Raw genomic sequence first — 230,686 nt, 5'->3', positions numbered from 1 at the left:
GGCGCGCGCGAAGGTGGTGCCGCAGCCGCTCGGCGTGGTCGGCATCATCGTGCCGTGGAATTACCCCGTGTTGCTCGCGGTCGGGCCGTTGATCAGCGCGCTGACGGCCGGCAATCGCGCGATCATCAAGATGTCCGAGCTGACGCCGCGCACCTCGGCGCTATTCGAGTTGCTGATCGGCCAGACCTTCGCGCGCAATCACGTCGCGGTCGTCAACGGCGATGCGGCGCTCGCGGCCGCGTTCAGCGCGCAGCCGTTCGATCATCTGCTGTTCACCGGCTCGACGAAGGTCGGCCACGAAGTGATGCGCGCGGCGGCCGAGCATCTGACGCCGGTCACGCTCGAACTCGGCGGCAAGTCGCCGGCGCTGATCGGCGCGCATGCGCGTTTCGACAACGCGGTCGACAACCTGATCGCCGGCAAGACGCTGAACGCCGGGCAGACCTGCGTCGCGCCCGACTACGTGCTGGTGCCGCGCGGCAAGGAGCAGGCGTTCATCGAACGGGCGCGCGTGCGAATGGCGAGGATGTATCCGAATTTCGCGCAGAACCCTGACTACACGTCGATCATTTCGGCGCGGCACTTCGAGCGGCTCGAACGCCTCGCCGACGAAGCGCGGGCTGCGGGTGCGCAGTTGCATGCGCTAACCGACGCGACGCCCGATGCCGCGAGCCGGCGCTTCCCGCTGATCGCCGTGACCGGCGCGCCGAACGAATGCGCGCTGATGCAGGAGGAGATTTTTGGGCCGCTGTTGCCGCTCGTGCCATACGACACCCTCGATGATGCGATCGCATGGATCAATGCGCGGCCGCGGCCGCTGGCGCTTTATCTCTATGCCGACGATGCGCGGACTATTGAGCGTGTCACGCTCGAAACTATTGCCGGTGGCATGGCGGTTAATGAGACGCTGATGCAGCTTGCCTGTGAGAGTTTGCCTTTCGGCGGGGTTGGGGCGAGTGGGATGGGGGCGTACCACGGGTATGAGGGGTTCGTTACGTTTTCGAAGATGAAGCCCGTGCTCATGCAGGCGCGATTGAATGCGCGGGGGTTGATCTCGCCGCCCTACGGTCGGCGTGTGAATGCGTTGTTGAAGTTGATGATGAAGTTTTGATTTGCTTTGGCCGCTTTCCATCATTGCGAACGGCAAGGGCGGCAACTTGAATATCGCGTCATATTTGCGAATCAATAATCAGGAATCTTTCCGTAACCGCATAGGAAAGACACGAACAGCGCCGGCTGCTGGAAGTCCTGGTCCATATCGGGGAAGACTACCGGCGCATCAATGACTGCGATCACGAACTGTTCACCACTCTGGGGCTCGACGCGAAGGACCTTCCGAACCGGCGACTCACGCGTCGTGATGCGGCAGACCTTCTCGACGACGTGGCACAAAGCGCAGGCGACAGTCTGGCGGCTTTGAGCGCTCTCGCGACGAAGCACGAACGCGTTGATCCCTGACGGCAAAGGCGGGCCGATGCCGCCTTTCCGTCTGCGTCGCAGTAAAACCGGTAGTCAGCTGACGGATATTCGAATCCACATATTTCCGAAAAAAAACGTCCATCAGACCGCTCCGATTTTCGAAAATCTGTTGTCATCGCGCATTCATTAACATTGCCTGACAGATCTGAAAAGCATGTTGGCCTATCTTCGGAAGATAGCCAAAAAAGCGTCACGCAAAATGAATAAGAATATCTTCCGGCTGGTATTCAGCCGCTGTCGGGGCATGCTCGTTGCCGTCGCAGAAACAGCCGTCGCCCATGGCCGGACCGGTGACGGCGAACCCCGCGCGCCTTGCACTCCTGTTTTTATCACGCAGTTCGCGATGCGCCACGTGGCCTTTGCCGTGCTGGTATTCGCCGGATTCGCTCCCGCTCTGTCGGACGCACAGATCGTCCCCTCTGGCGCGAACGCGCCGAACGTGATCAGTACCGCGAACGGATTACCACAGGTGAACGTGAACCGGCCCTCTGGGAGTGGTGGCGTATCACTGAATACCTATTCGCAATTTGACATCTCGCGTTCAGGCGCGATTCTGAACAATTCACCCGTGATAACGGGCACGCAGCAGGCCGGGCAGATCAACGGCAACCCGAACTTCGGGACGAACCAGGCTGCGCGCATCATCGTGAACCAGGTCAACAGCAGCGCGGCGAGTCAGATCAACGGCATGCTCGAAGTGGCCGGGCAACGCGCAGAGGTGGTGATAGCTAACGGTTCCGGCATTTCGGTGAACGGCGGCGGCTTTCTGAATACCTCGCGCGCCATTCTGACGACAGGCACGCCGAACTTTGCCCCGGATGGTTCGCTCACGGGTTTTAATGTGACTCGCGGCAACATTACCGTGCAGGGAGCGGGACTCGACGGCTCGACTGTGAATCAGGTTGACCTGCTGGCCCGAGCGGTGCAGGTCAATGCGGAGGTGTACGCCGGGAAAAGCCTGAATGTCATCACCGGCGCAAACCAGATCGGTCACGACTCACTGGCGTTCACGCCGATTGCGGGCGACGGACCCGCACCGGCCGTCTCGATTGACGTGAGCCAGCTGGGCGGCATGTACAGCGGGCGGATTTTTCTGGCGAGCAACGAGTACGGTGTCGGTGTTTCGAACCTGGGCGTAATCGCCGCGCAGGCGGGCGACCTGACGCTGCAATCGAACGGCCTGCTGTCCCTCACCGGCAGGACCAGCGCAAGCGGCAATCTTGCCGCCACCGCTGGCGATATCCAGAACAGCGGCACGACCTACGCGCAGCAAAGCGCGATTCTCTCGGCCAGCGGTACGGTCACGAACAGCGGCATGGTGGCCGCGCAGCAAAATACAACCGTCAACGCCGCCAGCGTGAATTCAACTGGCGCGCTCGCGGCGGGCGTGAACGGCGACGGCTCGCTCGCGCGGACCGGCGACCTGAATGTAAGCGCATCCGGCGCTGTCACCGCAACCGGCCGCAATGTCGCGGGCGGCGATGTGAGCGTGAATGGCGCAGCGATCAATCTTGCGGGCGCGATCAGTTCGGCGAATGGCGCGCTTTCACTCGCTGCGAACAGCGGCGACCTGAACCTGTCGGGCGCGACCACGACGGCGGGCGGCGCGATCGAGGCGCGCGCGGCCGGCACGCTCATGAACGACAACGGTGCAATGTCATCGGGCGGCGCGCAGACCATCACGGCTGGCGCACTCTCGAACCGCAACGGCCAGATCGTTTCGGGTGGTCCGCTGACGGCTAACGTGACAGGTGCTGCGTCGAACGCGGGCGGCACGATGCAGGCGGCGGAGGCGCTAACGGCGAACGCAGGCAGCCTCGACGATACGGCAGGCCACATCGCCTCACTCAATGGCGATGGCCTGAGCGTTGTCACAACCGGCCTGCTGAACAACGGCGCGGGCGGCACCATCGGTGGCAACGGGAGCGTGACCGCGCGGGCCGGGCAGCTTGCCAACGCGGGCTCGATCACGGCAGTGCAGTCGCTGATTGCTGACGCCGTGCAGACGCTATTCAACGGCGGCATCCTGGCCGCCAACGGCAACACGACCGTCTCGGCGGGCACGGTGCTGACCAGTTCCGGCACAATCGCAGCCGGCCAGCTGGCGAGCGCAAGTGCCACGACAATCGACAACAGCTCGGGCGCGATCAGCGCGAATCAGATTGCGCTGCACGGAACGAATCTCGTCAACCACGGCGGCACGATCACGCAGACCGGAACCGGCGCGACGACGCTCGACGTGACCGGTGCGCTCGACAACTCGGCAGGCGGCACACTCCAGACCAACAGCACGGACCTGACGCTTGCACCGGCCGCGCTCGACAACGACGGCGGCACGATTACGCATGCGGGTACCGGCACGCTGACGATTACGCCGGGTAACGGTGCCGGGTCAATCTCGAACGTCGACGGAACGATCATCACCGCCGGTCAGATCGCCGCACAGGCCGGGAGTCTGAACAACGCGACGGGCGTGTTCGCCGCGCAGGGCAATATCGCGGCGAGCATCGCAGGCAATATCAACAATACGCAGGGCGCGATGCGCTCGCTCACGTCCCTCTCGCTCGCCAGTGGCGGCGTGCTGACGAATACGAACGGACAGATCCAGTCGGGCACGGGCGCGGCGGGCGATGCGGGCACGCTCGGCGTTCAGGCTGCGTCGATCGACAATACGAACGGTCTCATCAGCAACCTCGGCACGGGCGATGCGACCTTGCAGGGTGGCAGCCAGATCGTCAACAGCGGCGGTGTCATGACGGGTAACGGTCATGTGGCCGTCGACACGTCATCGCTCTCCAATACGCAGGGCGGTCAACTGAGCGGCGCGAGCCTCGCGGTTCAGGCGGATACCGTCGACAACAGCGGCGGCAGGATCGGCAGTTTTGCGGGCTCGACCGGCGACGTTGCCATCACGACGACCGGCGCGGTGATGAACGCGAACGGCCAGATTGGCGCGACGCATGATCTGTCCGTGAATGCCGCGACGCTGACGGGCGGTGGTACCTACAGCGCGGCTCATGACGTGGCAGTGAGCGTTCAGGGCGATTTCGCGCCCACGCCCGAGGTGCAGTTCAACGCCGGTCATGACCTGTCCTTCACCCTGCCGGGCACGTTCAGCAATGGCGCGCTGGTTGAGGCGGCGAACAACCTGAACGTCCATGCCGCCGATGTCCGGAACAGCGGTGTCATGATGGCGGGCGGCACGCTCGCGACGCACTCGGACACGCTGGAAAATACGGGCGTGATGGTCGGCGGCAGCGTCTCGCTGAACGCCACGCAATCGATCACGAACGTCGGGTCGACCGCGCTGATCGGTGCGACGGACAGTAACGGCACGCTCGACCTGCTCGCGCCCGATATCGAGAACCGCGACGACACCACGACGACCGATACGCAGGCGACCACCGCGATTTACGGTCTCGGCAAGGTCGTGCTGGCGGGTGGAAAAAACGCGGACGGCAGTTATACCAACGCGAACCTGATCAACAACGTCTCGGCGCTGATCCAGTCCTCGGGCGACATGGGGCTGTACGCGACCCAGGTCACGAACACGCGGCGCGTGATGACGACCGACGGGTCCTACGTGGAGCCGCTGGACGCGAGTTCCCCGCTTGTCCAGGCGCTGGGTATCAGCCTGTCCGGCTGCGCGGCCATTGACATGGCGGCATGCGGTCCGGGCAATCCGCAGGTCCAGGGCCTCCAGTTTGATCCGAATGCCTCTAACTACGATCCCGCCGCCATCGCCGCGGCGCAGGCGCAGCCAGGCGGCATGCCGGTCAATCCGCCGCACGGCGGCCAGTGGAACAGCACCTACCAGTACACGACCTATACGGGCGTGGCGCTCGCGAACCTCATCACGGGGATCAGCCCGCAGGCGCAGATCATCGCCGGGGGCAACCTCGATGCGTCGAACGTCGACACCTTCCAGAACTACTGGAGCGCCGTTGCTGCGGCTGGCAGCATCGCCGCGCCCGTGACGCTCGACCAGAATAGCTGGCGCGGGCAACTTGCGCCCGGCCTGCAGGTAACCTATTCAGGCCAGTATCACTACAACAATTACGACAACACCGAATACAACTGGCAGTTGCCGTTCGGCAACGCGACGTTCGTGACCTCCAATCCGGGCGGCTACCAGGTCGCGCCGGCTGACATCCGCACCTACGCGCTGCCGAGCTACGAATCGACGTTTGTCGCAGGCAGCACGCTTTCCGGCACGGGCGTGAACATCGATAACACGGCGGGTAACGCCGGGATGTCTTCGCCCGGTCTTGTGCCCGGCCAGTCGCTGGGCGGCGTGACTGTTGGCGGAATCAGCGGCGGCGGTCTGGTCAATCCGGTCATCGCCAGTGCGACTGCGCAGAACGTGCTGCAAAACCTCTCGATTCCCCAGGGCGGACTGTTCAGCCCTGCGAGCGCACCGGGCGCAACCTACCTGATCGAGACCAACCCGGCGTTCACGAACCAGAAGTCATTCATATCGAGCGACTACTACCTGCAACAGCTTGGCTTGAATCCGCAGACGACGGAAAAGCGCCTGGGCGACGGGTTCTACGAACAGCAACTGGTCCGGAACCAGATTACGTCGCTCACTGGCAAGGCGGTACTCGGTCCGTACACCGACCTTCAGTCGATGTATCAGGCTCTGCTCGACGCGGGCGCGTCGCTGTCGAAGTCGCTCGATCTGCCGCTCGGCATGAGCCTGTCGGCTGAGCAGGTGGCCGCGCTCACGAGTAACGTCATCATCATGCAGACCGAGACCGTCAACGGGCAACAGGTACTCGTACCGGTCGTCTACCTCGCGAAGGCCAGCCAGCAGGACATGAACGGGCCGTTGATTGCGGCGACCGACATCGACCTTCAGAACACGCAGACGTTCACGAATAGCGGCACGGTGCAGGCAGGCAATACGCTGTCGATCCAGGGCCAGCAGATCGGCAACGCGTTCGGCAAGCTGCAAAGCGGCGGGCTGATGTCGCTGGCGACCACTGGCAATGTGGACCTGACCTCGGCCACCGTGAATGCGGGCAGCCTCGCGCTGAACGCGGGCGGCAACCTGATCCTCAATACCGCGGTGAATACCGTCGATCAGGTCAGCGCGACGGGAGCGACGCGTACCACGACCGCGCTCGGCCCCATCGCGAACCTCAACGTCAAGGGCGACGCGGCAATTGTGACGGGTGGCAACCTTGAGCAGAACGGCGGCAACCTGAACGTGGGCGGCAACCTCGGCATGGCCGTTGGCGGCAACTACGAGATCGGCTCGGTGCAGACCGGCGAGCATAAGGTGGTCGCGGGCGCGAACGGCGTATCGGATACCGACTTCAACCAGACGACAGGCAGTTCGATTAACGTAGGCGGCGTCTCACAGATCGGCGTGGGCGGCAACCTGACCGCGACGGGCGCTGATATCAACCTGGGCGGTGGCGGGACGGTTGCGGCGAACGGCGAAGTCACGCTCCAGGCAGCGAAGGCGACCTCGACCGTCGACAGCAGCAGTTCCGGTAGCGATAGCCACGTCAGCTATTCAGCGTCGCAGCATACATCGGCCGATACCCTGACGGGGACGACGCTCCGTGCCGGAGATTCACTGACCGTTGCATCGGGCCACGATCTCAACCTCATCGGCAGCGCGATTAGTCTCGACCAGGGGACGGCGACGCTGGCGGCGGCGAACAACGTCAACATCGGCGCGGCCACCGCGACCTATGTCGACAATTCGCAGGAACAGCACAGCCACAGCAATATCGTGAGCGGCAAGGAAGTCGCGAGTTCGAGCCACACCACCGCCACGCTCTCGCAGGGCAGCCTAGTTTCCGCAGACGCCGTGACTATCGCCAGCGGTAACGACATCAATGTGAAAGGCAGCACGATTGTCGGTACGAACGATGTCGCGCTCAGTGCAGTGCATGACGTGAATATCACGACGTCACAGGACACCATGCAGTCGTCCAGCAGCTATGAGGAGACGCAAACGGGGCTGGGAACGAGCGGCCTGAGCGTGACGGTCGGCACCAACAAGCTCGCGACGATCAGTGAGGCATCGGGTGTCACGAACAACGCGAGCACGGTCGGTTCGCTGAACGGCGACCTGTCGATCCAGGCGGGTAACACCCTGCACGTCACCGGCAGCGATCTTGTCGCGGGCGGGAACCTCGCTGGAACGGCGGCGAACGTCATCATCGATGCGGCCACCGATACCTCGCACCAGGCGCAGACGCAGAAGACGAGCAGCAGCGGCCTCACGATTGGTCTGGCGGGTTCGGTCGGCGATGCGATCAACAACGCGTATTCGGAAAGTCAGGCGGCGAAGAATTCGGCCAGCACGGGCAACGACCGTGCTGCCGCTTTGCACAGCATTGCGGCGGCGGGCGATGCAGCGATAGCGGGGATGGGGGCGAAAACCCTGGCCGATGGTGGCAAGCCCGACATCGGCATCAAGGTCAGTATCGGGTCCAGCAAAAGCGAAAGCCAGTCGTCGGAAGATCAGACGATGCAGCGGGGCTCCAGCGTGCAGGCAGGCGGCACGGCGGGATTCGTGGCAACGAATGGCGACCTGACTGTCGCCGGCTCGAACGTCAGCGCGAACGATGTCATTCTGGCGGCGAAAAACCAGGTGAACGTCATCAACACGACCGACACCGATTCGACGCGTAGCTCGAACAGCTCCAGCAGTGCAAGCGTTGGCGTGCAGTACACGCTCGGCGGCGGCTTCGGCGTCTCCGCAGCGATGGCGAACGCGCATGGCGACGCGAACAGCGACGCGTCGATCCAGAACGCGTCACATGTGAACGGCGCGAACAGCGTCACGGTGATATCGGGCGGCGACACGAACATCATCGGCTCGCAGGTCAACGGCAGGCAGATCGCGGCCGACGTAGGCGGCAACCTGAATATCGTGAGTGTGCAGGACGTGACGAACAGCGCCGCGCACCAGAGCAGCACGGGCGGCGGTTTCACGATCAGCCAGGGTGGCGCCAGCGCCAGCTTCAGCGCGCAGAACGGCCATGCCGATTCAAACTATGCAGGTGTCAACGAACAGGCTGGCATTAGTGCGGGAGATGGCGGGTTCAACATCAACGTCAAGGGCAATACGGACCTGACGGGCGGTGTGATATCGAGCACGGCCGACGCGTCGAACAACAGCCTAACGACCGGCACGCTCACGTTCAGTGATATCCAGAACCAGTCGCACTACAGCGCCAACAGCAACGGTATCAGTGCGGGCGTGGGCTTCGGTGGTAACACCGGCAAGGCGGTTGGCCCAGGTTCGGTGAGCGGCCATCCGGGCGTGTCGCCGATGATTTCACAGAACGAAAGCGGTGACGAGAGCGCGACCACGCGCAGCGCGATTAGCGCGGGCACGATCAACGTGACGAACGGCGCGGGCCAGACGCAGGACGTTGCGAACCTGTCGCGCGACACGACGAACACGAACGGCACGGTTGCGAAAACGCCGGACGTGAACGCGATCCTGAACCAGCAGGCCGACACGATGCAGGCCGCGCAGGCGGCGGGTCAGGCGGTGTCGCAAGGCATCGGCGCGTATGCGGACATGAAGCGTGATGACGCGCTCGACGCAGCAAAAACCGCCTACAAGAACGGCGACCTTGACGGCATGGCGGCGGCGCTGGCCGACTTCGATTCGTGGAGTGAGGGAGGCGATGCCAGAGCGGGCCTCCACTTCGCGGGCGGTGCGCTGATCGGCGGCCTGAGTGGTGGCGCGTTCGGCGCGGTGGGCGGCGCAGCAGGCGCGGCGATTTCTTCGAAGCTGGCTGACCAGATGAAGGGGCTCCGCGATTCGGTATCGGGTGCGACCGGTTCGTCGCTGATCGGCAATCTGGCGGGGAATATTGCGTCGGGTCTTGCGGGCGCAGCGGTTGGTGGCACGGCGGGCGCGGCGATGGCATCGAACGTGAACCTGTACAACGCCGCGAACGACAAGAACGACACCGAGGCGAAGAAGGAGGCGCAGGAACTGAAGCAGGCGCTTGACAAGGAGCGCGCGATGCTTGGGCAACAGGGCGGATATGTATCACCAGGGACGGGAGTCGCTACGGTCCCGTCCACTGCGCTAGCGGCTGGGGCCGCAGCGGCAGGTAAAGCTACTTCGGGGAAGACGTCGATGATCGCTGGTGCTACGGTTACGGACAAATTCACTGGAACGAGTTATCAAGGAATCGTAGATTTGCAGCCTACGCTTGATCGGATCGCGAGCGGCGGCACACCAATTTCTCGCAATGATGGAACCGTCTTCCAAAATAGGCCCGTGAACGGTGTTCAGAGCTTGCCCGCCCAGGCACCTGGCTACTACACCGAGTATGTTGTTACTACGCCCGGAGTTAGCGGCCCAGGTCCGCAGCGCATCGTTACTGGTCAAGGCGGGGAAATCTATTACACCCCCGACCACTATCAAACATTTGTTCCCGTGAAGAAATAAGGCAGATCACTATGAACGTTTTCACTTTCGTCCGAGATACAGGGGAGTTTCGAGCTTCTGATGCCTGTATTGGAAGAATCGCCGGGGATATCCGCACAGCACAGCAACTGTTTGAGCGATATGCTGCGGCCCTCTCGTTTCCCAGCTACTTCGGCTTTAACTGGAACGCACTCTTTGACTGCCTCCGCGATTTTCATTGGATCAATGAAGCTAAAGTTGTCGTGGTCCACGATGATTTGCCCGGACTATTGGCTGAAGAGATGAGAACGTATCTTGAGGTGCTGCGGGATGCAATTTGTGACTGGAGACCCGGCGAGGCGCACTCACTTCAAGCTGTATTCAATGAACGAGATCGCCATGTTATTGACGCGGCATTGTCCACACACTAAGCCCAGAGGCTCTCAGCGCACGCGATACGCGCTGGCCTAAACTCATCTGTACTGTTATGAGAATTCAAAAGAGGCTAGCGGCATTGCCGCTCACAGCCCTGATAACGCTCGCGCACGCGCAGCAGACGCCGACGCCTGCGGATACCGCAGCAGCGGCACGCGCCAACGCCGAGCAGAACCAGCAGGTCGAGCAGCAACGCAATGCACAGGAACGCGACGCTACTGTCAATGCGCCTTCGGTGCGCTCGACCGTTGAGCGCGCCTCTGGCTGGCCGGATCTGCCGGCTGAAACGCCGTGCTTCCGCATTGACTCGTTCGTGCTTGACGTGCCAGCGACGCTACCTGATGCCGTGCGCTCGCAAGGCGCATCCGCGTTGCCGCTCGACCGCTTCGCGTTCGCCCGCGAATGGCTCGACCACTACACGGGACAATGCGTGGGCAAGGCAGGACTCGACACGCTCACGAAGGGACTGCAACAGGTCATCCTGAGCCGGGGCTACATCACCACGCGCGTGCTGCTGCCAGAGCAGGACCTCTCTACCGGCGCGCTGAAGTTCGCGCTGGTGCCGGGTGTTGTGCGTGCGATCCGCTTCGCCGAACCTGCCACGCGCGGCACGTGGAAAACCGCCTTCCCGGCCCGCGAGGGTGACCTGCTGAACCTGCGCGACCTCGAACAGGGACTCGAGCAGATGAAGCGCGTCAGCAGCCAGGACGTGGACATGAAAATCGAGCCAACGGATGTACCTGGCGAAAGCGACATTGTCGTCACGGTAAAGCGCGTGAAGCCGTGGACGGTGGTCGCCTCGGTGGACAACTCGGGCACGCGGGCCACCGGCAAGCTGCAAGGCAACCTGAGCCTGGGCATCGACAATCCGCTCGGGCTGAACGATATTTTCAACGTCGGTGTGAGTCAGGACCTTGAATTCGGCGACAAGGGTCTCGGCTCGCACGGCTGGAACGGTTCCTACTCGATTCCGTGGGGCTACTGGACTGGCACGCTGTCAGCCTATACGAACACGTACTATCAGCAGATCGCGGGCGTCAACACGACTTTCGTGTCCAGCGGCAATTCGCAGACGGTCGATTTGAAACTGGCGCGTGTCCTCATGCGCAGCCAGAACAACGTACTCGGCGCGCAGTTCAGGCTCACGAAGCGCTTCGGTGAAAGCTTTATTGAAGACACCGCTATCCCGCAGCAGCGGCGCAACAACACCTTCATCGAGGCGGCGCTGACCGATCGTCATTACTTCGGCGCGTCGCAGTTCGACGGCAGTCTCGCGTACCGTCAGGGTGTGGACGGACTTGGGGCGACACCAGACTTCTACGAGAATGGCCCGACCTACCGCTTCCGCATGGCCGTCCTCGACGCGAACCTGTCGGTGCCGTTCCAGATCGCGAACCAGCCGCTACGCTGCGTCACAACCGTTCACGGCCAGTTCACCAACAACACGCTCAACTATATCGATGACCTGACCATCGGCAGCCGCTACACGGTGCGCGGCTTCGACGGCGAAACGATGCTCGCGGCCGAACGCGGTTTCTTCTGGCGCAATGAGTTGCGGCTACCGGTTGGATCGACGGGCCAGTCTGTGTATGCCGGTATCGACTACGGCCGCGTGTTCGGGCCGAACACCGCATTTCTCGCCGGTACCCAACTGGCGGGCGCGGTGATCGGTGTGCGCGGCAGCGCATCGGCAAAGACAGGTGCGCTCGCCTATGACCTCTTTGCAGGTACGCCCATCTATAAACCATCCGGCCTTCCAACTGCGCGCGTGACGCTCGGATTCCAGGTGACGGGGCAGTTCTGACAGACCGTCTTCGCCGTTTCCGCGCAGTTGCCGCAACTTCCCCACTGGCTCCCCACGGGACGCGTTTTAACGACCGCTGCAACCGTCTCAATCGCTGGAAGCCTTCTTCCGGCGGCGGTACGCGCGCCGAAACCCCGTTCCAAAACCACTGGTTGTTTCGGCGCTTCGTCCCCTCTACGCCTGGATCTGTTGAATCGGTATTCCGCCGCGAGCTCAATGCGCCGCGATCTTTTTGTTCGCCTCTGCTGCGTCGCTGTCGTTCAATGTCTCCAGAAAGGCGATCACGTCGCGGATATCGCTGTCCGACCAGACCGGCTTGCCGCCTTTGTGATTCGTCATCGGCGCGGTGCGATGGTCGACGTTGCTCTGGTATTGCACCGGCAGGTCGTCGAACTGCTGCTTGCCACCGGCATGCGGATACCACTTGCCCGGGTTCGTGTCGCGTTGCACGTAAAAGCGCAAAGCATCTTCGAGCGTGTGGAAGCGGCCGTTATGGAAAAACACCTGGCGGGTTGCGGTGTTGCGCAGCGTGGGCGTTCTGAACATGCCGCAGTACCACTTGTTGTCGGTCTTGTCGGTCCGCATCGGGCCGCACAAACCCAAGTCGTAGTACTTCGGATCGGCGTTGGCCGGAATCTCCGGGTTGCGTGGCACGCCCAGTGTCTGGAAGTTGTAGTCGGAAAGCGTCGGATGCGCACCGGCCGCGCCCTTGCCGACCAGGTGACACGATGCGCAGTTGCCTCGCTCGGGATCGACGAACAGGCTGAAGCCCCGCGCCTCCTGCGCGGTGAACTGCGCCTTGCCGTCCAGCACGCGATCGAACTTGCTGTCGAACGGCTGGAAGCTCGGATCGTCGAACTGGAAGCGCTCCAGCGACTTGCCGAGCGCCGCGAGCGCGTCGGCCGGACGCGAGAAGATGTCGTCACCGAACACGGCACGAAAACGCGCAGCGTAAGCGCTCCTGCTCAATCTGCTCGCGACCGCGGCAGCGTCCGCGTTGGCCATCTCGTCGGGATTCAAAAGCGGGAACGCGGCCTGGTCTGCCGGGCGGTCGAAGCGCCCATCCCAGGTGTAGCCGCCGGAAGGCATGTTGTCGCCATCCTCCATGCGTTCCTTGGCGCTGCTCGCATACGTGTGCGTCCAGATCGGCACGCGCCGCAGATAGCGCAGCGATGGCACGGCACGCGTGCCGTAGTGCTTCATATCGGCGCCGCCCAGTTGCACGGCGAGGCCATTGGGCGGCCCATAGGCACGATCAGGGCTGTGACAGCTCGCACACGACTGGCGGCCCGATGCCGACAGCGACGGATCGAAAAAGGCCAGCTTGCCGATCTCGGCCATGTCCTTGTTGGAAGGCGCTGCGGAAGTTGCCGCGGGGGGTGTCGCGGCGGCAGCGGCGCTGATCGCCTCTTCCCTGGGGCCGCAGGCCGTGAGGAAGAAACTCGCAACGAGAAAAAGGGCCGCCCCCCGGGCGGTCCCTTTCGTAAAGTGCAAAGCCATCGATCTTTACTGAGTGAAGATGTCGGAGCCGAAGGCCGTCAGATTCACATCGTTTGCATAGCCCAGATACTGCGGAATACCGAATATGTTTTCCAGGCTCTTGAGCAGCGAGTAGTGGTTGTAGCCCGTAGCCGTGGTCGTACCCGCCTTGATGAACGGTGACAACAGCACGGCCCCGGTGCGGTCGCCGCCCACGCCGTTGTAGTGCATGCCGAGGCTGAACGTGGTGGCCGTCGGGAATGCTGCCGTCAGCGCCGAAGCACTTGCCGAACCAAGCAATCCCGCAGCAGCGGAAATCGGATAGTTCGCCATCAGGAACTCGTCCTCGGGACGCGTCACGTTAGGACCGCTCTGCTGGCTGGCGGTCGACGCGCCAGTCAGGTTGATCATCAGTTGCAGCGTCGTGCCGTTGAGGGACGGGCTATAACCGCCGCTGGACGCATTCGACTCATCGAAGTTGATGACGATCAAACCATCGCGCTGGTAAGCCGGCGAAGCCTGGATGATAGGAATCCACTTTTTCAGGAACGCGTCGATCGAAGTCAGACCGCCCGGTGCGCCGCTCTTGCAGCCCTTGCCTGCCGCGCCCGTGCCGTCCCCGTCATGCCCGTCATCGCACAGGTTCGGCGTGATGAACACGAGGTTCGGCGTGGTGTCGATCGACTTCAGATCGTTTTCCAGGTTTGCGTCCAGATTCACGACGTGCTGATCGCAATATTCGATGTCGTCGATGATCGAGTGAAAGTACACGAACGGATTGTGACGCGTTGCGTAGGCGTCCGCGATGACGTCGCCGGACGCGGAACCCGCCGAAGCCGACTGCGTACCGTCGACCGCCTTGGCGGGATCAGTGCCCGCCAGCTTCGCGGTACGGGTCGGGAAGCTGCACGTCTTCGTGCCGTCGCGGTTCAGGTCGTTACCCATGTCGCCCATGTAGCCCTTCCAGGCGAACTTGGCGCTATCGAGCTGGTTGGCAAGTGTCTTGACGCGCGCCGGATACACACAGCCGCCACCGGCGTGACCGTTCGCATCCGTGCCAGCCTTGAGCAGCTTGGCACCGTTGACCGGATCGGTGTAGTCGCCGGCATCGACGATGTCGGACCAGAGCGCGAAGCAGTCGGTCTCGGTATCCACCGTCGAGGGCTGACCGCTCATCATCGAGATGTAGTTATCGAGGCTGACGTGACCCGTACCGTAGTAGTTGGTCAGCATCGCGCCCTGCGTCGCGAGCGACTTCAGGTAAGGGTCCTGGCCACTGGTGGCCGCAGTCGTGCCAAAAGACTCCTCGTAGTCCTTGTTTTCCATCGTGATCACGAAAACGTGGCGCACCGCTTTTGCGCCGACCACCGCTTTGATGTAGTTGTCGCTTGCGGTCTTCAGGCTGGCAAGGCTGCTGTCGCTGTTGAAGTCGCCGAGCAGCTTGTCGGCCGGCACGCTGCCGTACCTGGCTGCGAGCGTGCTCTTTGCGTCGTCGAGCGTGGCGCCGCCCGCCACCAGTTGAGCCAGTTGCGTGGTGATGGCGCTGACGGTGCCCGTCGCGCCCTTGGGCGCGCGGAAGAACGTGCCGGAACCGAACTGGGTGCCCATGTTGTTGCCATTGGCATCGTTTTCCTGCGCGTTGGTCAGATCGGCGACCACATTCTTCCAGCCGCCGTTGCTCGCGTCGCCAATGGAGAATTTGCCCTTGGCATCGGTCACCGCATAGGGCTCGCCGCTATCGCACTTGCCGTTGTCATTGAGGTCGAGACAGACCTTCGCATTCTGGATGTAGCTGCCGAGCACCTGGCCCGACACCTGGGGAACCATGCTGTTGCTGCCGCCGCACGCGCTCAGGCCCGCCGCCACACCGATGCTGGCCAGCAGCGCATAAGCGCTCACCCGCAACATCCGACTCTTGTTCTTTGAAAAATCCATACGATGTCAATCCTCTACGCGCTGGACGGATGTCGTCTTATCGAAACCTCGCCCGATTATTGGAGTTATTGCTCGGCGGCAGTGTAAGAACGTTACGTGACAATTCCATTGCATGTTTGAAAGCAATGCACTTTGACACACCACGGAGTCGACGATTACGCACCCGCTAACCCGAAAGGCCGTTAATGGTCGGCTGCCGCATTTGAGTTGGAGTACTGCCCGGCGTCAGTTCCTTCGATAAGGGCGGGGCCCAATGCCGCCTTTTTTAGTCATCCTGCGTGAGCAGGAATATGCAATAGAAATAGAGATACCCGACACGATAGTAAATAGTTGTCAAAAAGGTTTTATCTCAATTTAAAGCCGTTGACCGTGCTGCGTTTTCGATGGTTAATTCGTCGGGTGTATTCTGGAAAGACAGCAGAGGTCAGATGGAAAAACAGAAGCAGGATGAAACCCGCGGCATGGAAGAGTGCCAACTTTGCCGCATCACCTATTCCATCTACTCAAACTTCCCGCCAATGCCGTCGGCAATGGCGCTGAACGCTGAAACCGGCGAATGGTTTCCGTTCGATAGTTTGAAGTCGTATGCAACCGGCTATGAGATGGCCGAAGCCCTGGGTTACGCATGGGCGTGCAATTGTCGCGGACGCTCCCCGGATACTCCACTGAAAAAAGGTCCGTCATTGGTTTATGGCGCAACGCCCCGGCCGGTGCTTCCGCAGTCGTCTATCTGTCTCGATTACATGATCCGCGCTGCCGGGCAAGGTGCGATGACCCTGGAGCGCTGATGATTCCCGCCTCTGTCAATGAACAGCTTCGCCAGTACGGGCAATGGCGCTACAGCGGCCACGTGCTGGCGCTGGTGGACGGTATCCAGTACCAGCAGCATACCGGCCAGCAACTCACGGCCGAAACCGATCGGGCGGTTTCGCTGTTCGCGGGAACGCACGAGATGGCACTCGCACACGCGGGGCCGTGGCTGCTTGATCCGAAGATGGCGCGCGATTTTATTGCGGATCTGCGCGAACTCGAACAGGCCCGCCCTGGCGTGATCTGGCTGAGTACCTCGGAGAGCCTTGAGCGGCAGGCCGAAAAGCTGCGCCCGCACCTGCATACTCGAATACCAAAAGGAAGGCCGGCCCTGCTGCGCTTCTGGGACCCGAGGGTGCTGCATGCGCTCGATGCGGTATGCCGCGGCAAGAGCGGGCGTGAGCTTTTCAGGGCTGCCGACACGTGGCACTACCTCAACGAAGGACGACGGTTCACCATCGACGACAATGGAATTTACCGAAGGACAATGGCGCTTCTGAAAGTCTATGAAGACCGCAACTACGTGGACTTTATCCGCGGACATATCGTGCTCGATTATCCCGCGCTGGCCAATGATCCGACCTTGCGCGATCGGCTTGATGGGGCCTTTGCGCAGACAAGGATGCTCCGTTTTACACATGACGGGCCGATAGTCGATTTCCTGTATGTGGAAGCAACCACGCCGGGGTTTTACTGGATTCCGGAGGTCATAGCATGGCTGCACAAGCCCGGGGTTGCGGCTGAACAGCGATTCGAAATGCTGATGCAGGCAACGCGAAAAAGACAACAGGAAATGAAGGAGAAACGTTGATGGCTATTCCATTCCCGGCGACGCTCGCAGACGCAGCACACGCAATGGCGCAGGCAACGCCTATGCCTGTTCCGGTCCCTGCTATCGCACCGTCTGCTGGTCCTGCGGGCAGCAGCGGCACGGGTGCGCGTGCAGACGGCGGATGGGGCGAACTAGCGCGTGACCGGTCCCGCGAACGCGAAAGGCCGTGCAAGTGCCCGCCTGAGAAAGGCGGCGAAAAGGTGCAAAGGAATCACAGCATGAATCCTGAACCGCGACGCTACCAAGCCCGTGTTACAGGGTTTGACTATGGAATTGTGACGGACGCGAAGGGCAGGGAAACCAGCCAGGGCTGGAATATGGAGTGGGCGTGGCTTGGCACAGACTTTGATGGATTTCAACCGTCGCAATGTCTCTTGCAGGAAGCAAAGGGGAATTACGACCAATTTATTGGCGCAGACGATAGACCAAAGCCGTTTTTTGTGGGCTTTAAAAGAATGGCGGATCAAATATTTGATCAAGGGACTACAGTGCGCGCAAATCGTCCGGCAAGGCTCACGTGGTATTTTCAGACCCCGAAGACGAGGGAATATATGATTTCCACGCTTCGAGCCGCTGGTGTGCCATCAGTCAATCAACCCTGATCCACTCATGAATCTGTTTGAACAACATCGAGATAGTAGCGTCATCCCCTCTTCAGCGTTTGAGTTTCATATTCGCCGACTGCGTCCGCTTATTGATTTGATGACGCAAAAGGACAGGACTTTGGCCAATTGGTATATGCAAGCCGATACCATCACGGAGGCTTTGCAGTGCAAGGTTTACGAAAATAATGAGCCCTCCGAGGCGGCCGTTCTTTCGCTAGCCGATGAATATAAGGGAAAAGCTTCGAATGTCACGAAATCAATCGGCATCTGGAATGGTGTTGAATCGGGGGGCGAAGGGGCCACCGCTTATGTTTCGTTCGATGGAGGAGGGGTAATTTCTCAAATGCTTGATTTAGAAATTGGCGAGAAGAATCTCAATTCCTCAAGATTGGGTGAATATAAATCCGTTGCCGAGATTGTGGCGAAGACGGTTGAGATTTACGCGTCACTTTACGTGACTTTTGGGCCGCGCAAGTACACGACCGAAGTCGTCTTCGATGATCGTCTTGCCGTAAGCTGGATGCTCTACCTTCCGCACGTTCTCACGCAGGCCCAAGTGCCCGAAGCGCGCGACCTTATCCCTGTCATGCGCGATGGCAAGCAGCAAGGCACGATCGTCGTCAGCGTGACGGATGAAGTCTTCGATGTGCGCAACCGGGAGCACGTCAAGGCGGCTAACGATATCGAAATCCGCCTCGCCGATCAGGACCTGTTGCCACGTTTCGTTGATCTCTGAGTTCGGCTCGCTATTCCCGCTTTTGCGGGGTTTTGCCTGCGAAAAGGCCCGCGCCGCAGCGGGGCCTTTTCTACGTCACGCGAGGATCCACCGATTTCGATGGCGCAGGGTCAACGCCAATAGACCGACAAGCAAGGACAGACCAACACCGCAAGAACAAGGACAAAAAAGAACTCCGCCGCTGCAAAAGGGCAAGCCCGCACCGTCATTGATCCACAGCCCCCGTGCCGCCAGGCACATCAGTAGCAACAACATCCACCACATCCTGCGCGCCAGCACTCTCCCCCTCATGAGCCGGCTCAACATCAGCCCCACTCTCGAGCCGATGCAACCAGGCCAACAACTCGGCAACAGCCTGATATAGCTCCGGAGGAATCCGCGCATCCAGATCGACTTGCATCAACAGCGACACCATCTCGGGCGCCTCGTGCACATACAGCCCTGCTTCCTTCGCGCGCTGCACGATCATGTCGGCAAGCAGCCCATACCCCTTCGCGACCACACGCGGCGCGGGTTCCCCGCCATGAGCGTCATAAACGAGCGCAGCCGCGCTGCGACGATGGGTGCGGCTCATCAGATATCCCAATCGAAGTCGTCGCGCGACGCGGTGCTCGCCGCCGCCGACTCGGTTGCAGCCGCCGACGCCGACCGTGCATACGCGCCCGCCGCCTGCGCCCCCGCCGCCGAGGCGCCAGCCACAGCAGACGCCGGTGCACCGCCGCCAATCTCGCGAATCGTCAAGCCCTGCAGTTCGATCCCCGCCGCCGCGAGTCGCTGACGGAAACCGTCACCCTGATTCGCGAGCCGCGCGGCGCCCCGCGGGCTCGCCTGCACGCGCGCGCTCAGCCGCGTGCCGGTCAGCGTCAGTTCGGCATCGACGGTGCCGAGCGTCGGCAACGACAGCGTCAGGCGCGTGCGCCACGGCTGGTCGTCCTCGCTCGCGAGGCCGCCGCCGCTGCGGTCCCATTCGTCGCCATCCTGCTCGATGGTCCAGTCCAGACGCGCGCCGGGCCACGCCTCGCCGGTCCAGCGAAACTGTCCGGTCGCGAGCAGATCGAGCTGCTGGCGCACGAGCGGCACCGTCGCCGGATGCACCGCCGCCGCCATTGCCTGCGCGCTCTGTGATGGACCCGCATCGGTCGCCTGCGACGCCGCGCCGTGCGGCCCCGCATGTGTGGACTGCCCGTTCAGATCGGACACCGAACTGGCCAGCAGCTCGCCCGCGACGAGGCGCGCGGCCTGCGCGGTCAGGATCGACGGCATCGCGTGCGAGGCAGGGTTGTTGTCGGCGGCGTTCGGCGTGCCAGCCGGCGTGCCATTCGGTGTACCGTTCGGCGCGCCGCGTGGCGTCGCCTCGGCCGCTCCGTTCGCCGAAGCGGACCGCGTGCTCGCGTCGCCTGCGTCGGTGCTCCAGCCGGGGGGCAATTGAGAATCTGCGACGAGCTGGTTCTGTGCCTCGTTCGCCAGTTGAGCCGGCGAACGCTGGCCGACCAGCCACGCCGCGAGATGCGCCTCGTAGAACAGGCCGCTGTCGGCCACTGTCTTTTGCAGCGCAGCCGCGAGCGCCGCGACGGGCACTTCGGTCGCCGCCACGCTCGCGGTGGTAGCCGCGGTAGCGTGGGCAGCAGCGTTGGGATCGGTATTGAGATTCGCAGAAGCGGCGGAATCGCCAGTAGCGGCGCCCGCATTGGTCAGCGGCAAGCTCTCGATGGCGACGTCGAGCGCAGGCGCGGCCGCCCAGATCGGCGCCCGGCCGAGCACCGCCGGTGTCGCCTCGCCGCCCGAGTGCGCGATCGCGTTCAGCGTCAGCGCGACGGCCGACAGCGCGGTTTGCGCGGACGACTGCGGCGCTTGCGTCGCGTTCGCAGGCGCCGCGGGAACCTTGGTATCGACGCCGGCCGCGCCGGTCTGCGAGGTGGTCGCGGTTCCCGGCGCAATGTTGAGCAGGCTGTCGATCCGGCTCGACAGCACCGAAGCGAGGGCCGAATCGATTCCGTTCATGCCGGTTCCTTGGTCGCATCGGCGGCACTGCGCGCGATGCTCTGATTGCTGCGATCCTTCAGACGCGCACGGCGTGACGCCAGCTCACCCGCGTGCCCGCCCGCACTCAGCGCGCCCCGTACAACTCCTTGAGCACACGCGTCGGCCGGCCGGCGAACAGCACCGACAGATGCGCCATGCTCGGATTCGCGAGGTCGCGGATCGCGGCGTCGTCGGCGAGGATCTGGCGGATCAGCGCGTACTTGCGCAGGCGCTCGGCCTCGTCGAGCTTGACGCCCACGTCGGCTTCGCGCAGCGCTTCGACCAGCTGCCGATACTCTTCCTGCAAGTGCACCAGGTCGCTCCACAGTGCACGGCGGGCCGCGATCAGCATGCGGCAGGACAGCGCGGCGACCGCTTCGTAGCGGGCAAAATAGTCTGCGTTCGATGTCATCTCAGGCTTTCCGCGGCTGGCTGTGCCGCCATCCGCGCGATCTCCGGGGCAATCCCGATCCATGCCTCTTCGAGCGTCGCGAGCAGTCGGTCCACTTCCACGAGCATCGCCTCGCTCTGATTGATATTGGCCTGCAACAGCCGACGCGCCATATAGTCGTACAACGCATTGAGCCGTTCGGCGATTTCGCCGCCTACCTCGAGGTTGAGCGACGGCTGCAGCCCGCTTTCGATGATCCGGATCGCCTTGTTGATCGCCATGCCACGCTCGGCCACGTTGCCCTGCTGCAAATGCAGGCGGCTTTGCGCGATCGCCTGGCGTGCGCCCTGGTACAGCAACACGATCAGACGATGCGGACTTGCGCCCATCACGGATGTCTCGATACCGACACGCGCATACGCGTTGGCTCCAGCGTGTCCTTGGGAAAACATCGGCGCTCCTCCTCTGATACTGGCTGCGGTTAAGTCGTGGCGTGGCCGCGCGGCGCGTCGCCGCGCCAATCGCTGACATGTACTTTGGTTATCGGATGCGCGACGACAAAGCTTTAGTCCGGTGTCGGGAGGATCGAAAGCGCCGCTGGGCGGGCACGGAAGACGCGGCGCGAGCCGCCGGCGCAAGCACCGGCAGCGGCTTGCCGGAACGTCGGACGGGATTCCAGCGGACCTTCGGGCAGGTCCTTCAGGCAGTCCCGCGCGATCCCGCTCAGATCGACATCTGCGCGATGTCGTTGTACGCGGCGACCAGCTTGTTGCGCACCTGCAGGCCGAACTGGAAGCCGATGTTGGCCTTCTGCATATCGACCATCACGTCGTTCAGCGACACGTTCGACGCGCCGAGTTCGAACGCCTGCGACTCACCGATCGCCTTCTGCTGGTCGCTGCTGATCTTGTCGAGCGAGGCCTTCAGCGCCGCCGCGAAGTTGGTCGGCGTCGCCGCGCCGGATTGCTCCGCCACTGGGGTCGAGCCGCCGGCCGCCTGCGCCGCCATCGCCTGCATCTGTTGCAGCGCCGACGATAGCGCGTTCACGGGCATGGTCATCTTCTTCTCCGTTGGATAGGCGATCGGAGCACCGGAAGGTGTACCGATCTGGACGAAAGCATAGCAGCGGCCCCACGCGGAAAGTCCCGAAACTAGGGGGGAAACCCGGCTCTATTCAAGCAATCGGGTTGGGCGGCGCTGGGGATAATTTCAAGTGTGAAAGTCTCTGTCCGTCCGCCGAGCCCCGGCGCGGCATCACGGCAGAACGCCAAGGCATCCCCCGGAGAAACCCGACGCATGGATTCGTCAGCCAACTCTTTGATCAACCCCGACGCCCGCATGGGGCTCGCCGGCGCGCAGCCCGCGGCCGCTCAGGCCGCGAGCGGCCAGGCCGGCGGCACGGCCGACCTCGGCGGCCTCGGCGGCCTCGGAGGTCTCGGCGGCAATTTCGGCCAGCGTCTGTCCGGACTCGCGCAGATGCGCGGCAACCCGCGCGCGCCGCTCGTGTTCGCGGTCGCGCTGCTGGTGGCGGTCGTCGTCGGTCTGTTCCTGTGGTCGCGCGCGCCTAGCTACAAGGTGCTCTACAGCAATCTGTCCGACCGCGACGGCGGCTCGATCATCACCGCTCTACAGCAGGCCAATGTTCCGTACAAGCTGTCCGAAAGCGGCACCGCGATTCTCGTGCCCGCCGAGCAGGTCCACGAGACGCGCCTGCGCCTCGCCTCGCAGGGACTGCCGAAGAGCGGCTCGGTCGGCTTCGAGCTGATGGACAACCAGAAATTCGGCATCAGCCAGTTCGACGAACAGGTCAACTATCAGCGCGCGCTCGAAGGCGAACTCGAACGCACGATCGGATCGATCTCGAGCGTCAAATCGGCGCGTGTGCACCTCGCGATTCCGAAGCCGAGCGTATTCGTGCGCGACAAGGAACCGCCGTCGGCGTCGGTGCTCGTGAACCTGTACCCGGGCCGCGTGCTCGAGGAAGGGCAGGTGGTCGCGATCACGCACATGGTGGCGTCGGCGGTGCCGCAAATGCCGGTGCACGGCGTGACGATCCTCGACCAGGACGGCAACCTGCTCACGCAGCCAAGCAACGGTAGCGGCCTCGATGCAACCCAGCTGAAGTTCCGCCAGCAGATCGAACGCAACACGCAGCAGCGCATCGACACGATCCTCGCGCCGCTGTTCGGCGCCGGCAACGCGCGCTCGCAGGTCAGCGCCGACATCGACTTCTCGCACAGCGAGCAGACTTCGGAGAAGTACGGCCCGAACGCCAATCCGCAGGACGCCGCGATCCGCAGCCAGCAGACGAGCAGTGCCACCGAAATGTCGCAGGGGGGCGCCTCGGGGGTGCCGGGCGCGCTGTCGAATCAGCCGCCGCAGCCTGCCTCCGCGCCGATCGTGGCCGGCAACGGCGCGAGCTCGGTGAGCACGACGCCGATCAGCGATCGCAAGGATTCGACCACCAACTACGAGCTCGACAAGACCGTGCGCCACATCGACCAGCCGATGGGCGGCATCCGCAGGCTGACGGTCGCGGTGGTCGTCAACTATCTGCGGGTCGTCGATCCGAAGGGCCATGTGACGATGCAACCGGTCAGCGCCGACAAGCTCGCGCAGATCACGCAGCTCGTGAAGGACGCGATGGGCTACGACGCTTCGCGCGGCGACTCGGTCAACGTGGTCAACAGCGCGTTCACCACCGATCTCGATCCGAACGCCGACCTGCCGTGGTGGCGCACCCCGGACATGCTCGCGCTGTACAAGCAGATCGCGACGTACCTCGGTATCGGCGCAGTGGCCCTGTTCCTCTACTTCGTGATGGTGAAGCCGGCGCTGCGCCGCGCCTTCCCGCCGCCGCCCGAGCCGGTGCCCGCGCTGATGTCGCCCGACGAGCCGGTGCTGCTCGACGGCATCCCGGCCGAGGAACGCGATGGCGCGGTGGTCGAAATCGAAGCGGATAGCGAGAAGCTCGCGCTCGAAAACGCGAAGCACAAGTACGAGCGGAACCTCGAGTTCGCGCGCAACATCGCGCGTCAGGATCCGAAGATCGTAGCAACCGTCGTCAAGAACTGGGTGTCCGATGAGCGCTGAAGGCGTAGTGAAGAGCGCGCTGCTGCTGATGTCGATCGGCGAGGAAGAGGCGGCGCAGGTATTCAAGTTTCTGGGCCCGCGTGAGGTTCAGAAAATCGGCGTCGCGATGGCCGCGCTGAAAAACGTCACCCGCGAGCAGATCGACGAGGTGCTGCAGGAGTTCGTGCGCGAGGCCGAGCAGCACACCGGCATGTCGCTCGATTCGAGCGATTACATCCGCTCGGTGCTGACCAAGGCGCTCGGCGACGACAAGGCCGGCGCGATCATCGACCGGATCCTGCAGGGCAGCGACACGAGCGGCATCGAAGGCCTGAAGTGGATGGACTCGTCGGCGGTCGCGGAACTGATCAAGAACGAGCATCCGCAGATCATCGCGACGATCCTCGTGCATCTGGACCGCGATCAGGCCTCGGAGATCGTGTCGTGCTTCGCGGAGCGCCTGCGCAACGACGTGCTGCTGCGGATCGCGACCCTCGACGGCATCCAGCCGGCCGCGCTGCGCGAGCTCGACGACGTGCTGACCGGCCTGCTGTCGGGCAGCGACAACCTGAAGCGCAGCCCGATGGGCGGCATCCGCACGGCGGCCGAGATTCTGAACTTCATGTCGAGCAACCACGAGGAAGGCGTGATCGAAAACGTGCGCCAGTACGACGCCGAGCTCGCGCAAAAGATCATCGACCAGATGTTCGTGTTCGAGAACCTGCTCGACCTCGAAGACCGCGCGATCCAGCTGCTGCTGAAGGAAGTCGAATCCGAGGCGCTGATCATCTCGCTGAAGGGCGCGCCGCCCGCGCTGCGTCAGAAGTTCCTGTCGAACATGTCGCAGCGCGCGGCCGAGCTGCTCGCCGAAGACCTCGACGCACGCGGCCCGGTGCGCGTGTCCGAAGTCGAGACGCAGCAGCGCCGCATCCTGCAGATCGTGCGCAACCTGGCCGAGAGCGGCCAGATCGTGATCGGCGGCAAGGCGGAAGACGCATATGTCTGATTCGAACGCCCCGGCAAAGGACGGCCTCTCGGCTTACCAGCGCTGGGAGATGGCGTCGTTCGACCCGGCCCCGCCGCCGCCCCCGCCGGCCGAACCCGAGTTCGACGAGCGCGCGTTCGAAGCCGAACTCGAGCGCCGCCGCGAAGCGCCGCGCATGCGCAGGGCGTCGCATCCGGTCATGTGGCCGGCCAGGCGCTCGGCTATCAGGCGGGCTACGACCAGGGGCGCGCGCAGGGTTTCGCGCAGGGCCAGACCGAGGCGCGCGCGGAAGCGATGCGGCTCGCCGCGCTGGCCGAAACCTTCAAGACCGCGCTCGATGGCGCGCAGCACGCGATCTCCGAAACGCTGATCGCACTCGCGCTCGACATCGCGCAACAGGTCGTGCGCCAACACGTGCAGCACGACCCGACCGCGCTGATCGCGGCCGCGCGCGAGGTGCTCGCGGCTGAGCCCGCGCTCTCCGGGGCGCCGGCGCTGATCGTGAGTCCCGCCGATCTGCCGGTCGTCGAGGCGTATCTGCTCGAAGAATTGCAAACGCGCGGCTGGACCGTGCGTACCGATGCATCGGTGGAGCGTGGCGGTTGCCGCGCGCAGGCCGGCACCGGCGAGGTCGACGCGGGCATCGACACGCGCTGGCAGCGCGTCGCCGCCGCGCTCGGCAAGGTGAGCACGTGGTGAAGCCGACCCTCGACGAGATCCGCGCGAGCGATCTGACGCCGCTCGAACGCGAACTCGCGTTGGCGTCGTTCGGCGCCGAGGCGCTGGCCGATGTCGAGTCGTCCGGTTTTCCGGAGCCCCCGGATGCGGGATGGCACGCTCCCGCGAGTGAGCATCCGGCGACAGGCGCGGCGGTGAGCCGCCCGTCCGCCGCGAAGGACCACGCCGCTCATGCGCCGCACGCACCGTCCTACGATCCCGCGCTCGACATCAATCCGCATATGCAGGCATGGCGCGGCCAGCTCGACGCGCTGCGCGCGCGCAACGCGATCGCGAAGCCGCTGCGCGCGTGCGGACGTCTGACGCGCGCGGCCGGTCTGGTGCTCGAAGCGGTCGGGCTGCGCCTGTCGGTCGGTGCCGAAGTGATGATCGAGCTGCCGCCCGGCAGTTCGCTGCCGATGGCCGAAGCCGAAGTGGTCGGTTTCTCCGGCGACAAGCTGTTCCTGATGCCGACGACCGAAGTGATCGGCCTGTTGCCCGGCGCGCGCGTCTTTCCGCTCGAAAGCGCGCCGATCGCCGATCCGCTCGCCGGCGCGAAGCGTCTGCCCGTCGGCTGGGAATTGCTCGGCCGCGTGCTCGACGCATCGGGCCGTCCGCTCGACGGGCTCGGCCCGCTCGGCACGCAAACCGATGCGCCGCTGTCCGCGCCGGTCATTAATCCGCTCAATCGCGAGCCGATTCACAAGGTGCTCGATGTCGGCGTGCGCGCGATCAACTCGCTGCTGACCGTCGGCCGTGGTCAGCGCATGGGGCTGTTCGCGGGTTCGGGCGTCGGTAAATCGGTGCTGCTCGGCACGATGGCGCGCTACACCAGCGCCGAGGTGATCGTGATCGGCCTGATCGGCGAACGCGGCCGCGAAGTGAAAGAGTTCATCGAACAGATTCTCGGCGAGGAAGGCTTGGCGCGCTCGGTCGTGATCGCCGCGCCGGCCGACGTGTCGCCGCTATTGCGGATGCAGGCCGCCGCGTACTCGACCTCGCTCGCCGAATACTTCCGCGACCAGGGCAAGCACGTGCTGCTGCTGATGGATTCGCTGACCCGTTACGCGATGGCGCAGCGCGAGATTGCGCTGGCGATCGGCGAGCCGCCCGCCACCAAGGGCTATCCGCCGTCGGTGTTCGCGAAGCTGCCGGCGCTGGTCGAGCGCACCGGCAACGGACCGGCGGGCGGCGGCTCGATCACCGCGTTCTACACGGTGCTCACCGAAGGCGACGACCAGCAGGACCCGATCGCCGACTCGGCGCGCGCGATTCTCGACGGCCACATCGTGCTGTCGCGCTCGCTCGCCGAAGCCGGCCACTACCCCGCGATCGATATCGAAGCGTCGATTAGCCGGGCAATGACCGCGTTGATCGACGATAACCATCTGAATAAAACGCGTATGTTCAAGCAGATGCTGTCGCGCTACCAGCGCAACCGCGATCTGATCAACGTCGGCGCCTATTCGGCCGGGCGCGACGCGCTGCTCGATCGCGCGATTGCGCTGTACCCGCGGATGGAAGCGTTCCTGCAGCAAGGCTTTCGCGAGTGCGCGAACTTCCAGCCGAGCATCGACATGCTCAACGCGCTGTTTGCTTAGGGCCGAGGAGGCTGACGATGTCGAAACACTTTCCGATCAAGACGCTGATCGGTCTCGCGCAGGACGACGTGGACGCCGCCGCGCAGCGGCTCGGCCGCGCGCAGCGCGAGCGCAACGACGTAGAGGCGCAACTCGATGCACTCGTGCAGTACCGCAACGAATACTACGCACGCTTCACGGAGAGCGCGCAGTCGGGCATGCCCGCCGGCAACATGCGCAATTTCCAGGCGTTCCTCGACACGCTCGACGCGGCGATCGAGCAGCAGCGCAACCTGCTCGCGGCGGCGAGCGCGCGCGTCGAGATGGCAAAGCCCGACTGGCAGCGCCAGAAACAGAAGCTCGGTTCGTACGAAGTGCTGCAGGCACGCGGCGAGGCGGCCGAGGCGAAGGTTGCGGCGCGGCGCGAACAGCGCGACGCCGACGAATTCGCGGCGCGAAGTCTGCGCATGCGAGCCGACGGCGCGTGAGGCCTTGCCTCTCGGTTAATGCCTGACGGCACCCTCGTTTGACCGATTCACAGGATTCTTTATGTCGCTTCTTTCACAGATCGGCTCGCAACTGAGCACGCTGCTCGACACGAGCAGCAATGGCTCGAGCAGCGCGGCCGCGAACGCCGCGAGCCCGACCCCGTTCGCGCAGACCTTGCAGCAGAGCATCGACCAGCAGAACAGCGCGAATCAACAGCAGACCGGTTCAGCGAAGGCGTCGCAAGCCTCGGCACCGAGCGCGCCCAGCGCACCCGCGCCGGCGCCGGCGCTCGCTCCGTCGCGGCAGAACGCGAGCAGCGGCCAGGACGCCAGCGGCACGACGAGCAACGCGGCTAGCAACGCGGCGAGCAGCAGCGCTTCATCGTCGTCCGCGACGCCGGCGACACCCACGCAGCAGGCATCGAACAGCCACTCGACCACGACGCAAACCACGCAGCAAGACACCAAGGCGCAGACCGACGCTGGCGCGCTCGCCGCCGCGGCGGCTGCCGCCCAGGCCCAGGCGCAAGCGCAGGCACACGCCGCCGTCAATAACGCCGCCGATGCGAACGCGACCACCGTGACCGATGCCGCAAGCTCCGCGGCCGACGCGGTGAGCGCGCTGGCCGGCACCGCCACGAGCGCGCTCACGGCCGCCGCGGCGAGCGGGAAAGGCGCGGTCGATCCGAAGTCGCTGCAGGATGCGTTGCAGAGTGCGCTGTCCGCGCTATCGAGCGGCCAGGGCGCGGTGCCTGCGGCCGCGCTCGCCAGCGGCGCGGCTGCGAAAGCCGCGAGCGTATCGAGCGCGGTGCGCGGCCTTAGCAACACGAAAAATGACCTGAACGGCACCTCGGACGACAAGACGGTCGGCAACGGCACCGGCAAGGGCACCTCGACCATCCACACGACGCCGACGACCGCCGCGACCGCCGCGACCGCGCTGGCCGATCCATCGACAGCGAAGTCGGCCGCCGACGCCATGAGCGCCGCGGCCGCGACGAGCGGCCAGGCTGACAACGTCGCATCGGCGCGCAGCGCGTCCGAGGCGGCGAACAGCGCGCTGGCCGCGGCGCAGGCGGCAGCGAACGCTTCTAGCACGACGGCGGCGGTGCAGAGCACCGGCAACGCGAGTGCTGCCGCCGCCGCGAACGCGTTGACGCCGCAGGTCGGCACGAGCGCGTGGGAAGAAGCGTTGAGCCAGAAGGTGGTGTTTTTGTCGAATGCGCATTCGCAGAGTGCTGAGCTGACGCTCAATCCGAAGGATCTGGGGCCGTTGCAGGTCGTGTTGCAGGTGGCGGATAACCATGCGCATGCGCTGTTCGTGTCGCAGCACCAGTCGGTGCGGGAAGCGGTCGAGGCGGCGTTGCCGAAGCTTCGCGAGGCGATGGAGTCCAATGGGATAGGGCTTGGCAGCGCGAGTGTGAGTGATGGGTTTGCCCGGCAGAGCGGGCAACAGCAGCGGAACGCTGGCGCGGGTGGGTCGAATGGGAAGGGCGACGGTAGTGGTAATGGTGGCTCCCTTGCAGGGGACAGTTCGGGGGACTCCAGCGATGCCATCGCTAATGTTGCCGTGCGGCGGCAGGTTGGATTAGTCGATACTTTTGCCTGAAGCGAGGCGGGGCGCTTTTTTGTCGTTGTTCTGGCTTTGTTGGCCTTTCCTTGCTGGCTTGTCGGTCTATTAGCGTTGCCCCTGTGCGGGGCGGCACCTACTTTCTTTGCTGCTGCAAAGAAAGTAGGCAAAGAAGACAGCTAAAACCGCTAACTCTTAAGCGGGTCCCTCGGTCCACACAAGGTAGTGGTGCATCTGGAATCCGTGCTCCCGCACATTCCGCGTCAGTGACAAGGCAGTCATCCTTCCGGCGGCGCTCCGCGCGCCGAAGCACTGTTCTCAAACCATTGGTCATTTCGGCGTGTCGCCGAGGCGCAGCCGAGGGCTCCCGCTGCGCGGGCGAGCCCGCCGGTTTCCCGGGCAGACCCGTCCGCGACGCACGTAGTGCGGAGTGGGAGGGATGATGGCTTTGTCACGAACGGGGAATGTGCGGGGGCACGGATTCCAGATGCACCACTAACCCTGCCAAGCCAGGGGACCCGCTTATGAGCTGGCGGTTTTAGCTGTCTTCTTTGCCTACTTTCTTTGCAGCAGCAAAGAAAGTAGGTGCCGCCCCGCACAGGGGCAACGCTAATAGACCGATAAGAAAGCAAGGAAAGGCCAACACCGCCAAGAATAAAGACAAGAAAAAAACAACCAAAAACTGGAAACACCCAGAAATAGCCAGAAATAGCCCTTCTTTTCGACCCATAGCGCCGCAGGCAAATCAACAACAATCACCCTAACCCTTACTACGCCAGCACCAGGCTGGCAACCCAAATGGCAACTACGACCGCCCCGCAACAAGCCGCGCCCGCCTCGCCGGGCCCCACGAAGCGCATCATCCTGATCGGCCTCATTGCGCTGATCGCCGCGGGCGCTGCCGGTGCCGGCGTGTGGTTCTTTATGTCAAAGCGCGCACCCGTCGCCGTATCGGCCGAAGCCGCGCCGGCGCAGTCCGCCGTGCCGCTGTTCTTCCCGCTCGAATCGATGACCGTCAACCTGCAATCGGACGACGGCCAGCAACACTTCCTGCGCATCGGCCTCACGCTGAAGCTCGGCGACGCCGGCACCCAGCAGGCGCTCACCGATCACATGCCGGAAGTGCGCAGCCGCATCCTGCTCGCGCTGTCGAACAAGCACCCCGAAGAACTCGCGCCGCTCGAAGGCAAGCGCGCGCTCGCCCAAGAGCTAAAGACGCTGATCTCCGAGCCGACCGAGCGGGGCGCCGCACCGATCCGCGTGCAGGACGTGCTGTTCACCGAGTTCGTCGTGCAGTGACGTGACCTTGTCCAGCACTGCCATCATCAATCGCCAAGGGACGCACGAGGAATAAGCAATGAGCCATGAAGAGTTCATGTCCCAGGAGGAGGTCGATGCCCTTCTTAAGGGCGTCACCGGCGAATCCGACGCGGAATCCGAGCAAAACGACCGCACGGGCGTACGCCCGTACAACATCGCGACGCAGGAACGCATCGTCCGTGGCCGGATGCCGGGCCTCGAAATCATCAACGACCGCTTCGCGCGCCTGTTGCGCGTCGGCATCTTCAACTTCATGCGGCGCTCGGCGGAAATCTCCGTCGGCCCGGTGAAGGTGCAGAAGTACAGCGAATTCACGCGCAACCTGCCGATCCCAACCAATCTGAACCTGGTCCACGTGAAGCCGCTACGCGGCACGTCGCTGTTCGTGTTCGATCCGAACCTCGTGTTCTTCGTGGTCGATAACCTGTTCGGCGGCGACGGGCGTTTCCATACGCGCGTCGAAGGACGCGATTTCACGCAGACCGAGCAGCGCATCATCACGAAGCTGCTCAATCTGACATTCGAGCACTACGCCGCGTCGTGGAAGAGCGTGCGCCCGCTGCAGTTCGAATACGTGCGCTCGGAAATGCACACGCAATTCGCCAACGTCGCGACGCCGAACGAAATCGTCATCGTCACCCAGTTTTCGATCGAGTTCGGCTCGACGGGCGGCACGCTGCACATCTGCATGCCGTACTCGATGATCGAGCCGATCCGCGACGTGCTGTCGTCGCCGATCCAGGGCGAAGCGATGGACGTCGATCGGCGCTGGGTGCGCGTGCTGTCGCAGCAGGTGCAGGCTGCCGAAGTGCAGCTGACCGCCGACCTCGCGCAGGTGCCGGTCACGTTCGAACAGATCCTGAACATGCGCAAAGGCGATGTTCTGCCGATCAACATCCCCGAGCACATCACCGCGAAAGTCGACGGCGTGCCGGTGATGGAATGCGGCTACGGAATTTTCAATGGTCAGTACGCGTTGCGGGTCCAGAAGATGATCAGCGCAGCCGACACGATGAAGGAAGGTGGATATGAGTGACCTGAACGCAAAGCCCGAGAGCGATCTCGAGGCAGCCGAGCAACTCGCCGCCGGCGCGCTGTCCGCCGCGGAAGACGACGCGGCGATGGACGACTGGGCGAGCGCGCTCGCCGAGCAGAACGGCAACGCCGAGGTCAACCCGGCCGCGGCCGGTGTGTTCCAGCCGCTGTCGAAGGTCGAGCCGACCGCGACGCACAACGATATCGACATGATCCTGGACATCCCCGTCCAGATGACGGTCGAGCTCGGCCGCACCAAGATCGCGATCCGCAATCTGCTGCAGCTCGCGCAGGGCTCGGTCGTCGAACTCGACGGCATGGCCGGCGAGCCGATGGACGTGCTCGTCAACGGCTGTCTGATCGCGCAGGGCGAAGTGGTGGTCGTCAACGACAAGTTCGGTATCCGGCTGACCGACATCATCACGCCGTCCGAACGCATCCGGAAACTCAATCGATGAAACGTTTGGCAGGTCGCGGCGTGTTGCTCGCGCCGCTCATCGCGTCCAGCGTCGCTCACGCCGCCGACATGAACGCGGTCAACAACGCCGCGAAGATCGCCTCGGGGGTCGGCGCGGGTAGCGCGGTGCCGGCGCTCGGCGTCGGCGCGGTGCTGCAAACCTTCGTCGGGCTCGCGGTCGTGATCGGCCTCGTGTTCGGCTGCGCATGGCTCGCGCGACGCTTCGGCCTGCAACCGAACCAGCGCGGCGGCCTCGTGAAGACCGTGGGCGGCACTTCGCTCGGCGGCAAGGAGCGCGTCGCGGTCGTCGAGATCGGCGATACGTGGCTCGTGCTCGGCGCTGCGCCCGGCAACGTGCGGCTGCTGCATACGATGCCGGCGGGTTCCGTCGCGGCCGATACGGTTGCTGCTTCGCCCGCACCGCTTTCCGGCACCTTTGGTCAACGCTTTCGCGACGCCATGAAGGGCGAAGTGGGCAAACGTTTCAACGCGCACCGCGGCGGGGATCGGTAATGCAGGTCAGTTTCAGGCAGTCAAGTTGGTTCTTCACGCTATCGCGCCGTGCGGCGCGCTCGCTCCCCGCAGTGCTTCGACTCGCGCTGCCGGCACTGCTGGTCGCGCTGCCGACGCTGTCGTTCGCGCAAACCGCTGGCCTGCCGGCCTTCACGACGAGCCCCGGCCCGAACGGCGGCACGACCTACTCGCTGAGCGTGCAGACGATGCTGCTGCTCACGATGCTGTCGTTCCTGCCCGCGATGGTGCTGATGATGACGAGCTTCACGCGCATCGTGATCGTGTTGTCGCTGCTGCGCCAGGCGCTCGGCACGACCACGACGCCGCCGAACCAGGTGCTCGTCGGTCTTGCGCTGTTTCTGACGTTTTTCGTGATGTCGCCGGTGCTCGATAAGGCCTATAACGAAGGCTACAAGCCGTTTTCCGAAGGCACGCTGCCGATGGACCAGGCGGTGTCGCGCGGCGTCGCGCCGTTCAAGACCTTCATGCTGCGCCAGACCCGCGAGAGCGACCTGGCACTGTTCGCGCGCATCTCGCACGCGGCGCCGATGCAGGGGCCTGAAGACGTGCCGCTGTCGCTGCTGGTGCCGTCGTTCGTGACGAGCGAGTTGAAAACCGGCTTCACGATCGGCTTCACGATCTTCATTCCGTTCCTGATCATCGACATGGTGGTCGCGAGCGTGCTGATGTCGATGGGTATGATGATGGTGTCGCCGGCGACGATTTCGCTGCCGTTCAAGCTGATGCTGTTCGTGCTCGTCGACGGCTGGCAGTTGCTGCTCGGCTCGCTCGCGCAGAGCTTCGTCTGATTATTTTCGACTCCTCGTTCTTCAGGTACTCACGATGACACCCGAAGCAGTCATGACGCTGGCCCACCAGGCCATGTATGTCGGCCTCATGATGGCCGCCCCGCTGCTGCTCGTCGCGCTCGTCGTCGGTCTGGTCGTGAGCCTGTTCCAGGCGGCCACGCAGATCAACGAGAGCACCTTGTCGTTCATCCCGAAGCTGCTCGCGATCGCGGCCACGCTGGTGATCGCCGGACCGTGGATGCTGACCACGATGCTCGACTATCTGCGCCACACGCTCACCAGCATTCCGACGCTCGTCAACTGAGCGCTGCTCGCACGTCCGCCCTCCCCGCTCCATGTTCACGGTCACCTACGCGCAACTGAACGTCTGGCTGACCGCGTTCCTGTGGCCGTTCGCGCGCATCGCCGCGCTGATCGCGACCGCGCCGGTGTTCGGCAATTCGTCGCTGCCCTCGCGCGTGAAGATCGGCCTCGCAGCGTTCACGACGATCATCGTCGCGCCGACGATCGGCGCGCTGCCGCAGGTCACCGTGTTTTCGGCTGACGGCGTGTGGATTCTCGCCAACCAGTTCCTGATCGGCATCGCGCTCGGCGTGACGATGCAGATCGTGTTCCAGGCGATCGACGCGACCGGCTATTTCATCGGCCTCGGCATGGGTCTCGGCTTCGCGACCTTCTTCGACCAGCAGGCGACCGGCTCGGGCGTCGTGATCTCGCGCTATATGACGACGATCGCGACGCTGGCATTTCTCGCCGTCGATGGTCATCTGCAGATGATCGCCGCGCTCGTCACGACGTTCCAGTCGGTGCCGGTGTCGGCCAACCTGCTCGCGGCGCACGGCTGGCAAACGCTCGCGAACTGGGGCGGCTCGATCTTTTCGGCGGGGCTGCTGCTGTCGTTGCCGGTCGTCGTCGCGCTGCTGATCGCCAACCTGGCGCTCGGCATTCTCAATCGCGCGGCGCCGCAGATCGGCGTATTCCAGATCGGCTTTCCGCTGACGATGCTGGTCGGCCTGCTGCTCGTGCAGCTGATGCTGCCGAACATGATTCCGTTCTTCGTGCGGCTGTTCGACAGCGGCATCGATGAGATGGGGCGGATCGCAGCGGGGCTGAAGTAGCGCCGCGGCAATCCCGAAAGCGCGGACGGAAAAAAACCGGCTCTCGCCGGTTTTTTCATTGCCGCGCCGAAGCGGCATCAGTTGCCGATGTACTGGAACAGCGACATGCCCTGGATCTTCACGAACGCCTGCTGCGACGCCTGCAATGCCGCCTGCTGCATCGTGTACTGGCTGATCGTCTTGACCAGGTCGGTCGAGGTCAGGTTCGCGAGTTCACTGGACGTTTGCGTGCTGTTGGTCTGAGTGACCGTTTGCAACGCCTGCACTTCCTGCTCGCGCCCGCCCACCGAAGCCTGCACCGCGGTGATGTTGTTCAGCGTGTTGCCGAGCTGCGCCAGGCCCGTGTTCAACGCGTTCTGCAGCGATGCCGCGGCCGTGGGATTGCCGCTGACCGGCTGCTGAAGCGCCGCGATCATTGCATTCAGGTTCGCGAACACGTTGGTGCCCGCCTGGCTGGCCGGCTGCACCGTGAATTTGTCGTTGGCGGCCGGCGTGCCGGTGATTTCGACGCTCTGCCCGGCGATGGTGATGCCCGTGCCCGCCGCGTAGGGCTGTGCCGTACCCGCGATGCCGGTGGTCGTGTCGGTGACCGTGTAGGTCATCGAGCTGCCGCTGCCGCTGAACTGGATCTGGTACGAGTCCGCATTCAGGGCGTTGGTCGGGTCGTTGACCGTCACTGCGCCGATCACGCCGGAGCCGGTATTGCCCGAGACGGCCGAGGCGATCGGCTGCGGGTTGATCGCGCCGACGCTCATGAATACCGACCGCCCGTTGTCGCCGGTCGCGACTGCATTGCTATCGGTGAGCTGCACCGTGCGCGAGCCGGTGTCGCCCGTGTAAGTGACATTGCCGGCCGGGTCGGTCGTGAAGGCATGGGTCGAATTCTGGAAGCCGGCGAACAACGCATTGCCGGCGCCGTCGGTCGCATTCGCGTAGGTGACGAGCTGATCGCGCAAGGTCGTCAGCTGCGCGGCGATCGCGGTGCGGTCGGCATCGTTCAAGCCGCCGTCGCCGGCGCGCAGACCTAGCGTGTTCGCGGTTTGCAGCGTCGTCATGACGGTGGTGAGCGTCGAGTCCTCCGCCTGCAACGACGCGAGCGCCGTGCCCTGGTTCGTCGTGTACTGCGACAGCGCGGCCGCCGTCGAGCTGAGCTGCACGGCCTGCGCGGCGCCGAGCGGATTGTCGGCGGGCGTGGTCAGGCTCTGGCCGCTCGAGATTTCCTCATAGATCTGCGACAACTGAGCCTGCTGATTGCTCATGTTCGCGACGTTCATGCTGAAGTACTGCTGGGAAGAAATTCGCATGGTTCAACGCCTTACGAGAAGATGCCAAGCAAAGTCTGGAACAGCGTCTGCGCCGTCTGGATGACCTTGCTGTTGGCCTGATAGAGCTGCTGGTATTGAAGCAGGTTAGCCGCTTCCTCATTGATATTGACGCCCGACACCGACTGCTGCGCCGACGTGATCTGCGTGACGAGCGAGCTTTGCGTCGTCGCCATCGCCTGGATCTGCGTGGCCTGGTTGCCGATGTTGTTGACGTAGCTCGCGTACGCGCTCGTCAGGGTCGCGGTGCCTCCTGCCAGCACCTTCGCCGAGGTCAGGTTCGACAGCAGCTGTGCGTTGCGGCCGTCGTTGGTCGCGCCGGTGTTCGGTCCGATCGTGAACGAGTCGCCGTTGGCGGGCGTGCCGCTGATCGTGACCGTTACGTTGTTCATCACGCCCGCGTTCGTCGAATTGTTCGGGTTGGTGATGGTCAGCGTCGCGCCCGAATTCGGCGAGTACGGCACTGCGTCCGTCGCCGTGTTGATCGTGTACGACGTGGACGGCGAGCCGGCGACCGTCACCACCGAGCCGATCGGGAAACCAGTGAGGCCGGTGCCCGCGGTGTAGGTGATCTTCGACGCGCTGGTCGGCGCGCTATAGCCGGCCGTTACCGTACCTTGCGTGATCGTCCCGCTGCCGGTGTTCGACGTCGACGCCGACGCGAGCACCGGCGCCGCGGCCGCGATCGCCGAGCCCGCCGTGGTGGTCAGCGCGAAGCCGTTCAGCGCGCCGCGGGTCGGCTCGACAGAGAACGAGTCGCCGGCGTTCATCGTGCCGCTCGCGACCGAGAACTGCAGGCCGCCGATCGGCTTGGTCAGGTCCGCCGCCGAGCCGACGATGCTGCCGGTCTGGTTGTCGGTCAGCGTGTAGGCGCTGCCGTTGTACGACAGCGTGTAGTCGCCCGTGGTCGGCTGGCTCGCGTCGGCGAACGAGACGCCGAGCGTCGCGGTGCCGCTGTTCTGCGAGTTCGCGTACACGGTCGGCGAGCCCACGGTGAACAGCGCGCCGCCCGCGGTGCCGTTCAGCGTCAGGCCGAGTTCGTTCTGCGCATTGACCTGCGCGGCGAAGCTGGTCGCGATCGCACCGAGTTGCGCCTCGGCCGGATCGAGCGTTTGCGAGCGGAATTGCAGCAGGCCGCCCAGCGTGCCGCCGGACACGCTGCTGTCGGACAGCGTCTGCGGAGTGGGGGTCGGCTTCGCGCCAACCTGGCCGAGATACTGGACCGACAGCTCGGTCGGATCGCCCGACGAAGTCGCCGTGCCGAGGTTGAAGCTGTTGCCGGCCAGCACGAGCGGCTGTCCGTTCGACATGAACAGGCTATAGCTGCCGTTGTCCTGCACGACCGACACGCCGATCAGCTGCGACAGGTTCGACACCGCCAGGTCGCGTTGGTCGAGCAGCTGGTTCGGCGGTTGGCCCTGGCTGCTCGCCTGCGTGATCTGCGTATTCAGCGACGCGATCTGCGCCGTGAAGGTGTTGATCTTCGTGACCGCGTCGCTCATCTGCGTGTTGACGCTCGCGCGCAACTGGTCGTATTGCTGGCCAGCCGCATTGATCTGGTTCGCAAGCGTCTGTGCGTCGCTGATCGCGGTTTGTCGCGTCGCCACGCTCGACGCGTCGTTGGCGACGTTCTGCAGCCCCGTGAAGTAACCGCTGATCGCGCTCGCAATCCCCCCAGTCGGACTGCCGACGAGGTTGTTGAGCTGGCTGATCATCGTGTTGTACGTGCTGAGCGAGCTGCTCCACGACTGCGCGTTGTTGAGCTCGGTCGTCAGGTACTGGCTATACGCGCGCGTGATGGTGTCGGTGGACACGCCCATCGGCATGTAGCCGGAGCCCGTATAGTTGCCGCCCACCTCCGAATACACCGGAGTTTCCATCGTATAGCCGGGTGTCGACGCGTTGCTGATGTTCTCACCAGTCGTCGTCAAACCCCATTGGGCCGCGTTGAGTCCGCTAAGGCCGATATTCAACAGATTGCTGGACATGCGTCATCCTGAAGGGCGGCATCGCAGACATGCCACCGTGTTAGTGGAACATCCTCTTTAACGGCCCGTGGTGCGAAAAATTGAGGGCCACTCCACCTCGTTTGCGCTCGCCGCGATGTTGCCGCGCGATTGCTTCCACTGCGTGTGCAACGTTTGCTTCGCCGGCCAAAAACGTTCGCGCGGTGCCGAGCGTCTTGCGCACGGCCGCCGCGCGTTTGGTTCGCGGCTCAGCGCGCGAGCGAGCGGCGCTTCATTTCGAGCTGCGTGATAAGCCGCTGCAGCGTGTTTTCCGCGCTGCCGGGCAGCGACAGGAAACGGAAGCCGAGCTGATAGCGCTGCGTGCCGTTCGGCATCGCGAGCGAGCGATGCGACACGAGCTGCAGATCGAGCGACAGACGGCCGAGCGCGCCGAGCGTGAGCTCGCAGTCCATCAGGCGGGCGCCCATCGGCAGCTCGGCGACACGCAGGTCGGTCGTGCGCATGCCGACGCCGCCGAGCGACAGGTCGTGCACCTCGAAGCGGAACGTGTCGCCGTCGGGCAGCCGGCCCGTACACATGAACGGGTCGAGAATCGGCGCGGCGACGCGGAAGTACTCGCGGCGCTGCACGTAGAACAGCACCTCGGGGAAGTCGGCCTCGAACGCCGGCATTCCCTCGAAGCGCGTCTCGCGCGGCGTCGGCGTCGTGAACTCGACGCGCACACCGTCGGGCGACGCGTGGAACTGGCAACGCGGGGCGCTGAGCAGCCCCTTGTTCTGCTCGGCGAGCGCGCCCCAATCGAAGGTGAAGGTACGCTCGCGCACGTCGACGTCGAGCAGGCGCGTGACGAGCTGCCCGCCCGAATATTCGACCGTGAGGAAATCGCCGCGATTGACGATATTGCGCAGCTGCACGCCGATTTCCAGCGGATTGCGGCGGCCGAAATCGGAAGGGCTCTCGTCTTGCGGGACGTGCGGCTGACCGTTCGTGTCAATCAGGCCGTTCGACTGGTTCATATCCATGGGCTTGCCGGTAAGCATGTTCTTGCGGGCACGTGCCAGGGCCTAGCCATCGACTCTGAGGGTCTTCATGCAAAGCCGCAACACACGCGTTCGACCGGACCTTGCAGCGCTGTTCCGGTATCGGGTCTAACTCGTTAGCGGCAGCATCGAGCCAAAATTTAGGGGCTCAATTTAAATATTCGCCGGAAAACCTCGCGCAAACGTTAAAAGCGTATCCGCCCCATTTCCTGCGTTCGATCAGCCCATTTTCTGCATGATCGACAGCAGCTTTTTCGCGTAATGCGGGTCGGTCGCATAACCGGCGCGCTGCATGCCGTTCGCAAAACCGTTTACGTCGCGCGACGAATTGATCACCTGTGCGTACCGCGGATTGTTCTTCAACAGGCTCGCGTAATCGGTCATCGCTTCGTCGTACGAGTCGTACGCGCGGAATTTCTCGACCGTGCGATGCGGCTTGCCGTTCACGTATTCGGTCGTGACCGTCGACACGGTCTTGCCGGTCCAGTCGTTGCCCGCCTTGATGCCGAACACGTTGTGGCTGGTCGAGCCGTCGGCCTTCTTGATCTCGCTCTTGCCCCAGCCCGATTCGAGCGCGGCCTGACCGATGATGAAGCGCGCCGGAATGCCGGTCGCCGCGCTCGCGGCCTGCGCCGGCGCGGCGAGCTTGTCGACGAACGCATCGACCTTCGGCGAGCTGCCGTCGCCGCGCGTCGGCGGCGTCAGCGCGCTATTGGCCGAGTAGCCGCGGCCCAGCGCGAGCTGGCCGTTGGCCTGGGCGTTGCCGTAGGCGCGCGCGAGCGCGTTGAGCGCGGCGCTCTGGCCTTCGTCGCCGCCGCCGCTGCCGCCGCCGAGCGCGTTGGCCATGCCGGCGAGACCGCCAGCCGCGCCCGCGCCGTCCGCGCCACCCACCTGCATGCCCTGGTTGCGCATCAACTGCTTGAGCATCGCGTCGGCGACGCCGATGCCTCGCTTCGACAGCTGTTGCGCCATCTGCTGGTCCATCATCGACGTGAAGGTCGCCGTGTCGTGGGAATCGAACGGACTGTCCTGCGGCGTCGCATCGCGCATGCTCTTCAACATCATCTGCGTGAACACGGCGTCGAACTGCTGCGCGGCCATCTTCATGCCGGCTTGCGGCGAGGCCTTCGCCTGCGCGCTCAGTGCGCCGAAGCCTTGGACGTCGAGCGCAAACCGGCTGGTCAGGTCGCTGGCGGAGCTGACGCCATTGGTCGGATCGGAATTCATCTCGTGTGCTCCTTAGATGATTTCAAGGTCGGCGCGCAAGGCACCGGCTGCTTTCATGGCTTGCAGGATCGACATCAGATCCGCGGGCGTCGCGCCGAGCGCGTTGAGCGCCTTCACCACTTCGGCGAGGTTCGCTCCGGCATTCACGAGTTTCAGCGCGCCGTTGTCCTGCTTCATCTGGATCTGCGACTGCTGCGCGACCACGGTGCGGCCGTTCGAGAACGCGCCCGGCTGGCTCACCACCGGCTGCGTATTGATCACGACCGACAGATTGCCGTGCGCGACCGCGCAGCTCTGCAGCGTGACCATCTGGTTCATCACGATCGAGCCGGTGCGTGCGTTCAGGATCACCTTCGCGGCCGCTTGCCCGGGGCGCACTTCGAGGTTCTGCAATTGCGCCATGAACGAGACCTGCTGCTGCGGATCGGCCGGCGCGCGCAGCTGGATCGTGCGGCCATCGAGCGCGGTCGCGGTGCCGCTGCCGAACGCGTTGTCGATCGCCGCGACGACGCGCTGTGTGGTGTCGTAGTCCATGTCGTTCAGGTCGAGCTGCATCATGCCCGCCTGCGACACCGCGGTCGGCACCGCGCGCTCGACGATCGCGCCGCCGGTGACGCGCCCCGCGGCCAGCTGGTTGACCTGCACCTTGCTGCCGTTCGCGCTCGCGCCCGCGCCGCCCACGGCGACGTTGCCCTGGCCGAGCGCATACACCTGGCCGTCGGCGCCCTTGAGCGGCGTGAGCAGCAGCGTGCCGCCGCGCAGGCTCTTCGCATTGCCGAGCGACGACACGGTGATGTCGATCGCTTCGCCCGGCCGCGCGAACGGCGGCAGCACCGCGGTCACCATCACGGCGGCGACGTTCTTCAGCTGGATGTTCGACAGCGACGATTGCGAGTTGCTCGAGCCCGCCGCCTGGTTGTTGATCGAGATGCCGAGGTTCGCGAGCATGTTCGCGAGCGTCTGCGTCGTGAACGGCGTCTGCGTGGTCTGGTCGCCGGTGCCGTCGAGGCCGACCACGAGGCCGTAGCCGATCAGCGGGTTGTCGCGCACGCCCTGGATCTGCGCGAGGTCCTTCAGGCGCTCGGCATGCGCGGGCGTCGCGGCCGGCAGCGCCGCGCAGGCGAGCGCGACGAACATCAGTGCGCGCCCCGCGCGCGACAGCGTGTTGAAAACAGTACCCATGGTCACCACGGCGCCACGTTGAGGAAGAACCGCTGCAGCCAGCCCATGGTCTCCGCTTCGTTGATGTAGCCCTTCGCGGAGTATTCGATTTTCGCGTCGGCGACCTGGGTCGAGTACACGGCATTCAGGCTGGAAATCGTGTTGGGATTGACGACACCCGAGAAGCGCACGAACTCGTTGCCCTGATTGATCAGCATCTGCTTCTCACCGCTCACGATCAGGTTGCCGTTTGCCTGCACGCCGGTCACGGTCACGGTGATCGTGCCGTTGAAGGTATTCGACGCATTCGCGCCGCCGGTGCCGGCAAAGCCGTTGGCGCCGGTCGCGCTCAGGTTGGTCTTGGCGAACAGTCCGCCGAGGAAGCCCGCGGTCGGCACGTTGAAGTTCGTGCTGCCATTGCGACTCGCATTCGCGCCCGAGTTCTTGGTCGCGTTGATGTTCTCGGCGATCACGATCGTGATGATGTCGCCCACGTTGCGCGGCCGCTGATCTTCGAAGAGCGGACGGCCCGCGAAGCCCGGGTTGTAGATCGAGCCCGGCGCCTGCGCCTGCGGCGGCACCGGCGGCAGCGCGGTCATCGGCTGCTGGATGATCGGTTGCTTCGGCACGAGCGCGCAGCCGCCGAGCGCGGCGAGCAGCGTGAGCTGCACGAGCGCCACGGCCGTGCGCGAATGAACCGGAGTGCGAGTGGAATGCGACATCATCGTTTACCGCCTTAAATTTCCAGTCCTCAAACCGGCATCTGGCTCAAGGTCTGCAGCATCTGGTCGGAGGTCGTCACGGCCTTGCTGTTGATTTCGTACGCGCGCTGCGTCTGGATCATGTTCACCAGCTCCTGCACGACGTTCACGTTCGACGCTTCCACGTAACCCTGGTTGAGCGTGCCCGCGCCGTTCAGACCCGGTTGCGCCACGTTCGGCGCGCCCGACGAAGCCGTCTCCGCGAACAGGTTCTCGCCCTTCGAGTCGAGGCCGGCCGGGTTGATGAAGGTCGCGAGCTGCATCGTGCCGAGCTGCTGCGTATTGCTCGAGCCGGCCACGGTGATCGACACCGCGCCGTCGCTGCCGATCGTCAGCGAGGTCGCATTGCTCGGGATCGTAATCGCCGGAATTACCTGGTAGCCGCTCGACGTGACGAGCTGACCCTGCGCATTCGTCTGGAACGAACCGTCGCGCGTGTAGGCAGTCTGGCCGTCGGGCATCTGCACCTGGAAAAAGCCCGCGCCGTTGATCGCGACGTCCTTCGAGTTGCCGGTCTGCTGCAGGTTGCCCTGCGTGTACAGACGCTCGGTCGCGACCTGTTGCACGCCGGTGCCGAGCTGGATGCCGGACGGCAGCTCGGTTTGCTGCGTCGAGTTCGCGCCCGGCTGGCGGATGGTCTGGTACAGCAGATCCTCGAACACCGCGCGCGAGCCCTTGAAGCCGTTGGTGCTGACGTTCGCGAGGTTGTTCGAGATCACGTCCATCTGCGCCTGTTGCGCATTCATGCCGGTGGCGGCGATATAGAGTGAGCGGTTCACTTATGGTTCTCCTGGTCTCGGGGCGAGCCTCGTAGGGCGCCCCGTGGCAATCCGTTAACTGAAGCTGAGAATCTGGTTGGCGGACTGATCGTTCTTGTCGGCGTTTTGCAGCAACTGCGTCTGCATCTGGAACTGGCGCGCGTTGGTGATCATCGAGACCATCGCGCTGACCGGATTCACGTTGCTGCCTTCGAGCGACGCCGGCGCGAGCATCACGGTCGGATCGGCGTCGGCGGGGTTGCCGTCGGCGGTGCGAAACAGTCCGTCATCGCCGCGCGTGATCGACTGCGGATCGGGATTGACGAGCTTCAGCTGATCGATGGTGACGACCGCGGTGGGCGGATCGCCGGGCGTCAATGCCGACACCGTGCCATCCTTGCCGATCGTGATCTGCGCGCCCGGCGGCACCGATACCGGCCCGCCATTGCCGAGCACGACCTGATTGGTCGCGTTCACGAGCTGGCCGTTTTCGTCGATGTGCAGATTGCCCGCACGCGTGTAGGCCTCGTTGCCGTCGGCGGTCTGCACCGACAGCCAGCCGGCCCCCTGAATCGCGACGTCGAGCGGATTGCCGGTCTGCTGGATCGGCCCCGGCGTGAAGTCGGCGCCCGGTGTCGACGACAGCACGAAGGTGCGGGTCGTGTTGTCGTCGATCGTGCTGCCGTCGCCGAACGACATCGGCACGGCGCGGTAGGTTTCGAGCTGCGCGCGAAAGCCCGTGGTCGACGCGTTCGCGAGGTTGTTCGCGACGATCGCCTGCTGTTCGAGCGCTTGCGCGCTGCCCGACATCGCGGTGTAGATCAGCCGATCCATGAAGAGGTCCCGTTGGCTTACAGGTTGATCAGGGTCTGGTCGACGGCCTGCTGGGTCTTGATCGTCTGCGCGTTCGCCTGATAGTTGCGCTGCGCGGTGATCAGGTTGACCAGCTCGCTCGTCAGATCGACGTTCGAGTTCTCGACCGCGCCGCCTTGCAGCACGCCGTGATTGGTCGAGCCCGGCGTCGAGATCTGCGCGACGCCGGAGGCCGACGTCTGGCCGTACTCGTTGTTGCCGAGGTTGACGAGACCGTTCTGATTCGCGAAGTTCGCGAGCACGATCTGGCCGAGCGCCGCGGTCTGGCCGTTCGAGTAGTTGCCGGTCAGCGTGCCGTCGGAGCCGACCGTGAAGCTGGTCAGCTGGCCGGCCGCGTAGCCGTCGGTCGCGAGTTTGTTCACGCCGTCCTTGCTGCCGTACTGCGTGGTGGCGCCGAGGTTCAGCGTGATGTTCTGCGGCGTGCCCGAACCGTCGGTGGTCGGGATCGACAAGCTGAACCCGCCGAGCGTCGTGGTCGCGGTGAACGTAGGCGGGTTGGCGATCGGGGTGTTGACCTGACTCGTGCTGACCAGCGTGCCCGACGAGTTGAAGTTCGCCGTGCCGATCAGCGTCGCGGTGCCGGTCGCCGGGCCCGCGTACACGTTCCACGTGCCCGAGCCGGTCTTCGCGAAGTACATGTTGACCGTCTGCGAGCCGCCGAGGGAATCGTAGGCGGTCGTGCTCGTCGAGTAGTTGTAGGTCGTCGAGCTGTTCTGGTTGAACGCGGTCGGATTCGGCGCGACCGTGTAGCTGTCGTTGGTCGCCGGCGTGCCGCTGAAGGTGATGCTCTCGCCGTTGCCGAGCGTGATCGCAGTGCCGGCCGTGTAGGTCTGCGCCGCCGAGGCCGGGCCGCCGTTTACCGAGACCGTGTAGGTGGTCGGGCTCGTGAAGTTGATCGTGTAGTTGTCGGTGTTGCTGCCCGCGGCCGCGTTGGTGATCGTCGCGCCGGTCGTGGTCAGCGTGCCGGTGTTGGCGCCGCCGGCCTTGACGGTCGGCGCGCCGAGCATGATGTCGTCCTGCGCGTTCAGGTTCAGGCCCGCGGTGATCGAGGTGGTCGCCTGCGGCGCGATGTTCGCGGTCGGCACGGTCAGCGGCACGGTCTGCGCGGTGTTGATGATGCCCGAGCTATTGGCCGCGTAGCCCATCAGCTGCAAGCCCTGCGCGTTCGTGATGAAGCCGTTCTTGTCGAGCTGGAACACGCCGTTGCGCGAATACACCAGCGTGCCGTTGTCCGACAGCTGGTAGAAGCCGTTACCGTTGATCGCGACGTTCAGCGCCTGATTCGTTGTCGTGATCGTGCCTTGCGAGAACTGCTGCTGCACTTCGGAGAGTTTCGTACCGATGCCGATCTGCTGGCTCGTCGCGGTCGCGACCGAATTGGCGTACATGTCGGCGAATTCCGCGGTGCCGCTCTTGAAGCCGACGGTGTTGGCGTTGGCGATGTTGTTGCCGATCACGTCGAGATCGCTCGACGACGCCGACAGCCCGCTCAAACCTGTTTGGTAACTCATGACGTACTCCGTATCTGGAAAGTCGTAACTGGATGGATCCGGACTACAGGATCGCGGCGACGCTGGTCAGGCCGACCGTCGTGCCGTTCGACAGCACGAGGCCCGGCGTGCCGCTGCTCTGCTGGACGATGCTTTGGACCGTCGCGCTGGTGAGCGTGGTGGCCGTCGCCTGCTGGCCGTTGATCGTGCCGGTCGCGGTAATCGTGTAGGTGCCGTCGGGCAGCGTGTTGCCTGCCGAGTCGGTCGGCGTCCAGCCAACCGGAATCGTGCCGGCGGACTGCTTGCCGAGATCCAGCGTGTTGACGATCGTGCCGGCCGAGTTCTTCACGACGATCTGCAGGTCGCTGACGGCATTCGCGAGCGTGACGCCGAACTCGTTCGCCTTGCCGCTCGACACCGTGACCGAGTTGCCCGGTGCGAGCACGGTCGAGCCGATCAGCAGCGCGGACTGCGCCTGCTGGCTGGCCGACAGCTGCGTCGACAGCGAGGTCAGCGACGTATTGAGGTTGCTGATGCCCTGCACCGTGCTGATCTGGGCAAGCTGCGAGGTCATCTGCGAGCTGTCCATCGGATTGGTCGGGTCCTGGTTCTTCAGCTGCGCGACGAGCAGTTGCAGGAAGGTGTTCTGCAGGTCCGAGGCCGAAGTGCCCGAGGTGCCGCTCGTCGAGCTCGTGCTGCTCGTGCCGTTCATCGTGTCGAGCAGCGTCTGCGAAACGGTCGTGCCGTTGCTGCCGATCGTGGTGTTGGTGGTCAAGACTCTCTCCTCAGGTTCCGATCGTGAGCGTTTTCAGCATCAGGGTTTTGGCCGTGTTCAGCGTTTCGACGTTGGCCTGGTACGAGCGCGAGGCCGAGATCATGTTGACCATCTCCTGCACCGGGTCGACGTTGGGCAGCGTCACGTAGCCGTTCGCGTCGGCGGCCGGATTGCCGGGGTCGTACGCGGTCTTCATCGGCGAGGGATCGTCGACCACGCCGGTCACCCGCACGCCGCCGACCTGCTGGCCGGAGCGCGTGCGCGCGCCGCCGATCGGGTTCACCGCGAATATGACCTGCTTGGCCTTGTACGGCTGGCCGTCGGGGCCCGTCGTACTGTCCGCGTTGGCGAGGTTCGACGCCGTCACGTTGAGCCGCTCCGACTGCGCCGACATCGCGGAACCCGCGACACCAAAAATATTCATCAGGGATGGCATGTTTCCTGACCTCTCCTGCCGGTTCGCACCGGCTTCACGTTAAGTCCCGTAGCGTTTCTGTTGTGCGTGCATGCTGCCTGTGTTCAGCCGCTATGCGCCCTGCTCGCGCGGCGTACTCGTGCCCGGCTTACGACGAGCCCGACGTGATCGCCGACAGCATCGTCTTGATCTGGCTCGACACGACCGTCATACCCGACTGGAAGTGCACCGTGTTGTCGGCGAACTGCACACGCTCGACGTCTACGTCGACCGTGTTGCCGTCGAGCGCCGGTTGCAGCGGCATGCGGTATTGCAGGTTGCCGTAGTCGTCCGGGCTGCCGCCCGTCGCGCTCAGCCTGGCCTTGCCGCTCATGTGGCCGGCCTCGGTCGTGTTCATCGACATGCCGCTCGTCACGCCGGCGGGCTGCGCCATCGCGAGCGTCGAGTTGTTCGATGCGCCCTGCCCGGCGGTGCTGCCGCCCGTCTTCTTCAGCGCGCCGGCGAGCGACGACGCGAAGTCGATATCGCGCGCCTTATAGCCGGGCGTGTCGGCGTTCGCGATATTCGACGACAACAGTTCCTGCCGGTACGCGCGCACATCCATCGCCTGCCGGCCGAACGCGAATTCGGCATCGAGTTTGTCCAGCATCGGAATCTCCCGAGAACGTTTCCAAGGCCGTTCCGTGTGCGCATCGTGAAAGATACGCGGCGGGGGCGAAGGCCTTTTTGCATGTGATGCATCTTATGGGTCGGGCGCAAGCGGCAATCGGACGAATAACCGGGAAAGGGGGCTTCTATTCAACGTTTGCGCGAAAGGGGTGCTCACTAGAATGCAAGGCGTACCGATGCATTCGATGGAGACCCGCGATGGACCAGCCCACCAACCCCTTGCCGCAGCGTGCGGGCGGCACGACGAGGCGTCTCGTGGGTGGCGGCGGGGCCGATGAACGTGTCGAGGGTTCGGAGGGCGTGCTCGCGCAACCGCTGCCGCGCTCTATCTCGCGGTGCGTGGCGCGTTGCCTGACCCGGGTGGTGATCAACGTCGCCGTATGGGTTGCGGGCGGCATCGTGTTGCTGCCGGCTGCGACCAAGGCGCAGGATGCGAGCGGCCCGATCGTGATTCCAGGGCCCGCCGAGAAAAACCCCGCCGCGCTGAACGATCTTGCCCAGCGGATTCAGACGCCGGCGCAGCGCAGCGCGTCGGCGGCGTCGCTCGCGGCGGCGACCGCGCAGTCGCTCGGCCGCGCATCCGTGTCGCGCGACACCGATACCTTCGGGCGTGCGGCGAGCGCAAGCGGCGCGATCGTCATTCCGGGCGCGGGCGAGCCCGCAGCCGCCGCGCCGGCCATCATTCGCACCAACTTCAAACCGGACGCCAACGGCGTCGTCACGATTCCGCCGGCGGCCAGCACGGGAGCATCGGGGGTCGCGCGCGTCAACGTCGAAGCGGGCCCGGCCGCCGGCGCCGCGAATTCGCCCGCGGTCGCCGCCAATGCATCGCAAAGCGATGGCTTCGACAGTCTCGCGGCTCGTGGCGAGCCGCCCGAGTTCGGCGCGAATGGCAAGCCGCTCGCGGCGGCTGCCGCGCAGCCGCCGCGTCTGCCCAGTGTGAAAGTGCCCGCGACGTCGCCCGGCGCGCGCCAACCAGTTGCCAACACCGCCACCGCCATCGCACAGAGAACGCCGCAGACCGCTGCCGCCGCGACGCCCGCCCAACCCGCGCCGCTGCCAGGCCAGCAGGACCCGGAAGCGATTCACGCAGCCGCGCTCGCGTTCCTGAAACAGCAGGCCGTCGGCCTGCCCGGCAAGGCGGACATCACGGTCGCGTCCGCGTTTCCGCGCGGCCTCGCCGCGTGCACGTCGCTCGAACCGTTCATGCCGAGCGGCGGGCGCTTGTGGGGGCGGCTCACCGTCGGCGTGCGCTGCGCGGGCGAGCGCCCGTGGACCATTTATCTGCAGGCGCGCATCTCGCTGCATGCAACCTACTACCTCGCCGCCCGCGCGATGGCGCCGGGCGAAGTGCTCACGGCCGCCGACCTCGTCGCGCGCGAAGGAGACCTGACCGGCCTGCCGCAGGCGATCGTCACCGACCCGTCGCAGGCGGTCGGTTCGGTCTCGCTGGTGCGGATTTCGGGCGGCATGCCGCTGCGCCGCGACATGCTGAAGAGCGCGTCGTCGGTGGTGTTCGGCCAGACCGTGCGGGTCGTCGCGGCCGGCGACGGGTTCTCGATTTCGTCCGAGGGCAGCGCGATGAACAACGCGTCACCGGGCCAGCAGGTGCGTGTGAAGACCGCAAACGGCCAGATCATCTCCGGCATCGTCAAGGACGGCGGCACGGTCGAGATCCAGATGTGAGCGGAATGACAAACGGATATTGAAAGGGGCAGATGGCCGCCTGCCGGCGGGCCGGCGTCGAACGATTGCGCTAAAGTTTTGATCAGCAGTTGCCGTTATCAGGATCAAATCGTCAGGGAAGCCAATCGTGAAAGTCGATCCCACCACCTCTTCGAATCTGCCGTCGTTGAAAGACGCTTTGTCCCGTTCGCAGCAGAGCGGCGAAGCCACGCCGGCAACCAGCGCCACGCAGGGCGCGACGGGCACGGCCGCGTCGGCCCCGAGCAGCGCGTCGGGCGACACGAGCGTCAGCCTGTCGGGTCTGTCGCAGCATCTGCGCAGCCTCGCGGCCTCCGGCACGGCCGACATCGACATCGCGCACGTCGAGTCGATCAAGCAGGCGATCAAGGACGGCACGCTGCAGATCGACTCCGGCAAGATCGCCGACGGCGTACTGCAGACGGCGCGCGATCTGTTGCGGAACAAAACCTCGTCGACCGGCCACTGATCGGCATTGCGCCGCGCGGTGACCTGCCGGGCGGCGTTCGACCAACGCGGTTCGCGCGTCGTTCGCGAGCCGGTGTGCGTAGCGAGTTGTTGACATGAAAGACGCCCTGGTTGCTACCCTGATCGAAGAATATTCGACCGTCGAGGCATTCGCCTCGATCCTCAGTCTCGAAACCAAAGCACTGACGGCGGTCTCGCCAATGGAGCAGTTGCCAGCGATCGTCGAGAAGAAAACCGAACTCATCGGCGTGCTCGCGAGGCTCGAAGCCGCGCGTGACGCACATCTGACCGAACTCGGCTTTCCGACCGGCTGGTCCGGCATGGAACTCGCGGCGAGCACCGACGCGCGCGTCGCGACGCAATGGAAGCTGCTGCAGAAAGCCGCGGATCGCGCTCGGCGCGTCAACACCAACAACGGCGAGCTGATCCGCGTGCGGATGGACTACAACCAGCGCGCGCTAAAAGCGCTGCAAGTCAACGTGCCGCGCAAGACGAATCTGTATGGGCCCGACGGAAGAATTCCGGCTTATTCGGGACTTTGATCGGCCCGCCTGTCCGGGCCGCAATCGAGCAATATCCGAAATGAATGAAAGGGCCCGTCGACGACGGGCCTTTTCATTTTTCGCCACCGCTTTTTCATCCACCTTCCTCCGCATTCCTGGCCGCGTTAGCCGTTCGGCTAGCTGGTGCTAATCCACCTCATCACGTTGAAATGATGACTTCGTTCAAGGTTTCACCGGCGCCGCGACTTCGACAGGGCCGCGTATCCACAGGCGAAATCTTGTTGCTGCTTTAAGTGTGTATGCGTGTGTATAATGGAGGGTGTGATGTATGAACAGTGCCGAGGTCGTCAAATTGATTCAAGCAAATGGCTGGCAGCTCGTCCGCATAGCGGGCAGTCACCATCATTTCAGGCACGCAGGAAAACGGGGGCTCGTCACCGTCCCCCATCCGAAAAAAGATTTGCCGGCCGGCACCCTGAACAGCATTCTGAAACAGGCGGGGCTCAAATGAAGCATCTGATCTTTCCGATCGCCATCGAACCCGGAGACAACACGCACGCATTCGGCGTCGTGGTACCCGATATCCCGGGCTGCTACTCCGCGGGCGACACGCTCGAAGAAGCGTATGCGAACGCGAAGGAAGCAATCGAATCGCATCTCGAAACCTTGCTCGACGAAGGGTTGCCGCTGCCCGAGCCGCTCACGCTCGGCGAGCATCGGCGCAATCCCGAGTTCGAGGGGTTCACATGGGGTTTCGTGACAACGCGCAATATTCCGGCGTTGAAGAAGGCGGTTCGCATCAATATCTCGCTGCCTGAGGTGCTGGTGCAGGAAATCGACGCGTATGCACAGGCGCGCGGCATGTCGCGCTCGGCGTTTCTCGCGCTCGCCGCCGAGCATGAGATGGCGGACGCTTGAGCAACGGCAGGCGGCACCGGCGTGCATCGGCATCGCCGCACCGCCGCATGTGAACGGCAGCGCCTGAAGATCGGCGGCCTGCCCCGCGCTGGCGTCAGTTCGTTTCGGCGTTCGCCCAGGCCATTTCGCGCAGCCGGGCGCGCAGGCGTGCCACCGCCTGGCTGTGCAACTGGCATACGCGCGATTCGCTGACTTCCATCACCGCGCCGATCTCGCGCAGATTCATGCCGCGCTCGTAGTAGAGCGACATCAGCAGCTTCTCACGCTCCGGCAAGCGGTCGATCGCTTCGATGAGCGCCGAGCGCAAGCTGTCGTCGAGCAGCGCCGACAGCGGATCGGAATGATCGACGCAGTAGCGGTCCAGAAAAGGTTCGTCGTCGGCGGAGCGGTCGAAGTCTTCGTAGTAGATCAGTTGGCTGCCGTGCAGGTCCTGCAGCATCGACTGATATTCGTCGAGCGGCATCTGCAGGTGCTCGGCGACCTCCGCCTCGCTCGCCGAGCGGCCCAGATTCTGCTCCACCTTGTGCACCGCGGTTTCCACTTCGCGGGAGGTGCGGCGCAGGCTGCGCGGCAACCAGTCGTTGCTGCGCAGCTCGTCGAGCATCGCGCCGCGAATCCGCTGGCTGGCATAGGTCTCGAACTGCGCGCCCTGGTCTTCCTTGTAGCGGCCGGCGGCGTCCAGCAAGCCGATCATGCCGGCCTGGATCAGGTCGTCGAGATCGACGCTCGCCGGCATTTTCGCGACGAGCTGCAAACCGAGTCGACGCACGAGCGGTGCGTACTTCGTCAGAACGTCGGCCTGAGAAATCTTTCCCTGAGCGTTGTACATCGTGCTCCCCTTATCCTTCGTGCACGCCTTTTAAGCGTGATGCGCGGACGGTTGGTCGGCGTGGTGCGCCGCTGTAACTGTCGCAGGCGCCCGCCAGGGCGTTTGCGACGACATCGCTGGCCGCATCGGCCAGTACTGCAATTCGGCGGCGAGATGGCGGAAGTCGCGCGCGGCCGGTGTCGACGGAAACGCGTCGACCACACATCGCGACAGCTCCAGCGCCCGTGCCATGCGCACGTCGGCCGCGATGCAGCCGGCGCATTCCAACGCGACGGTCAGGTAACGGCTGGCCACGCTGGCGAGCTTCGCGAACGCGGCTTGCGCGTCGTTGGCGCGTTGCACGTGATTGGCGAGCACGCGCAACTGCGCGATCGCGTGCGCGTAGTGCAACCGCTTGATGCACGCATACGCGTCGGTGATCGCCTCGCCCGACATGCGCGCGACGATCATCACGTCGTGCGCCTGCTTCCCGAGCGGCGACAGATGCCCTTCGACGTCGAGCTGCGCGTCGATCAGCACGATGTCGGCCGAGCCGCCGAGCAGCACGCTGAGCTCGGCCTCCGTGTGCCCCTCGCGGTTGTTGCGCGACGCGGCCAGCACCGAAAAACCGAGCGCGTGACGCGCGGCAGCGAAGTCGACCGGGGTGTCGCCGCGCATCACCGCCGCGAAGTTGCCGGCGCCGCGCAAGCCGCCAAGCATCGCGCTCACCGAGTTCTCACCGACGCATTCGTCGATCACCAGCACGTCCTTGCCCTGCTGCGCGAGCGCCGCGGCGAGGTTGACCGCCGCGGTCGTATTGCCGACGCCCGACGATGCACCCGCCAACGCGATCACGCGCGCACCGCCGCGCGCGAGCAGCCGCCGTAACCCTTCGGCTTGATCTGAACCGAACTTATCCAAAGCGAACCTCGTGCAGCTCGGCCGTCGAACGTGCGGAAAGCGAGGACAGCAAAGCGGGGATGTCGTCGTCGTGCGGCACGAACGGCGAGTTGTCGCGCGGAATGCAGAAGGTGCTCTTGATCAGGAATTTCTTCGTCGCGACGTACAGGTTCTCCGGCACCTTCTGTCCGGTCGATACGTAATGCACCGGCAGCTTGTAGCGGATCACCGTATCCAGCACGCCGCCGAGGTTGGTCGCTTCGTCGAGCTTGGTCAGGATGCAGCCGGCGAGCGGCTGCTGGTCCGGCGCGCGGTGATAGGCCTGCACGACTTCGTTCAACGTGTCGCCGTGGCTCGTCGCGTTGAGCAGCAACAGACGCTGCACCGGCTGGCCGGCGCGGCTCAGCATCGCGATCTGCTCCGACACGAGGCGGTCGCGCTGGCTCATGCCGATCGTGTCGATCAGCACGATGTGCTTGTTGCGCAATTCCGAGAGCGCGAGTTGCAGATCGGCGCTGTCCTTCACCGCGTGCACCGAAACACCGAGAATCTTGCCGAAGATGCGCAGCTGTTCATGACCGCCGATGCGGTAGCTGTCGGTCGTCAGCAGCGCTACCTTGCTCGCGCCGAAGCGCATCACGCAGCGCGCGGCGAGCTTCGCGGTGGTCGTCGTCTTGCCGACGCCGGTCGGCCCCATCAGCGCGAACACGCCGCCGCGCTCCATCAGCGCGTCTTCGTTCTCCATCACCGGGAGGTTCGATTCGAGCACCGAGCGCACCCAGTCCATGCCGCCGTCCATCGTGTCGACGGCTTCGGGCATGTTGTCGACCAGCATCTGCACGAGCTGCGCGGAAAAGCCCGCGGCGAACAGGTGCTTGGTGAGTGCGGCGCGTGCCGGACTGCGGCGCTGTCGATCGCCCCACAGCAGACCCGCGAATTGCTCTTCCATCATGTCGCGGATCGACGACAGCTCGTTCATCACGGTGTCCCTGACGACCTGCTCCATGCGCCCCTTGATCGCTTCGGCGACGGCGGCCGGCGTGCGGCCCTCGTCGCTGGAGGACGCCGGCGCGATCTTCTGCGCGCTGCGGCGCGCGGCGACTTCGGCGGCTTCGCGCGCCCAGTCGGGCGTGTCGATCACCGGCCGCGCGTCGACCGCGTTGCCGAGGCCTTTGGCGGTCGCGACGGCGGGTGTCATGGCGGCGGGACGCGCGCTGTATTGGCCGTCTTGTTGTTGCTGCTGCTCGGCCGCGATGCGGCGCGCGTGATCGATGAGCCACGGATTCGATTCGGCCATCGTGCGCGGCGCGGCGGCCTCGCTCGATGCGACGGCCGGCGGTACCGGCACGCCGGCGGCTTTCAGCAGATCCGCGCGGATGTCTTTCGACAGGCGCGCGGATGCGGCGCGGGCGCTCGCGCCGGAAGGCGCGGCGGAAGCGGGCTGGCTTGCGACGGGCGCGGCGCCTGTCGCGATGGCCGCGGACGCGCCGCTCGCAGCCAGCATCGCCGGACCAACTTGCGAACCGGCCCGCAACGAGGCCGGCGCTGCTTCACTCGCGGACTGCATGTCGACCGCCTGGCCGACCGCAGAATCGAGCGCCGTCTTGTTCGGCGAGCCGGCCACCGAATCCGCGGCCGCATTCGCCGGCACGATCGCCGGCATCGCTTCGGCACCCGCTTCCGGGCTCGCGCCGAACACCGACGAAAACACGTCCGGCATGGCGCTCGCATATGGATTCATCGGCGCTGTGGACAAGCCGCGCGGCCCCGCCGTCGATGCCGCGCCTTCGCGCGCTTTCGGCGTGATGGCGGCGAGATCGCTATCCGCGAGCGCGACGATTTCGACGCTGCCGTCGTCCATCGTGCGATTCGACAGCACGACCGCATCGGGGCCAAGTGCTTCGCGAACGAGACGCAGCGCATCGCGACTGGTAGCACCGACAAATTTACGAATGTTCAAGCTGGACCCCCGATGAGGTATACGGACTGAAGGACCGGCAATACACCGCTTCCCATTGCGATCAATTATTGCGAAACGCGTCGGGCCACGATCGATGGATAAAGACCGTTAAAGGCGGGCAATTCGCGCGATGGACACACGGCGGACGCATCGTTCGACGAGCGCTGAAAGGCGCGTGCAAACGAAAACCGGCGCCCCATTGGAGCGCCGGTTTTCGTCGTATCGACAGTCACGAGCGAGCGGCCTGCGTCAGCCCTGTGCGCCGATCAGGTTCACCACCTTGACGTTGCGGGTATCGGGCACTTCCGCATACGACAGCACCTTCAGCTGCGGCAGGCTGCGGCGCAGGAAGCGCGCGAGCATGGGCCGCAACGCGTGCTGCACGAGCAGCACCGGTGCGAGGCCGAGATTCTGCTGACGCATCATCGCCTTCTGCGTTTCGGTGAGCAGCGTGTTCGCGAGACCCGGTTCGAGACCCGGGTTCGGTCCGGTCGAGAGCGCCTGCGACAGCACCCGTTCGAGGTTCGCGTCGAGGCCCATCACCTGCATGTCGGCGGTGCCGGGGAACCACTGCTGTGTGATCGCGCGACCCAGCGCGAGGCGCACCGCGGCGGTCAGGTCGTGCGGGTCGGTGATCTTGGTCGCGTGCTCGGCGAGCGCTTCGAGGATCGTGCGCATGTCGCGGATCGGCACGCCTTCTTCGAGCAGGTTCTGCAACACCTTTTGCAGCGTGGTGAGCGGCAGCATCTTCGGCACCAGATCGTCGACCAGCGACGCCGTGTCCTTCTGCATCCGCTCGACCAGCGACTGCACCTCGCGGCGGCCGAGCAGCTCCGACGCGTGCGTGACGACGAGGTGATTCAGGTGCGTCGCGACCACCGTGCTCGAATCGACGACCGTGTAGCCGTATACCTGCGCCTGCTCGCGCAGGTTCGTATCGATCCAGATCGCGGGCAGGCCGAACGCCGGGTCCTGGGTCGGCGTGCCCGGCAGCGCGGCCGATACCTGGCCCGGGTTGATCGCGAGCCACTGGCCCGGGTACGCCTCGCCCGAACCGACCTCGACGCCCTTCAACGCGATCCGATAACCGTTTGGCCGCAATTCGAGGTTGTCGCGGATATGAATGACCGGCGGCAAGAAGCCGATTTCCTGCGCGAACTTCTTGCGTATGCTCTTGATGCGCTTGAGCAGCTCGCCGTCCGAGTTCTTGTCGACGAGCGGAATCAGCCGGTAGCCGACTTCGAGGCCGAGCGTGTCGATCATCGTCACGTCGTCCCAGCTCGCCTCGGCGTTTTCGACCGGCGCGAGCGCGGCCGGCGCGACGTCGACGAGCGCCGGCGCGTTCTTGCGCTCCTCGTTGCGCTTCTTCATCGTGCGGCCGAGCTGGATCAGGCCGCCGCCCAGGATCAGGAAAGCGAAGTGCGGCATGCCCGGGATCAGGCCCATCAGCACGAGAATGCAGCCCGTGATCATCAGCACGCGCGGGTTCGTGAAGAGCTGCCCGGTCAGCTGCGTGCCGATGTCCTCGTTGGTCGCGACGCGCGACACGATCACGCCGGCCGCCGTCGAAATCACCAGCGACGGAATCTGCGCGACGAGGCCGTCGCCGATCGTCAGCAGCGTGTAGTTCTTGCCCGCCGCGGCAAAGCTCATGTCGTGCTGGACCATCCCGACGATCAGCCCGCCGATGATGTTGATCACCATGACCAGCAGACCGGCGATCGCATCGCCGCGCACGAACTTGCTCGCACCGTCCATCGAGCCGTAGAACTCGGCTTCCTGCGAGATTTCCGTGCGACGCTTGCGCGCCTGCTCTTCGTTGATGAGGCCGGCGTTCAGATCGGCGTCGATCGCCATCTGCTTGCCGGGCATCGCGTCGAGCGTGAAGCGCGCGGACACTTCGGCGATCCGCCCCGCGCCCTTCGTGATCACCATGAAGTTGATCACCATCAGGATCACGAACACGACGATACCGACCGCGAAGTTGCCGCCCACGAGGAAGTGGCCGAACGACTCGATCACCTGGCCGGCCGCATCGGGACCGGTATGGCCCTCGAGCAGCACGATCCGCGTCGAGGCGACGTTCAGCGACAGCCGCAGCAACGTCGAGAACAGCAGCACGCTCGGGAACGCTGCGAAGTCGAGCGGCTTCATCGTGTACATGCTGACGAGCAGCACCATCACCGACAGCGCGATGTTGAACGTGAACAGCAGATCAAGCAGGAACGGCGGCAACGGCAGAATCATCATGCCGAGGATCATGCAGATCAGCACCGGCCCGGCGAGGGCGCGCAGGTTGGTGCTGCTCAGCGCATCCGGCCGTCGGGCGAGGAAACCAGCGCGAGCGTTCATGCGGAGGCTCCGTTGTTGTCGCCGCTAGTGGCGTCGTTGGCGTTGTCGGCGGTCGGGTTCAGCGTGTCGGCGGCTTCTTCGGCGGCGTCCTGGTCTGACACGGCGCCCTTGTCGAGTTCCGGCGGCACGTCGAGTTCGGTCGGCGCGAGCGGCACGTCGCCGCCCTCGGCCTTGAAGCGGCGCAGCTGATAGACCCACGCGAGCACTTCGGCGACCGCGCCATAGAGCGGCCCCGGAATCTCGCGATTCAGATCGACGTTGTGATACAGCGCCCGTGCGAGCGGCGGCGCTTCGAGCAGCGGCACGTTGTTTTCGGTGGCGATCTCGCGAATCCGCGCGGCCACGAGGTTCACGCCCTTGGCGACCACCTTCGGCGCGCGCATCTCGCCGTCCGTGTATTGCAGCGCGACCGCGAAGTGCGTCGGGTTCGTCACGACCACGTCGGCCTTCGGCACTTGCGCCATCATGCGGCGCCGCGCGATCGCGCGCTGCTGCTGGCGAATCTTGCCCTTGATGTGCGGATCGCCTTCGCTCTCGCGATGCTCGCGCTTCACTTCTTCCTTCGTCATGCGCAGCTTCTTGTGGAACGACCACAGCTGATACGGCACGTCGAGCGCGGCCACCGCGAACATCCCGGCCACCGTCATGCCGCAGCACACCGCGATCAGATGCATGGAGTTGGCGAGCGCGACTTCGAGCGGCTGCGTCGCGAGCGCGAGAAATTCCTCGTGGCGATTCCAGATCGCCGTGCCGCCGATCAGGCCCACGACCAGCGTCTTCGCGAGCGACATGCCGAGCTGGATCGGTCCGTTGATCGAAAACATGCGGCCGAAGCCCTCGATCGGGTTCAGCCGGTTGAACTTGGGCTCGAGCCCCTTCGCCGACAGCTGCCAGCCGCCCAGCGCCATCGGTGCGAGCAGCGCGGCCAGTCCGGTGACGCCGAGGACCGGCACGAGCGCGTACAGCCCTTCGCGACCCGCAGTGCCCGCGCCGATCAGCATGCGGTTGGTGTCGAACACGCTCGCGTGGTTGAACATCAGCGACGTACGCACCATGTTCTGCAGATGGTCGCCGATGTTGCCGGACATGCCCCATACACCGTAGAACCCGGCCGCGAGCAGCGCGAAGGTCGACAGCTCCCGAGAACGCACGATCTGCCCCTCCTCGCGCGCCTTCTGCAGGCGCCGAGGGGTGGCTGATTCGGTTTTTTCGAGGTCGCTGTCCTCTGCCACAAAGCTCTCCAGTCGGCCGAGGCACGGCGCCTCTTTCCAGTGAGAGCGATTATTCCTGCTCGACGCAAGCGCCGATCGGCGGATAAAGAAGGAGAAACCGGGGTATTTCGACAGATGACCGGACGGCTCGCGCGTGTTTCACGCGCGCCGTCCGGCATTGGATAGACGTGCGGCTTCAGTAGCCGACGAACGGGGAGGGACCGCCGCTCGCGGTCTGATCGAGGTGGTAGTAGACGTGGCGGCCGTAGAAGAACGGCAGACCGAGGTCGAAGCTGGCGTTGCCGCTGATCTGACCGGCGAGGTTGTTGAACGCGAAGTTGCTGCCGTTCGCGAACAGCGTCTGCGCACTCAGAATGCCGATGCTCGCGACCGCCGATACCTTGTTCAATCCCACCAGCGTGACCGTGCGGGTTTGCGCCGACGACGGGCAATAGAAGCCCGGGAACTGGCTGCCGCACAGCGTGATCGAGCCATCGGTGAAAAAATAGCCGTTCGAGCCGGAATCGAGGAACGCCTGGACCGTCGTGCCGTTGAAGCTGCTGTTGTCGAGATCGCCGAATGGGCCGGTCGTGAAGACCTGCGCGGCCGCAAGCGGGTTGTTCCCCTGCGTGCCGATGCCGAACACCAGCGTGCCGGTCGCCGACGCCTGCCCGAAGTTAGACACGGGTGCCATCTGTACGATCACGCCGTTGTTGTCGAGCGGGAAGTTCGCGACCGGGTTGGCCACCTGTTGGTTGAGCGGCACCGCGGTGCGCGTGCACGACATGCCGTTCGGGCAGGCGAAGTAGTTGCTGTAGGTCGCCGCGGTCGCCGGGTTCGCACAGGTCGCGCCGCAATCGGTCAGCGCGGTGCCGACGCCGAGAATGCCGTTGGCGCCCAGATCGCTGACCGTGTTTTGGGGCGAACCGCTGCCGCAGCCGCTCGTGGGTACCGTGCTCGTGGGCTTGTCGCCGATGATCTGCAGCGGGATGGCGCCGGTCGTCGTTTCGCCGCCGATCGTCACGAGCGCAGTGCGCACCGAGCCCCACGTGAAGCCGTCCGCGAACGTCGCGCACTCGGCGAGCTGCGGGCCGCCGCTGCCGAGTGTGCTGTTTGGCAGCGCGCCCAGCAGCGTCGAATTGAGCACCGAGCTGACCACGCGCAAGCCGAACGAGCCGGTGTCGAGCTGGATGTTGTTGATGGTCTGGCAGTTGGTGGTCGAGCCCGGCGCGCAGATCGTCACGCTGACGGTCGGAATGTTGATGACGCCGGCCACGCCCCGGCCGACCGTGATCGGCACCGTGTTCGACGCGTTCGCGGCAATCGGCTGCTGGGTCGGGCTGGGCGGCAGCGAACCGCCGTTCAGTCCGTTCGACGTGCCGCCGCCATTGTTGGAGCCGGAGGTGTCATCGCTGCCGCCTCCACCGCAGGCAACGAGCGTCGCCGCCAGCAGCACGGCAAGCATCGCCTGCATCCAGCCTTTCAGATTCGCGGTCGTGAGCATGATTCGCATCGTCGTCCTCGCCGTTACTGGATGTCGGAACCGCTGACGCCGGCCGGCAGCGCTGACGGGAGCCACGCGACGCCGCTGAACGCGCCCATGTGGCCGCCCGAATGCACCACGATGTTGCCGTCGTTCACGGCGACCGGCCCCCGCGCGTTGCCGCGCGCGGCTCGCGCGGCCTTCACGCCGGCCACGTACTGCGGGAAATAACTGCCGAGCAGATCAGTGAGATCGGGCATTTGCGGACCACGCCACGCAATGCCGAATACCGCGCCGCTCGTGCTCAGATATTCGCGCACCACGGTGCCGTTGCCGAACGTGGTCTCGCGTACCGTGTAGGAAGCGGGTGTGGAAGAGGTGGAAGATGCCCCGCTCGCTTGAGAACGCATCACACTTTGCGATGATCCGCTGGCGGGCTGCACCACGCGGGACGACACCGACGCGTCGGACGGGGGGGTAAGCGGCGCGCTGCCCAGCGCCGCATGGGCTGATTGCGCGGCCGTCAGGGCCAGTAACGAACATGGCAACACGAGCGCCGTGACTCCGGCGCGACCAATACGACTCCACATGAGAAGCTCCTTCCGGGCCGCGGCACGCTTCGCCGGTTACACGAAGCGGCCGCTTATAGGCAGATGATACGGCGCCACCGCGGCCGCAATGCCGAGGGATCTCCTCGCCACGCGACTGCCCGGCGTTGCGCGGGCCGGGTGCCGTACCGCTTTGACCTCGTAGTATGCCTGCGGATTCTTACAGCCGGCGCAAGGTGCGCCCGCACGTGCGACTTACCGACTACTACTAGCAGGAAATCGTAAGGAAGATGGGGAGTCGGTGCCGATTGACCGCGTGTTTGGCGTAAATCCCGGAGAAAGCACCAGCCCGGCGCCTGCCGGGCCGAATCGTTTACTCAGAAACCGAGGCTCGCGAGCAGATCGTCGACCTGCGATTGATCCTGGACCACGTCCGTCTTGCCTTCCGGATTGATCTGCGGACCGTTGAGCAGATGCTCGGGGCTGCCCGTCGACGACACCTCGGCCTTCAGAGCCGCCGCGTGCGCCGCGAACTGCTCGCGCCGTTCGAGCGCGATGTTCTCGACCAGCACGCCGAGCAGCTGCTGCTCGATCAGATAGACGACCTCGGTGATCTTCTTGATCACCTGGCCAGTCAGATCCTGGAAGTCCTGCGCGAGCATGATCTCCATCAGCTGCGAGTTGGTCGCGCTGGTCGAGTCGGGCACGCCGCGCAGGAAGGTGCGCGTGTCGTTCATCAGCGCGCGCACTTCCTCGCGTTCGATCGGCGCCGCGTACCACTGCTCCCAGCGCGCGTCGAGCGTGCATGCATCTTTCTGCAACTGCTCCTGGATCGGCTTCGCAATGTCGATCGCCGACAGCACGCGCTCGGCGGCCTGCTCGGTCATGTTGGCGATGTACTTCAGCCGGTCGCGCGCGTCGGGCACGGCTTCGGCCGCGCGCTCGACGTGCTTGTCGAGCCCGAGTTCGCGCATCGAATCGCGCAACGTGCGCGTCAGTTGACCGATGCGAGCAAGGATGCGGTCCGACGCGAAGTCGCCGCTATCGCTGCCCGCTTCGGCGCCAGGCGTTTGGGTCGGCGGCGTCACGTCAGCTCCCGGCTTTCGCCATCTTCTCGAGGATCTTGTTGAGCTTCTCGTCGAGCGTCGCGGCCGTGAACGGCTTGACGACGTAACCGCTCGCGCCGGCCTGCGCCGCCGCGATGATGTTTTCCTTCTTCGACTCGGCCGTCACCATCAGCACCGGGAGATGGGCGAGGCTCGCGTCGGCGCGAATTTCCTTCAGCATCGCGAGGCCGTCGAGGTTCGGCATGTTCCAGTCCGAGATCACGAACTCGTAGCTGCCGCTGCGCAGACGCGCGAGACCGGCCGCGCCGTCTTCCGCCTCGTCGACGTTCGAGTAGCCCAGTTCCTTCAGCAGGTTGCGGACGATCCGGCGCATCGTCGGAAAATCGTCAACCACCAGAATCTTCATTCCCTTGTCCATTTCTTTCCCTTTGCTTGATCCATGTTGCGGCGTTGAACCGCGTCATTCCATCCGGCACGCATCATACCCGCTGAACGCGGTCACCCATCGACGACAAACGCGCCATCACGCGCCGGCTCATGTCCGGCAGCGAGGCGATTTCGTCGGCCGCACCGAGAGCGATCGCCTCGCGCGGCATGCCGAACACGATGCAGCTCGCCTCGTCCTGCGCCAGCGTGTAGGCACCGGCCTTTCTCATCTCCAGCAGACCGGCCGCGCCGTCGCGCCCCATGCCGGTTAGAATCACGCCGACCGCGTTCTTGCCCGCATGCTGCGCGGCCGAGCGGAACAGCACATCGACCGACGGACGATGCCGGTTCACCGGCGGGTCGTCGGACAGATGCGCAATATAGTTCGCACCGCTCCTCGCGAGCAACAGATGCGCGTGGCCCGGCGCGATGTACGCGTGCCCCGGCAGCACCCGCTCGCCGTGCTCTGCTTCTTTAACGGTAATCCGGCACAAACCATTGAGGCGTTGCGCAAAAGATTTCGTAAAGCCCGGCGGCATGTGCTGCGCGATCAGCACCGCGGGCGCATCGGGCGGCAGCGGCACCAGCACTTCGCGAATGGCCTCGGTGCCGCCCGTCGACGCACCGACGATGACCAGCTTCTCGGTACTGAGCAGCGGGTTGTTGAAGAGCGGCGCCGAGCCGACCGGCGCATGCGCCGCCTGGGTGGCCCCATGCTGCGCGGGCGCGGCCTGGCGCACGCGCGCGCGGGCCGCCGCGCGAACCTTGTCGGCGAGCTTTTCCGCATAGTCGAGCATGCCGTCGCGAATACCGACCTTCGGCTTGGTCACGAAATCGACCGCGCCGAGTTCGAGCGCGCGCAGCGTGATTTCGTTGCCGCGCTCGGTCAGCGACGACACCATCACGACCGGCATCGGCCGCAGACGCATCAGCTTCTCGAGAAAATCGAGGCCGTCCATGCGCGGCATTTCGACGTCGAGCGTCAACACGTCCGGGTTGTGCTGCTTGATGAGCTCGCGCGCGACGAGCGGATCGGGCGCCGTCGCCACCACCGTCATGTCCGGCTGGCCATTGATGATCTCGGTCATCAGGCTGCGGATCAGCGCCGAATCGTCGACGCACAATACCTTGATCTTTTGCACAGCGCTCACGCCTCCTCTGTGGTTCTGGCGTTGTTGGAATAAGTCGGGCGCGGGCTCGCGCCGAACAGTTCGATTTTCGGCCGCGCGGCGGCCGGCTTCGCGAACAGCTCGACCCGGCTGCGCGCCGCGGCGAGCCGCTCGGCGCGCGCTTCGGCGCTCTGCCGCACGAGCGCCTGTTCGCGCTCGGCGACGCCCGCTTCCTGTTGCAAGCGCAATTTCTTCACCATCACCTGACCGGTGCGCGGCATGAACGCGACCTTGCGCGGATGCGAGCCCTGCAGGTCCTCGGCGACGATGCGGATCTTTTCGGTGGCCAGATAGCGGCGCACGAACTCCGAGTTGCGATCGCCGATGTTCATCGTCGTCATGCCCGCGAGCACCGCGCCGCCGCCGAACACCTTGGCCTCGAAGCGCTCGCGCCGGCCGCCCGCCTTGATCAGTTCGTTGATCAGCACTTCCATCGCGTACGCGCCGTAGCGCATCGAGTCCGACGCGGCCTGCGCGAGATCGGCGCCGTCGTCGGGCAGCATGAAGTGATTCATGCCGCCGATGCCCGCGGTGCGGTCCTGGATGCAGGCCGCGACGCACGAGCCGAGCACGGTCACGAGCACCATGTCTTCGCTCGTCGTGTAGAACTCGTTGGGCAACAGCTTCACGCCGGGGCGCTGGAAGTGGTTGTCGTAGTACAGGTTGGTAGCGATCGGCAGCGTGCTGCTCATGCGGCCACCCCGCTCGATTGAAGCGCGTCATGCGCGTGGGCGCGCGACGGCGCGCGCGCACCGCTGGCGTCGCGCGTCAGTTCATAGACGGTCTGGCCGCGCAGCCGGAACGCCTGCGTCACGTACGTGAAGTTTTCCGAATGGCCGGCGAACAGCAGGCCGCCCGGCTTCACCAGCGGCTCGAAGCGCGCCAGCACCTGGGCCTGCGTCGGCTTGTCGAAATAGATCATCACGTTGCGGCAGAAGATCGCGTCGAACTGCGTGCGCAACTGGTAGTCGCGATCGGTCAGATTCAGTTGCTCGAAGCGCACGAGCGCGCGCACCTCGGGACGCACCTTGACCATCCCCGCGTGCGCGCCCGTGCCCTTCAGGAAGAAGCGCTTCAGGCGCTCGGGCGACAGGTGCTTGACCTGATCGAACTGGTAGACGCCGGCCTCGGCCTTCGCGAGCACCTGGGTGTCGATGTCCGTCGCGAGCACCGATGCCTGGCGCGCGCCGCTGTCGCCGAGCGCTTCGATCAGCGTCATCGCGATCGAGTACGGCTCCTCGCCGGTCGATGCCGCCGAGCACCACACGGACACCGGTTGTGAACGGCGCGGCACGAACTCGGCGAGGATCGGAAAGTGATGGGCTTCGCGGAAGAACGCGGTCAGGTTGGTGGTCAGCGCATTGGTGAACGCTTCCCACTCGGCCGGATCGTTTTCCGCTTCGAGCAGATCGAGATACTGGCGGAACGTATCGATGCCGCGCGCCCGCAAGCGTCGCGCGAGGCGGCTATACGCCATGTCGCGCTTGTGGTCCGACAGCGAGATGCCCGCCACGCGATGAATCAGATCGCGGATGCGGGCGAAATCCGCCGCCGTGAATTCGAAATCGCGTCCCGTCTCGACGGACCTGGCCGGCTCCATGCCGTCAGGTGCCGCCCGCACGGGGCGTTGTGTTGCGCGCGTTGCCATCATCAAAATTCCTGTCTGCGATATGAGCCATCACGCTCGCCGCCCAGCCGCACTGGCTGGGTGGTAGGAATTGTCTTCGCGGGGTCGCGCCCTCCCGCAAGTACCATCGACATACGGCCGGCTCGCGACACGCGTGCTGCGCGTGCTTCGATGCTTCGCCCATCCGCGGGCGCGATGCCGGTTGACCACATATCACTCTGCCGTTGCCTAAAACGTTTCCCAGTCCGCGTCCGAGCTTGCCTTCGCCGTGCTCGCCGGAGCGGCGCGCGCGGGCGTGTCGGTCGTCGCGCGAGCCGCTGCTGCGGCCGGCCTGGACTTCAAGGCCGGTTCGACGCGTGCGGCTGCATCGTGCTGGCTCGGGGCCGCCGGGACCGCAGCAGTTGCCTTCACTTCGCTGCTCGCGCCGGCCGGGTGCACCGGAGTCGCCGCACTCGCTGCTTGCCGTGCCGCCTTGGCGACCTGCGCGGAGGCTTGCGAACGCGGTGTCGCCGGTGCGCTCTGACGCGCCAGTGTGCCGCCGGCCACCTTCCAGTCACTCAGCACCGCTTGCAACTGCCGCGTCTGATCTTCGAGCGACGCCGCCGCGGCGGCCGCCTGTTCGACCAGCGCCGCGTTCTGCTGCGTGACCGAATCCATTTGCACGACCGCGCGATTGACCTGCTCGATGCCGCTCGACTGCTCTTCCGACGCCGCGCTGATCTCGCCCATGATGTCGGTCACGCGACGCACCGCCTGGACGATTTCGTCCATCGTCGTGCCGGCGCGGCCGACCAGCTCGGAGCCGCTCTTCACCTTGTCGGCCGAATCGCCGATCAGCTCCTTGATCTCCTTCGCGGCGCTCGCGCTGCGCTGCGCGAGGCTGCGCACTTCGCCCGCGACCACCGCGAAGCCGCGGCCCTGTTCGCCGGCCCGCGCGGCTTCGACCGCCGCGTTCAGCGCGAGGATGTTGGTCTGGAACGCGATGCCCTCGATTACGCCGATGATGTCGACGACCTTGTTCGAACTGGTCGCGATCTCCTGCATCGTCGTGACGACCTGGCTCACCACCTCGCCGCCGCGGGTCGCGATGTCCGACGCGTTGACGGCGAGCTGGCTCGCCTGGCGCGCGTTCTCGGTGTTCTGCCGCACGGTGCCGGTCAGCTGATCCATGCTCGACGCGGTTTCCTGCAGCGACGCCGCCTGCTGCTCGGTGCGCTGCGACAGATCGGTGTTGCCCATTGCGATTTCGCGTGCGCCGGTGTCGATCGATTCGGTGCCGCTGCGCACCGCGCGCAGCATCGTCGCGAGGCTTTCCTGCATCCGCTTGATGCCCGCGAACAGGCGGCCGATTTCGTTGTTGCTGAATGCCTCGACCGGGGTGGACAGGTCGCCCGCGGCGATCCGCTCGAAGCATGCGGTCGCGTCTTTCAGCGGCTGCACGATGAGCCCGCGCAGCGCGAAGCTGATGCCGACCACCACCAGCAGCGCGAACGCCGTGATCACGCTGATCAGCGTGATCATCAGCGATGTGTTCGACTGCGCGCTCGCCTCCTGATCGGCCACGCTCTGCTGCAGCGCCTGGATCACCGCGGCCGCCGCCGCGTCGTAGGCGATGAACATCGGGCTGATCCTGGTGTCCGCGACCGCGTGATATGCGTCGAGATTGTTCGCGTTCAATGCGGCGAATTCGACGTCGACGCCGTCGTGCATCACCGTCGTATGCCTGGCGAGCACATCGTCGAGCAAGGGCTGCTCGACGCCGTGCTTCGGTGCGTCGAGATACGCCTGCCAGCTCTGATTGCTCTTGCCGAGCAGCTCCTGCGCACGATCGAGTGCCTTCTTCGCCTCGTCCGCGTTGCCGGCGGCCGTGAGTGTGTTGAAACGTTCGATCGCGATGCGCGAGCGCAGCAGATACGCCGACGCGTCGTCGAGCGCATGAATCGCGACCAGTTCACCGCGCGCGATGCGATCGAGCGAGCCGCTCGCGCGATTCAGCGCGGTCAGCCCGAGCGCGCCGACCGCCACGGTCAGCGTCACCAGAAGAATCCCCACCATCGTCAGCGATGTGCGGATCGACCACCTGCTCAGCATGTTGATGCTCCTTGTGCCGGGTTCCGTTACTGCCTGCCGTCAGATGCCGAGCGTCTCGGTCAGCGCCATCTCGGAGCTGGTCATCAGCTTCTCGATGTCCATCAGGATCAGCATGCGGCCGTCGACCGTGCCGAGGCCGGTCAGGTATTCGGTCGTCAGCGTCGCGCCGAATTCCGGCGCCGGCATGATCTGGTCGACCGCCAGCGTCAGCACGTCCGAGACGCCGTCCACGACCATCCCGACCACGCGATGCGCGACGTTCAGGATGATCACGACGGTCTGATGGTCGTACTCGACGCGGCCCAGATGGAATTTGATCCGCATGTCGACGATCGGCACGATGATGCCGCGCAGGTTGATCACGCCCTTGATGAACTCGGGCGCATTGGCGATGCGCGTCACGTTGTCGTAGCCGCGGATTTCCTGCACCTTCAGGATGTCGATGCCGTACTCTTCCGCGCCGAGCGTGAAGACGAGGAATTCCTGACCGCCGGCGTCCGCCTGCGCGTCGCGGCGGCCATTCGTACCGCTCGCATTTGCGACGCTCGAATTGATGGATTGGACTTCTGCCACGTTAGCCCCCAAACGGTTGGGATAAATTGAGTTGAAGTTGTGTTGCGATGTCTGTCATTGAGGCGTTTGCTGCATGCGTCACGCGAGGCTCATCGCCTGCGCATGCCCATGCGCGTGACGCGATTCGCGGTTCAGCGCCGCGACGTCCACGATCAGCGCGACGCTGCCGTCGCCCAGAATGGTCGCCGCGGAAATGCCGTGCACCTTGCGGTAATTCGTTTCCAGATTCTTCACGACCACCTGCTGCTGGCCGACGAGTTCGTCGATCAGCATCGCGAAGCGCCGTCCCTCGGTCTGCATGATCGTGACGATGCCCTGGGTCGGCTCCTGCTTCGCCTCCGACACGTTGAACACTTCATGCAACGCGACGAGCGGCAGGTATTCGCCGCGCACGCGCACCACGCGCTCGCCGTTGGCGACCGTGTAGATGTCTTCGGCTTGCGGCTGCAGCGACTCCATCACGAAGTTCAGCGGCAGGATGAAGATCTCGTTGCCGACCTTCACCGACATGCCGTCGAGAATCGCCAGCGTGAGCGGCAACACGATCCGCGTGGTGCTGCCCTTGCCCGCGTGCGACGTGATTTCGACGTGACCGCCCATCGACTGGATGTTGCGCTTCACCACGTCCATGCCGACGCCGCGGCCGGACACGTCGGTGACCTGCTCGGCGGTCGAGAAGCCCGGCAGGAAGATCAGGTTCCAGACTTCCTCGTCGGTCATCGTTTCGCTGACCTGCATGCCCTGCTTGACCGCCTTCGCGAGAATCTTGTCGCGACGCAGGCCCGCGCCGTCGTCGCTGACCTCGATGACGATGTTGCCGCCGTGGTGCGCGGCCGACAGCACCAGCTGACCGGTCGAATCCTTGCCCGCCGCGCGCCGTGCCTCGACGGTTTCGATGCCGTGGTCGAGGCTGTTGCGCACGAGGTGCGTCAACGGATCGATGATCCGTTCGATGAGGCTCTTGTCGAGTTCGGTCGCCTGACCGAAGGTGACGAGTTCGACCTCCTTGCCGAGTTTCGCCGCGAGATCGCGCACCAGACGCGGGAAGCGGCTGAATACGTAATCCATCGGCATCATGCGGATCGACATCACCGCTTCCTGCAGATCGCGCGCGTTGCGCTCGAGCTGCGCCATGCCGTTGAAGAGCCGGTCGTGCAGCGCCGGATCGAACGTGCTGGTGGTCTCCGCGAGCATCGCCTGCGTGATCACCAGCTCGCCGACCAGGTTGATCAGCTGATCGACCTTCTCGACGCCGACGCGAATCGAGCTGCCTTCGCCGGCCGCCGCCGCGGCGGCCGGGCGGGCCGCCTTGCGGTCGTGTTCGGCGGACCCGGCCGAAGCCGGTTTGGCTGCCGCCGGAGCCGCCGCGGGTGGCGCTGGCGGCGGCTCGATGCTGTCGGTGTGACTGGCCGCGCTTGCGGGCGCAGCGGCGTGAGCCGCCGGAGCCGACGATGGCGCCTGCTCCGCATGAACCACCGGCTGCGCCTGCGCTTGCGCCGCGGGAGCGGCGAGGGCGACAGGCGCGCTTTGCGCCGGTGTCGGAACGGCGGCAGCGGCGGGCGTTCCAGGTTCGCCCTGCTGCGCGTCGTCCGCCGGCGCGGTGCCACGGCCGATCGTGATCTGACTTTCGTCGATCACGAAGCAGCACACGGCGATGATGTCGTCGGAGGGTACGTCGCTCGAAAGCCACAGCATCAGATCGCCGCCGCTCTTGACCTGCCCGACGATATTGCCCAGGTTGCCCAGCTCTTCGGCGAGCAGTTCCTGGTCTTTCTCTCCCACGCCCCGTAGCGTAATTTTCAGATGTGGGCCGGCGCTGTCGTCCGTGCCCGCGGCCTGCCCGGTCTGTGCCGGTTCGCCGTCCATCCATTCGCCCGCCATTTGCACCGCCTGTTCGACGACGTGCTCGGGCGGGGTGCCGCCTTGCTGCTGTACCGCGGTTGTTGCTGTTGTTGTTTGGGTTGCCGGCGGCTGCGCCGCGGCCGGCGCGGTCTGGACGGCTGCCGCTGCCGGCGCTCCGCCCATGCGGCTTTCCGCGTGCAGCTGCTCGAGCTTCGCGCAGATCGCGCGCGCCACCTCGGCGTCGGGCTCGGCGCTCGCGCGGTAGTCGGCGAGCTGGCCGGACAGCACGTCCTTGGTCTCGAGGAACGTGTCGATCATGTCCTTGCGCAGCACCAGCTCGTTGTTGCGCGCGCGATCGAGCAGCGACTCGAGAATGTGCGTGGTCTCGGTGAGCGCGGTGAAGCCGAACGTCGCCGCGCCGCCCTTGATCGAATGCGCGGCGCGAAAGATCGCCGCGAGGTCTTCGGGGTCCGGGCGGGCCACGTCGAGATTGAGCAGCAATTGCTCCATCTGCGCGAGCAGTTCGTCCGCTTCGTCGAAGAACGTCTGATAGAACTGTGTGATGTCGAGTGTCATGCCTGGTTCACCGCGAGAGTGCCTGTCTGGCGTGAGTTGCCGGAGAGGCGCGTCGAGAGCTATCTGTACTGGGTCTAAAGGTATTGATTGCGCGGATCAATCCGGCTCCGGTTCGGCCAGCGCCGCCACCAGCTCGGTCAGCATGTCCGGGTCGAGCGGCTTTTCGATCCAGCCGGTCGCGCCCGCTGCGCGCGCCGCCTCTTTGAAGGGTTCGCCCGATTCCGTCGTGAGGACGAGGATGGGCGTCGCCTGATAGGCCGGATTTCCGCGCAACGCGGTGATCAGATCGAGACCGGTCTTGCCGGGCATGTGCTGGTCGGTCAACACGAGATCGAACGCCATCGCGAGCGCGTTTTCGAGCCCTTCGTTACCGTCCGCCGCGAGCGTGACCTCATAGCCGGCGCCCGTCAGCGTCGCGGCGAGGATCTGCCGCATCGATGCCGAATCGTCGACTGCCAGGATGTGCCTGATCATGAAAACCTCGCTGCGCTAAACACTGGGCCGCCTGCCGGGGTGCGCCGCTCGGGCGCGGGCCCCGGCCCGGCGGCCGCGGTCTGTTACTTTGCCGGCGGCGCCGCCGCCGGCAACTTCGGTGCAACCGTCACCGGCTGCGCAAGTTTTTGCAGCAGCGGCTTCGAGCCGGCTGCGTCGTCCGACAGCGTGGTGGTCGTCGAATCGTCGTGATCGAGCGCCGCCTCGGACTTCTTGTTCAACACGATGATGCTGATGCGACGGTTCTCCGGATCGAGCGGGTCCGCCTTGTTCAGGTTCTGCGTCGACGCGAGACCGAGCACGCGCATCACCTTCGCTTCGTCCATGCCACCCGCGACCAGCTCGCGCCGCGACGCGTTCGCGCGGTCGGCGGACAGCTCCCAGTTGCTATAGCCCTTCTCGCCGCCCGCGTACGGCACGGCGTCGGTGTGGCCCTGAACGATGATGCGGTTCGGCACGTCGTTCAGCGTGTGGCCGATCTCGCGCAGGATGTCGCGCATGTACGGTTCGACGACGTCGCGCGCGGTCGCGAACATCGGCCGCTTCTGCGAGTCGACGATCTCGATGCGCAGACCGGTCAGGGTCGAGTCGATGCGGATCTGCTGCTTGAACTGGCGCAGCACCGGATTCGCCTCGATCGCGGCCATCAGCTTGACCTGCAGGTCATGCAGGCGCACCTGCTCGCGGCGTTCGAGCTCGCCCTGCAGCTGCTTCACCGCTTCCTCGTTGTTGCGCGACGCGGTGCGCTCGGCCCGGTTGCTGCTGCCGTCGGTCGAGCGGGTCACGCCCTGCGCGTCGGTCGAGATGTCGCGCCCGCCGCCCTTCAGGATGCTCGAGTCTTCGGCGCTGCGGTCGCCGCCCCACAGCGTGATTTTCAGCGGCTGGTTGAAGTACTCGGCGATGCCCTTCAGCTGCACGGTGGAGGCCGAGCTCAGCAGCCACATCAGCAGGAAGAACGCCATCATGGCGGTCATGAAGTCCGCGTAGGCGAGCTTCCATGCGCCACCGTGATGACCATGCTTCTTCGGCGCCGAGCGCTTGACAACGATTGCGCGGTCTTTGTCCTTGCTGCTCATCGATTCGGTTCCCGTCGCCGCCTTATTTCGCCTTGACGCGGCGCACGTGCTCTTCGAGCTCGGCGAACGACGGGCGCTCGGTCGAGAACAGCACCTTGCGGCCGAACTCGACCGCGATCGCCGGCGCATAGCCGTTCAGGCTCGCGAGGATCGTCACCTTGATGCACTGGAACATCTTGGTGGACTCGGTCACGCGCTGTTCGGCGACGCTCGCGAGCGGTCCGATCAGCCCGTACGAAAGCAGAATGCCGAGGAAGGTGCCGACCAGCGCCTGCGCGATCATCTCGCCGAGCACCGCGGGCGGCCTGTCGGCCGAGGCCATCGTGTGCACGACGCCCATCACCGCGGCGACGATACCGAACGCCGGCATCGCGTCGCCAACCTTGCTCAGCGCCTGGGCGGGCGCCTCGCCTTCCTGATGGTGCGTCTCGATCTCTTCGTCCATCAGGCTTTCGATCTCGAACGCATTCATGTTGCCGCCGACCATCAGCCGCAGGTAGTCGGTCAGGAACTCGATGATGTGCTTGTCGGCGAGGATCTTCGGGTACTGCGTGAAGATCGGGCTCTTCGACGGATCGTCGATGTCGGCCTCGAGCGTCAGCGTGCCTTCCTTGCGCGCTTTCGCGAGCAGCACGTACAAGAGCCCCATCAGCTCCATGTAGACGTCCTTGTTGTACTTCGCGCCCTTGAACAGGGTCGGAATGACGCGCAGTGTCGCCCGGATCGTCTTCATCCCGTTACCGAGAATGAACGCGCCAAGTCCGGCGCCGGCGATCATCAGCACCTCAACGGGTTGCAGCAGCGCGCCGAGATGGCCCCCTTCCAGCGCGTAACCGCCGAAGACGGACAACAGCGTCACGAGTGTTCCCACGAATATCAGCACTGCCGAGCCCTCACAAAAATGCGACGGTCACCGTCGTTAGTCAGGTTTACGGCACCGAGGCGGAAAACTTTGGGGAAAAAGACGGCGCTCGCGTCCGGTGTAAACCAGAGGCTTGCGCTGCCTCAACGTGTGCCGCTCAAACTTCGGCGGTGACGAGGATGTCGAGCGTGGGAGCGGTGCAGCGGACTTCGTGAGCCCGCGTGTCGGCCACTTGCGGCACCTCGGCCGGGATTCCGGCGACGGCGGTTTGCCGCTCGGCCCGCGTTTGTGCTGCCTTTTTCGTCTTGCCCGCGCGCGACGGCGGCTGGCACAGCCCGCAAACGAACGCGTGCTGCGGATCGTGCGCGTGCGCGACGAAGTGGCCGCCGCAGCGGCGACAGGCGCTCAGCTGCAGCATGCCCGAGTCGAAGAAGCGCACCAGCGTCCACGCGCGCGTGAGACTGAGCACCGGCTCGTCGTCGTGCAACTGCACGTGTTCCAGGTATAGCCGGTAGCTCTTCACGATCGATTCGATCGCGCGGCAGCCGCCGTAGCCGGCCATGAAACGGTAGATGTTGTAGAACAGCGATGAATGAAAGTTCGGCTGCCAGGTCATGAACCAGTCGGTCGAAAACGGCAGCATGCCCTTGGGCGGCGACACCCCTTTCAGTTCCTTGTACAGCTTGATGAGCCGGTCGCGCGACAGGCTGGTTTCCGCCTCCAGCAATTGCAGACGCGCGCCCAGTTCGATCAGCTCGATCGCGAGGGTGATTTCCCGGGCTTCGAGTACGACGCTCTTGCTCGCCATCAGCCGAGCTGCTCGACCGGCTGGCTGGCCATCAGGATCGCCGAATGAGCCTGCGCGATCGCGCTCGACTTGTCCTTGTCCGCGAGAGCGGACAGCACCGCGTGATCGTCGAAGCGGAAGCGGCATAGCATCTGGTTGGACGCCGCGAGCTTGACGGTCTGCGCCAACGACAGATTGGCGAGCACGTCGGCCAGCTGATCCGAAATACCCATGCGGAACATGCCCATCGGCTTGTCTTCGCGCAGCAGACGCTGGGCGAGCAGCAGATAGGACAGATTGACTTCCCTGATCTCACTGAGCGTGTGGCTCGTCGTGCTCATGATTCCCCCGTTCGTATGCCCGGCTGGTCAGGCCGATTTTTTTGCGGAAACGTTTGCTCGAACGCGCGCGCTGAACCCGCGCGATTCGCCTCGTCTTTGGTCTTGCAAGCATTGTCTCGAAAGGGGGCACACCCGAAAATCGGAGAGACACCCCACCTGGATGACGGATTAATCCGTCATTTGTGTAGGAATTATTCCTACAACGCAGGGTGCGTCGAAGCCAGATTGGGACGAATTGAGGCGCTGGGCGGGGCTGATGATGCGCGCTGGCAATTTTACGGTTGCGGCGTGTACCGGTTGGTGAGTTTTCAGAACTTCACCGCCGCACCGTAAAACGGTGAGAAAGAATTATAAGACGTTTTCACCCGCCTGCCACCAGGCTCGGTCAGCCGCTTGTCCCCTTCATCGGACCCCCGGGTCCGCCGCTTGCTACGGTCCATTTCGCCTGTTTGCCCGTTCGATTGAGCCGGCGCAATTGCGTTTGCCGATTATGGGGAGCGGTTGCGATTAGACCGTGCGCCTAAGCTGTAACGGTCCATGTTTCGCGCTGTAACAACATTAAGCGTTTGAAAAATAACTCGAATTACCGCGGTCGATCCCGATAATGGAGGCTAAGGGATTACCCGACACCTATTTCGGACCACCCTTCGGGCGGGGAGAAACCGCGCCCAACCGCCCGTTAGGCCTACGTACCTCGAGCGATCCCGCCGTCGTGCGAAGCCCCGGTGAGTGTCAAAAATCTGCATGGGATTCGGGTCAGCGCCCCTCGCGCTAACTCCGATCGATACAGGAGAAAACGCATGCGAATCGCACAAATCGCGCCGCTCTACGAAGCTGTCCCACCGAAACTCTATGGCGGCACCGAACGTGTCGTGTCGTATCTGACCGAGGCGCTCGTCGACCTCGGCCATGACGTCACGCTGTTCGCGAGCGGCGACTCGGTCACGTCCGCCAATCTCGAGGCGTGCTGGCCGCGCGCGCTGCGCCTCGATCCGACGATTCGCGATGCATTGGCGCCGCACGTGCTGATGATGGAAAAGGTCCGCAAGGTCGCGCACGAGTTCGACGTGCTCCACTTCCATCTCGACTACATGCCGTTCCCGCTCTTCACGACGATGGACACGCCGTTCGTGACCACGCTGCACGGGCGCCTGGACCTGCCGGAATTGCAGCCGGTGTTCGACGCGTTCTCGCATGTGCCGGTCGTGTCGATTTCGGATTCGCAGCGTCTGCCGCTGCAGCAGGCCAACTGGCTCAGCACGGTCTATCACGGTCTGCCGGACCAGCTGCTGACGCCGCAGCCCCACAAAAAGCCCGAATACCTCGCGTTCCTCGGCCGCATCTGCCCGGAAAAACGCGTCGATACAGCCATCAAGATCGCCGCGCAAAGCGGTCTGCCGCTGAAGATCGCCGCCAAGGTGGACAAGGTCGACATGGAGTACTTCAAGCGCGAGATCGAGCCGCTGCTGTCGATGGCGCATGTCGAGTTCGTCGGCGAAATCAACGAGGCGCAGAAACCCGAGTTTCTGTCGGGCGCGAAGGCGCTGCTGTTCCCGATCGACTGGTCCGAGCCGTTCGGCCTCGTGATGATCGAGTCGATGGCCTGCGGCACGCCGGTTATCGCATTCAACCGCGGCTCGGTGCCCGAAGTGATCGACCACGGCGTGACCGGCTATATCGTCGAGGACGTGCAAGGCGCGGTAGCGGCTCTGCAGCGTCTGGACGAGCTGTCGCGAACAGAAATCCGCGCCCAGTTCGAACGCCGCTTCAGTTCGAAAACGATGGCGCAGAACTATGTCGACGGCTATTCGGCCTTGATTGAAACGTCGCGGCGCCCGGTATTGCGCCAGGTCGCGGTCGGCTAAGCGCGCTTGAAAACGGCCGGCGCTTTTACGGCCGGCCGTTTTCGGTCCGCTTTGAAGCAGCGCTGTGAACCTTCGCTGATAACGCCCAATAGCGGACGAATCCGGCCTCGGTATCGTTTGCGGGACCGGAAAACGAAGTCATTCTCGCCGCCGGACGCGAAAAATGCCGCCCTGTATGGGCGGCTTTTTTAATACTGCGATGGTGGCGCTTCCACCGCGGATTAGCGCGCAGCGATTAAGCCGAAACGGCAAAAAACCCTTCAGACCGCTTGCACCGCGTCACCTCGGGCGGACATCAGGCCGAGCCAATCAGAAAGCGCTCGCGATTCTTGCCGACGATCCATTTGGGCGGCTTGCCGCGCCCGCTCCACGTATTGCCCGACTTCGGGTCCTGATATTTCGCCGGCAGCGGCGTCTTCTTGGGCGGGCGGCCGCGCTTGGCGGCGACCGCGAAAACCGAGATCCTGCGCGGTCAGACCGTATTCGGCGATCTTTTGGCGGATGTCGGCAACGACATTGTCGATTTCCGTGCGTCGCGCTTCTTCTGCCTGTGCCTGCAATTTGGCTATCTGCGCCTTGAGGTCTGCGTATTGAGACATTCGGTTCTCCCTTTCTAGAACTCATTCGACCGCAGACTAGCTGCAATTATAGAAATTCGCAATGGCCACTAATACCGGTTTAGCGAATTTTCCTCTGATAATTATTAAAGCGTGTGAATTGTAAAACACGCGCTTTATCTCGTAATAGTTTATAAATTCTGTCCAGATTGACAATCCTTGACACCTGATTTGGCGCTGCCTACCTAGAATTGCGCGCTCAACGTACGTACTCGGCCTTTTCGATGCGTGCTTCTGAAGTGCCAATTCTTTTTAGGATCACCAAACATGCAGTTGTCAAAGCGCCTCGTTGCCGAACTGTTCGGCACCTTCTGGCTCGTGCTCGGAGGCTGCGGCAGCGCGGTCCTCGCCGCTAACTTCGCCGGGCCGGTTCATGGTCTGGGCATCGGCTTCGTCGGCGTGTCGCTGGCCTTCGGCCTGACCGTGCTGACGATGGCTTTTGCGATCGGCCACATTTCGGGCTGTCACTTGAATCCGGCGGTGAGCGTCGGCCTGACCGTCGCCGGCCGGTTTCCGGTGCGCGATCTGCTGCCTTATATCGCCGCGCAGGTAGTCGGCGCGGTGTTGGGTGCATTCGTGCTGTCGCTGATCGCGTCGGGCAAGCCGGGCTTCGACCTGGTCGCGAGCGGCTTCGCGACGAACGGTTACGGCGAGCAATCGCCGGGGCACTACGCGCTCGCCGCCGCCTTCGTTTGCGAAGTGGTGATGACGGGCTTCTTCCTGTTCGTGATCCTCGGCGCGACCGATCGCCGCGCGCCGGCCGGCTTCGCGCCCATCGCGATCGGCCTGTGCCTGACGCTGATCCACCTGATCTCGATTCCGGTCACCAACACGTCGGTCAATCCGGCGCGTTCGACGGGCCCGGCGCTATTCGTCGGCGGCGCGGCGATCGATCAGCTGTGGCTGTTCTGGGCTGCGCCGATCATCGGAGCGGTGATCGCGGGAGTCGTCTATCCGCTCATCGCCGAGGATCGCTGCAACGATGCGCGCAAGCTGGCGCTCGACTGACGGCCGGTTCGGCGCGTCGGTCGCGTGATCGTCGCGTAGTTCGCATGAATGGGCGCCCCGGCGCCCGTTATTCATTGCGAGCGCCAATGCGATATGAATTCCGCGGCGACCGCGTGCCGGAGCGCACCGCTGCTAGAATCGGGCGACTTCCCAGCCTCGCACAGGTGCTTTCGATGAGCCGTTTCCGCGGATTCCTGCAAGGCGTCGCCCTGTCGCTCGGCGGCTTGTGCGCGAGCACGTTGACGTCGCCGGCCGCGTACGCGGCGACGAGCACGGCGACTGTCGTCGCAGCGGCCGCTCCCCCCACGGCTGCGGCGGGCGGCAATATCGAAACCCTCGTATTCGTTCGCCATGGCGAGAAACCCGCGCAAGGCTACGGCCAGCTAGACTGCCAGGGGCTCAACCGAGCGCTCGCGTTGCCGGCCGTGATCGCCGCCAAATTCGGCAAACCCGATGCGATCTACGCGCCCGACCCCGGCCAGCAGAAAGACGACGGCGGTCATCCGTACTATTACGTGCGCCCGCTCGCGACGATCGAGCCGACCGCGATTCAATTCCAGATGCCGGTGCAAACGCCGTACGGCTTTGCGCAGATCGACCAGCTCGGCACCGCGCTCGTCGACCCGGCCAATCGCGGCAAGCTGATCCTGATTGCGTGGGAACACAAGCTGATCGAGAAGCTGTTGCGGCAGATGTTGAACGCGCATGGCGGTCGCGCGGCCGACGTGCCGAAATGGCAAAGCGACGACTTCGACAGCATTTACATCGTCCGACTCGACTGGCAGAACGGCACGCCGCGCGCGAGCTTCAGGCACGATCGCGAAGGGCTCGATGGGCGGGCGACCGATTGCCCTTGTGCGGCGTTGCCCGCAGAGCCGGCGTCTTCGGCAGGGACGGCCTCTTCCGCCAGTTCGAACGCTTCGGCGCCTGCGGCGGATTAATAGGGTAATACAGATGTAAGCCGCGATTACATGTGCCGGTGCATCAAGCGGCAAGCGTGGGCGACAAGCCGCCTGCCTGCTTGAATTGGCCGGCCGCAAAGTCCCGTGGAGCGCGGCTGCCAACGAAGTGAGGTGTCTGCGCGCAACCTCCGCGCGATCATTCCGCCTGCCTTCGCTGACTTCGACGATGCTTGCAGTCCGTAACATCTGGTCGCAGTCCGCCCCGGCTCGAGTGCGTACATTGGTCCTGTGCGACAAACCTACGTCGCCTCACAGGAGAGACCAACATGAAACGCATCGTCACTCACTTGCTGGTTGCTGCCGGACTCGCGGCGGGCGCATGCGGTGTCGCGCAGGCGCATACGGATCTGAGCGTCGGCCTATCGCTCGGCGCTCCGGTTTATGCCGCGCCCGCGCGCGTCTACGCCGCGCCGGAGCCGGTGTATTACGGCGGCTGGGATCATCGCTATCCGCGCGGCGACTACTACCGCGACTATCACCGCGATGACCGCGGCTGGGGTCACGACGATCGTCGCTGGGGCCATGACTATCGCGGTGAGCACCGCGGCTGGCGGGATTGACGGGCGTAAGCGGAGTGCAGCACGCTCCGCGCTTCTCGCTCCGCGAGCAACTTCTGCGGCCCGCATCCACGCGAGTGTGGATGCGGGCCGCCTTCAATTTGAGTGATTGCGGTTCAGGACGCCAGTTCGTCGTTGAGAGCAAACAGTTTGCGCAGATGATGCGCAACGCCGGCCTCAAAATTGTTGCCAATGCGCGGCACATGCGGCAGACGCGTGATCAGATCGGGATTGGCATTGTTCATCATGAATGGATGGCCGGCCGTCTCGAGCAGATCGATATCGTTCATGTTGTCGCCGAACGCGACGCACTGCGACGCGTCGATAGCGAGTCGCTCGAGCACGATCTGCAGCGCGCGCCCCTTCGACACATTCGCGGTCATCACTTCGAGACAATCCGGCAACGAATACGTCACGTATAGCTGCTCGCCGAATTCGCGTTCCAGATTGGCGGCAACCTGCGCGAGATCGGCGGGATCGCCGATATACAGCGCCTTGGCAATGTCGACGCCATCGTGCTTCGGCAGGTCGGTCACTTCGTACGTGAAGCCCGAGTCCTGGTGAAATTCCAGCAGATGGGGCGCGTCGCGATCGATCAGCCACGCCTCGTCTGCAAACAGACTGACGATCACGCGACCATGCGCGCCGACAATTTCTGGCTGCACGAGACGCTGGACGATCGCGGGCTGCAGATCGTCGGCGTGGATCACCGTGTTGTCAGGCGCGTGAACCCGCGCGCCGTTCGACGTGATCAGGTATGGATTGATGCCGAGCACGTCGCGGATGCCCGCGACGTCGCAGTAATGCCGCCCCGTGGCGATCACGAACTGCAGCCCGTCGCTTTCGAGCTTGCGCACCGTGGCGACCGTGAACGGGTCTACCTGGTGATCGGCGTTGAGCAGTGTGCCGTCGAGATCCGTGGCGATGACTTTATACATGGTGAGTCCGGCGGGCGAGCCGTCGAGGCAGCGTCAAAGCGGATATTTTACAGGTGTCGTCCGGCCAGCCGCTGCGCCTCGCGCCGCGCCAGCTGCAAACCGCCATGCGCCGAATCCGCCCGCGGCTCGCGCAGGCGCGCCTGATACGCCTGGGGCACGTACTCGCGCAGCGGCGCGCCGAGGCCTCCGCATAGTGCGACCGGCAGCACGCCCGTCGCGTCCAGCGCGGCGATCATCTTGCCGACTTCGACGCCGGCCTCGCCGAGCAGGCGTGCCGCGAACGGATGTGCGCGGTGCTCAATCGCGATCGGTGCGAGCCGCGCGTAGGCAGTCTGATTCGCCGCGCACAGCCATACGACCAGGCTGTCGCGATCCTGAGTGCCGGTATGGGCGAGCAACGCATGCGCGAGATCGTCGACGGGCGCACGGCCGTCTAGCGCCTGTTGCGCGTGCACGATCAGCCGGAGGCCGAGCCACGCGCCGCTCGCCTCGTCGCCTGACGGAAAGCCGTAGCCGCTGGCCATGCGGAACTCGCCGTCGCTCGCAAGCGAGGCCGCGACGCTGCCGGTGCCGAGTGCGACGATCACGCCGGGCGCGCCTTCGTGCGCGCCGAGCAAGGTCGTGTAGGCGTCGGATTCGACGACCAGTCCGGCCAGTCGCGGCGCCTGCTCGTGAAACCCGGCGAGCCAGTCGCGATTGTTGACGCCCGCAAGTCCGCAACCGAGCACGCAGCGCGACCAGTCCAGCGCGACTCCGGCTCGCTCGAACGCTTCGCCGCAGGCGGCCTGAATGGACTGCCATGCGCGCGGGATGCCGAGCCCGAGGCCCGATGGGCCGCTTGCCGCCTGCGCCAGTTCGCGGCCCTGCGTATCGCCGAGCACGACGCGCGTGCCGGTGCCGCCGCCGTCGACGCCGATCAGAAAGAAGTCGTGGTTCATCGAATCGAATCAGTTCCGTGGGTGAATAACGCTTAGGGTGGCAGGTCAGTTTGAATCGCGCAATTAGCCGATTGGCCAGCTTGCGGCGTACACCGCTTCCGCTATGCTGGCGATCGATACGACCACGCGGGAGCGCGACAGTGACACAACGATGCAACTGGGTATCGAGCGAAGCGCTCGCACAGTACCACGACACCGAGTGGGGCGTACCCTCGCGCGACGACCAGCACCTGTTCGAGATGCTAGTGCTCGAAGGCGCGCAGGCCGGTTTGTCATGGTCGACGATACTCAACAAGCGCGCCGGCTACCGCCGTGCTTTCGCCGACTTCAACATCGGCAAGGTCGCGGCCTTTACGCCGAAGCAGGTGGATGCGCTCGTCGCCGATGAGAGCATCGTGCGGCATCGCGGCAAAATCGAGGCGGCGATCCAGAACGCGCGCGCAGTGCAGCAGATTCAGGCCGAACACGGCTCGCTCGCGAACTTCGTGTGGTCATTCGTCGACGACACGCCGATTCAGAACGAATGGGCTTCGTATAAGCATGCGCCTGCGTCGACAGAAGTTTCGGACGCGCTAAGCAAGGCGCTCAAGCGTTATGGCTGCAAATTTGTCGGGTCGACGATCTGCTATGCATTCATGCAGGCGGTTGGCATGGTCAACGATCATGAGACGACCTGCATGTGCCGAGAGCGATGCGCGTCGCTGGGCAATAAGGGGCGTCGTCGTAAGGCGGGGTGAGGGCGGGGCGTCCGTCTGACGCGCAAACTCGCGAATTGGCGCCCTTTCATGCTCGTAGTCGGTCATTCGCCGAACGGCGCACGGTGGATACTCGTCGTCATGCGCTCACCGATGCGCGTTCAACAACAAATAACTACCGCCTCTGACGCGGGAGACCAACCATGAAAACGCTTAGCTTCCTGACCCATCAGGACATATACGATCAGTCCGTCACGCATCTGTTCGAACAGAAACGCGCTGCGTTGCTGCCGAGGGGCGGCGGCGCTTACCGCGGCTATTGTGGCGGCTGCTCGGTCGGTCACCTGATCAAACCGCGCGACTATGTGACGGCGATGGAAGGGGTGCCAGTGCGCTTCATCGGCAAACCACCGACGGAAGTGCCCGCTTACATGGATGTCGGCGTGGCCGCGCTGAAAAAAGCGCTGCTGCGCGCCCGCATCAACGTGTATGACCCGGTCACCATCGCTCTGCTCAGTTGCCTGCAAAACGTCCACGACGCGTTCGGCACATGGGAGTGGCACGACCGGCTGGGCTCGATCGCGCGCGAATTCGGACTGTCGGCCGAGCGGCTGAGGAACGCGGCGTAACGGCTGCTCGGTCGCGCGCAAGTTCGACGCCGCAAAAGCAAAACGGCGGTGTGGCTTCTTTCGAAGCTCACACCGCCGTTCGGCGTACGTAAAAAGCGTGCTCAGTGCAGCTTTTTCGGCAGCATCTGGCTGCGCAGACGCTTGTGCAGGCGCTTAACAGCCGCTGCCTTCTTGCGCTTGCGAGCCGTGGTCGGCTTTTCGTACGACTGGCGCTCACGCAGTTCAGCGATCAGGCCGTTCTTTTCGATTGCGCGACGAAAGCGGCGAATTGCCACTTCGAACGGCTCGTTTTCCTTCAGAAGAATCGTCGTCATGTAATTCCTAACTCAATCACTAGATACGGGTTTAATTGCTTGGCAGTAACCGCTCGGGTCACCACTTACGCACCGGCACTCCGGTCACTCCGATTCATGGCCAGTAACAGGCAAACGCGAGGCTCATAAACCACCCCGGCCAAACCACGAATGAAGCGAGAGGCAAAGCGGCCACGGAGGCCGGAAAAGAGAGGTGGCGAGTTCACCGCGGAACGCGGACAGACGTGATGCAAAAGCCGCGTCTGTTGCCGTTTCGCCAACCTTTCATCAATGAAGAACACTGACGAAACAGGCAAAGATCTCAATTCACTCCCGATAATATCAGGAAACTCTCCATCCTACCAGGGGTTTACCGATTGCGCCAGGCTTTTCCCTGGCGCGGATGGCGTCTGGGTCGGCCACCGAGGCGGTCGCCCTATCAGGCGCTCGCTTCGTCCAGTTCACGAATATCGTCGGCGGTGAGGGACAGGTGCACGGCTGCGACCAGACTTTTCAACTGCTCGACCGAGGTCGCGCTCGCAATGGGGGCCGTAACGCTCGGCCGCGCAATCAGCCATGCAAGCGCGATCGCGGCCGGCGTGCTGCCGTGCCGTTGCGCGACGCTATCGAGCGCGCCGAGAATCCGCAAGCCGCGCCCGTTCAGGTATTTTTCGACCCGGCTTCCACGCACCTTGCCGGCCAGATCGGCCTCGCTGCGGTATTTGCCCGACAGGAACCCGCTGGCGAGGCTGTAGTAGACCACCACGCCGAGATGATTCGCAAGCGCCACCGGCTCGCTGTCGCTCTCGAATTGCGCGCGGTCATACAGGTTGTATTCTGGCTGCAACAACTGATACTCGGGCAGCCCGTTCTCGCGCGACACCGCAAGCGCTTCCTCGACGCGCGCGCCACTATAGTTAGACGCACCGATCACGCGCACCTTGCCCGCCTCGATCAACTTCTGATACGCACAGAGGGTTTCAGCGAGGGGCGTCGCGGAGTCGTCGTCGTGGGAGAAATAGACGTCGATGTAATCGGTTTGCAGGCGGCGGAGCGATTCTTCGACTGCCACCTGGATATTTGCCGCTGACAGCCCCTTGCGCTGCGGATGCTTCGACACCTTGGTCGCGAGCACGATCCGCTCGCGTTTGCCGCTCTGTCGGAACCACTTGCCGAGGATCGTCTCCGACTCACCGCCCCGGTTGCCGGGCACCCAGGCCGAGTAGACATCGGCGGTGTCGATGAAATTGAGACCCGCATCAACAAATGCATCGAGAATAGAAAACGATGTGGCTTCGTCGGCGGTCCAGCCGAACACATTGCCGCCGAACATAAGCGGCGCGACCTCCAATTCGGAACATCCAATCCGGCGTTTTTGCATGATTACTCCGGCGGTTGCGACAAAGAAAACAGAATACGCCGCCTTTTCATTAACTGGAGCGCATCCGCCGAGCGAGGCTGCGGGCGGCTCTCGGCACGCCGCTGCACCGCCCGGCCTGCAAAAGAATTGGGTCCCCATTGCATAAACCGCCCTCAAGTTTTTTTTAGTGGGGCCGTCAACCTTCACTGAGGCGGCCAGCAATGAACGAGTGCTTTCCGCCGATGCCAATGTGGCGTAACGGGCTCAAGGCTTATTTAGGAGATTTTCCATGCTCGGAATCAATAGCAACATCAACTCGCTGGTTGCACAGCAAAACCTCAATGGCTCGCAAAGCGCCCTCTCGCAAGCTATTACGCGCCTGTCGTCGGGCAAGCGCATCAACAGCGCAGCTGACGATGCAGCAGGTCTGGCAATCTCGACCCGCATGCAAACGCAGATCAACGGCCTGAACCAGGGCGTGTCGAATGCGAACGACGGCGTGTCGATGATTCAAACGGCATCGAGCGCACTGTCTTCGCTGACGTCGAGCCTGCAACGTATCCGCCAGCTGGCTGTGCAAGCATCGACCGGTTCGCTGTCATCGAGCGACCAGGCTGCTCTGCAGAAGGAAGTTTCGGCGCAGATCGCTGAAGTGAACCGTATCGCTTCGCAAACGACGTACAACGGCACGAACATTCTGGACGGCTCGGCTGGCAGCGTGACCTTCCAGGTCGGTGCAAACGTTGGCCAGACCATCAGCCTGAACCTGAGCCAGTCGATGTCGGCAGCGAAGATCGGCGGCGGCCTGGTGCAAACGGGTCAAACGGTCGGTACGGTCACGGTCTCCACGGACTCGACCGGCACCTACACCAGCACCGGCGCAGCGATCACGTCGGTCAACGTGTTGTCGGACGGCAAGGGCGGCTACACCTTCACCGACCAGAACAACCAGGCGATTTCGTCGGGCGCAGTTGCCAACATCTTCTCGGCTGGCACGGGTGCAGGTTCGGGCACGGCAGTCACCAACCTGACGCTGAACGCGACGTTGGCGACGGCGATGGGTGCGACGGCTTCGGGCGTTGCAACCGCCTCGATCGCTCAGATCAACGCGATCAACAGCCCGCCGACGGTTTCGGGCCTCGACATCAGCACGGTCACTGGTGCAAACCAGGCTATGGTCTCGATCGACAACGCGCTGCAAACGGTCAACACGCTGCAAGCTGCACTCGGCGCGGCACAAAACCGTTTCACCGCGATCGCAACGTCGCAGCAAGCTGAATCGACCGACCTGTCGTCGGCACAGTCGCAAATCACGGACGCTAACTTCGCACAAGAAACGGCGAACCTGAGCAAGGCGCAAGTGCTGCAACAAGCAGGTATCTCGGTGTTGGCTCAAGCAAACTCGAACCCGCAGCAAGTCCTGAAGCTCCTGCAGTAAGAGCTGACGCAGTAAGGTGATGTGCCGTGCAAAAAGCCCGGCGCATCACCGGGTCTCAAGCAACGGGAGGCATGCCTCCCGCTGTGCATTTCCATCACAAAGTGATGTAGCATCGCACACCACCCAATACAGAAAGATTCCCCGACGCCCGGAGCCTCCGCATGTCCTCGATCCCAACTACGTCTTCTACAGCAAGCGCCAATAGCGCGCTGCAGTCGGCTGCTCAATCGATCATCAGCGGCTCAACGGGCAATTCGTCGATGGACGTATCGACGCTCGTCACGGCACTCGTGAACGCGAAGACCGCGGGACAAACCGCGGCTCTGTCGGCGCAACAGACCAACGACAACACCACGCTGTCCGCGTACGGCGCGCTCAGTTCGGCGCTGAGCGCGCTGCAGTCCGGCATTGCGAACCTGGCCAACGGCACGACGCTGTCGACTTTCGCGGCAACCGCGAGCGGCACCGGACTGACGGCAACGGCGGGGGCCGGTGCGGTGGCCGGCAGCTATTCGATCGCGGTCACGCAGATCGCCAGTTCGCAGGCTCTGTCGTCAGCGGCATTCGGTGCCACGACGCAACTCGGTACGGGCACGCTGACGGTCTCCCTCGGCGGCAAGTCGATGAGCATCAACGTCGACAGCACCAATAACACGCTCTCCGGAATCGCAGCCGCGATCAATTCCGGCAGCGGCAACCCGGGTGTCACGGCCACCATCGTGACCGGCACGGACGGCGCTCACCTCGTGCTGCGCGCGGCCAACACGGGTGCGGCCAACGTCATCAACGTATCGACCAGCAACGTCACCAGCGACACCGGCCTGTCGAGCCTCGGCGTGACATCGACCGCGAGCACCACCGGCGGCCAGTCGACCATCACTTCGGCAAATTCGAGCAGCGCCTGGACGCAAAGCGGCTACGCACAAGACGCAGAATTCTCGGTTGGCGGAATCGCGGCCAGCAGTTCGACCAATGCGGTAACGAGCGCGATTTCCGGCGTCACGATGAACCTCACGGCGGCCTCCGCGGGCACGACGCAGACGCTCACCATTGCGCAGGACACCAGCTCGCAGAACACCGCGATCAACAATTTCGTGAGCCTCTACAACACCGTTGTTACGACGATGTCTTCGCTCACGTCGTACAGCTCCGGCGCATCTTCCCAAGGTCCGTTGCTGGGCGACTCCACGCTGCAGACAATCAGGAACACGCTCGCCACGATAGTCGGCGGCTCGGTCGGCTCGGGCAGCACCGGCGCCACGCTGGCGGCAATCGGCATCACGCTCAAGGACGATCCGGCTGACGGCACGATGGTGGTCGACAACAGCAAGCTGAACACTGCGCTGACGAGCAGCCCGGCCACTGTTGCGTCGCTCTTCAATTCGACCAACGGGATTGCCGAGCAGCTGAACACCAGCATCACCACATTCACGCAGACCGGCGGCATCATCGATACGCGCAACACCGCGCTGAATGCCGACCTGAAGAGCATCACCACGCAGCAAAGCGCGCTCGCCGACTACACGGCGCAATTGACGAGCCAGTACCAGGCTCAATTCACCGCGCTGAACACGCTGATGGCGACCATGAACAACAATTCGCAATACCTGACCCAGCTGTTCGGCGGCACCAACAGCGCAGGCGCGCTGGCTACGAACAAGGGCTAAGCCTTGGACGCGAACCGTAGGAACCAGATGGAACTGGTCGAACGCGTGCTGTCCATCACGCGCGACATCGAGCAGGCGGCCTCGCTCGCCGACTGGCCGGAAGCGGCTCGCCTGACCGAAGCGCGCTCGCCGCTCCTGATGTCGCTCAGCGCCGATCAGAAACCGGCCGCTCTGGACCTGATCCGCCAGATTCAGGCGATCGACGCCGCGCTGCTCGCCGACGCGGCCATCACCCAGGCAGAACTGCATAGCGAGTTCGAAGCCGCGATCGGGCGCGCCAAGGCCGCCAGCGAATACCAGCGGATGGCCCGCCTGTAAATCATCCGCAGCGCGGCCCCCCGGTGCGGCTTCCGTTCCGAAGCCAACCGGTCGCACCGGCCCACCAGATAACAAGAACCACGTGCCGAAGTCAGGCACGCTCGTTCCGTTGGCCCGCCTCGCGCGGGCTTTTTTCTTGCCCGCCGGTTAGCGGCAGCCCGCTCCATACACTAAACAGGCGGCCTTTTTACCGTCATCTCCGAGCATCGGAAAGCCACTCTCCGCCGCACAATTTCCGTCATAGACCATTCTGCGCTGAGACTATGACTCTCCTGTACGAGCAGCCGACGGCTGAACCCTTGACGCCCGAACAACAGCTCGAGCACGACATCGCGCTCGTCTTGCAAACGGCGCTGGAGCACCACCACAAGGGCGAATTCGACGACGCCGAAGCACTCTACCGGGCGATCCTCGACGCGAGGCCACAGCACTCCGATGCGCTGTACGACCTCGGCGTGCTGCTCGTTCAAACGGACCGCCCCGCCGACGCACTGCCCCAATTCGAGTTGGCGCTCGGTCAGCAGCCGCAAAACGGTCAATATTGGGCGGCTTATATCAGTGCATTGATCGACGCGGGCGAAACCGCCGCCGCGTGGCTGGCGCTGGAAATGGGCCAGAAGCAGGGGCTAAAGGGCCCGGCGGTGGATGGTCTGATCGTGCGGCTGGCGAATCCGGGCAAGGTCGTTCCGACGCAGCCCGTGGCAGTTCAGAATCCGCAGGCAGAGAACCAGGCGAGCGCCGAGCCCGCTGCCGACGCAGCGACGGCGAACCCGGACACCGGCAAATCGAAGATCGCCGCGGCGCGGCGCGTCAGCCAGCAGGAAACCACACGATTCACATCGCTGTACAACAGAGGCCAGATTGCCGAGGCCGTCAAGCTCGCGCGCTCACTCACTCAGCGCTTCCCCGCCGACGGCATGACATGGCGCTGGTACGGCATTGCGCTGCATCGCCTTGGACGGTACGACGACGCACTCGTTCCGTTGCGCAAAGCCGCAGAACTTCTTCCCGAGGAACTGGAAAGCCGCACCGTCCTTGCGGATACGCTTCGACTGAAAGGCTTGCTCAAGGAAGCCGAAGAAGCCTGCCGCGCGATCATTGCGATCAATCCGGGTTACGCAGAAGCACAGCGGATCTACGGCATGGCACTGGTTCACCAGGGACGCGTCGCCGAGGGCCTCGCCGCTGCACGGCGCGCGATTGAACTGGCGCCGGACACCTCCGGGATGCACAACACTCTGGGCGTGCTGCAGCTCGATCTGGGCATGGTGAGCGAGGCCGAGCAGAGCTTCCGCGTTGCGCTTGAGAAAGACCCGAAAGATGCGATCGCGGCCGACAACTTTCTCTTTTCGCTCGCGCACAATCCCGAAGTCAAGCCCGACAAGCTGTTCGCCGAACACATCAAATTCGCCGACCAGCACGAAGCCCCGGTGCGCTCGCAGTGGCCACGCCACGTGAATAAGCGCGCGCCACATCGCAAGCTGAAAATCGGCTTCGTCTCCGGCGACCTTTTCCGCCACGCGGTCTCGTCCTATCTATTGCCGATCATGCAGCACCTCGCGACCGACCCGAGCGTGTCGCTTCATGTGTACAACAACCATATCCTGGAAGACGACTACACGCATTTGCTGCGACAATGCGCGCACGAGTGGCACCAGATCACGGGCATGCCGGACGCGCAACTGGCGAACCGGATTCGCGACGATCGGATCGACATTCTGTTCGACCTGTCCGGCCACACCGGCCGCAATCGCCTTCTCACGTTCGTGCGCAAGCCTGCACCGATTCAGGTCAGCTGGCTGGGCTATCCCGCCACGACCGGACTCAGCGCGATGGACTATTACCTCGTCGACAAATTCGGTGTGCCGTTCGGCCCGGCGGAACGCATCTTTTCGGAAAAGATCGTTCACCTGCCCGCAAACGCGCCGTTCCTGCCGGAACAAAGCGCGCCGCCGGTCAATATCCTGCCGGCCATGCACAATGGCTATGTGACGTTCGGTAGCTTCAACCGCCTGAACAAATTGCGTCCTGACGTAATCGAGCTGTGGGCGCAACTGCTACATGCGCAACCGTCGTCGCAGATGTTGCTGGGCGCGATCGCAACCGATGAGGACGAACAGCTTCTCACCGACTGGTTCGCGAAGGCCGGCATCACGCGCGAGCGCCTCATGTTCCGCCGCCGCTCAAGCTTGGCGGTCTATCTGCAGCAGCATTTTCACGTCGATATCTGTCTCGATACGTTTCCGTACACCGGCTCGACGACCGTGCTGAACTCGCTTTGGATGGGCGTGCCGACGTTGACGATTGCAGGCGACACGCTGCCCAGCCGCGCAGGCGCGACCTGGATGTCACACGTCGGGCTTGAACAGTTTCTCGCCGCGGACAAGGCGGATTTCGTCGCCAAAGGCCTTGCGCTGTCCTCCGATATCCCTGCGCTCGCCGCATTGCGCACCGGCTTGCGCGAACGCTGCGTGGCGTCGGCGGCATTCCGCCCCGAGGTAGTTGCCGCAGGTTTGTCGCGGGCCCTGCGAATCATGTGGCAGCGCTGGTGCGAAGGCCTGCCGCCCGTCGCCTTCGAAGTATCCGCAGAAGATGCCGCCGCCGCCACAGACAACTCCACCGCGCAGTCCGAGACAGGGGAAAACAAGTGAACGCAGCCTTACCGCTTGGGGCCATCGAACCGCAGATCGACGAGCGCATATACGTTACCCAGCCGCACCTCGCGCCGCTCGAAGAATTCATTCCCTATCTTCAACAGATCTGGGACAGCAAGATCCTGACGAACGGCGGTCCGTTTCACCAGCAGTTCGAAGCGGCGTTGTGCAAATACCTCGGCGTGAAGCATCTCGCGCTATTCACCAACGGCACGCTTGCGCTGCTCACCGCCCTACAAGCGCTGCGCGTGAGCGGCGAAGTGATCACCACGCCCTATTCGTTCGTCGCCACCGCCCATTCGCTGGTCTGGAACGGCATCAAGCCGGTATTCGCCGACGTCGACCCGCTGACGTTGAATCTCGACCCGGCCAGGATCGAGGCAGCCATCACGCCGCAAACCACCGCGATCATGCCGGTGCATTGCTACGGCAAGCCGTGCGACGTCGAAGCGATCCAGAAGATCGCCGACAACTACAACCTCAAGGTGATTTACGACGCAGCCCATGCGTTCGGCGTGCAGACCGAAACCGGCAGCGTGCTCGAGCATGGCGACCTCGCCGTGCTGAGCTTCCACGCAACCAAGGTCTTCAACACGTTTGAGGGCGGCGCGATCATCTGCCAGGACGCCAAGACGAAACAACGCATCGACCATCTGAAGAACTTCGGCTTCGTCGATGAGGTAACCGTAGTTGCGTCCGGCATCAACGGCAAGATGAGCGAGATCAATGCCGCGTTCGGCCTGCTGCAACTGCAGCACATCGACGAAGCGTTGGCACGCCGTGCGCAGATCGACGCGCTCTATCGTGAGCGTCTGCGCGACGTGCGGGGTATCCGTTGTTTGCCGAAGGCGGGTGAGAAAGTCGCGAATCACTCGTACTTTCCGATTCTTGTCGGACCGGACTATCCGATCAGCCGCGACGCGCTGTATCAGAAGTTCCGCGACGCGAACATCTACGCGCGCCGCTACTTCTATCCGCTGATCTCAGATTTTCCGATCTATCGCGGCCTGCCTTCGGCGCGCCAGGACAACCTTCCGGTCGCGCATGCCGCCGCGCAACAGGTACTGTGCCTGCCGATTTTCCCGGCGCTGACGGATAGCATGCTGGATCGCATCATCGGGATCATTGTGGACGCCTGAACGTCATGAAGCTCGCGATCATGCAGCCGTACCTGTTTCCGTACATCGGATATTTCCAGTTGGCGGCTGCAGTCGACAAGTTCGTCTTTTACGACGACGTGAACTACATCAAGAACGGTTGGATCAACCGCAACCGGATACTGCTGGGCGACCAGGTGCGTTATCTGACCGTACCACTCAGCGGCGCGAGTTCTTCGCTCAAGATCAACGAAGTGCACGTGGAGCCGAGCGAGCGGTGGCTGCGCAAGCTGCTCGAATCGGTTCGGCACGCATATGCCAAAGCGCCTCATTACCCGCAAGTCAGTGCGTTGATCGAGCGGATTATGAGCGAAGCGCTGACGCCGATTTCGTCGCTCGCAGCACAAACCGTCGTGGAAATCTGCCGCTACCTGGAGATTGACACCGAATTCGTCCCGTCTTCGACGAAATACGGCAATGCGCAACTCAAGGGCGTCGATCGCGTCGTCGACATCTGCGAAAAGGAGCAGGCGAGCATCTACGTAAATCTGCCCGGCGGCCGGGCGCTTTACGACAGCAAGGTATTTTCCGCACGCGGCATGGAACTCGCTTTCATTGAACCGAACCTCAGCCCTTACGCGCAGTTTGGCCAGGCTTTTCAGCCTGCCTTATCGATTCTCGACGTCCTGATGTTCAACAGCAAGAACCGCGTGCAAGATATCTTGTGCGTCGAGGTATGCTCATGACCCCGCTCGAGCCGTATGCGATCGGCGGATATTTCGAGCTCGAACTGCCGCGCACCAAAGCGACGTTTCACGACGGCGCACTGCGTTTCCAGTCGTCGCGCGCTGCGTTTCTCGCGCTGCTGCGCTCTGTGCGCCCGACCGCCGTCTGGATGCCCTGGTACATATGCGACGCGATGGTCGAACCTCTGCGCATGACCTGCACGCCCATCAAACGCTACCGGCTCGATGCCGATTTACGTGTGCAGTCCGCCGACGTAGCACACGGCGAATGGCTCGTCTACGTCAACTATTTTGGCTTGTGCGCTCACCAGGTCGACGACGTGCTTGGCCGTTTTCCGCGCGAACGCGTCGTGATCGACAACGCTCAGGCGTTGTTCGCGCAGCCTGCCCATTGCCTGGCCACGCTGTACTCCCCCCGAAAATTTCTCGGCGTGCCAGACGGCGGTTTGCTCGTCACTCAGAAGGCAATCGACCTGCCGGAGGCCATCGACGAAGCCTCGCTGCTGCGCTGTAGTCATCTGTTGACCCGCCTTGGAAGAGATGCAGAAGCGGGTTACGCCTACTATGCTGTCGCCGAAGAAAGCTTGAAGGAGCAGGAGCCGTTGCGGATGTCCGCACTCACCGAACGGTTGCTCGCGAGTATCGACTACGACAGCGTGCGCTCGCAGCGAGTCGAGAATTTCGCTTTTCTGCACGAGAAGCTGCAACGCTACAACCGCTTCACGTTTCGTCATGACGGACAGTCGGTACCGCTCTGCTATCCATTTTTCGATGCACCTGCCGGACTGCGCGAAGCGCTTCGGGCACAACGCATCTATACACCCACTTATTGGCCGGACGTGGCTGCCGCTGAAGGCATGCCTGAGTTCGAGCGCAATCTTCCCGGCTCGACGCTGTGCCTGCCGTGCGATCAGCGGTTGACGCCCGATGACCTGGCACCGATCGCACAACACTTACTGGACCGGCTGGCATGATCGACAACACCATATTCCTGCGTGAGATCGAGCGCGGCGACCTGCCGACCATCAATGCGTGGCGCGCCGACAAGGCGCTCGTCGGCCTGCTGGGCGGCACCTTCCGGTATGTCGGCCCCGAGATCGATGGCAAATGGTTCGACAGCTACCTGAGTTCGCGTGCCGGCAATGTTCGTCTCGCCGTATGCCTTGCAGCGACGCGGGAGTTGGTCGGCGTGACGTACCTGCTAGGCATCGACTGGGTGAATCGCTGTGCGGAGTTCTCGATCCAGATCGGCGTCGAGTCGGCGCGCGGCCATGGGATCGGCGAGGCCGCAACGCGTCTGACGCTCGAACACGCATTCGGCGATCTCAATCTCAACCGCATCTCGTTGACCGTGCTCGCGTCCAACGACCGCGCCATTGCCCTCTACGAAAAAGTAGGTTTTCGCGCTGAAGGTCTGTTGCGCCAGGCCGTCTTCAAGGACGGCCGCTATCTCGACGTCGTTCCGATGGCCCTGCTCGCGGCCGATCGGCGTTGAGTCCTTCACCTTTGGGGTTGATCCGCATAGCTTATGAACACAATTGACGCTCGCCACCACACCGCGCTCGCAACCGCAGGCTGGACGGTGATTCCCCGCGTGATTCGCGGTGAACTGATCGATTCGCTGGTCAAGGCACTCGCTCCTTCGCTCGCGTTGCGCGATGACATCCGGCGACGCAACGGCGTGCTGGACAATAGCGCCGGCACCTTGCACCACCTGCTAATGGATGACCCGTGCTACGTCGAGTTGCTGGCGGAGTTCTCCGCGCTGGAGCCGGTTTTCAAAGGATACTTTGGAGGCAACTTCATTCTGAATTCATACGGCGGGGTGATTAACGAGCGCGACTCGCGCTCGTACGTGCAGAACGTGCACCGCGATATCCGCTTCGGCTCCGACACGCGGCGCTTCATGGTCAACGCCCTGGTCATGCTCGACGATTTCACGCTGGAAAATGGCGCGACTCACATTCTCTCGCGCTCGCAAAACGTGCAGCAGCAGCCCGCCGACGAGGACTTCTACGCGCGAGCTTCGCGTGCGACCGGAGAACGCGGGTCGGTCCTGCTGTTCGATTCACGCATGTGGCACGCCACCGGCCGCAATACCACCAACGCGCCACGCCGCGCGCTGACGCTAACGTTCACCAGCCCTTTCTTCAAGCCGCAGCTCGATTACGCGCGGCTGTTCGGCTACCGCAATCTCAACCGCTGTAACGCATGGATGCGCCAGGTGCTCGGCTTCAATGCCCGGGTGCCGGAGTCGCTGGATGAGTTCTACGTGCCGGTGGAGCAGCGGTTCTATCAACGCGGACAGGATTGATAACATGAGCAGAGACTACAACGCGGAGGCGAAAGATCATCCCGAGCATCGCTACGCTTACGGCTTCGATTACCTGATGCATGAATACATGCTTCAGACGGTCGCGCCGTTCGTTGTGAACGGCAACGCGCTCGAGCTGGGATGCTTCGAAGGCAACTTCACGCGGCTTCTGATGCAGCGGTTCGATTCGCTCGAAGTTGTTGAGGCATCGGCAGACTGCATTGCCGTTGCGTCGGATAAAACCAAAGGCGCCGTCAAATTCCATCACTCGACGTTCGAGACTTTCGAACCGGCGCGACGCTACGACAATATCTTCCTGATTCACACGCTCGAACACCTCGATCACCCGGTCGACGTGCTGGGCCGTATCGGCAGTTGGCTATCCGAAGGTGGCCGCCTGTTCGTGGCCGCGCCGAATGCGCGCGCCGGATCGCGCCAGATCGCGGTCAGCATGGGGTTGATCGACCATCACGCAGCCGTGACGCCGGCGGAGGCCGCGCACGGGCACCGGGTGACCTATTCGATCGATACACTGCGAGCCGATCTCCGCGCAGCAAAGCTCCGGCCGGTCACGGAAGGCGGCGTCTTTTTCAAGGGGCTCGCCAACTTCCAGATCGATGCCGCATTGCAGGCCGGCATCATCACCAAAGCGTATTTGGACGGATGTTTTGAACTGGGGCGTGTCTATCCCGACCTGTGCTCCAGCGTGTACGCGATCTGCGAGCGCGCGCCCGGCCGCTGATCGTTTTTCCGCCGGTGGAAGGGCTCTTTCGGGTGCCCTTTCCAGACTGCCGGCTCTGTGCCTGAATCGCTCGTCAGCGGTCGCCCGCGCACTCGCTGCCGTTGTCCGACGCAAATTCGAATTCATTTTCGTATTCTTCGTGCGGGGACGAGTTCGGTCATCGTGTCGAAGAAATCTTTGCGGGATGCAATAACCAGTCCGCCCAATTAGACCGGCGCTTTTTTGAGGTCCGACCCACCGATTTCGATGAGGCTTTCCTGATTCGCACGCTCCGCCGGTACGGCATTGCCTTTGCCGTTGTCCTTGTTTCCGCCTGCTCCGGTTTTGCCGCAGAGAACAGGGGCGCGTGAAAGAGCGGTGCATCGACAGCCGCGGCGCTCGCGTCCTGAAATGAGACGCCGGCGCAATGGTCGATCAGCGATTTCGTCACGCTGATGACGACGCCTGAGTCCAAGAACTTCATTCCGCGAGCCGACCGGATCGCCGTGTTCGACAATGACGGCACGCTGTGGCCGAAGCAACCCGCTTGAGCGCAATTGGTGTTCGCGCTGCAACGCGTGAAGGCGGTGGTCGGCAAGCATCCGGAATGGAAGCGGTAGGAACCGTTTCGCTCCATGCTCAAAGGCAATCTCAAGGGTGTGGCGGCGAGTGGGGATGCTGGATCGATGCAGGTATGGCGGCTGCACATGGAGGCATGACGAGCGAGCAATTTGCTGGGCTCGTGCATGAATCGTTCGACTCGGGAGCGATCCGAACTTTCGCCGGCCTTGTACCGAACTCGCGTATCAGCCGATGCTCGAGTTACTCGCTTATTTACGCGCCAATGGCTTCAAGACATATCTCGTGACGGGCAACGATGTTGAATTTGTCCGCGATCTCGCTCAGCGGATGTAGGGCGTTCCGCCGGAGCAGGTGATCGGCAGCACAGGTAAATACCGGCATAGCCAGAACAACGGCGCAGTCTCGCCGACCCGCCTCGCGGGTCAATATTGTGGTGGATGCGGAACCGGAATATGCGTTTGACCCCGTTACGAAACCTGGAAAGCTCTATAAGGGGTTGGACGAGGCTGCTGCGAAAGGCTGGCTCGTCGTGGATATCAAAGGCGACTGGAAGAGGATGTTTAAGGAGATGGTCGTACGACCGCGGCGGCGGCACCGTCGAATTACATTTCAGCCGCAGAGTCTCAGCCAGTGTCGAACGATACAAAGCCGCAAAAATACCAAAGGGCTTAGCGCACAACGCGCGTAAGCCCTTGACCGAGAATGACCTTTTTTGGCGCGCCCGGCTGGGATCGAACCAGCAACCCCTGCCTTCGGAGGGCAGTACTCTATCCATTGAGCTACGGGCGCTTCACCACAAAACTGCGGGGAATCTACGCGAAAGCACTGCAACCGGAAGGGACGCGACGCCAACGCGAGAGACCGCAAGGATACCCGGTTTCGGCCGAACCGTCCACCGGACGGCCTCCGACGCCTGCTCCACCGTATTCCCGAAGCCCCGCCATCATCCATGCCGATGCGGGTAAACGCCTGCTGAACACCCTCCAGGCCCCCTCGCCGCCGCCGAAACCTTGCGTCTATAATCGTCCGTGGCTGATAAAGAACAAGAAGTTGCCGTCGCGCTGTACCGCTCACATACCCACGGAGACGAGACAAGCATGAGCGAAGCACCACACGGAGCCCCGATCAAAACCCCAGCACAGCTCGTCGCCGCGGTCATCGCCGGCTTTGCTGTGCCAATCGTCATCATCGTTCTGCTCGCCGTCTACGTCGATAATTCGACGCGCACCGGCGCCGGCACCGACTCCCTCGCCGAAGCCGAAGTCACCGCCCGCATCCATCCGCTCGCCCAGGTCGAGGTCCGCGACGCCAACGCACCGCGCGTCTACAAGACCGGCGAGGAAGTCTACAAGGCGGTCTGCTCGGCCTGTCACGCGTCGGGTGCGGCAGGCGCGCCGAAATTCACCAACACCGCCGACTGGGCGCCGCGCATCGCGCAAGGCTTCGACACGCTGTGGCACACCGCGCTGTCCGGCAAGGGCGCGATGCCGCCGCGCGGCGGCACGAGCCCCGACGACTACAGCGACTTCGAGATCGCGCGCGCGGTCGTCTATATGGCGAACAATTCGGGCGCGAGCTTCCCCGAGCCGGCGCAGCCGGCGGCGGGCGCGGCCGCGGCATCGGGTGCCGCTGCGGCATCCGGCACGGCACTCGCATCGGACGCGGGCGCGGCCCAGGCCGCCGCGGCAATGGCCGCCATGGCCAGCGTGCCGCAGACTCCCGCGCCGGCAGCAGGCGGCGCGCAAAGCGCGGACGCTTCGCAGGCCGGCAAGGCGCTGTATCAGTCGGTATGTCAGGCCTGTCACGCGGCCGGCGTGCTGAACGCGCCGAAGTTCGGCGACAAGGAAGCATGGGCGCCGCGTCTGAAGGACTCGATGGACACGGTCTACAACTACGCGCTGCACGGCAAGGGCGCGATGCCGCCGAAGGGCGGCTCGAACGCATCGGATGCGGACGTGAAGGCCGCGGTCGACTATATGGTCAGCGCGGTGAAGTAAAACGGGCGGCATCGGACGCTAAACGAAAAATCCCTGCATGCGCTAACGCGATGCAGGGACTTTTTTTTGCGCAATGACAAGCAAGCGCACCAGGCCGGCACTTGAAGCCCCGCCCGCTCACGCCTTCTGCAACAGCGCCTTCAGACTCGCGAGCCGATCCTTCGGCGACATCGGCGCTTCTTCCGGCGTCGGCGGCGGCGCATCGTCGAGCAGCATTTCGTTGATGAAGCGCGACGGTTCGCAGACGATCGTCTCCCGCGCCCGCTTACGCTTCTTGCACCAGTTCAGGTGCAGGCTGCGCTGCGCGCGCGTGATCGCGACGTACATCAGCCGGCGCTCCTCCTCGATGCGCGCGTCGTCGATCGGTTCGTCGTCCGCGCCGCCGCGATGCGGCATGATGCCTTCCTCGACGCCGACCAGAAACACGTGCGGATACTCGAGTCCCTTCGACGCATGCACGGTCGACAGCCGCACCGCATCCGGATCTTCCTCACGGCCTTCGAGCATCGACATCAGCGCAACCGTCTGGATCAAGCCGAGCAGGTTCTTGCCGGTGTCGCCGAAGCCGTCGGCGGTGTCGTAGCCGGTCGCCTCGCTGCCGGCCGCCGGCTCCTTCTTCGTGCCCTTGCGCTTCAACCACTCGACGAACTCGAGCACGTTCTGCCACTTCGCCTGCGCCTGGCGTTCGTCGAACGCGTCGTACAGGTAAGCTTCGTAGTGGATCGCTTCCATCAGCTCGTCGAGCAGCGTGCCCGCCGCGTCCTTCTCCGCGCGGTCGGTCAGGCGCTGCATGAAGTCGCAGAACGCGCGCATCGGCTCGATCTGACGCGGCGACAGACGCGCCTCGATGCCGCCCATGTAGACCGCCTCGAACAGCGACACCTTCGCCTGGCCCGCGAACGCGCCGAGCGCCTCCAGCGTCGTATTGCCGACGCCGCGACGCGGTGTCGTGATCGCACGAATGAACGCGGGGTCGTCGTTCGCATTGGCGATCAGGCGCAGGTACGCGCAGATGTCCTTGATCTCGGCCTTGTCGAAGAACGACTGGCCGCCCGACAGCACGTACGGAATCCGTTCGCGGCGCAGCACCTGCTCGAAGATGCGCGCCTGGAAGTTGCCGCGATAGAGGATCGCGTAGTCGCGGAAATTCGCGCGCCGCTCGAACTTGTGCGCGGACAGCCGAAACACGACCGACTCCGCCTCGTGCTCCTCGTCGTTGCAGCCCGTCACCGTGATCGTGTCGCCCATGCCGTGCTCGGACCACAGCTTCTTCTCGAACAGCTTCGGGTTGTTCGCGATCACGTTGTTCGCGGCGGTCAGGATGCGCACCGTCGAGCGGTAATTCTGTTCGAGCTTGATCAGGTGCAGATTCGGAAAATCTTTGCCGAGCTGGCCGAGGTTCTCGAGGGTCGCGCCCCGCCAGCCGTAGATCGCCTGGTCGTCGTCGCCGACCGCCGTGAATGCCGCGCGCTTGCCGGCCAGCAGCTTCACCAGTTCGTACTGGCACGCATTGGTGTCCTGATACTCATCGATCAGCAGATAGCGCAGCTTGTTCTGCCAGCGATCGCGCACCTGCTCGTTGCTCGCGAACAGCTCGGCGGGCAGGCGGATCAGATCGTCGAAATCGACCGCCTGGTACGCATGCAGCGTCGCCACGTAGTTGCGATAGACGATCGCCGCCTGATGCTCGTCCTCGGTCGATGCGGTCGCGATCGCCTGCTCGGGCATGATCAGGCCGTTCTTCCACAGCGAGATGATCGACTGGATCTTGCGGATGAAGCCCTTGTCCGTCGAGCCGACCTGTTCCTGGATCATGCCGAAGCAGTCGTCGGAATCCATGATCGAGAACTGCGGCTTCAGGCCGACGTGTTCCGCCTCCTGCCGCAGGATCTGCACGCCGAGCGAATGGAAGGTACACACCGTCAGCTGGTTCACGGGCACCTTGCGGCCTTCCTTGCCGGGCGCGGTCAGCGTCTTGCCTTCGAGCAGCTTGCCGACGCGCTCGCGCATTTCCGCCGCGGCCTTGTTCGTGAACGTGACGGCGGCGATGTGGCGTGGCTCGAAGCCCTTCGCTTCGATCAGGTGAGCGATTTTCTGCGTGATCACGCGCGTCTTGCCGCTGCCGGCGCCGGCGAGTACGAGACAAGGACCGTCGAGATAACGGACCGCTTCACTTTGAGCGGGGTTCAGGCCTGCGGACATCGTTTGTGGATGGGTAAGACGGTTGAGGGCCGCTGAGGTCGGACCGGCGGGAGGCGCCGGCCGAAGGCCCGGGACATGCTGCGCGGCTCGATGCGCGCGAGAGGTGCGATGTTAACATGGACAACCGCGATGGACTCCGCGATGGGGTCATGCTCAGCCCCCGGTCCAGCCCACAAATGCCACAATGATGAGATTGCGCGCCGCCGCCGCGGTGGCAAGGCGGCGCGCCGTTCCTCCAGGAAGAATCGCATGTCCGCATCGCTGAAGGTTGGATTGATGGGCTACGGCTTCGCCGGCGCGACGTTTCACGCACCGGTGATCGAACATTGCGGACGCGCGAGCGTCGCCGCGATTGCGACCGGGCAATCCGAGAGAGCGCACGCCGACTATCCGCACGCCAAGATCGTCGCCGATCTCGACGCGCTGCTCGCGCTCGACGACATCGACTGCGTCGTGATCGCGACGCCCAACGACACCCACTTCGACCTCGCGCGTCGCACGCTCGAAGCCGGCAAGCACGTGGTCGTCGACAAGCCTGTCACGCTGAGCGCCGCCGACGCCCACACACTTGCCAATATCGCGCTCGCCCGCGGCAAGCTGTTCGCACCCTTTCACAACCGCCGCTGGGACGGCGATTTTCTGACCGTGCGCGAACTGCTCGCGCGCGTGGAACTGGGCCGCATCACGCACTACGAATCGCATTTCGACCGTTTCCGACCGAGCGTGCGTCAGCGCTGGCGCGAAGACGTGACGCGCGGCGGCGGTCTGCTGTTCGATCTCGGTCCGCATCTGATCGACCAGACGCTCGCCCTCTTCGGCGCACCGCAGACCGTCTCGGCGACGGTGCGCACGCATCGCGACGACGCAAGCGCACCCGACTACGTGCACATTCAGCTCGGCTACGAGGAGTTCGAGGTCGTCCTGCATGCAAGCGCGCTGACCGCGTTGCCGGGACCGCGCTTTGCGATCCATGGAACGCGCGGCAGCTATGTGAAACACGGCCTCGACACCCAGGAAGATCAGCTGAAAGCCGGCCTGCGCCCCGGCGACGCAGGCTTCGGCGCCGGCAACACCCCCGGCGTGCTGCGCGTGCTCGAAGGCGACCAGGAAGTCGAGCGTGAATTGCCCACCCGCAACGGCGAGTACGCAGGCTTCTATATTGCGTTGGCCGACACGATCCAGAACGGCGTCGCATTTCCGGTCAGCACGCGCGACGCGGTCGACGTAATGACGATCATCGAACTGGCCGCGCGCAGCTCCGAGCAGGGCGTGCGGCTGCCGTTCGAGCGCATTCGCTGAGCCTTGCATCGCTGCGCGTGGCACCGTGCTCGCGCGGTCTGTGTGCCGAAAACAGGATGACCTTCCGCGCCGTAAAGGCCGTCGGCGCGGGCCTTTCCTGACGTGCCAGAAAGGAACATAACGTTACAAATTCGCCCGCTGCCGAGTCAGCGGGCGTTCCTCGTCATCCGTTGCTAGCGAGGTAGCAATCGATACGACAACGACTCCTGGAGAATCCATGTCTCGAATCATCCGTGCCCTTGTTGCATGCGCGCTGCTCGGCTCCGTCGCCGCCTGCGTGGTAACGCCGCCGCCGGCCCCGCACCCGAGCCCGACTCCGCAGCAGATCGCGGACCAGCGCCTGCATCAGGTCGAGGGCCGCATCGACAATCTCGCGCGCCGTATCGACACTCGGGTGAATCAGGGCTATTACCCACCGCCGCAAGGCGCCGCGCTGCATCACCGCCTCGAGACGATCCGTCAGGAAGCGCGTGACATGGCCTCGCAGCACGGTGGCGGTTTGTCCGCGGAAGAACAGCGCGTGCTGAACCAGGAACTGGACAATGCGGCTCATGCGATCGGCGAGTGAGCGCTCCCGGCCCTTTATTTGACAAGCCCCGGCCCGTCGCGTACATTCGCCGCACGCGTCGGGAGAGCGTGCTGGCAAGCGAAAAATCGCAGGCCGCGCCGCCGAAGGGGCACACCCGCAAACTCTCAGGCAAAAGGACCGACCGCGTCGAAAAACCCGTCTTCCGGCGGTTTTTTCGCACTCTGGAGAGCGGCAGTAGCCATCCGCGTCGCACGTCGTGTACCGCAGGCAAGCTGCCCACCGAAGGGGCGCGCGTTTCCCCGTGACGAATCGAGCTCATTGAGCCAGTCGCGGCGGCGCAATCTCTCAGGTATCGAGGACAGAGGGGTCATGCAGAACCACGCTCGCAGGCACAAGGCCGCGAGGCAGTGCACCGCATGGCCTTTTTTGTTCCGCGAGACGCCCGAGGCCCCATGACCGAACTCAAACACACCCCGCTCCACGCCGCTCACCGTGCGCTCAATGCCCGCATGGTCGACTTCGGCGGCTGGGACATGCCCGTCAACTACGGCTCGCAGATCGAGGAACATCGCGCGGTGCGCACCGACGCCGGCATGTTCGACGTGTCCCACATGTGCGTGGTCGACTTCACCGGCGAGCGCGTCCGCGCGTTCTTCGAATACGCGCTCGCGAACAATGTCGCGAAGCTGCAAACGCCGGGCCGCGCGCTCTACTCCTGCATGCTGAATTCGAACGGCGGCGTGATCGACGACCTGATCGTCTATTACTTCGGCGAAGACCACTTCCGCGTGGTCGTCAACGCCGGCACCGCCGACAAAGACATCGCCTGGTTCGGCCAGCTCAACGCCGAAGGCGGCTTCGGCCTCACCATCACGCCGCGCCGCGATCTGGCGATCATCGCGGTGCAAGGCCCGAACGCGCGCCAAAAAGCGTGGCAAACCGTGCCGGCCGCGCGCGCCGCGACCGAAGCGCTGAAGCCGTTCAACGCCGCGCGCATCGACGGCACGCCGTTCGGCGAGTTGACCGTCGCGCGCACCGGCTACACCGGCGAAGACGGTTTCGAGATCATCGTGCCCGGTACGCATGTCGAAGCGCTGTGGAATGCGCTCGCCGCCCAAGGCGTGCGCCCGGCCGGTCTCGGCGCACGCGACACGCTGCGCCTCGAAGCCGGCATGAATCTTTACGGCCAGGACATGGACGACAATGTCTCGCCGCTCGACGCCGGTCTCGCATGGACCGTCGACCTCACCTCACCGCGCGACTTCATCGGCAAGAGCAGCCTCGTAGCCGACGGCTCGCGCGCCGGGTTCGTCGGCCTGATCCTGCTGAAGGACAACGGCAAGGCTGCCGGCGTGCTGCGCGCGCATCAGAAAGTCGTCACGCCGCACGGCGACGGCGAAATCACCAGCGGCACGTTCTCGCCGACCATGCAGGAATCGATCGCCTTCGCGCGCGTGCCGAAAGGCGTGCAGCCGGGCGACACGGTGCATGTCCAGATTCGCGACAAAGCCTGCCCCGCAAGCGTGGTAAAACTGCCGTTCGTGCGCAACGGCAAGGTGCTGGCGGTCTAAGCGGCCGGCGCACGCCCCTACATTCAAACCACTACCGAACATACCGTTCAGGAGCATCCAATGAGCATCCCGGCCGATCTGAAATACACCGAATCGCACGAATGGGTCCGCACCGAAGCGGACGGCACGCTGACGGTCGGCATCACCGACCACGCGCAGGAAGCGCTCGGCGACATCGTCTTCTTCGAAGTCCAGGAACTCGGCAAGTCCGTGACCGCCGGCGACACCGTCGCCGTGATCGAATCGGTGAAGGCCGCTTCCGATATCTACGCGCCGGTTTCGGGCGAAGTCATCGAAGCGAACACGGCCGTCGGCGACTCGCCGGACACCGTCAACAGCACGCCGTACGACAGCTGGCTGTTCAAGATCAAGCCGGCCGCCGACGCGTCGCTCGAGCGTCTGCTCGACGCCGACGCGTACGCGAAGTCGATCGGCGCCTGAGTTACTGCCTGATTCACTTTTCGTTTTAACCGTCAGGCGCGGCGCTCGCACAACGGCGCGCGCCGCGCCGCCAGGAACACCCATGAAGCTCGAACACCCGGATCGTCTGATGAACCGCACTCCTCTCTCGCTCGCCGCGCTCGAAGTGCACGACGCCTTCGCCGAACGGCATATCGGCCCGGATACGGCCGACCAGCAAGCGATGCTCGAAGCACTCGGCTTCGCGTCGCGCGCGGCCTTGATCGACGCCGTCATTCCGAAGACGATCCGCCGCACCGAAGCGCTGCCGCTCGGCCCCTTCGCGCAACCGAAGAGCGAAGCCGAAGCGCTCGCCGCCTTGCGCGAGCTCGCGGACAAGAACCAGGTGTTCCGCTCCTACATCGGCCAAGGCTATTACAACGCCCATACGCCGACGGTGATCCTGCGCAACGTGCTGGAAAATCCGGCGTGGTACACCGCGTACACGCCGTATCAGCCTGAAATTTCCCAAGGCCGTCTGGAAGCGCTGCTGAACTTCCAGCAGATGGTCACCGACCTGACCGGCCTCGCGATCTCGAACGCATCGCTGCTCGACGAAGCGACCGCCGCCGCCGAAGCGATGACACTGCTGCAACGTGTCGGCAAACCGAAGTCGAACGTGTTCTTCGTCGCCGACGACGTATTGCCGCAAACCATCGAAGTCGTGAAGACGCGCGCGACGCCGGTCGGCATCGAAGTGAAGGTCGGCCCGGCCGCTGAAGCCGCCGACGCCAACGCATTCGGCGTGCTGCTGCAATATCCGGGCGTGAACGGCGACGTGCGCGACTACCGCGCGCTGACCGAAGCGATCCACGCGGCGGGCGGCCATGTGGTCGTCGCCGCCGACCTGCTCGCGCTGACGGTGCTGACGCCGCCGGGCGAATGGGGCGCGGACGTCGCGGTCGGCAATACCCAGCGTTTCGGCGTGCCGGTCGGCTTCGGCGGCCCGCATGCCGCGTACCTCGCGGTGCGCGACGAATTCAAGCGGCAGATGCCGGGACGTCTGGTCGGCGTGACCGTCGACGCGCAAGGCAACCCCGCGCTGCGTCTCGCGCTGCAAACCCGCGAGCAGCACATCCGCCGCGAGAAGGCGACCTCGAACGTGTGTACCGCGCAGGCGCTGCTCGCGATCATGGCGAGCATGTATGCGGTCTATCACGGCCCGCGCGGTCTGAAGACGATCGCGCTGCGCGTGAACCGGGTCGCCGCGCTGCTCGCCGCAGGCGCGAAGCAGCTCGGCTATAAGCTCGTCAATGAAACGTTCTTCGACACGCTTACGTTCGACACCGGCGCACGCACTCAAGCGCTGCTCGACGCGGCCACGGCCAGGCGCATCAACCTGCGCCGCGTGAGTGCGACGCAAGTCGGTCTGTCGATCGACGAAACCACCACGCGCCACGATCTGGCCGACCTGCTCGCGGTGTTCGCGCAAGCGGCCTTCGCGAGCGACGTGCCGCAAGTCGACGCGCTCGACGCCGCGCTGAGCGCATCGAACACCGCGTCGGTGCCGGCCGCGCTCGAACGTACGAGCACGTACCTCACGCATCATGTGTTCAACCGCCATCATTCGGAAACGGAAATGCTGCGCTATCTGCGCAGCCTGTCGGACAAGGACCTCGCGCTCGATCGCTCGATGATCCCGCTCGGCTCGTGCACGATGAAGCTGAACGCGACCTCGGAAATGCTGCCGGTCACGTGGCCCGAGTTCGGCCAGATCCATCCGTTCGCACCGGCCGAACAGACCGTCGGTTATCGCGAGATGATCGATCAGCTCGAAGAGATGCTGGTCGCCGCAACCGGCTATGCGGCCGTGTCGCTGCAACCGAACGCGGGCTCGCAGGGCGAGTACGCGGGTCTGTTGATCATCCACGCATATCACGCGTCGCGCGGCGAAGCGCATCGCAACGTCTGTCTGATTCCCGCTTCGGCGCACGGCACGAACCCGGCGTCGGCGCAGATGGCCGGCATGCAGGTCGTGGTCGTCGCATGCGACGCGCAGGGCAACGTCGATATCGAGGATCTGAAGAAGAAGGCCGCGCAGCATGCCGATAAGCTCGCTGCGATCATGATCACGTACCCGTCGACGCACGGCGTGTTCGAGCAGAACGTCCGCGAAATTTGCGAGATCGTGCATGCGCACGGCGGCCAGGTGTACGTGGACGGCGCGAACATGAACGCGATGGTCGGCCTGTGCGCGCCGGGCCAGTTCGGCGGCGACGTCTCGCACCTGAACCTGCACAAGACCTTCTGCATTCCGCACGGCGGCGGCGGACCGGGCGTCGGTCCGGTCGCGGTCGGCGCGCACCTCGCGCAGTTCCTGCCGAACCAGACTTCGTCGGGCTATCAGCGCGCGGAGAACGGCATCGGCGCGGTGTCGGGCGCGCCGTACGGCTCGGCGTCGATCCTGCCGATCTCGTGGATGTACATCGCGATGATGGGCGCGAAGAACCTGACGGCCGCGACCGAAACCGCGATCCTCAACGCGAACTACGTCGCGAACAAGCTCGCGCCGCACTATCCGGTGCTGTACTCGGGCCCCGGCGGTCTCGTCGCGCACGAGTGCATTCTCGATCTGCGTCCGATCAAGGACACGAGCGGCATCACCGTCGACGACGTCGCCAAGCGCCTCGCCGACTACGGCTTCCACGCGCCGACGATGAGCTTCCCGGTGCCGGGCACGCTGATGGTAGAGCCGACCGAATCGGAGTCGAAAGAAGAGCTCGATCGCTTCATCGAGGCGATGATCGCGATCCGCGAGGAAATCCGCGCGGTCGAGGAAGGCCGCTCGGACCGCGAGGACAATCCGCTGAAGCACGCGCCGCACACGGCGGCGGTCGTGATCGCCGACGACTGGAAGCATGCGTATGCGCGCGAGACCGCTGCGTATCCGCTGAACACGCTGATCGCGAACAAGTACTGGCCGCCGGTCGGTCGTGCGGACAACGTGTACGGCGATCGCAACCTGTTCTGCTCGTGCGTGCCGATCGCCGATTACGAGTAACAGCGAGTCAAGGGAAGTCTCGCGCGGCGCTGCGAAGGTCGGTCAGCGTCCGCGCGCGATCCTGTTGTTGAAAGCCGCAACCGGCTAACATCACACACCGAATCAGCCTAACGAGGAGTTTCGCATGGCGCGAAAGGTGCGATTGATGCAAAGCCGGGACGAGGCGGCGGGTCTCCGTCCGTGGCGACCCGCTTACGCTGTGCTGCTGGCCGCTGCGGCCGTGCTGCTGCCGCTGCGCGAGGCGCAGGCCGCGATGAATTTCTGCGCGGCGCCGGCGCTGCAAACGAGCGAGCGCACCAATGCCGATCCCGGCGTCAAGGCGCTCGTCGCCAACGTGCAGGCGCATCTGAACGAGCAGCCCCATGCGCTCGCGAAACTGCACACCGAAGGCACGCTGCCGCACGAGGGCATCTACGATCAGAGCGTCGAAGCACAGAAGGATCTCGACCTGCTGCGCGATGCCGCGCTCGCGTGGCGCGCGACCAGCGACGACCGCTTCCTGAAGCTCGTCGATCGTCTGCTGTATACATGGGTCACGACCTATCAGCCGAGCTTCAATCCGATCGACGAAACGGGTTTCGAAGGGCTGATCCTCGCCTACGACATGACAGCGAGCGCGCTGCCCGTCAAAACGCGCAATGCGGCGATGGCGTTTCTGACGAAGTTCGCCAACGGCTATATCGCACAGATCGACGCGCAGCCGCGGCCGCTCACCGGCACGTTCCGTAACAATTGGCAAAGCCACCGTATCAAGCTGATCTCGATGGCCGCGTTCACGCTCGACAATCGCAAGATGATCAACGCCGCGCAACGGCTGTTCGTCGAGCATATCGGCGACAACATCGCGCCGGACGGCTCGACGATCGACTTCGGCGAGCGCGATGCGCTGCACTACGTCACCTACGATCTGCAACCGCTGGTGACGGCCGCGCTCGCCGCGCGCCGCCACAACCGCAACTGGCTGCAGGAGAAGGGCGCGAACGGCGCGACGCTGCTCGCCGCGCTGAACTGGCTCGTGCCGTTTGCGATGGGCACCCAGACGCATGAGGAATTCGTGCATTCGAACGTCGCGTTCGATGCAAAACGTCGCGAGGCCGGCTTGCCCGGCTATTCGGGTCGTTGGGATCCGAAGAACGCGGCGGAACTGTTTCACCTGGCGGCGCGTCTCGATGGACGCTTTACGCCAGTCGCGCTGCAGCTCGCACCGACGCCGCCCGCGTGGCTCGCCGTGTGCTTGCCGCTGGCGGCGCGCTAAACTCTTATCTATAGGCAGGGAGCAGTACATGGCAGTCAGCGTTTTCGATCTCCTCAAAATCGGCATTGGTCCGTCGAGCTCGCATACGGTCGGGCCGATGCGCGCGGCCCTGATGTTCGTCCAAGGACTCGAGCGCGACGGGCTGCTCGATGCCACCGCAGCGGTGAAAGCGGAGCTGTACGGCTCGCTCGGCGCGACCGGCAAGGGGCACGGCACCGATCGCGGCGTGATGCTAGGCCTGATGGGCGATGCGCCCGACACCGTGAATCCCGACACGATCGCGCAACGGCTGGAAGCGGTGCGCACGTCGCGCAAACTCGCGCTGCTCGGCACGCACGAGGTGCCTTTCGTGCAGAAGGAGCAGATCGCGTTTTATCGCCAGGCGTTGCCCGAGCATCCGAACGGCCTGAAGCTGTTCGCGTTCGATGCGCAAGGCGCGACGCTGCGCGAGTCGACCTATCTGTCGGTCGGCGGCGGCTTCGTCGTGACGGCTGGCGCACCGAACACGAAGGTGTTGAGCGCCGTCGATCAGCTTCCGCACTCGTTTCGCACCGCCAACGAGTTGCTCGCGCTGTGCGCGTCGAGCGGCAAGAGTATCGCGCAGCTGATGTGGGAAAACGAACGTGTCTGGCATAGCGAGGAAGAAACGCGCACGGGTCTGCTGAAGATCTGGGACGTGATGCAATCATGCGTCGCGCGCGGATGCGGCATCAACAATCCCGACGCCGATGGTCACTTGCCCGGCCCCTTCCAGGTGAAGCGGCGCGCGCCGCAGCTGTATCGCGCGTTGACGGGCAACCCTGAGCGCGCGTTGCAGGACCCGCTGTCGATGGTCGACTGGATCAATCTGTACGCGATCGCCGTCAACGAAGAGAACGCCGCGGGCGGGCGCGTCGTCACGGCGCCGACCAACGGCGCGGCCGGCATCATTCCGGCGGTGCTGCATTACTACACGCGCTTCATGCCGGGCGCGAACGAGCAGGGCGTGATCGACTTCCTGATGACGGCCGCCGCGATCGGCATCCTGTACAAGCTGAACGCGTCGATCTCCGGCGCGGAGGTGGGCTGCCAGGGCGAAGTCGGCGTCGCTTGCTCGATGGCCGCGGGGGCGCTGGCCGCGGTGATGGGCGGCACGCCGAAGCAGGTCGAGAACGCCGCGGAAATCGGCATGGAGCACAACCTCGGGCTCACCTGCGATCCGGTTGGCGGCATGGTGCAGATTCCGTGCATCGAGCGCAATGCGATGGCATCGGTGAAGGCGGTCAATGCCGCGCGCATGGCGCTGCGCGGCGACGGCAGCCACTATGTGTCGCTCGATTCGGTGATCAAGACGATGCGTGAAACCGGCGCGGACATGAAGACCAAGTACAAGGAAACGTCGCGCGGCGGCCTCGCGGTGAATATCGTCGAGTGTTGAGTCGGTGAGCGCGGCATTCAATTGCATGCAATCGCATCGGAAAAGCGCGGGCTCTGTGGCCCGCGTTTTTCATTTGGGCGACCGCGTTGCGCCCACGCCGGTCGAACAGTTGCGCTGCGCCATGACAGCGCCCACGTGCTCGGCGTAAGCTGTCGAAGCACCCGTCGGCCGCTGTTGCAGGTTCCGCCGATGCGGCTCCATCACAACGCACTCACGCACTGCCAGGAGGCTTCTTCGCAATGTCGCTGCCGAATGCTCCCGCTGCCCATTCCGCTTCCCATACCGCACGCAAGACCGGCGCGCGCCTCGTCGTCGATGCGTTGCTCACGCACGGCGTCGAACGTGTGTTCTGCGTTCCCGGCGAAAGCTTTCTCGCCGTGCTCGATTCGCTGCACGACGAAACCGAGCGCATCCAGACGATCGTCTGTCGTCACGAAGCCGCGGCCGCGAACATGGCCGAAGCGGTCGGCAAGCTGACCGGCCGCCCGGGTGTCGCGCTGGTCACGCGCGGACCGGGCGCGACGCATGCGTCGATCGGCGTGCACACCGCGTTCCAGGACTCCACGCCGATAATCCTGCTGATCGGCCAGTGCGCGCGCGCACATCTCGATCGCGAGGCATTCCAGGAGATCGACTACCGGCGCATGTTCGGTCAGATGGCGAAGTGGGTCGCGCAGATCGACGACCCTAAGCGCATCCCGGAATATCTGAGCCATGCGTTTCATACGGCCACCTCGGGACGGCCGGGGCCGGTCGTGCTGGCGCTGCCCGAAGACGTCTTGAGCGATGCCTGCGACGCGGTGCCTGGCGCGCCCGCTTATCACCGCGTGGCCGCATCGCCTTCAGCAGCGCAGATCGCGCGACTAAGCGAGTTGCTCGAAGGCGCGCAACGGCCGATGGTAATCGCCGGCGGCAGCGGCTGGACAGCGGCCGCATGCGCGGACCTGCGGCGCTTCATCGAAAACTGGCAGTTGCCGATCGGCCTCGCGTTCCGCTTCCAGGACACCTTCGACAACGAGCATCCGAACTATGCGGGCGACGTCGGTCTCGGCGTCAATCCCGCGCTCGCTCAGCGCATTCGCGACGCGGACCTGCTGCTCACGCTCGGTCCGCGCCTCGGCGAAGCGACGACCAACGGCTACACGCTGCTCGACATCCCGAAGACGAAACAGACGCTGGTGCACGTGCATCAGGGTGCGGAAGAACTGGGGCGCGTCTATGCGGCCGATCTGCCGATCGTCTCCGGCATGCCTGAACTCACGGCGATGCTGGCGGAACTGAAGCCGTCGACGTCCGGCAAGCTCGCCTGGGCGGGTGCCGCTGAAGAAGCGCATCGCGCGTATCTGGAATGGCGCAAGCCGCGTCCGACTCCCGGCGACGTGCAGATGGGGGAAGTGATCGAGCAATTGCGCGCGCACTTGCCCGAGGACGCGATCGTCACCAACGGCGCGGGCAATTACGCGACGTGGCTGCATCGACATTTCTCATATCGACACTTCCGTTCGCAGCTCGCACCGACGAGCGGCGCGATGGGCTACGGCGTGCCGGCGGCGCTCGCGGCAAAGTCGCTGTATCCGCAACGCGCGGTGGTCGCGCTCGCCGGCGATGGCTGCTTCATGATGGCCGCGCAGGAACTGGCAACCGCGATGCAGTATGACCTGCGCGTGCTGTTCATCGTCGTCAACAACAGCCATTTCGGCACGATCCGCATGCATCAGGAGCGGCACTATCCGCATCGCGTGCATGGCACCGGTCTCACGAATCCGGACTTCGCGGCATTTGCGCGGTCGTTCGGTGCGCATGGCGAGACCGTTGAACGTACCGCGGATTTTCTGCCGGCGCTGCAGCGCGCGATCGAATCGCAGCTGCCGGCCGTGATCGAAATTCGCATGCCGCAGGAAGCGAGCACGCCCGCGGCGACGCTCGAGATGATTCGAGAGCAGGGGAGGAAGATGCGGGGGGAGTGAAAATCGCGCCATAATCAAAAAACCCCGCCGAAGCGGGGTTTTTTGTGGTCAACCGGGTTCAGAAAAAAATTACTTGCCGCCCACGCTTTGCAGCGTCGTCCACTTGCCATCGACGACCTTGTACAGCGTGATACCGCCGTTCTTCAGATCGCCGCGCTCGTCGTACGCGAGGTTGGCCGTCGTGACGGCCGGCTTCGAGGTCTTGGCGAGCAGCGGCAGGTACTTGGCCGGATCGGTCGAGTTCGCGCTCTTCATCGCGGTGAACATCGCCATCGCGCCATCGAACGCGTATGGCGAGTACGTTTGCACGTCTTCGTTGAAGCGCGCCTTGTACTTCTCGACGTACGCCTTGCCGCCCGGCATTTCATCGAGCGGCAGGCCGGCGAGCGATGCCACCGTGCCGTTCGCCGCGTCGCCGGCGAGCTTGATGAAGGTCGGCGTGTGGACCATTTCGCCGCCCATCAGCGGCGCCTTCACGCCGAGCTGCTTCATCTGCTTGACCATCGGTGCCGCTTGCGAATCCGCGCCGCCGTAGTAGATCAGATCGGGGTTCGACGACTTCAGCTTGGTGAGGATCGACTTGAAGTCGACGGCCTTGTCGTTCGTGTATTCACGATCGACGATCGTCGCGCCGGCCGCCTTCGCTGCCTTCTCGAACTGATCCGCGAGGCCCTGGCCGTAAGCGGTGCGATCGTCGACGATCGCGATCTTCTTCATGCCGAGGTTCTTCACCGCGAACGTGCCAGCGACCGAGCCTTGCTGCGTGTCCGACGTCATCATGCGGAAGGTGGTCTTGAAGCCCTGCTGCGTGTATTCCGGCGCGGTCGCCATCGCGATCTGCGGAATGCCCGCGTTCGCATAGATGCGCGAGGCCGGAATCGTCGTGCCCGAGTTGAAGTGGCCGAGCATGCCCTTGATGCCGTCATCCACGAGCTTCTGCGCGACCGTCGTGCCGGTGCGCGGGTCGGCCTGGTCGTCGGCCGAGTCGAGCACGATGCGAACCGGCTTGCCGCCGATCACCGGCTTCGTCGCGTTGAACTCTTCGACCGCGAGCGTGATGCCGTTCTGGAAGTCCTTGCCGTAGTGCGCCTGTGCGCCCGTCATCGGACCAGCGAAGCCGATCTTCACGTCTTCCGTCGATTGAGCGTTGGCCGTCCCCGCCAGCGACATAGCGGCAACCAGAGCTGCGCCTGCCAGCTGTTTCATTTTGTGTTGCATAGCTTCTCCTTGATACCAGGTGTGGATGAAGCGGTGTCGGGGTCGCCGTGCCCGCTTCCTTTCTATTGAAGAAATCGCCGAGGTTCGCTCAACCGATCGTCATCAAATTCGCATTACCGCCTGCCGCCGCGGTATTCACGCTGACCGAGCGCTCGGTCAGCAGACGCTCGAGCGCGTAGTCCTCTTCGCCGCTCGCAAGCGCCCGGGCCGCGACGCCCTGCACCGACACGATCGGCCCCGCGCGCTTCGCGACCTCTTTCACGAGCGTGAGCAGCTCGTCGCTGTCGCCTTCGAACAGCACGGCGTCGAACGGTGCGTCGGCGCTCTTCTTCACGCTCGCATGCGCCTTCAGCGACGCCGGCAATTGCGAGACCAATTGTTCACCGGCAGCGCCTTCGAACAACGCACGATTACCCGTAGCCAGCGCCGCCGCGAACTGCACGCGTGCGCCGCTCGCCGTCGATGCGATGCACAGCACCGTGCCGCGCGGGCCCAGCGTGTATGTATTGCGCTCGCCCGTCGGCCCCGACAGTACCGCGGTTGCGCCCGCCGGCACATGCGACAGATAGCCGTCACAGCGCGCGGCAAGCTGCGGCTCGCGCTCGGCGATCAGCCAGTCGCGCAACGCGGTCAGCGCGGCCGCCGGATTGTCGCCCTTTTCTGCTGCCTGCGCCGCCTGCGGCACTTCGACCACCAGCGCCTGCGCGAGTGACTTCGGCAAACCAGCCGGACGGGTCGCGAGCAGACGCTGCAGATACAGCGCGCCGCCGGCCTTCGGCCCCGTACCGGACAGTCCTTCGCCGCCGAACGGCTGCACCCCGACCACCGCGCCGATCACGTTGCGGTTCACGTAGATGTTGCCCACGTGTGCGCGGCTGATCACGTGCGCGATCGTTTCGTCGATGCGCGTGTGAATGCCGAGCGTCAAACCGTAACCCGTCGCGCGAATCTGTTCGAGCAGCTTGTCGAGCTGGCTGCGGCGATAGCGCACCACGTGCAGCACCGGGCCGAACACTTCGCGCTTCAGCTCGTCGATGCTGTCGAGTTCGATCAGCGTCGGCGGCACGAAAGTACCCTGCGTCGCGCCTTCCGGCAGCGGCAGTTGCTCGACCTTGCGGCCCTTGTCGCGCATCGCCGCGATGTGGGCGTCGATGCCGCGCTTGGCGTCGAGGTCGATCACCGGGCCGACGTCGGTCGACAGCCGGTCCGGGTTGCCGAGCGCGAGCTCGCGCATCGCGCCCGTCAGCATTTCGAGCGTGCGGTCCGCAACATCGTCCTGCAGACATAGAACGCGCAACGCCGAACACCGTTGACCAGCCGAGTCGAATGACGATTGCAGCACGTCGGCGACGACCTGCTCGGCGAGCGCCGACGAGTCGACGATCATCGCGTTCTGGCCGCCGGTTTCGGCGATCAACGGGATCGGTTTGCCATCCGGATCGAGTCGGCCGGACAGCGTCTTGTTGATCAGACGCGCGACTTCGGTCGAACCGGTGAACATCACCGCCCGCGTGCGCGGATCGGCGACCAGCGCGGCGCCGACCGTCTCGCCATTACCCGGCAGCAGTTGCACCGCGCCCGCCGGCACGCCCGCTTCGCGCAGAATCCGCACAGCTTGAGCTGCGATCAGCGGCGTCTGCTCGGCCGGCTTCGCGAGCACCGTGTTGCCGGCTGCGAGCGCGGCGGCCACCTGGCCCATGAAAATCGCCAGCGGGAAATTCCACGGGCTGATACAGACCACCGGACCGAGCGGCCGATGCGTGTCGTTCGAAAACTCGTCGCGGATCTGCGCCGAGTAGTAGCGCAGGAAATCGATCGCCTCGCGGATTTCCGCGACCGCGTTGGCGAGCGATTTGCCCGCCTCGCGCACCACGAGTCCCATCAGCGTGTGCATCTGCGCTTCGAGCAGATCGGCGGCACGCGCGAGGCAATCGGCGCGCGCCTCGACCGGCGTCGCCTGCCAGATCGGCGCGGCGGCCACCGCGTGGCCGAGCGCGGCGCTCACGTGCTCCGGCGTCGCTTCGACGACGGTGCCGACGAGATCACGATGGTCGGCCGGGTTGCGCACGTCACGTCCGGCGCCGGCGGCGATCTCGTTGTCTTCGAGCATCGGCGCGGCGCGCCACGGATGATGCGCGCTCGCGAGCAGCGCCGATGACAGCGACGCGAGCCGATGCTCGTTCGACAGATCCAGACCCATCGAATTGAGCCGCTCGGCGCCGTACAGATTGCGCGGCAGCGGAATGCGCGCGTGCGGCGCGCCGAGCGGCGCGATCTTCGACGCTTCCTCGACCGGATCGGCGACCAGGTCCTTGATCGCGACGGATTCGTCGGCGATGCGATTCACGAACGACGTGTTCGCGCCGTTTTCGAGCAGCCGGCGCACGAGGTACGCGAGCAGCGTCTCATGCGTGCCGACCGGCGCGTACACGCGGCACGGGCGGTTCAGTTTGTCGCGGCCGGTGACTTCTTCGTACAGCGGCTCGCCCATACCGTGCAGGCACTGGAACTCATACTGGCCGGGGTAGTAGTTGTTGCCGGCGAGGTGATAGATCGCCGACAGCGTGTGCGCGTTGTGCGTCGCGAACTGCGGATACACGGCATCGGGCGCGCCGAGCAGTTTCTTTGCGCAGGCGAGGTACGACACGTCGGTATAGACCTTGCGCGTGTAGACTGGATAGCCCTCGAGGCCATCGACCTGCGCGCGCTTGATTTCCGTATCCCAGTACGCGCCCTTCACGAGCCGCACCATGATGCGGTGACGGCTGCGACGTGCCAGATCGACGATGTAGTCGATCACGAACGGACAGCGCTTCTGATACGCCTGCACGACGAAGCCGATCCCGTTCCAGCCTTGCAGCTCCGGATCGAAGCACAGCGCTTCGAGCAGATCCAGCGACAGTTCGAGGCGGTCGGCTTCTTCGGCGTCGATATTGAGGCCGATGTCGTAGCGGCGCGCAAGGATCGCGAGCGAACGCACGCGCGGCAGCAGCTCGCTCATCGTGCGTTCCTGCTGCGCGCGCGAGTAGCGCGGATGCAGCGCCGACAACTTGATCGAAATGCCAGGGCCTTCGTAGATGCCGCGACCGCCCGCGGCCTTGCCGATCGCGTGGATCGCCTGTTCGTACGAGGCGTAGTAGCGCTGCGCGTCGGCCTCGGTGGTGGCCGCTTCGCCGAGCATGTCGTACGAATAGCGGAAACCGCGCGCCTCGTACTTGCGGCTGTTCGCGAGCGCTTCGGAAATGTTCTCGCCGGTGACGAACTGCTCGCCCATCAGGCGCATCGCCATGTCGACGCCCTTGCGGATCAGCGGCTCGCCACCCTTGCCGATCAGCCGCGTAAGCGCCGACGACAGGCTCGTCTCGCTATTGGTCGTCACCAGCTTGCCGGTGATCATCAGACCCCAGGTCGCCGCGTTGACGAACAGCGACGGCGCCTGGCCGACGTGCGATTTCCAGTCGCCCTTGCTGATCTTGTCGCGGATCAGCGCGTCGCGGGTCGCGCGATCGGGAATGCGCAGCAGCGCCTCGGCGAGGCACATCAGCGCGACGCCTTCCTGGCTCGACAGCGAAAATTCGTGAATCAGCCCTTCGACGCCCCCGCCCTTGCTCTTCGTGCGCAGCGTTTCGACGAGCTTGCCGGCCATCGCCTGCACGTCGCCCGCGAGGTTGGCCGGCAGACGCGCCTGGCCGAGCAGGAACGGCACGCATTCGGGTTCAGGGCGCCGATACGCGGCGGTGATCGCCGCGCGCAGCACCGACTGCGGCTGCACATTCTGCGCGAAATCGAGGAACGGATGCGACGCGCCATCTTCCTCGTTCTCGACCGCCGCGCCGTCGGCGAGATCGGCCGTGCCGGTTGCGCCCGACAGTTCGGCCGGCAACTGGCCGTGCTCGATCTTTTCGAGGTAGGCGAAAATCGCCTGCTTGATCAACCAGTGCGGGGTGCGCTCGAGGCGGGTGGCGGCATCTTTGAGCCGGGAACGCAGGAGGTCGTCGACCTTGACGCCAAGGGTGGTGCTAGCCATGTTTCCTTCTTGATACCGGGCGTGAGCCTGGCGAAAGACTAAAAGTTGGGCGAATCGTACGCCTACAAATAAAAAGGTGCAACCAATTCGACAGGTTGGTTGCACCATGCCGCGAGCCTTGTGGGACGGGGCTTTCCGGGCGGTGAGCGAGAGTCGGAGTGTGGTGTTTTCGATCGGTACTTTCCCTGACGTGATTCTTTTTGAAATAAGCCTTATCAAACGACTTCGCGCGCCGATATACAGAAGCATGACGATGGACGGCCCGAAACGTCGGTTTCAGGGCACGCAGAAAAGATAAACGGGGTTCCCGAGGGTTGGTGTGATGGAAAAGTGGCTAGTAATACTGGGCATCTGGATGATGTGCGCGGCTTGTGCGGTGTTTTTCATTCGAGGCGCGACCAGGAGCTCGAATCCGCGCGAAGACGAGCGCAAACAGGCAAGCGCGGCCTCGCGTGGATCGGCGGGCGATACGCGAAGCGCGCTGAACGACTGAGATCGGGGGAAGCCCGCGCGACGGCTCATGAAGCCGGACGCGCGCGGATGTGGGAACGTGCAGCTGGATTGGTGCGCGGAGCTTGGCGCCTGAAGATCGCTTACGGGTCAGCGCGGCCCGAGCGACGGCGCAACGGGCTCGAACTGCGCACAGACATCGCCGGGGGAAACCAGCTGGTCGTGCAGACGACACAGTCTGCTATCGGCGACGCTCGCGCCGAACCCCGAACTAAACGCGACAAGCCCTGGAATACGCTGCTCGAGCGCGTCCCGTTCACTCGCGCGATGCCGGCATCCGGCGCAGCACCGCGTGTCCGCCGCGCCACGATCCTTGGAAACCTTCACGGGCATTATCCGAGGCTGTTCCAGTACGACGCGAACACGTGCGCGGACAGCGCATAGCCGATCGCGATATTGACCACGACGCCCGCCGTGAACGCGAGGAACGGCTTCAGACCGGTCGCCGCAAGCGAGCGGAAGCGCGTCGTCAGACCGATGCTCAGGAAGCAGAAGGTGAACGCCCACGTGCGCAGCACCGTGATCGGCGCGACGAACTCCGGCGTGACGACCTTGCGGTAGTCGGCGAGCGAATAATGGCTCGCGATCCACGTGACCAACGCCGACGCGATCACGAAACCGATCACGAACTTCGGGAAACGCGCCCAGATCTCGCCGGCATTCGCGCGCGCGGTGACGCCGCTGTCCTGCGCTTCCCAGCGCGTCGTCGCGACGATTGCGAGCACGAACGCCCAAATGCCGATCCAGATGTCGCGGCCGACCACCTTCATCAGCGTGAACGCCTGCAACGACGCTTCCGGCGCGCCGGCGATCGCGCCGCCTGCGTGCCGCGCGAAATCGCCGTAGGCCTGGGCCGCGGCGATGCCAGCGGCGTCGGCGAATTCGGAGGTGCCGATCCAGGCGCCGGCGACGGCCGTCGACAGTCCGAGCGAGCGCGACACGAACGGCAGCACGAAGATCATCACGATCGCCCACAGCACGACCAGCGTGATCGCGACCGACGCCTGCTCGCGCTTCGCCCGTACCGCGCCGGCAATCGCGATCGCCGCCGACACGCCGCACACTGCGCCGCCGACACCGAGCACGGCGGCAAAGCGCCGATCGAGCCCGAACGCGCGCGCGACGAAGAAGATCACGAAGAACGTCACCAACGACACGATGCTCGCCTGCACGACCGCAACCGGCCCGGCCCACACGAGCAACGTGAACGGCAGCGTCGCGCCGAGCAGCACGATACCGACCTTGATGTAAAACTCGACGCGTAACCCCGCCCCGAGCCACCGCGGCAGCGTGAACAGGTTCGACACGAGCAGCCCGAGCGCGAGCGCAACCAGCGGCGGTTCGAGGTTGTACTTCGACGCATCGACCCACGCGCCGAGCGTCAGGATCAGCGCGGAAGCGACGAATACGACGACGAACGCCGCGAGAAACGCGCCGACGCGCTGCCTGAGCAGAGCGACGCTCGCTCCGAACAGCACCGCGAATGTCGCGAACAGCGCGAGGTAGTTGGGTAGATGTTTGCCGATGTCCTGCGCGGCCTGCGCGACGCTCGACCATTTGGCCGGCGCGACCGCGAGCCACCTGATGCTGCTGCCCGACGCGAACAGCGCCCACGCAATCACGATCACGAGCAGGCCGACGCCAGCGGCGAGCCAGTCTTCGGTCAGCGAAAAGCCGCTGCCTCGTGCGGTTTGCGCGTCTTGTGTACCTTGCCGATGACCCGGTGCGGTGCCCGCCGGTCCGGGATGATGGGTGTCGCTCATTGCAGATGCCCCGAGAAAGTTGAGTGGCATCGGCGCGAAATTATTGTCGTTTAGCCGCAAAATGCGCCGATTTGGCGAATATAGGCGAGTGCTATCGCAAAGCGAAACGATCATTCGCTCTATGGATATGACTCAAAGAAGTAAGGCCGGCGTCACCTGGGCCGTGGCGTCAGATGTCGAGCGGATCGACTTCGAGATTCCAGCGCAGCACGCCCTTGAGCGCGCGCAACAGCGGCTGCCATGCACGCAACGTGGCCTGCAGCGCGGCACGCGACGCGCTTTCGATCAGCAGCTGCGCGCGATGAACGTGCATCACCTTGACGATCGTGAGCGGCACCGCGTCGTATACGGTGACACGCTCGGCGGCCGGAATCTGCGCAAGCTCGGCGGCGGCCTGCTGCAGGAACGCGAGCGCCGCTTCGAGCGTGCGGCCTTCGGCTCGCAGCAGCGCCTGATAGACGAACGGCGGCAGGTGCGCGTCGCGTCGCTCCGCGAGCGTCGAGTTGGCGAAGCCGACGTAGTCGTGACGGCCCAGCGCGTGATACAGCGCGTGACGCGGATAGCGCGTTTGCACCAGCACTTCGCCCGGCAAACCGGCGCGGCCCGCGCGGCCGCTCACCTGCATCAGCTGTGCGAACAGGCGCTCGCTCGCGCGGAAATCATGCGAAAACAGCGCGGTATCGGCATTTAGCACGCCTACCAGCGACACGCGCTGGAAATCGTGCCCTTTCGCGATCATCTGTGTACCGACCAGAATATCGACCTCGCCCGCGTGCACGTCGGAGAACAACGCCTGCGCGCTGCCTTTGCGGCGCGTGCTATCGGCATCGATGCGCAGCACGCGGGCGCCCGGCACCGCGCTGGCGAGCGTTTCCTCGACGCGCTGCGTGCCGCGCCCGAGCGGTGCGATGTCGACGTTGCCGCACTCCGGGCACGAACGCGGGATACGAGACTCCCAGCCGCAGTGATGGCAGCGCAGCGCGCGCTCGGGCTTGTGCAGCACGACGTAGGCGCTGCAGCGCGGACAACCGGCCACCCAGCCGCACGCGTCGCAGGCGAGTTGCGGCGCGTAGCCACGTCGGTTCAGGAACACGAGGCTCTGCTCGCCGCGTTCGAGCCGCGCCTTCATCGCGGCGATCAACGGACCCGACAAGCCTTCGATCGACGCCCGCCCGCGGCGGCGCTCGTCTTCGAGATCGATCAGGCGTACGGCCGGCAGCGCGGCGTCGGCGACGGCCCGGCGCGACAGCGTGAGCCGCTTGTAGCGGCCCTGATCGGCCTGCCACCAGCTCTCGAGCGATGGCGTCGCCGAGCCGAGCACGACCGGCACACCGAGCTGTTTCGCCCGATAAATCGCGAGATCGCGCGCCGAATAGCGCAAGCCCTCCTGCTGCTTGTAGGCCGGATCGTGCTCTTCGTCGACAACGATGATCGCCAGCCGCGGCAGCGACGCGAGTACCGCGAGCCGTGTGCCGAGCACGATGCGCGCACGGCCGGTGTGGGCGGCGAACCAGTTGCGGGCGCGCTCGCCTTCGGCGAGGCCGCTGTGCAGCGTGACGATCGCGCTGGCGTCGAGCGCGGCGAAGCGGGCACGGAACGCCGCCTCGAACTGCGGCGTCAGGTTGATTTCCGGCACCAGCACGAGCGCTTGCGCATCCGGCCTGGCGGCCAGAATCGCGGCGAGTGCGCGCAGGTACACCTCGGTTTTGCCGCTGCCCGTCACGCCGTGCAGCAGGAACGGCGCGAAACCGTCGGCGGCGCGGATAGCTTCGACAGCACTCGCCTGCTCGTCGGTGAGGGTCGGCAGGACCGGCGCGGGCGCGTCCGGCAGCGAAGCGGCGGCGGGCACCGCGGCGGCGTCGATCACGTCGAGCGTCACCCAGCCAGCGGCCTGCCATGTGTCGAGTGTCGCCAGCGCTTTCGGATGCAGCGCGCGGGCGTCGGCGGCGAGCAGGAAGTCGGCTTGGGCGAGTGCTTGCGCGAGCGCTCGGAGCGCCGTCGCGCGGGCCGGCAACGCGTCAGGCAATGCCGTGCGACCCTCGGGCGTCAACCGATAGCGCTCTTCCGGCGCGAACAGCCGCGACCAGCGCGACGCGTCGCGCAGCGCCTGCGGCAGCGCGGGCAGCGCCACTTCGCCGAGACTGCGTTGATAGTAGTCCGCGGCGAACCCGGCGAGCGCGAGCCAATGCGCCGACACCGGCGGACACGACGCGCAGACCTTATCCACATCCCGCAGGCGTTCGGCGGGCACCTCGCTGTGAGCGGCCACCTCGCAGATCAGCCCCACCACGTGCCGTTTGCCGAAGGGAACGCTGACGAGCGCGCCCACGACAGCCGCCTCGGATGTGCCGCAGCGGTAGTCGAACAAGGTCGGCAGCGGATGATCGAGCGCGACGCGGACGAACACTTGGTTCACTCGGCGAGGCGCTGAGGACGAGCCGGCACGAGGCCAAATCGCGGCGCGCGGTGGCTCGCGCGGTAGGCGATACCGTCGAAGTTAAAGTAAAACCTTAATTTCACCGCTAAGTTTTGGATTCGGCTGAACAATTCCGCTCGGCGCGTGGCCCTGTGGATAACTTTGTTGAGAACTTCGCTTCGACGGGCCGCAAATGGCGTAGCGACGGCCTTGTGTGGGATTCCGCACATTTCGTCCCGCTCGCCGCAAAGCCTTGCCCGACAAGGCTCAGTTCAAATGCGCCGGCTATGTGCAAGGGTCCGGCCACGATTAAAGCCTCTACTGCGCCGCAGCGTGCGAAGTGTGCATAAGTCAACTCTTGACTTTCGTAAGACCACCATCTGACGGCCTCTTCGAGGAACTACGGTCCTTAGGCCCAGAGCCCAATTCGCTGCAACGCAACACGAAACGGTAACGATTACAGTCTCACGAAGGCGCGTGTGCACCACTACGGATCGCGCGGCTGTGACGATGCACTTCGTCGACCAGCTCGGCAACATGCTCTGGCGGCGTGAACTGCGAAATGCCATGACCCAGGTTGAAAACGTGGCCGGGATGATTGCCGAAGCTGTCGAGCACCGCGCGCGCTTCCATGCGGATAGCGGCGGGTGGTGCAAACAGCACCGACGGATCGATGTTGCCCTGAAGCGCCACCTTGCCACCGACACGCTCGCGCGCCTTACCGAGGTTCACGGTCCAGTCGAGGCCCACCGCGTCGACACCGCTCGCGGCGATATCGTCGAGCCACAGGCCACCGCCCTTCGTGAAGGCGATCACGGGCACTTTTTCGCCGTCGTGCTCGCGCTTCAGCTGACTGACCACCTGCTCGATGTAGCGCAGCGAAAAGCGCTGATAGATGCCATCGGCGAGCGCTCCGCCCCATGTGTCGAAAATCATCACTGCTTGCGCGCCGGCTTCGATTTGCGCGTTCAGATACGCCGCGACCGAGCGCGCGTTGATCTCGAGAATCCACTGCAGCAAATCGGGACGCGCGTACAGCATCGATTTGATCGTGCGAAAGTCCGCCGAGCCCCCGCCTTCTACCATGTAGCACGCGAGCGTCCACGGACTGCCCGAGAAGCCGATTAAAGGCACCCGCTGGCGGCCTTGCGCGTCCTTTAGCGCCGAGCGGATTTCACGCACGGCGTCGGTCACGTAGCGCAGTGTCGCATCGATGTCCGGCACCGCGAGGCGCGCGACGTCGTCTTCGGTGCGCACCGGACGGGCAAATTTCGGCCCCTCGCCGTTGACGAAATCGAGGCCGAGGCCCATCGCGTCGGGCACGGTCAGGATGTCGGAGAACAGGATTGCGGCGTCGAGCGGATACCGATCGAGCGGCTGCAGCGTGACTTCCGTCGCGAAAGCCGGATTCTTCGCGAGACCGAGGAAACTGCCCGCGCGGCCGCGCGTGGCGTTGTATTCCGGCAGATAGCGGCCAGCTTGCCGCATCAGCCAGATCGGCGTGTAGTCGGTGGGCTGGCGCAGCAGCGCGCGCAGGAAAGTGTCGTTCAGGAGTTGATGGGCCACGTTGCGTGCGACTGGAGGGCTGAGGGCAAAAGAGCATTTTACCGGAGGCGGCCGCGGTCATCGCGCATCGCGGGGTAATCGACGTTGCGACTGCGCGTCGTGGGAAGCGGGCGAAGTGCAGCTCGGGCCTACCTCCGCCAGCTGCCGGCCGCCACTGCGTGTACGGCTTCGGGTCGCTGCCTTCTGCTGCCCCGGTCACCCTGGCTGAACGGCCAATGTTCAAGCCCGCGCTGCCAAGCTACTATCCGACAGCTTTACCGATGAATTACACACTACACACCACTAGGAGACTCGATGAAGAAGGCAGCACTCGCAATGCTCGGCGCGCTCGCCGGCGTCCTCATGCATGTCGGCGTGGCCAACGCCCAAAGCGCCGCGGCCGCGCCGTCCCGGCTCGACGACATCATCAGCCGCGGCACGATACGCGCCTGCACTACCGGCGACTACAAGCCGTACTCGTTCTACAAAGGCGATGGCCAGTTCGAGGGCATCGATATCGACATGGCTGAGTCGCTCGCGAAGTCGCTCGGCGTGAAGGTCGAGTTCGTCAAGACGTCATGGTCGAATCTGATGAACGACTTCGTCGCGAAGTGCGACATCGGCATCGGCGGTGTGTCGCCGACGCTCGAGCGCCAGAAGCATGCGTTCTTCACTCAGGCTTACATGATCGACGGCAAGACGCCGATCGTCCGTTGCGACGACGTAAACAAATATCAGACGGTCGCGCAGATCGATCAACCGTCCACGCGAGTGATCGTCAACCCGGGTGGCACCAACGAGAAGTTCGCGAAGCAATACTTCACGCACGCAAACGTGACCGTTTATCCGGACAACGTGACGATCTTCAAACAGATTCTCGCGGGCAAGGCGGACGTGATGGTGACGGATGCGTCGGAGACCTTGCTACAGCAGAAGCTCAATCCCGGCCTATGCTCTGTGCATCCGGACAAGCCGTTTCAGTACGGCGAGAAGGCATGGCTGCTGCCGCGCGGCGACGTCGCGTTCCAGCAATACGTCGATCAGTGGCTGCACCTCGCCCGAGCGACCGGCGAGTATCAGGCTATTTCGGACAAGTGGTTGAAGTAAGACGACCGTGTGCGTGCCGGGCCGTCAGCTGCGAAATAATTGCGGCATGGGCGGTTTGCGCAGGCCTGAAGGCGTCGCATCGGCGAGGATGTAACGAAGGGCGATGTCTTCGAGCTGTAATACCTGCCGGATCAGCTCTATAAGGAAGACATGCGCCTCTATTTAATCAGTGGCGCAAGGGGCTTCGTGTCGTTGCGTTGCAGCGCGGATTTTGGCCGGTTTGCGAATATTTCGAGGCATAGTCGCACTGCTTATTCGCAGGAAGTTCGTCGCTCGAAAGCTGCAAATGCAACCATTTCACGCTGATGAATGACCGAATTTATACTGCGATGTGCGTCATGACTGGCATCAATCATGCTGCGTGAACTGCGTCGCAGTCATCGGTAAAAATTACGTTTCACACGCTTTTGTTTTGGCAATAAATCCCGCAACGCCTTATCTGGCGGGCGTTACAACCTGAAACACTTTGTTACCGCCTTCGTAGGTTAATTCGCCCACAATGCCCTCAACGGTTTCAACACGGATGTGGCTGTGTGCGTGGTGTGAGCGGATACGATGCACTTGCCGGTCGGCGGTTGCCGAAGCCCTGTGAAGGGGCATCCCTGCTGGGGCCGTGATCGACGCAGGGTCGTCGGCATAACCGTCCCATCATTGGTCTCCTCGCGCTAACCCCGTAGCGTGTGGTTTTTAGCGGGCTCCAGGCCCGCTTTTTTTTCGTCTGCTCAAACGTTTGCGCGCGACGAATGTCCGCCGCGCAACTTCGGTTCGACTCCTCACCCATTGCTCATGTTTGGCTGCGGAGCCTGCCGCGGCAGCGTCATGCCGTCTTGTCCTCTCTGAGTTTCAATTCGCTGATCATGCTTTCGCGCATCACGAATTTTTGTACCTTGCCGGTTACGGTCATAGGTAGTTCGTCGACGAAGCGGATATATCGCGGCACCTTGTAGTGCGCAATCTGTCCATGGCAGAACTGCTGGATCTCTTCTGCCGTTGCCTGCTCACCCGTCCGAAGCACGATCCACGCGCATACTTCTTCGCCGTACCTTGTATCGGGCACGCCGAAGACCTGCACGCTCTGGATCTTCGGATGGCGGAACAGAAACTCCTCGATCTCGCGCGGATAGATGTTTTCGCCGCCGCGAATCAGCATGTCCTTCAGCCGGCCGACGATGTTGCAATAGCCTTCGGCGTCGAGCGTCGCCAGGTCGCCCGTATGCATCCAGCTGTCGACGATGCTCTCGTGCGTCTTCGCTTCGTCGCCCCAGTAACCGAGCATCACCGAGTAGCCGCGCGTGCATAGCTCGCCGGTTTCGCCAACCGGGACGATATTGCCCAGTGGATCGACGATTTTCACTTCGAGATGCGGCTGGATGCGCCCGACAGTCGTCGTCCGCTTATCGAGCGGATCGGTCGTCGAGCTTTGAAACGAGACCGGGCTGGTTTCCGTCATGCCGTAGGCGATCGTGATCTCGCTCAGGTGCATCTTCGAGACGACCTTCTTCATCGTCTCGATCGGGCACGGCGAGCCCGCCATGATGCCGGTGCGCAGCCGCGAGAAGTCGTAAGACGCGAAGGTCGGATGGTCGAGTTCGGCGATGAACATCGTCGGCACGCCGTGCAGCGCGGTGCATTTTTCCTCGGCTGTCGCGGCGAGCGTCGCGGCGGGATCGAAGCCCTCGCCCGGGAACACCATATTCGCCCCGACCGACACGCATGCGAGCACCGCCAGCACCATCCCGAAGCAGTGGTACAGCGGCACTGGAATGCACAGACCGTCCTGCTCACTGAGCCGCATCGCCATCGCGATATAGCGCGCGTTGTTCACGACGTTGCGATGCGTCAGCGTCGCGCCTTTTGGATTGCCCGTTGTGCCGCTGGTGAACTGGATGTTGATTGGTTCACGGCACGACAAGGTCGCGCCGATCGCATCGAGCCGGGTGGCGTCGAATGACGCGCGCCCACGCTCGATCACATCGGAAAAGCTCAGCATGCCTGGCGTCTCCGTGTCGCACATGCGGATCACGTAGCGCAGCTCCGGCAGCCGCGCGGCATGCAGTTCGCCCGGCGGCTGCGTCGCGAGTTCGGGCGCAAGCTCCTGCAGCATCTCGAGGTACATCGACGTCTTGAAGCGCTCCGCGGTGATGATCGCCTTGCAACCGACCTTGTTCAGCGCGTATTCGAGCTCCGCGAGCCGGTAGGCTGGATTGATATTGACGAGGATCGCGCCGATACGCGCGGTCGCGAACTGCGTCAGCAGCCACTCGACGCGGTTCGGCGACCAGATGCCTACGCGGTCGCCCTTGGCGATGCCGAGCGCAAGCAGCCCAGACGCAAGCACGTCCACTTCTTGCGCGAATTCGCTCCACGTCCAGCGAATGCGCTGCTCGCGAAACACCACGGCCGGTCGTTCGGGAAAGCGCGCCGCGGTGTCGCGCAGAAACTCGCCGACGGTCGCTTCGCTCAACGGATTTTCAGTCGACCCGCGCACGTACGACAGTCCATCGGCGGGTTCGATAAGCGCACCTTCGCCCGAGCTATGCGTTGCCATGGTGTTGTCTCCGTGAGCGCGAGCGCGCTCGATTGAAATGAATTTGAAATCGATTGTGCACCGGCGCGTACCGGGCCGGCATCAAGTCTTACCCGCACCGCATCGCGCCGACCGACGCCTATGTCTCCACCCTCATGGATTTTGCCGTCCTTTACGTAAACGTCAACCAGATATCAAAAAAAAGCAGCCGCGTGGGCTGCTTTCTTCTGCTACGTGCTGCTTTAGTGCTGGCCGCGCAGCTTGCGCAGACGCTGGATTGCCGCGAGTTGTGCGGTCGCGTACGCGAGCTCCGCTTGTGCGGTCGCGTACTCGAGGTTCGAACCCGTGTTCTGCAGCGCCTCTTCCGCACGCTTGCGTGCGTCTTCGGCCTTGGCTTCGTCGAGATCCTTGCCACGAATCGCGGTGTCGGCGAGAACCGTCACTGCGCCCGGCTGGACTTCGAGGATGCCGCCGGCGACGAACACAAACTCTTCTTCGCCGTTTTCAACTTCGATGCGCACCGCACCCGGACGGATCCGTGTGATGAGCGGCGTGTGGCCCGGCAGAATGCCAAGTTCACCCGCTTCGCCAGGCAGCGCGACGAACTTCGCCTGGCCCGAGAAGATTTCCTCTTCCGCGCTGACGACGTCTACTTTAATGGTTGCCATATGTGTCGACTCCTGTCGACGAGAGTTAGCGCTTGAGTGCTGACCCCCGTCCCATGCAAGGCGGGTTGAGCGTAATAAGAGACGCTGGCCTTGCTCAACACTACCGTTTTGGCAGTCGTGATGCGCGAGGCCCGCGCCCGCTTCGTTACACCCGACCTTTACTGGATCTTCTTGGCCTTTTCGAAGGCTTCGTCGATCGTGCCGACCATGTAGAACGCTTGCTCCGGCAGGTGATCGCACTCGCCTTCGACGATCATCTTGAAGCCGCGGATCGTTTCCTTCAGCGGCACGTACTTGCCCGGCGAACCCGTGAACACTTCAGCGACGTGGAACGGCTGCGACAGGAAACGCTGGATCTTACGAGCACGCGCGACGGCGAGCTTGTCTTCCGGCGCGAGTTCGTCCATGCCCAGAATCGCGATGATGTCGCGCAGTTCCTTGTAGCGCTGCAGCGTTTGCTGCACGCCGCGCGTGATCGAGTAGTGCTCTTCGCCGATCACGTGCGGGTCGATCTGACGCGAGGTCGAATCGAGCGGGTCCACCGCGGGGTAGATACCGAGCGAAGCGATGTCACGCGACAGCACGACGGTTGCGTCCAGGTGGCCGAAGGTCGTAGCCGGCGACGGGTCGGTCAAGTCGTCCGCAGGGACGTACACGGCCTGCACCGACGTAATCGAGCCAGTCTTGGTCGACGTAATCCGCTCTTGCAGCTTACCCATTTCTTCAGCCAGCGTCGGCTGATAGCCCACCGCCGACGGCATACGGCCGAGCAGTGCCGACACTTCGGTACCGGCCAGCGTGAAACGGTAGATGTTGTCGACGAAGAACAGCACGTCGAGGCCTTCGTCACGGAAGTGCTCGGCCATCGTCAGACCGGTCAGCGCAACGCGCAGACGGTTGCCCGGCGGCTCGTTCATCTGGCCGTACACCAGCGCGACCTTGTCGAGAACGTTCGAGTCCTTCATTTCATGATAGAAGTCGTTCCCTTCGCGGGTACGCTCGCCCACACCGGCAAACACGGAGTAACCGCCGTGTTCCTTCGCGATGTTGTTGATCAGTTCCATCATGTTCACGGTCTTGCCCACACCGGCGCCACCGAACAGACCCACCTTACCGCCCTTTGCGAACGGGCAGATCAGGTCGATAACCTTGATGCCGGTTTCGAGCAGTTCGGTCGACGGCGACAGTTGGTCGAACGCCGGAGCCTTCTGGTGGATCGCACGCGTGGTTTCGCTCGAGATCGGGCCGGCTTCGTCGATCGGACGGCCCAACACGTCCATGATACGGCCGAGGGTCGGCTTGCCGACCGGCACGCTGATCGGGTTGCCCGTGTTCTTCACGATCGTGCCGCGGCGCAGACCGTCCGAAGCACCCAGACAGATGGTACGGACCACGCCGTCGCCCAGCTGCTGCTGGACTTCGAGCGTCAGCTCCGAACCTTCGAGAATGAGCGCGTCGTAGATCTTCGGCATGGATTCACGCGGAAATTCCACGTCGATCACCGCGCCGATGCACTGTACGATCTTGCCTTCTACCAAAGCAGTAGTACTCATCGCTTTTCCTTTAGATACTCAATTCTTCACTCGCGCAAAGGCGCAGTTTCTCCGATGGGTGCGCCGCTCGGGCGCACACGCAACGACCTGTCTGACCGAGGTCAGACGGCCGCCGCTCCACCGACGATTTCCGACAGTTCTTTCGTGATCGCGGCCTGACGGCTCTTGTTGTACACGAGCTGCAGATCGCTGATGACCGTCTTCGCGTTGTCCGAAGCGGCTTTCATCGCGACCATGCGGGCCGACTGCTCCGATGCCATGTTTTCCGCGACGGCCTGATAGACCAGCGCTTCGACATAACGCACCAGGAGTTCGTCCACCACTGCTTGCGCATCAGGCTCGTAGATGTAGTCCCACTGCGTGCTCGGCGTCGTACCGTCTTCTTCCGTGCGCTCGAACTGGTCCGCCGACAACGGCAGCAGTTGCTCGATCACCGGCTCCTGCTTCATCGTGTTGACGAAGCGCGTGTACGCGAGGTACACCGCCGAAATCTTGCCTTCCGAGAACAGGTCGAGTTGCACCTTCACCGCGCCGATCAGCTTTTCCAGATGCGGCGTATCGCCCAGTTGCACGACGTTCGACACGACCTTCGCCTGCAGACGGTTCAGGAAGCCCAGACCCTTGCTGCCGATCGCGGTTGCCTCGATCGTCTTGCCCTGGCCTTCAAGTTCCTTGAACCTCTGCAGCGACGCGCGCAGCACGTTGGTGTTCATCCCGCCGCAAAGACCTTTATCAGTCGTGACGAGGATGATACCGGCCGCCTTTGCGCCTTCGTTCGACACCATGAACGGGTGACGATACTCCGGGTTCGCACGGCTCATGTGCGCGGCGATGTCGCGGACCTTGTCGGCATACGGGCGAGCAGCGCGCATGCGCTCCTGAGCGCGGCGCATCTTTGATGCGGCCACCATCTCCATCGCTTTCGTGATCTTGCGCGTGTTTTGCACGCTCTTGATCTTGCCGCGAATTTCCTTCATTCCAGCCATTGCTTGCTCCTTTGTCGGCCCGAGTTAGCGCTTCAGCGCTTACTCGGGTCCCATGCAAAGCGGCCGAAGCAGCGCGGGAGCATTCGCATGCGGCCCGCGCCGCTTCAAGGTCCGTTTATGCCTTGCGGATCACTCGCGGATCAATACGCGCCGGACTTCTTGAAGTCTTTGACTGCCGTGTGCAGCAGGCCTTCGTCGTCCTTCGAGAGTTCCTTGGTATCTTCGATACGCTTGACCAGGTCAGCATGGCTCGACTTCAGGTGATCGCGCAGGCCCTTCTCGAACGGCAGGACTTGGGCAACTTCGAGGTCGTCGAGATAGCCGTTGTTCGCTGCGAACAGCGACACAGCCAGTTCCCACACTTGCAGCGGCTGATACTGCGGCTGCTTCAGCAGTTCCGTCACGCGGCGGCCGCGCTCTAGCTGCTTGCGGGTCGCTTCGTCGAGGTCCGATGCGAACTGCGCGAACGCAGCGAGTTCACGGTACTGCGCGAGGTCGGTACGGATACCGCCCGACAGCTTCTTCACGACCTTCGTCTGAGCCGCACCACCCACACGCGACACCGACACGCCAGCGTTAATTGCCGGGCGGATACCAGCGTTGAAGAGGTCGGTTTCAAGGAAGATCTGGCCGTCGGTAATCGAGATCACGTTCGTCGGAACGAATGCGGTCACGTCGCCTGCCTGCGTTTCGATGACCGGCAGTGCCGTCAGCGAACCGCTCTTGCCCTTCACTTCACCGTTGGTGAACTTCTCGACGTACTCTTCCGAGACGCGAGCAGCACGCTCGAGCAGACGCGAGTGCAGATAGAACACGTCACCCGGGTAAGCTTCACGGCCCGGCGGGCGGCGCAGCAGCAGGGAGATCTGACGGTATGCCCAAGCCTGCTTGGTCAAGTCGTCATAAACGATCAGCGCGTCCTGGCCGCGATCGCGGAAGTATTCGCCCATCGTGCAACCGGCGTACGGCGCGAGGTATTGCATTGCGGCCGAATCCGAAGCCGAAGCGGCGACGACGATCGTGTATTCGAGCGCGCCCGATTCTTCGAGCTTGCGCACCACGTTCATGATCGACGAAGCCTTCTGGCCGATCGCGACGTAGATACAGACGAGGTTCTTGCCCTTCTGGTTGATGATCGCGTCGACTGCGACTGCGGTCTTGCCGCACTGACGGTCGCCGATGATCAGCTCACGCTGGCCACGGCCGATCGGCACCATCGAGTCGATCGACTTCAGACCGGTTTGGACCGGTTCCGAAACCGACTTACGCCAGATCACGCCCGGTGCAATCTTTTCGATTGCGTCGGTCATCTTCGCGTTGAGCGGGCCCTTGCCATCGATCGGGTTGCCGAGCGCGTCGACCACACGGCCGAGCAGTTCCGGACCAACCGGCACTTCGAGAATGCGGCCCGTCGTCTTGACGATATCGCCTTCCGAAATGTGTTCGTATTCACCCAGAATCACGGCGCCGACCGAGTCGCGCTCGAGGTTCAGCGCCAGACCGAAGGTGTTACCCGGGAATTCGAGCATTTCGCCCTGCATCACTTCCGACAGACCGTGGATACGCACGATACCGTCGGTCACGGAGATCACGGTGCCCTGGTTGCGAACGTCTGCGCTCGCTTCAAGGCCCTGGATCCGGCTCTTGATCAGCTCGCTGATCTCAGAGGGATTGAGTTGCATTATTCGCTCCTGATAGTCAATTCTGTTGCGTGCCAGCCGCTAAAGCGCGAAGCGCTTCAGGCCGTCAGGGCCGTTTGCATCCTGGCGAGCCGCGCGCGGACCGAGGTATCGAGCACTTCGTCGCCGACCGTCACGCGTACGCCGCCGATCAGCGACTGATCGATTTCGACCGTCGGCTTCAGCTTGCGCTTGAACTTGCGTTCGAGGCTTGCGACGAGTTCGTTCAACTGCGCACCTTCGAGCGGGAATGCGCTGACGATCAGCACATCTGCCGCGCCTTCGCGGGCGTTCTTCAACTCTTCGAACTGCGAGGCGATTTCAGGCAGCAGCTGCAGGCGATGGTTGTCCACCAGCATCTGCACCAGATTCTTCGCTTGCGCGTTGTCCTTGAGCGGCGACTTGACCGCAGCCAGCAGCAGATCGCTAACCTGGGCGCGGCTCACTTTCGGGCTCGAGGCGATCGACAGCACATCGGGCAGACGCGCAACCTGTGCCAGCTCCTGCACGAGCGTGGACCAGGCGGCGATGTCACCAGCTTCGGCCACGCCAAACAGCGCTTCCGCGTACGGACGGGCGATGGTTGCAAGTTCGGCCATGATCAGAGCTCGGCTTTCAGTTGATTCAGCAGGTCAGCGTGAGCTGCCTGGTCGACTTCGCGCTTCAGGATCTGTTCAGCGCCCTTCACAGCGAGTGCAGCGACTTCGCCACGCAGCGCTTCGCGCGCTTTCACGACTTGCTGGTCCGCTTCGGCCTTCGCCTGCGCGATGATGCGGGCGGCTTCCGCCTGCGCCTGAGCTTTGATTTCGTCGGCGACTGCGACAGCGCGCTTTTCAGCGTCGGCGATGCGTTGCTGGCCATCGTTGCGAGCCTGAGCCAGTTCCTGGTCGACGCGCTTATGAGCGGCTTCGAGTTCCTGCTTGCCCTTTTCCGCGGCGGACAGACCGTCGGCGATCTTTTTCGCGCGCTCGTCGAGGGCGTTGATCAGCGGCGGCCACACGAATTTCATCGTGAACCACGCGAGGATCAGGAACACGACCATTTGCGCAAACAGGGTTGCGTTGAGATTCACGGTGTTTCCTTAAACGTTGCTTGTTCGGAAAGTGAAACGGCAAGGCGCTCATCGATTCTGCTCGATCAGCGCCCCAGTACCCGTTCCGCCCTGCGCCTTTACTTGTTATAGCTCAAGCGCAAACCTCCGAGGAACCTCAGCCGGCCAGCTTCGAGAGCAGCGGGTTCGCGAACGCAAACAGCATTGCCACACCAACGCCAATCAGGAACGCCGCATCGATCAGACCAGCCAGCAGGAACATCTTGGTTTGCAGCGGGTTCATCAGTTCCGGCTGACGGGCACATGCTTCGATGTACTTGCCGCCCATCAGACCGATACCGATACAGGCGCCGATAGCACCCAGGCCGATGATGATGCCGATACCGATGGCGGTCAGACCCTGGATGTTGGCGATGAAAGCTTGCATGATCACTCCTTTGTGAAAAGTCTTTTAGAACTGGTTGGAACTGGGATTTAAAAACTACGAGTCTTTGCCGACAACGCGGGTTAGTGCGCGTCGTGTGCCTGGCCGATGTACACCAGCGTCAGCATCATGAAAATGAACGCCTGCAGCAGAACGATCAGGATGTGGAAGATTGACCACACTGTGCCGGCGACCACGTGGCCGATGAAGCCAAGCACCGTCGTGTCCGCGCCGAAGCTCCAGATGCTGCCGAGCAGGGCAATCAGCAGGAACAACAGTTCCCCCGCGTACATGTTGCCGAATAGCCGCATGCCGAGCGACACCGTCTTCGCGACGAACTCGATGATGTTCAGTGCCAGGTTCGGGATCCACAGCAGCGGATGCGCGCCGAACGGAGCGGACAGCAGTTCATGCACGAAGCCGCCAGCGCCCTTGATCTTGAAGTTGTAGTAAATCATCAGCACGAACACGCCGAGTGCGATGCCGATCGTGCCGTTCAGGTCGGCGGTCGGCACGAGGCGGTGGTGCGGAATGACTTCGGAGAGGCCCAGCCAGCCGATCAAGCGACCCGGCAGGTCGACGGGGATAAAGTCGAGCGAGTTCATCAGCGCGACCCAGACGAACACCGTCAGCGCGAGCGGCGCGATGAAGGTGCGCGAGCCGTGGATCATGGCCTTCGATTGATCCTCGACCATTTCGACCAGCATTTCGATCGCGCATTGGAAGCGGCCCGGCACCCCGGACGTCGCCTTGCGGGCTGCCAGATGCAGCACGAGGATCGTGACGAGACCGCACACGATCGACCAGAAAAGGGTGTCGAGATTCCACACATGGATGTCGAAAATCGACGTCTGGTGTGCGGTGGAAAAGTTCTGCAAGTGGTGCGCGATGTACTCGGACGGATCCATTGCGCGCGTGCCTTCGCTAGCTGCCATATCGTTAAAGCCACCCAAATTGTCGAAAATCGTTCTAGGCCGTTCCCACTAAAATACCGTATTGCGGGAACGCGCCGGGTGCGGGCCCTGTCTCGTCCGCACACCCGTGCCGGCGCTTCGCGCCGGCCTTAAATTCTTTTTGCTGCTATTTTTTGTGCTGCTACCTTAGCGCCACGCCAAGGCGATCCAGTAAGTCTTCAGCGCGATGAGGTAGGTCACCAGCAGCGGAATCCAACGTACGTCGTGATACCAGAAGGCGATTGCGACAAACATCGCAATCGTTGTCTCCATCTTTAATGCTTCGCCGATGATCCAACTCATCACGGTCTCGGCGCCGCTCAGCTTTTCCAGTCGCGCCGCGAACAACGCACCCGGCACCCAGCAGATCGCTCCCCCCAGGAACGCTGACAGCGCAGCAGCGCCCGGCGGCTTGTAGAACAGCCACCACAACAGCGTTGCAACCAGGGACAAAACCATTTGCGCTGCGACAACCCTGAACGGTGTCACGCGCGATGGACGACCCACGCCGGGACCAAACAGCTTTTCCGCCTCGGCCCGCGTGAGCGGAACGATATTGTTATCTTCCTGCGCGTCATCCCACGCTTCGGCCGGGTCGAACTGCCGACTGGCGGACGTCTCGGGTGCGGAGCGTTCAGCGCGGTGTCTGTCGTCACCATTTTCCGGCGACAGATTCGACGTTTTAACCGCCATCCCAATGTTCCGAAAGTCTCGTTCAGCCCGCGAGTTTACGCAGCGCTTACGGGGTTGCCGTGCAATTAAATCCGGGCGATTGTAAGCGATAGTTGCAGGCAATTCAAGACTTTAGGCCAACCTATAACGGCGTGAAACGTACCTTCACGATGCGGTAAAACATATGCTAACGACGCGAATCACGTCAAATGTAAGGTGGACGGGGGGCGGCAAAATCCGTGGGGGTAGTCGCGTGGATCGAAGCTCTTTGGCAGGCCGTTTCGACGCTGCGACGGACGTCTCGAAAATGCAACAAACGCCGCTTTTTTAAGGGCCAAACGGGACGGCGGTTCAATTCAACTGGGCCACAATCGCCGCGATTTTCATGATGATCGAGCCGCTTTGCGATGGCGGCTCGTAAGGATGATTACCGCGTCGATGTCGAAGGCTTGAAACTAGGATTCCTGATTATTTTTGCATCGTTTGTTTGGAATCCACGATAGTTGCTCGCACTGAAGGTAAACCAACTCGCGGCAGTGCTCATGCACAGCCGCCAGCCGTTCACCACCCTTCGCTGCTAAGCGCCATTCTGCGCTCAGACGTTCGCGTTCCCGCGCAAGCGGACAAGAATGCCTTCCAACGCGTCGAGATCGCCAAAGTCCACCAGCACCTGGCCGCGACCGCGTCGACCGAGCTTGATTTTCACCGTCGCCGACAACAGGTCCGACAGTTCCTCTTCTAGCCGTCGCGTGTCGCGGCCGCCATCCGGGTTCGCGCGCGCCTTGACCGCCGGCGTCACTTTCGTGGTCATCGCGACCAGCTTTTCGGTCTCGCGCACAGACAAGCGCTTGTTGACGACCTGATTGGCCAGCGTGATCTGCGTCGCGGCATCGACCGCGAGCAGCGCGCGAGCGTGACCCATATCGAGATCGCCGGCGAGCAACATCGTCTGTACCGGTGTCGCGAGATTCAGCAGCCGCAGGAGGTTCGACACCGCGCTGCGCGAACGGCCCACCGACTCTGCCGCCTGCTCATGCGTGAAATTGAATTCGTCCAGCAGGCGCTGGATGCCCTGAGCCTCTTCGAGCGGATTCAGATCCTCGCGCTGGATGTTCTCAATCAGCGCCATCGCCGCGGCGGCCTGATCGGGCACGTCCTTCACGAGCACCGGCACCTCATCGAGGCCCGCGAGTCGCGCTGCGCGAAAACGCCGCTCGCCTGCGATGATCTCGTAGCGATCCGCCGCGATCGGACGCACGAGAATCGGCTGCATCAGCCCTTGCGCGCGGATGCTTGCTGCGAGTTCCTGCAGCGCACCTTCGTCCATGCGCGTACGCGGCTGGTATTTGCCAGCCTGCATCTTGCCGAGCGGCAGTACGTTCGGCGCACCGTCGATCACCGCTGCTTCGGTGATATCCGCGGTGCCGCCGAGTAATGCCTCCAGACCGCGGCCCAGTCCCTTCTTTCTTGCTACTGCGTTCATCGTGCTTCCTCGATCCGCTTACGATGCCTGGGGCGCGTCATTCAGCGCGCGCACCCGCTCAATCATTTCGACGCCGAACTGCACGTACGCCTGCGCGCCTCGCGACGCCCTGTCGAACACCACACCGGGCAGCCCGTAGCTAGGTGCCTCGGCCAATCGCACATTGCGTGGAATCACCGCGTCGAACACCTTGTCGCCGAAGTGCTCTTTCAATTGATCCGAGACTTGCTGTTGCAACGTGATGCGCGGATCGAACATCACGCGCAGCAGACCGATCACCTTGAGGTCGCGATTCAGGTTCGCGTGCACCTGCTTGATCGTATTGACGAGGTCGGACAGCCCTTCGAGCGCGAAGTATTCGCACTGCATCGGAATGACGACGCCGTGCGCGGCGCATAGTCCGTTGAGCGTCAGCAGCGACAGAGCCGGCGGGCAATCGATCAGCACGAAATCGTACTCGCCCTCGACCGCAGCGAGCGCCGTCCTAAGTTGACGCTCGCGATTCTGCATGCCGACGAGCTCGACCTCGGCGCCCGCGAGCTCACGGTTCGCGGGCAGCACGTCGTATCCGATCGCCTCGGGCCGCACGCGCGCATCGGCCACCGCCACGCTGTCCACGAGCACCTCGTAGACCGTGTTCGCACATTCGGCTTTGTCGATACCGCTGCCCATCGTGGCGTTGCCTTGCGGGTCCAGATCAATGAGAAGGACTCGCTGTCCCTGCGCTGCCAGGCTCGCGGCCAGATTGACTGCGGTGGTCGTCTTGCCGACACCGCCCTTCTGGTTCGCAACGCAGAAGATTTTTGCCATCGTTGGTGTGTCCCTTTTGCTGCTTGGATGAAGTGAAAATCGTTGGGGTGCCTGGAGGCCGCGTGGCCGTTAGCTTTCGCTGCCCACTCGCACCTCAATCAGGTGCCGTTCGGCGTCGAGCGACGGCACGTTCAGCCGGATGATCTGTTCTACGTGGGCACCCGCCGGTAGACGCGCGATTTCGGCATCCGGCCGCACACCCTTCATCGCCCAGATCGCGCCCTGCTCCGCAACCAGATGACGGGCCAGTGTAACGAAATCCGCGAGTTCTGCGAATGCGCGCGAGACAATTACGTCGAACTTTGCCGGTACTTCGGCGCCAGGCTGCAGCGTCTCCACCCGGCCGGTCACGACCGACAGGTTCGCGAGACCCAGTTCGGCCTTTGCCTGCGCTTGAAATGCCGTCTTTTTATGAACGATGTCGTTCGTCGTGACGGTCCAATCGGGTAGCACGATCGCGAGCACGATGCCCGGCATGCCACCGCCCGAGCCCACGTCGAGCAATGACGACGGTCCGCGCGGCGCCAAATGCGGCACGATCGACAGCGAATCGAGGATGTGCTGAATCAGCATCTGCCGTGGATCGCGGATTGCCGTCAGGTTGTAGACGCTGTTCCACTTCGCGAGCAGCGCGACGTAATCGAGCAGCTTGCGCTGCTGCACGTCGCTGAGTTCGAGGCCAAGTTCACGGACACCGTCCGCGAGCAATGACGCCAAGGCCTGCTGGTCGATTCCCCTTTGCGCTGCCGTCATTGCACCACCGGCGCGCTGTCGGCGCCGGGCTCGGCAGGTTTCGACGGGCGACGCCCGAGGCCACGCTTCAGATGGACCATCAGCAGCGAGATCGCGGCAGGCGTGATGCCCGAAATACGCGACGCCTGGCCGATCGTTTCCGGCCGGAACTGCATCAGCTTCTGGCGGGCTTCGAACGACAGTCCACGCACCTCGGTGTAGTCCAGCCCTTCGGGCAGACGGGTATTCTCTTGCGCCTCGTTGCGTTCGATCTCACCGGCCTGTCGGTCGATATAGCCTTGATATTTGACGCCGATTTCGATCTGCTCCTTAATCTGCGCGAGCAGCACGGGGTCTTCCGCTAGTGCTTCAGGCGCGCCACAAGTGCCATCGCGCAGCGCGCAGACGCCGTCGTAGCTGACACCCGGACGACGCAGCAGGTCCGCGAGACTGTATTCGTGGTCGATCGGCTTGCCGAGCAATGCGGTGGCTTGTTCCGCGGATAAGGTCTTAGGATTGACCCAAGTTGAACGCAAGCGCTGTGTTTCACGTGAAACAGCGTCACGCTTGCGACTGAAGGCGTCCCAGCGGGCGTCATCGACTACACCGAGCTCGCGCCCCATCTCCGTCAACCGCATGTCGGCATTGTCCTCGCGCAAGCTCAGACGGTACTCCGCACGGCTCGTGAACATCCGGTACGGCTCGGACACCCCACGTGTGACCAGATCGTCGACGAGGACGCCGAGATAAGCCTGGTCGCGCCGCGGGCACCATGCTTCCTTGCCTTGCACGAACAGACCGGCGTTGATGCCGGCCAGAACGCCCTGCGCTGCCGCCTCTTCATAGCCAGTCGTACCGTTGATCTGCCCCGCGAAGAACAGCCCACTGATCACCTTGGTTTCCAGCGATGCCTTCAGCCCACGCGGATCGAAATAGTCGTACTCGATCGCATAGCCGGGTCGCAGGATATGGGCATGCTCCAGACCGCGCATCGATCGCACCAACTCGAGCTGCACGTCGAACGGCAGGCTCGTCGAGATCCCGTTCGGATAGAACTCGTTAGTGGTCAGACCCTCCGGCTCGAGATAGATCTGATGCGATTCCTTCGACGCAAACCGGTGAATCTTGTCCTCGATCGACGGGCAATAGCGTGGCCCCACCCCTTCGATCACACCCGTGTACATCGGCGAACGGTCGAGACCGCCGCGAATGATGTCGTGTGTCCGTTGATTCGTATGCGTGACCCAGCAGGGCACCTGGCGCGGGTGCTGCTCGACGCGCCCGAGAAACGAGAACACCGGCACCGGGTCCAGATCGCCCGGTTGCTCTTCGAGTTGCGAATAGTCGATCGTGCGACCGTCGATCCGCGGCGGCGTACCCGTCTTCAGGCGGCCCTGCGGCAGCTTCAGCTCTTTCAGCCGAGCCGACAGCGAGACCGCGGCGGGGTCACCGGCGCGGCCGCCGGTGTAGTTGTTCAAGCCCACATGGATCTTGCCGTCGAGGAACGTGCCAGCCGTCAGCACCACCGCGCGCGATCGGAAACGAATACCCACTTGCGTGACAGCGCCGACCACGCGGTCGCCCTCGACCATTAGATCGTCGACGGCCTGCTGAAACAACCACAGATTCGGCTGGTTCTCCAGACGACGGCGGATCGCCGCCTTGTACAGGACGCGGTCGGCCTGAGCGCGCGTCGCGCGCACCGCCGGCCCTTTCGACGAATTCAGGATACGGAACTGGATGCCGCTTTCGTCGGTGGCAGCCGCCATGGCGCCGCCGAGCGCATCGACCTCCTTGACCAGATGGCCTTTGCCGATGCCGCCAATCGACGGATTGCAGCTCATCTGACCAAGGGTTTCGATGTTATGGGTCAAAAGCAGCGTTCTATTGCCCATGCGCGCCGACGCCAAAGCGGCTTCGGTGCCGGCATGACCGCCGCCGACGACGATTACGTCAAATTCTGTGGGAAAAAGCATCGCGGGATCTCACGCCAGATCGTCGCGTGAGCCTTCAAAGGAAAATGTATGGGCGAATTATAACGGGTTAAGTTTCGGCCCGAATTTCGTCTGAATGGTGAAACAATAAAAAAGCGGCGTGTTTCACGTGAAACACACCGCCTTCAAACACAGCGATCGCCGAAAAAAGCGCGCGTTTATGCGGCCTTTTTAGCCAGGCCGAGATAGGTTTCGATCACCCGAGGATTCTGCGCGAGGTCGGTCGCTGGTCCTTCCAGCGCCAGCTCACCGGTTTCCAGCACATAGCCGTAGTCCGAGATTTGCAATGCGGCGCGCGCATTCTGCTCGATCAGTAGCGTCGCGACGCCCGTCTGCCGCAACGCGCTGATGATGTGGAAGATTTCCTTCACGATCAGCGGCGCGAGACCGAGGCTTGGCTCGTCCAGCATCAGCAGATCGGGCTTGCCCATCAGCGCGCGGCCGACCGCGAGCATCTGCCGTTCGCCGCCCGAAAGCGTGCCCGCCGCCTGCTTGCGCCGCTCCTTCAGCCGTGGGAACAGTTCGAACACCGGCTCCAGCTGATCGAGAAAGTTGCGCTCTCCTGCCCGCTTGCGTCGGTAAGCTCCAAGCAGCAGGTTGTCCTCGACGGTCATCGAAGCGAAAAGCTCGCGCTTCTCCGGCACCAAACACATACCCAGTGCGACCCGCTTTTCCACCGGCATCGCGCTGACGTCCTCTCCCTGATAGGAAACCGCGCCTTTCGCATGACCAGACGTCGGCAACGCGCCCATGATTGCATTCAGCAGCGTCGACTTCCCCGCGCCGTTCGGACCGATCACGGAGACGATCTGCCCCGCCCGCACCTTGATCGCCGCATTGTGCAGCGCCTCGACCTTGCCGTAACGGACCGACAGATGGTCCACTTCGAGAATCGGTCCGGCGGCCGCCACGCCGGTCGTTGTCATGTTGTCCATCATTCCACCCCACCGAGATACGCTTCGAGCACCGCCGGATCCTGCTGCACTTCCTGCGGCAGACCTTCAGCGATTCGCGTGCCGAACTCCATCACCACGAGCCGGTCCGTCAGATTCATCACAAAATCCATGTCGTGCTCGACGAGCAGCACGCTCATCCCTTCCGTCTTTAGCTTGCGCAGCAGATCGGCGAGCTGCAGCTTTTCCTGATAGCGCAGACCAGCTGCCGGTTCGTCGAGCAATAGCAGAGTCGGATCGCAGCACAACGCGCGCGCAATTTCGAGAATCCGCTGTTGACCGAGCGCCAGGCTGCCCGCTTCGTCATACATATGCTGTTCGAGGCCGACGCGGCGGATCTGCCGAGCGGCTTCGGCCATCAGCCGCGCCTCTTCCGAGCTGTTCAGCCGCACGACACTGCGCCACACACCTGCATGGCCTCGCAGATGCGCGCCGATCGCGACGTTCTCGAGCACGGTCATGCCCGGCAACAGCTTTACGTGCTGGAAGGTCCGGCCGATACCACGCTTGACGATTTCCCGTGAACTCAGCGCATCGATGCGCTCGCCGCGGAACGTGATCTCGCCGCTCGTCGCCTGCAGCACGCCGGTCACCAGATTGAACGTGGTCGACTTACCCGCGCCATTCGGTCCGATTAGCCCGATGATCTGCCCCGCTTTGACTTCGAAGCTGACATCGTTCACGGCGACGAGGCCGCCGAACTGCTTGCGCGCCTTGTTCACCGTCAGCAGGTCTTCGCCGGCCTGCGGCTTGTTGCGCTGCGGCAGAGGAACCGCGTGGTCTGCGAGATGCGCCCGCGGGCCACGCGGAAAAAAGCGTGCGACGAACGGCCACACGCCCTGCCGGGCATACTGCAGCAGCAGCACCATGATGATGCCGAACACGATAACTTCGAAGTTGCCGTTCTCGCCGAGCAGTTTCGGCAGCAGCGTCTGTAGATAATCCTGCAGCACCGTGAGGATTGCCGCGCCAAGCACCGCGCCCCAGACGTGCGAGACACCGCCCACCACCGCCATGAACAGAAACTCGATCCCGTGATTCAGCCCGAACGGCGTCGGATTCACCGCGCGCTGCAAGTGCGCGTACAGAAAGCCCGATACCGACGCAAGCACCGCCGCATAGACGAAGATCACGACGCGCATCCAACCGGTATTGACACCCATTGCCTCGGCCATCAGACCACCGCCGCGCAGCGCCCGAATTGCGCGACCCGGACGGCTATTAAGCAGATTCTGAACAGAAACGACCGAACCGAGCACGACAACCCAGATCAGGTAATAGATATGGCGGCCGGACTCGAGGTTGATCCCAAAAACATTCAGCACGGGGATGCCGTTGATGCCGTCGTACTTGCCGAGCATCTCCAGGTTGCCGAACAGGTAGAACAGCGCGAGCCCCCACGCAATCGTGCCGAGCGGCAGGAAGTGGCCGGACAGGCGCATCGTCACGAGACCGAGCATCAGCGCGACCAGCGCAGTCACGATCACGCCCGCGATCAGTGCTAGCCACGGCGACACGCCGAAGTTCGTCGTCAGATACGCGGTTGCATAAGCGCCGATGCCCACGAACGCGGCCTGCCCGAAGCTCGTCATGCCGCCGATACCGGTCAGCAGCACGAGGCCGATCGCAACGATCGAATAGAGACCGATGTAGTTCAGCAGCGTGACCCAGTACTCCGGCACATGAATCGGTTGCGGCAGAACCGGCAAAGCGAACAGCACCACGAGGAACAACCAGAAGAACTTCTTTTGCATGATCCGTTTCATCGTGTCACTCCCCTTCCTCTTCGGCATGCGGGCTCGCAAGACTGCGCCACAGCAGCACCGGGATGATTAGCGTGAACACGATCACTTCCTTATAAGCACTGGCCCAAAACGACGAATACGACTCCAGCAGACCGACGAGAATCGAGCCGGCCGCCGCGAGCGGATAGCTGACCAGACCGCCGATGATCGCGCCCACGAAGCCCTTCAAACCGATCAGGAAGCCCGAGTCGTAGTAGATCGTCGTGAGCGGCGCGACGAGGATGCCGCACAGTGCGCCGAGTCCAGCCGCCAGCGTGAACGCGAGGCGTCCCGCCTGCGTCGTGCCGATACCGACGAGCCGTGCGCCGAGCCGGTTCACCGACGTCGCGCGCAACGCCTTGCCCGAGATCGAGCGATCGAAATACAGATACAGCGCACCGATCAGCACGGCCGCGGTGCCGATCACCCACAGGCTCTGCCCGGAGATCGACAACGTGCCCACGTTGAACGTCGCATCGGAAAACGCGTTGGTGCGCGAGCCTTCGGCGCCGAACATCACGAGGCCGAGACCGACCATCGCGAAATGCACGGCCACCGCGACGATCAACAGCAGCAGCGTGGCCGCCTCCGCGATCGGCTCATAGGCAAGGCGATAAACGAACGGACCCATCGGGATCACGATCAGCAGCGTCAGCGCGATCTGCACGATCATCGGCAGCGGCTGCAGGAAGATGCCGCGCGTGAGCGCGTAGACCGCAATCGGAAACAGCAGGTACTTCCCTGCCAGCAAAGGCAGCGTGCGCGCCGCATGACGACGCCGCTCAGCATGCCGCAATACGGCCACCGTCTCGACGACGAAGCATGCTGCGCCCATCGCCATCAACAGCCAGCAGGTGGCAGGAAACTTCCTGCGTTTGCAGTGCGGCGAGCGTCAACGCGCCGTACGTAACGAACTCCCCTTGCGGGATGAAGATCACCCGCGTGACGGAGAACACCAGCACCAGCGCAAGCGCGAGCAGCGCGTAGATCGCGCCGGTCGTGATGCCGTCTTGCGCGAGGATCGCCGCAATTGATAGATCCATACTTCCTCGTCCTGAAGCGTCGAAATCGAAAAATCGGGAAACAGTCGTGACGGCGCGGCGCGTAGCCGGCCATCGATCTGCAATGTCTGAAAAGACAACCGCCGCGCCGGGTCGCGGCGCGGCGGTCGATGCCATTGTCGTCGACCACAATGGCAATGCGGCGTCATGCACCGCAGATTGCGCGAGAGGCGCGTACCGCTAGTTGTTTTTGTAAATCGTCTCAGTCGTTCTGCAGCTTCCACTTGCCGTCGACGATCTGCACGATCACGCGCGCGCGCTGGTCGAGGCCGTTGTGGTCGTTCGCGGTGGTGTTCATGATGCCGTGCGACACCGGCAGCTCCTTGATGTTTTCGAGCGCGTTGCGCAGCGCCACGCGGAACTCGGGCGTACCCGGCTGTGCGGTCTTCAGCGCGACCGGAATCGCGGCCTGCAACATCTGGCCGGCATCCCATGCGTGACCGCCGAAGGTCGCGACCGAACCCGCGCCATAAGCCTTCTCATAGGCGTTCTTATAGGCTTCCGACGACTTCTTCACCGGGTTCGAATCCGGCAATTGATCGACGACGAGAATCGGACCAGCCGGCAGCAGTTCGCCTTCGCAATCCTTGCCGCATACACGCAGGAAGTCGTTGTTCGCGACACCGTGCGTCTGATAGATCTTGCCCTTGTAGCCACGCTCCTTCAGCGTCTTGGCCGGCAGCGCCGACGGCGTACCCGAGCCCGCGATCAGCACCGCGTCGGGATTCGCGCCCATCGTCTTCAGCACCTGGCCCGTCACCGAAGCGTCAGTGCGGTTAAAGCGCTCGTTCGACACGATCTTCAGGTTGTGCGCTTTCGCAACGGCCTCGAACGTCGAGTTCCAGCTGTCGCCATAGGCGTCCGAGAAACCGATGAAGCCGACCGTCTTCACGCCGTGGTGCTGCATGTAATCGGCGATTGCGTCGGCCATCAGGCTGTCGTTCTGAGGCGGCTTGAACGCCCATGCGCGCTTCGCATCCATCGGCTGAATGATCGCTGCCGACGCCGCGAGCGAGATCACCGGCGTCTTGCCCTCAGCGGCCGGATCGAGCATCGCGAGCGAATTCGGCGTGACGGTCGAGCCGATGATCGCGTCGACGTGGTCTTCGTCGATCAGCTTGCGCGTGTTCTGCACGGCCTTGCTGGTGTCCGACCCGTCGTCGAGGATGATGTATTGCACGCTCTTGCCGCCGATCTCCTTCGGCAACAACGCGATCGTGTTCTTCTCAGGAATTCCGAGCGACGCGGCCGGCCCCGTCGTCGACAACGTGACGCCGATCTTCACCTGCGCGAATGCCGCCCCCGCGCCGCACATCAGCGCCATCGCGATGCCGGTGCGTACCCAATGCCTTGTCTTTTTCATTGCGAGTCTCCAAACGCCTTCAAAAGCGCCTATCTATAAGCCGGCTTGCTGGGCCGGGTGTCTGAATCTAGTGAGCGAGTTCAGGTGTGCCAAGCATGGTTTTCCCTGCTCGGCGCGCATACCTTCCCCGCTTTGTCGGGTACACGCCGCGTTTCTTTGCCGCGGCTCGATTCCAACCAGACTTTCATAAACCACTAATATGTTAGTAGCTTGCGTTCTGCATTATCGACGGTCAAGAGAGCGTGCGCTAAATGCGGGTTTGTCCTGAAGCACCGAAACCACACTTTTAAGCGCTGCGGACACCTCGCCCGGGTAACAAAAAAGACGCGTCTACTGCACGCGTCTTTTTCGATGAGGTCCCGTGGCGCAGAGCCTTCGCTCAGTCGCCGGCCAGCTTCCACTTGCCGTCGACGATCTGCACCATCACGCGCGCCCGCTGGTCGAGTCCCGCGTGGTCGTTCGCGCTCATGTTGAAGATGCCGTGTGACGCGGGTACATCTTTCGTGCCTTCGACTGCGGCACGCAGCGCGTCGCGGAATGCCGGCGTGCCCGGTTGTCCCTTCTTCAACGCGAGCGGGATCGCACGCTGCAGCAGCAGACCCGCGTCCCACGCATGACCACCGAACGTCGACACGGAACCCGCGCCGTACGCCGTTTCATACGCATGCTTGTACGCGAGCGCGCTTTTCTTCACCGGATTCGCCTCGGGCAATTGCTCGGCGACCAGCAGCGGGCCGGCGGGCAGCCACGTGCCTTCGCAATCCTTGCCGCACACGCGCAGGAAGTCGTTGTTCGCGACGCCGTGCGTCTGATAGTACTTGCCCTTGTAGCCGCGCTCCTTCAGCGTTTTCTGCGGCAATGCGGCCGGCGTTCCCGCGCCGGCGATCAGCACCGCGTCCGGATTCTGCGACATCATCTTCAGCACCTGGCCCGTGACCGACGCGTCGTTGCGCGCGAAGCGCTCGTTCGCGACGATCCTGATCTTCGCGAGGTCAGCGGCTTTGCTGAATTCCTTGAACCAGCTCTCGCCGTACGCGTCGGAAAAGCCGATGAACGCGACCGTTTTCACGCCGTGATTGGCCATGTGCTGCGCGATCGCCGTGGCCATCAGAATGTCGTTTTGCGGTGTCTTGAAGACCCATGCGCGTTTCGCGTCCATCGGTTCGACGATGCCCGCAGCCGCGGCCAGCGAAATCATCGGCGTGGAGGTTTCGGCGGCAATGTCGATCATGGCGAGCGAATTTGGCACGACGGTCGAGCCGATCAATGCATCGACGTTGTCTTCGCTCGTGAGCTTGCGGGCGTTCTTGACCGCCTGGGTGGAATCGGTTGCGTCGTCGAGGACGATGTAGTCGATCTTCTGGCCCGCTACTTCTTTCGGCAGCAGCGCAATGGTGTTTTTTTCCGGAATACCGAGCGATGCGGCCGGCCCTGTTGCCGACACGGTGACGCCGATTTTCACGTCCGCGAATGCATGGCCGCTCCATGCAGCCGAAACCCCGGTGGCGACCAATGCCGCGCTGATCCAACGCAATGCCGACTTCATCCTGCTCCTCTATTAAATCCGTTATTCAATTGCAATTAAATCCACGGATTTAATTGCCAACCCAGTGGTCGGTGAATAGCGAGTTTAGCGGACGCAAGTGCCCTGCTGCAAGCATTTCGAAGGCTTGTGATGTTTAGCTGCAGCGGCTGCCGAGGAATAAAAAATGGCGCGCGAAATAAGCGGGAGATCGCATCAAGTAATTCGAAAAACACAAATGAAAAAGCGCTGTTGGATATCAATCCAACAGCGCTTTCTTCTGGGCACTTAGTGCCTCAATTGTCTCCTCGTTCTCCACCTGCAAATTCGTGGTGCATCAGAACTGGATGAAGATTAAACGACGACCCCAACAGTCACAACTAGCAATTACCCTAGTGGTGCACTGCGGCACCGGATTGGGGCGTGTTATGCCCATTTCATCACAAGGTTAGCCACAGTTTGGCCCACAGCCCTGATCCAGCGGACCTTCAGCACAAGCCGCAATTAGATCGGAGGTCGAAGCAATCACGTATCGCACTGCATCAAGCACGCGCCCTCCCGAGCGGGATCAGGCAGCCAATCTCAAGCCCGCAACGGTCGCACTCGCGCAACGATCTCACCGACGATGCCGCGCCGGAACGCCAACACACACGCGATGAAAATCAGCCCCGTGACGATCGTCACCGATTCGCCGAGCGAGCGAAACCACTCGACGCCGGTCATCGACGCGAGCGCCGAGCCGATATCGCCGAGCCGGTCTTCGAGCGACACGATCAGTGCGGCGCCGAGCAGCGGCCCGAACAGCGTGCCCATGCCGCCCACCAGCGTCATCAGGATCACGAGGCCGGACATCGTCCAATAGGCATCGCTCAGCGTTTCGAAGCCTTGCACGAGCACCTTCAGCGAACCCGCGAGACCCGCGATGCCGGCCGACAGAATGAAGGCGAGCAGCTTGAAACGGTCGGTATCGTAGCCGAGCGACACCGCACGCGGCTCGTTTTCCTTGATCGCGACGAGCACCTGCCCGAACGGCGAATGCACGATCCGGACGATCAGCAGGAACGCCAGGACGATCACCGCGAGCACGACGAAATACAGCGCGACATCGGACGAAAGACTCAACAGGCCGAACAGCTTTCCGCGCGGCACGCCTTGCAGACCGTCTTCGCCGTGCGTGAATGGCGCTTGCAGGAACACGAAGTAGACCATCTGCGCGAGCGCGAGCGTCACCATCGCGAAGTAGATGCCTTGACGGCGAATCGCGAAGAAGCCAACGACGAGGCCAAGCAGCGTGGCCGCCGCGGTGCCGCTCAGCACGCCCATCTCAGGCGAAAAGCCGAGCGTCTGCATCGCATAGCCGGTAACGTAACCGGCCGACGCGAGAAACATCGCATGGCCGAAGGACAGCAAGCCCGTGTAGCCGATCAGCAGATTGAAGGCGGCCGCGAACAGCGCGAAGCACAGCACCTTCATCACGAAGAGCGGATAGATGCCGAGCACCGGCACCGCGAGCAGCACGATCAGCAGCAGACCGTAGAGCACTTTTCTCTGCATCATTTTTCCCTGCCGAAAAGACCCGCCGGACGCACGAGCAACACGAGCGCCATGATCACGAAGACGACGGTCGCCGACGCCTCGGGGTAGTACACACGCGTCAGTCCTTCGACTACGCCGAGCATCAGGCCGGTCAGAATCGAGCCCATGATCGAACCCATGCCGCCGATCACGACCACCGCGAACACCGTGATGATCATCGGCTGGCCCATCAGCGGCGAGACCTGAATCACCGGCGCGGCGAGCACGCCGGCAAACGCCGCGAGCGCGACGCCGAAGCCGTAGGTCAGCGTGATCATCAGCGGCACGTTGACGCCGAATGCCTCGACGAGCTTGGGGTTTTCGGTGCCCGCTCGCAGATACGCGCCAAGCCGTGTCTTCTCGATCACGAACCATGTCACGAAGCACACGATCAACGACGCGACGACCACCCACGCGCGATAGTTCGGCAGATACATGAAGCCGAGATTGGTCGCACCCGACAGCGCCGACGGCACGTCGTACGGCTGGCCCGACGAGCCGTAGATCGAATGGAACACGCCTTCGATCACGAGCGTGATGCCGAACGTCAGCAACAGGCCATACAGATGATCGAGCTTGTAAAGCCAGCGCAGCATCGAGCGCTCGATCGCGACGCCGACGAGTCCGACGATCAGCGGCGCGAGCACGAGCATCACCCAGTACGGCAGATTGAAATACGACAGCCCCATCCACGCGAGCATCGCGCCGAGCATGAACAGTGCGCCATGCGCGAAGTTGATCACGTTGAGCAGGCCGAAAATCACAGCCAGCCCGAGGCTCAGAATCGCGTAGAACGAGCCGTTCACGAGCCCGAGCAGAAGCTGGCTCAGCATCGCCGGCAGCGGAACGCCAAAGATGTCCATTGAAGCCCTTAGCCCTTCAAGCCATCGTCAAGGTGAGATAGGTAACGCACGATCCGGCCGGCACGCGACGTGCCGCGACGCTGCCCATCACGTGCGGCATCTGAAACGGTTACCCGCCAGCGCGTACCCCTGCTGCGCCGGCGGTTCTCTCAGGTCGGCGCGGTCCCCGACCGCATCCTGCCCTCCCCCCGTGCTTACTTCCACATCGCGCAGCGAGTCTGCGCCTTGGTCGTGAAGGCCTGATCGCCCGGAATCGTCGCCATGATCTTGTAGTAGTCCCACGGCTCCTTCGATTCGGCCGGCGTCTTCACCTGCATCAGGTACATGTCGTGGATCATGCTGCCGTCCTGACGGATGTAGCCCTTCGCGTAGAAGTCGTCGATCTTCGTCTTGCGCAGTTGCGCCATCACCTTGTCCGGATCGGTCGAGCCCACCGCCTGGACCGCCTTCAGATAGTTCATCGCCGCCGAGTAGTCGGCAGCCTGCAGGCTCGACGGCATCTTCTTCATCTTGTCGAAGTAGCGCTGCGACCACTTGCGCGTGTCGGCGTCCTTGTTCCAGTACCAGCTGTCGGTCAACACGAGACCCTGCGTCGTGTCGAGACCGAGGCTGTGCACGTCGTTGATGAACATCAGCAGCGCAGCGAGCTTCGTCGTCTTGGTGATGCCGAATTCCTTCGCGGCCTTGATCGAGTTGATCGTGTCCCCGCCCGCATTCGCGAGGCCGAGGATCTGCGCCTTCGACGCCTGCGCCTGCAACAGGAACGACGAGAAGTCCGACGCCGACAGCGGATGACGCACCGAGCCGAGCACCTGACCGCCATTCGCCTTCACGACGTCCGAGGTCGCTTTTTCGAGCGCCTTCCCGAACGCGTAGTCGGCGGTCAGGAAGTACCACGTCTTGCCACCCTGCTTCGTAACCGCCGAGCCCGTGCCGTTTGCGAGCGCGGTGGTGTCGTATGCGTAGTGGATCGTGTACGGCGTGCATTGCTCGTTGGTCAGCGTATCTGCGCCCGCGCCGACGTTGATGTAGACCTTGTGCTTCTCGCCCGCGACAGTGTTCGTCGACAGAGCGGTCGCCGAGTTGGTGCCGCCGATCACCGCGTCGACGCCATCGCGGTCGAACCACTCGCGAGCGCGCGACGCCGCGATGTCCGCCTTGTTCTGGTGATCCGCGTACAGCACCGTGATCGGCTTGCCGTTGACCTTGCCGCCGAAGTCGGCGACCGCCATCCGGATCGCTTCAAGACCGCCCTGCCCGTCGATATCCGCGTACAGTCCCGACAGATCCGTGATAAAGCCGATTTTCACGGCATCGTCGGCCGCTTGCGCGCTGCCCAGCGTCAGTGCGGCGCCGGCGGCGACCGCGAAGCAGAGTGAGGCAATTCGCGCGAGTGGGTTCTTTTTCATGCATGTCTCCTGGTTCTTCGCTTGTGGTTGTCAGAGGCAGTCGGGCGCGTGCGTGTCCGTGTCTATACGCCCAGCAAATCGTGCAGCACCGGCATCTTGCCTTCGAGCTCGCTAGCCCCGAAATGCTCGACGATCATGCCGTGCTCCATCACATAGAAACGATCCGAGAGCGGCGCCGCGAAGCGGAAGTTCTGCTCGACCATCACGATCGTGTAGCCGCGCGCCTTCAACGTGATGATCATCCGTGCGAGCGCCTGCACGATCACGGGCGCGAGCCCCTCCGAGATTTCGTCGAGCAGCAGCAGATTCGCGCCGGTGCGCAGAATCCGCGCGACCGCGAGCATCTGCTGTTCGCCGCCCGAGAGCCGCGTGCCCTGGCTCATGCGCCGCTCGTGCAGATTCGGGAACATCGCATAGATTTCCTCGAGCGACATCATGTGCGCCTCGTCGCCGACGGGCGGCGGCAGCAGCAGATTTTCCTCGCACGACAGACTCGAAAAAATACCGCGCTCTTCGGGGCAATAGCCGATGCCGCAATGCGCGATGCGATGCGTGGGCAGGCCAATCGTTTCGCGTCCATCGATCCGGATCGAGCCGGTACGGCGGCCCGTGAGACCCATGATCGCGCGCAGCGTCGTGGTGCGGCCCGCGCCATTGCGCCCGAGCAGCGTCACGACCTCGCCACGGCCGACCGACAGATCGACGCCGTGCAGAATATGGGATTCCCCGTACCAGGCTTGCAGTCCCGCAATTTCCAGCGCGGGTGCGCCGCTTTTCGTTTCGTTCGCTTCGAGGCCTTCGCGCTCGACCGTCGTATTCATGCGTGGGCTCCGGCGAGCGCCGCGTCGGCGCTGCCCATGTAGGCTTGCATCACGAGCGGATTCTTCGACACTTCCGCGTAGCTGCCCTCGGCGAGCACTTCACCCCGTTGCAGCACGGTGATCGTGTCGGAGATCCCGGCGATCACATTCATGTTGTGTTCGACCATCAGGATCGTGCGGCCCGCCGATACTTTCTTGATCAACGCAGTCACGCGGTCGACGTCCTCATGACCCATGCCTTGCGTCGGCTCGTCGAGCAGCATTAGTTCGGGCTCCATCGCGAGCGTGGTCGCGATTTCGAGCGCGCGCTTGCGGCCGTAGGCGAGCTCCACCGTCAACACATCGGCGAAATCGGTCAGGCCTACCTGAGTCAGCAGATCCATCGCGCGATCGTTCAGACGCCGCAACGTACGCTCGCTCTTCCAGAAGTGAAACGCGGTGCCGAGCGAGCGCTGCAACCCGATGCGCACATTCTGCAATGCCGTCAGATGCGGAAATACGGCGGAAATCTGGAACGACCGGATGATGCCGCGCCGCGCGATCTGCGCCGGACGTTCGCCGGTGATATCGACACCGTTGAAAACGATCTGGCCCGCGGTGGGTTCGAGGAATTTGGTGAGCAGATTGAAGCAGGTGGTCTTGCCCGCTCCATTGGGCCCGATCAGCGCATGGATCGAGCCACGGCGCACGCGCAGGTTGACGCCGTTCACGGCGACAAAGCCTTTGAACTCGCGGGTGAGGCCGCGCGTTTCGAGAATCGTATCGCCGAGAATCATGTTCCCTTCCATACGCAGTAAGGCGAAGCACTACGATCTTTCCGCGCGAAGTTCTGCGCGACTTGTTATTTTGGCGGCACCCCTTGCCGCTCGTTGGCGTGCTGCACCAATACGAACGGTGATCCATGGCGCGGCACGCAGCATGGCTGCCATTGTCGCCCCAATGATGCAGCGCATTCATTGGGATTTGCACTTAGTGGACGAGGCCTGCGGCGTGCGTGCGTGACATGCGGTTAGCACGCTTCACGAACGCGGCGGAAATCATGACCGATCCGCTCAGTTTCCATCGCACGTTGCCTGTCACACAGATGACATCGACGCAGCCACACCCATTTGCGCTGCGATGCTGCCGCTCACGCGCGCGCGACGATCCTCGCGGATCATGTCGCTCGCGCGTTCGGCGATCATCAGCGTCGGCGAATTGGTGTTGCCCGACGTGATGTTGGGCATCACCGATGCATCGACGACACGCAAGCCTTCCACTCCGATAACCCGTAGCCGGTTGTCGACGACCGCGCCGGGATCGTCGGTCGTGCCCATGCGGCAGGTGCCGACGGGATGGAAGATCGTCGTGCCGACCGCGCCCGCGGCCTGCTGCAATTCTTCTTCACTTTGATACTGCAGGCCCGGCAGAATCTCCCGCGGCTGATAGCGCGCGAGCGCGGGCGCCGCGACGATGCGGCGCGTCAGACGTAGCGCGTTTGCTGCGACGTGGCGGTCGTACCCGGTCGACAGATAATTTGGAGCGATCAATGGTGGTGCGGACGCATCGGCCGACGCAATATGAATGCTGCCGCGCGACGACGGGCGCAGCTGACACACCGACGCCGTGAACGCATTGAAGCGATGCAGCGGTTCGCCGAAGCGGTCGAGCGACAAAGGCTGCACGTGATACTCGAGATCGGGTCGGGTCAGCGAGCGATCGTCGGCATCGGACTTCGCGAACGCGCCGAGTTGCGACGGCGACATCGACATCGGTCCGCTCTGAAACAACGCGTACTGCATGCCGATCATCAGCTTGCCCCACCAGTGCGCGGACATCGTATTCAACGTGCGCACGCCCTGCACCTGAAACGCCATGCGCAGTTGCAGATGGTCCTGCAGATTCTCGCCGACGCCGCGCAGATCCTGAACGATCTCGATGCCGAGATTCTGCAGACGTGCACCATTGCCGACGCCGGACAATTCGAGCAGTTGCGGCGAGTTGACCGCGCCGGCGGAAAGTATCACTTCACAACGCGCTTTGGCGACATAGTCGACCTCGGCGCCACGATATTCGACTCCGGTGCAGCGGCGGCCGTCGAACACGACACGCTGCGTGTGGGCACCAGTAATAACTGTGAGGTTCTCCCGCTTCAACGCGGGCCGCAAAAACGCCTTCGACGCATTCCAGCGAATGCCGCGCTTCTGGTTGACGTCGAAGTAGCCGACGCCGGTGTTGTCGCCGCGATTGAAATCGTCGGTGGCGGGAATGCCGGTTTGCTGCGCGGCTTGCGCGAACTCTTCCAGAATCTTCCATTTAAGGCGCTGCTTCTCGACGCGCCAGGGTCCGCCCGCGCCGTGCGCTTCGTTGGCGCCGCCGTGGTGATCCTCGCTGCGCCTGAAGACCGGCAGCACCGCGTTCCATGACCACGTGCTGTCGTTGGTCACACGCGCCCACTCGTCGTAGTCCTCACGCTGACCGCGCATATAGATCATGCCGTTGATCGACGAACTGCCGCCGAGCACACGCCCGCGTGGATACGACAGCGTGCGGCCGTTCAGACCCGGCTCTGCCTGAGTCTTGTACAGCCAGTCCGTGCGCGGATTGCCGATGCAATACAGATAGCCGACCGGCACATGAATCCAGTGATAGTCGTCTTTCCCGCCAGCTTCTAGCAGCAGCACGCGGATCTCGGGATCTTCGGTGAGCCGGTTCGCCAGCACGCAGCCCGCGGTGCCCGCGCCGACAATGATGTAGTCGAACTCGCCTTCGAGCCGCCGTACGGCGCGAGGCGTACTGTCGGTATGACCCATCGTTCAGTCTCCTAAGCATTTTTTGCAGCGCAGGCGTGGAAGCTCGATCGCTTCCACGCTTGCGCCGCGACGCGCTTTTATTCGCTTTTACTCTTTTGCTCGCGCGTTCGCCGACTTTATGCGGCGCAAAGCCGCCAGCTTATTTGGCGACCGGCATCGTGAACTCTGCGCCCTTCGCAATGCTGTCGGGCCAGCGCTGCATGATGCTCTTGTAGCGCGTATAGAACCGCACGCCTTCCTCGCCGTACGCGTGATGATCGCCGAACAGCGACTTCTTCCAGCCGCCGAACGAATGCCAGGCCATCGGCACCGGAATCGGCACGTTGATGCCGACCATGCCGATCTCGATCTGCCGGGAAAACGCGCGCGCAATGCCGCCGTCGGACGTAAATAGCGACACGCCGTTCGCAAACTGATTCGCATTGATCAGCTCGACCGCCGAGGCAAAGTCGGGCACGCGCACGACGCACAGCACCGGTCCGAAGATTTCTTCGCGGTAGATCTTCATGTCGGGCGACACTTCGTCGAACAGCGTCCCGCCGAGGAAAAAGCCCTTCTCGTGCCCCACGACCTGATGAGCGCGTCCATCGACGACGAGCTTCGCGCCCGCGGCGACGCCAGCGTCGATATAGCCGACCACCTTGTCCCGATGCGCGCCGGTGACGAGCGGCCCCATCTCGGCCGCCGCTTCCATGCCGTTGAGGATCTTCAGGCTCTTCACGCGCGGCGTCAGACGCTCGATCAGGTCATCGGCGATATGCCCCACCGCGACCGCCACCGAAATCGCCATGCAGCGCTCGCCGGCCGAACCGTAGGCGGCGCCGATCAGTGCATCGACGGCCTGGTCGAGATCGGCGTCGGGCATCACCACGAGATGATTCTTCGCCCCGCCCAACGCCTGCACCCGCTTGCCGTGCTTCGTGCCTTCCGTGTAGATGTATTCGGCGATCGGCGTCGAGCCGACGAACGACAGCGCGCTCACTTCGGGATGCACGAGCAGTGCATCCACTGCGACCTTGTCGCCGTGCACGACGTTGAACACGCCGTCTGGCAGGCCCGCTTCCTTCAGCAGTTCGGCGAGCCGGATCGATGCGGACGGATCGCGTTCGGACGGCTTCAACACGAAGGTGTTGCCGCACGCGAGCGCGACCGGGAACATCCAGCACGGCACCATCATCGGGAAATTAAACGGCGTGATGCCGGCGACCACGCCGAGCGGCTGGCGCAGATTCCAGTTGTCAATGCCGCCGCCGATCTGATCGGTGAAATCGGTCTTCAGCAGGTTCGGGATACCGCACGCGAATTCGACGATTTCGATGCCGCGCATCACTTCGCCCTTGGCGTCGGAAAACACCTTGCCGTGCTCGCGCGTGATCAGCTCCGCGAGTTCGTCGTGATGGCGGTCAAGCAGTTCCTTGAACTTGAACAGCACCCGCGCGCGCTTGATCGGCGCGGTTTCGCTCCACGCGGGAAACGCGGCTTTGGCCGCGGCAACAGCAGCGTCCACCTCGGCGACGCTCGCGAGCGGCACGCGCGCGCTGACGCTGCCGAGCGCCGGATTGAACACGTCGCCGAAGCGCCCGCTCGTGCCTTCGATGGTCTTGCCGTTGATGAAATGGCTCAGCGCACGTGCGCTCGCCGCGCTGCGTGCGGCGTCGTGCTGCGCGGTTGCGTCGGAATATGTCTCGCTCATCTCGTTCCTCTTTTGCTGTGAAATCTCCCGCTTCGCGCTCGACACCGCGCGCCGAAGCATTGCTCAACGCTCAGCGTACGGCGTCTATGAGCGACAAATCCAATGAGTAATGCTCAACTGCGCTATAAGCCGCGCTAATATCAGGATATGGATCTGACTCTGCTTAGGGCTTTCGTCACCGTCGCACGCGAGGGCAACCTTACGCGCGCCGCGGTGCAACTGCATCTGACCCAACCCGCCGTCAGCCTGCAAATCAAGCACTTGCAGGAAACGCTCGGCGTCACGCTGTTCACGCGGACTTCGCACGGGCTCGCGCTGACGCGCGACGGCCAGGCGCTGCTGCCGCACGCCGAACGCGCGCTCGGCGCGGCAGCCGACGTACAGCGCGCCGCGCAGACGCTCCGTCAGGAAGTGCGCGGGCGTCTGCGCATCGGCACCATTCTCGACCCCGAGTTTTTGCGCCTGGGCGGCTTCCTGAAGCAACTCGTCGAGACCTGGCCGCAGATCGAAACCGCGCTGCGCCACGGCATGTCGGGCTGGGTGCGCGAGCAGATTCGGGCGGGCGAGCTCGACGTCGGCTATTACATCGGCCTGCCTTCCGACGACGATACCCGCGACGGCGCCACGTTCCACGCGGTCACGCTCACGCATTTCCAGTATCGCGTGCTCGCGCCGGCGGGCTGGAAAGATCGCGTGAAGGGTGCGCGGGACTGGCGCTCGCTCGCGGCGCTGCCGTGGATCTGGACACCGCCGGCGTCCGCGCACAACCGGCTGCTGTCGCGCTGTTTCGGCGAGGCGGGTGTGAAACCGGTCAAGGTGGCCGAGGTGGACCAGGAGCCGTCGATGCTCGATCTGGTCAAGTCGGGCGTCGGTCTCACGCTTGCGCGCGACGCGACCGCAATCGCCGAGGCGCATGCGCACGCGCTGACGATCGTCGATGGCATCACCGTGCCGACGCAGTTAAGCTTCATCACGCTCGACGAGCGCAAAGACGAGCCGGCGATCGCGGCCGCCTTGAAGCTGATCGAACAGCAGTGGGCGATTTGAGCGAGGACGGTCTGACGCGCTGCGATATGAGTCTCGCTAATGCCCGCACTCGTCCCACCTGCCGCCCGGGCTGAAAGCATTCCGTCACGAAGTTTTTGCTAGATTGTCGGTTTGCGCTCGCGCAGCGCCCTCGTAGCGCTTTCCGTTCCGCCCGACCTCGTCCTTCCAGGCGGCTTCTTCCCGGCACCACCAGCGGCCCCGGAAGCCGTCGATCACTCCGCCCATCCACAGGAGCCCACATGGCACGCAACATCGAAATCAAAGCCCGCGCCCAGCATTTCGACCAACTGCGCGAGCGCGCCGCGCAGCTCGCGACGGACGCGCCGCTGATCTTTCGCCAGCAGGACTTTTTCTACGACGTGCCGCGCGGCCGCCTGAAGCTGCGCCAGTTCGACGACGGCACGCCGGCCGAACTGATCTTCTACCAGCGCGACGACCGCGACGGCCCGAAGGCGTCGTACTACACGCGCAGTCCGGTCACGAATCCCGAAGCGATGCATGCGCTGCTCGCGACCGCGCTGACCACGCGCGGCATCGTCTCGAAAGAGCGGCACGTGTATCTGAGCGGGCGCACGCGGATTCATCTGGATCGCGTCGACGGTCTCGGCGATTTCGTCGAACTCGAAGTGGTGCTCGCGCAGGACGACGACGAAGAAGGCGGCCACGCCGAAGCGGAAGCGCTGTTCAAGAGTCTCGGCGTATCCCAGGCGGATCTGGTGCCGGTCGCGTATGTCGATCTGCTGAATGCGGACGACGAGCCGAAGCGAGCGGCATAAGGATCGCGTCACTGCGGGGGCCGCGGCGGCACGCGCGCGGCTCCCTCTGCCGGCTTGTCGACAACCGCCGGCAACGGCCTAAAACCTTCAGACCGGCGCAGCCCCCGGCGCAAGATGCCCGAGCGGCAACGGCCCATTGCGCTTGAACGTGGTCAGCACGATATTCGAGCGCACGCTATCGACACCCGGCACGCGCATCAGCTTCTTCATCACGAAGGTCGACAGATAATTCAGATCCGGCGCGACGATGCGCAGCAGGTAGTCGGCATCGCCGACGACCGCGTGACACTCCAGTACTTCTGGCAGCACGTCGATCTGCTGCTGAAACTGCTCGATGATCGAATCGCCGTGATGCTTCAGCTTCAAGCTCGTGAAAGCGGTGACGCCGAGGCCGAGCTTTTCCGGCCGCAGCACGACCCGATAGCCATCCACCACGCCGACCTGTTCCAGCCGCTGCAGCCGTCGCCCGATCTGCGACGGCGACAGCGGCACCTGCTCGGCCAACTGCTGATGCGTGGCGCGGCCAAAGCGCTGCAGCACGTCGAGCAGCGCGAGATCGAAGTGGTCGAGTTCAAGCATGGTGATGTCCCGCATAAATTGGCCTGTTAACGCACGATTATCGCATATCTGTTGATTTTCACGCCTGACTTGCGCCCCATCCGCGTGTACCCCGCTCTACACTCGCATGTACCGATTTCCTGCGATTTCCCCTATTAAAGCTTCGCCATGTCCGCCGCCAGCACCGCCAAACTCAAAGAACAGTTCGACGCCGGTCTCGAGGCCCGCGCCGACTTTACGATCGACCAGCCGCTCGAACGCTACGGCACGGTTGAGCATGCGGTCTGGCAACAGCTGTACGCGCGCCAAACGGCCTTGCTCGAAGGCCGTGCGTGCGATGAATTCCTCGCGGGCGTCGAGCGTATCGGCCTGCCGTCGGAGCGCGTGCCGTCTTTCGACGACGTCAACGCGAAGCTGACGCCCTCAACCGGCTGGCGCATCGTCGCCGTGCCTGGCCTCGTGCCGGACCAGGTGTTCTTCGAGCATCTGGCGAATCGCCGCTTTCCGGTTACGTGGTGGATGCGCCGAATCGACCAGCTCGACTACCTGCGGGAGCCCGACTGCTTTCACGATCTGTTCGGCCATGTGCCGCTATTGATCAACCCGGTGTTTGCCGACTACATGCACGCGTACGGCCGCGCCGCGCTCGCCGCCAATGAAGCGGGCGCGCTGCCGCTGCTCGCGCGGCTCTATTGGTACACAGTGGAGTTTGGGCTGATCCGCGATGCCGCGAGTCCGAACGGCGTGAAGATCTACGGGTCCGGCATCGTCTCGAGCAAGGCCGAGACGGTATACAGCCAGCAAAGCGCTGCGCCGAACCGGCTAGGCTTCGCGCTGGAACGTGTGATGCGCACGCGTTACCGCATCGATACGTTCCAGCAAACCTACTTCGTCATCGATGACTTCGCGCAACTGTTCCGCGTCGCACAAACGGACTTCGCGCCGCTGATGGCGAAGCTTGCCAATGCACCGGCCTACGCAGCGGGCGACGTGCTCCACGGCGACCGCGTGATCTCGCGCGGAACCCGCGAGGGATGGCAAACCAGCGGCGACGTTTAAACGCCAAGCCGCCTTAGACCCACCCGGCCCGGCGCACGGCGAGCGTTGCGCAATCGTGAAAAAATACCGGTTTCGCCCGCCTGCCGGCGAGCGTGTTCGACCAACGAGGTGACTCCATGATTCAGAAACTGACTTCCGACGAGCGCACCCAGCAACTGGGGAAACTGCATCGCTGGGAAAGCGTGGCGGAGCGTGACGCGATTCGCCGCAGCTTCGAATTCGCCGACTTCAACGAGGCGTTCGGCTTCATGACGCGCGTGGCGATCAAGGCGCAGGAAATGGATCATCATCCGGAGTGGTTCAACGTGTACAACAAGGTCGATATCACGCTGTCCACCCATGAAGCGAACGGCGTGACCGAACGCGACATCGCGCTTGCGACATTCATCGACAGTGTTACTACCTAATACAAATAGTTACGGGCCCTTATGCGTGTTTATATACAACTTGCCGCGTAATCGGTCCACAATGAAAGGACAATGCAGGCAATACCCTGGGCAAACCTTCAGTTCTACAGGCTATCCTTAAGTTGAACGTAAGCTTCCCAGGCCTGCCTTGCAATCGGGTCAAAACGATCGAGTGATAGCGACTTCTGACGCTGTACAATCAGCAGCGCATACGGCTTGGATAGTGCGCTTGCCTCCTTGCACAGAACGTGTTCGTCGCCGCTCGAAGGTGAGCGGGCGCGCCAGAAGTTGATCGCGGCTTCCAGTTCGTGAATGCTGATCTCGGACATGACTTCGTGATGACTGGCACGGCGCTTCGAGTCGGCTCGACAGCTGCTTCGTGGGGCCGCTGCCGCCGCGTCGCACGCTGGCTGTGTTGCAGGCGCCCCGGCGAACCGCTTGCCAAAACGCCTAAACCCATTGTACTTGAGCGAAATCCATGCGACTCCTTCTGATCGAAGATGACCGCCCCATCGCACGCGGCATCCAAAGCAGTCTCGAACAAGCCGGCTTCACCGTCGACATGGTCCATGACGGCATCTTTGCCGAACAGGCCCTCACCCAAAACCGCCACGAACTCGTGATCCTCGATCTGGGTCTGCCGGGTATCGACGGCATGACGCTACTGTCGCGTTTCCGCCAGAGCAACCGTCACACGCCGGTGATCATCCTGACCGCGCGCGACGAATTGAACGACCGCGTGCAAGGCCTGAACTCCGGCGCGGACGACTACATGCTGAAGCCGTTCGAGCCGGCCGAGCTGGAAGCGCGCATTCGCGCGGTGATGCGCCGCAGCGGTCCGCACGGTGACATGCCGCGTCCGGAAGTGTCACTGGGTGGCGTGCGGCTGTCGGGCGTCGACCGCCGCATCTTCAACGACGACAAACCGCTCGAACTGTCGCCGCGCGAATTCGCAGTGCTCGAAATGCTGCTGCTGCGTCACGGCCGCGTCGTCAGCAAGGCGCAATTGCAGGATCACCTGACGCACTTCGGCGGCGATCTCGGCGATACCGCGATCGAAGTCTACGTGCACCGTGTGCGCAAGAAGCTCGAGAACTGCCGTGTCGAAATCGTCACCGTGCGTGGCTTTGGCTATCTGTTGCAGGAAATCCGCCAGGCCGCATGATCGTCGTGAAGGCCGCGCATTGCGTCGCGGCCTGACGGCGCCGGACCGGCGCCGCGCATCGGCTGTGCCCGCTGCGCGTCGTGCCGGACACCGGGCTGTCTCAAGGCGCTCCGCGCCGTTGCTACCGCAGTTTCCACCGCAGTCACAACTTTCCCGCGCCTAAGATCATGCACCAGCCGGCCGCCAATAGTCTGCGCCGCACGCTGCTGCGGCGCCTCGCTGCTCCTCTGTCGCTGCTCGCGCTGATGAGCGGCCTGATTGCCTACTGGCTCGCCTGGCAGTACACGCAGCACGTGGTCGACCGTTCGCTCGCGGACCTCGCGACCGCTATTTCCAAACAGATCCAGATTGCCGGACCGGAAGCGCCGATCACGGTGCCGCCGCTCGCGCAAGCGATGTTCTCCGACCCGGTCGAACATCTGGTCTACCGGATCAGCACCGGCGACAGCGAAATCGCCGGCGACCATAATCTGCCGCTGCAAGGCACCAACGTGCGCCGCATGCATTACGCGTACGTATTCGAGACGCAGCACGAAGGCGTGACCGTGCGGGTCGCTCAGGTGCGCGTCGATCAGCCGGGCGGCAATCCGATCGTCGTCGAAGTCGGGCAGCCCGTGCATCACCGTTACCGCATCGCTGCGGAGTTCCTGATCGCGATCATGATGCCATTGCTGCTGCTGCTGCTCGCCGGCTGGGTGATCGTGTGGCGCGTCGTCAATCAGCAGCTCAATCCGCTGACCGCGCTCGCCGATTCGCTGAACCGGCAAACGCACACGTCGCTCGAGCCGGTCGACGAAACCTATGTGCCGGTCGAGATCCGTCCGCTGACGGGCGCGCTGAACGCGCTGCTCGATCGTCTGAAAGCCGCCCTCGATGCGCAACGTAAATTCATCGCCGATGCCGCGCATCAGCTGCGCACGCCGCTAACCGCGGTTAAGCTGCATGCGGAGCAGGCGGTGGTCGCGCGCGATCCGCAGCAGACGCTAGCCGCCGTGCGTGAATTGCGCGCCGCGGCCGATCGCGCGGTGCGGTTGTCGAATCAATTGCTGTCGCTCGCGCGCGCCGAGCCTGGCGAACAGGCGGCCCGCTTCGTCAATGTCGACATGGCCGCGCTCGCCTTCGACACGGGCGCCGAATGGGTGCCGCGCGCGCTAGCGGTACACGTGGACCTCGGCTTCCAGCGCCTCGACGATCCGTCGAACGACGACCCGTTGATGGCGCGCGGCAACCCGGTACTGCTGCGCGAAGTGATCGCGAATCTGCTCGATAACGCGCTGAAGTATGTGCCGCCTTCGCGGGCCGACGGCGGACGCATCACGGTGACGGTTTCGCAAACCCTGATCGACGATCTGCGCATGGCCGAGATCGTCGTCGAAGACAACGGGCCGGGCGTGCCGCGTTCGCAGCAGGCGGATCTGTTCAAGCGGTTCTTCCGCGGCGACGGGCAGACCGAGGCGGGCGTCGAAAGCGGCGCGGGTCTGGGCCTTGCGATCGTCCACGACATCATGGTGCTGCATCACGGCAGCGTGCATTACGAGGACGCGCCGGAGGGTGGCGCACGCTTTATCGTGAGGATTCCGTTGCTGCCGCCCAGTGCGTCGGCAGACGCTGCCACCGCCAGCGATGCCAACGAGCGACGCGCCACGAAAAAACCGGCGCACTCGGCGCCGGTCGATTTGTAGAAGGTTTGCCGGGCTGCCCCGGCGGCATTCGCCTTGGCGCCTCGATCAGCGCAGACAGCTAACGCCGCGCGCCGGCCCGTGGCTCATTTCTTCTTCGATTTCTTCGCCGATTTGCTGGACTTCTGGTCCTTGTCGGCAACTTTACCCGACTTGCTGCCGCTCTTGCCCTTTTGCGGCGGCGCCAGCATCGTGCCGCGGCACTTGCGCGCGCCGCAACGGCATTCGTATTCCTTTTTCAGCTTCTTCGTCTGCCGCGCGTCGATCACGAGGCCGTAGTCGTAAAAGATTTCCTCGCCCTCCGCGATATCGCGCAGCGCATGCACGTATACGTGTCCGTCGATTTCCTCGGCTTCGCAGTTCGGCGCGCATGAATGATTGATCCAGCGCGCGCTATTGCCATTCACCTTGCCGTCGATAACCTTGCCGTTATCCAGCGCGAAATAAAACGTGTGATTCGGTTCAGCCGGATTATGCGGATGACGGCGCAACGCTTCTTTCCAGGTAATCCGCTCGCCCTTGTATTCGATCAGTCGTTCGCCCGCCGCGATCGGTTCGAGAGCAAACACGCCTTTGCCGTGCACACCCGAACGGCGCACGGCGATCCTGCGTGAATTCATTGAATGAATCCTTGTGAAGAACTGGGGGATCAAGTCTGGCAATCGTCAGGCGCGTCTCGCGCGCGGCTTTTTCTGACGCGAATAGCAAACGCGGCGCCCTGCGAGCGCCGCGTCGACTTGCGACGCGCATCGCGCCACAACCGGCATCCTACACGCTGTCGACGGCTTCCTTCAACCGTCAGCCGATGCGTGTGTTCAACGTGCGACGAGCGTCACCGTTGACCGAACGTAATGTCGCCGAACAGCGCTTTCTGGTCGCGCGGTTGCGAACGCCAGTACTGCGGCGGCGCTTCGACGGTCGCACCGAGGTTGGCGGCCGCATGCCACGGCCAGCGCGGGTTATAGAGCAGCGCACGAGCCAGCGCGATCAGGTCGGCATCGCCCGCTTCGATCAGCTGCTCGGCGTGCAGCGGATCGGTGATGAGCCCGACTCCGATCGTCGCGAGACTGGTTGCGTGCTTGACCGCCTTCGCGAATGGAATCTGATATCCCGGCTCGAGCGGAATTTTCTGCAGCGGCGACACGCCGCCCGACGACACGTCGATCCAGTCGCAGCCGCGCCTTTCCAGCTCGTGCGCAAACGCGATCGTGTCTTCCAACGTCCAGCCGCCTTCGACCCAGTCGGTCGCCGACACGCGCACGCCGACCGGTTTGTCGGCAGGGAATGCGGCCCGCACGATGTCGAAGATTTCGAGCGGGAAACGCATGCGGTTTTCCAGCGAGCCGCCATAGTCGTCGGTGCGCTGATTCGCGATCGGTGACAGAAACTGATGCAGCAGATAGCCATGCGCGGCATGCATTTCGAGCGCATCGATGCCAAGACGCGCGGCGCGGCGCGCGGACGCGGCGAACGCCTCGCGAATCCGGTGCAGGCCGGCGACATCGAGCGCAAGCGGCGGCTCCTCGCCTGGCTTGTGCGGCAGCGCCGACGGCGCATGCGGCAGCCACCCACCTTGCGACACCGGAATCAGCTGGCCGCCTTCCCACGGCACATGGCTCGATGCCTTGCGGCCCGCGTGCGCCAGTTGCATTGTCACGTTGATGTGCGAATGCTTGCGGATCGCGGCCAGCACCGGCACGAGCGCCTCTTCGGTCGCGTCGTCCCACAAACCGAGATCGCCGGGGGTGATCCGGCCATCCGGTTCGACGGCGGTCGCTTCGATGCACAGCATGCCCGCGCCGGACAGCGCGAGCCCGCCGAGGTGAATCATGTGCCATGCGGTCGCTTCGCCGCGCTCGGCGGAGTACTGGCACATCGGGGAGACGACGATACGGTTGGGAAGCGTCACGCTACGCAGCGTGAGCGGAGAAAAAAGCGCGCTCATGGATTACGTCCAGTGAAAGCCCGAGAGCGATCGAGCATAGCACCGCACGCGGTTTGCTGCAGAAAGGGGGCACCTCGCTGGCCACTTACGTCGCCATTCGGCCAGCCATTCAGACCTTCGTCTCGACCTGATCGAGCCATTCGCCGAACATGCGGCACCCGGCGGCTTCGAGCGCGGGACCGTATCGAGCGGTGTCGGCGCGCAGCTGACGCGCGTCGATGCCGTGACCCGACAGTTCATTGGCATTGCCAATCAGCCAGGGTTCGAATCGATCGGTGCGGATCTCGGGATGACACTGCAAGCCCAGCACGTGATCGCCCCATGCGAAGGCCTGATTCTCGCAGGTAGGAGTCGAAGCCAGACGGGTCGCGTTGGTGGGCAGATCGAAGGTGTCGCCGTGCCAATGCAGCATCGACGTATGAGCGCCATCAAGATGACGCAGTGGCGAGGCGCGGCCCGCATCGGTCAGCGTAAGCGGTGCCCAGCCTAGTTCGGCCTGAGCCGCGGGGTAGACGCGCGCACCCAACGCCCGGGCGATCAGCTGTGCGCCAAGGCAGATACCAAGTGTCGGCAACCCGGCCGCGATGCGCTTTTCGATCAACGACAGCAGCGGCGCTAGCGTGGGGTACAGCGCATCGTCGGTGGCGCTGATGGGGCCGCCCAGCACGACCATCAGCGACGCGGCAATCGGATTGGGCGCCTCGATACGGGCGACGCCCACGTCGAGATAGCGGACCGGACGCCCGCGCTCGCCGAGCACGAGCTCGAGACTGCCCAGATCCTCGAAGTGCACATGGCGGATGGCGAGTACTTCCCGATTCATCGGCCTGCCCTATCTTCAGGTTCACTAACGACTTGCCGCCAACGACTTTATCCTTGCACTGCACCAGCCGGCAAGCAGGCGGCGTATACCGCCCGCCGTAGCCGGCCAGGTCATGTTAGCGGATTGTTCCGGAAGACGCCGGTTATTGGGCGAAGATCTTCCAGGTCTTCTTCTGGGTGGCTACGTCCGCCGTTTCGTGCACGGAGCAGTCGAGACGCACATCGGTATCCGACATGTTCAGGTCGAGCAGCGCGCAATGATGCGGCGTCTTCTTCGGATTCTTGCTTGCCTGGAAATGCGTGCAGCTCAGGCACATGCGATGCGACGGAATCGTGTTTTGCGCTTCGAGCTGATAGATGGTCTTGAGCAGCGTGCGATAGAACACGGACTGTTCGTCCTCGCGCAGCGTGCCGACCGCCTTGGACAGGAAGTCCGGCCATTGCGCGGCGCGTTTGGCGGCGGTGCGGCCACGCGAGGTCAGGCGTACCGCGAGCGCGCGACCGTCGTCGAGTGCGCGACGCTTTTCGACGAGACCCTTGGTCTCGAGCGTGCTGACCGCATCGCTGGTGGTCGCGGCGGTCAACGCCGTTTCGCGCGCGATCTCGCCGAGACGCATCGGCCCCTTGCGTTGCATCAGCAGCACGAGGATCTCACCCTGGGTCGGCGTCAGGCCCGCGCCTTCCGCCCATTCCCAAGCCTGGCTTCGCATCGCCGTGCTCAATCGCAAGAGGCTGTGGGTCACTCGCCCGTTTGCCTGTTCTCCGTATACGCCTTCGCTCATAATCTTCGATTCGTTTATTTACCGCTTTGGTGCGATGCCGGCGGTTGCCTGCCGGGGTACGCCCGTCGCGTGTGTGGGTAGCTTCGTCCAACCGCGGATGAAGCCGTTTGTACTATCTCAAAAATACACCGCCTTGGAAGCCGAAGGCGGCGAAAAACGACATTCTATGCGAGACCTGCAAATCGTACAGCTAACTTATCCAACGCGAGCTGTGGATAAGCAGGGGAAAACGTTTGGATAGCCTGTGTACCGTTTTGCAACAAGCACTTGCAGCGTGTCGAGCGTTTCCTCGGTTGCGCTTGCCAGGCGTGGCCGGAGCGTCTTTCGTCAGCCTGGTTATCAATTCCCCAGAGCATTGACTTTGCAGGTATTTATTCAGTTGTCCACAGCCTTTGGCAACGCCTGCTCACTGCCCCTAGGCTGGTATACGTAAACTTTCGACAAACCTGAAGGGTTGCGCGCACGAAAAGTCATAAAAATTTTTTTACGAAAAAAAACCCGCACGGGGCGGGTTTCGTCGGAACGTCGCGCAACTGCCGCACGCAAACGGTTTCATGAGGTCTTCGCGGCTAGGCTCGCCACTGCAAGCACTGCTGCCGAACCGCTTCATGCAAGGACTTCTCCTGCGCAAACACGCTGCGCAGCCACGTCGCGTCATTGACCTGGCCACGCGCGATCGCGCCGACTTCGGCCAGCGCATTGACCGAGCCGAGCGCTTGCGCATGCGATCCGATCTGTTCGAGCGTTTCGAGGATATCTTCGGAAATCGTCTTTCGTTCACCGGTTTGCGGATTGATGCAGGTGCCGCCGAGTCCGAAACGGCAGGCTTCGAAACGGTTGAACGTGTAGACCAGATAGTCGTCTTCCTGCGGCGTGATCGGCTTGTCGAGCAGCAAATGACGCGCGAGCGTCTGGATGTAGCAGGCGATCGCCGCGGCGCGATCCACCGAAAACGGCGTATCCATCACCCGAACCTCGATCGTGCCGAACCCCGGCTTCGGACGGATATCCCAGTAGAAATCCTTCATGCTGTTGACCACGCCCGTGTGGACCATCTTCGAGAAATACTCCTCGAAGCTGTCCCACGTCAGCACGAACGGCGCGCGGCCCGACAACGGAAACGCGAACACGGAATTCAGTCGTGCCGAATGAAATCCGGTATCGACACCCTGTACGAAAGGCGACGACGCGGACAGCGCAATGAAATGCGGGATGAAGCGCGACATCGAATGCAGCAGATACAGCGCGCTGTTCGGATTCGGGCAACCGATGTGCACGTGCTGGCCGAAGACCGTGAACTGCTTCGCGAGATAGCCGTACAGTTCGGAAAGATACTGAAAACGTGGCGTATCGACGATCTGCCGCTCGCTCCATTGCTGGAAGGGATGCGTTCCGCCGCCGCACAGACCGACGTTCAGATGGTCGGCCGCGGATACCAGCGTGTCACGAATCTTGCGCAGATCGGCGACCGCCTGTTCGTGCGACATGCAGATGCCGGTCGACAGCTCGATCATGCTTTCGGTGATTTCCGGCGTGATGTTGCCGGGGATTTTTTCGTCCTTGATGAGGCGCAGCAGATCGGTGCCGGCTTTGGTCAGATCATAGTCGTGCGTATTGACGATCTGCATTTCGAGTTCGATACCGAACGTGAACGGTTTCGAATCGATGAAGGGTTCGAGTGACATGGCGTCCCCTGAGTCAGGTCGTTTGAGGCGAAGGAATTGAAAAGACGGGTTCGTGAAACGCGCATGGCACCCACGCGCGTTTCACGCTCAACCCACGCGCCGCTCGGCGACGAGCGCGAGGCTGCGATAGACGAGCCACGGCCCGAGAATCTGCAGCACGAAAATCGAACACATGACGATCGCGCGCAATTGCGGATCGAAGCTCGGATACAGGTTGTACGTGTCGTCGACGAGCAGATACGCGAGCGCGGACATCGGCGACAACGACAGGCCGAGTGCGATGCCCTGCTTCAGATTCAGGCCGCTCGGCTTCGCGAAAGCCAGCACGCCGACCAGCTTTGCGACGAGGCGAGCAACGATCAGGCCCAGCGCCGCGACTCCGCCCAACGCGATGTGCCTCCATTCGAACGACGTCAGCGTCAGCACGAACAAGATCACCGTCAGCAGCCAACCCGCGGTGCCGAAATGCTGCGGCCACAACTGCGGACGCGCTTCGTGATTCTTCACGATGATGCCCGCGGCGAGCAGCGCGAGAATCGTCGATAGCTTGAACAGATGCGCGATTGCGATCGCGAGCAGCACGAGACCGAACAGCGCGACGAACGAATGCTCGTCGTGCATGTTCAGGCGCCGATAGAAGAACGTGCAGGTGCGCGCGAGCAGATACGCGAGCACGAGCGAGCCGACCAGCAGGTACAACGGCTGCAGGATCGTCGCGAACACGTTGCCGTAAACCTCCTGATGCAGCCAGCTCGACACGAGCTTTTCGATCACGACCGCGTACATGCTGTTCAGCGCGGTCAAGGTCAGAAGCCGCTGCGTGACCTGTCCTTCGGCGCGCAGTTCGGTTTTGAGCTGGATCACCATCGCGGGAGATGTCGCCATCGCGATCGCGGCCAGTACGGTCGCGACCATCAGCGGCACGTGCAGGAATAGGAGCACCGGCAGCACCAGCACGAAAGTCAGCGTGGCTTCGGCCACGCTCGACAGAATCAGCCACGGATTACGGCGGATCCAGCGCAGATCGAGCCGGCTACCCAGTTCGAACAGCAACAGGCCCAGCGCGACGTCGAGCAGCGGCCGCGCGGCGCTCGCGGAATCCGCATCGATTACGCCAAAACCGGCTCCGCCGGCTATGAGGCCGATCACCGCATAGCCGGAAATGCGCGGTAAACGCCACGCGCGAAAGCAAAGCTCGCCGCACAGACCAGCGACAAGCAATGCGAGACCTGCCCAGAAAATGGCGTCGGGTGAAAGCGGCCACGCTGGCAGAAACGAAAACGCCGAATTCATCGTAATGGGTTCTCCTTGGCAGCAACGGCAGACGACACGAACCGGCGCACACGCACGCCGTGGCACGAGCGAACCGAGAGCGCTCGTTGTCGCAAGCGCTTCGCGAAGTCAGCGTTGCGAGGTTTCAATGATCGGATGATCGGAATGCGCCGCGGCCGCAAAAAACCGCACTGAGTCGGGCACATTCACGGGATGCGGCAGTAGCAACAGGCACGGTGAAGGAACGCCGTCGACCTTGAATCAGATTCTGTTTGACCGGCACCGTTCCGTTGCTGCGCGTGCCGTCAGATGCGGTGGCACGACGCGGAAAAGAACCGGGATTGTGCCATAGCTTGTTCCGCGTTAACCGAAAAGACGTTAACTCGCTGGCAAAACGGTAAAAAAGTACGTTATTTTCATACCGAACGGAAAAAGCGACCTTTTTTCGCGGCATCCCGTCAATTTCGACAACATCGCGAACGGTGAATCCGCTCCCTGGCATCACGTCCGCGTGTGTGACCTTGATGCGCGGTTTGGTCTGCATTTTTTTGCGCTCTTCCCAGGTTAACGGCGCGCATGGAGTAATCCGTTTACGTGAGCCCGAACGAAATTCATCCAGCCCGATAGGCGGGGCGCTAGCCCCCGTCTTTGCTGTTTACTGGTTTACCGTATGTATACGTAGTAACAGTTAACAAGCTGCCTCCGTTTCTGTGGATAACCTTTGTTTACCGAAATAAATCATCATGTTGTCGGCCGCATAACCGGATGGACAGCATGTGCGGCTGCGGCCGGTATACGCGAGCAACTTTTCGCACTTTTTCGCGATGTTCCAGTTACCCCGTTTACGTCCACAACGGCTCCACACCACTTGCGCCGGTTAACTGCGCGGTTATCCACAGGCTGCGGTGGATAAGCGGAGGTGTCGGTTAATGTGGTTTACAGCGCGGGCGGAGTTAACGTGCCGGGCGTTAACTCCGCAATGGTCGAATCCGGGTTAACCGATCGTCCCCTGTCGCAACGAACGCAGCAGAAAACGCGCGGGGTCGATGTCCTCGGCGAGATCGCGTTCCAGCGGCCACGGCTCGCCTTCGATCTGTGATGCGATCAGTTCAGCGCCGAGCGCGGCCCATACCAGCCCGCGAGAACCATAAGCGAATGCGCCGTATAGACCGTCGACGCGCGGCAGATCGAGCGGCCATGCGCCGCGCAGGCGAGCAGCATCGCGTGCGGCAGCGGCTTCGTCGGCGAGCTGGCCGATCATCGGCATGCGGTCCGAGGTCACGCAGCGAAACGCAACGCGTCCGCTGAGCGAGGTCAGCGACGCGTCATCGAGTGCGCTTGCGAACGACGGCAGCATCTGCGCGACGCGCTCGAGATTCTCGCGATGACCGTCCACGCGCAGCGACGTGTCGGGGTCGTCGAGCTCATAGGTCGCGCCTGTCAGCGTGACGCCGTTCGCGAGCGGCACGGCATAGCCCTCGCCGATCACCGGCAGCGCGAGCGGCGCGACGGTCCCCGCCGGCAGCAAGCTCAACTGACCGCGAATGCTGCGAGTCGGCGCATGACGCAAGCCAGCGATGCGCGCAGCTTCATGCGCACCGGCGACGATCACGACCGGCGCTCGCGCGACCACCTTTCCCGCGATATCGAAGACGGTCCACTGGTCGCCGCAACGTTCGAGCCGCGCGACGTCGACGCCGAAGCGTCGTTCGAGCAAGCCGCCTGCCGATGCCAATTGCGCCGCGCAAAGAGAGGCGGGATCGATCCAGCCGCCGCGCGGAAAGAGCCAGCCGCCACGCGCGAGCGGCATGCCGGCGAGTTGCGCTGCATCGGCCGCGGAGACCGGCGTCACGTAGTCGGACGGATAGCGAAACGTGGCGATGGCCGCGCCGATCGCGCGCGATTCGTCGTCGTCCGCGGCGATCTGCAGCAGGCCGCGATCTCCTCGGGCCAGTCGATGCCCTGCGTTTTCGAGTGCGGTCCAACGATTGAGCGAGTACAGAAAGCCCGCCCGGGTGACGCGCGACGCGACACTGTCGTCGCGCGAAATCATTGGGTGAAATACGCCGGCCGGATTGCCCGACGCATCCTGCGCAACCGACCCATGCCGCTCGAGCGAAGTCACGCGCCAGCCGCGTGCCGCAAGCCGCTCGATCACTGCGCAGCCGGCCAGCCCCGCTCCGATCACGACCGCATATCGTTCATCATGGCCGAACGGCGCGGGCGGTTCATAACGGCGCACACGCCAGCGCGGCGCGAAGCGTCCGACCAGCATCGCGCGTTTCCAGCCGAAGCCGTCGACCTTGCGATACTCGAAGCCGCATTGCGTCAACGCGCGCTTGACGTCGCCCGCGCTGCTATAGGTGGAGAAGGTCGCGTCGTCGCCGGCGACGCGCGCGAGCGCCTTGAAGATCGCCGGACTCCACAGTTCGGGATTTTTCGCGGGCGCGAAACCATCGAGATAAAAAGCATCGGCACGCAGCCGCAATGCGGGCAGGCTGTCGAGCGCATTGGCGAAGATCAACGTCAGCACGACGCGGCCGCCTTCGAATTCCAGCCGGTGCGTACCGGGCACGAGCATCGGCCATGCGTTCGCGAGCGTTTCCGCGAGTTGGGCGATGAGCGGATCGGAGATCGTCGATGCGTGGACGCGGCGCAGATCCGCGGCGCTAAACGGATGCTTCTCTGTCGACACGAAATGTAGCCGCTCGCAGCGTGCGGGATCGGCTCGCCACGCGGCCCACGTCACGAGAAAGTTGATGCCGATGCCTAAGCCGGTTTCGAGCACGGTGAAGGTTCGACGGCTCTGCCATCTTTCGGGTAATTCGTTGCCGCGCAGAAAGACGTAGCGAGCCTGCTCGAGCGCGCCGACGGCGCTGTGATAGATGTCGTCGTAGTGCGGTGAAAAGGGGCTGCCGTTGTCGCGGAAAGCGAGGACGGCGGGGATCAGCGGATCGGTCATGCGCGACGGGAAAACACGCTCAAAAGATCGCTCGAAAGAGCGGGTTCGATGGTCGGAGTCGGCGCGCACCGCGCGCTAGTCGCCGAAAAAGACCCATCAGGACGCTTTCAGACGCTTTGCTGCGTTGGCAAAAACCAACGCTAACCCCCGCCAGGACTGGGTTTCAGCCCTCGTTTAGGGGGTGCTGAAGGGCAAAATTTCGATTTACTTGCAAGAACGGCCCGAAAACCGTGCAATTCCTCGAAACCCTTATCCTGATTGGGTTTGCGCTGCGCTATCATAGCAAGCGCCGCGAAGGGAGCGGCAGCACGGCCGCCGAACAGTATCCTGTCCGGCGTGGGAGATCTTCAGGATCGGGGCCGCAGCTGCTCGACGGCGCGGTGCGCGCACGTATAATCGGCGCGGTCGCGCTGTTCGTATCAACCTAAACTCAGAAAGGAACCTTAATGAACAAACAGGAACTGATCGACGCTGTCGCAGGACAGACGGGCGCCAGCAAGGCTCAAACCGGTGAAACGCTGGACACGTTGCTTGAAGTGATCAAGAAGTCTGTGTCGAAGGGTGAGGCGGTCCAGTTGATCGGCTTCGGTAGCTTTGGTTCGGGCAAGCGCGCAGCGCGTACGGGGCGTAATCCGAAGACCGGCGAAACCATCAAGATCCCGGCTGCCAAGACTGTCAAGTTCACTGCAGGCAAGGCGTTCAAGGACGCAGTCAACAAGCGCTAAGCAGACTACTGCCGGGCAGTTGACATCCGCGAGAAAAACCCGCCAGTGGCGGGTTTTTTTTCGTCCGTGCATGAGGTTCGAATGCGCGGCGTGCTTCGTTCAGTTATGACGATGCGCGTTCTTGCCGTGGTCATGTCCACAATGCTCGCAGTCGTCGCCGTGCCCGTGATGATGATGGTGATGCTGGTCGTGATCGTCATCGTGGTCGTCGAACTCCCATGCCGGGAACGGATCGGGGAACTGCTGCCAGGCTTGCGGCCCGAGCGCGTATTCGTCGTCGGTGAGCAGACAGGCATCGAACTTCGCGCGCCAGAGGGCGGGGTCGATATCGACGCCGATCAGCGCGAACTCCTGACGACGATCACCGATGCTCATATCGTCCGGCTCGCCGTACCAGTCGGCGGCGATTTCGGCGGCCAGCTGGTCGTCGCCTTCCGGCCATTCGCTGCGATCCTGCGCGGCCCACCACATGCCCGCGGGGCCGTGCCGGCAAGCACCACCGGCCTGCGAGAGCGAACCGCCGATATCGTTGCGCGTCGCGAGCCAGAAGAATCCCTTGCTGCGCAGCACGCCCTTCCACTCCTGGTGCAGCAGCTCCCATAGGCGCTGCGGATGAAACGGCCGGCGTGCGCGATAGACGAAATAGCCGACGCCGTATTCGTCGGCTTCGCTGTGATGCATGCGGCCATCTTTACCGCCGTGCTCATTCTCGTGCTTGTGCTCGAGCGCCGCGAGCCAGCCCTGCGCATTCGACGCTTCGTCGAAATCGAAGCGTCCGGTGTTCAGCACCTGATCGAGCGGCACGTCGCCAAAGCGGCTCACGAGCTGCACCGCGCGCGGGTTCAGGCGCGCGAGGATGCGCTGCAAACGCGCGAGCTCGTCCGCGCTGACGAGATCAATCTTGTTCACGACGAGCACGTCACAAAACTCGATCTGCTCGATCAGCAACTCCACGATCATGCGGTCGTCGCCTTCGTCGACCGTGACGCCGCGTTCGGAGAGTGCATCGGCAGACGCGTAATCGCGCAGGAAGTTGAACGCATCGACGACCGTGACCGTCGTATCGAGCCGGGCGGCTTCGCCGGGCGATGGGGCTTCGTCGCCATCGAATGTGATGGTCTCGGCAATCGACATGGGCTCGGCGATGCCACTCGATTCAATCACCAGCACGTCGAAGCGCTTTTCGCCGGCGAGGCGACGGATTTCGCTTTGCAGATCGTCGCGCGGTGTGCAGCAAATGCAGCCGTTCCTGAGTTCGACGATCTGCTCGTCGACGCCCGGCAGCTCGGCCGCATCACGCACGAGCGTCGGGTCGATATTGACGTCGGCCAGATCGTCGACGATCGCGGCGACGCGCAAACCGGCGCGATTCGCGAGGATGTGGTTCAGGAGCGTGGTCTTGCCAGCGCCCAGAAAACCGGAGAGCACGGTGATGGGCAATAGCGGCTGGTTCATCGCGGTACGAAATACGGGAAGATTGGAAGGCGTGCCGGGCGTGGGGCCAAATCGTCGGCGTCGCTGCGACGGCGCGACAAAAGCACGAAGTCGCATTGTGCATTAAAATGCGTGCGGCTCGTGCGAGCGACAGCGTTGGAATGGCTTACTGCGCGGGCATCAACTTCCAGCTGCGCAGAATTGCAGCGATCTGTTGCGCGTATTTGTCCCGCAACGTCGGCGTCTCCGAGTGGTATGCTCCGACCGCCTGCCAGGTATTGCCGTACTTGTTCATCTGGCGGCGCAGATGCCACGCCGCGATGTACACGTTCTTGCACGGCTCCATCAGCGTGCCCTGCGAGATCCCGTACTGGGCGAGCACCGGCAGATGCACGGAATTGATTTGCATCACACCGTAGTCGGTCGAGCCGTTCGCGTTCTTGTGCTGCGCATCCGGCCGGTTGTGCGACTCCTGCCACGCGATAGCCCGTAAGATCAGCGGATTGACCTTCTGATACTTCGCCGCTTCATCGAAGCAGTCGGCGCGCGCGGAACCGGCTGCGGCGAGCAGCGCGAGCGTGGCGGCAACGGTGAGGAGCGGACGTTTCATCGGTCAATAGGACTAAGCAAACCCGAGGTAAGAATCGGTAAGGCAGTTCACCGACCGCCGTCTCGGCCGCAACGGCAAGCTGGCCGGGCGTTTGTCGAACATCGGGGAAAACCCGCGTCAGCAAACACATAACAGTGGGTCGAACGGCTCGTATCATACCGGCAGTCCGACCTTCGTCAAGTTGGCTAACCGACATAAGACCGTACAAAGCCGGGTAATGGCGTGAGTGTACGGCGGCGGGTAGCTTTCAATTTAATAACAGCTCTGCGATCTTCGTGGATTCGCATGAGGCCCCTTGTTTTGTTTCAATTCCGACATGAAAAGCTGTTACTGTTCGATTTTTTCGGACGTCGGGACGCTGGAGCTCAAAGCGAAACTCGCTTTTAGGGCCGGCTCACAAACCGACCGGGCGGTAGCTTGCCGCCGGGTCCGCATCGCATGACCGTCGGTGGCAGAGGCTGCCGGCATCGATATTACATCCCATGAGAAGAAATTGTATGACTTTGCGTCGGGTGGCAACGGCGCTGCTGGTGGCTGGACTGATCACCGCGCAAACTGCACAGGCGCAGGTGACACTCAACTTCGTCAACGCCGACATCGACCAGGTCGCCAAGGCGATCGGCGCGGCGACCGGCAAGACGATCATCGTTGATCCGCGGGTGAAGGGGCAACTGAACCTCGTGTCCGAAAATTCTGTGCCTCAGGATCAGGCGCTCAAAACCCTGCAGTCCGCGCTGCGCATGCAGGGGTTCGCGCTCGTGCAGGATCATGGCGTGCTGAAAGTGGTGCCCGAGGCCGACGCCAAGCTACAGGGCGTGCCGACCTACGTCGGCAACGCGCCGACGGCGCGCGGCGACCAGGTCGTCACGCAGGTCTTCACGCTGAGGAATGAGTCGGCCAACAATCTGCTGCCGGTTCTGCGTCCGCTGATCTCGCCGAACAACACGGTCGCGGCCTACCCCTCCAACAATACGATCGTCGTCACCGACTACGCCGACAACGTGCGGCGCATCGCCCAGATCATCGCGGGTGTCGATAGCGCGGCCGGTCAGGCGGTTGCGGTCGTGCCGCTGAAGAACGCGAATGCGATCGACATCGCGCAGCAGATGAACAAGATGCTCGATCCGGGCTCGATCGGCAGCACGGACGCGACGCTCAAGGTGTCGATCTCGTCCGATCCGCGCACCAACTCGCTGCTGATGCGCGCGTCGAACACCGCACGCCTCGCGGCGGCCAAGGAGCTCGCCAAGCAGCTCGACATGCCGACCGCGATGCCGGGCAACATCCACGTCGTGCCGCTACGCAATGCCGACGCGACGAAGCTCGCGCGCACGCTGCGCAACATGCTCGGCAAGGGCGGTGGCGAGGGCTCGTCGGGTGGCGCGAACGAGGCGAACTCGTTCAACCAGAACACGAGTGGCGGCGGCGGCGGTGGCGGCGGCGGCGGTGGCGGTCTGTCGAACAGCAGCTATTCGACGGGCTCGTCGGGCACGCCGCCGTTGCCGTCGGGCGGCCTCGGCGGCGGCTCGATGAACTCGCCGATGGGCGGCGGCGCTTCGGGCTCCAGCAGTAATACCGGCGGATTTCTCGGCGGCGACAAGGAAAAGAGCGAGGATCAGGGCGGCGGCATGATTACCGCCGATTCCGCGACCAACTCGCTGATCATCACCGCGCCCGAAGCGACGTACCGCAACTTGCGCGCGGTGATCGACCAGCTCGATGCGCGTCGCGCGCAGGTGTATATCGAGGCACTGATCGTCGAGTTGAACTCGAATACGAGCGGCAACCTCGGCATTCAGTGGCAGGTCGCGAACGGCAACCTGTTTGCCGGCACCAACCTGGCGACTGGCTCGGGCAACAGCATCATCAACCTGACGGCCGCGGCGGCCGCGGCTGGTTCGACCGGCGGTCTCGCGACGGCGCTAGGCAGCCAGGGCCTGCAACAGGGCTTGAACGTTGGCTGGATCCACAACATCTTCGGCGTGCAGGGTCTCGGCGCACTGCTGCAGGCGCTGTCGCAGACCGCAGACGCGAACGTGCTGTCCACGCCGAACCTGATCACGCTCGACAACGAAGAGGCGAAGATCATCGTCGGTACCAACGTGCCGATCCAGACCGGTTCGTACTCGAACCTGACGAGCGGCACGACGAGCGCGGCGTTCAATACGTTCGACCGGGTCGACGTCGGTCTGACGCTGCACGTGAAGCCGCAGATTACCGACGGCGGCATCCTGAAGCTGCTGCTCTACACGGAAGATTCGGCGATCGTGAACGGTACGAACAACGCGGCGACGAACCCGGCGGGCCCGGAATTCACGAAGCGTTCGATCCAGTCGACCGTGCTGTGCGATAACGGCGAGATCATAGTGCTCGGCGGCCTGATGCAGGACAACTACCAGGTCAGCAACAGCAAGGTGCCGCTGCTTGGCGACATTCCGTGGCTGGGCCAGCTGTTCCGCTCCGAGCAGAAGACGCGCAACAAGACTAACCTGATGGTGTTCCTGCGCCCGGTCATTCTCGCCGACCGCGACACCACGCAGGCCGTCACGGCGAACCGCTACGACTACATCCAGGGTGTGCAGGGCGCGTACCGTCAGGACAACAACATCATGAGGGATCGCGACGATCCGGTCGTGCCGCCGATGCCGCTCGGCCCGAGCCAGGGCGGGGTGCCGGCGATGAACCTGTTCGACCTGAACCAGATGCGCCGCCAGCAGATGATGCCGCAGCAGCTACCGCAACAGGTGCCTCAACAGGTACCGCCGCAGGCCGTACCGCAAGCCGGCGCGCCGGCCGTGCCGCAAGCTGGCGCGCAGACTACGACCCAGCCCGTGCCGCAAACCATGCCGCAACCGGCCGTCGTCGAGCCGGCGAGCGGCCCGGTGCCGAGCACGGTGTCGCCGGGAGCGCGTCCGTGACGCAGATGCCCGCGCAAACCGCGCCCTCGCAACGTCCGCTGAACGGCGATGCCGCGGCCGGCGAGCGCGCGGCACCCTCGCCGCTCGCCGCCCGGCTCGTGCCATACGGTTTTGCGCGGAGCGGCCAGATCCTGGTCGCGCATCAGCATGCCGATAGCCTCGAAGTCTGGATCAGCGAACGCACGAGCGAAGCCGCGCTGGCCGAAATCGCGCGCAACTACGGCGTAGTGTCGGTCGTGCGCGTGCCCGCCGACGATCTCGCGCAGGCGATCAACCAGGCCTATGCGCGCCAGGACGGCAGCGCCGCGCAGGTGGTCGGCGAAGTGGAAGGCGAAGTCGATCTGTCGCGGCTGATGCAGGACATCCCCGAAGTCGAGGATCTGCTCGAATCGGAAGACGACGCGCCGATCATCCGCATGATCAACGCGCTGCTCACACAAGCGGCGCGCGAGCAGGCGTCGGATATCCATATCGAGCCGTTCGAGAATGCGTCGGTAGTGCGTTTTCGCGTCGACGGCACGCTGCGCGACGTGGTGCGGCCCAAGAAAGCGCTGCACGGCGCGCTGATCTCGCGGATCAAGATCATGGCGCAGCTCGACATCGCCGAGAAACGTCTGCCGCAGGACGGCCGCATCACGCTGCGCGTCGGTGGTCGTCCGGTCGACGTGCGGGTATCGACGCTGCCCACCGGCCACGGCGAGCGCGCGGTGCTGCGTCTGCTCGAGAAAGACGCGGCGCGGCTCAATCTCGAAGCGCTCGGCATGGCATCCGACACGCTCGGCCAGTTCGACAAGCTGATCGGCAAACCGCACGGCATCGTGCTCGTGACCGGCCCGACCGGCTCAGGCAAGACGACGACGCTGTATGCGTCGATGTCGCGACTGGAGACGGCAACCACCAACATCATGACGGTGGAAGACCCGATCGAATACGACCTGTCCGGCATCGGCCAGACGCAGGTCAACGAGCGGATCGGCATGAGCTTCGCGCGCGCATTGCGCTCGATTCTGCGTCAGGACCCGGACGTCATCATGATCGGCGAAATCCGCGACCTCGAAACCGCGCAGATCGCGGTGCAGGCATCGCTGACCGGCCACCTGGTGCTCGCCACGCTGCACACGAACGACGCGGCATCGGCCGTCACGCGTCTGACCGACATGGGCGTCGAGCCGTATCTGCTCGCCTCGTCGCTGCTCGGCGTGCTCGCGCAGCGGCTGGTGCGGCGACTGTGCCCGGTGTGCCGAGAAGAGCGCACCGAGGAAGACGGTAGCAAGCGCTGGCATCCGGTCGGCTGCGACCGTTGTGGCCAATCCGGTTACGCGGGACGGCGCGGCGTCTACGAGCTGCTGCTGATCGACGAAACGATCCGCTCGCTGATCCACCGCAACGCGGCCGATGCCGAAATTCTCGAAGCGGGCCGCGCCCAAGGCATGCGCACGCTGCGCGAGGATTCGGAGCGCTGGCTCGCATCGGGACTGACGTCGCTCGAAGAAGTGATTCGCGTGACGGGCGGAGCATAAGCGCATGCCGGCATTCCGTTTTGAAGCGATCGACGCGGCGGGCAAGGCACAAAAAGGCGTGCTCGACGCCGACAGTGCGCGCGGCGCGCGCACCAACCTGCGTTCGCAGGGACTCACGCCGCTCGTCGTCGAACCGGCGGCGTCGCGCACGCGCGGCGAGCGCAATCAGCGGCTCGCGCTCGGGCGTCGTCTGTCGCAGCGCGAGCAGGCGATTCTGACGCGGCAGCTCGCGAGTCTGCTGATCGCGGGCCTGCCGCTCGACGAAGCGCTCTCGGTGCTGACCGAGCAGTCGGAGCGCGACTACATCCGCGAGCTGATGGCGGCGATTCGCGCCGAAGTGCTCGGCGGTCATTCGCTTGCGAACGCGCTGCAGCAGCATCCGAAGGATTTCCCCGAGATCTACCGGGCGCTCGTCGCGGCCGGTGAACACACGGGCAAGCTCGGCCTGGTGCTGTCGCGGCTCGCCGATTACATCGAGCAGCGCAATGCCCTGAAGCAGAAGATCGTGCTGGCGTTCACGTATCCGACGATCGTCACGATCATCGCGTTCGGCATCGTTACGTTCCTGCTCAGCTATGTGGTGCCGCAGGTCGTCAACGTGTTCGCGAGCACCAAGCAGCAACTGCCGTTTCTGACGATCGTGATGATGGCGCTGTCTGGTTTCGTGCGGCACTGGTGGTGGGCGATGCTGATCGGCGTGATCGCGGTCGTCTATCTGGTGCGCGCGACGCTCAGGCAACCGGGCCCGCGTCTTGCCTTCGACCGCTGGCTGCTGACCGCGCCGCTGCTCGGCAAGCTGGTGCGCGGCTATAACACCGTGCGCTTCGCCAGCACGCTCGGCATTCTGACCGCGGCGGGCGTGCCGATTCTGCGCGCGTTGCAGGCCGCGGCCGATACGCTCAGCAACAACGCAATGCGCGAGAACATCGACGATGCGATCGTGCGGGTGCGCGAAGGTACGTCGCTGTCGCGCGCGCTCGGCAACACGAAGACGTTTCCGCCGGTGCTCGTGCACCTGATCCGCTCGGGTGAAGCGACCGGCGACGTGACGACGATGCTCGATCGCGCGGCCGACGGCGAAGCGCGGGAGCTGGAGCGTCGCACGATGTTCCTGACGAGCCTGCTCGAGCCGCTGCTGATTCTGGCGATGGGGGGCGTGGTGCTCGTGATCGTGCTTGCGGTGATGCTGCCGATCATCGAACTGAACAACCTCGTGCAGTAGCAGCAGCCGTAGCGCGAGGAAGGAAAAGAAAGGATTGGCGCGGCGTGCCGTATCAGCCGCGCAACCGCTTCAAGTTTCAGCGCACGTAAATGGTGGGACCGCTGGAATTGGCGGGCAGGAAGATTTCCGAGTGGGCGCCGTTGCGGTCGATGATGATCGAGCGGGCGCGAACTTCGGAGAGCCTCGTGCCTTGCATCAGCGTGCTGCCGAGCGACACCGCGTGCGGCGGCTCGCCACCGACGCTGACGATCGCCGCGGCGCCTTCGCTCAACGCGAGGATGCCGAACAGATGGATGTCCTGATTGACGTTGCGCGCGAGCTGTCCGCCGAACAGCGTCGCGGCCTGGTCGGTCGAGACCTGCGCGTGTGCGGCGGCAGCCGGTAGCGGCGCGCCGGACATCGTGGTGAGCGTGATGACCCAGTAGGTGAGCGTCGCGCAGAAAGCGGCGAACAGCGCGAGCGACAGGAGGCGGATTTGGATGGCGTTCATGCGCACATTGTACGGACTATTGTGAATATTGCGGTGGGTTGAAAGCCTTCAACTGCATGACATTAAAATGACCGGCCCGGCGTGTTCAATCTGACAACCCGAGCCGAAAATTTCACCTGAAAAGAGGTAGCAAGCTATGCAACTGTCGACCATTCGCCGCGCTGACAACGCGGGTTCACGCGGCCGTCGTCAACGCGGTTTCACGCTGATCGAAATCATGGTCGTGATCGCGATTCTCGGCATTCTCGCCGCGCTGATCGTGCCGAAGATCATGAGCCGTCCGGACGAAGCGCGGCGCGTCGCCGCGAAGCAGGACATCGGCACCGTGATGCAGGCGTTGAAACTCTATCGCCTCGACAACGGCCGCTATCCGACCCAGGAACAGGGCCTGCGCGCGCTGATCGAAAAACCGTCCACCGACCCGGTGCCGAACAACTGGAAGGACGGCGGCTATCTCGAGCGTCTGCCGAACGATCCGTGGGGCAACGCGTATCAGTATCTGAATCCGGGCGTGCACGGTGAGATCGATGTGTTCAGCTACGGTGCCGATGGCAAGCCGGGCGGCGAAGGCAACGATGCCGACGTCGGGTCCTGGCAATAAGCACGCTGAACAGAGCATCCCGCCAGGATCGATGATGTTCTCGCACGCGCCCTCGTTGCCACTGGGTTGGCCGCTGGTTTCACCGGGCGCCCTGCCCGCCGCGCCGCAATTTGCGTGGCGCGACGAAGCGGGCGTGCTTCACCGATGCATTGCTGTTTGAATATTCGTTGATCGTCGATGGCCGGCACTATGCGCACGTCCGCTTGCAAGTCCCGTGTGGACACTCCGTGTTCGGCTTCACGGCCGCGCTCCCGGCAACGCCGCGGCCGCGCGGCTGGCTTCACGCTGCTCGAAATGATGGTCGTGCTCGTGATCGCGGGTCTGCTCGTGTCGCTGACCGCGCTGACGATGACCCGCAATCCGCGCACCGATCTGAACGAAGAAGCGCAGCGTCTCGCGCTGCTGTTCGAATCGGCTGGCGACGAAGCGCAGGTGCGGGCGCGGCCGATCGCGTGGCAGCCGTTCGAAGGCGGCTTCCGTTTCGATCAGCGCACCCAGGACGGCTGGCGTCCGTTGCGTGACGATCTGCTCGGGCCGCGTAAGTGGGAAGGCGGCGTGACCAGTGTCGCGATCAGTTTCCCGGGTTCGGATTCGCACACCGATCGCATCGTGTTCGGTACCGAGGCGATCGACGTGCCGGTGCAGGTCACGCTGTTTTCGGCGGCCGGACAGGCGACGATCGTCAGTACCGGCAATGGCCGCTACGAGGTGCGCTGACATGCGGATGCGACGTTATGGCAGGCCCGCCCATGCCTTTTCTCTTTGCAACACGCGCGCTATCGCGTGCCGCAACCAGCGCGGCTTCACGATGATCGAGGTGCTGGTCGCGCTCGCCATCATCGCGGTGGCGCTTGCCGCGTCGCTGCGCGCGGTCGGCAGTCTGGCGAGCGGCGAAGCGGATCTGCACCGGCGTCTGCTCGCCGGCTGGAGCGCGGACAACGCGCTCGCGGACCTGCATCTGAAGCATGCATGGCCGGACATCGGCTCGACGAGCTTCGATTGCTCGCAAGGCAATCTGCAACTGCGCTGTACCGAGCATGTGACGGCGACGCCGAATCCGGTGTTTCGCCGTGTCGAAGTGATGGTGGCGATGCCCGGCCAGTCCGGCAATCTCGCCCAGATGGTCACGGTGGTCGCGAATGAAATCAACCGCTCGCTGTGAGCGCCGCCGCCGTTACGGCGCGCGCGGCTTCACGCTGATCGAACTGCTGGTCGCGATCGCGATCCTCGCGGTGATCGCCGTGCTGTCGTGGCGCGGGCTCGATCAGATCATCCGTGCCCGCTCGACGATCACGAACGCGATGGAAGACGAGCGGGTGTTCGCCCAACTGTTCGACCAGATGCGCATCGACGCGCGCCAGGCCGCCAGCGACGACGAAGCCAGCCAGGCCGCGGTGTCGGTCTCCGGCAACACGCTGCAGATCGTGCGGCACATGGTGCTGCCGGGCACCGCGCCGCGTCTGCAGGTGGTGCGCTATCAGATCTCGAACGGCCGCGTCGTGCGCTATGCGTCGCCGCCGATCGGCAACGTCGGCGACTTGCGGCGCGCGTTGCACGGCAGCGACGAAGATTGGACCGCGGTGCCGCTGATGGGCGGCGTCGGCTCGATCTCGGCGCGCATGTATGTGCCGAAGCTCGGCTGGACCATCCAGATGAACGACGTGCAAACCGCGATGAACCAGGCCATCAACAATCTGAAGGTGCCGCAACTCGGCAACGCGCCGATGCCGCGCTCGGTGACGGGGCTCCAGGTCAGCATCGGCGCGACATCGCTCGCAAAGCCGGTCACGCGCGTTTTTCTGGTCGGAGAATGACATGACGTTCTCCTCGTCGTTGCCGAAGAAGTCCCCATCCGCTTCGCGCGCACGTGCACGCGAGCGAGGCGCCGCCATCATCAGCGCGCTGCTCGTCGTCGCGTTGTCGGCGATCCTCGTGTCCGGCATGTTGTGGCGCCAGCAGGTGCAGATCCGCCGCATCGAGAATCAGCGGCTGCTGTCCCAGGCGCAATGGGTCGCGCGCGGCGCGCTCGACTGGACCCGGCTGATCCTGCGCTCCGAAGGCGACACGTCGGCGGGCATCACGTATCTGGGGCGGCTTGTGGGGCGTGCCGATCGCGAAAACGCGGCTGTCGGATTTTCTCGGCCAGATCGGCGAGGTGCGCGCTGAGCAAGGCGCGGCCACGTACCTGTCGGGCTCGATCGAGGACGCGCAGTCCAGATTCAATCTGCGCAATCTGGTCGCGAGTCCGGCGCCCGGCGTGACGCAAATCAGCGCCGAGCAGATGGCCGCGTATCAGCGCCTGCTGGTGTCGCTCGGCCTGAGCGGGCAGCTGGCCAAAGTGACCGCGCTGCACGTGCGCGCGGGGCTCTCACAATCGGCGACGCGCTTTCAGACCGGCACGTCGATCAGCAGCTCGCCGCACGTCGGCGGCGGCGGGATGACGGGCGGCAACTTCACGAACCAGCCCGGCATCGAGGACGGCGAGGACAACGTGGCGGTCGCGCCGCTCTTGATGACGGGCGTCGATTCGCTGCTCGACATTCCGGGCTACACACCGGAGATCGTCGCAAAGCTGCGGCCGTTCGTCACCGTGCTTCCGACCGTCACCGCGATCAACATGAACACCGCGTCGGCCGAAGTGATCGCGGCGGTGGTGCCGGGCATGACCGTGTCGCAGGCGCAGGCCTTGGTCGCGCGGCGCCAGACCGTGTTTTTCCGCAACGCCGGCGACGTGCAGCTCGCGCTGACCGCCGCCGGCGTGCAATCGGCGTCGATCGATCCGAATCAGTTCGACGTCAATTCGAGCTACTTTTTAGTCCACGGCAGTGTGCAGCACGAGCGCGCCGAAGTGGATCGCACGACACTCGTCTATCGCGATCCGCTGACTCACACTACGCGTATCGTGCGGGTACAAGACCAACTATGAATAACGCAATCCACAGAGAGAGTGGCCTTTGAGCACGCTGATCGTCCTATTGCCGCCGCGTGATCCGGCGGTGCCCTCGCAGGAGTGGCAACTGCCCGAGCTACCGTTCGTGCTGCTCGACAAGGCCGAGCGCACGCAGCGCGCCGGGCGCTCGGCGCTCGCGCTGCTGCCGCGCGCGAACACGACGGTGCTGATGGTCGCCGCGCGCGACCTGCTGCTGATGCCCGCGACGCTGCCGCCGCTGCGCGGCCCGAAGCTGCGCCAGGCGCTGCCCAATATCGTCGAGGATCAACTGATCCAGGACCCGCAGACCTGTCATATCGCGGTCGATCCGCAGGGGCTTGGGGAGGGCCGGCACCTGCTCGCGATCATCGATCGCGGCTGGTTCCGTTTCATCTGCGAGGCGTTCACGGCGGCCGGTCATCGCAGCCTGCGCGCGGTGCCGGTCACGCGTTGCCTGCCGCCGGCGCCGGTGACCGAAGTCGCCGCGAACGTCGACGAAACCGCCGAGGTGCGCGAGCCGGTGATGGCTGGCGCGGCGAGCGTCGCGACGTCGCTGCCGGGCGTCGCGCCGGTGGTCGCGCCCGAGGCGCCGTCCATCGTGCCGATGGTGGCCGCGGTGCTCGGTGCGGTCGTGCAGACCGCGCCCGCGCTGCTGGTCGAAGGCGCGGTCGACAGCGGCGTGCCGCGCGTCGAACTGGCGATTGCGCGCGGCGTGCAGGGCGAGGGTCTCGCGGCCCCGGCCAATGCGGTGAACGCGACGCTCTCCGCACTGGCGGGAGCGGCGCCGGTGTCGCTGTACATGCTGACCGAAGTGCCGGGTAACGAGCCCAACCACCCCACGACGAGTCCCGCGCGGCTCGCCTCGCATATCCACGGCGCGAGTCCGCTGCCGTTCGAGCAGCTCGCTCGGCGCGCGCTCGAATGCCGCTTCGACCTGTGCCAGTTCGAATTCGCGTCGCAGCCGTGGCGCCTCGATCGCGCGACGCTGCGGCGTCTGCGTTTGCCGATCGTGCTCGCGGTCGCCGCGCTCGTCGTCGCTATCATCGGCGCGAACGTGCAGTGGCTGATGCTCGCGCGTCAGCGCGACGCGATCAACACGCAGATGACGGAGCTGCTGCTCAACACGTTCCCGAAGACGACCGTCGTGCTCGACGCGCCCGATCAGATGGCGCGTCAGTTGCAACAACTACGCGTCGCGGCGGGCGAGCTGTCGCCGGAGGATTTCCTGTCGCTCGCCGACGGCCTCGCACGCTCGTTGTCGCCGCTACCGGTCAACGGCATCGCCGCGCTCGACTATCACGAGCACCGCCTCGACGTGACCTTCAAACCCGCGATCAAGGTCGACCCCGACTTCGCCAAGCGCCTCGCGCGCAACGGCCTGACCGGCGCGATCGACAGCAGCACCGGCAAGTGGACCATCAGGAACGGACAATGAAAGCTGAACTCGCTCAAACATGGGCTGGCTTCTGGGACCAGCGCACCGATCGCGAAAAGGCCCTGCTGACGTGGGGCGGCGCCGCGCTCGCGGTGGCGATCGCGTGGTCGGTGCTATGGGCGCCCGCGCAGGAAGGCCGCGCGCATTTGCGTCAATCGCTGCCCAGCCTGCAGCGGCAGCTCGCGCAGATGACCGCGCAGGCGAACGAGGCGCGTTCGCTGTCGGCGGCTGCGCAAGGTGTCGCGCCGACCGGCGCGGCGCTGAAGGACGCGCTCTCCGCATCGCTCAGCGAGCATGGACTTGCCGCGACGCAGGTGCAGTTCGTCGGCAACGCAGTGCAGGTGCAGATGAAAAACGTCGCGTTTCCGGCCTGGACCGCGTGGGTCGATGACGTGCGAAAGCAGTTCAAGGTGCAGGTCTCCGAGGCGCATATCACCGCGTTGAAAGACGACGGCCAGGTGGATCTGACGGTCGCGCTGCAACCGTCGAGCACGAAATAACGACGCGCCGCTCGCTACAGGATCTCGCATGAATTACTGGATGTGGCGCCTGCGTAGGGCGCTGCCGTGGCTGGTGGTCGCCGTTTTGTCAGTGGCGGCCGTGACGCTCGCGCTGCTGCCGGCCGCGTGGATTACGCCGCAGTTCGCGCGCCAAACGCACGGGCACGTCAATCTCGTCGACGCCGAGGGCTCGCTGTGGCACGGCTCGGCGACGCTGATGCTGGCCGCCGGCTCCGATATGAGCGCCGCGACGCTGCTGCCTGGGCGGATCGAGTGGCGCACCGCGTTCTGGCCGCTTTTCACCGGACGCGTGCGCATGGTCATGCGCCATAGCGAGGCAATGCCCGACCCGATCACGGTCGATGCGACGCCGCGCGGCGCAACCGTCACGCCGGGCGTGCTCGCGGTGCCGGCGTCGCTGCTCGCGGGCCTTGGCGCGCCGTTCAACACGCTCGATCTGCAGGGCAATGTGCAGTTGTCGTGGACCGACTGGCGCAGCTTCAACGGCGAAGCGTTCGGCCAACTGACGATGACGCTCGACGACGTCAGCTCGCGTGTGTCGCTCGTGAAGCCGCTCGGGTCGTACCGGGTCAGGTTTCAGGCGCAGGGCAAGTCGTCGGCGCTCGATCTGAGTACGATCAAAGGACCGTTGACGCTGACCGGCAGCGGCACGATGTCGGCCGCATCGACGTCGTTTCGTGGCACGGCGAGCGCCGCGCCGGAACAGCATGACAACCTCGCCGGCCTGCTGAACCTGCTCGGCCGGCCGAGCGGGCCGGATACGGTGGCGCTGACGTTCATGCACTGAGGTGCGCTTCGCGCGCGTAGCGGGATGAAAAAAGAGGCATGGCCGCGAATCGCGGTCATGCCTCTTCTATATTGCGATTCTGCTGCGCGGCGGGCGCAGCGGGCAATTATTTGTTTTGCACCCGCGCTGGCGGCGCATTGCCCTGTGCGATGGACGCCGCGCCGACTGCCGCTGCCGCTGCCGCAGCCGCCGGAGCCGATGCCGGCAGCGGCGCGGGCGCCGCGACATCGCCGGTCTCGCGATTCATCTGCGACGCATCCCAGCCGCCGCCGAGCGCCTTCACGAGCCCCACCGACGACACCATCCGCTGCCCGGCGATATTCTCGAGCTTCTGTTCGGCCGTGAACGCCGTGGTCTGCGCGGTCAGCACGTTGACGAAGCCGACCGTACCCGCCTTGTACTCGTTCGTCACGATGGCGAGCGCCTGGCGCGCCGAGTCGACCGCCTGCCGCTGCACGACGATTTCCTGCTCGAGGATGCGCAGCGACGCAAGGTTGTCCTCGACGTCCTGGAACGCGGCGAGCACCGTCTGCCGATAGGTCGCGACATCCGCGTCATAGGTGGCGCGCGCGGCCTCGGTTTGGGCCTTGCGCAGGCCGGCGTCGAAGATCGTCCCGGCCAGTTGCGGGCCGAGCGTCCAGAAGCGCGACGGCAACGTCAACAATTGCGAGAACACCGAGTTCTCGAAGCCTCCGGTCGCCGACAGCGTGAGCGACGGGAAGAACGCGGCGATCGCCACGCCGATCTGCTCGTTGGCCGCCGCGGCCTTGCGTTCCGCCGATGCGATATCCGGCCTGCGTTCGAGCAGCGCGGACGGCATCTGCGCGGGGACGGCGGGCGGCGTCGCGGTGAGCGGCATCGGCGGCAGCGAGAACATCGACGCGGGCACGCCGATCAGCACCGCGATCGCGTGCTCGTCGTCCTGCGCACGCTGGATGCCGTTCTCGATCGCGGCGGCCTGCGCCGATTGCAGCTGCGTTTGCGCCTGGATCACGTCCGAGCGCGCGGCGACGCCGGCCGCGTACTGATTCTGCGTGAGCTGCAGTGAGCGCTGATAGGCGAGAACAGTGTCGTCGAGCAGCTTCTGCGTGGAGTCGAGCGCGCGCAGCAGGAAGTAGGTCTGCGCGAGCGTTGCCTGAGCGGACAGGCGCGCGTTTGCGAGTTCGGCGGCCGCGCCCTGCTGGCCGGCTTTCTGTGCGTTGACCGAGCGCGTGACCGAGCCCCACAGGTCCGGCTCCCAGCTCGCCGTCATCTGGACGTTGAAGCTGTTATTGATGCCTTCGCGACTCGTCGCCGTCGTCGCATTGCCGCCGGTTTGCGCGCCGTTGCCCGAGCGGGTCGCGCCTGCCGATGCACCGATGGTCGGGAAGTACGCGGCCCGCGCTTCGCCGACGAGCGCGCGCGCCTGCCGGTAGTTCGCGGCAAATTGCGCGATGGTCTGGTTCGCTGCGTTGAGCTTGTCTTCGAGTTCGTTGAGCTTCGGGTCTTCGTAGATCGCCCACCAGTCGCCGCGGTCGTGTTGATCGGCGGGCTCGGCAACCTTCCAGCCGGGCGCGGCCTCCTTGAACGACGCGGGGATCTCGGTGGCCGGCCGCTGATAGTTCGGGCCGACCGCGCAGGCGGCGACGAGTGCCGCGCAGGCCGCGCTGACGGCAAGGGACAGGACGCGCGGCGCAAATGCCCGCGCGCGCGAGATTCGAACAGACTGCATGCAATGAATTCCTTCTGGCCGCCGCGGTATGGCAGGGAACGGCGCCACCGGCCGGGCGAGATCGTGGTCTGCCGGAATGTTAGCGTATGGGCCCGCGCGAGCGCGGGAAACCGAAAGCTGAAAGGTTAATGCGAGGCGGTGCGCAGGTGTGTTACTTGCGGTGACGCGATGGTTACGCGTTGTTACCGGCGGAGCGAGGAGCAGCGGGTTTGCGGTGTTTGAAATGGCGAGAAAGGCGCGGCGAATCGGTACCCCTTCAGAGCCTCGTTTCCGTTGATTGCGTCTGCTGGCGTTGACGCTGACGCTGACACGCGAGCCTGCCAGCCGCGGCCCGGCACGACGCACCACCGGATGCGAGGCAAGCGTTGCCGCTGTTGGCTGTCGCGGCGACGACGTTTTCCGTCTCAATCGCGAAGCTTTCCTTCGGCAATACGATTTCGCTGGATTCCATTACGGCGTTGTCCTTCTTCGCCCGCTCTGTTTCCCGTCGATGCTCGGCCCAAGCGAGCAGCGCGACGCCCACCGACCCGCCCGGCAGCACGAACAATCCCGCGAATAGCGCGAGCTTCCACCAGCGGTGCCGGCCCTGGAAGCTATGGAGTGCGGAATCGGTCAGTGAGCGGCTGAGGCCGCCAAGCGTGTTTTTGAGGTACAGCATCGGGGAAATCCTTTGGCGCGCGTCGCAAGGCGGGCGGCGTGCGGTCGATCGGTCAGAACATGGTCTCGAATGGCGCAGGACGCGCGAAACTCATTGCTTGTCATAATATTGACCATGCAAGCAAATTTCAAGATACTGTGCGGCGCAAAAGATGCGACTGTTGTTTTTAGGTCGGCTCGTTGCGCACCGCAAAATGTGATTTGACTTGTCTGCTTAGGCAGCTAAACTTCGTGTTGCGTGGATGTTTCGGATACCCCATGGTTGATGGCCCCTACAAAGCGGACGAAGTCGAGCTCACGAGCAGTCTTGGCTACTACCTGACGAAAGCGCGCAATGTGCTAGTCGAGCGCACGGACCGTGCGGTCAAGCCGCTCGGACTCACCGCACAGCAGATCGGCGTGATTCTGATGCTGTCGTCGCGACGCGCGAGTACGCCTTTCGAGCTGTCGCGCGCGATGTCGTACGACAGCGGCTCGATGACGCGACTGCTCGATCGCCTGGAAAAGAAAGGCTTCGTCGTGCGCACGCGCAGCAACGACGACCGACGCATGGTGAAACTGGAGCTGACACCGCAAGGCCACGAGGCCGCGCGGCAACTGCCGAACCTCGGCGCGACCGTGCTGAACGACCAACTGCGCGGCTTTACCGCCGAGGAGCACGCGACGCTGATTCACCTGCTCGCCCGTTTCATCGCAAACGGTCCCGAGGGGGAAGCCGACGCGGGTTGCGGACCGGTGTCACCGCCGGACGAGCCGCGGCGATGAGCCGAAGCGTGCGTCGAGGCGCGATCGTCGTCGGAGGGCGGCGGCGCTTCATCACGCAGTACTAGCAAGACAATCACAAGGCGCCTTTCCAAGGCGCCATTGTCATCAGATATCTGTCTGGGCAGAGGGTGATGCGGCATGTAAGCATCATGTCTGGAACGCCCGATAAAGCTGCCACGACAAGCTTTTGCCGCTGAGGAGAACCAAAATTATGGATGCCACGGCTTCCAACGCCGCGCTGCCCGCAGCCGAACCCGCTCCGCTCAAAGGCGGCACGCTCGCGCTGCTGACCGTCGGGCTTGCGCTCGGCACCTTCATGGAGGTGCTCGACACCTCGATTGCGAACGTCGCAGTGCCGACCATTTCCGGCAGTCTCGGCGTCGCGGCCAGTCAGGGCACCTGGGTGATCTCGTCGTACTCGGTCGCCTCGGCGATTGCCGTGCCGCTGACCGGCTGGCTCGCGCGACGCGTCGGCGAGGTACGGCTCTTCACGCTGTCGGTGCTGCTGTTCACGATCGCGTCGGCGGCCTGCGGTTTCGCGCATAACTTCGAATCGCTGATCGCATTCCGGCTCGCGCAAGGGCTCGTGTCCGGGCCGATGGTGCCGCTGTCGCAGACGATTCTGATGCGCTCCTACCCCCCCGCGAAGCGCGGCCTCGCGCTCGGCTTATGGGCGATGACGGTGATCTGCGCGCCGATCTTCGGCCCGGTGATGGGCGGCTATATCACCGATAACTTCACGTGGCCGTGGATCTTCTACATCAACGTTCCGATCGGCCTGTTCTCGGCGTTCTGCGCGTATCTGCTGCTGCGTGGCCGCGAAACGCAGACGACGCGCCAGCGCATCGACGTGGTGGGCCTGGTGCTGCTCGTGACCGGCGTGTCTTGCCTGCAGATGATGCTGGACCTCGGCAAGGACCGCGACTGGTTCAACTCGACGTTCATCGTCGCGCTCGCCGTGATAGCGCTCGTGTCGATTGCATTCCTGCTCGTGTGGGAGTTGACCGAGGAGGAGCCGATCGTCGACCTGTCGCTGTTCAAGGATCGCAATTTCGCGCTTGGCGTCGTGATCATTTCGTTCGGCTTCATGGCGTTCTTCGGCTCGGTGGTGATCTTTCCGCTATGGCTGCAAACGGTGATGGGCTACACGGCGGGCCTCGCGGGTCTCGCCACGGCACCGGTCGGACTGCTTGCGTTGTTTCTATCGCCGATGATCGGCAAGAACATGCATCGGCTGAATCTGCGCATGGTCGCGAGCTTCGCGTTCATCGTGTTCGCGATCGTGTCGTTCTGGAACTCGACGTTCACACTCGACGTGCCGTTCGGCCACGTGATCCTGCCGCGGCTCGTGCAGGGCATCGGCGTCGCGTGCTTCTTCGTGCCGATGACGACGATCACGCTGTCGAGCGTGCCCGACGAGCGTCTTGCGAGCGCGTCGGGTCTGTCGAACTTTTTCCGCACGTTGTCGGGCGCGATCGGCACTGCGATCAGCACGACGTTCTGGGAAAACGACACGATCTATCACCACGCGATGCTCGCCGATACGGTCAACACGTATTCGGCCAACACCAGCGCCTATACGAATGCGCTCGCGGGCGTCGGGCTGTCCGGCGACAGTCTCACCGCGCAGTTGAACCAGGTGGTGACTAGCCAGGCGTACATGATGGCCACCAACGATTTTTTCCGCATCTCGTGCGCGGCATTTATCGTGCTGGCCGTGCTCGTGTGGATCACCAAGCCACGCAAGGGCAGCGGGCCCTCGTTAGGACACTGAAGCAAACACGCGGCAGCGGCGAATGCATCGCCGCTGCCGCCACAGCTTCAGCTATTGCGACATCGCCTCGCCATTCGGCAGCCTGGTGGTCTTTCCGGGTATCGTCTCCGGATGCGTCGCATCGGGCGCGTTCTGCGATGGCGTCGCACTGCCTTGCGGCGCGCTGGCGGCTGTGCCCGTGGTGCCTCTCACATACTGCTTGAAATCAGCACCGGCTTCCCACGGATTCGGCTTGCAGCCGAGCGAGCTGTCGCAGTGCGCGGAAAAGCCGATCGTAACGGTGCCATCGGGTTCCGAGGCGCGCGTGATCTGAAACGCGAGAGCCCGCTTGCCACCGTCGGGGCCGGCGGTCTGGATCAGCGAGTCGTTAGCGGTCTCGATCTTGTACTTCGAATGACTCGCGACCCACGATTGCGCCCGTTGCCACCAGAGGTCGCATTCGGCCTTGTTCGAACACGTCAATGGCTTGGTCGCGATCTGCATGACGTCCGGATTGACCTGACCCTGCGTTGAGCATCCCGCAGTCGCTACGAGACACAGTGTGGCCAACAGAGCTTTGTTCTTCACGTCGGTACCTCCCCTGCGAAGCCTGTCATAACATTTTGGACCACCCCATCCAGGCGGTGTTTCACCCAGATTAGAGAATCGCGACGGCGCGTGGAGAATTTGCCGATTGCGCGCGCTCGAAGAGAGCAATCCGTAGAGCTTACTTGCGGTTTCGCACGACAAAGAAAAAGCGGCCACGTGGGCCGCTTGATCACTTCTCGAGTTGTTGTTGTCCGAGCGCTCAGACACTGAAGCGATTGAGCGTATAGGCCCGATACGCGGCGACGAACGCGTCGAACGAACCAACCTCCTCGCGTTCGAGCTTCGCCTGTTCGTCGAGCGATTGCGCCGCGAGGTCCGCAAACGCCTTGGACTGCACGGCATCGAGCGGACGCGCGCGGAAGTACGCGGCGTGCGCTTCGCTTTGCGCGAGGCCGAACGCGAGAAAGCTCTGCTGCTGGTCACGCATCGTTTGCAGCACGCGCGCCGATGGCGTCAGCGATACGTCCGCGAGCTTCGCGCGTTGCGCGGCGACCGCGCGCGCGTGTTCGTCGCCGCCCCTCAAGCCGTCGAGCACGGCCGCCGCGGCGTCGATTTTCACGAGCAGTTCGTCGGCCCATTCGGTCATCGCGACCGGCTTGCCGTCGCGAACCAGTTCGAGGCCTGGCTTGCGGCCTTCCATCGTCACGCGGCCGAAGTTCTGATTCGCTTCGGTATAGGCGGGCGGAGGCAATGGCGCGCTGTCGTCGAGCGCGCACACGAGCAGGTACGCGTCGAGAAAGCGCGATGTTTCGAGCGAAATGCCGCTCGGCTCGAACGGATCGATATCCATGCAACGCACTTCGACGTACTGCACGCCGCGCACGGCGAGCGCATGGAGCGGCCGCTCACCCGGATGCGTGACGCGCTTCGGACGGATCGTCGAATAGAACTCGTTTTCGATCTGCAGCACGTTGGTGTTGATCTGCACCCACTCGCCGTCGCGTTGCGTACCGATCTGCTCGTAGGCGGGATACGGCTGGCTCACGGCTTTCGCGAGCGCGTCGAGATAGCCGGGCAGCGTGTCGTAGTCGGCGTGCAGCGCGGCTTGCGCGGTCGTGTTCGAATAGCCGAGATCGCTCATGCGCAGGCTCGTCGCGTACGGGCGATACAGCGTGTCGGCGTCGAACGTGTCGAGCGTGTGTTTGCGATCTCGGAGGAATCGACGATCGAGCGCGGGCGACGCGCCGAACAGATACATCAACAGCCAGTTCGTGCGGCGGAAATTGCGGATCAGCGCGAGGTAGCGGTCGGACTGGAAGTCGACGGCGTTCGCGGTGGATTGCTGATCGGCGTGCAGCAGGCGCCACACTTCTTCGTTCAGCGAATAGTTGTAGTGGATGCCCGCGATGCACTGCATCGTGCGGCCATAGCGCAGCGCGAGGCCGACCCGGTACACGTACTTCAGCTTGCCGATGTTCGATGTGCCGTAGTGCGCGATCGGAATGCCGTCGTCGGTGGCGGGCAACAGCCCCGGCATCGAGTTGTTCCACAGGATCTCGTCGCCGAGCTCCGCGTAGACGAAACGATGCAGCACGTCGAGCTGCGCGAGCGTTTCGGCGGCGTCCTGCTCGGCCGGCGTGATCAGCTCGAGCAGCGCCTCGGAGTAGTCGGTCGTCAGCGACGGATGCGTGAGCGCCGAGCCGAGCGCGCGCGGATGCGGCGTCATCGCGAGCTGGCCGTCGCGCGTTACGCGCAGGCTTTCCCTTTCGATGCCGCGCAGGCCGCGTATCAGCGCATCGCGCTGCGGGCTCGAGTCGAGCACGGACAGGCGGTGCGAAAGCACGTCGGTCGTGCCGGATGGTGTGGTGTTTGGCATTGATGCAGGTCGGGCGTTGCCGGTCGCCGTGTATCGCCAGACGATTCACAGGCGATACAGCGGCTGACAACGTTCGGCGGAATTTTCAGTAGCGGGCACTTTAACATCTCGCCAGAACGGCTGCTTGCGGCCGCTTCGGCGGGGTTTGAGCGCGCATGGCGGGGTCGCGCTGAACTGCGCCATCGCCATCAGCGCGTCGTGACGACGCTCAGCTCAACTCACCCGCCGCGCGCCGCGCCCGCCCGATCCGCTACCTCGTTCCACAGATGCATCGCGGCATACGCGCGATACGGCCGCCAGGCATCGCTGCGGCTGCGCTGCTGTGCAGGCCGTATCAGCGAAGGATCGCGCGCACAGATCGATTGCATCAGCACGAGATCCGACGCGGGCCATGCATCGGGATCGCGCCATGCGCGCATCGCGACGTATTCGACAGTCCATGGGCCGATGCCCGCGAGCGCGAGCAACGCGGCGCGCAGGCTCGCGGCGTCGACGGTGTCGCTGCTGTCGAGCGGGACGTCGCCGCTCGCGACTGCGCGCGCGAAGCCCTGTAACGCGGCGACGCGTTTGCCGGGCATGCCGATCTGCGCGAGATCGACTTCGGCGAGCGCGGCCGGCGTCGGAAAACGCCACGCGGTGTCCTGGTGCGGATGGCCGTCGATGCGTTGGCCCGCGCGCTGCACGAGCCGTCCGATGATGGTCGTCGCGGCCTTCACGCTGACCTGCTGACCGACGATCGCACGCACCACCAGTTCGAAGCCTGACCATGCGCCCGGCACCCGCAGGCCAGGCACCGCGGCGACGAGCGGCGCGAGCCACGGGTCCGCGGCGAGTCCGGCGGCGATCTTCTTCGGATCGGCGCGCAGATCGAACATCTTCGCGATCGGCGCGGCGAGTGCATCGGCATGCCGGCTCGCCGGCCCTTCGATGCTCGCGACGATGCAGCGCTTGCGCGGATGCAGCCGCACGCTGAGTGTGCCGCTGTCGCCGTTCCAGTCGACCGCGCGACGATACGCGCCGTCCTCGACGGCTTCGACGCCAGGCGTCGCGCGGCCGCTGAAAAAACGCAGCAGCCGCGGCCAGTCGAACGGTGCCTTGAACGGTAATTCCAGAGTTGCGACGTCGTTAAGCGTGCTCAAGCGGCGTGATCCAGGTTGGAGTGGCGGGAATCGCCATCGGGGCGGCTTGCGCGGCGGCGCGGCGCGTCGCCGGCTGAAGCGCCGCCTGCGTGCTGCGCCTCATTGTCGAGCAACGCGGCCTTGCGCGGCAGCCCCCAGCGATAGCCGGCGAGCGCCCCGCCCTTCTGCACGACGCGATGGCAAGGAATCGCGAGCGCGACCGGATTGGTCGCGCAGGCACTTGCGACGGCGCGTACCGCGCGCGGCGAACCGACCGCCTCGGCGATCTGCGAGTAGCTGCGTGTTTCGCCGTACGGGATGCGTCGCAATGCGTCCCACACGCGCTGCTTGAACGCGGTCGACGCGATGTCGAGCGGCAGGTCGAAGTCCTGGCGCGTGCCGCGCAGATACGCATCAATCTGCGCGATGAACGGAGCTAGGCGCCCAGCGTCTTCGCGCAGCTCGGCGTTCGAGAACTCGCCGCGCAATTCGTCGATCAGCAGCGCGGTGTCGTCGCCGAAACCGATCTTGCAGATGCCCTTATCGGTCGCCGCGACCAGCACGAAGCCGAGCGAGGTCGGCGCGCTCGCATAGCGCACCGTGAGCCCGGCACCCTTGCTCCGGTAAGCGGACGGCGCCATGCCGAGCTCGGCCGGCGCGCTGTCGTACATGCGCGACGGCGAGCCGAAACCGGCGTCGAGTGTCGCTCGCGTGACATCGGCGCCGCCCTGCAGCGCGTCGCGTAGCGCGGCGCCGCGCTGCGCGGCCTGGTACTGACGCGGCGACACGCCGACGACGCGCTTGAACAGGCGCTGCAAATGAAACGGGCTCACGTGCACGGCGTCGCTCAGCTGCGCGAGCGTGAGGCGCTGCTGCGGATCGGCGTCGAGCGCCGCGCAGGCCCTCGCGACGATGTCGAGCTCGCGTGGCAGGCCGCCCGGCTGGCAGCGCTTGCAATCGCGGAAGCCCGCGGCGCGCGCGGCGGCGGCATCGGTGAAGAAGGCGACGTTTTCGCGGCGCGGCTGGCGCGACGCGCACGACGGCCGGCAGAACACGCCGGTCGTCCTGACCGCGTAGAAGAATGCGCCGTCGGCATCGTGGTCGCGGCGGGTGACGGCGTCCCAGCGCTCGTCGTCGGTGAGCCACTGGGTGGCACCGACGTCCGCGGTGGTGCGCATGGGGGTGGAATGGCGAGTGGTGGCGTTCATGATGTCCTGGGGCCCGGATGGGCAGTCAGTGTCGATGCTCATCAATCTAGGCCTGTTCGCTCCACAGTACGCGCCGGTTCTTGCTCTGTCATTCGGACGCGCTTGTCCTTACCCGTAGTGGGGTCAAACCCGGCAAACCGTGGCCCGAAGCGCCGCGGAACGCCCGGCGGCCGGGCGTTTTGCCTCAAACTGCGACAATTTTGCACGATATCGGGTTTTCCCTTAAAAAGTTATTGCGTCGCACCAAGCCGATGTGTATATTAGTACCTGTCTCCTCCATGTCTCCTCCTGATATGGATTCAGCCCGCTCCACTTGAGCGGGCTTTTTTTTGCCCGCCGATCCGCCCCCCGCCCTTTCTCCTACACTTCCTAATCGGCTCTCCGAACTAGCGAAAGGGCGTTCAACATGAAAATCCACATTCGCGAGATCGACCACGTCGTGATCCGGGCGACGCACGTCGAGACCCTCGCGCGCTTTTACTGCGACGTACTCGGTTGCAGCGTTGAAAAGGAGCAGCGCGAACTCGGCCTCACCCAGCTGCGCGCGGGCCGATCGCTGATCGATCTGCTGCAGGTCGGCGCTAAGCTCGATCGCGCGGAAAACGGTGAGGCGGGCACGGGGCGCAACATGGATCACCTGTGTCTGCGCGTCGAGTCGTTCGACGCCGACGCGCTGAAGGCGCATCTGAGCGCGCATGGCGCGCGGCTCGGCGAACAGGGGGTGCGTTATGGCGCGGACGGGTTTGGACCGTCGCTGTATCTGTTCGACCCGGAGGGCAACATGGTCGAACTGAAGGGGCCGCCGGAGGCGGCGCGAATCACGTCGCTCTGAAAGCGAAAACGAAACTGCGCAAAAACCGGTTCAGACCGGTTCCATCACGCGTCGGCGGGCGCTTTCAGTACGGTCCAGTCGATCTTCACCGCGTCGGCTTCGGCACTGCCGAGCCAGGCTTCGCCGTCCTGCACCGTGCATTGCAGCCGCATCGTGCGCTCGGTGAGTGAGCCGAGCGATGCCGCGACGTCCTCGCCGAGCGTCCAGACCGTCACGTTGCGCAGGCGCTCGACCTTGTTGCGCACGCCCTGCCACCAGATTTCCGAGGTCCGCCCGCCATACGCGATCAGGATCACGTGATTGGCACGGCCGCTCGCCTTCGCGATGCGGCGCTCGTCGGGCTGGCCGACCTCAATCCAGGTGTCGATGGCGCCGGTCAGATCCTTCGCCCACAGATCCGGCTCGTCGACATCCGACAAACCTTTGCAAAACTCCAGCCGTTCCTGTGCGAACAGCGCGAACGCGGCGACGCGGACCATCATCCGTTCGTCGGTTTCCGAGGGGTGACGGGCGATCGTCAGTGAATGGTCGGCATAATAGTGCCGGTCCATGTCCGCGATCTGCAATTCAGCCTTGTATATCGTCGATTTGAGAGCCATGCCGTTGCTAAACCAGGCGCTCGCTCCACCGGAGCGCAGCGAAAATGAATCGTCGACGGCGCGTTGCCGTTTCTTGTGTTTGCTGTACATCGTCTGTTCCTCCCGCGCCGTCGGCCGGTGCCTATGACACGGAAGGAAGCATTTAGCGGGCCACTACCGGTTCCATGGCGGTGCCGTACACGTCGCGAGCCGCGTCCCGCAGCGCCTCGAGCACGACGGCGGCCGCCGGAGACAACAGATGCGACTGGCGCGTGATGATACCGAATGTGTCCATCCTGCACGGTAAATCGATCGGTACGCGTTTCAATACCCCGTACTGTTGGTACTGACGCGCCACTTCATCGGGCAATACAGCCAACATGTCGCTTTGCAGCAGCAGGCTCGAAATCGCGAGGAAGTTATTCGTATTGACGACGTTCTGCGGCGGATTCAGGCCAATCTGCGAAAACATCAGATCGAAGCGGTGGCGCAGCACGCTGCCAGGCGGATGCAGCACCCACGCCGCGTTGACGATACCGCGCAGCGTCAATCCCGTTTCGTTTTCGAGCGGATGGCCAGGACGGGCGACCACGCACAGCGGTTCGTCGGCGAGCGGTTCGTAGCGCACGTCGGTCTTGAACTGATTCTGCCGTTCGAGCACGCGGCCGATCATGATGTCGAGATCGCCTTCGGCGAGCCGCGGCAGCATCACGTCGGAGGTCTCGACCTCGGTCCAGATCTGCAGCTGCGGATAACGCTCCTTCACGCTCGCGATCGCGCGCGGCACCATCGTCGCGGCAGCCGCGGCGATCACGCCGATGCGCACCTGACCCGCGAGCCCCGAGCGCAGCGCCGAGATTTCGTCGTGCGCCTGGCTCAGGTTCGACAGCACCATGCGCGCGTGGCGGATCATCACCTCGCCGTACAGCGTCGCGTGCATACCGTGCGGCGTGCGGTCGAACAGGCTCACGCCGAGCATGTCCTCGAGTTCTTTCAACAGTCGCGACGCGGCCGGCTGCGTCATGCCGAGCACGTCAGCCGCGCGGCGCACGTTGCCCTCCTCCTCCATCGCGGCAAGCAGCAACAACTGGCGCGTCTTCAGGCGAGCGCGCACGAACCAGTTCGAATAGCTACGCGTCATCGCAGGGGTCTCCAGGTTTTTACGGGCGATGTTTGTACGTTCTGCTTTGAAGTTCCCATGATGCCATATCGAAACTGATATCGGAGAAGCCTAAAAAGGGATTGGAAAGTTATTGGGACGACTCATACCATTCGTGGACTTTTGTGAACTTCCGGTGCGCCTTTTCCGCCGATGAACCGCGATCCGCTCGTCCCCCTCGTTACCAGCCCGTTTCGCCATTACATCAATGGCGGATGGGAGACGGGTGCGACCGCGGGCGTGTCGCTCAATCCGTCGGATCTCGACGAACCGGTCGGCGAATACGTGCGGGCCGACGTGCGGCAGACCGACAGCGCGATCGAGGCGGCGCACGCGGCGTTTCGCGACTGGTCGCTTGCCTCCGCGCAGCGCCGCGCCGACGCGCTCGACGCGATCGGCAGCGAAATGCTCGCGCGGCGCGAGGAACTGGCGCGTCTGCTCGCGCGTGAAGTCGGCAAGGTGCTGCCCGAGGCGCTCGCCGAAGCGACGCGCGCGGGGCAACTGTTCAAGCTGTTCGCCGCCGAGGCGCTGCGCGCGTTCGCCGAACCGCTCGCGTCCGCGCGTGCCGGCGTCGAAATCGACGTGACGCGCGAGCCGCTCGGGGTGGTCGGCGTCATCGCGCCGTGGAGCGCGCCGCTCGCGATCGCCGCGGCGAAGATCGGTGCCGCGCTCGCGCATGGCAACTGCGTCGTGTACAAGCCGGCCGAATCGGTGCCGGCCTGCGCGGCGGCGCTCGCGTCGATCGTCAGTCGCGCGGGCTTGCCGGCCGGCGTGTTCAACCTCGTGATGGGCAGCGGCCGCAAAGTCGGTGCGCGAATCGTCGCGCATCCGCTCGTCGCCGCGATCAGCTTCACCGGTTCGTCCGATACCGGCACACGTGTGCTACAGGCCGCCGCGACGCGCCAGGCACGCGTGCAGCTCGAGATGGGCGGCAAGAATCCGTTCGTCGTGCTGGCCGACGCCGATCTCGACGGCGCGGTCGATGCCGCGCTGACCGGCGCCTTCAGCGCGACGGGCCAGCGCAGCACCGCGGCCGCGCGGCTGATCGTCGAGCGCGTGGTGTTCGCGCAGTTCGTCGACGCGTTGCAGGCGAAGCTCGCGAAACTCACCGTCGATCACGCGCTGAAGCACGGCACCGACATCGGCCCGGCGGCGAACGCCGCGCAGCTCGAACGCAATCTCGAATACGTGCGCATCGGCGAACAGGAAGGCGCGCAGCTGCTGCGCGGCGGTCGGCAGCTGCAGCGCTCGACGCGCGGCTATTTTTTCGAGCCGGCGCTGTTTGTGGGCGAACCGGAGCATCGTATCGCGCGCGAAGAGATTTTCGGGCCGCTCGCGGTCGTGCTGCGTGCGGACGATTACGAACACGCGCTGCATCTCGCGAACGACACCACCTACGGATTGTGCGCCGGCATTTGCACGCGCTCGCTCGAACGCGCGCGGCATTTCCGCCGCCACGTGCAGAGTGGTCTCGTCACGATCAACCTGCCGACCACGGCCGTCGAACATCACGGACCCGGCGGCGGGCGCAAGGCGTCGGCCTATGGCGCGAGCGATGCCGCGTTCTGGACCGCCGTGAAAACGGCGTACGTGGCGGGCTAGAACCGATGAGCCGCACCACGGTTTTCGCCGCGCCGCTCACCGTGCGCCCCGCGCCACTAATCGCCCGGCTTGCCGAGCCCAGATCCATCCCGATCCGCGCGTCGGCTGACGCCGCCCGCGTTACCCCGCTGCAACTACCACGAAATCAATGCAGCTTTTCAACCTCAGGAGACAGTAGATGACCAGCAAGCTTCGCCGTTTGACTCTGACCGCGATCGCCGCCGCCGCCCTCGCCGCGCCGTTTGCCGCGCAACTGTCCGCGCATGCGGACGAGCCGCTCAAAGTCGGCTTCCTCGTGAAGATGCCGGAACAGGCGTGGTTCATCAACGAACAGAAAGCCGCAACCGCGCTCGGCCAGAAGGACGGATTCTCGGTCGTCAACATCGGTACGCCCGACGGCGAAAAAGTGCTGGCCGCGATCGACAACCTCGGCGCACAAGGCGCGAAGGGCTTCGTGATCTGCGCACCCGACGTGCGTCTCGGACCGGCGATCCAGGCACGCGCGAAGCGCTACAACATGAAGTTCGTGACGGTCGACGACCAGCTGGTCGATTCGACCGGCAAGCCGCTTGCCAACGTGCCGCACCTCGGCATGTCCGCGTTCAAGATCGGCAATCAGGTCGGTACGGCGATCTCCGAGGAAATGAAGCGCCGCGGCTGGAAGCCCGAGGAAGTCGGCGCGCTGCGCATCACCGACTACGAACTGCCGACCGCGAAGCTGCGCACCGACGGCGCGACGCAGTCGCTGCTCGCCGGCGGCTTCAAGAAGGAAAACATCTTCGACGCTCCGCAGAAGACCACCGACGACGAAGGCGGCTTCAACGCGGTGTCGCCGGTGCTCGCGCAGCATCCGAACATCAAGAAGTGGGTGATCTTCGCGCTCAATGAAGAGAGCGTGCTCGGCGGCGTGCGCGCGACCGAACAGCTGCACATTCCGGGCACGGACGTGATCGGCGTCGGCATCAACGGTGCGGGCGAGGCGTTCGCCGAGTTCCAGAAGAAGGAACCGACGGGCTTCTACGGCACGATCGCGGTCAGCTCGACGAACCACGGCAAGGAGAGCACCGAAAACCTCGTCGAATGGATCAAGAACGGCAAGCAGCCGCCCGCCGATACGCAGACCACCGGCAAGCTGATGGTCCGTAGCAACTGGCAGGACGTGCGCAAGGAACTGGGTATTTAAGCGAAGTTCTCGCAGCAGACGGCGGGCCGCATCGCGCGTTGCGTTTTGCGTGAGCGTGGCCCGCTCTGGTTCCATCCGTTCGAGGTTTTTCCGATGACGTCCTTATTCACCGGGTCTCATGCCGGCGACGCGGCGCTTGCGCCCTCGCCTGCACCGACGCCCGCATCCGACGCTCCCTATCTCCAGCTCGAGGGGATCACCGTGCGCTTCCCGGGCGTGCTCGCGCTCGACCAGGTGTCGCTCGAAGTGCGCCGCGGCGAGGTGCACGGCCTGATGGGCGAAAACGGCGCCGGCAAGTCGACGCTGCTGAAGGTGCTGTCCGGCGTCAATCACCCCGTGTCGGGCACGCTGTCGCTCGATGGCGTCGAGCAGCAGTTCGCGACCACTAAGGCGGCAATCGCCGCGGGCATCGCGATCATCTATCAGGAACTGCATCTGGTGCCGGAGCTGACCGTCGCCGAGAACCTGATGCTCGGCGCGCTCCCGAATCGCTTCGGGGTTCTGGACGAAAAGGCCTTGGTCGCGCGCGCGATGCGCGAGCTCGAACGGCTCGGCGAAAAGCTCGATCCGTCGCAGCAGGTCAAGCATCTGTCGATCGGTCAGCGGCAGATGATCGAAATCGGCAAGGCGCTGATGCGCGACGCGCGGGTGATCGCGTTCGACGAACCAACCAGCTCGCTGTCGTCGCGCGAAACCACGCAACTGTTCCGCATCATCCGCGCGCTGAAGGCCGAAGGCCGCGCGATCATTTACGTCACTCACCGGATGGATGAAGTCTACGAACTGTGCGATCGCGTCACCGTGTTTCGCGACGGCCGCCGCATCGACACCTTCGAGGCAGGCGCGGGACTCGATCGCGATCGGCTGATCAGCTGCATGGTGGGCCGCTCGATCACCGATGTGTACGGCTATCGCGCGCGCGAGCACGGCGACGTGCAGCTTCAGGTCGACGGTCTGATGGGGCCGGGTCTGCGCGAACCGGCGTCGTTTTCGGCGCGCAAGGGCGAGATCGTCGGCTTTTTCGGGCTCGTCGGCGCGGGCCGCTCCGAGCTGATGAAGCTGATCTACGGCGCGGTCAAGCCGAGCGCCGGCGGGGTCGCGCTGAAGGGCAAGCGCGTGCAGTTCGCCACGCCGCGCGACGCGGTGCGCGCCGGTGTCGCGCTGTGTCCCGAGGATCGCAAGCAGGAAGGCATCGTGTCGATCGCGTCGGTGTCGGACAACCTGAACATCAGCTGCCGCCGCCACTTCAGTCGCTTCAACGTGCTCAACGGCCGCAAGGAAGCGCAGACCACGCGTGAGTTCATCGGCAAGCTCGCGATCAAGACCCGCAACGGCGACGCGCCGATCGGCACGCTGTCCGGCGGCAATCAGCAGAAGGTGATCCTGTCGCGCTGGCTCGCCGAAGAGATCGACGTGTTCCTGATGGACGAGCCGACGCGCGGCATCGACGTCGGGGCTCGCAGCGAGATTTACGGGCTGTTGTATGGGCTCGCCGAGGCGGGCCGCACGGTCATCGTTGTATCGAGCGATCTCGCCGAAGTGATCGGCGTGACCGATCGCGTGATCGTGATGAAGGAAGGCCGCATCGTCGGCGATTTGCCGAAGGCGCAAGCCACGCCGGATGCGCTGATCAAGCTGGCGTTGCCGCGCTGATCGGCCAACGGCTCTCGCCCTCAGACCTCTTATCGAATACCGCAACGAATACGGCATTGAATGGAACAGACATCATGAACATACCTTCCACCGATTCCTCGACCCCCGCCGTCGCCTCCGCCGGCTTGACCGCGCGTGCCGCGCGCACCTGGGACCTGATCAACAAATCCGGCATCGTGATGGTGTTCATCATCCTGTTCGCGGTGCTGTCGTTCACGGTCCCGGGCTTTCTGAGCTCGCGCAATATCCAGGGCTTGCTGCTGTCGGTCACGCTGATCGGCTCGATCTCAGTCACGATGATGTTCGTGCTAGCGCTCGGCGAGGTGGACCTGTCGGTCGCGTCGATCGTCGCGTTTTCCGGCGTGGTGGCTTCCGTGCTGATCACCGCGACACATAGCGTATTCATCGGCGTCGCGGCCGGCGTGCTCGCGGGCGGCGCGGTCGGGCTCGTCAACGGCACGCTGGTCGCGCGCTACAAGATCAACTCGCTGATCGTCACGCTCGCGATGATGGAGGTCGTGCGCGGCCTCGCCTACATCACGTCGAACGGCGACGCGGTGATGATCTCCGAGGAGCGCTTTTTCGATCTCGGCGGTGGCTCGTTCCTCGGCATTTCTTATCCGATCTGGAGCAACATCATCGGCTTCGTGCTGTTCGGCTTTTTGCTGAAAAAGACGGTGTTCGGCAAGAACGTGCTGGCCGTCGGCGGCAATAGCGAAGCGGCCGTGCTCGCGGGGCTGCCCGTCACGCGGATCAAGATCACCGTATTCGTGCTGCAAGGGCTCGTGACCGGCTTCGCAGGCGTGATGCTCGCGTCGCGCATGAGTCTCGGCGATCCGAAGACGTCCGTCGGGCTCGAACTCGGCGTGATTTCCGCTTGCGTGCTCGGCGGCGTGTCGCTGACGGGCGGTGTCGCGACGATCTCTGGCGTGCTGGTCGGCGTGCTGATCATGGGTTCGGTACAGGACGCGATGAGCCTGCTTAACGTGCCGACGTTCTATCAGTACCTGATCCGCGGCGGCATCCTGCTGCTTGCGGTGCTGTTCGACCAGTTCCGCCGCAGCAAGCGCGTGCACTGACGCGCCGCTGCACCTGGCCGGTTTCCTGCGCTTTGCGAGAAGGCGTACTGCCGATGCGGGTCGATAAAACCCGCATCGGCTTTTTTATTGCGCGTGAAGCCTGGCCTGTATGAAAAGTAATAAAAAAACGGCTTGGCATCTGAATGCCAAGCCGTCCTTTTTTAGCTCACGCGTTCACGGCTGCGACTTTAAAGCCGCAGTGGAGACGCATGCGACCGTGTTCCGGCTTTTGCCGGAATACCGGTGTTGTACTTATTGCTTGATAAATCGGTCGTTCGCCCAGAGCCCCTCGGTGTCGCTATTGGCTGCATTCACGAACTCGACGTCGTGGCCGACCACGCGCACCACCCGGAAACTCGAGTCGGTCGGTGTCGATACGCATTGATATCCGGAGAAGAATTCCTGCATCTGCTGCTGTTCACCGGCTTGCGCATGGTGATCGACGGCATCGAGCTTGTCCTTCGATACGCAGCCATACGCATTGGCCTTGAACTGGATCGTTTGCTGCGGCTTGATCACGACGTCTTGCGCCTGAACGCTAGCGGCAGCCAAACCCGCGATGGCGAAAACAACGGCAATTCGAGTTTTCATTTGTTCCTCCGGGGCGGGCCGAAAAAATACTCGGTTAGCTATGTATTTAACTTTAACGATGGACACACAACTTGAACTTTAGGAGAACCGAGAAGAACGACAAGCACATCTTGTGTGCGGTCGCAACAGTGGCTAATTGTCGCACCCGCTGTCAGGGCTGATTAAAGCTAGAGCAGACGCCTGATCGAATAGCAATGAAAAGAATTACTAAAACTCCAACTCGCTCATCGCCTTAGTTGGTAAAGCTTCGCGCCCGCATTCGCGTAAACGCGTAGCGCCAATTAAGTAATTTAGTACAATTTAATCAACCAGTTTGTGCATCGCACACAAAGTCATTCGGCGGGCGAAAGCCGCTACGTGCAATAACGCGGCAGATGCAGAAAACAAATAGTGCCAGCCGTCCCTCGCAGCTTTCGTGAAGGGCCTGCAACGGCTTGCGGGTACAGGCGCTGCTCTACAATTGGAACAAATCTCCCGCACCTGGAGGCTATCGTGAACGAGCACGTAATACTCGGGATTTTTCTGGTCGTTCCGCTGCTCATCGTGATGTTTCTTTTTTCCGACGAACTGTGGCAAGAACATCGCGACCTCCACGACGGTCGGCCGTTGTCACCGCGTCCCCGGCGCATCGACTGGCGGCATCCGCTACGCCGTTCTCGCGATCGGCTCTGAGACTGCGAGCGGACCCCTGAAGAAAAAAGCCTGCCACAAGGGCAGGCTGAAAAAAGAGATCCACACTCAATGCCTTGAACACAAGGCAATAGCAGTCTAGTCGCGACGCGCCAATCGGTGGGTTTCAACGGCTTTTACAGTTGTTACCGCACGTGACCGTCATGCCTGGCGCGGCAATGTGTCGGCAGGCCCACACGTCGCGCTTCAATGGGCGCGCCAGTGTGCGCGAATCCGTTTGGCGAGCGCTTCAAGCGTGTCGGCATCGGCGACCTCGCGCGCATGCAGCTTCAACGGCTGGCCTTCCCAGCGCGGAATCACATGGAAATGGACGTGCGGCACCGTCTGTCCCGCCGCCGCGCCGTTGAACTGGCCGATGAACACGCCGTCCGGACGCAGCGCCGCGCGCACCGCGATCGCGAGCTTTTGCGCCATGCGTGCGGACGCGACGAGCGCCACATCCGACAGATCGAAAATCTCCGCGACCGCTTCCTTCGGCACGACGAGCAGATGACCGTCGGCTTGCGGCATCAAGTCCATGAAAGCCAGCGCCTGGTCGTTTTCGGCCACCTTGATACACGGTAGTTCGCCGCGCAAGATTTTGGCGAACGGGTTGCTGTCGTTGTAGCTCATCGCGTTTCCTTTCGTTTGGTCTGGTTTCGATTCATGGGTCGAGCGGGACGCCGCTGTTTCGCGCAGCTTCGCATCGCGGGCTTCCTATTTTCTACCCGAATGCTTACGCCACGCGTGCGGCGCGCCGGATCGCTTGAGGCGGGTGGCCGAACGCGCGCAAAAACGCGCGCCGCATCCGCTCGGGGTCGATGAAGCCAGTGTCGGCTGCGACCGTTTCGATCGAATGACGGCCGGTTTCGAGCATCGTGCGGGCCGCTTCGACGCGCAGCGCCTCGATTGCGCGAGCCGGCGATTGGCGCGTCTCGTCGCGAAACGCGCGGCTGAACTGGCGCGGGCTCAGATGCGCGACATCGGCGAGCTGTTCGACGCTCAGCGGCTCGCGCAGATGACTCTTCGCATACGACAGCGCGTTCTGGATCCGATCGGACTTCGGTTCGAGATCGAGCATCGCCGAGTATTGCGACTGCCCGCCGGTGCGGCGGTGATAGACGACGAGCTTTTTCGCGATCGCGCGCGACGCCGCGACGCCGAGGTCGTTCTCGACCAGCGCGAGGCACAGATCGATGCACGCGGTCATGCCGGCCGACGTCCACACCGAGCCGTCGACGATGAAGATGCGGTCCTCGTCGACCCGCGCGCGCGGAAAGCGCCGCTGCAGATCGCGCGCATGCGCCCAATGAGTGGTCGCGTGGCGGCCGTCCAGGATGCCCGCTTCGGCGAGGACGAACGCGCCGGTGCAAATGCTCGCGGTGCGGCGCGAGGCGGCGAGGGCGTCGTTCAGAAACGCGAGCAGTCCCGGCGACGACGGCGCGATTTCCATCGCGCCGGTGACGATCACCGTGTCATAGGCGGGATCGCCGAACGGCCGCGTCGCGACCTCGACGCCCGCCGAACTGCGCACCATGCCGCCGTGCTCGGAGATCACCGTGACGTCGTACGCGGGTTCGTCGGTGTCCTGATTGGCGAGTTCGAAAATCGATACCGCGACCATGTCGAGGATCTGGAAGCCCGGAAACACCACTACGCCGATGCGTTTCATTTGCGATGTCCTGAAACGAGGGAAATACGACATTTGAGACAAGACGGTACGCGCCTAGACTCAGCTCGTCAACACCGCCGCACCAGCGCGAAAGCCGCGAGACGGCGAGTTCACGGATGTTCCCATTCACCAGTCAGGGCGGTCGCATTGTGCGCAGCCCACAAGGAGAGCTTCAATGGCAACGCAGGCAGAGAAGGGCGTACAAGGCGATCCGAACGGAGGTAAGGGCACGGCGGTGGTCACTGGCGCATCGTCGGGGATCGGTGCGGTCTACGCGGACCGGCTCGCGCGACGCGGCTACGATCTGCTGCTGATCGCGCGCGACGGCGCGCGCCTCAGCAGCCTCGCCGAGCGGCTGATGAAGGAGACCGGCCGGCGCGTGAGCACCGTCAGCGCCGATCTGTCCAACAAGGCCGACGTGCGCCGCATCGAGAACCAGTTGCGCGCCGAGCGCGGCATCACGATGCTGGTCAACAACGCGGGCGTCGGCGCGACCGCGACGCTGCTCGACTCCGACATCGATGAACTCGAGAAGATGATCGATCTGAACGTGACCTCGCTCACGCGCCTGACGGCGGCCGTGTTGCCGGGTTTCATCGCGCGTGGCGCGGGCACGGTGATCAATATCTCGTCGATCGTCGCGCTGTCGCCGGAATTGCTGAACGGCACCTATAGCGGCACCAAGGCGTACGTGCTGAACCTCACGCAGTCGCTGCATCACGAGGTGGGTGGCAAGGGCGTGCGGCTGCAGGCGGTGCTGCCGGGCGCGACGAGTACCGCGTTCTGGGATCGCGCGGGTCTCGCGGTCGAGAACCTGCCTGCGCAGATCGTGATGAGCGCCGAGGACATGGTCGACGCGGCGCTTGCCGGTCTCGACCAGGGTGAGTTGGTGACGATCCCGTCGTTGCCCGATGCCGCCGACTGGGAGCGTCTGAACAGCGCGCGTCTGCATCTGCAGCCGAATCTGTCGCGCAGCGCGCCGGCCGAGCGCTATACGCGCGCCGTGGCGGCGTGAAACAAAGGGGGTAGGGCAGCGCAAGACTCAGCCGCTCACCGCGACCTGATTCTTGCCGTCGTGTTTCGCGCGATACAGGCCGACGCTGGCGGCCTCGATCAGCGACGTGACCGGTTCGGCCGCCGACGGCAGCACCATCGCCGCGCCGATGCTGATCGTGACGACACCCTCTGCCGAGCCCGCATGCGTGATCGCGAGGTCTTCGACCGCGATGCGGATTTTCTCCGCGAGCAGGCGCAAGCCGCCCGCCGACGTGCCCGGCACGACCACCGCGAACTCCTCGCCGCCGAAGCGCGCGGCGAGATCCGGTGAATGGCCGAGGCACGCTTCGATCGTATGCGCGACGCTCTTCAGCACTTCGTCGCCGGCGACGTGCCCGTAGGTGTCGTTGTAGGCCTTGAGGTGATCGACGTCGATCATCAGGAGGCCGAGGCCGGTCTTGTCGCGCGTGCCGCGGCGCCATTCGTCGGCCAGATGCTGGTCCAGGTAGCGGCGGTTCGACAGGCCAGTCAGACCGTCCGAATGCGTGCGCCGCTGCAACTCCAGATTCGTCGCCAGCAGTTGCTGCTGTAACTGCCGCAGCGCGCGGTATGCCTCGTCGCGCTGCTGCAGGTTCAGATACGAGCGCGAGTGATAGCGGATGCGCGCGATCAGCTCGATGCGATCCGGCAGCTTGACGAGGTAATCGTTCGAGCCGGCCGCGAACGCCGCGCTTTTGACGAGCGGCTCTTCTTTGGTCGATAGCGCGATGATCGGGATGTCGCGCGTGGCCGCGTTCAGCCGATATTGCCGCACCAGCGTCAGACCGTCGGCGCCCGGCATCGCGAGATCTTGCAGAATCACCGTCGCGCGAGTTTCCTCGGCGCAGCGCACCGCGTCTTCCCAGGACGCGCGGTAGTGAAAGTCGACGCCCGGCTCGTCGGCGAGCGCCTCGCGCACCGCGTCGGCGATGACCGGCTGGTCATCGACCAGCAGCACCGTGATCGGGCACTCGCCCGCCGGCGCGTCGGCGAGGATGCGCGCGAACGAGTCGTCGATGGCGAGACGCGGTGGATCCTCCGCGACGAGCGCATGCGCCTGCGCCTGTGCTTCGTCTGCGGGATGCAGCGTTGCGACGTTCTGGGGCGGTTTAGAGGTGTCCATGTGGTTCAGCGCGAATGAAGGGCAGGGAAGGCACGTCAGGTTGCGGAGAGGCGGGGCGCTCTTTGACCATTGCCATTGGTCAGATAATAGTCGGCGCCCGCGACGAGACCAGCCCGGCAATCGTCCTCGCTGAAGCCGCGCAATGCTCTGCGTGGGCTGACGCATCCGACGTTATGCGCCTGTTACAGAGTTAATGTCCGGTTACCAACTGCAGCATCTATTTCCGCCAGCGCCAGCGACAATTCGTCCATGCCTGAACGGCGGGAGCTCAATATGAAAAAGATCGCAGTGGCGTTGGTAATGGCGGGTAGTTTGACGGTGGCGGGCCAGGCGTCCGCGCACGGACACGGCGGCGACGTGCTGGGTGCGCTGATCGGCGGCGCGGTGCTGGGCGCGGTGGTCAGCTCGGCGTTGACGCCTGCACCATTGGTCGCGTATCCGCAGCCGGTTTATGCCGAGCCCGCGTATCAGCCCGCGCCGGCCTACGTGGCACCGCCGCCCGGATATTGCTATGACCAGTATCAGCGCGCCTATGTCGCGTGCGGCGCACCGCCGCCCGGACAGTACGGCTATGCACGGCCGCAACCCGAGCCGCAGTGGTAAACGTGGCATGGCTCTGATGCGCGGATGATCCAGCCTGGCAACGCGCAGACAAAAAGGCCGTCGCTCGATGCGACGGCCTTTTTTCATTGAGGCACGCCTTAATGCTTGTGATGCAGCCACTCCGCGTAATGCGTGTCGAGCCAGCGCTCGAGCTTGGGCGGTTTGGACGGGTCGCGGTGACGCGACATCATCCAGATGGCAAAGCCGACCACCAGCATGACGGCAGGCCCCATCAGATAGGCGAGCATTGATTCAGGCATCGAAACCTCCGTATCTGCTTGCATCCATCTCTCAGTGTAGGCGAAGGAAGCGGGGAAAGAACGATGATGTGAAACGGTCTTGAATACCGGAAAAAGGCGCATTTTCGCGCGGTTTAGAAACCTTATTTTTTAATGACTTTCCTTTGTTCGATTAGGTTTCGGAGGAGGTCGCATCGGCCTGTGTACCATCCCGATTCCGGCATGGCGGCAAGCGTCACATCTCGCCAAAACCCATGACGATGCCGTCAAGCCGTCCCGTTCGCGGTCTGCCGTGCGACTTCCATCTGGCTATCGACAAAGTCCGCCCAACTCTGAAGCATGCGACGGTCCCGCGCTGCTTCGTCGGTTGCTTCACGATTCGTGATGTCGCGTGTCGCGGCTGATTGCTGCTCCATCTCGCGCAGATGCGTCGACGCGGTGCGACGAAAGTCATGCAGCACGAAATGCTCCACGTCGAGCCCCAATGCCTTGACCGCCTGGTTCAGCGTGCTTTTCGCGATCGGCCGATCGTCGCCCCTGACGCTCGGGAACACGTACGTCTCGCTGGTGCGCGCGCGCTGCAGCTCGCGCAGCAGCGCAACGGCCTGCCGCGGCAGACGTACGATGCGGTCCTCGCGCGCGTTCAGGCGGGCAGCGGGGATTGTCCATAGCGCGTTGTCGAGATCGAACTCGGCCCATCTGGATTCGATGAGGTCCGATTTGCGAGCCATCGTCAGCACCAGCAGGTGCAGCGCTAGCTTCAGCGGGCGGCGGATATTCGACGTATCGATGGTGCGCAGCATGACGCCGATCTCGGCGCCGGACAGCACGCGGGTGCGGCTGTCGAAGGTCGCGATCGAGCGCGCCGGCACGACTTCCGCGGGGTTGCTGGTCGCGAGCTGACGTGCGATCAGGTATGCGTACAGGCGCTTCACGACGTTGCGCGTGTGCAGCGCCATTTTCGGCGCGCCGCGGCTTTTGATGCGCTCGCAGATCGCGACGATGTCGTCGGCGGTGACCGCGCCGATCGGCTTGTTGCCGATCGCGGGCAGCACGTCCTTGTCGAGCGCGCGCCGGGTGGTGCGGCGATATTCGTCCGACTTGCCGGCCAGCGCCGTCGCGAGATAAAGCTCGGCCGCTTCGCGCAGCACGTCGGCCTTGCTTTCGGCACCTCGATCGCGCCGCGCGGTCGCGACCGGCGAGATGCCCTGCGCGACGAGTGCCGCGTACCTCTGGGCCTTCGCGCGCGCGACGCGCAGCGAAATCATCCGGTAATCGCCGATCGTCGCGAGCGGCTGACGCTTGCCATTCAACGTATAGCGGAAGCGCCAGACCTTGGTGCCGGTCGTCATGACTTCGATCACGAGGCCGTTGCCGTCGGCGACACAGTAGCGGGTCGCGCGCGGTTCGAGCGCGCGGATCTCGGATTCGGTGAGCGGGGTGGCGAGGCGGGGCATGCTTTGGGGACGCTGTACGTCGTTAAGGTTCGGACAGCGGGGATTTTAGACTTTTACCACGGTTGTGTACCAAAAATCCGAGCGATTTTTGGTTGACAGAATGCGATTTTCGATTGCGTGGCAGCAGCGGCTATTCGACCGCAGAGCGTTATGTCGCCGCGGAATCCTGCCGACTCACGAGTTCGGCGTTACTTGCCGATACAGAATCGGCTGAAAATCACTCCGAGCAGATCATCCGAGCTGAACTCACCCGTGATCGAATTCAACTGATCCTGCGCGAGCCGCAGTTCCTCGGCGAACAGATCGAGTGCCTGCGCGTTCTGCTCCGCATGCGCGGCGGCGGTCGCCAGATGCTCGTCGGCCGCGCGCAACGCAATCAGGTGACGCTCGCGCGCGAGATAGACGCTCTCCGCGCCCGCCTGCCAGCCGGCAATCCGCAGCAGTTCGTCGCGCAACAACGAGACGCCGTCACCCTTCTTCGCCGACAGCCGCACCTCGCTGAGTTCGAGATCGGCGTCGAGCGCTTGCGTGGCGGGCGCGAGTCCGGTCAGGTCGGTCTTGTTCAGCACACGCACGACCGGCACGCCGCGCGGAAAACGTCCGGCGATCGTTTCGTCGTCGGTCGTCATGCCGGCGCGCGCGTCGAGCAGATGCAGCACCACGTCCGCGCGCTCGATCTCGCCCCATGTGCGCTCGATGCCGATCTTCTCGACCTCGTCCTCGGTGTCGCGCAGGCCCGCCGTGTCGATCACGTGGAGCGGGATGCCTTCGATCTGGATTGTCTGCGCGACCTTGTCGCGAGTCGTGCCGGCGATCGGTGTGACGATCGCGAGTTCGGCGCCAGCGAGCGCATTCAGCAGCGACGACTTGCCGACGTTCGGCTGCCCCGCCAGCACCACCGACAAGCCCTCGCGCAGCAGCGCTCCCTGGCGTGCCTCGCTCAGCACATGCGCGAGACGCTCGCGAATGCGCGCGAGCTTGCCGCGCGCGTCGGCGGCTTCGAGGAAGTCGATTTCCTCTTCGGGGAAGTCCAGCGTCGCTTCGACCAGCATCCGCAGCGTGATCACTTCTTCGACCAGCGCGTGGATGTCGCGCGAGAACGCGCCGTCGAGCGAGCGGCCGGCCGAACGCGCGGCGGCCTCGGTGCTCGCCTCGATCAGATCGGCGACGGCTTCGGCCTGCGCGAGGTCGAGCTTGTCGTTCAGAAACGCGCGACGCGTGAATTCGCCGGGCTCGGCGAGCCGCAGACCGAACGCGCGGCCCGCGTCGATGCAGCGCTGCAGGACCAATTGCAGCACGACCGGCCCGCCATGGCCCTGCAGTTCGAGCACGTGCTCGCCGGTATACGAATGCGGCGCCGGAAAGTACAGCGCGATGCCGCGGTCGAGCGGATTGCCGCTCGCGTCGAGAAACGGCACGTAGCTCGCGTGACGCGCCGCGAGCGTCTGGCCGGTGAGGGCCTGCATCAAAGGTTGGGCCGCCGCCGCGCCGGCTCGGCCGAACGAAATCCGCACGACGCCGATGCCTCCCCGGCCGGGCGCGGTAGCAATGGCAACGATGGGATCGGAGTCGGTCGTGAGCATGTGAAGTCTGCGAAACGGGAGGGGAAGGGCAGGGCCGCGTTGGTCGAGTCGGCGCGAGGCATTGTAACGCGCCCGCTCCGGACGAAAGGGCTCGCGGGAAGGGCACGAAGCGGATGACGCGTCTGTTTTCGCTATCGCTTGAACACCTCAGATTTATCCCAAGTAAGCTAGGATTATTATCGCGCTACTTAAGAATAATTGAGACTCGGCAGCACCTGCTGTTCAGGCAAAGCCCAAGCCAGGCAATAAAGAGATGAAAAAAATCGAATTCGCGCAACGCTTTATCGGGCGCACGCTGCAAGCTAAAACTATCTCAAATAAGAGAAAACAAAGCTTGGTCGGTTGTCAACTGGTTGAACGCTGAATTGCACAATCTGGCCCATGCCGACCGACAAAGAAAAAGCCGCCTTCGCCAAGAGGCTGAAGGATCTGCTCGAGCCGCTGAAAATCCGCGGCGGGACCAAACTCGCCGAGCAGTTCAATCTTCGCTATCACGGCGAGCGTCCTGTAACACCCCAGACCGCGCACAAATGGCTGACGGGTACGACGATTCCGAAGCCGGACAAGTTGCGCACGCTCGCCGAATGGTTGAACGTCAAGGAGCACTGGCTCCATTACGGACCGCCGCCCGGCGCCAGCGCACGGCCGATGGCCCGTGGCGAAAAATATCCGCCGACACCCGAAACGATCGAGCTCGCGTCGAAGATTGCATCGTTGACCCCGAAGGATCGGAATTTGGTCGAGGAAATGATCGTGCGCTTTTACGGCGAAGATTCCGACGAAGAGTGAACGTCGAAACCGTCGCATTTCCTTCGACCGCCCCATGAAAAAAGCCGCCCGGTTCGCGCCGGGCGGCTTTTCGTTTTCAGCTTTGCGACACGGCGGCCATGCAGGCCGCCGTGCGACGCAATATCAGGCCGGCTTCGCCTTCGAAGTGCCCATCATCCGCGTGATGTAGTACTGCTGCGCGATCGACAGCACGTTGTTCACGACGTAGTACAGCACGAGACCCGCGGGGAAGAAGAAGAACATCACCGAGAACGCGATCGGCATGAACATCATCATCTTGGCTTGAACCGGGTCTGGCGGCGTCGGGTTCAGCTTGGTCTGCAGGAACATCGATACGGCCATCAGCACCGGCAGGATGAAATATGGGTCCTGCTGCGACAGATCCTGAATCCACCAAATCCACGGCGCGCCGCGCATTTCCACCGACGACAGCAGCACCCAGTACAGCGAGATGAACACCGGAATCTGGATCACGACCGGTAGACAGCCGCCGAACGGATTGACCTTCTCGGTCTTGTACAGCTCCATCAGCGCCGCGTTCATCTTCTGCGGATCGCCCTTGAAGCGCTCGCGCAGTGCCTGCATGCGCGGCGTGATCGCCTTCATGCGCGCCATCGACTTGTAGCTCGCGGCCGATAGCGGGAAGAACACCGCCTTGATCAGCAGCGTGAGCAGCACGATCGACCAGCCCCAGTTGCCGACGTAGCTGTGGATCTTCGACAGCAGCCAGAACAGCGGCTTCGCGATGATCGTGACCCAGCCGTAGTCCTTCACCAGATCGAGGCCCGGCGCGATGCCCGCGAGCATCTGCTCTTCTTCCGGACCGGCGAACAGACGCGCGGACACGCTGACGGTCTGGCCCGGCTGGATGGTCGGCATTGCCTGCTTCATACCGACGCGATACAGCGACGGATCAATCTTCTCGGCGTAGAAGTCACGCTTCACGCCTTCCTGCGGAATCCAGGCCGACGCGAAGTAGTGCTGGACCATCGCGACCCAGCCGTCGTTGGCCGACGCCACGAAGTTCTGCTTGTTCTTGTCGAGATCGCTGAACGTCATCTTCTGGAAGTGATGCTCGTCCGTGTAGACGGCCGGTCCGATGAACGTGTGCGAGAAGCGCGGCGTTTCGACCGGCTGGTCGTCGCGCACGAGTTCCATATAGACCTGCGGCGTCACCGGCGAGGTGCCGACGTTCTGGACCTTCGTCTCGACGCCGATCACGTAGCTGCCGCGCGTGAACGTATACGTCTTGATGACCCGGAGGCCGCCCTTTTCCGGCGACTCGAAACTCATCTGGAACGAGTTCTGACCTTCACCCAGCTGGGTCGGCTGATTCGGCATCAGCGTGAAGACGTCGTTGTGATTCGGGAAGTCACCGCCGAGCAGGCCGGTGCGTGCGAGATACGTGTGGCTGTTGGTCTTGTCGAACAGCGTGATCACGAGATCCGGCTGCTTGCCGTCGCCCTGCTTGATGAGCGACAGGCGCGACAGTGTGCCGCCGCGGGTGTCGATTTCGCCGGTGTAGACGTCTGTGCCGAACTTCACGAGATGCGATTGCTCGGCCGCCGGCGCGTTGCCGGGCGCGGCCGCGTTAGTGGCCGGCAGGTCGGCCGGCTGGGTGCCCGGCGTCGTGGTGCCCGGCGCGGCAGTGCCGGCGGTCTGGGTCGGCGTCGTGCTCGGGAAGAACATCGACGGGCGTCCGTGGTCGCGTTGCCAGTTGTCGAACAGCATGACAGCTGACATAAAAAAGATGACCCATAGGACGGTGCGTTTGATATCCATGCGTTGTCTCAGTGTCGATGGAACGGCGCGTCAGCGCTTTTCAGAAGTGGGTGGCGGGACGAGATCGATGCCGCCCGCGGAAAACGGGTGACAGCGGCAAACACGCCTCACGGCGAGATAAGTCCCGCGCGCGGCGCCATGATACTGGATTGCCTCGCGCGCGTAATCAGAGCAGGAAGGGTAAAAGCGGCACCGGTTGCCGAGCATGGGGCTCACGGCAAGCTTATAAAAACGCAATAAAGCGAGAAGTACCGTTTGCATGGCAGATGCGGCCGTACGGCGCCGCGCAACGTGAAGTACCGGGCGACGCCCGCGCCCTGTAGCTGCCGGCGCAACGCCCGTTGCGGCGACCGCTGTGCGGGCGGTCACTGCGTCATTCCGTCCTGGGCGCCTCCGCGGGCGGCGCCTGACGACGGGTAATTTCGCGCGCTGCCTTGTCGAGCAACGCCTCGATCTCGCTGCGGCACAGCGCCTTCAACGGCGGCGATGACGCGCTCGGCAAAGCTTTTTTGTCGAAACGCGTGTGTAGACGCAGCAGCACATCCCAACCGCCGAATTCCGCGCGACGCAGCCGGAAGGCTTCACGCGCGATCCGACGCACCAGATTCCGCGTCGCCGCGCGCGGCGCATACTTCTTGCCGATCACGAGGCCAAGACGCGCCTCGTTGCCGGTGGGCCGGCCGTACACGACGAAGTGCGCGGTACGCCGCCACGGCCGCAAACGAAAAACGGATGAAAATTCATCCGTTTTTAGCAGCCTTGCGGCTTTGGGGAAGGCGGCTTGCGCTCGCAACGGAACCGAGCCCGGTTGCCGCGCCCCGGCCGCTCCCGCTTCGCCGCGGGCTTCGGTCACAGCGCGCAATCCGCTTGCCTTAGATCGCGAGGCGCTTGCGGCCCTTCGCGCGACGTGCGTTGATGACCTTGCGGCCGCCAGCGGTCTTCATGCGAACGCGGAAGCCATGGGTGCGCTTGCGACGGGTAACGGAAGGTTGGTAAGTACGTTTCATGTTGCTCTCACTTGATCGAAAAAAACCGCGCGATCATCGCTGAAAGCGCAATGGCCGGTGGTTTGCTGGAATTGGTTTTCGCGGAACCCGCTATTTAAACTGGTTTTCCGTTGGCCGTCAATAGTTTAGCCTGCTTCTGACGCAACTGGGGTTTGCCGGCCGCGGTGATCGGACCCTGTGGATAACTCACTTTCGGGTCCGTTTTGGCGTTAGAATCTCGCCTTACTTCCCAAAAATGTTGCACGTCGCTCCGGCACGCTTGTTCCGCAGACCCTTGTGGCACAAGCGCCTGGGGCCGTTACGCCTGGCTGCTGAGGGCCTTGTTGCGGGCGCGCGACAGGGGCAGCGGCGACCGCCGTGCACACCATAACGATAGCAACTTGATGAACGAATTCTGGCAACACTGTTCCGCATTGCTGGAGCGTGAGCTTACGCCCCAGCAGTACGTGACGTGGATCAAACCCTTGGCCCCGGTCGCCTTCGACGCCGATGCGAACACGTTGAGCATTGCCGCGCCGAACCGCTTCAAGCTCGACTGGGTCAAGAGCCAGTTCTCCGGCCGCATCGCGGATATGGCCCGCGATTTCTGGCACGCGCCGGTGGACGTGCAATTCGTACTGGATCCGAAGGCCGGTATGCGCAGCCCGGCGGCCGCTGCGCCGACTCCGTCGTCGGCGCGCCCGGCTTCGACCGCGCCGCAAGGCGGTAATGCCGGCGGCGTCGCAGCCGTGGATGCCGCCGTCGGCGCCGTGCAGGCCGCGCATGCCGCGCGCGCGAATCCCGCAGCCGCGGCAGCGGCGCTCGCCGCGCAAAACGCGAATCCGCGCAGCGCCGCCGAAGACGCCGCCGACCTCGATCTGCCGAGCCTCGACGCGAACGAAGCCGCCGCTGGGCGCCGCACGTGGCGGCCGGGCCAAGGCGCGGGCGCGGCGGCAACCAGCGAAAGCGACTCGATGTACGAGCGCTCGAAGCTGAACCCCGTGCTGACCTTCGACAACTTCGTGACCGGTAAGGCGAACCAGCTCGCCCGCGCTGCGGCGATTCAGGTCGCCGACAATCCCGGCATCTCGTATAACCCGCTGTTTCTGTACGGTGGCGTGGGCCTCGGCAAGACCCACCTGATCCATGCGATCGGCAACCAGTTGCTGATGGACAAGCCCGGCGCGCGGATCCGCTACATCCACGCGGAACAGTACGTGTCCGATGTCGTGAAGGCGTACCAGCGCAAGGCGTTCGACGACTTCAAGCGCTACTACCACTCGCTCGACCTGCTGCTGATCGACGATATTCAGTTCTTTTCGGGCAAGTCGCGCACACAAGAGGAATTCTTCTACGCATTCGAGGCGCTGGTCGCAAACAAGGCGCAGGTGATCATCACGAGCGATACGTATCCGAAGGAAATCTCGGGTATCGACGACCGCTTGATCTCACGCTTCGACTCGGGCCTGACGGTGGCGATCGAGCCGCCCGAGCTCGAAATGCGCGTCGCGATTCTGATGCGCAAGGCGCAATCGGAGTTCGTGAGCCTGAATGAGGACGTCGCGTTCTTCGTCGCGAAGCATCTGCGCTCGAACGTGCGTGAGCTCGAGGGCGCGCTGCGCAAGATCCTCGCGTATTCGAAGTTCCATGGCCGCGAAATCACGATCGAACTGACCAAGGAAGCGCTGAAAGATCTGCTGACGGTGCAGAACCGGCAGATCTCGGTGGAAAACATCCAGAAGACGGTCGCCGACTTTTACAGCATCAAGGTCGCGGACATGTATTCGAAGAAGCGTCCGGCGAACATCGCGCGACCGCGGCAGATCGCGATGTACCTGGCGAAGGAACTGACGCAGAAGAGCCTGCCGGAAATCGGCGAGCTGTTCGGCGGGCGCGACCACACAACGGTGCTGCACGCTGTGCGCAAGATCGCCGACGAGCGCAGCAAGGACGCGCAGTTGAACCACGAACTGCACGTGCTGGAACAGACACTGAAGGGCTAAATGGGCTGGCCGCACGCGATTGCGAAACGGACGGCGGCACCAATCGCTGTGACATAGAGAAACGGGCAGGGGACCAACAACCCGGCGGCGCAGCCGGGTCCTGACGGGGAATGGCAAGGAACGCGACGGCAAGCGGGCAGAAGCGACGCAAAAACGCGGCGAACCCGCGATGAATTTGCGGTGAAACCGGCCCGAAGTGACGGAAAAACGCGCCTGCGAACCGGTAGCGCCGGGCCGCGGCGTGAAAAACCGTCGGCAACCCGGACTACGCCCCGCAAAATCGACCTGTTTATTCCCGAACTCGCCCCCATTTTAGTGAGGCGGTCCCGTTTTCAGGCACAATACAGATTTAACCGCCCGGCGGCGACGGGCGGATTTCACGCCGTGTCGGGCGCTTTTCAGGGCGCCGGCGGGGAGCCGTGGCTGCACGCTGAAATGCTTGTCCCGTAAGGCGTGCAGGCCGTTATATCAACGAAGGAACCCTATGCAACTGGTCAAGACCGAACGCGACAACCTCCTCAGGCCGCTGCAAACCGTGAGCGGCATCGTCGAACGCCGCCATACGTTGCCGATCCTCGCCAATTTGCTGATCACCAAGAACGGTCCTGACGTATCGTTCCTGTCGACCGACCTCGAGTTGCAGATCACCACGCGCGCCGATTTCGGCGTGGGCGGCGATTCGGTCGCGACCACGGTGGCGGCGCGCAAGCTCCTCGACATTCTGCGCGCCATGCCCGACGGCCAGGTCACGCTGACGCTGAACGACAAGCGCCTGACCGTGCAATCCGGCAAGAGCCGCTTTGCGCTGCAAACGCTCGCCGCGGATGAATTCCCGACCGTCGCTCAGGCTAAAGACTACGGCGCGAGCCTCGTGGTTCCGCAAAAGACCTTCCGCCAGCTGCTCGGCATGGTCCATTTCTCGATGGCCCAGCAGGACATCCGCTACTACCTGAACGGCATGCTGCTGGTGGTGGACGGCGACCAGCTGATGGCGGTCGCGACCGACGGGCACCGTCTCGCGTTCTCGTCGATGAAGATCGAAGGCTCGTTTGCGCGCCAGGAAGTGATCATTCCGCGCAAGACGATTCTCGAACTGCAGCGCCTGCTCGAAGACATCGACGACACGGTCAAGATCGACATCGCGCAGACGCAGGTTAAGTTCACGTTCGGCCAGGTCGAACTCGTTTCGAAGCTCGTGGAAGGCAAGTTCCCCGACTTCCAGCGAGTGATTCCGAAGTCCCACAAGAACAAATTCCAGATCGGCCGTGAAGAACTGCAGCGCTCGCTGCAACGTGCGGCGATTCTGACGTCGGATAAGTTCAAGGGCGTGCGCTGCATCGTCGAGCCGGGCCAGTTGAAGATCATGTCGACCAACGCCGATCAGGAAGAGGCGCAGGAAGAACTGGAAATCGCATACGACGGCGACAGCGTCGACATCGGGTTCAACGTCACGTATCTGCTCGACGTGCTCGCGAACCTGAAGGTCGACATGTTGCAGGTGAGCCTGGGTGACGCCAGCTCCAGCGCGTTGATCACGATTCCCGAGAACGACGAATTCAAGTACGTGGTGATGCCGATGCGCATCTGACGCGTCCAACATCAAGTAGAACACCAAGGGGCGCAGCGCCCCTTTGGCGTTTTTATGGCGTTTTGAAAAGTCCAGAGCAGCAATCTCGCAGTAACGCAGAACCGGAAAAAATCCATGACTGACATGAACAATACGCAGCCCGATAACAGCTACGGCGCCTCGTCCATCCAGATCCTCGAAGGTCTGGAAGCCGTGCGCAAGCGGCCTGGAATGTACATCGGGGATACATCGGATGGCACCGGTCTGCACCACCTCGTGTTCGAAGTGCTCGACAACTCGATCGACGAAGCGCTCGCCGGGCATTGCAACGACATTCAGGTGATCATCCACGCGGACAACTCGATCTCGATCACCGACAACGGCCGCGGCGTGCCGACCGGCCTGAAGATGGACGACAAGCACGATCCGAAGCGCAGCGCCGCTGAAATCGTGATGACCGAGCTGCACGCCGGCGGCAAGTTCGACCAGAACAGCTACAAGGTGTCGGGCGGCCTCCACGGTGTCGGCGTGTCGTGCGTGAACGCGCTGTCGGCGTGGCTGCGCCTAACGGTGCGCCGCGATGGCAAGAAGCACTTCATGGAATTCCACCGTGGCGTGCCGCAGAACCGCGTCCTCGAAGAAATCGACGGCGTGACCACGTCGCCGATGCAGGTGATCGGCGACACCGAAAACCGCGGCACCGAAGTGCATTTCATGGCCGATGACACGATTTTCGGCAATGTCGAATATCACTACGACATACTCGCGAAGCGGATTCGTGAGCTTTCGTTCCTCAATAACGGCGTGCGGATTCGCTTGCTCGATCAGCGCTCGGGCAAAGAGGAAGATTTCGCGTTCGTCGGCGGCGTGAAGGGCTTTGTCGAGTACATCAACAAGAACAAGTCCGTGCTGCACCCGAACATCTTTCACATCATCGGTGAAAAGGATGGTGTGGGCGTCGAAGTGGCGATGCAGTGGAACGACAGCTACAACGAAAACGTGCTGTGCTTCACGAACAATATTCCCCAGCGCGACGGCGGCACGCACCTTACCGGTTTGCGTGCGGCGATGACGCGCGTGCTTAACAAGTACATCGCCGATCACGAAGTCGCGAAGAAGGCGAAGGTCGAAACGTCGGGCGACGACATGCGTGAAGGGCTGTCGTGCGTGCTCTCGGTGAAGGTGCCGGAGCCGAAGTTCAGCTCGCAGACGAAGGACAAGCTGGTGTCGTCGGAAGTCCGCGCGCCGGTGGAAGAAGTAGTCGCGAAGGCGCTCGAGGAATTCCTGCTTGAGACGCCGGGCGACGCGAAGATCATCTGCGGCAAGATTGTCGATGCCGCGCGTGCGCGCGATGCGGCGCGCAAGGCACGTGAGATGACGCGTCGTAAGGGCGTGCTCGATGGCGTTGGTTTGCCTGGGAAGCTCGCGGATTGTCAGGAGAAGGATCCGGCGAAGTCGGAGATTTATATCGTCGAGGGTGACTCGGCGGGTGGGTCGGCGAAGCAGGGGCGTGATCGGAAGTTCCAGGCTATCTTGCCGCTGCGCGGTAAGGTGCTGAACGTCGAGAAGGCCCGTTACGACAAGCTGCTGTCTTCCGAGCAGATCGTTACGCTGATTACCGCGCTTGGATGCGGGATCGGCAAGGAAGACTACAACCTCGACAAGCTGCGCTATCACCGCATCATCATCATGACCGATGCGGACGTTGACGGTGCGCACATCCGGACGCTGTTGTTGACGTTCTTCTATCGGCAGATGCCTGAGATGATCGAGCGCGGGTATATCTATATCGCGCAGCCGCCGCTGTACAAGATCAAGGCGGGGAAGGATGAGCGGTATCTGAAGGATGAGTCGGAAGTTAATGCGCATATTCTTCGGCTCGCGTTGCAGGGGTCGGAGTTGGCGGCTTCTGAAGGTGCGACTCCGATCACTGGGGATGCGCTCGGGGAGTTGGCGCGGTCGTATCTGTTGGCACAGGCGGTGGTTGATCGGTTGAGCCGGCTGTACGACGCTGGCGCGCTCGAGGCGGTGATGGATGGCGTCGCTGTCGATCTCTCCAGCGAGCAGGCGGCTGAGGCTTCCGCTCGCGCGCTCGAAGCGAAGCTGCGGGATGACGCGCTGAAGCCTGATGTGACCGTGACCACGATGTACGACCCGGTGCGGGAACTGCGCTCGCTGCGCGTCGCGCGCACGCATCATGGGAATCAGAAGATTTCCGTGATCGATGAAGAGTTTCAGCTGACTGCCGATTATCAGCAGCTTGTTAATACCGCTAATACGTTTAAGGGGTTGATTGGGGCTGGCGCTGTGATCAAGCGCGGGGAGCGGAGTATGGCTGTCACCGACTTCAAGAGTGCAATGAAGTGGTTGCTGGCTGACGCTGAGCGGAATATGTCCAAGCAGCGCTATAAAGGCCTCGGTGAGATGAATCCTGAGCAGCTTTGGGAGACGACCATGGATCCGCAAGTGCGGCGTCTTCTTCGGGTGCAGATTGAGGATGCTATTGCTGCTGATGGCATCTTTACTACGCTTATGGGGGATGATGTGGAGCCGCGTCGGGCTTTCATCGAGTCTAATGCGTTGAGGGCGGGGAATATTGATGTTTGAAGTGGACTGTAGACAGACGCATATCCTGAGAAAAACGGACGCATAAACTGAGAAATTTATGGGGCGCGCTGCCCTGATAGCCCAGTTTGATTGCGGCGCAGAGCTGTGATGACCAAAGCCCGGAAGGCCTGTAAGCCCAGATACTTACAGGCCTTCTTTGTTTGTGGTCAGGATTTTGGCCGAGGAGCGACGGAAACACACAAGGGCTCGAGCACCTCCGGGGGGCATCGAAATGCTGGCCTAGTGCTTTTATCACGCAGTGACTGTGAGCAAATTACTCGAGTCCAGAGCAGCAATCGCGTGGTGAGTCAGGTCTTCGACCCGGATATTTTGTTGTCACGGCTTGCATCGATAAGTACGATGTCTTCTCTATCCTGAAGCTTGAGGTCGCGGAGAATGCCCGTAATTTTCACCAGCTCGGTATCCGAAAAATACAAAATAACCTTGATAGAACGGTCCGTTTGACTTGCCTTCGCATAGACTTCGACCTGTTTCTCAAGGTTACGCCTCAGGCTTGAATTGCTCGCCAACTTGAATTCAACAAGGCTAGCGTTTCGCTTTCCCTTCGAGACCTTGTAATCCACCGGACCGCGACCATTGTTGACCTCGGCGTTTACGTCGAACATCGTTGCGTACCAAGTCAGGCGAAACATGGTGTGAAGGTCGCTCTCGCGCTTGACGGGCGTACCGCCCACATAGAAGACCCGATAGCCGTCGTTGTCTTCAATGACATGTTTCAAGTACTTTACTCGCTGCAGAGCCTCCTCGTATGAGTCTCCCTTCTCGTAAAACTCTGTGCCGACCAAGTGTTTCAGAACCAACTCGCGAATGTTATCCACGAACTGCGTGTGGGTTTCTTGAACCTTCTTGCTGCTGACCACATGCGCTTCTGACGCGTTCTCCTCCTTCCATTTAATGTAATGGTCAATCAGCACAGTGAACTGCTCAATAGTTCGCAGAGCTGCGGCTTTCCGTTCATCCTGCGTTGAACGTTCGTTGATTTGCCGCAGGAAGTGGTCATTGACCTGAGCGCGGAGATGCTCGTCCGGCAATGATTGTCGGAGCTGAAAGAACTGACTCAGCATGTCCCCCTGGTTAATCCATGCTTCGTCGCGGGTCAGAATCTCACATGGCGTGAGGATGACGTAGTCGCCGGCATGCCATGGCAGCACAAAGTGTCCAGATTGCCAGCGTCTCGTCTCGTAGTTAAAGTTGACCCGCTCGACATGAACTTGCTTTAACTGGTTCGAGTGCAGATGCTCCTTTGCAAAATCCTCGGTGTACTTGAGCAGGTAACCCTTGATGAGATTCGTCGTAAAATCGCTCAAATGGTCTCGCCCAACACCACCGCTGAGCAGGCCGAGTTTTTCCAAATGTGAGCTCTTCGTCAGAGTTTCCGTCCCAAAATCGCGAAATACCCTTTGAAAGTTCCGGGCAAGCGCCAGAGCAAACTGTTTCCCAAGCCCAGTACCACTATTCCCCTGCCGGCTGAATCCAAGCCAATTTTGTTTGACCTCCCGGAAGAAAAGCCACTGGGATATGGCACCCTCGGTTAATTCATTCGCCTGAGCCCGGTCACGCACAAATACCAGGTACTTAATGATGTCGTCGTGTAAGGCCCGGAATTCCGGGCGCTTGCTATCGAACAGGAGAAACGGGTCGACGAAAAGCGGCAGGTCGTTAACCAGCGCAATATTGAAAGCACCATGGGCATCGAGAACATCGGGCTCGACATTGAATACATCCGAGAAGTAAATCACCTGCCACGCCTCCTTATTTTCTTTGCTGTGTACATAGCCGCACACCCGTAGACTGGCTTGTGCGATTGCGCTACCTCGCTATATCTCGCCCCCGAACACCGCCCGCTCTAACGCTTCATGTTCACGCCTCCACCCCGGCATTATCTGGGTAACCAGATTCCAGAAGACCCGGGTGTGGTTTTTCTCAATGGTGTGGCATAGCTCGTGAACAATGACGTAGTCCTGCACGCTGCCGGCCAGCTCCATCACTCTGGGGTGGAACTGCAAGACGTTCGCAGCATCGCAGCTCGCCCATCGGCTTTGAAAATGCCGGATGAAGGCCCCTGCAGCTTTCAGCCCTGTTTCGCGCTCCCAATGACGGACCCTTGGCAGCAGTTTTTCTTCCGCGCGCTCGCGGTAAAAGCTCTCCAACAGAGGCACCAAAGCTTCGGACGTGATTGCGCCGCCCGAAGGGGACTCCACCACGAAGCGTGACGCGGTAAATGCCAGCCGTGGCGTCGCCAAAGCAGACATGTGACGGACCTCCGTGAAGTAGCTGCGTCCACAATACCTGAGCCGGCTGCCGGTCACGATGACGTTTTCGAGCTGCGGCTTGTTTACCAGCGCCAATTTTTCACGTATCCATCGGGCGCGCCGTCGCACCAGTGCCTCTTGCTCTGGTATATCCACCCACGGTCCGCGCAACAACACGGGGCGGTCACGCTCGACCGTCACATAGTGGCGCTTCAGCCCTGCGTCTGGCCGAAACTGCCACTCGATGGTGGTCTCTCCATAATGCAAGCGCGGCATAGCTCAGTTCTTCAGCAAAATGGTCAGCAGGTGACTGGCGTGGTCTCGCGCTACGGCACGCTGCCAGCCTGCCAGCGGCACCAGCAAGCTGCTGATGCGCCTCTTGATTTCGGGGTGCAAGTCGGGCATGGCCTTCCAGTGGCCAGATGCCATGGTATGGCGGAGTTCCTCGTCCTCGAACAGCTTTGTCGTCACGCCCCGGGCCATGTCGCTCGACAGATGCGACTCTAGGTAGTGGAATGCCGCCGAATGAGCCGGGCTGGAAAACCCGGTGTTGTCTTTCTCCTTGATGCGCTGACCGAACAGGTCCAATTGCTCCAGAAACTTCGCCTGGGTGATGCGGCCAGCCTTCTCTTCTTCAAGCAGTTTTTCCAACTCCTCCGCCAACTTGTCGAAGAACACAGGGTCCTTGTCGCGGCCCGTCTCGATAGTGTGTTTCAATTGGTTCTTCATCACCAGCGCCCGACTGCCGGGGCTGGCTAGCTTCTTGAGCCGGTCCATGTCCGAGGCGTCAAGAATCGACACCTCTTTGCCAAGCAGGCTCTTGGCTGGGCTGGCGCTAATGTGTTCATCCAGCAACTGCTGCAGGAGCACGGATTCGAGCTTGGTAATTCGTTCCCGATATGCCGTACCTGGCAATTTGTCCCGCAACATCAGACGGATTTCAGCAAACAGCGTGAAATACGGTTTGAACTCCACGCCACGCACGTCGGGCAGAATGATGTCGATGCTGCGGTTGAACTGTTTAACCAGCTCCAGAAAGTCTTCCACCTTATCCAAGCGGGCTGCCGGGTCGAGGAATGTTTCAGCATCGGCCTTGTAGTCCTCACGCTGGCTGACCGGGTCATGCTTGCGCGGTAAAAGTTTGAGAATCCGTTCGAGAGTCGCTTGCAGCTTGGGCAGCTCGCTTTCCACGCCTTCCCATACCTGGGCAGGCTTGACGTCGCCGCCGTAGATTTTGAGAGCATGGTCCAAGTGCTCCACCACACCGTGGTAGTCCACAATGTAGCCTGCGTTCTTGCCTGCCAAGGTCCGGTTAACGCGTGCTATGGCTTGCAGCAGGGTGTGTTCTTTGAGCGGCTTGTCCAGGTACATAGTGCCGACAATCGGCGCATCCCAGCCAGTGAGCAGCATGTCGGACACGATGATGAGCCCGACGTTGTTGGCATGTACCTTTCCGTCCTTGCCCTTCACTTCATCGCCATAGGGCAGCGGAAACAGCTTGCTGACGAAGTTGGCAATCTGCTCGGTCGGCATGGCGACCGGCACCTTGCCAGCCTTGATTTCCCCGCGCACGCGCTCTTCGATGGTGCGGACCTTGTCGGCGCTAACTCCCTTCTCTGCAGCGGCCTCTTTTTCTGATGCACCGGTGCGCGAAGCCGTGATATTGGCCAGCGACACCACCACTCGACTCTCGAAGGTGGGCAACCCTTGCTCGCCACGGTCCTTCATGATGGCGTCGAGTAGGTCTTTGTAGCGTACGGCCATCTCGCGGCCGTCGCACACAAGCATGCCCTTGAGGCCCTTAGCCTGCACGTTGTTCAGAAAGTGCTCAACAAGATGGTGAGCCACTTTTTCCATGCGGTCGCCGGCTTGTCGCCAGCGGGTGAGCAGTGCCTTCTTCAATGCATGTTGCCGCGCCTCGGGCTCGCTAATGAATTGCCCTTTGAACGCTTGGTCGAGGCCGACATCGGGCGCCAGCGCCACCCAGGCGTCCTGATACTTGATGGGCAACGTGGCTCCATCGGCCACGGCCTCATGCAGCCGATACTCGTCGATATATTCACCGCCGCCAAATTCGGCCAGGGTATGTTTGTCGTCGTTCTGCAAAGGCGTACCGGTAAAAGCAATGAACTTGGCCTTTGGCAGACTGGCGCGCATAAAGGCGGCCAGAAAGTCGTACTGGCTACGATGCGCTTCGTCCACCAACACATAGAAGTTGGGTTTGGTGCTCAGCACGCGGAAGTTCACCTTCTCGCGGTGGACTTCTTCCCACTTGGGCGACAACAGCGCTCCGTCCGCATCGTACTGACCGAAATTGACATTGCGCTCTTCGACCATGAAGAAGTTCTTGCCGTCACGCACACGCCGGTGGCGCGTCGCTTGGATGGTGTCATCCTCATCCTCAGAAGGTTCGGCCGAAGCCTCCGCGTCAGCATCTGTCTCGTCCTTCTCCTGAAATTTTTGGACCGTGCTCGTGAACACGCTGCCGTAATCATTCGACAGCATCTTGACCAAACCATCAACGGACACGGCCTGGATGGCCTTGATGCCCACAGCGTGGAAAGTGTCGAAGATTTGCTTGTCGAGGTCGCGTCGGTCGGTCAGCACCAGCACCGTCGGGTTGTCCAAGCCAGTGCTTTCGGCGCGCAACAGGCGAGCAAGCAGTGCCATGGTGAGCGACTTGCCGCTGCCTTGGGTATGCCACACGACACCGCCGAGTGGCTTTGGTGCAGTTAGCCGCTGCACCGTCTTACGCACGGCTCGCCACTGCTGGTAACGCGGCAGCTTCTTGACCGTCTTGCCATCGCGGGTTTCGAACAGCACGTAATGGGTAATGAGCTCCAGAAAGCGCGCGGGCTCGAACAACGCCCACAGCAACTCATCTTGTTCGCTCGGCTCATCCCCCAACAAAGCCGTCACCTCGGCACGCTCAGCGTCTTGCAGCCGATAGTGCGCATAGAACGCCGGGGGCGTGAAGATGGAGCCATACAGCCCTTGCCGGCCATTCAACCCTACGCTGACCTGATTGAACACAAACTGGGCCGAGAAGGTCGCCCGGTAACCATCCAGTTGCGCAAGGGCTTCATCCAGCCTGTGGTGGCTGGCCTTGCACTCGATGATGGCCATGGGCAGGCCGTTGACGAACAGCAGCAGGTCTGGCCGGAACACATCGTCGTCGGCATTGCGGCCCACGTACTGGTCAACTACGTGGAAGTCGTTGTTGGTCGATTTGCTGGCGTCAAAGAAACGCACGCTGCGCGGCTTGCCCTCCGCATCCTTGACCTGGATGTCGGAGCGGTGCACCGCCTGCTCCCAAAACGCCTTGTTGGCGGGTAACAGTTCGTCGTTGACCCGTTTGCGCAGTTCGATGAGGGCGGCGTCCACACCACCGGGTGCGAATGCCAGCCATGGGTTCAGCATCTGCAACCGGGGCTTGAGGACATTTTCCAACACAGGGGCAAGGTGGCGGTGTTCGACCACGACCTGACCGCCCGGCAGGTGGATGTAGCCCAGCTTGACCAGCCAGTCGATGGCTGGAATTTCAACGCCGGTCTTTTCTGCGTTGCCCATGTCTGGGTTCCTTTTTGTTCTTATAGTGTCGTGTGCTCAGGCTACCACTTGCTCGGTGACTTCCAACTTGACGCGCCATTCGCCGGTCAGGAGCTTTTGCATCAGGCCGCGTTTGAGCGTCTGTAACCTCTCGCGCTTGGTTTCCAGCAAACCGATTTTGCTTTGGACAGCGTCAAGAGTTTTATTTATCGCGAACTGCTCGGGCAATGGCGGAACTGGGACTTTGATGTCAGCCAAGGCCGACAAGCCCAAAGTCTTGTTTCGTCCTGCCCCTCCTGGCGAGGCGAGGCCAATCGCTGTCAAACCTGGCGGGGTTAGAAGGTATCGGGCGACAAAATCGGTACTGGCTCTTGCGCGGTCAACCTCGCAGGTTATATACCTGTGCGAGCCATATCGACCATCATCTTCCGGTTTAGCCACAGCAATTGCACCTTCCCAGGCGAACACATTAGAAAGTAGTAGGTCACCGGTCTTGATAACAAACAGCCGCTTGTTTCCCACTTCAACGCCGCTCAACGCTGGCTTGTGGAATGTGCCTCTACCAAATGAACGAAGACCGAGTTCCGGGTAGCTCCCCTCTAACTGAACCTCAACTTCACGCCGAACGATGGGCGCAACTACGCCCATTCTCACCCACTGCCAACTGGCAGGATATGTTTGGGAGCCAACCTTCCTAAAGCTGTCATGCTTCACCCATCGCCCACCGGCATCCTGCGTACCCATGCCTCGGCTGAATAGCGTCTGTATTAGCCCACGCTTAAGAGTCTGGGTGGCTTCAATCTGGCGGGCGATTACATCCAGCTTATCGTAGACGGCGGTGAGGATGACAGCAATTTTTTGTTGCTCGGGGATGGGGGGCAGCCCAATTTCATATTCGCGCAGAAAGTCAGCGGGAACACGCTTTTGCCCCGCGGAACCGACCATGCTTCGCTCACCGCTTCGTCGAAACGATTCATCGCGCGTATGCAAATGCAAAAAGGATGGCAGGGCATGCCCCTTCTTCGCGCGAATGACATGAAATTCGGTACTACCGAAACCAATCCCACTAAGCAGACTTGTCGCGAGTGCACCCTTTCCATTTTCGAAGCACGGCGTAATCTTGGCTACCAAGACATCATTCTCAACAAATGATGTGAAACCCTTTGCCACATCTTGATAGTTACGTATCTGCCTGCCAATTACCCGCCCATCTTCGGAAACGTCGCCCATGGCCAGAAAGGACACTTCATCGTTTTCTGAGTCGGGCTTGGCGCGACCGGGATTGATGTCGGCGATGTCAGACAGTTTCGAAACGCGCCAATCTACGGGAACTTGACCAGTGGCTGCATTCTGGCAATCCAGCAATTTCGCCCCCATCATGCTCCAGCCTCCCGTAGCCCCAACTCGACCAAATAGCTATTTAGCTGCACATCAATCTGCGCCTCTTCATCCGCCAGCACTTCAAGCTGCGCCAAGGTTGCGGCCACATCCACCGTCTCTTCCACCTCACCGTTATCGATGTAGCGGGCAATGTTGAGGTTGCCGTCGTTCTTGCGAATCTCCTCCACCGTCACTACGCGGCAGTAGTTTTCCACCTCGGTTCGATGGTCAAACGCCGCCTTGTGTGCAGCCACGATGTGGGCGATGTCTTCCGGGCGTAGCATGTTCTGCGCTTTGCCTTCTAGGTAGTCCCGGCTGGCGTCGATGATGATGACCTTCCCCTTGAGTGCCGCCGGCTTGCGCTTGTTCAGCACCAACACGCAGGCCGGGATGGCGGTGTTGTAGAACAGCGCCGAAGGTAGGCCTATGATGGCCTCAATCAGGTCACCCGGTTGGTTACCGCTGGCGGAATCAGTGCCGAACAGCAGCCCTTCACGAATCTTGCCTTCCTCGCCACTACGAAATAGCACGCCGTGCGGCAGGATTACGCCCATGCGGCCATCGGCCTTCAGACTAGCAAGCATATGCTGGGCGAAAGCCAAATCAGCATAGCCGCGCGGCGGGACGCCGTAACCAAAGCGGCCATAAGGGTCGCTGACCAGCTTGTAGTTGGGCGCCTTGGGCTTCTTTTCACCCTCCTGCTCAGCTTCGGCAGCGAGTTCCAGCGGCGCCCACCATGCCTTGGCGGAAAACGGCGGATTGGCAATCACCCGGTCGAAGGTTTTCAGGTAATCGCCGTCCAGGTGCTTGGGTTCGACCAGCGTGTCACCGCGCTCAATGTCAGCCCGCATGTTGTGCAGGTACAGGTTGAGCTTGGCTATGGCCCAGGTGCCCAGGTTCTTTTCTTGGCCATAGAGCAGCACATTCGGCTTGCCACCCAGCAACGTGCCGCCTTGCAACTCGGCGATGTGGTGGGCGCTTTCTACTAGCATGCCGCCGCTGCCGCAGGTGGGGTCGTACACGCTCATGCCCGGCCTCGGGTCGAGCAGCCCAACCACCAACTGCACCACGCCCTTAGGCGTGTAGAACTCGCCCCCCTTTTTGCCTGCGTCGTCAGCAAACTGCTTGATGAGGTACTCGTAGGCATCGCCCAGCATGTCGGCCTTGTAAAGGTCGGCATTGCCCAGCTTGTACTGGTTGAAGTGGCGCAGCAGGCGTTGCAACGTATGGTCGGACAGCACACGCTTATCGCCGTACTGGGTGGCGGTCAGTACGTGTTGCAGGTCGGTGCCTTTCACGCCGGCTTCGATGTCGTGGAAGGCTTTGTCGAGTGCCTCGCCAATGTTCTCGGTGCGGGTAATGAGCCAGCCCCAGCGCGCAGTTGACGGGAAGGCGCCCTGGTCCTCGCAGACTTCGGCATCGGCCTCTGCCTGACTCAAGCCTTCATCTGCCATCAACTGGTTGACGCGCTCTTCGAACACGTCGTTGAAACGCTTGAGGAACAAGAGCCCGAAGATGTAGTTCTTGAAGTCGGACGAGTCGATGGAGCCGCGCAGAATATTGGCGGATTCCCAGAGCCAACTCTCCAGGGCTTCGAGGGTAAGTTGATTAGCCATGTCGATATTCGAGTCTAGTTAAGCTGTTTTGTTGACACTCAAAGTCGCAAAGTTATTGTCGGGCCAACGCCGAGAGGAGATGTTCACAATTTCACCCTCAAGGTTCGCAATCTGGTTTTCGAGTTCGCAGAGCCGGTCATAGTCCTGCCGAATTTCAACATAAGCCTGCTCGGATGGTATCGGCACAGAAACTGTGCTCAACAGTGTCG

The 230,686-nt window shown here is 63.5% G+C and carries 197 protein-coding genes, 1 tRNA gene, 4 pseudogenes and 2 riboswitches (2 of these 204 running past the window's edge); of the genes and pseudogenes, 85 read left to right on the top strand and 117 right to left on the bottom strand.

Translation table 11 applies throughout. The features are described 5' to 3' along the window. Positions 1–1,111: the 3' portion of a coniferyl aldehyde dehydrogenase gene (locus tag QFZ91_RS15770; RefSeq protein ID WP_429567769.1), read on the top strand. The gene continues 308 nt to the left of window position 1, outside the view; 1,111 of the gene's 1,419 nt are visible here — the last part of the coding sequence; its start codon lies off the left edge, out of view; its stop codon occupies positions 1,109–1,111. 71 nt (positions 1,112–1,182) lie between these two features. On the opposite strand, the gene QFZ91_RS15765 is transcribed toward QFZ91_RS15770, so the two are convergent. Continuing rightward, a complete protein-coding gene (locus tag QFZ91_RS15765; protein WP_429567768.1) occupies positions 1,183–1,440 on the bottom strand; it encodes a hypothetical protein in 258 nt (85 codons plus the stop codon). Positions 1,441–1,678: 238 nt separating this feature from the next. On the opposite strand from QFZ91_RS15765, the gene QFZ91_RS15760 reads away from it, so the two are divergent. The 3 genes from QFZ91_RS15760 to QFZ91_RS15750 are packed head-to-tail and all read left to right on the top strand — an operon-like array spanning position 1,679 to position 12,113. Continuing rightward, positions 1,679–9,916 carry a hemagglutinin repeat-containing protein gene (locus QFZ91_RS15760; RefSeq protein ID WP_429567767.1) on the top strand — a complete coding sequence of 2,746 codons (8,238 nt, stop codon included), beginning with the start codon at positions 1,679–1,681 and terminating at the stop codon, positions 9,914–9,916. Between the two features lie 11 nt (positions 9,917–9,927). Continuing rightward, positions 9,928–10,305 carry a barstar family protein gene (locus tag QFZ91_RS15755; RefSeq protein ID WP_429567766.1) on the top strand — a complete coding sequence of 126 codons (378 nt, stop codon included), beginning with the start codon at positions 9,928–9,930 and terminating at the stop codon, positions 10,303–10,305. Between the two features lie 56 nt (positions 10,306–10,361). Then, positions 10,362–12,113 carry a ShlB/FhaC/HecB family hemolysin secretion/activation protein gene (locus QFZ91_RS15750; RefSeq protein ID WP_429567765.1) on the top strand — a complete coding sequence of 584 codons (1,752 nt, stop codon included), beginning with the start codon at positions 10,362–10,364 and terminating at the stop codon, positions 12,111–12,113. Between the two features lie 213 nt (positions 12,114–12,326). Here QFZ91_RS15750 and QFZ91_RS15745 read toward each other — a convergent pair whose 3' ends face one another. Then, positions 12,327–13,454 carry a cytochrome-c peroxidase gene (locus QFZ91_RS15745; protein ID WP_429567764.1) on the bottom strand — a complete coding sequence of 376 codons (1,128 nt, stop codon included), beginning with the start codon at positions 13,452–13,454 and terminating at the stop codon, positions 12,327–12,329. Between the two features lie 165 nt (positions 13,455–13,619). Then, positions 13,620–15,527, bottom strand: coding sequence for an alkaline phosphatase family protein (locus tag QFZ91_RS15740; RefSeq protein ID WP_429567763.1), 1,908 nt, complete (start codon positions 15,525–15,527; stop codon positions 13,620–13,622). Between the two features lie 428 nt (positions 15,528–15,955). On the opposite strand from QFZ91_RS15740, the gene QFZ91_RS15735 reads away from it, so the two are divergent. The 4 genes from QFZ91_RS15735 (at position 15,956) to QFZ91_RS15720 (ending at position 18,510) form a co-directional block, all read left to right on the top strand. After that, positions 15,956–16,315: a hypothetical protein gene (locus QFZ91_RS15735; RefSeq protein WP_429567762.1), complete on the top strand. Its 360-nt coding sequence runs from the start codon at positions 15,956–15,958 to the stop codon at positions 16,313–16,315. Beyond that, entirely contained in the window at positions 16,315–17,148 is an 834-nt protein-coding gene (locus QFZ91_RS15730) for a DUF4123 domain-containing protein (RefSeq protein WP_429567761.1), read from the top strand. Before QFZ91_RS15735 ends, QFZ91_RS15730 begins: the two co-directional genes overlap by 1 nt. Positions 17,149–17,387: 239 nt before the next feature. Next, positions 17,388–17,771, top strand: coding sequence for a restriction endonuclease fold toxin 5 domain-containing protein (locus QFZ91_RS15725; protein ID WP_429567760.1), 384 nt, complete (start codon positions 17,388–17,390; stop codon positions 17,769–17,771). 7 nt (positions 17,772–17,778) lie between these two features. Further along, positions 17,779–18,510, top strand: a complete 732-nt coding sequence (locus QFZ91_RS15720; RefSeq protein WP_429567759.1) for an immunity 52 family protein — start codon at positions 17,779–17,781, stop codon at positions 18,508–18,510. Positions 18,511–18,715: 205 nt separating this feature from the next. Here QFZ91_RS15720 and QFZ91_RS15715 read toward each other — a convergent pair whose 3' ends face one another. The 5 genes from QFZ91_RS15715 to fliE all read right to left on the bottom strand — a co-directional run bounded on the left by QFZ91_RS15715 (position 18,716) and on the right by fliE (position 21,982). Then, positions 18,716–19,084, bottom strand: a complete 369-nt coding sequence (locus QFZ91_RS15715) for an EscU/YscU/HrcU family type III secretion system export apparatus switch protein (RefSeq protein ID WP_429567758.1) — start codon at positions 19,082–19,084, stop codon at positions 18,716–18,718. Continuing rightward, positions 19,084–20,511 carry a flagellar hook-length control protein FliK gene (locus tag QFZ91_RS15710; protein ID WP_429567757.1) on the bottom strand — a complete coding sequence of 476 codons (1,428 nt, stop codon included), beginning with the start codon at positions 20,509–20,511 and terminating at the stop codon, positions 19,084–19,086. Before QFZ91_RS15710 ends, QFZ91_RS15715 begins: the two co-directional genes overlap by 1 nt. A 106-nt stretch (positions 20,512–20,617) precedes the next feature. After that, on the bottom strand, positions 20,618–20,944 hold the full coding sequence (locus QFZ91_RS15705; protein WP_429567756.1) for a flagellar protein FliT: 327 nt from the start codon (positions 20,942–20,944) through the stop codon (positions 20,618–20,620). Continuing rightward, positions 20,941–21,375 carry a flagellar export chaperone FliS gene (gene fliS / locus QFZ91_RS15700; protein ID WP_368588190.1) on the bottom strand — a complete coding sequence of 145 codons (435 nt, stop codon included), beginning with the start codon at positions 21,373–21,375 and terminating at the stop codon, positions 20,941–20,943. Before fliS ends, QFZ91_RS15705 begins: the two co-directional genes overlap by 4 nt. A 271-nt stretch (positions 21,376–21,646) precedes the next feature. Beyond that, positions 21,647–21,982, bottom strand: coding sequence for a flagellar hook-basal body complex protein FliE (fliE, locus tag QFZ91_RS15695; protein WP_176110007.1), 336 nt, complete (start codon positions 21,980–21,982; stop codon positions 21,647–21,649). 237 nt (positions 21,983–22,219) lie between these two features. On the opposite strand from fliE, the gene fliF reads away from it, so the two are divergent. The 13 genes and pseudogenes from fliF (at position 22,220) to fliR (ending at position 34,587) form a co-directional block, all read left to right on the top strand. Next, complete coding sequence (fliF, locus tag QFZ91_RS15690) at positions 22,220–24,016, top strand: flagellar basal-body MS-ring/collar protein FliF (RefSeq protein ID WP_429567755.1); 1,797 nt, start codon at positions 22,220–22,222, stop codon at positions 24,014–24,016. Beyond that, entirely contained in the window at positions 24,006–25,001 is a 996-nt protein-coding gene (fliG, locus tag QFZ91_RS15685) for a flagellar motor switch protein FliG (RefSeq protein ID WP_176124506.1), read from the top strand. The genes fliF and fliG overlap by 11 nt, the downstream gene beginning before the upstream one ends. Then, a pseudogene (gene fliH, locus QFZ91_RS15680) lies at positions 24,994–25,679 on the top strand (flagellar assembly protein FliH). The gene fliG and the pseudogene fliH overlap by 8 nt, the downstream one beginning before the upstream one ends. After that, positions 25,673–27,298: a flagellar protein export ATPase FliI gene (gene fliI, locus QFZ91_RS15675; RefSeq protein WP_368623366.1), complete on the top strand. Its 1,626-nt coding sequence runs from the start codon at positions 25,673–25,675 to the stop codon at positions 27,296–27,298. The pseudogene fliH and the gene fliI overlap by 7 nt, the downstream one beginning before the upstream one ends. A 17-nt stretch (positions 27,299–27,315) precedes the next feature. Beyond that, positions 27,316–27,765: a flagellar export protein FliJ gene (gene fliJ / locus QFZ91_RS15670; RefSeq protein ID WP_176110002.1), complete on the top strand. Its 450-nt coding sequence runs from the start codon at positions 27,316–27,318 to the stop codon at positions 27,763–27,765. 61 nt (positions 27,766–27,826) lie between these two features. Then, positions 27,827–29,374, top strand: a complete 1,548-nt coding sequence (locus tag QFZ91_RS15665) for a flagellar hook-length control protein FliK (protein ID WP_429567754.1) — start codon at positions 27,827–27,829, stop codon at positions 29,372–29,374. A 759-nt stretch (positions 29,375–30,133) separates the two neighbouring features. Further along, positions 30,134–30,634, top strand: coding sequence for a flagellar basal body-associated protein FliL (fliL, locus tag QFZ91_RS15660; protein ID WP_429567753.1), 501 nt, complete (start codon positions 30,134–30,136; stop codon positions 30,632–30,634). Between the two features lie 58 nt (positions 30,635–30,692). Next, on the top strand, positions 30,693–31,691 hold the full coding sequence (gene fliM / locus QFZ91_RS15655; RefSeq protein WP_429567752.1) for a flagellar motor switch protein FliM: 999 nt from the start codon (positions 30,693–30,695) through the stop codon (positions 31,689–31,691). Beyond that, a complete protein-coding gene (gene fliN, locus QFZ91_RS15650; RefSeq protein WP_013090866.1) occupies positions 31,684–32,148 on the top strand; it encodes a flagellar motor switch protein FliN in 465 nt (154 codons plus the stop codon). The genes fliM and fliN overlap by 8 nt, the downstream gene beginning before the upstream one ends. Further along, positions 32,145–32,660, top strand: a complete 516-nt coding sequence (gene fliO / locus QFZ91_RS15645; RefSeq protein WP_429567751.1) for a flagellar biosynthetic protein FliO — start codon at positions 32,145–32,147, stop codon at positions 32,658–32,660. Before fliN ends, fliO begins: the two co-directional genes overlap by 4 nt. Continuing rightward, entirely contained in the window at positions 32,660–33,469 is an 810-nt protein-coding gene (gene fliP, locus QFZ91_RS15640) for a flagellar type III secretion system pore protein FliP (RefSeq protein ID WP_429567750.1), read from the top strand. Before fliO ends, fliP begins: the two co-directional genes overlap by 1 nt. A gap of 34 nt (positions 33,470–33,503) precedes the next feature. Continuing rightward, the gene (gene fliQ / locus QFZ91_RS15635; RefSeq protein ID WP_176109996.1) at positions 33,504–33,773 is read left to right on the top strand and encodes a flagellar biosynthesis protein FliQ; all 270 of its coding nucleotides are present in this window, start codon (positions 33,504–33,506) and stop codon (positions 33,771–33,773) included. A 31-nt stretch (positions 33,774–33,804) separates the two neighbouring features. Next, positions 33,805–34,587 (top strand): flagellar biosynthetic protein FliR, encoded by a 783-nt coding sequence (gene fliR, locus QFZ91_RS15630; protein WP_429567749.1) that lies wholly within the window; start codon positions 33,805–33,807, stop codon positions 34,585–34,587. A gap of 77 nt (positions 34,588–34,664) precedes the next feature. Here fliR and flgL read toward each other — a convergent pair whose 3' ends face one another. The 12 genes from flgL to flgB all read right to left on the bottom strand — a co-directional run bounded on the left by flgL (position 34,665) and on the right by flgB (position 47,025). Beyond that, the gene (gene flgL, locus QFZ91_RS15625; RefSeq protein WP_429567748.1) at positions 34,665–35,891 is read right to left on the bottom strand and encodes a flagellar hook-associated protein FlgL; all 1,227 of its coding nucleotides are present in this window, start codon (positions 35,889–35,891) and stop codon (positions 34,665–34,667) included. Positions 35,892–35,902: 11 nt separating this feature from the next. Continuing rightward, positions 35,903–37,897 carry a flagellar hook-associated protein FlgK gene (gene flgK, locus QFZ91_RS15620; protein WP_429567747.1) on the bottom strand — a complete coding sequence of 665 codons (1,995 nt, stop codon included), beginning with the start codon at positions 37,895–37,897 and terminating at the stop codon, positions 35,903–35,905. Between the two features lie 227 nt (positions 37,898–38,124). Continuing rightward, a complete protein-coding gene (locus QFZ91_RS15615) occupies positions 38,125–38,898 on the bottom strand; it encodes a flagellar brake protein (RefSeq protein WP_429567746.1) in 774 nt (257 codons plus the stop codon). 237 nt (positions 38,899–39,135) lie between these two features. Then, positions 39,136–40,143 (bottom strand): flagellar assembly peptidoglycan hydrolase FlgJ, encoded by a 1,008-nt coding sequence (gene flgJ, locus QFZ91_RS15610; protein WP_429567745.1) that lies wholly within the window; start codon positions 40,141–40,143, stop codon positions 39,136–39,138. 12 nt (positions 40,144–40,155) lie between these two features. Beyond that, positions 40,156–41,325, bottom strand: a complete 1,170-nt coding sequence (locus tag QFZ91_RS15605) for a flagellar basal body P-ring protein FlgI (protein ID WP_281375070.1) — start codon at positions 41,323–41,325, stop codon at positions 40,156–40,158. A 2-nt stretch (positions 41,326–41,327) separates the two neighbouring features. Continuing rightward, the gene (gene flgH, locus QFZ91_RS15600; protein WP_429568653.1) at positions 41,328–42,026 is read right to left on the bottom strand and encodes a flagellar basal body L-ring protein FlgH; all 699 of its coding nucleotides are present in this window, start codon (positions 42,024–42,026) and stop codon (positions 41,328–41,330) included. A 29-nt stretch (positions 42,027–42,055) separates the two neighbouring features. Further along, positions 42,056–42,844 carry a flagellar basal-body rod protein FlgG gene (gene flgG, locus QFZ91_RS15595; protein ID WP_176109990.1) on the bottom strand — a complete coding sequence of 263 codons (789 nt, stop codon included), beginning with the start codon at positions 42,842–42,844 and terminating at the stop codon, positions 42,056–42,058. Between the two features lie 54 nt (positions 42,845–42,898). After that, positions 42,899–43,657 (bottom strand): flagellar basal-body rod protein FlgF, encoded by a 759-nt coding sequence (flgF, locus tag QFZ91_RS15590; RefSeq protein WP_368588207.1) that lies wholly within the window; start codon positions 43,655–43,657, stop codon positions 42,899–42,901. Positions 43,658–43,674: 17 nt separating this feature from the next. Beyond that, a complete protein-coding gene (locus QFZ91_RS15585; RefSeq protein ID WP_429567744.1) occupies positions 43,675–45,207 on the bottom strand; it encodes a flagellar hook-basal body complex protein in 1,533 nt (510 codons plus the stop codon). Between the two features lie 43 nt (positions 45,208–45,250). Continuing rightward, positions 45,251–45,961, bottom strand: a complete 711-nt coding sequence (locus tag QFZ91_RS15580) for a flagellar hook assembly protein FlgD (protein WP_429567743.1) — start codon at positions 45,959–45,961, stop codon at positions 45,251–45,253. Between the two features lie 10 nt (positions 45,962–45,971). Then, positions 45,972–46,397: a flagellar basal body rod protein FlgC gene (gene flgC / locus QFZ91_RS15575; RefSeq protein WP_013090881.1), complete on the bottom strand. Its 426-nt coding sequence runs from the start codon at positions 46,395–46,397 to the stop codon at positions 45,972–45,974. Positions 46,398–46,524: 127 nt separating this feature from the next. Further along, positions 46,525–47,025, bottom strand: a complete 501-nt coding sequence (gene flgB, locus QFZ91_RS15570) for a flagellar basal body rod protein FlgB (RefSeq protein ID WP_368598766.1) — start codon at positions 47,023–47,025, stop codon at positions 46,525–46,527. 218 nt (positions 47,026–47,243) lie between these two features. On the opposite strand from flgB, the gene flgA reads away from it, so the two are divergent. The 5 genes from flgA (at position 47,244) to QFZ91_RS15545 (ending at position 50,638) form a co-directional block, all read left to right on the top strand. Beyond that, positions 47,244–48,731 carry a flagellar basal body P-ring formation chaperone FlgA gene (flgA, locus tag QFZ91_RS15565; protein ID WP_429567742.1) on the top strand — a complete coding sequence of 496 codons (1,488 nt, stop codon included), beginning with the start codon at positions 47,244–47,246 and terminating at the stop codon, positions 48,729–48,731. A gap of 127 nt (positions 48,732–48,858) precedes the next feature. Then, positions 48,859–49,218: a flagellar biosynthesis anti-sigma factor FlgM gene (flgM, locus tag QFZ91_RS15560; protein ID WP_429567741.1), complete on the top strand. Its 360-nt coding sequence runs from the start codon at positions 48,859–48,861 to the stop codon at positions 49,216–49,218. A gap of 94 nt (positions 49,219–49,312) precedes the next feature. Beyond that, complete coding sequence (locus QFZ91_RS15555; protein WP_429567740.1) at positions 49,313–49,759, top strand: flagella synthesis protein FlgN; 447 nt, start codon at positions 49,313–49,315, stop codon at positions 49,757–49,759. Between the two features lie 289 nt (positions 49,760–50,048). Continuing rightward, positions 50,049–50,231 (top strand): type II toxin-antitoxin system HicA family toxin, encoded by a 183-nt coding sequence (locus tag QFZ91_RS15550; RefSeq protein WP_013090886.1) that lies wholly within the window; start codon positions 50,049–50,051, stop codon positions 50,229–50,231. Next, entirely contained in the window at positions 50,228–50,638 is a 411-nt protein-coding gene (locus QFZ91_RS15545) for a type II toxin-antitoxin system HicB family antitoxin (protein ID WP_176380056.1), read from the top strand. Before QFZ91_RS15550 ends, QFZ91_RS15545 begins: the two co-directional genes overlap by 4 nt. 94 nt (positions 50,639–50,732) lie before the next feature. Here the strand turns inward: QFZ91_RS15545 and QFZ91_RS15540 are convergent, their stop codons facing one another. From QFZ91_RS15540 to flhD, 20 genes are all read right to left on the bottom strand, one after another. Beyond that, positions 50,733–51,467 (bottom strand): RNA polymerase sigma factor FliA, encoded by a 735-nt coding sequence (locus QFZ91_RS15540; protein WP_013090888.1) that lies wholly within the window; start codon positions 51,465–51,467, stop codon positions 50,733–50,735. Between the two features lie 30 nt (positions 51,468–51,497). Beyond that, positions 51,498–52,367: a MinD/ParA family ATP-binding protein gene (locus QFZ91_RS15535; protein WP_429567739.1), complete on the bottom strand. Its 870-nt coding sequence runs from the start codon at positions 52,365–52,367 to the stop codon at positions 51,498–51,500. Continuing rightward, entirely contained in the window at positions 52,360–54,306 is a 1,947-nt protein-coding gene (flhF, locus tag QFZ91_RS15530; RefSeq protein ID WP_429567738.1) for a flagellar biosynthesis protein FlhF, read from the bottom strand. Before flhF ends, QFZ91_RS15535 begins: the two co-directional genes overlap by 8 nt. Before the next feature lie 249 nt (positions 54,307–54,555). Beyond that, positions 54,556–56,658, bottom strand: a complete 2,103-nt coding sequence (gene flhA / locus QFZ91_RS15525; RefSeq protein WP_429567737.1) for a flagellar biosynthesis protein FlhA — start codon at positions 56,656–56,658, stop codon at positions 54,556–54,558. Continuing rightward, positions 56,655–57,890, bottom strand: coding sequence for a flagellar biosynthesis protein FlhB (flhB, locus tag QFZ91_RS15520; RefSeq protein ID WP_429567736.1), 1,236 nt, complete (start codon positions 57,888–57,890; stop codon positions 56,655–56,657). Before flhB ends, flhA begins: the two co-directional genes overlap by 4 nt. Positions 57,891–58,065: 175 nt before the next feature. Then, positions 58,066–59,382, bottom strand: a complete 1,317-nt coding sequence (locus QFZ91_RS15515; RefSeq protein ID WP_429567735.1) for a DUF3443 domain-containing protein — start codon at positions 59,380–59,382, stop codon at positions 58,066–58,068. Between the two features lie 14 nt (positions 59,383–59,396). Further along, positions 59,397–59,942: a DUF2844 domain-containing protein gene (locus QFZ91_RS15510; RefSeq protein WP_429483987.1), complete on the bottom strand. Its 546-nt coding sequence runs from the start codon at positions 59,940–59,942 to the stop codon at positions 59,397–59,399. Positions 59,943–60,277: 335 nt separating this feature from the next. Continuing rightward, complete coding sequence (gene cheZ, locus QFZ91_RS15505) at positions 60,278–60,988, bottom strand: protein phosphatase CheZ (protein WP_176109974.1); 711 nt, start codon at positions 60,986–60,988, stop codon at positions 60,278–60,280. Between the two features lies 1 nt (position 60,989). After that, complete coding sequence (gene cheY / locus QFZ91_RS15500; protein WP_018418782.1) at positions 60,990–61,385, bottom strand: chemotaxis response regulator CheY; 396 nt, start codon at positions 61,383–61,385, stop codon at positions 60,990–60,992. Between the two features lie 61 nt (positions 61,386–61,446). Continuing rightward, complete coding sequence (locus QFZ91_RS15495) at positions 61,447–62,535, bottom strand: protein-glutamate methylesterase/protein-glutamine glutaminase (protein WP_429568652.1); 1,089 nt, start codon at positions 62,533–62,535, stop codon at positions 61,447–61,449. A gap of 5 nt (positions 62,536–62,540) precedes the next feature. Beyond that, the gene (gene cheD, locus QFZ91_RS15490) at positions 62,541–63,254 is read right to left on the bottom strand and encodes a chemoreceptor glutamine deamidase CheD (protein WP_176367764.1); all 714 of its coding nucleotides are present in this window, start codon (positions 63,252–63,254) and stop codon (positions 62,541–62,543) included. Further along, complete coding sequence (locus QFZ91_RS15485) at positions 63,251–64,213, bottom strand: CheR family methyltransferase (protein ID WP_176380051.1); 963 nt, start codon at positions 64,211–64,213, stop codon at positions 63,251–63,253. Before QFZ91_RS15485 ends, cheD begins: the two co-directional genes overlap by 4 nt. Before the next feature lie 204 nt (positions 64,214–64,417). After that, the gene (locus tag QFZ91_RS15480; protein WP_429567734.1) at positions 64,418–66,280 is read right to left on the bottom strand and encodes a methyl-accepting chemotaxis protein; all 1,863 of its coding nucleotides are present in this window, start codon (positions 66,278–66,280) and stop codon (positions 64,418–64,420) included. A gap of 39 nt (positions 66,281–66,319) precedes the next feature. Further along, complete coding sequence (locus QFZ91_RS15475) at positions 66,320–66,853, bottom strand: chemotaxis protein CheW (RefSeq protein WP_176124465.1); 534 nt, start codon at positions 66,851–66,853, stop codon at positions 66,320–66,322. A gap of 78 nt (positions 66,854–66,931) precedes the next feature. Beyond that, entirely contained in the window at positions 66,932–69,271 is a 2,340-nt protein-coding gene (cheA, locus tag QFZ91_RS15470) for a chemotaxis protein CheA (RefSeq protein ID WP_429567733.1), read from the bottom strand. A gap of 96 nt (positions 69,272–69,367) precedes the next feature. Continuing rightward, positions 69,368–69,745: a response regulator gene (locus tag QFZ91_RS15465; RefSeq protein ID WP_176380048.1), complete on the bottom strand. Its 378-nt coding sequence runs from the start codon at positions 69,743–69,745 to the stop codon at positions 69,368–69,370. An 83-nt stretch (positions 69,746–69,828) separates the two neighbouring features. After that, complete coding sequence (gene motB / locus QFZ91_RS15460; protein ID WP_176109967.1) at positions 69,829–70,839, bottom strand: flagellar motor protein MotB; 1,011 nt, start codon at positions 70,837–70,839, stop codon at positions 69,829–69,831. A 22-nt stretch (positions 70,840–70,861) separates the two neighbouring features. Next, the gene (gene motA / locus QFZ91_RS15455; RefSeq protein ID WP_176109966.1) at positions 70,862–71,722 is read right to left on the bottom strand and encodes a flagellar motor stator protein MotA; all 861 of its coding nucleotides are present in this window, start codon (positions 71,720–71,722) and stop codon (positions 70,862–70,864) included. A gap of 136 nt (positions 71,723–71,858) precedes the next feature. Next, positions 71,859–72,509, bottom strand: a complete 651-nt coding sequence (gene flhC, locus QFZ91_RS15450; protein WP_176109965.1) for a flagellar transcriptional regulator FlhC — start codon at positions 72,507–72,509, stop codon at positions 71,859–71,861. Beyond that, entirely contained in the window at positions 72,509–72,829 is a 321-nt protein-coding gene (gene flhD / locus QFZ91_RS15445) for a flagellar transcriptional regulator FlhD (protein ID WP_429567732.1), read from the bottom strand. Before flhD ends, flhC begins: the two co-directional genes overlap by 1 nt. Positions 72,830–73,629: 800 nt before the next feature. Here flhD and QFZ91_RS15440 point away from each other — a divergent pair. Continuing rightward, on the top strand, positions 73,630–74,694 hold the full coding sequence (locus QFZ91_RS15440) for a glycosyltransferase family 4 protein (RefSeq protein WP_176124460.1): 1,065 nt from the start codon (positions 73,630–73,632) through the stop codon (positions 74,692–74,694). A 295-nt stretch (positions 74,695–74,989) separates the two neighbouring features. On the opposite strand, the pseudogene QFZ91_RS15435 reads toward QFZ91_RS15440, so the two are convergent. After that, positions 74,990–75,293: pseudogene (locus QFZ91_RS15435) on the bottom strand (H-NS family nucleoid-associated regulatory protein). A gap of 285 nt (positions 75,294–75,578) precedes the next feature. Between QFZ91_RS15435 and aqpZ the strand changes: the two are divergent. The 3 genes from aqpZ to QFZ91_RS15420 all read left to right on the top strand — a co-directional run bounded on the left by aqpZ (position 75,579) and on the right by QFZ91_RS15420 (position 77,841). Continuing rightward, the gene (gene aqpZ, locus QFZ91_RS15430; protein ID WP_368717623.1) at positions 75,579–76,319 is read left to right on the top strand and encodes an aquaporin Z; all 741 of its coding nucleotides are present in this window, start codon (positions 75,579–75,581) and stop codon (positions 76,317–76,319) included. Positions 76,320–76,492: 173 nt separating this feature from the next. Continuing rightward, on the top strand, positions 76,493–77,260 hold the full coding sequence (locus tag QFZ91_RS15425; RefSeq protein ID WP_429567731.1) for a histidine phosphatase family protein: 768 nt from the start codon (positions 76,493–76,495) through the stop codon (positions 77,258–77,260). Positions 77,261–77,547: 287 nt separating this feature from the next. Next, entirely contained in the window at positions 77,548–77,841 is a 294-nt protein-coding gene (locus QFZ91_RS15420; protein ID WP_176109961.1) for a PXPV repeat protein, read from the top strand. A gap of 113 nt (positions 77,842–77,954) precedes the next feature. On the opposite strand, the gene QFZ91_RS15415 is transcribed toward QFZ91_RS15420, so the two are convergent. Together QFZ91_RS15415 and QFZ91_RS15410 are read right to left on the bottom strand one after the other, a co-directional pair. Further along, positions 77,955–78,776: a Cof-type HAD-IIB family hydrolase gene (locus QFZ91_RS15415; protein WP_429567730.1), complete on the bottom strand. Its 822-nt coding sequence runs from the start codon at positions 78,774–78,776 to the stop codon at positions 77,955–77,957. Positions 78,777–78,823: 47 nt separating this feature from the next. After that, a complete protein-coding gene (locus tag QFZ91_RS15410; RefSeq protein ID WP_429567729.1) occupies positions 78,824–79,714 on the bottom strand; it encodes a BadF/BadG/BcrA/BcrD ATPase family protein in 891 nt (296 codons plus the stop codon). A gap of 140 nt (positions 79,715–79,854) precedes the next feature. Between QFZ91_RS15410 and QFZ91_RS15405 the strand changes: the two genes are divergently transcribed. Next, entirely contained in the window at positions 79,855–80,451 is a 597-nt protein-coding gene (locus tag QFZ91_RS15405) for a DNA-3-methyladenine glycosylase I (RefSeq protein WP_429567728.1), read from the top strand. Positions 80,452–80,612: 161 nt separating this feature from the next. Continuing rightward, positions 80,613–81,038, top strand: a complete 426-nt coding sequence (locus QFZ91_RS15400) for a hypothetical protein (protein ID WP_429567727.1) — start codon at positions 80,613–80,615, stop codon at positions 81,036–81,038. A gap of 101 nt (positions 81,039–81,139) precedes the next feature. Here QFZ91_RS15400 and rpsU read toward each other — a convergent pair whose 3' ends face one another. Further along, positions 81,140–81,352: a 30S ribosomal protein S21 gene (rpsU, locus tag QFZ91_RS15395; RefSeq protein ID WP_006050883.1), complete on the bottom strand. Its 213-nt coding sequence runs from the start codon at positions 81,350–81,352 to the stop codon at positions 81,140–81,142. A gap of 418 nt (positions 81,353–81,770) precedes the next feature. After that, entirely contained in the window at positions 81,771–82,712 is a 942-nt protein-coding gene (locus QFZ91_RS15390; RefSeq protein WP_429568651.1) for an aldo/keto reductase, read from the bottom strand. Positions 82,713–82,980: 268 nt separating this feature from the next. On the opposite strand from QFZ91_RS15390, the gene QFZ91_RS15385 reads away from it, so the two are divergent. From QFZ91_RS15385 to QFZ91_RS15340, 10 genes are all read left to right on the top strand, one after another. Continuing rightward, positions 82,981–84,129, top strand: coding sequence for a flagellin (locus QFZ91_RS15385; RefSeq protein WP_429567726.1), 1,149 nt, complete (start codon positions 82,981–82,983; stop codon positions 84,127–84,129). 161 nt (positions 84,130–84,290) lie between these two features. Next, positions 84,291–85,796: a flagellar filament capping protein FliD gene (fliD, locus tag QFZ91_RS15380; protein ID WP_429567725.1), complete on the top strand. Its 1,506-nt coding sequence runs from the start codon at positions 84,291–84,293 to the stop codon at positions 85,794–85,796. Positions 85,797–85,823: 27 nt separating this feature from the next. Further along, positions 85,824–86,114: a flagellar protein FliT gene (gene fliT, locus QFZ91_RS15375; RefSeq protein WP_429567724.1), complete on the top strand. Its 291-nt coding sequence runs from the start codon at positions 85,824–85,826 to the stop codon at positions 86,112–86,114. Positions 86,115–86,377: 263 nt separating this feature from the next. Further along, a complete protein-coding gene (locus tag QFZ91_RS15370; RefSeq protein WP_429567723.1) occupies positions 86,378–88,765 on the top strand; it encodes a tetratricopeptide repeat protein in 2,388 nt (795 codons plus the stop codon). Continuing rightward, on the top strand, positions 88,762–89,907 hold the full coding sequence (gene vioA / locus QFZ91_RS15365) for a dTDP-4-amino-4,6-dideoxy-D-glucose aminotransferase VioA (protein ID WP_429567722.1): 1,146 nt from the start codon (positions 88,762–88,764) through the stop codon (positions 89,905–89,907). Before QFZ91_RS15370 ends, vioA begins: the two co-directional genes overlap by 4 nt. A gap of 5 nt (positions 89,908–89,912) precedes the next feature. After that, the gene (locus tag QFZ91_RS15360; RefSeq protein ID WP_429567721.1) at positions 89,913–90,611 is read left to right on the top strand and encodes a WbqC family protein; all 699 of its coding nucleotides are present in this window, start codon (positions 89,913–89,915) and stop codon (positions 90,609–90,611) included. Continuing rightward, complete coding sequence (locus QFZ91_RS15355) at positions 90,608–91,585, top strand: hypothetical protein (RefSeq protein ID WP_429567720.1); 978 nt, start codon at positions 90,608–90,610, stop codon at positions 91,583–91,585. The genes QFZ91_RS15360 and QFZ91_RS15355 overlap by 4 nt, the downstream gene beginning before the upstream one ends. After that, positions 91,582–92,106: a GNAT family N-acetyltransferase gene (locus QFZ91_RS15350; protein WP_429567719.1), complete on the top strand. Its 525-nt coding sequence runs from the start codon at positions 91,582–91,584 to the stop codon at positions 92,104–92,106. Before QFZ91_RS15355 ends, QFZ91_RS15350 begins: the two co-directional genes overlap by 4 nt. 186 nt (positions 92,107–92,292) lie before the next feature. Further along, entirely contained in the window at positions 92,293–92,925 is a 633-nt protein-coding gene (locus QFZ91_RS15345) for a phytanoyl-CoA dioxygenase family protein (protein WP_429567718.1), read from the top strand. A 4-nt stretch (positions 92,926–92,929) separates the two neighbouring features. Beyond that, on the top strand, positions 92,930–93,667 hold the full coding sequence (locus QFZ91_RS15340) for a class I SAM-dependent methyltransferase (RefSeq protein ID WP_429567717.1): 738 nt from the start codon (positions 92,930–92,932) through the stop codon (positions 93,665–93,667). A gap of 206 nt (positions 93,668–93,873) precedes the next feature. Here the strand turns inward: QFZ91_RS15340 and QFZ91_RS15335 are convergent, their stop codons facing one another. Next, entirely contained in the window at positions 93,874–94,248 is a 375-nt protein-coding gene (locus QFZ91_RS15335; protein ID WP_429567716.1) for a hypothetical protein, read from the bottom strand. A gap of 693 nt (positions 94,249–94,941) precedes the next feature. Beyond that, positions 94,942–95,017 (bottom strand) — tRNA-Arg (locus tag QFZ91_RS15330). Positions 95,018–95,325: 308 nt separating this feature from the next. On the opposite strand from QFZ91_RS15330, the gene QFZ91_RS15325 reads away from it, so the two are divergent. Beyond that, complete coding sequence (locus tag QFZ91_RS15325; protein ID WP_429567715.1) at positions 95,326–96,225, top strand: c-type cytochrome; 900 nt, start codon at positions 95,326–95,328, stop codon at positions 96,223–96,225. A 117-nt stretch (positions 96,226–96,342) separates the two neighbouring features. Here QFZ91_RS15325 and QFZ91_RS15320 read toward each other — a convergent pair whose 3' ends face one another. Continuing rightward, complete coding sequence (locus tag QFZ91_RS15320; RefSeq protein WP_429567714.1) at positions 96,343–98,427, bottom strand: UvrD-helicase domain-containing protein; 2,085 nt, start codon at positions 98,425–98,427, stop codon at positions 96,343–96,345. 249 nt (positions 98,428–98,676) lie between these two features. Between QFZ91_RS15320 and QFZ91_RS15315 the strand changes: the two genes are divergently transcribed. From QFZ91_RS15315 to QFZ91_RS15280, 8 genes are all read left to right on the top strand, one after another. Next, positions 98,677–99,726 carry an oxidoreductase gene (locus tag QFZ91_RS15315; RefSeq protein ID WP_429567713.1) on the top strand — a complete coding sequence of 350 codons (1,050 nt, stop codon included), beginning with the start codon at positions 98,677–98,679 and terminating at the stop codon, positions 99,724–99,726. 217 nt (positions 99,727–99,943) lie between these two features. Continuing rightward, positions 99,944–100,294 (top strand): hypothetical protein, encoded by a 351-nt coding sequence (locus tag QFZ91_RS15310; protein WP_176125396.1) that lies wholly within the window; start codon positions 99,944–99,946, stop codon positions 100,292–100,294. A gap of 49 nt (positions 100,295–100,343) precedes the next feature. Then, positions 100,344–100,445, top strand: a riboswitch (glycine riboswitch). Positions 100,446–100,466: 21 nt separating this feature from the next. Then, positions 100,467–100,627, top strand: a riboswitch (glycine riboswitch). Between the two features lie 80 nt (positions 100,628–100,707). Further along, a complete protein-coding gene (gcvT, locus tag QFZ91_RS15305; protein WP_429567712.1) occupies positions 100,708–101,826 on the top strand; it encodes a glycine cleavage system aminomethyltransferase GcvT in 1,119 nt (372 codons plus the stop codon). Positions 101,827–101,886: 60 nt separating this feature from the next. Next, the gene (gene gcvH, locus QFZ91_RS15300) at positions 101,887–102,267 is read left to right on the top strand and encodes a glycine cleavage system protein GcvH (RefSeq protein ID WP_013090937.1); all 381 of its coding nucleotides are present in this window, start codon (positions 101,887–101,889) and stop codon (positions 102,265–102,267) included. An 82-nt stretch (positions 102,268–102,349) separates the two neighbouring features. Beyond that, complete coding sequence (gene gcvP / locus QFZ91_RS15295) at positions 102,350–105,286, top strand: aminomethyl-transferring glycine dehydrogenase (protein ID WP_429567711.1); 2,937 nt, start codon at positions 102,350–102,352, stop codon at positions 105,284–105,286. Positions 105,287–105,410: 124 nt separating this feature from the next. Beyond that, complete coding sequence (locus QFZ91_RS15290) at positions 105,411–106,541, top strand: alginate lyase family protein (RefSeq protein WP_429567710.1); 1,131 nt, start codon at positions 105,411–105,413, stop codon at positions 106,539–106,541. A 28-nt stretch (positions 106,542–106,569) separates the two neighbouring features. Beyond that, a complete protein-coding gene (locus QFZ91_RS15285; RefSeq protein ID WP_429567709.1) occupies positions 106,570–107,958 on the top strand; it encodes an L-serine ammonia-lyase in 1,389 nt (462 codons plus the stop codon). 239 nt (positions 107,959–108,197) lie between these two features. Beyond that, on the top strand, positions 108,198–109,925 hold the full coding sequence (locus tag QFZ91_RS15280; RefSeq protein ID WP_429567708.1) for a thiamine pyrophosphate-binding protein: 1,728 nt from the start codon (positions 108,198–108,200) through the stop codon (positions 109,923–109,925). A 69-nt stretch (positions 109,926–109,994) separates the two neighbouring features. On the opposite strand, the gene QFZ91_RS15275 is transcribed toward QFZ91_RS15280, so the two are convergent. The 5 genes from QFZ91_RS15275 to hemE form a co-directional block, all read right to left on the bottom strand. Beyond that, positions 109,995–111,143 carry a branched-chain amino acid ABC transporter substrate-binding protein gene (locus QFZ91_RS15275; protein ID WP_429567707.1) on the bottom strand — a complete coding sequence of 383 codons (1,149 nt, stop codon included), beginning with the start codon at positions 111,141–111,143 and terminating at the stop codon, positions 109,995–109,997. A gap of 88 nt (positions 111,144–111,231) precedes the next feature. Continuing rightward, positions 111,232–115,170, bottom strand: a complete 3,939-nt coding sequence (gene putA / locus QFZ91_RS15270) for a trifunctional transcriptional regulator/proline dehydrogenase/L-glutamate gamma-semialdehyde dehydrogenase (RefSeq protein ID WP_429567706.1) — start codon at positions 115,168–115,170, stop codon at positions 111,232–111,234. 842 nt (positions 115,171–116,012) lie between these two features. After that, positions 116,013–117,443, bottom strand: a complete 1,431-nt coding sequence (locus QFZ91_RS15265; RefSeq protein ID WP_429567705.1) for a YeiH family protein — start codon at positions 117,441–117,443, stop codon at positions 116,013–116,015. A 169-nt stretch (positions 117,444–117,612) separates the two neighbouring features. After that, positions 117,613–119,859, bottom strand: a complete 2,247-nt coding sequence (locus QFZ91_RS15260) for a primosomal protein N' (protein WP_429567704.1) — start codon at positions 119,857–119,859, stop codon at positions 117,613–117,615. 465 nt (positions 119,860–120,324) lie between these two features. Next, on the bottom strand, positions 120,325–121,425 hold the full coding sequence (gene hemE / locus QFZ91_RS15255) for a uroporphyrinogen decarboxylase (protein WP_429567703.1): 1,101 nt from the start codon (positions 121,423–121,425) through the stop codon (positions 120,325–120,327). Between the two features lie 294 nt (positions 121,426–121,719). Here hemE and QFZ91_RS15250 point away from each other — a divergent pair, with 294 nt between their 5' ends. Next, on the top strand, positions 121,720–122,511 hold the full coding sequence (locus QFZ91_RS15250; protein WP_176380023.1) for a transporter substrate-binding domain-containing protein: 792 nt from the start codon (positions 121,720–121,722) through the stop codon (positions 122,509–122,511). 817 nt (positions 122,512–123,328) lie between these two features. Here the strand turns inward: QFZ91_RS15250 and QFZ91_RS15245 are convergent. The 26 genes and pseudogenes from QFZ91_RS15245 to QFZ91_RS15120 form a co-directional block, all read right to left on the bottom strand. Then, complete coding sequence (locus tag QFZ91_RS15245; RefSeq protein ID WP_429567702.1) at positions 123,329–125,059, bottom strand: AMP-binding protein; 1,731 nt, start codon at positions 125,057–125,059, stop codon at positions 123,329–123,331. A gap of 221 nt (positions 125,060–125,280) precedes the next feature. After that, positions 125,281–125,706: a F0F1 ATP synthase subunit epsilon gene (locus QFZ91_RS15240; protein ID WP_008917918.1), complete on the bottom strand. Its 426-nt coding sequence runs from the start codon at positions 125,704–125,706 to the stop codon at positions 125,281–125,283. 158 nt (positions 125,707–125,864) lie between these two features. Further along, complete coding sequence (atpD, locus tag QFZ91_RS15235; RefSeq protein WP_176109931.1) at positions 125,865–127,259, bottom strand: F0F1 ATP synthase subunit beta; 1,395 nt, start codon at positions 127,257–127,259, stop codon at positions 125,865–125,867. A gap of 101 nt (positions 127,260–127,360) precedes the next feature. Further along, a complete protein-coding gene (atpG, locus tag QFZ91_RS15230) occupies positions 127,361–128,245 on the bottom strand; it encodes a F0F1 ATP synthase subunit gamma (protein ID WP_368717643.1) in 885 nt (294 codons plus the stop codon). Positions 128,246–128,385: 140 nt separating this feature from the next. Continuing rightward, the gene (gene atpA / locus QFZ91_RS15225) at positions 128,386–129,927 is read right to left on the bottom strand and encodes a F0F1 ATP synthase subunit alpha (RefSeq protein ID WP_018432453.1); all 1,542 of its coding nucleotides are present in this window, start codon (positions 129,925–129,927) and stop codon (positions 128,386–128,388) included. Positions 129,928–129,983: 56 nt separating this feature from the next. Beyond that, the gene (locus QFZ91_RS15220; RefSeq protein ID WP_176125382.1) at positions 129,984–130,523 is read right to left on the bottom strand and encodes a F0F1 ATP synthase subunit delta; all 540 of its coding nucleotides are present in this window, start codon (positions 130,521–130,523) and stop codon (positions 129,984–129,986) included. A gap of 2 nt (positions 130,524–130,525) precedes the next feature. After that, entirely contained in the window at positions 130,526–130,996 is a 471-nt protein-coding gene (locus QFZ91_RS15215; RefSeq protein WP_176125381.1) for a F0F1 ATP synthase subunit B, read from the bottom strand. Between the two features lie 136 nt (positions 130,997–131,132). Further along, a complete protein-coding gene (gene atpE, locus QFZ91_RS15210) occupies positions 131,133–131,402 on the bottom strand; it encodes a F0F1 ATP synthase subunit C (protein WP_007180033.1) in 270 nt (89 codons plus the stop codon). An 80-nt stretch (positions 131,403–131,482) separates the two neighbouring features. Further along, a complete protein-coding gene (gene atpB / locus QFZ91_RS15205) occupies positions 131,483–132,334 on the bottom strand; it encodes a F0F1 ATP synthase subunit A (RefSeq protein WP_013090956.1) in 852 nt (283 codons plus the stop codon). 165 nt (positions 132,335–132,499) lie between these two features. Continuing rightward, entirely contained in the window at positions 132,500–133,045 is a 546-nt protein-coding gene (locus QFZ91_RS15200; protein ID WP_429567701.1) for an ATP synthase subunit I, read from the bottom strand. A gap of 574 nt (positions 133,046–133,619) precedes the next feature. Further along, on the bottom strand, positions 133,620–134,507 hold the full coding sequence (locus QFZ91_RS15195; protein WP_129956626.1) for a ParB/RepB/Spo0J family partition protein: 888 nt from the start codon (positions 134,505–134,507) through the stop codon (positions 133,620–133,622). Positions 134,508–134,525: 18 nt separating this feature from the next. After that, positions 134,526–135,317 carry a ParA family protein gene (locus tag QFZ91_RS15190; RefSeq protein WP_429567700.1) on the bottom strand — a complete coding sequence of 264 codons (792 nt, stop codon included), beginning with the start codon at positions 135,315–135,317 and terminating at the stop codon, positions 134,526–134,528. A 69-nt stretch (positions 135,318–135,386) separates the two neighbouring features. Next, on the bottom strand, positions 135,387–136,070 hold the full coding sequence (rsmG, locus tag QFZ91_RS15185) for a 16S rRNA (guanine(527)-N(7))-methyltransferase RsmG (RefSeq protein WP_429567699.1): 684 nt from the start codon (positions 136,068–136,070) through the stop codon (positions 135,387–135,389). Further along, positions 136,067–138,025, bottom strand: a complete 1,959-nt coding sequence (gene mnmG, locus QFZ91_RS15180) for a tRNA uridine-5-carboxymethylaminomethyl(34) synthesis enzyme MnmG (RefSeq protein WP_429567698.1) — start codon at positions 138,023–138,025, stop codon at positions 136,067–136,069. The genes rsmG and mnmG overlap by 4 nt, the downstream gene beginning before the upstream one ends. 176 nt (positions 138,026–138,201) lie before the next feature. Further along, the gene (locus QFZ91_RS15175; RefSeq protein WP_429567697.1) at positions 138,202–138,978 is read right to left on the bottom strand and encodes an ABC transporter ATP-binding protein; all 777 of its coding nucleotides are present in this window, start codon (positions 138,976–138,978) and stop codon (positions 138,202–138,204) included. Then, complete coding sequence (locus QFZ91_RS15170) at positions 138,978–140,762, bottom strand: ATP-binding cassette domain-containing protein (protein ID WP_429567696.1); 1,785 nt, start codon at positions 140,760–140,762, stop codon at positions 138,978–138,980. Before QFZ91_RS15170 ends, QFZ91_RS15175 begins: the two co-directional genes overlap by 1 nt. A gap of 4 nt (positions 140,763–140,766) precedes the next feature. Next, a pseudogene (locus QFZ91_RS15165) lies at positions 140,767–141,823 on the bottom strand (branched-chain amino acid ABC transporter permease). A gap of 220 nt (positions 141,824–142,043) precedes the next feature. Further along, complete coding sequence (locus tag QFZ91_RS15160) at positions 142,044–143,204, bottom strand: ABC transporter substrate-binding protein (protein ID WP_429567695.1); 1,161 nt, start codon at positions 143,202–143,204, stop codon at positions 142,044–142,046. 379 nt (positions 143,205–143,583) lie between these two features. After that, positions 143,584–144,750: an ABC transporter substrate-binding protein gene (locus tag QFZ91_RS15155; protein WP_429567694.1), complete on the bottom strand. Its 1,167-nt coding sequence runs from the start codon at positions 144,748–144,750 to the stop codon at positions 143,584–143,586. Positions 144,751–145,308: 558 nt separating this feature from the next. Continuing rightward, on the bottom strand, positions 145,309–146,280 hold the full coding sequence (locus QFZ91_RS15150) for a branched-chain amino acid ABC transporter permease (RefSeq protein ID WP_429568650.1): 972 nt from the start codon (positions 146,278–146,280) through the stop codon (positions 145,309–145,311). Next, complete coding sequence (locus tag QFZ91_RS15145) at positions 146,280–147,164, bottom strand: branched-chain amino acid ABC transporter permease (protein ID WP_176109917.1); 885 nt, start codon at positions 147,162–147,164, stop codon at positions 146,280–146,282. Before QFZ91_RS15145 ends, QFZ91_RS15150 begins: the two co-directional genes overlap by 1 nt. A gap of 194 nt (positions 147,165–147,358) precedes the next feature. Continuing rightward, entirely contained in the window at positions 147,359–148,573 is a 1,215-nt protein-coding gene (locus QFZ91_RS15140) for an ABC transporter substrate-binding protein (protein WP_429567693.1), read from the bottom strand. 62 nt (positions 148,574–148,635) lie between these two features. Beyond that, positions 148,636–149,394: an ABC transporter ATP-binding protein gene (locus QFZ91_RS15135; protein WP_429567692.1), complete on the bottom strand. Its 759-nt coding sequence runs from the start codon at positions 149,392–149,394 to the stop codon at positions 148,636–148,638. Further along, positions 149,391–150,170, bottom strand: a complete 780-nt coding sequence (locus QFZ91_RS15130; RefSeq protein WP_018418872.1) for an ABC transporter ATP-binding protein — start codon at positions 150,168–150,170, stop codon at positions 149,391–149,393. The genes QFZ91_RS15135 and QFZ91_RS15130 overlap by 4 nt, the downstream gene beginning before the upstream one ends. Before the next feature lie 300 nt (positions 150,171–150,470). Next, complete coding sequence (locus QFZ91_RS15125; RefSeq protein WP_429567691.1) at positions 150,471–152,186, bottom strand: GMC family oxidoreductase; 1,716 nt, start codon at positions 152,184–152,186, stop codon at positions 150,471–150,473. 139 nt (positions 152,187–152,325) lie between these two features. Continuing rightward, entirely contained in the window at positions 152,326–153,879 is a 1,554-nt protein-coding gene (locus tag QFZ91_RS15120) for a CoA-acylating methylmalonate-semialdehyde dehydrogenase (protein ID WP_429567690.1), read from the bottom strand. Between the two features lie 147 nt (positions 153,880–154,026). Here QFZ91_RS15120 and QFZ91_RS15115 point away from each other — a divergent pair, with 147 nt between their 5' ends. Then, positions 154,027–154,926 carry a LysR family transcriptional regulator gene (locus tag QFZ91_RS15115; RefSeq protein ID WP_008917942.1) on the top strand — a complete coding sequence of 300 codons (900 nt, stop codon included), beginning with the start codon at positions 154,027–154,029 and terminating at the stop codon, positions 154,924–154,926. A gap of 239 nt (positions 154,927–155,165) precedes the next feature. Then, on the top strand, positions 155,166–155,702 hold the full coding sequence (locus QFZ91_RS15110) for a class IV adenylate cyclase (protein WP_176125366.1): 537 nt from the start codon (positions 155,166–155,168) through the stop codon (positions 155,700–155,702). A gap of 87 nt (positions 155,703–155,789) precedes the next feature. On the opposite strand, the gene QFZ91_RS15105 is transcribed toward QFZ91_RS15110, so the two are convergent. Next, complete coding sequence (locus QFZ91_RS15105) at positions 155,790–156,281, bottom strand: Lrp/AsnC family transcriptional regulator (protein WP_013090976.1); 492 nt, start codon at positions 156,279–156,281, stop codon at positions 155,790–155,792. A gap of 147 nt (positions 156,282–156,428) precedes the next feature. Here QFZ91_RS15105 and phhA point away from each other — a divergent pair, with 147 nt between their 5' ends. Both phhA and QFZ91_RS15095 read left to right on the top strand, forming a co-directional pair. Then, entirely contained in the window at positions 156,429–157,319 is an 891-nt protein-coding gene (phhA, locus tag QFZ91_RS15100; protein ID WP_429567689.1) for a phenylalanine 4-monooxygenase, read from the top strand. A 92-nt stretch (positions 157,320–157,411) separates the two neighbouring features. Next, entirely contained in the window at positions 157,412–157,726 is a 315-nt protein-coding gene (locus QFZ91_RS15095; protein ID WP_368598814.1) for a 4a-hydroxytetrahydrobiopterin dehydratase, read from the top strand. Positions 157,727–157,830: 104 nt separating this feature from the next. On the opposite strand, the gene QFZ91_RS15090 is transcribed toward QFZ91_RS15095, so the two are convergent. Next, positions 157,831–158,055: a DUF3717 domain-containing protein gene (locus tag QFZ91_RS15090; protein WP_176109909.1), complete on the bottom strand. Its 225-nt coding sequence runs from the start codon at positions 158,053–158,055 to the stop codon at positions 157,831–157,833. Between the two features lie 149 nt (positions 158,056–158,204). Here QFZ91_RS15090 and QFZ91_RS15085 point away from each other — a divergent pair, with 149 nt between their 5' ends. Both QFZ91_RS15085 and QFZ91_RS15080 read left to right on the top strand, forming a co-directional pair. Further along, the gene (locus QFZ91_RS15085; protein WP_013090980.1) at positions 158,205–158,891 is read left to right on the top strand and encodes a response regulator; all 687 of its coding nucleotides are present in this window, start codon (positions 158,205–158,207) and stop codon (positions 158,889–158,891) included. Between the two features lie 167 nt (positions 158,892–159,058). Continuing rightward, the gene (locus tag QFZ91_RS15080) at positions 159,059–160,573 is read left to right on the top strand and encodes a sensor histidine kinase (protein WP_429567688.1); all 1,515 of its coding nucleotides are present in this window, start codon (positions 159,059–159,061) and stop codon (positions 160,571–160,573) included. 83 nt (positions 160,574–160,656) lie between these two features. On the opposite strand, the gene QFZ91_RS15075 is transcribed toward QFZ91_RS15080, so the two are convergent. The 8 genes from QFZ91_RS15075 to mnmC form a co-directional block, all read right to left on the bottom strand. Further along, complete coding sequence (locus QFZ91_RS15075; protein ID WP_429567687.1) at positions 160,657–161,190, bottom strand: SET domain-containing protein; 534 nt, start codon at positions 161,188–161,190, stop codon at positions 160,657–160,659. A gap of 212 nt (positions 161,191–161,402) precedes the next feature. Beyond that, a complete protein-coding gene (locus tag QFZ91_RS15070; RefSeq protein ID WP_368598818.1) occupies positions 161,403–162,515 on the bottom strand; it encodes an NADH:flavin oxidoreductase/NADH oxidase in 1,113 nt (370 codons plus the stop codon). A gap of 109 nt (positions 162,516–162,624) precedes the next feature. Continuing rightward, a complete protein-coding gene (locus tag QFZ91_RS15065; RefSeq protein ID WP_429498602.1) occupies positions 162,625–163,338 on the bottom strand; it encodes a glutamine amidotransferase in 714 nt (237 codons plus the stop codon). Between the two features lie 142 nt (positions 163,339–163,480). Next, on the bottom strand, positions 163,481–164,119 hold the full coding sequence (locus QFZ91_RS15060) for a MarR family winged helix-turn-helix transcriptional regulator (RefSeq protein ID WP_176109905.1): 639 nt from the start codon (positions 164,117–164,119) through the stop codon (positions 163,481–163,483). A 569-nt stretch (positions 164,120–164,688) separates the two neighbouring features. Beyond that, positions 164,689–165,804 (bottom strand): YbdK family carboxylate-amine ligase, encoded by a 1,116-nt coding sequence (locus tag QFZ91_RS15055; protein ID WP_429567686.1) that lies wholly within the window; start codon positions 165,802–165,804, stop codon positions 164,689–164,691. A gap of 87 nt (positions 165,805–165,891) precedes the next feature. Next, positions 165,892–167,097 carry a cation:proton antiporter gene (locus QFZ91_RS15050; protein ID WP_176109903.1) on the bottom strand — a complete coding sequence of 402 codons (1,206 nt, stop codon included), beginning with the start codon at positions 167,095–167,097 and terminating at the stop codon, positions 165,892–165,894. A 124-nt stretch (positions 167,098–167,221) separates the two neighbouring features. Further along, positions 167,222–167,620: a hypothetical protein gene (locus QFZ91_RS15045; RefSeq protein ID WP_429567685.1), complete on the bottom strand. Its 399-nt coding sequence runs from the start codon at positions 167,618–167,620 to the stop codon at positions 167,222–167,224. Between the two features lie 450 nt (positions 167,621–168,070). Further along, positions 168,071–170,038, bottom strand: a complete 1,968-nt coding sequence (gene mnmC, locus QFZ91_RS15040) for a bifunctional tRNA (5-methylaminomethyl-2-thiouridine)(34)-methyltransferase MnmD/FAD-dependent 5-carboxymethylaminomethyl-2-thiouridine(34) oxidoreductase MnmC (RefSeq protein WP_429567684.1) — start codon at positions 170,036–170,038, stop codon at positions 168,071–168,073. 230 nt (positions 170,039–170,268) lie between these two features. Between mnmC and QFZ91_RS15035 the strand changes: the two genes are divergently transcribed. Further along, positions 170,269–170,466 (top strand): hypothetical protein, encoded by a 198-nt coding sequence (locus QFZ91_RS15035; RefSeq protein WP_176109901.1) that lies wholly within the window; start codon positions 170,269–170,271, stop codon positions 170,464–170,466. Positions 170,467–170,484: 18 nt separating this feature from the next. Continuing rightward, a complete protein-coding gene (locus tag QFZ91_RS15030) occupies positions 170,485–170,763 on the top strand; it encodes an HU family DNA-binding protein (RefSeq protein ID WP_013090989.1) in 279 nt (92 codons plus the stop codon). A 99-nt stretch (positions 170,764–170,862) separates the two neighbouring features. Here the strand turns inward: QFZ91_RS15030 and QFZ91_RS15025 are convergent, their stop codons facing one another. Together QFZ91_RS15025 and QFZ91_RS15020 are read right to left on the bottom strand one after the other, a co-directional pair. Further along, positions 170,863–172,218: a GTP-binding protein gene (locus tag QFZ91_RS15025; RefSeq protein WP_429567683.1), complete on the bottom strand. Its 1,356-nt coding sequence runs from the start codon at positions 172,216–172,218 to the stop codon at positions 170,863–170,865. Between the two features lie 145 nt (positions 172,219–172,363). Continuing rightward, on the bottom strand, positions 172,364–172,807 hold the full coding sequence (locus QFZ91_RS15020) for a lytic transglycosylase domain-containing protein (protein ID WP_176125355.1): 444 nt from the start codon (positions 172,805–172,807) through the stop codon (positions 172,364–172,366). A 497-nt stretch (positions 172,808–173,304) separates the two neighbouring features. Here QFZ91_RS15020 and gspD point away from each other — a divergent pair, with 497 nt between their 5' ends. Genes gspD through gspF form a run of 3 tightly spaced genes read left to right on the top strand, consistent with a single transcriptional unit; the run spans position 173,305 to position 178,467 of the window. Further along, on the top strand, positions 173,305–175,725 hold the full coding sequence (gspD, locus tag QFZ91_RS15015) for a type II secretion system secretin GspD (RefSeq protein WP_429567682.1): 2,421 nt from the start codon (positions 173,305–173,307) through the stop codon (positions 175,723–175,725). A 5-nt stretch (positions 175,726–175,730) separates the two neighbouring features. Then, positions 175,731–177,245 carry a type II secretion system ATPase GspE gene (gspE, locus tag QFZ91_RS15010; RefSeq protein ID WP_368622997.1) on the top strand — a complete coding sequence of 505 codons (1,515 nt, stop codon included), beginning with the start codon at positions 175,731–175,733 and terminating at the stop codon, positions 177,243–177,245. 4 nt (positions 177,246–177,249) lie between these two features. Continuing rightward, positions 177,250–178,467 (top strand): type II secretion system inner membrane protein GspF, encoded by a 1,218-nt coding sequence (gspF, locus tag QFZ91_RS15005; protein WP_429567681.1) that lies wholly within the window; start codon positions 177,250–177,252, stop codon positions 178,465–178,467. Between the two features lie 76 nt (positions 178,468–178,543). Here the strand turns inward: gspF and QFZ91_RS15000 are convergent, their stop codons facing one another. Next, on the bottom strand, positions 178,544–178,957 hold the full coding sequence (locus QFZ91_RS15000; protein ID WP_176109897.1) for a type II secretion system protein N: 414 nt from the start codon (positions 178,955–178,957) through the stop codon (positions 178,544–178,546). A gap of 136 nt (positions 178,958–179,093) precedes the next feature. Here QFZ91_RS15000 and gspG point away from each other — a divergent pair, with 136 nt between their 5' ends. The 8 genes and pseudogenes from gspG (at position 179,094) to QFZ91_RS14960 (ending at position 185,230) form a co-directional block, all read left to right on the top strand. Continuing rightward, positions 179,094–179,558 carry a type II secretion system major pseudopilin GspG gene (gspG, locus tag QFZ91_RS14995; RefSeq protein WP_176380598.1) on the top strand — a complete coding sequence of 155 codons (465 nt, stop codon included), beginning with the start codon at positions 179,094–179,096 and terminating at the stop codon, positions 179,556–179,558. A gap of 177 nt (positions 179,559–179,735) precedes the next feature. Beyond that, positions 179,736–180,275, top strand: coding sequence for a GspH/FimT family pseudopilin (locus QFZ91_RS14990; protein WP_429567680.1), 540 nt, complete (start codon positions 179,736–179,738; stop codon positions 180,273–180,275). Between the two features lie 7 nt (positions 180,276–180,282). Beyond that, complete coding sequence (gene gspI, locus QFZ91_RS14985) at positions 180,283–180,720, top strand: type II secretion system minor pseudopilin GspI (RefSeq protein WP_429568649.1); 438 nt, start codon at positions 180,283–180,285, stop codon at positions 180,718–180,720. Continuing rightward, the gene (locus tag QFZ91_RS14980) at positions 180,698–181,372 is read left to right on the top strand and encodes a PulJ/GspJ family protein (protein ID WP_429567679.1); all 675 of its coding nucleotides are present in this window, start codon (positions 180,698–180,700) and stop codon (positions 181,370–181,372) included. The genes gspI and QFZ91_RS14980 overlap by 23 nt, the downstream gene beginning before the upstream one ends. A 1-nt stretch (position 181,373) precedes the next feature. Further along, positions 181,374–182,484 (top strand): annotated as a pseudogene (gene gspK / locus QFZ91_RS14975) (type II secretion system minor pseudopilin GspK). A 28-nt stretch (positions 182,485–182,512) separates the two neighbouring features. Continuing rightward, the gene (gene gspL, locus QFZ91_RS14970) at positions 182,513–183,922 is read left to right on the top strand and encodes a type II secretion system protein GspL (protein WP_429567678.1); all 1,410 of its coding nucleotides are present in this window, start codon (positions 182,513–182,515) and stop codon (positions 183,920–183,922) included. Then, positions 183,919–184,422 carry a type II secretion system protein M gene (locus QFZ91_RS14965; RefSeq protein WP_368594975.1) on the top strand — a complete coding sequence of 168 codons (504 nt, stop codon included), beginning with the start codon at positions 183,919–183,921 and terminating at the stop codon, positions 184,420–184,422. The genes gspL and QFZ91_RS14965 overlap by 4 nt, the downstream gene beginning before the upstream one ends. A gap of 28 nt (positions 184,423–184,450) precedes the next feature. After that, entirely contained in the window at positions 184,451–185,230 is a 780-nt protein-coding gene (locus QFZ91_RS14960) for a type II secretion system protein N (RefSeq protein WP_176380605.1), read from the top strand. A 106-nt stretch (positions 185,231–185,336) separates the two neighbouring features. Here the strand turns inward: QFZ91_RS14960 and QFZ91_RS14955 are convergent, their stop codons facing one another. After that, positions 185,337–186,941: an efflux transporter outer membrane subunit gene (locus QFZ91_RS14955; RefSeq protein ID WP_429567677.1), complete on the bottom strand. Its 1,605-nt coding sequence runs from the start codon at positions 186,939–186,941 to the stop codon at positions 185,337–185,339. Positions 186,942–187,197: 256 nt separating this feature from the next. Continuing rightward, positions 187,198–187,599 carry a hypothetical protein gene (locus QFZ91_RS14950; protein WP_429567676.1) on the bottom strand — a complete coding sequence of 134 codons (402 nt, stop codon included), beginning with the start codon at positions 187,597–187,599 and terminating at the stop codon, positions 187,198–187,200. A gap of 257 nt (positions 187,600–187,856) precedes the next feature. Here QFZ91_RS14950 and QFZ91_RS14945 point away from each other — a divergent pair, with 257 nt between their 5' ends. Together QFZ91_RS14945 and QFZ91_RS14940 are read left to right on the top strand one after the other, a co-directional pair. Continuing rightward, positions 187,857–188,363, top strand: coding sequence for a MarR family winged helix-turn-helix transcriptional regulator (locus QFZ91_RS14945; protein WP_429567675.1), 507 nt, complete (start codon positions 187,857–187,859; stop codon positions 188,361–188,363). A gap of 211 nt (positions 188,364–188,574) precedes the next feature. After that, on the top strand, positions 188,575–190,137 hold the full coding sequence (locus QFZ91_RS14940) for a DHA2 family efflux MFS transporter permease subunit (RefSeq protein ID WP_429567674.1): 1,563 nt from the start codon (positions 188,575–188,577) through the stop codon (positions 190,135–190,137). Between the two features lie 51 nt (positions 190,138–190,188). Here the strand turns inward: QFZ91_RS14940 and QFZ91_RS14935 are convergent, their stop codons facing one another. The 4 genes from QFZ91_RS14935 to ada all read right to left on the bottom strand — a co-directional run bounded on the left by QFZ91_RS14935 (position 190,189) and on the right by ada (position 194,837). Beyond that, complete coding sequence (locus QFZ91_RS14935; RefSeq protein WP_429567673.1) at positions 190,189–190,704, bottom strand: hypothetical protein; 516 nt, start codon at positions 190,702–190,704, stop codon at positions 190,189–190,191. 220 nt (positions 190,705–190,924) lie between these two features. After that, on the bottom strand, positions 190,925–192,541 hold the full coding sequence (gene gshA / locus QFZ91_RS14930) for a glutamate--cysteine ligase (protein ID WP_429567672.1): 1,617 nt from the start codon (positions 192,539–192,541) through the stop codon (positions 190,925–190,927). Positions 192,542–192,759: 218 nt separating this feature from the next. Continuing rightward, positions 192,760–193,680, bottom strand: coding sequence for a DNA-3-methyladenine glycosylase family protein (locus QFZ91_RS14925; protein WP_429567671.1), 921 nt, complete (start codon positions 193,678–193,680; stop codon positions 192,760–192,762). Further along, the gene (gene ada / locus QFZ91_RS14920; protein ID WP_429568648.1) at positions 193,677–194,837 is read right to left on the bottom strand and encodes a bifunctional DNA-binding transcriptional regulator/O6-methylguanine-DNA methyltransferase Ada; all 1,161 of its coding nucleotides are present in this window, start codon (positions 194,835–194,837) and stop codon (positions 193,677–193,679) included. Before ada ends, QFZ91_RS14925 begins: the two co-directional genes overlap by 4 nt. 436 nt (positions 194,838–195,273) lie before the next feature. Between ada and QFZ91_RS14915 the strand changes: the two genes are divergently transcribed. Further along, a complete protein-coding gene (locus tag QFZ91_RS14915) occupies positions 195,274–195,699 on the top strand; it encodes a VOC family protein (RefSeq protein ID WP_176380613.1) in 426 nt (141 codons plus the stop codon). A gap of 44 nt (positions 195,700–195,743) precedes the next feature. Here the strand turns inward: QFZ91_RS14915 and QFZ91_RS14910 are convergent, their stop codons facing one another. Together QFZ91_RS14910 and QFZ91_RS14905 are read right to left on the bottom strand one after the other, a co-directional pair. Then, positions 195,744–196,298 (bottom strand): YaeQ family protein, encoded by a 555-nt coding sequence (locus tag QFZ91_RS14910; RefSeq protein WP_368595005.1) that lies wholly within the window; start codon positions 196,296–196,298, stop codon positions 195,744–195,746. Between the two features lie 142 nt (positions 196,299–196,440). Beyond that, entirely contained in the window at positions 196,441–197,418 is a 978-nt protein-coding gene (locus tag QFZ91_RS14905) for a LysR family transcriptional regulator (protein WP_429567670.1), read from the bottom strand. Between the two features lie 171 nt (positions 197,419–197,589). Here QFZ91_RS14905 and QFZ91_RS14900 point away from each other — a divergent pair, with 171 nt between their 5' ends. The 4 genes from QFZ91_RS14900 (at position 197,590) to araH (ending at position 202,953) form a co-directional block, all read left to right on the top strand. After that, a complete protein-coding gene (locus QFZ91_RS14900) occupies positions 197,590–199,038 on the top strand; it encodes an aldehyde dehydrogenase family protein (RefSeq protein WP_429567669.1) in 1,449 nt (482 codons plus the stop codon). 178 nt (positions 199,039–199,216) lie between these two features. Beyond that, a complete protein-coding gene (locus QFZ91_RS14895; protein ID WP_176122396.1) occupies positions 199,217–200,221 on the top strand; it encodes an arabinose ABC transporter substrate-binding protein in 1,005 nt (334 codons plus the stop codon). 93 nt (positions 200,222–200,314) lie between these two features. Further along, positions 200,315–201,874, top strand: a complete 1,560-nt coding sequence (gene araG, locus QFZ91_RS14890; protein ID WP_429567668.1) for an L-arabinose ABC transporter ATP-binding protein AraG — start codon at positions 200,315–200,317, stop codon at positions 201,872–201,874. Positions 201,875–201,948: 74 nt separating this feature from the next. Further along, the gene (araH, locus tag QFZ91_RS14885; RefSeq protein ID WP_176380615.1) at positions 201,949–202,953 is read left to right on the top strand and encodes an L-arabinose ABC transporter permease AraH; all 1,005 of its coding nucleotides are present in this window, start codon (positions 201,949–201,951) and stop codon (positions 202,951–202,953) included. 252 nt (positions 202,954–203,205) lie between these two features. Here araH and sap1 read toward each other — a convergent pair whose 3' ends face one another. Then, positions 203,206–203,544: a surface attachment protein Sap1 gene (gene sap1, locus QFZ91_RS14880; RefSeq protein WP_013091020.1), complete on the bottom strand. Its 339-nt coding sequence runs from the start codon at positions 203,542–203,544 to the stop codon at positions 203,206–203,208. 492 nt (positions 203,545–204,036) lie between these two features. Between sap1 and QFZ91_RS14875 the strand changes: the two genes are divergently transcribed. Further along, entirely contained in the window at positions 204,037–204,216 is a 180-nt protein-coding gene (locus QFZ91_RS14875) for a hypothetical protein (RefSeq protein ID WP_176109876.1), read from the top strand. Positions 204,217–204,420: 204 nt separating this feature from the next. On the opposite strand, the gene QFZ91_RS14870 is transcribed toward QFZ91_RS14875, so the two are convergent. Together QFZ91_RS14870 and QFZ91_RS14865 are read right to left on the bottom strand one after the other, a co-directional pair. Further along, positions 204,421–204,846 (bottom strand): HIT family protein, encoded by a 426-nt coding sequence (locus QFZ91_RS14870; protein WP_018436978.1) that lies wholly within the window; start codon positions 204,844–204,846, stop codon positions 204,421–204,423. 103 nt (positions 204,847–204,949) lie between these two features. Further along, the gene (locus QFZ91_RS14865; protein WP_368716837.1) at positions 204,950–205,885 is read right to left on the bottom strand and encodes a GlxA family transcriptional regulator; all 936 of its coding nucleotides are present in this window, start codon (positions 205,883–205,885) and stop codon (positions 204,950–204,952) included. A 175-nt stretch (positions 205,886–206,060) separates the two neighbouring features. Between QFZ91_RS14865 and QFZ91_RS14860 the strand changes: the two genes are divergently transcribed. Further along, a complete protein-coding gene (locus QFZ91_RS14860) occupies positions 206,061–206,900 on the top strand; it encodes an SDR family NAD(P)-dependent oxidoreductase (RefSeq protein WP_429567667.1) in 840 nt (279 codons plus the stop codon). A gap of 27 nt (positions 206,901–206,927) precedes the next feature. Here the strand turns inward: QFZ91_RS14860 and QFZ91_RS14855 are convergent, their stop codons facing one another. Further along, a complete protein-coding gene (locus QFZ91_RS14855) occupies positions 206,928–208,043 on the bottom strand; it encodes a diguanylate cyclase (protein ID WP_429567666.1) in 1,116 nt (371 codons plus the stop codon). A 273-nt stretch (positions 208,044–208,316) separates the two neighbouring features. On the opposite strand from QFZ91_RS14855, the gene QFZ91_RS14850 reads away from it, so the two are divergent. Then, on the top strand, positions 208,317–208,646 hold the full coding sequence (locus QFZ91_RS14850) for an ecotin precursor (protein ID WP_429567665.1): 330 nt from the start codon (positions 208,317–208,319) through the stop codon (positions 208,644–208,646). Positions 208,647–208,744: 98 nt separating this feature from the next. Here QFZ91_RS14850 and QFZ91_RS14845 read toward each other — a convergent pair whose 3' ends face one another. The 3 genes from QFZ91_RS14845 to mnmE all read right to left on the bottom strand — a co-directional run bounded on the left by QFZ91_RS14845 (position 208,745) and on the right by mnmE (position 211,925). Next, the gene (locus QFZ91_RS14845) at positions 208,745–208,906 is read right to left on the bottom strand and encodes a hypothetical protein (protein WP_176109870.1); all 162 of its coding nucleotides are present in this window, start codon (positions 208,904–208,906) and stop codon (positions 208,745–208,747) included. A 245-nt stretch (positions 208,907–209,151) separates the two neighbouring features. Continuing rightward, entirely contained in the window at positions 209,152–210,342 is a 1,191-nt protein-coding gene (locus QFZ91_RS14840) for a tyrosine-type recombinase/integrase (protein WP_429567664.1), read from the bottom strand. A gap of 188 nt (positions 210,343–210,530) precedes the next feature. Further along, on the bottom strand, positions 210,531–211,925 hold the full coding sequence (gene mnmE, locus QFZ91_RS14835; protein WP_429567663.1) for a tRNA uridine-5-carboxymethylaminomethyl(34) synthesis GTPase MnmE: 1,395 nt from the start codon (positions 211,923–211,925) through the stop codon (positions 210,531–210,533). Positions 211,926–212,306: 381 nt separating this feature from the next. Here mnmE and QFZ91_RS14830 point away from each other — a divergent pair, with 381 nt between their 5' ends. Then, on the top strand, positions 212,307–212,714 hold the full coding sequence (locus QFZ91_RS14830) for an XRE family transcriptional regulator (RefSeq protein WP_176109867.1): 408 nt from the start codon (positions 212,307–212,309) through the stop codon (positions 212,712–212,714). Between the two features lie 123 nt (positions 212,715–212,837). Here QFZ91_RS14830 and yidC read toward each other — a convergent pair whose 3' ends face one another. The 4 genes from yidC to rpmH all read right to left on the bottom strand — a co-directional run bounded on the left by yidC (position 212,838) and on the right by rpmH (position 215,503). Continuing rightward, positions 212,838–214,496, bottom strand: a complete 1,659-nt coding sequence (gene yidC / locus QFZ91_RS14825) for a membrane protein insertase YidC (RefSeq protein WP_429567662.1) — start codon at positions 214,494–214,496, stop codon at positions 212,838–212,840. Positions 214,497–214,526: 30 nt separating this feature from the next. Continuing rightward, the gene (gene yidD / locus QFZ91_RS14820) at positions 214,527–214,757 is read right to left on the bottom strand and encodes a membrane protein insertion efficiency factor YidD (RefSeq protein ID WP_013091032.1); all 231 of its coding nucleotides are present in this window, start codon (positions 214,755–214,757) and stop codon (positions 214,527–214,529) included. Between the two features lie 112 nt (positions 214,758–214,869). After that, entirely contained in the window at positions 214,870–215,349 is a 480-nt protein-coding gene (locus QFZ91_RS14815; protein ID WP_429567661.1) for a ribonuclease P protein component, read from the bottom strand. A 19-nt stretch (positions 215,350–215,368) separates the two neighbouring features. Next, a complete protein-coding gene (rpmH, locus tag QFZ91_RS14810) occupies positions 215,369–215,503 on the bottom strand; it encodes a 50S ribosomal protein L34 (RefSeq protein ID WP_004198824.1) in 135 nt (44 codons plus the stop codon). 383 nt (positions 215,504–215,886) lie between these two features. Between rpmH and dnaA the strand changes: the two genes are divergently transcribed. From dnaA to gyrB, 3 genes are all read left to right on the top strand, one after another. Next, positions 215,887–217,485 (top strand): chromosomal replication initiator protein DnaA, encoded by a 1,599-nt coding sequence (dnaA, locus tag QFZ91_RS14805; protein ID WP_429567660.1) that lies wholly within the window; start codon positions 215,887–215,889, stop codon positions 217,483–217,485. Positions 217,486–217,969: 484 nt separating this feature from the next. After that, positions 217,970–219,073, top strand: coding sequence for a DNA polymerase III subunit beta (dnaN, locus tag QFZ91_RS14800; protein WP_176122385.1), 1,104 nt, complete (start codon positions 217,970–217,972; stop codon positions 219,071–219,073). A 114-nt stretch (positions 219,074–219,187) separates the two neighbouring features. Beyond that, on the top strand, positions 219,188–221,659 hold the full coding sequence (gene gyrB, locus QFZ91_RS14795) for a DNA topoisomerase (ATP-hydrolyzing) subunit B (protein ID WP_429567659.1): 2,472 nt from the start codon (positions 219,188–219,190) through the stop codon (positions 221,657–221,659). Between the two features lie 308 nt (positions 221,660–221,967). On the opposite strand, the gene QFZ91_RS14790 is transcribed toward gyrB, so the two are convergent. The 6 genes from QFZ91_RS14790 to QFZ91_RS14765 all read right to left on the bottom strand — a co-directional run. After that, a complete protein-coding gene (locus QFZ91_RS14790) occupies positions 221,968–223,419 on the bottom strand; it encodes a hypothetical protein (RefSeq protein ID WP_429567658.1) in 1,452 nt (483 codons plus the stop codon). 78 nt (positions 223,420–223,497) lie between these two features. Next, positions 223,498–224,208, bottom strand: a complete 711-nt coding sequence (locus QFZ91_RS14785; RefSeq protein WP_429567657.1) for a SprT family zinc-dependent metalloprotease — start codon at positions 224,206–224,208, stop codon at positions 223,498–223,500. Between the two features lie 3 nt (positions 224,209–224,211). Then, complete coding sequence (locus QFZ91_RS14780) at positions 224,212–227,502, bottom strand: type I restriction endonuclease subunit R (protein ID WP_429567656.1); 3,291 nt, start codon at positions 227,500–227,502, stop codon at positions 224,212–224,214. A 36-nt stretch (positions 227,503–227,538) separates the two neighbouring features. Continuing rightward, positions 227,539–228,861, bottom strand: coding sequence for a restriction endonuclease subunit S (locus QFZ91_RS14775; protein ID WP_429567655.1), 1,323 nt, complete (start codon positions 228,859–228,861; stop codon positions 227,539–227,541). Further along, positions 228,858–230,477, bottom strand: coding sequence for an N-6 DNA methylase (locus tag QFZ91_RS14770; RefSeq protein ID WP_429567654.1), 1,620 nt, complete (start codon positions 230,475–230,477; stop codon positions 228,858–228,860). Before QFZ91_RS14770 ends, QFZ91_RS14775 begins: the two co-directional genes overlap by 4 nt. Before the next feature lie 18 nt (positions 230,478–230,495). After that, on the bottom strand, positions 230,496–230,686 hold the 3' portion of the coding sequence (locus QFZ91_RS14765; RefSeq protein WP_429567653.1) for an N-6 DNA methylase. The gene runs 1,609 nt beyond the window's last position; only the last 191 of its 1,800 coding nucleotides appear in the window; its start codon lies beyond the right edge, outside the window; the stop codon is at positions 230,496–230,498.

This window comes from Paraburkholderia sp. JPY419, assembly GCF_050435705.1.
Taxonomy (GTDB): Bacteria; Pseudomonadota; Gammaproteobacteria; order Burkholderiales; family Burkholderiaceae; genus Paraburkholderia; species Paraburkholderia youngii.
This window is presented reverse-complemented; position numbering and strand designations above follow the sequence as displayed.

What these genes read in the sequence shown, in the direction of transcription:
- QFZ91_RS15280 (WP_429567708.1), top strand. Translation starts at nt 108,198, where the DNA reads ATGTCGCTGCCGAATGCTCCCGCTGCCCATTCCGCTTCCCATACCGCA.
- QFZ91_RS15135 (WP_429567692.1), bottom strand. Translation starts at nt 149,394, where the DNA reads ATGAATACGACGGTCGAGCGCGAAGGCCTCGAAGCGAACGAAACGAAA.
- QFZ91_RS14915 (WP_176380613.1), top strand. Translation starts at nt 195,274, where the DNA reads ATGAAAATCCACATTCGCGAGATCGACCACGTCGTGATCCGGGCGACG.
- QFZ91_RS14870 (WP_018436978.1), bottom strand. Translation starts at nt 204,846, where the DNA reads ATGAGCTACAACGACAGCAACCCGTTCGCCAAAATCTTGCGCGGCGAA.
- QFZ91_RS14895 (WP_176122396.1), top strand. Translation starts at nt 199,217, where the DNA reads ATGACCAGCAAGCTTCGCCGTTTGACTCTGACCGCGATCGCCGCCGCC.
- QFZ91_RS14850 (WP_429567665.1), top strand. Translation starts at nt 208,317, where the DNA reads ATGAAAAAGATCGCAGTGGCGTTGGTAATGGCGGGTAGTTTGACGGTG.
- flhC (WP_176109965.1), bottom strand. Translation starts at nt 72,509, where the DNA reads ATGGCGAGCAAGAGCGTCGTACTCGAAGCCCGGGAAATCACCCTCGCG.
- mnmC (WP_429567684.1), bottom strand. Translation starts at nt 170,038, where the DNA reads ATGACCGATCCGCTGATCCCCGCCGTCCTCGCTTTCCGCGACAACGGC.
- atpD (WP_176109931.1), bottom strand. Translation starts at nt 127,259, where the DNA reads ATGAGTACTACTGCTTTGGTAGAAGGCAAGATCGTACAGTGCATCGGC.
- rpmH (WP_004198824.1), bottom strand. Translation starts at nt 215,503, where the DNA reads ATGAAACGTACTTACCAACCTTCCGTTACCCGTCGCAAGCGCACCCAT.
- fliE (WP_176110007.1), bottom strand. Translation starts at nt 21,982, where the DNA reads ATGACCATGCCCGTGAACGCGCTATCGTCGGCGCTGCAACAGATGCAG.
- QFZ91_RS15515 (WP_429567735.1), bottom strand. Translation starts at nt 59,382, where the DNA reads ATGCGAATCATGCTCACGACCGCGAATCTGAAAGGCTGGATGCAGGCG.
- phhA (WP_429567689.1), top strand. Translation starts at nt 156,429, where the DNA reads ATGTCCGCCGCCAGCACCGCCAAACTCAAAGAACAGTTCGACGCCGGT.
- cheA (WP_429567733.1), bottom strand. Translation starts at nt 69,271, where the DNA reads ATGACACTCGACATCACACAGTTCTATCAGACGTTCTTCGACGAAGCG.
- QFZ91_RS15250 (WP_176380023.1), top strand. Translation starts at nt 121,720, where the DNA reads ATGAAGAAGGCAGCACTCGCAATGCTCGGCGCGCTCGCCGGCGTCCTC.
- QFZ91_RS14955 (WP_429567677.1), bottom strand. Translation starts at nt 186,941, where the DNA reads ATGCAGTCTGTTCGAATCTCGCGCGCGCGGGCATTTGCGCCGCGCGTC.
- QFZ91_RS15150 (WP_429568650.1), bottom strand. Translation starts at nt 146,280, where the DNA reads ATGCAGAGAAAAGTGCTCTACGGTCTGCTGCTGATCGTGCTGCTCGCG.
- yidC (WP_429567662.1), bottom strand. Translation starts at nt 214,496, where the DNA reads ATGGATATCAAACGCACCGTCCTATGGGTCATCTTTTTTATGTCAGCT.
- aqpZ (WP_368717623.1), top strand. Translation starts at nt 75,579, where the DNA reads ATGCAGTTGTCAAAGCGCCTCGTTGCCGAACTGTTCGGCACCTTCTGG.
- flgH (WP_429568653.1), bottom strand. Translation starts at nt 42,026, where the DNA reads ATGTCGCATTCCACTCGCACTCCGGTTCATTCGCGCACGGCCGTGGCG.
- gcvP (WP_429567711.1), top strand. Translation starts at nt 102,350, where the DNA reads ATGAAGCTCGAACACCCGGATCGTCTGATGAACCGCACTCCTCTCTCG.
- atpE (WP_007180033.1), bottom strand. Translation starts at nt 131,402, where the DNA reads ATGCAAGCTTTCATCGCCAACATCCAGGGTCTGACCGCCATCGGTATC.
- flhD (WP_429567732.1), bottom strand. Translation starts at nt 72,829, where the DNA reads ATGAGCACGACGAGCCACACGCTCAGTGAGATCAGGGAAGTCAATCTG.
- QFZ91_RS14990 (WP_429567680.1), top strand. Translation starts at nt 179,736, where the DNA reads ATGGCCGGCACTATGCGCACGTCCGCTTGCAAGTCCCGTGTGGACACT.
- dnaA (WP_429567660.1), top strand. Translation starts at nt 215,887, where the DNA reads ATGAACGAATTCTGGCAACACTGTTCCGCATTGCTGGAGCGTGAGCTT.
- flgB (WP_368598766.1), bottom strand. Translation starts at nt 47,025, where the DNA reads ATGCTGGACAAACTCGATGCCGAATTCGCGTTCGGCCGGCAGGCGATG.
- QFZ91_RS15605 (WP_281375070.1), bottom strand. Translation starts at nt 41,325, where the DNA reads ATGGGTACTGTTTTCAACACGCTGTCGCGCGCGGGGCGCGCACTGATG.
- QFZ91_RS15275 (WP_429567707.1), bottom strand. Translation starts at nt 111,143, where the DNA reads ATGCAACACAAAATGAAACAGCTGGCAGGCGCAGCTCTGGTTGCCGCT.
- gspD (WP_429567682.1), top strand. Translation starts at nt 173,305, where the DNA reads ATGACTTTGCGTCGGGTGGCAACGGCGCTGCTGGTGGCTGGACTGATC.
- QFZ91_RS15265 (WP_429567705.1), bottom strand. Translation starts at nt 117,443, where the DNA reads ATGAGCGACACCCATCATCCCGGACCGGCGGGCACCGCACCGGGTCAT.
- QFZ91_RS15400 (WP_429567727.1), top strand. Translation starts at nt 80,613, where the DNA reads ATGAAAACGCTTAGCTTCCTGACCCATCAGGACATATACGATCAGTCC.
- QFZ91_RS15125 (WP_429567691.1), bottom strand. Translation starts at nt 152,186, where the DNA reads ATGGGTCATACCGACAGTACGCCTCGCGCCGTACGGCGGCTCGAAGGC.
- QFZ91_RS14860 (WP_429567667.1), top strand. Translation starts at nt 206,061, where the DNA reads ATGGCAACGCAGGCAGAGAAGGGCGTACAAGGCGATCCGAACGGAGGT.
- flgC (WP_013090881.1), bottom strand. Translation starts at nt 46,397, where the DNA reads ATGCCATCCCTGATGAATATTTTTGGTGTCGCGGGTTCCGCGATGTCG.
- fliP (WP_429567750.1), top strand. Translation starts at nt 32,660, where the DNA reads ATGCAGGTCAGTTTCAGGCAGTCAAGTTGGTTCTTCACGCTATCGCGC.
- QFZ91_RS15410 (WP_429567729.1), bottom strand. Translation starts at nt 79,714, where the DNA reads ATGAACCACGACTTCTTTCTGATCGGCGTCGACGGCGGCGGCACCGGC.
- QFZ91_RS14780 (WP_429567656.1), bottom strand. Translation starts at nt 227,502, where the DNA reads ATGGGCAACGCAGAAAAGACCGGCGTTGAAATTCCAGCCATCGACTGG.
- fliQ (WP_176109996.1), top strand. Translation starts at nt 33,504, where the DNA reads ATGACACCCGAAGCAGTCATGACGCTGGCCCACCAGGCCATGTATGTC.
- QFZ91_RS15325 (WP_429567715.1), top strand. Translation starts at nt 95,326, where the DNA reads ATGAGCGAAGCACCACACGGAGCCCCGATCAAAACCCCAGCACAGCTC.
- QFZ91_RS15050 (WP_176109903.1), bottom strand. Translation starts at nt 167,097, where the DNA reads ATGAATTCGGCGTTTTCGTTTCTGCCAGCGTGGCCGCTTTCACCCGAC.
- QFZ91_RS15485 (WP_176380051.1), bottom strand. Translation starts at nt 64,213, where the DNA reads ATGATGGCAACGCGCGCAACACAACGCCCCGTGCGGGCGGCACCTGAC.
- QFZ91_RS15665 (WP_429567754.1), top strand. Translation starts at nt 27,827, where the DNA reads ATGTCGCTTCTTTCACAGATCGGCTCGCAACTGAGCACGCTGCTCGAC.
- QFZ91_RS15465 (WP_176380048.1), bottom strand. Translation starts at nt 69,745, where the DNA reads ATGATCAGGCACATCCTGGCAGTCGACGATTCGGCATCGATGCGGCAG.
- sap1 (WP_013091020.1), bottom strand. Translation starts at nt 203,544, where the DNA reads ATGAAAACTCGAATTGCCGTTGTTTTCGCCATCGCGGGTTTGGCTGCC.
- fliN (WP_013090866.1), top strand. Translation starts at nt 31,684, where the DNA reads ATGAGTGACCTGAACGCAAAGCCCGAGAGCGATCTCGAGGCAGCCGAG.
- gyrB (WP_429567659.1), top strand. Translation starts at nt 219,188, where the DNA reads ATGACTGACATGAACAATACGCAGCCCGATAACAGCTACGGCGCCTCG.
- QFZ91_RS14830 (WP_176109867.1), top strand. Translation starts at nt 212,307, where the DNA reads ATGCCGACCGACAAAGAAAAAGCCGCCTTCGCCAAGAGGCTGAAGGAT.
- QFZ91_RS14855 (WP_429567666.1), bottom strand. Translation starts at nt 208,043, where the DNA reads ATGGACACCTCTAAACCGCCCCAGAACGTCGCAACGCTGCATCCCGCA.
- QFZ91_RS15130 (WP_018418872.1), bottom strand. Translation starts at nt 150,170, where the DNA reads ATGATTCTCGGCGATACGATTCTCGAAACGCGCGGCCTCACCCGCGAG.
- QFZ91_RS14845 (WP_176109870.1), bottom strand. Translation starts at nt 208,906, where the DNA reads ATGCCTGAATCAATGCTCGCCTATCTGATGGGGCCTGCCGTCATGCTG.
- QFZ91_RS15245 (WP_429567702.1), bottom strand. Translation starts at nt 125,059, where the DNA reads ATGGCAACGCATAGCTCGGGCGAAGGTGCGCTTATCGAACCCGCCGAT.
- QFZ91_RS15705 (WP_429567756.1), bottom strand. Translation starts at nt 20,944, where the DNA reads ATGACATCGAACGCAGACTATTTTGCCCGCTACGAAGCGGTCGCCGCG.
- QFZ91_RS14900 (WP_429567669.1), top strand. Translation starts at nt 197,590, where the DNA reads ATGAACCGCGATCCGCTCGTCCCCCTCGTTACCAGCCCGTTTCGCCAT.
- QFZ91_RS15080 (WP_429567688.1), top strand. Translation starts at nt 159,059, where the DNA reads ATGCACCAGCCGGCCGCCAATAGTCTGCGCCGCACGCTGCTGCGGCGC.
- gspG (WP_176380598.1), top strand. Translation starts at nt 179,094, where the DNA reads ATGCAACTGTCGACCATTCGCCGCGCTGACAACGCGGGTTCACGCGGC.
- QFZ91_RS15540 (WP_013090888.1), bottom strand. Translation starts at nt 51,467, where the DNA reads ATGTACAACGCTCAGGGAAAGATTTCTCAGGCCGACGTTCTGACGAAG.
- QFZ91_RS15065 (WP_429498602.1), bottom strand. Translation starts at nt 163,338, where the DNA reads ATGAATCGGGAAGTACTCGCCATCCGCCATGTGCACTTCGAGGATCTG.
- QFZ91_RS15020 (WP_176125355.1), bottom strand. Translation starts at nt 172,807, where the DNA reads ATGAAACGTCCGCTCCTCACCGTTGCCGCCACGCTCGCGCTGCTCGCC.
- QFZ91_RS15025 (WP_429567683.1), bottom strand. Translation starts at nt 172,218, where the DNA reads ATGAACCAGCCGCTATTGCCCATCACCGTGCTCTCCGGTTTTCTGGGC.
- QFZ91_RS15550 (WP_013090886.1), top strand. Translation starts at nt 50,049, where the DNA reads ATGAACAGTGCCGAGGTCGTCAAATTGATTCAAGCAAATGGCTGGCAG.
- QFZ91_RS15085 (WP_013090980.1), top strand. Translation starts at nt 158,205, where the DNA reads ATGCGACTCCTTCTGATCGAAGATGACCGCCCCATCGCACGCGGCATC.
- QFZ91_RS15370 (WP_429567723.1), top strand. Translation starts at nt 86,378, where the DNA reads ATGACTCTCCTGTACGAGCAGCCGACGGCTGAACCCTTGACGCCCGAA.
- QFZ91_RS15055 (WP_429567686.1), bottom strand. Translation starts at nt 165,804, where the DNA reads ATGTCACTCGAACCCTTCATCGATTCGAAACCGTTCACGTTCGGTATC.
- QFZ91_RS14960 (WP_176380605.1), top strand. Translation starts at nt 184,451, where the DNA reads ATGAATTACTGGATGTGGCGCCTGCGTAGGGCGCTGCCGTGGCTGGTG.
- QFZ91_RS15220 (WP_176125382.1), bottom strand. Translation starts at nt 130,523, where the DNA reads ATGGCCGAACTTGCAACCATCGCCCGTCCGTACGCGGAAGCGCTGTTT.
- atpG (WP_368717643.1), bottom strand. Translation starts at nt 128,245, where the DNA reads ATGGCTGGAATGAAGGAAATTCGCGGCAAGATCAAGAGCGTGCAAAAC.
- rpsU (WP_006050883.1), bottom strand. Translation starts at nt 81,352, where the DNA reads ATGACGACGATTCTTCTGAAGGAAAACGAGCCGTTCGAAGTGGCAATT.
- QFZ91_RS15730 (WP_429567761.1), top strand. Translation starts at nt 16,315, where the DNA reads ATGATTCCCGCCTCTGTCAATGAACAGCTTCGCCAGTACGGGCAATGG.
- motB (WP_176109967.1), bottom strand. Translation starts at nt 70,839, where the DNA reads ATGAGCAGCAAGGACAAAGACCGCGCAATCGTTGTCAAGCGCTCGGCG.
- cheD (WP_176367764.1), bottom strand. Translation starts at nt 63,254, where the DNA reads ATGAGCAGCACGCTGCCGATCGCTACCAACCTGTACTACGACAACCAC.
- QFZ91_RS15000 (WP_176109897.1), bottom strand. Translation starts at nt 178,957, where the DNA reads ATGAACGCCATCCAAATCCGCCTCCTGTCGCTCGCGCTGTTCGCCGCT.
- QFZ91_RS15350 (WP_429567719.1), top strand. Translation starts at nt 91,582, where the DNA reads ATGATCGACAACACCATATTCCTGCGTGAGATCGAGCGCGGCGACCTG.
- QFZ91_RS15755 (WP_429567766.1), top strand. Translation starts at nt 9,928, where the DNA reads ATGAACGTTTTCACTTTCGTCCGAGATACAGGGGAGTTTCGAGCTTCT.
- QFZ91_RS15760 (WP_429567767.1), top strand. Translation starts at nt 1,679, where the DNA reads ATGAATAAGAATATCTTCCGGCTGGTATTCAGCCGCTGTCGGGGCATG.
- cheY (WP_018418782.1), bottom strand. Translation starts at nt 61,385, where the DNA reads ATGGACAAGGGAATGAAGATTCTGGTGGTTGACGATTTTCCGACGATG.
- QFZ91_RS15170 (WP_429567696.1), bottom strand. Translation starts at nt 140,762, where the DNA reads ATGAAACGGATCATGCAAAAGAAGTTCTTCTGGTTGTTCCTCGTGGTG.
- QFZ91_RS14940 (WP_429567674.1), top strand. Translation starts at nt 188,575, where the DNA reads ATGGATGCCACGGCTTCCAACGCCGCGCTGCCCGCAGCCGAACCCGCT.
- QFZ91_RS15060 (WP_176109905.1), bottom strand. Translation starts at nt 164,119, where the DNA reads ATGAGCGAAGGCGTATACGGAGAACAGGCAAACGGGCGAGTGACCCAC.
- QFZ91_RS14840 (WP_429567664.1), bottom strand. Translation starts at nt 210,342, where the DNA reads ATGCCCCGCCTCGCCACCCCGCTCACCGAATCCGAGATCCGCGCGCTC.
- fliF (WP_429567755.1), top strand. Translation starts at nt 22,220, where the DNA reads ATGGATTCGTCAGCCAACTCTTTGATCAACCCCGACGCCCGCATGGGG.
- QFZ91_RS14775 (WP_429567655.1), bottom strand. Translation starts at nt 228,861, where the DNA reads ATGATGGGGGCGAAATTGCTGGATTGCCAGAATGCAGCCACTGGTCAA.
- QFZ91_RS15285 (WP_429567709.1), top strand. Translation starts at nt 106,570, where the DNA reads ATGGCAGTCAGCGTTTTCGATCTCCTCAAAATCGGCATTGGTCCGTCG.
- QFZ91_RS14980 (WP_429567679.1), top strand. Translation starts at nt 180,698, where the DNA reads ATGAAATCAACCGCTCGCTGTGAGCGCCGCCGCCGTTACGGCGCGCGC.
- QFZ91_RS15355 (WP_429567720.1), top strand. Translation starts at nt 90,608, where the DNA reads ATGACCCCGCTCGAGCCGTATGCGATCGGCGGATATTTCGAGCTCGAA.
- QFZ91_RS15115 (WP_008917942.1), top strand. Translation starts at nt 154,027, where the DNA reads ATGGATCTGACTCTGCTTAGGGCTTTCGTCACCGTCGCACGCGAGGGC.
- dnaN (WP_176122385.1), top strand. Translation starts at nt 217,970, where the DNA reads ATGCAACTGGTCAAGACCGAACGCGACAACCTCCTCAGGCCGCTGCAA.
- QFZ91_RS15615 (WP_429567746.1), bottom strand. Translation starts at nt 38,898, where the DNA reads ATGGATATGAACCAGTCGAACGGCCTGATTGACACGAACGGTCAGCCG.
- QFZ91_RS15725 (WP_429567760.1), top strand. Translation starts at nt 17,388, where the DNA reads ATGAATCCTGAACCGCGACGCTACCAAGCCCGTGTTACAGGGTTTGAC.
- fliM (WP_429567752.1), top strand. Translation starts at nt 30,693, where the DNA reads ATGAGCCATGAAGAGTTCATGTCCCAGGAGGAGGTCGATGCCCTTCTT.
- QFZ91_RS14965 (WP_368594975.1), top strand. Translation starts at nt 183,919, where the DNA reads ATGAAAGCTGAACTCGCTCAAACATGGGCTGGCTTCTGGGACCAGCGC.
- QFZ91_RS15175 (WP_429567697.1), bottom strand. Translation starts at nt 138,978, where the DNA reads ATGGACAACATGACAACGACCGGCGTGGCGGCCGCCGGACCGATTCTC.
- flhA (WP_429567737.1), bottom strand. Translation starts at nt 56,658, where the DNA reads ATGAACGCTCGCGCTGGTTTCCTCGCCCGACGGCCGGATGCGCTGAGC.
- QFZ91_RS15415 (WP_429567730.1), bottom strand. Translation starts at nt 78,776, where the DNA reads ATGTATAAAGTCATCGCCACGGATCTCGACGGCACACTGCTCAACGCC.
- QFZ91_RS15075 (WP_429567687.1), bottom strand. Translation starts at nt 161,190, where the DNA reads ATGAATTCACGCAGGATCGCCGTGCGCCGTTCGGGTGTGCACGGCAAA.
- QFZ91_RS15045 (WP_429567685.1), bottom strand. Translation starts at nt 167,620, where the DNA reads ATGCAGACCAAACCGCGCATCAAGGTCACACACGCGGACGTGATGCCA.
- QFZ91_RS15335 (WP_429567716.1), bottom strand. Translation starts at nt 94,248, where the DNA reads ATGCTTGCCGACCACCGCCTTCACGCGTTGCAGCGCGAACACCAATTG.
- putA (WP_429567706.1), bottom strand. Translation starts at nt 115,170, where the DNA reads ATGGCTAGCACCACCCTTGGCGTCAAGGTCGACGACCTCCTGCGTTCC.
- QFZ91_RS15340 (WP_429567717.1), top strand. Translation starts at nt 92,930, where the DNA reads ATGAGCAGAGACTACAACGCGGAGGCGAAAGATCATCCCGAGCATCGC.
- QFZ91_RS15315 (WP_429567713.1), top strand. Translation starts at nt 98,677, where the DNA reads ATGTCCGCATCGCTGAAGGTTGGATTGATGGGCTACGGCTTCGCCGGC.
- atpA (WP_018432453.1), bottom strand. Translation starts at nt 129,927, where the DNA reads ATGCAACTCAATCCCTCTGAGATCAGCGAGCTGATCAAGAGCCGGATC.
- QFZ91_RS15585 (WP_429567744.1), bottom strand. Translation starts at nt 45,207, where the DNA reads ATGAGTTACCAAACAGGTTTGAGCGGGCTGTCGGCGTCGTCGAGCGAT.
- flgK (WP_429567747.1), bottom strand. Translation starts at nt 37,897, where the DNA reads ATGTCCAGCAATCTGTTGAATATCGGCCTTAGCGGACTCAACGCGGCC.
- atpB (WP_013090956.1), bottom strand. Translation starts at nt 132,334, where the DNA reads ATGGCAGCTAGCGAAGGCACGCGCGCAATGGATCCGTCCGAGTACATC.
- fliG (WP_176124506.1), top strand. Translation starts at nt 24,006, where the DNA reads ATGAGCGCTGAAGGCGTAGTGAAGAGCGCGCTGCTGCTGATGTCGATC.
- QFZ91_RS15200 (WP_429567701.1), bottom strand. Translation starts at nt 133,045, where the DNA reads ATGGCGGTTAAAACGTCGAATCTGTCGCCGGAAAATGGTGACGACAGA.
- flgL (WP_429567748.1), bottom strand. Translation starts at nt 35,891, where the DNA reads ATGCGAATTTCTTCCCAGCAGTACTTCAGCATGAACGTCGCGAACATG.
- QFZ91_RS14910 (WP_368595005.1), bottom strand. Translation starts at nt 196,298, where the DNA reads ATGGCTCTCAAATCGACGATATACAAGGCTGAATTGCAGATCGCGGAC.
- QFZ91_RS15735 (WP_429567762.1), top strand. Translation starts at nt 15,956, where the DNA reads ATGGAAAAACAGAAGCAGGATGAAACCCGCGGCATGGAAGAGTGCCAA.
- mnmE (WP_429567663.1), bottom strand. Translation starts at nt 211,925, where the DNA reads ATGCTCACGACCGACTCCGATCCCATCGTTGCCATTGCTACCGCGCCC.
- QFZ91_RS15140 (WP_429567693.1), bottom strand. Translation starts at nt 148,573, where the DNA reads ATGAAAAAGAACCCACTCGCGCGAATTGCCTCACTCTGCTTCGCGGTC.
- yidD (WP_013091032.1), bottom strand. Translation starts at nt 214,757, where the DNA reads ATGCAAACGGTACTTCTCGCTTTATTGCGTTTTTATAAGCTTGCCGTG.
- QFZ91_RS15480 (WP_429567734.1), bottom strand. Translation starts at nt 66,280, where the DNA reads ATGCTGAGCAGGTGGTCGATCCGCACATCGCTGACGATGGTGGGGATT.
- QFZ91_RS15750 (WP_429567765.1), top strand. Translation starts at nt 10,362, where the DNA reads ATGAGAATTCAAAAGAGGCTAGCGGCATTGCCGCTCACAGCCCTGATA.
- ada (WP_429568648.1), bottom strand. Translation starts at nt 194,837, where the DNA reads ATGCGCACCACCGCGGACGTCGGTGCCACCCAGTGGCTCACCGACGAC.
- fliD (WP_429567725.1), top strand. Translation starts at nt 84,291, where the DNA reads ATGTCCTCGATCCCAACTACGTCTTCTACAGCAAGCGCCAATAGCGCG.
- QFZ91_RS15030 (WP_013090989.1), top strand. Translation starts at nt 170,485, where the DNA reads ATGAACAAACAGGAACTGATCGACGCTGTCGCAGGACAGACGGGCGCC.
- QFZ91_RS14865 (WP_368716837.1), bottom strand. Translation starts at nt 205,885, where the DNA reads ATGAAACGCATCGGCGTAGTGGTGTTTCCGGGCTTCCAGATCCTCGAC.
- gshA (WP_429567672.1), bottom strand. Translation starts at nt 192,541, where the DNA reads ATGCCAAACACCACACCATCCGGCACGACCGACGTGCTTTCGCACCGC.
- QFZ91_RS15510 (WP_429483987.1), bottom strand. Translation starts at nt 59,942, where the DNA reads ATGTGGAGTCGTATTGGTCGCGCCGGAGTCACGGCGCTCGTGTTGCCA.
- QFZ91_RS15310 (WP_176125396.1), top strand. Translation starts at nt 99,944, where the DNA reads ATGTCTCGAATCATCCGTGCCCTTGTTGCATGCGCGCTGCTCGGCTCC.
- QFZ91_RS15195 (WP_129956626.1), bottom strand. Translation starts at nt 134,507, where the DNA reads ATGAACGCAGTAGCAAGAAAGAAGGGACTGGGCCGCGGTCTGGAGGCA.
- QFZ91_RS15160 (WP_429567695.1), bottom strand. Translation starts at nt 143,204, where the DNA reads ATGAAAAAGACAAGGCATTGGGTACGCACCGGCATCGCGATGGCGCTG.
- gcvT (WP_429567712.1), top strand. Translation starts at nt 100,708, where the DNA reads ATGACCGAACTCAAACACACCCCGCTCCACGCCGCTCACCGTGCGCTC.
- fliR (WP_429567749.1), top strand. Translation starts at nt 33,805, where the DNA reads ATGTTCACGGTCACCTACGCGCAACTGAACGTCTGGCTGACCGCGTTC.
- QFZ91_RS15070 (WP_368598818.1), bottom strand. Translation starts at nt 162,515, where the DNA reads ATGAGCGCGCTTTTTTCTCCGCTCACGCTGCGTAGCGTGACGCTTCCC.
- QFZ91_RS14950 (WP_429567676.1), bottom strand. Translation starts at nt 187,599, where the DNA reads ATGCTGTACCTCAAAAACACGCTTGGCGGCCTCAGCCGCTCACTGACC.
- QFZ91_RS15145 (WP_176109917.1), bottom strand. Translation starts at nt 147,164, where the DNA reads ATGGACATCTTTGGCGTTCCGCTGCCGGCGATGCTGAGCCAGCTTCTG.
- gspF (WP_429567681.1), top strand. Translation starts at nt 177,250, where the DNA reads ATGCCGGCATTCCGTTTTGAAGCGATCGACGCGGCGGGCAAGGCACAA.
- QFZ91_RS15320 (WP_429567714.1), bottom strand. Translation starts at nt 98,427, where the DNA reads ATGTCCGCAGGCCTGAACCCCGCTCAAAGTGAAGCGGTCCGTTATCTC.
- QFZ91_RS15440 (WP_176124460.1), top strand. Translation starts at nt 73,630, where the DNA reads ATGCGAATCGCACAAATCGCGCCGCTCTACGAAGCTGTCCCACCGAAA.
- QFZ91_RS15360 (WP_429567721.1), top strand. Translation starts at nt 89,913, where the DNA reads ATGAAGCTCGCGATCATGCAGCCGTACCTGTTTCCGTACATCGGATAT.
- QFZ91_RS15545 (WP_176380056.1), top strand. Translation starts at nt 50,228, where the DNA reads ATGAAGCATCTGATCTTTCCGATCGCCATCGAACCCGGAGACAACACG.
- QFZ91_RS14785 (WP_429567657.1), bottom strand. Translation starts at nt 224,208, where the DNA reads ATGCCGCGCTTGCATTATGGAGAGACCACCATCGAGTGGCAGTTTCGG.
- araH (WP_176380615.1), top strand. Translation starts at nt 201,949, where the DNA reads ATGAACATACCTTCCACCGATTCCTCGACCCCCGCCGTCGCCTCCGCC.
- QFZ91_RS15745 (WP_429567764.1), bottom strand. Translation starts at nt 13,454, where the DNA reads ATGGCCGAGATCGGCAAGCTGGCCTTTTTCGATCCGTCGCTGTCGGCA.
- QFZ91_RS15110 (WP_176125366.1), top strand. Translation starts at nt 155,166, where the DNA reads ATGGCACGCAACATCGAAATCAAAGCCCGCGCCCAGCATTTCGACCAA.
- araG (WP_429567668.1), top strand. Translation starts at nt 200,315, where the DNA reads ATGACGTCCTTATTCACCGGGTCTCATGCCGGCGACGCGGCGCTTGCG.
- flgA (WP_429567742.1), top strand. Translation starts at nt 47,244, where the DNA reads ATGGACCAGCCCACCAACCCCTTGCCGCAGCGTGCGGGCGGCACGACG.
- rsmG (WP_429567699.1), bottom strand. Translation starts at nt 136,070, where the DNA reads ATGACGGCAGCGCAAAGGGGAATCGACCAGCAGGCCTTGGCGTCATTG.
- QFZ91_RS15555 (WP_429567740.1), top strand. Translation starts at nt 49,313, where the DNA reads ATGAAAGACGCCCTGGTTGCTACCCTGATCGAAGAATATTCGACCGTC.
- QFZ91_RS15710 (WP_429567757.1), bottom strand. Translation starts at nt 20,511, where the DNA reads ATGAACGGAATCGATTCGGCCCTCGCTTCGGTGCTGTCGAGCCGGATC.
- QFZ91_RS15740 (WP_429567763.1), bottom strand. Translation starts at nt 15,527, where the DNA reads ATGGATTTTTCAAAGAACAAGAGTCGGATGTTGCGGGTGAGCGCTTAT.
- QFZ91_RS15120 (WP_429567690.1), bottom strand. Translation starts at nt 153,879, where the DNA reads ATGAGCGAGACATATTCCGACGCAACCGCGCAGCACGACGCCGCACGC.
- QFZ91_RS15090 (WP_176109909.1), bottom strand. Translation starts at nt 158,055, where the DNA reads ATGTCCGAGATCAGCATTCACGAACTGGAAGCCGCGATCAACTTCTGG.
- gcvH (WP_013090937.1), top strand. Translation starts at nt 101,887, where the DNA reads ATGAGCATCCCGGCCGATCTGAAATACACCGAATCGCACGAATGGGTC.
- QFZ91_RS14905 (WP_429567670.1), bottom strand. Translation starts at nt 197,418, where the DNA reads ATGACGCGTAGCTATTCGAACTGGTTCGTGCGCGCTCGCCTGAAGACG.
- flgJ (WP_429567745.1), bottom strand. Translation starts at nt 40,143, where the DNA reads ATGAATTCCGATCCGACCAATGGCGTCAGCTCCGCCAGCGACCTGACC.
- QFZ91_RS15390 (WP_429568651.1), bottom strand. Translation starts at nt 82,712, where the DNA reads ATGCAAAAACGCCGGATTGGATGTTCCGAATTGGAGGTCGCGCCGCTT.
- QFZ91_RS15190 (WP_429567700.1), bottom strand. Translation starts at nt 135,317, where the DNA reads ATGGCAAAAATCTTCTGCGTTGCGAACCAGAAGGGCGGTGTCGGCAAG.
- QFZ91_RS15290 (WP_429567710.1), top strand. Translation starts at nt 105,411, where the DNA reads ATGGCGCGAAAGGTGCGATTGATGCAAAGCCGGGACGAGGCGGCGGGT.
- gspE (WP_368622997.1), top strand. Translation starts at nt 175,731, where the DNA reads ATGCCCGCGCAAACCGCGCCCTCGCAACGTCCGCTGAACGGCGATGCC.
- fliJ (WP_176110002.1), top strand. Translation starts at nt 27,316, where the DNA reads ATGTCGAAACACTTTCCGATCAAGACGCTGATCGGTCTCGCGCAGGAC.
- QFZ91_RS15385 (WP_429567726.1), top strand. Translation starts at nt 82,981, where the DNA reads ATGCTCGGAATCAATAGCAACATCAACTCGCTGGTTGCACAGCAAAAC.
- gspI (WP_429568649.1), top strand. Translation starts at nt 180,283, where the DNA reads ATGCGACGTTATGGCAGGCCCGCCCATGCCTTTTCTCTTTGCAACACG.
- QFZ91_RS14770 (WP_429567654.1), bottom strand. Translation starts at nt 230,477, where the DNA reads ATGGCTAATCAACTTACCCTCGAAGCCCTGGAGAGTTGGCTCTGGGAA.
- QFZ91_RS15420 (WP_176109961.1), top strand. Translation starts at nt 77,548, where the DNA reads ATGAAACGCATCGTCACTCACTTGCTGGTTGCTGCCGGACTCGCGGCG.
- fliS (WP_368588190.1), bottom strand. Translation starts at nt 21,375, where the DNA reads ATGTTTTCCCAAGGACACGCTGGAGCCAACGCGTATGCGCGTGTCGGT.
- QFZ91_RS15155 (WP_429567694.1), bottom strand. Translation starts at nt 144,750, where the DNA reads ATGAAGTCGGCATTGCGTTGGATCAGCGCGGCATTGGTCGCCACCGGG.
- QFZ91_RS15425 (WP_429567731.1), top strand. Translation starts at nt 76,493, where the DNA reads ATGAGCCGTTTCCGCGGATTCCTGCAAGGCGTCGCCCTGTCGCTCGGC.
- QFZ91_RS15715 (WP_429567758.1), bottom strand. Translation starts at nt 19,084, where the DNA reads ATGAGCCGCACCCATCGTCGCAGCGCGGCTGCGCTCGTTTATGACGCT.
- QFZ91_RS14945 (WP_429567675.1), top strand. Translation starts at nt 187,857, where the DNA reads ATGGTTGATGGCCCCTACAAAGCGGACGAAGTCGAGCTCACGAGCAGT.
- QFZ91_RS15720 (WP_429567759.1), top strand. Translation starts at nt 17,779, where the DNA reads ATGAATCTGTTTGAACAACATCGAGATAGTAGCGTCATCCCCTCTTCA.
- fliL (WP_429567753.1), top strand. Translation starts at nt 30,134, where the DNA reads ATGGCAACTACGACCGCCCCGCAACAAGCCGCGCCCGCCTCGCCGGGC.
- mnmG (WP_429567698.1), bottom strand. Translation starts at nt 138,025, where the DNA reads ATGCTTTTTCCCACAGAATTTGACGTAATCGTCGTCGGCGGCGGTCAT.
- QFZ91_RS15240 (WP_008917918.1), bottom strand. Translation starts at nt 125,706, where the DNA reads ATGGCAACCATTAAAGTAGACGTCGTCAGCGCGGAAGAGGAAATCTTC.
- flgF (WP_368588207.1), bottom strand. Translation starts at nt 43,657, where the DNA reads ATGGATCGGCTGATCTACACCGCGATGTCGGGCAGCGCGCAAGCGCTC.
- fliT (WP_429567724.1), top strand. Translation starts at nt 85,824, where the DNA reads ATGGAACTGGTCGAACGCGTGCTGTCCATCACGCGCGACATCGAGCAG.
- fliO (WP_429567751.1), top strand. Translation starts at nt 32,145, where the DNA reads ATGAAACGTTTGGCAGGTCGCGGCGTGTTGCTCGCGCCGCTCATCGCG.
- QFZ91_RS15105 (WP_013090976.1), bottom strand. Translation starts at nt 156,281, where the DNA reads ATGCTTGAACTCGACCACTTCGATCTCGCGCTGCTCGACGTGCTGCAG.